At 59.3% G+C, this 230,686-nt stretch carries 202 protein-coding genes, 5 tRNA genes, 6 rRNA genes, 1 pseudogene and 1 riboswitch (2 of these 215 cut by a window edge); of the genes and pseudogenes, 110 read left to right on the forward strand and 104 right to left on the reverse strand.

Annotated features, from left to right (window positions below; genetic code table 11):
- The 3 genes in view from IT763_RS22235 to IT763_RS22245 are tightly spaced (at most 10 nt apart) and all read left to right on the forward strand, a layout consistent with a single transcriptional unit that may run on beyond the window.
- On the forward strand, positions 1 to 722 hold the 3' portion of the coding sequence (locus IT763_RS22235; RefSeq protein ID WP_206195022.1) for an ABC transporter permease. 232 nt of this gene lie to the left of the window's left edge; the window shows 722 of its 954 coding nt (coding positions 233-954); its start codon lies beyond the left edge, outside the window; it ends in the stop codon at positions 720 to 722.
- Positions 723 to 732: 10 nt separating this feature from the next.
- Positions 733 to 2,370 (forward strand): FGGY-family carbohydrate kinase, encoded by a 1,638-nt coding sequence (locus IT763_RS22240; protein WP_016930442.1) that lies wholly within the window; start codon positions 733 to 735, stop codon positions 2,368 to 2,370.
- The gene (locus IT763_RS22245) at positions 2,370 to 2,969 is read left to right on the forward strand and encodes an SIS domain-containing protein (protein ID WP_164053900.1); all 600 of its coding nucleotides are present in this window, start codon (positions 2,370 to 2,372) and stop codon (positions 2,967 to 2,969) included. The genes IT763_RS22240 and IT763_RS22245 overlap by 1 nt, the downstream gene beginning before the upstream one ends.
- 28 nt (positions 2,970 to 2,997) lie before the next feature.
- On the opposite strand, the gene rsmJ is transcribed toward IT763_RS22245, so the two are convergent.
- The 4 genes from rsmJ to IT763_RS22265 form a co-directional block, all read right to left on the reverse strand.
- Positions 2,998 to 3,744, reverse strand: coding sequence for a 16S rRNA (guanine(1516)-N(2))-methyltransferase RsmJ (rsmJ, locus tag IT763_RS22250; RefSeq protein ID WP_028128290.1), 747 nt, complete (start codon positions 3,742 to 3,744; stop codon positions 2,998 to 3,000).
- Between the two features lie 8 nt (positions 3,745 to 3,752).
- Complete coding sequence (prlC, locus tag IT763_RS22255; RefSeq protein ID WP_206195023.1) at positions 3,753 to 5,795, reverse strand: oligopeptidase A; 2,043 nt, start codon at positions 5,793 to 5,795, stop codon at positions 3,753 to 3,755.
- 118 nt (positions 5,796 to 5,913) lie between these two features.
- A complete protein-coding gene (locus IT763_RS22260) occupies positions 5,914 to 6,375 on the reverse strand; it encodes an HIT family protein (RefSeq protein ID WP_049300429.1) in 462 nt (153 codons plus the stop codon).
- A gap of 16 nt (positions 6,376 to 6,391) precedes the next feature.
- Complete coding sequence (locus IT763_RS22265; protein ID WP_197759333.1) at positions 6,392 to 6,796, reverse strand: ASCH domain-containing protein; 405 nt, start codon at positions 6,794 to 6,796, stop codon at positions 6,392 to 6,394.
- Between the two features lie 135 nt (positions 6,797 to 6,931).
- On the opposite strand from IT763_RS22265, the gene IT763_RS22270 reads away from it, so the two are divergent.
- Together IT763_RS22270 and gorA are read left to right on the forward strand one after the other, a co-directional pair.
- Positions 6,932 to 7,774, forward strand: coding sequence for a 23S rRNA (adenine(2030)-N(6))-methyltransferase RlmJ (locus IT763_RS22270; protein WP_206195024.1), 843 nt, complete (start codon positions 6,932 to 6,934; stop codon positions 7,772 to 7,774).
- A 130-nt stretch (positions 7,775 to 7,904) separates the two neighbouring features.
- Positions 7,905 to 9,257, forward strand: a complete 1,353-nt coding sequence (gene gorA, locus IT763_RS22275; protein WP_197766440.1) for a glutathione-disulfide reductase — start codon at positions 7,905 to 7,907, stop codon at positions 9,255 to 9,257.
- Between the two features lie 78 nt (positions 9,258 to 9,335).
- On the opposite strand, the gene IT763_RS22280 is transcribed toward gorA, so the two are convergent.
- The 3 genes from IT763_RS22280 to IT763_RS22290 all read right to left on the reverse strand — a co-directional run bounded on the left by IT763_RS22280 (position 9,336) and on the right by IT763_RS22290 (position 11,435).
- A complete protein-coding gene (locus IT763_RS22280) occupies positions 9,336 to 9,854 on the reverse strand; it encodes a DinB family protein (RefSeq protein ID WP_110147503.1) in 519 nt (172 codons plus the stop codon).
- A 66-nt stretch (positions 9,855 to 9,920) separates the two neighbouring features.
- Complete coding sequence (locus tag IT763_RS22285; RefSeq protein ID WP_016930450.1) at positions 9,921 to 10,772, reverse strand: PhzF family phenazine biosynthesis protein; 852 nt, start codon at positions 10,770 to 10,772, stop codon at positions 9,921 to 9,923.
- Positions 10,773 to 10,805: 33 nt separating this feature from the next.
- A complete protein-coding gene (locus IT763_RS22290) occupies positions 10,806 to 11,435 on the reverse strand; it encodes a LysE family translocator (RefSeq protein WP_143778608.1) in 630 nt (209 codons plus the stop codon).
- A 139-nt stretch (positions 11,436 to 11,574) separates the two neighbouring features.
- Between IT763_RS22290 and IT763_RS22295 the strand changes: the two genes are divergently transcribed.
- The 3 genes from IT763_RS22295 (at position 11,575) to IT763_RS22305 (ending at position 15,361) form a co-directional block, all read left to right on the forward strand.
- Positions 11,575 to 12,924, forward strand: coding sequence for a PLP-dependent aminotransferase family protein (locus IT763_RS22295; protein ID WP_016930452.1), 1,350 nt, complete (start codon positions 11,575 to 11,577; stop codon positions 12,922 to 12,924).
- Between the two features lie 161 nt (positions 12,925 to 13,085).
- Complete coding sequence (locus tag IT763_RS22300; protein ID WP_004931017.1) at positions 13,086 to 13,580, forward strand: molybdopterin-dependent oxidoreductase; 495 nt, start codon at positions 13,086 to 13,088, stop codon at positions 13,578 to 13,580.
- Positions 13,577 to 15,361: an ATP-binding protein gene (locus IT763_RS22305; RefSeq protein ID WP_016930453.1), complete on the forward strand. Its 1,785-nt coding sequence runs from the start codon at positions 13,577 to 13,579 to the stop codon at positions 15,359 to 15,361. The genes IT763_RS22300 and IT763_RS22305 overlap by 4 nt, the downstream gene beginning before the upstream one ends.
- Here IT763_RS22305 and IT763_RS22310 read toward each other — a convergent pair.
- The 4 genes from IT763_RS22310 to IT763_RS22325 all read right to left on the reverse strand — a co-directional run bounded on the left by IT763_RS22310 (position 15,351) and on the right by IT763_RS22325 (position 24,035).
- Positions 15,351 to 16,202, reverse strand: coding sequence for a helix-turn-helix domain-containing protein (locus tag IT763_RS22310; RefSeq protein WP_049300425.1), 852 nt, complete (start codon positions 16,200 to 16,202; stop codon positions 15,351 to 15,353). The genes IT763_RS22305 and IT763_RS22310 overlap by 11 nt on opposite strands.
- Before the next feature lie 454 nt (positions 16,203 to 16,656).
- Positions 16,657 to 19,683: an autotransporter outer membrane beta-barrel domain-containing protein gene (locus IT763_RS22315; protein WP_371811616.1), complete on the reverse strand. Its 3,027-nt coding sequence runs from the start codon at positions 19,681 to 19,683 to the stop codon at positions 16,657 to 16,659.
- Between the two features lie 196 nt (positions 19,684 to 19,879).
- Positions 19,880 to 22,903 carry an autotransporter serine protease gene (locus tag IT763_RS22320; protein ID WP_206195025.1) on the reverse strand — a complete coding sequence of 1,008 codons (3,024 nt, stop codon included), beginning with the start codon at positions 22,901 to 22,903 and terminating at the stop codon, positions 19,880 to 19,882.
- Positions 22,904 to 23,381: 478 nt separating this feature from the next.
- Complete coding sequence (locus IT763_RS22325; RefSeq protein WP_042706136.1) at positions 23,382 to 24,035, reverse strand: TetR/AcrR family transcriptional regulator; 654 nt, start codon at positions 24,033 to 24,035, stop codon at positions 23,382 to 23,384.
- A 250-nt stretch (positions 24,036 to 24,285) separates the two neighbouring features.
- Here IT763_RS22325 and IT763_RS22330 point away from each other — a divergent pair, with 250 nt between their 5' ends.
- A complete protein-coding gene (locus tag IT763_RS22330) occupies positions 24,286 to 25,503 on the forward strand; it encodes a Tm-1-like ATP-binding domain-containing protein (RefSeq protein WP_028128097.1) in 1,218 nt (405 codons plus the stop codon).
- A 94-nt stretch (positions 25,504 to 25,597) separates the two neighbouring features.
- On the opposite strand, the gene spy is transcribed toward IT763_RS22330, so the two are convergent.
- Positions 25,598 to 26,089, reverse strand: coding sequence for an ATP-independent periplasmic protein-refolding chaperone Spy (gene spy, locus IT763_RS22335; protein ID WP_028128096.1), 492 nt, complete (start codon positions 26,087 to 26,089; stop codon positions 25,598 to 25,600).
- Positions 26,090 to 26,616: 527 nt separating this feature from the next.
- Here spy and pdeR point away from each other — a divergent pair.
- Positions 26,617 to 28,611 (forward strand): cyclic di-GMP phosphodiesterase, encoded by a 1,995-nt coding sequence (gene pdeR / locus IT763_RS22340; protein ID WP_016930460.1) that lies wholly within the window; start codon positions 26,617 to 26,619, stop codon positions 28,609 to 28,611.
- A 16-nt stretch (positions 28,612 to 28,627) separates the two neighbouring features.
- On the opposite strand, the gene IT763_RS22345 is transcribed toward pdeR, so the two are convergent.
- Positions 28,628 to 29,494: a crotonase/enoyl-CoA hydratase family protein gene (locus IT763_RS22345; RefSeq protein ID WP_016930461.1), complete on the reverse strand. Its 867-nt coding sequence runs from the start codon at positions 29,492 to 29,494 to the stop codon at positions 28,628 to 28,630.
- Positions 29,495 to 29,835: 341 nt separating this feature from the next.
- On the opposite strand from IT763_RS22345, the gene yhjD reads away from it, so the two are divergent.
- The 3 genes from yhjD (at position 29,836) to IT763_RS22360 (ending at position 33,376) form a co-directional block, all read left to right on the forward strand.
- Positions 29,836 to 30,855 carry an inner membrane protein YhjD gene (yhjD, locus tag IT763_RS22350; RefSeq protein ID WP_016930462.1) on the forward strand — a complete coding sequence of 340 codons (1,020 nt, stop codon included), beginning with the start codon at positions 29,836 to 29,838 and terminating at the stop codon, positions 30,853 to 30,855.
- 329 nt (positions 30,856 to 31,184) lie between these two features.
- Entirely contained in the window at positions 31,185 to 32,507 is a 1,323-nt protein-coding gene (locus IT763_RS22355) for an MFS transporter (protein ID WP_016930463.1), read from the forward strand.
- A 101-nt stretch (positions 32,508 to 32,608) separates the two neighbouring features.
- On the forward strand, positions 32,609 to 33,376 hold the full coding sequence (locus IT763_RS22360) for a CDP-diacylglycerol diphosphatase (protein WP_016930464.1): 768 nt from the start codon (positions 32,609 to 32,611) through the stop codon (positions 33,374 to 33,376).
- Here IT763_RS22360 and IT763_RS22365 read toward each other — a convergent pair whose 3' ends face one another.
- Positions 33,377 to 35,446: an AsmA family protein gene (locus IT763_RS22365; RefSeq protein WP_206195026.1), complete on the reverse strand. Its 2,070-nt coding sequence runs from the start codon at positions 35,444 to 35,446 to the stop codon at positions 33,377 to 33,379.
- Positions 35,447 to 35,537: 91 nt separating this feature from the next.
- Positions 35,538 to 36,329, reverse strand: coding sequence for a cyclic-guanylate-specific phosphodiesterase (gene pdeH, locus IT763_RS22370; RefSeq protein ID WP_079450475.1), 792 nt, complete (start codon positions 36,327 to 36,329; stop codon positions 35,538 to 35,540).
- 238 nt (positions 36,330 to 36,567) lie between these two features.
- Between pdeH and IT763_RS22375 the strand changes: the two genes are divergently transcribed.
- Both IT763_RS22375 and IT763_RS22380 read left to right on the forward strand, forming a co-directional pair.
- Positions 36,568 to 37,500, forward strand: a complete 933-nt coding sequence (locus IT763_RS22375; RefSeq protein ID WP_028128093.1) for a sugar kinase — start codon at positions 36,568 to 36,570, stop codon at positions 37,498 to 37,500.
- A gap of 243 nt (positions 37,501 to 37,743) precedes the next feature.
- Positions 37,744 to 38,445, forward strand: coding sequence for a LuxR family transcriptional regulator (locus tag IT763_RS22380; protein ID WP_049300871.1), 702 nt, complete (start codon positions 37,744 to 37,746; stop codon positions 38,443 to 38,445).
- A 47-nt stretch (positions 38,446 to 38,492) separates the two neighbouring features.
- On the opposite strand, the gene ilvC is transcribed toward IT763_RS22380, so the two are convergent.
- Positions 38,493 to 39,968, reverse strand: a complete 1,476-nt coding sequence (gene ilvC / locus IT763_RS22385) for a ketol-acid reductoisomerase (protein WP_206195027.1) — start codon at positions 39,966 to 39,968, stop codon at positions 38,493 to 38,495.
- A 168-nt stretch (positions 39,969 to 40,136) separates the two neighbouring features.
- Here ilvC and ilvY point away from each other — a divergent pair, with 168 nt between their 5' ends.
- Positions 40,137 to 41,027 carry an HTH-type transcriptional activator IlvY gene (gene ilvY / locus IT763_RS22390; RefSeq protein WP_004929971.1) on the forward strand — a complete coding sequence of 297 codons (891 nt, stop codon included), beginning with the start codon at positions 40,137 to 40,139 and terminating at the stop codon, positions 41,025 to 41,027.
- Between the two features lie 9 nt (positions 41,028 to 41,036).
- Here the strand turns inward: ilvY and IT763_RS22395 are convergent, their stop codons facing one another.
- From IT763_RS22395 to IT763_RS22440, 10 genes are all read right to left on the reverse strand, one after another.
- Complete coding sequence (locus tag IT763_RS22395) at positions 41,037 to 41,738, reverse strand: DUF2461 domain-containing protein (protein ID WP_049300870.1); 702 nt, start codon at positions 41,736 to 41,738, stop codon at positions 41,037 to 41,039.
- Positions 41,739 to 41,759: 21 nt separating this feature from the next.
- Positions 41,760 to 42,338 (reverse strand): hypothetical protein, encoded by a 579-nt coding sequence (locus IT763_RS22400; RefSeq protein ID WP_016930471.1) that lies wholly within the window; start codon positions 42,336 to 42,338, stop codon positions 41,760 to 41,762.
- Positions 42,338 to 43,333 (reverse strand): hypothetical protein, encoded by a 996-nt coding sequence (locus tag IT763_RS22405; RefSeq protein ID WP_016930472.1) that lies wholly within the window; start codon positions 43,331 to 43,333, stop codon positions 42,338 to 42,340. The genes IT763_RS22400 and IT763_RS22405 overlap by 1 nt, the downstream gene beginning before the upstream one ends.
- 112 nt (positions 43,334 to 43,445) lie before the next feature.
- Positions 43,446 to 44,990: a threonine ammonia-lyase, biosynthetic gene (gene ilvA / locus IT763_RS22410; protein WP_016930473.1), complete on the reverse strand. Its 1,545-nt coding sequence runs from the start codon at positions 44,988 to 44,990 to the stop codon at positions 43,446 to 43,448.
- Positions 44,991 to 44,995: 5 nt separating this feature from the next.
- Positions 44,996 to 46,846: a dihydroxy-acid dehydratase gene (ilvD, locus tag IT763_RS22415; RefSeq protein WP_033645377.1), complete on the reverse strand. Its 1,851-nt coding sequence runs from the start codon at positions 46,844 to 46,846 to the stop codon at positions 44,996 to 44,998.
- A 106-nt stretch (positions 46,847 to 46,952) separates the two neighbouring features.
- On the reverse strand, positions 46,953 to 47,879 hold the full coding sequence (locus IT763_RS22420; protein WP_016930475.1) for a branched-chain amino acid transaminase: 927 nt from the start codon (positions 47,877 to 47,879) through the stop codon (positions 46,953 to 46,955).
- Between the two features lie 23 nt (positions 47,880 to 47,902).
- Positions 47,903 to 48,160 (reverse strand): acetolactate synthase 2 small subunit, encoded by a 258-nt coding sequence (gene ilvM / locus IT763_RS22425; protein ID WP_004929955.1) that lies wholly within the window; start codon positions 48,158 to 48,160, stop codon positions 47,903 to 47,905.
- The gene (ilvG, locus tag IT763_RS22430) at positions 48,157 to 49,803 is read right to left on the reverse strand and encodes an acetolactate synthase 2 catalytic subunit (protein ID WP_033639153.1); all 1,647 of its coding nucleotides are present in this window, start codon (positions 49,801 to 49,803) and stop codon (positions 48,157 to 48,159) included. Before ilvG ends, ilvM begins: the two co-directional genes overlap by 4 nt.
- A 142-nt stretch (positions 49,804 to 49,945) precedes the next feature.
- Complete coding sequence (gene ilvL / locus IT763_RS22435) at positions 49,946 to 50,044, reverse strand: ilv operon leader peptide (RefSeq protein ID WP_013814970.1); 99 nt, start codon at positions 50,042 to 50,044, stop codon at positions 49,946 to 49,948.
- Between the two features lie 133 nt (positions 50,045 to 50,177).
- Positions 50,178 to 51,410, reverse strand: coding sequence for an MFS transporter (locus IT763_RS22440; RefSeq protein ID WP_049300868.1), 1,233 nt, complete (start codon positions 51,408 to 51,410; stop codon positions 50,178 to 50,180).
- Between the two features lie 340 nt (positions 51,411 to 51,750).
- Here IT763_RS22440 and IT763_RS22445 point away from each other — a divergent pair, with 340 nt between their 5' ends.
- On the forward strand, positions 51,751 to 53,274 hold the full coding sequence (locus tag IT763_RS22445; protein WP_206195028.1) for a YifB family Mg chelatase-like AAA ATPase: 1,524 nt from the start codon (positions 51,751 to 51,753) through the stop codon (positions 53,272 to 53,274).
- A gap of 27 nt (positions 53,275 to 53,301) precedes the next feature.
- Here IT763_RS22445 and IT763_RS22450 read toward each other — a convergent pair whose 3' ends face one another.
- The gene (locus IT763_RS22450; RefSeq protein ID WP_004929946.1) at positions 53,302 to 53,640 is read right to left on the reverse strand and encodes a DUF413 domain-containing protein; all 339 of its coding nucleotides are present in this window, start codon (positions 53,638 to 53,640) and stop codon (positions 53,302 to 53,304) included.
- Between the two features lie 119 nt (positions 53,641 to 53,759).
- Here IT763_RS22450 and hdfR point away from each other — a divergent pair, with 119 nt between their 5' ends.
- On the forward strand, positions 53,760 to 54,587 hold the full coding sequence (gene hdfR / locus IT763_RS22455) for an HTH-type transcriptional regulator HdfR (protein WP_028128092.1): 828 nt from the start codon (positions 53,760 to 53,762) through the stop codon (positions 54,585 to 54,587).
- Positions 54,588 to 54,820: 233 nt separating this feature from the next.
- Here hdfR and IT763_RS22460 read toward each other — a convergent pair.
- From IT763_RS22460 to btuB, 9 genes are all read right to left on the reverse strand, one after another.
- A tRNA-Trp gene (locus IT763_RS22460) sits at positions 54,821 to 54,896 on the reverse strand.
- 51 nt (positions 54,897 to 54,947) lie between these two features.
- A tRNA-Asp gene (locus IT763_RS22465) sits at positions 54,948 to 55,024 on the reverse strand.
- Between the two features lie 101 nt (positions 55,025 to 55,125).
- Positions 55,126 to 55,241, reverse strand: a 5S ribosomal RNA gene (rrf, locus tag IT763_RS22470).
- A gap of 99 nt (positions 55,242 to 55,340) precedes the next feature.
- Positions 55,341 to 58,248: ribosomal RNA gene (locus IT763_RS22475) — 23S ribosomal RNA — on the reverse strand.
- Between the two features lie 207 nt (positions 58,249 to 58,455).
- A tRNA-Ala gene (locus IT763_RS22480) sits at positions 58,456 to 58,531 on the reverse strand.
- A 38-nt stretch (positions 58,532 to 58,569) separates the two neighbouring features.
- A tRNA-Ile gene (locus IT763_RS22485) sits at positions 58,570 to 58,646 on the reverse strand.
- Positions 58,647 to 58,720: 74 nt separating this feature from the next.
- Positions 58,721 to 60,262: ribosomal RNA gene (locus tag IT763_RS22490) — 16S ribosomal RNA — on the reverse strand.
- The 16S, 23S and 5S rRNA genes sit together here with 4 tRNA genes alongside, the layout of an rRNA operon.
- 373 nt (positions 60,263 to 60,635) lie before the next feature.
- A complete protein-coding gene (gene murI / locus IT763_RS22495; RefSeq protein ID WP_025921004.1) occupies positions 60,636 to 61,499 on the reverse strand; it encodes a glutamate racemase in 864 nt (287 codons plus the stop codon).
- Complete coding sequence (gene btuB, locus IT763_RS22500) at positions 61,444 to 63,315, reverse strand: TonB-dependent vitamin B12 receptor BtuB (protein ID WP_016929730.1); 1,872 nt, start codon at positions 63,313 to 63,315, stop codon at positions 61,444 to 61,446. The genes murI and btuB overlap by 56 nt, the downstream gene beginning before the upstream one ends.
- Positions 63,316 to 63,383: 68 nt before the next feature.
- Positions 63,384 to 63,597, reverse strand: a riboswitch (cobalamin riboswitch).
- 122 nt (positions 63,598 to 63,719) lie between these two features.
- Here btuB and trmA point away from each other — a divergent pair.
- Complete coding sequence (trmA, locus tag IT763_RS22505; protein ID WP_079450591.1) at positions 63,720 to 64,823, forward strand: tRNA (uridine(54)-C5)-methyltransferase TrmA; 1,104 nt, start codon at positions 63,720 to 63,722, stop codon at positions 64,821 to 64,823.
- A 33-nt stretch (positions 64,824 to 64,856) separates the two neighbouring features.
- Here trmA and IT763_RS22510 read toward each other — a convergent pair whose 3' ends face one another.
- Both IT763_RS22510 and fabR read right to left on the reverse strand, forming a co-directional pair.
- Entirely contained in the window at positions 64,857 to 65,228 is a 372-nt protein-coding gene (locus IT763_RS22510) for a YijD family membrane protein (RefSeq protein ID WP_016929728.1), read from the reverse strand.
- Positions 65,229 to 65,243: 15 nt separating this feature from the next.
- Positions 65,244 to 65,876, reverse strand: a complete 633-nt coding sequence (gene fabR, locus IT763_RS22515; RefSeq protein ID WP_004931044.1) for an HTH-type transcriptional repressor FabR — start codon at positions 65,874 to 65,876, stop codon at positions 65,244 to 65,246.
- A 218-nt stretch (positions 65,877 to 66,094) separates the two neighbouring features.
- On the opposite strand from fabR, the gene sthA reads away from it, so the two are divergent.
- Complete coding sequence (gene sthA / locus IT763_RS22520; protein ID WP_004931047.1) at positions 66,095 to 67,492, forward strand: Si-specific NAD(P)(+) transhydrogenase; 1,398 nt, start codon at positions 66,095 to 66,097, stop codon at positions 67,490 to 67,492.
- Here sthA and oxyR read toward each other — a convergent pair.
- Complete coding sequence (gene oxyR, locus IT763_RS22525; RefSeq protein WP_015379402.1) at positions 67,475 to 68,392, reverse strand: DNA-binding transcriptional regulator OxyR; 918 nt, start codon at positions 68,390 to 68,392, stop codon at positions 67,475 to 67,477. The genes sthA and oxyR overlap by 18 nt on opposite strands.
- Before the next feature lie 151 nt (positions 68,393 to 68,543).
- On the opposite strand from oxyR, the gene IT763_RS22530 reads away from it, so the two are divergent.
- From IT763_RS22530 to IT763_RS22540, 3 genes are all read left to right on the forward strand, one after another.
- Positions 68,544 to 69,275, forward strand: a complete 732-nt coding sequence (locus IT763_RS22530; RefSeq protein WP_015379403.1) for a glutathione peroxidase — start codon at positions 68,544 to 68,546, stop codon at positions 69,273 to 69,275.
- Between the two features lie 72 nt (positions 69,276 to 69,347).
- The gene (locus IT763_RS22535; RefSeq protein ID WP_206195029.1) at positions 69,348 to 70,796 is read left to right on the forward strand and encodes a dihydrolipoyl dehydrogenase; all 1,449 of its coding nucleotides are present in this window, start codon (positions 69,348 to 69,350) and stop codon (positions 70,794 to 70,796) included.
- Between the two features lie 181 nt (positions 70,797 to 70,977).
- Positions 70,978 to 71,304: a type II toxin-antitoxin system HicB family antitoxin gene (locus IT763_RS22540; protein ID WP_033652204.1), complete on the forward strand. Its 327-nt coding sequence runs from the start codon at positions 70,978 to 70,980 to the stop codon at positions 71,302 to 71,304.
- A gap of 36 nt (positions 71,305 to 71,340) precedes the next feature.
- On the opposite strand, the gene argH is transcribed toward IT763_RS22540, so the two are convergent.
- From argH to argC, 4 genes are all read right to left on the reverse strand, one after another.
- Positions 71,341 to 72,714 carry an argininosuccinate lyase gene (gene argH / locus IT763_RS22545; RefSeq protein ID WP_016929724.1) on the reverse strand — a complete coding sequence of 458 codons (1,374 nt, stop codon included), beginning with the start codon at positions 72,712 to 72,714 and terminating at the stop codon, positions 71,341 to 71,343.
- Between the two features lie 68 nt (positions 72,715 to 72,782).
- Positions 72,783 to 74,003: an argininosuccinate synthase gene (locus tag IT763_RS22550; RefSeq protein ID WP_004931061.1), complete on the reverse strand. Its 1,221-nt coding sequence runs from the start codon at positions 74,001 to 74,003 to the stop codon at positions 72,783 to 72,785.
- Positions 74,004 to 74,028: 25 nt separating this feature from the next.
- The gene (gene argB, locus IT763_RS22555) at positions 74,029 to 74,802 is read right to left on the reverse strand and encodes an acetylglutamate kinase (protein ID WP_016929723.1); all 774 of its coding nucleotides are present in this window, start codon (positions 74,800 to 74,802) and stop codon (positions 74,029 to 74,031) included.
- A gap of 20 nt (positions 74,803 to 74,822) precedes the next feature.
- Positions 74,823 to 75,827: an N-acetyl-gamma-glutamyl-phosphate reductase gene (gene argC, locus IT763_RS22560; RefSeq protein WP_015379409.1), complete on the reverse strand. Its 1,005-nt coding sequence runs from the start codon at positions 75,825 to 75,827 to the stop codon at positions 74,823 to 74,825.
- Between the two features lie 216 nt (positions 75,828 to 76,043).
- On the opposite strand from argC, the gene argE reads away from it, so the two are divergent.
- Both argE and ppc read left to right on the forward strand, forming a co-directional pair.
- A complete protein-coding gene (gene argE / locus IT763_RS22565; protein WP_015379410.1) occupies positions 76,044 to 77,189 on the forward strand; it encodes an acetylornithine deacetylase in 1,146 nt (381 codons plus the stop codon).
- A gap of 258 nt (positions 77,190 to 77,447) precedes the next feature.
- The gene (gene ppc / locus IT763_RS22570) at positions 77,448 to 80,084 is read left to right on the forward strand and encodes a phosphoenolpyruvate carboxylase (RefSeq protein ID WP_206195030.1); all 2,637 of its coding nucleotides are present in this window, start codon (positions 77,448 to 77,450) and stop codon (positions 80,082 to 80,084) included.
- A 105-nt stretch (positions 80,085 to 80,189) separates the two neighbouring features.
- On the opposite strand, the gene metF is transcribed toward ppc, so the two are convergent.
- From metF to metB, 3 genes are all read right to left on the reverse strand, one after another.
- Entirely contained in the window at positions 80,190 to 81,086 is an 897-nt protein-coding gene (gene metF / locus IT763_RS22575) for a methylenetetrahydrofolate reductase (RefSeq protein ID WP_004931071.1), read from the reverse strand.
- Positions 81,087 to 81,314: 228 nt separating this feature from the next.
- Positions 81,315 to 83,750, reverse strand: coding sequence for a bifunctional aspartate kinase/homoserine dehydrogenase II (locus IT763_RS22580; RefSeq protein WP_206195031.1), 2,436 nt, complete (start codon positions 83,748 to 83,750; stop codon positions 81,315 to 81,317).
- Between the two features lie 2 nt (positions 83,751 to 83,752).
- Positions 83,753 to 84,913, reverse strand: coding sequence for a cystathionine gamma-synthase (metB, locus tag IT763_RS22585; protein ID WP_015379413.1), 1,161 nt, complete (start codon positions 84,911 to 84,913; stop codon positions 83,753 to 83,755).
- Positions 84,914 to 85,217: 304 nt separating this feature from the next.
- Between metB and metJ the strand changes: the two genes are divergently transcribed.
- Positions 85,218 to 85,535 (forward strand): met regulon transcriptional regulator MetJ, encoded by a 318-nt coding sequence (gene metJ / locus IT763_RS22590; RefSeq protein ID WP_004931076.1) that lies wholly within the window; start codon positions 85,218 to 85,220, stop codon positions 85,533 to 85,535.
- 77 nt (positions 85,536 to 85,612) lie between these two features.
- Here the strand turns inward: metJ and rpmE are convergent, their stop codons facing one another.
- Positions 85,613 to 85,828, reverse strand: coding sequence for a 50S ribosomal protein L31 (gene rpmE / locus IT763_RS22595; RefSeq protein ID WP_004931078.1), 216 nt, complete (start codon positions 85,826 to 85,828; stop codon positions 85,613 to 85,615).
- Positions 85,829 to 86,028: 200 nt separating this feature from the next.
- Here rpmE and priA point away from each other — a divergent pair, with 200 nt between their 5' ends.
- From priA to rraA, 7 genes are all read left to right on the forward strand, one after another.
- The gene (gene priA / locus IT763_RS22600) at positions 86,029 to 88,224 is read left to right on the forward strand and encodes a primosomal protein N' (protein ID WP_004931080.1); all 2,196 of its coding nucleotides are present in this window, start codon (positions 86,029 to 86,031) and stop codon (positions 88,222 to 88,224) included.
- Positions 88,225 to 88,515: 291 nt separating this feature from the next.
- Positions 88,516 to 89,544 (forward strand): DNA-binding transcriptional regulator CytR, encoded by a 1,029-nt coding sequence (cytR, locus tag IT763_RS22605; RefSeq protein WP_004931082.1) that lies wholly within the window; start codon positions 88,516 to 88,518, stop codon positions 89,542 to 89,544.
- A 65-nt stretch (positions 89,545 to 89,609) separates the two neighbouring features.
- Positions 89,610 to 90,545 (forward strand): cell division protein FtsN, encoded by a 936-nt coding sequence (gene ftsN / locus IT763_RS22610; protein WP_028128088.1) that lies wholly within the window; start codon positions 89,610 to 89,612, stop codon positions 90,543 to 90,545.
- 102 nt (positions 90,546 to 90,647) lie between these two features.
- Positions 90,648 to 91,178, forward strand: coding sequence for an ATP-dependent protease subunit HslV (hslV, locus tag IT763_RS22615; protein ID WP_004931085.1), 531 nt, complete (start codon positions 90,648 to 90,650; stop codon positions 91,176 to 91,178).
- A gap of 12 nt (positions 91,179 to 91,190) precedes the next feature.
- Positions 91,191 to 92,525, forward strand: coding sequence for an HslU--HslV peptidase ATPase subunit (gene hslU / locus IT763_RS22620; RefSeq protein ID WP_004931086.1), 1,335 nt, complete (start codon positions 91,191 to 91,193; stop codon positions 92,523 to 92,525).
- A gap of 82 nt (positions 92,526 to 92,607) precedes the next feature.
- Entirely contained in the window at positions 92,608 to 93,525 is a 918-nt protein-coding gene (locus IT763_RS22625) for a 1,4-dihydroxy-2-naphthoate polyprenyltransferase (protein ID WP_079450586.1), read from the forward strand.
- 75 nt (positions 93,526 to 93,600) lie between these two features.
- Entirely contained in the window at positions 93,601 to 94,086 is a 486-nt protein-coding gene (gene rraA / locus IT763_RS22630; RefSeq protein WP_004931090.1) for a ribonuclease E activity regulator RraA, read from the forward strand.
- Positions 94,087 to 94,145: 59 nt separating this feature from the next.
- Here rraA and zapB read toward each other — a convergent pair whose 3' ends face one another.
- The gene (gene zapB, locus IT763_RS22635; RefSeq protein ID WP_004931092.1) at positions 94,146 to 94,385 is read right to left on the reverse strand and encodes a septal ring assembly protein ZapB; all 240 of its coding nucleotides are present in this window, start codon (positions 94,383 to 94,385) and stop codon (positions 94,146 to 94,148) included.
- A 524-nt stretch (positions 94,386 to 94,909) separates the two neighbouring features.
- Between zapB and IT763_RS22640 the strand changes: the two genes are divergently transcribed.
- The 3 genes from IT763_RS22640 to glpX all read left to right on the forward strand — a co-directional run bounded on the left by IT763_RS22640 (position 94,910) and on the right by glpX (position 98,447).
- On the forward strand, positions 94,910 to 95,755 hold the full coding sequence (locus tag IT763_RS22640; protein ID WP_015379417.1) for an MIP/aquaporin family protein: 846 nt from the start codon (positions 94,910 to 94,912) through the stop codon (positions 95,753 to 95,755).
- Between the two features lie 42 nt (positions 95,756 to 95,797).
- A complete protein-coding gene (glpK, locus tag IT763_RS22645; RefSeq protein WP_004931097.1) occupies positions 95,798 to 97,306 on the forward strand; it encodes a glycerol kinase GlpK in 1,509 nt (502 codons plus the stop codon).
- Between the two features lie 130 nt (positions 97,307 to 97,436).
- On the forward strand, positions 97,437 to 98,447 hold the full coding sequence (gene glpX / locus IT763_RS22650) for a class II fructose-bisphosphatase (protein ID WP_016929713.1): 1,011 nt from the start codon (positions 97,437 to 97,439) through the stop codon (positions 98,445 to 98,447).
- 30 nt (positions 98,448 to 98,477) lie between these two features.
- On the opposite strand, the gene emrD is transcribed toward glpX, so the two are convergent.
- Positions 98,478 to 99,662 carry a multidrug efflux MFS transporter EmrD gene (emrD, locus tag IT763_RS22655; RefSeq protein ID WP_028128087.1) on the reverse strand — a complete coding sequence of 395 codons (1,185 nt, stop codon included), beginning with the start codon at positions 99,660 to 99,662 and terminating at the stop codon, positions 98,478 to 98,480.
- A 298-nt stretch (positions 99,663 to 99,960) separates the two neighbouring features.
- On the opposite strand from emrD, the gene IT763_RS22660 reads away from it, so the two are divergent.
- Positions 99,961 to 100,572: a metalloregulator ArsR/SmtB family transcription factor gene (locus tag IT763_RS22660; protein WP_016929711.1), complete on the forward strand. Its 612-nt coding sequence runs from the start codon at positions 99,961 to 99,963 to the stop codon at positions 100,570 to 100,572.
- A gap of 3 nt (positions 100,573 to 100,575) precedes the next feature.
- On the forward strand, positions 100,576 to 101,322 hold the full coding sequence (gene fpr / locus IT763_RS22665) for a ferredoxin--NADP(+) reductase (protein ID WP_004931107.1): 747 nt from the start codon (positions 100,576 to 100,578) through the stop codon (positions 101,320 to 101,322).
- Between the two features lie 8 nt (positions 101,323 to 101,330).
- Here the strand turns inward: fpr and IT763_RS22670 are convergent, their stop codons facing one another.
- Positions 101,331 to 101,750 (reverse strand): DUF805 domain-containing protein, encoded by a 420-nt coding sequence (locus IT763_RS22670; RefSeq protein ID WP_016929710.1) that lies wholly within the window; start codon positions 101,748 to 101,750, stop codon positions 101,331 to 101,333.
- 199 nt (positions 101,751 to 101,949) lie between these two features.
- Between IT763_RS22670 and IT763_RS22675 the strand changes: the two genes are divergently transcribed.
- Both IT763_RS22675 and tpiA read left to right on the forward strand, forming a co-directional pair.
- On the forward strand, positions 101,950 to 102,534 hold the full coding sequence (locus tag IT763_RS22675) for a DUF1454 family protein (protein WP_048326688.1): 585 nt from the start codon (positions 101,950 to 101,952) through the stop codon (positions 102,532 to 102,534).
- A 127-nt stretch (positions 102,535 to 102,661) separates the two neighbouring features.
- Positions 102,662 to 103,429 carry a triose-phosphate isomerase gene (gene tpiA, locus IT763_RS22680; protein WP_004931113.1) on the forward strand — a complete coding sequence of 256 codons (768 nt, stop codon included), beginning with the start codon at positions 102,662 to 102,664 and terminating at the stop codon, positions 103,427 to 103,429.
- A gap of 65 nt (positions 103,430 to 103,494) precedes the next feature.
- On the opposite strand, the gene IT763_RS22685 is transcribed toward tpiA, so the two are convergent.
- The 4 genes from IT763_RS22685 to cpxP form a co-directional block, all read right to left on the reverse strand.
- On the reverse strand, positions 103,495 to 104,484 hold the full coding sequence (locus IT763_RS22685; protein ID WP_028128085.1) for a sulfate ABC transporter substrate-binding protein: 990 nt from the start codon (positions 104,482 to 104,484) through the stop codon (positions 103,495 to 103,497).
- A 186-nt stretch (positions 104,485 to 104,670) separates the two neighbouring features.
- Positions 104,671 to 105,633, reverse strand: a complete 963-nt coding sequence (pfkA, locus tag IT763_RS22690; RefSeq protein WP_004931116.1) for a 6-phosphofructokinase — start codon at positions 105,631 to 105,633, stop codon at positions 104,671 to 104,673.
- 231 nt (positions 105,634 to 105,864) lie between these two features.
- A complete protein-coding gene (fieF, locus tag IT763_RS22695) occupies positions 105,865 to 106,767 on the reverse strand; it encodes a CDF family cation-efflux transporter FieF (protein WP_033639141.1) in 903 nt (300 codons plus the stop codon).
- A gap of 132 nt (positions 106,768 to 106,899) precedes the next feature.
- A complete protein-coding gene (gene cpxP / locus IT763_RS22700; RefSeq protein ID WP_164053506.1) occupies positions 106,900 to 107,379 on the reverse strand; it encodes a cell-envelope stress modulator CpxP in 480 nt (159 codons plus the stop codon).
- A gap of 148 nt (positions 107,380 to 107,527) precedes the next feature.
- On the opposite strand from cpxP, the gene cpxR reads away from it, so the two are divergent.
- The 5 genes from cpxR to IT763_RS22725 all read left to right on the forward strand — a co-directional run bounded on the left by cpxR (position 107,528) and on the right by IT763_RS22725 (position 111,735).
- Positions 107,528 to 108,226 (forward strand): envelope stress response regulator transcription factor CpxR, encoded by a 699-nt coding sequence (gene cpxR / locus IT763_RS22705; RefSeq protein WP_004931124.1) that lies wholly within the window; start codon positions 107,528 to 107,530, stop codon positions 108,224 to 108,226.
- Positions 108,223 to 109,617: an envelope stress sensor histidine kinase CpxA gene (cpxA, locus tag IT763_RS22710; RefSeq protein ID WP_015379421.1), complete on the forward strand. Its 1,395-nt coding sequence runs from the start codon at positions 108,223 to 108,225 to the stop codon at positions 109,615 to 109,617. The genes cpxR and cpxA overlap by 4 nt, the downstream gene beginning before the upstream one ends.
- Positions 109,618 to 109,660: 43 nt before the next feature.
- Positions 109,661 to 110,134 carry a tRNA (uridine(34)/cytosine(34)/5-carboxymethylaminomethyluridine(34)-2'-O)-methyltransferase TrmL gene (gene trmL, locus IT763_RS22715; RefSeq protein WP_004931130.1) on the forward strand — a complete coding sequence of 158 codons (474 nt, stop codon included), beginning with the start codon at positions 109,661 to 109,663 and terminating at the stop codon, positions 110,132 to 110,134.
- Positions 110,135 to 110,185: 51 nt separating this feature from the next.
- A complete protein-coding gene (locus IT763_RS22720; protein WP_176062550.1) occupies positions 110,186 to 110,959 on the forward strand; it encodes a CHAD domain-containing protein in 774 nt (257 codons plus the stop codon).
- 104 nt (positions 110,960 to 111,063) lie between these two features.
- On the forward strand, positions 111,064 to 111,735 hold the full coding sequence (locus IT763_RS22725) for a DUF3313 domain-containing protein (protein ID WP_063991313.1): 672 nt from the start codon (positions 111,064 to 111,066) through the stop codon (positions 111,733 to 111,735).
- Between the two features lie 61 nt (positions 111,736 to 111,796).
- Here IT763_RS22725 and cysE read toward each other — a convergent pair whose 3' ends face one another.
- The 5 genes from cysE to IT763_RS22750 all read right to left on the reverse strand — a co-directional run bounded on the left by cysE (position 111,797) and on the right by IT763_RS22750 (position 114,983).
- Positions 111,797 to 112,618, reverse strand: coding sequence for a serine O-acetyltransferase (cysE, locus tag IT763_RS22730; protein ID WP_004931135.1), 822 nt, complete (start codon positions 112,616 to 112,618; stop codon positions 111,797 to 111,799).
- 106 nt (positions 112,619 to 112,724) lie between these two features.
- Positions 112,725 to 113,744 (reverse strand): NAD(P)H-dependent glycerol-3-phosphate dehydrogenase, encoded by a 1,020-nt coding sequence (gene gpsA, locus IT763_RS22735; protein WP_206195032.1) that lies wholly within the window; start codon positions 113,742 to 113,744, stop codon positions 112,725 to 112,727.
- Positions 113,744 to 114,214 (reverse strand): protein-export chaperone SecB, encoded by a 471-nt coding sequence (gene secB, locus IT763_RS22740; protein ID WP_206195033.1) that lies wholly within the window; start codon positions 114,212 to 114,214, stop codon positions 113,744 to 113,746. The genes gpsA and secB overlap by 1 nt, the downstream gene beginning before the upstream one ends.
- A gap of 57 nt (positions 114,215 to 114,271) precedes the next feature.
- Positions 114,272 to 114,520, reverse strand: a complete 249-nt coding sequence (gene grxC / locus IT763_RS22745; RefSeq protein WP_004931142.1) for a glutaredoxin 3 — start codon at positions 114,518 to 114,520, stop codon at positions 114,272 to 114,274.
- Positions 114,521 to 114,548: 28 nt separating this feature from the next.
- Positions 114,549 to 114,983 carry a rhodanese-like domain-containing protein gene (locus IT763_RS22750; protein ID WP_016929700.1) on the reverse strand — a complete coding sequence of 145 codons (435 nt, stop codon included), beginning with the start codon at positions 114,981 to 114,983 and terminating at the stop codon, positions 114,549 to 114,551.
- A gap of 297 nt (positions 114,984 to 115,280) precedes the next feature.
- Here IT763_RS22750 and gpmM point away from each other — a divergent pair, with 297 nt between their 5' ends.
- The 3 genes from gpmM to IT763_RS22765 are packed head-to-tail and all read left to right on the forward strand — an operon-like array spanning position 115,281 to position 119,125.
- Entirely contained in the window at positions 115,281 to 116,825 is a 1,545-nt protein-coding gene (gene gpmM / locus IT763_RS22755; protein WP_164053502.1) for a 2,3-bisphosphoglycerate-independent phosphoglycerate mutase, read from the forward strand.
- A 9-nt stretch (positions 116,826 to 116,834) separates the two neighbouring features.
- A complete protein-coding gene (gene envC, locus IT763_RS22760; protein ID WP_049299571.1) occupies positions 116,835 to 118,169 on the forward strand; it encodes a murein hydrolase activator EnvC in 1,335 nt (444 codons plus the stop codon).
- A 2-nt stretch (positions 118,170 to 118,171) separates the two neighbouring features.
- Positions 118,172 to 119,125, forward strand: a complete 954-nt coding sequence (locus tag IT763_RS22765) for a divergent polysaccharide deacetylase family protein (RefSeq protein WP_049299570.1) — start codon at positions 118,172 to 118,174, stop codon at positions 119,123 to 119,125.
- Positions 119,126 to 119,165: 40 nt separating this feature from the next.
- Here the strand turns inward: IT763_RS22765 and tdh are convergent, their stop codons facing one another.
- Positions 119,166 to 120,191, reverse strand: coding sequence for an L-threonine 3-dehydrogenase (tdh, locus tag IT763_RS22770; RefSeq protein ID WP_016929697.1), 1,026 nt, complete (start codon positions 120,189 to 120,191; stop codon positions 119,166 to 119,168).
- A 9-nt stretch (positions 120,192 to 120,200) separates the two neighbouring features.
- Positions 120,201 to 121,397, reverse strand: a complete 1,197-nt coding sequence (gene kbl / locus IT763_RS22775) for a glycine C-acetyltransferase (protein ID WP_206195034.1) — start codon at positions 121,395 to 121,397, stop codon at positions 120,201 to 120,203.
- A 240-nt stretch (positions 121,398 to 121,637) separates the two neighbouring features.
- On the opposite strand from kbl, the gene rfaD reads away from it, so the two are divergent.
- From rfaD to IT763_RS22800, 5 genes are read left to right on the forward strand one after another with little or no spacing between them, the layout of a single operon-like run.
- Entirely contained in the window at positions 121,638 to 122,567 is a 930-nt protein-coding gene (gene rfaD, locus IT763_RS22780) for an ADP-glyceromanno-heptose 6-epimerase (protein WP_206195035.1), read from the forward strand.
- 22 nt (positions 122,568 to 122,589) lie between these two features.
- Positions 122,590 to 123,636 carry an ADP-heptose--LPS heptosyltransferase RfaF gene (rfaF, locus tag IT763_RS22785; RefSeq protein ID WP_016929695.1) on the forward strand — a complete coding sequence of 349 codons (1,047 nt, stop codon included), beginning with the start codon at positions 122,590 to 122,592 and terminating at the stop codon, positions 123,634 to 123,636.
- A gap of 2 nt (positions 123,637 to 123,638) precedes the next feature.
- Positions 123,639 to 124,610 carry a lipopolysaccharide heptosyltransferase RfaC gene (rfaC, locus tag IT763_RS22790; protein WP_016929694.1) on the forward strand — a complete coding sequence of 324 codons (972 nt, stop codon included), beginning with the start codon at positions 123,639 to 123,641 and terminating at the stop codon, positions 124,608 to 124,610.
- A complete protein-coding gene (locus IT763_RS22795; protein ID WP_206195036.1) occupies positions 124,610 to 125,512 on the forward strand; it encodes a sugar glycosyltransferase in 903 nt (300 codons plus the stop codon). The genes rfaC and IT763_RS22795 overlap by 1 nt, the downstream gene beginning before the upstream one ends.
- Positions 125,496 to 126,665: an O-antigen ligase gene (locus IT763_RS22800; RefSeq protein WP_206195037.1), complete on the forward strand. Its 1,170-nt coding sequence runs from the start codon at positions 125,496 to 125,498 to the stop codon at positions 126,663 to 126,665. The genes IT763_RS22795 and IT763_RS22800 overlap by 17 nt, the downstream gene beginning before the upstream one ends.
- A gap of 44 nt (positions 126,666 to 126,709) precedes the next feature.
- On the opposite strand, the gene IT763_RS22805 is transcribed toward IT763_RS22800, so the two are convergent.
- Both IT763_RS22805 and IT763_RS22810 read right to left on the reverse strand, forming a co-directional pair.
- The gene (locus IT763_RS22805) at positions 126,710 to 127,804 is read right to left on the reverse strand and encodes a glycosyltransferase family 9 protein (protein ID WP_049299569.1); all 1,095 of its coding nucleotides are present in this window, start codon (positions 127,802 to 127,804) and stop codon (positions 126,710 to 126,712) included.
- 6 nt (positions 127,805 to 127,810) lie between these two features.
- Positions 127,811 to 128,767 (reverse strand): polysaccharide deacetylase family protein, encoded by a 957-nt coding sequence (locus IT763_RS22810; protein WP_016929690.1) that lies wholly within the window; start codon positions 128,765 to 128,767, stop codon positions 127,811 to 127,813.
- Between the two features lie 210 nt (positions 128,768 to 128,977).
- Between IT763_RS22810 and rfaQ the strand changes: the two genes are divergently transcribed.
- Genes rfaQ through IT763_RS22825 form a run of 3 tightly spaced genes read left to right on the forward strand, consistent with a single transcriptional unit; the run spans position 128,978 to position 132,287 of the window.
- Positions 128,978 to 130,060, forward strand: a complete 1,083-nt coding sequence (rfaQ, locus tag IT763_RS22815; RefSeq protein ID WP_206195038.1) for a putative lipopolysaccharide heptosyltransferase III — start codon at positions 128,978 to 128,980, stop codon at positions 130,058 to 130,060.
- On the forward strand, positions 130,057 to 131,184 hold the full coding sequence (locus tag IT763_RS22820; protein WP_016929688.1) for a glycosyltransferase family 4 protein: 1,128 nt from the start codon (positions 130,057 to 130,059) through the stop codon (positions 131,182 to 131,184). The genes rfaQ and IT763_RS22820 overlap by 4 nt, the downstream gene beginning before the upstream one ends.
- Before the next feature lie 2 nt (positions 131,185 to 131,186).
- Positions 131,187 to 132,287: a glycosyltransferase gene (locus IT763_RS22825; RefSeq protein WP_206195039.1), complete on the forward strand. Its 1,101-nt coding sequence runs from the start codon at positions 131,187 to 131,189 to the stop codon at positions 132,285 to 132,287.
- A 44-nt stretch (positions 132,288 to 132,331) separates the two neighbouring features.
- Here IT763_RS22825 and IT763_RS22830 read toward each other — a convergent pair whose 3' ends face one another.
- Positions 132,332 to 133,345 carry a glycosyltransferase family 9 protein gene (locus IT763_RS22830; RefSeq protein ID WP_206195040.1) on the reverse strand — a complete coding sequence of 338 codons (1,014 nt, stop codon included), beginning with the start codon at positions 133,343 to 133,345 and terminating at the stop codon, positions 132,332 to 132,334.
- 125 nt (positions 133,346 to 133,470) lie between these two features.
- Between IT763_RS22830 and waaA the strand changes: the two genes are divergently transcribed.
- From waaA to coaD, 3 genes are read left to right on the forward strand one after another with little or no spacing between them, the layout of a single operon-like run.
- Positions 133,471 to 134,748, forward strand: coding sequence for a lipid IV(A) 3-deoxy-D-manno-octulosonic acid transferase (gene waaA, locus IT763_RS22835; protein ID WP_206195041.1), 1,278 nt, complete (start codon positions 133,471 to 133,473; stop codon positions 134,746 to 134,748).
- Entirely contained in the window at positions 134,749 to 135,522 is a 774-nt protein-coding gene (locus IT763_RS22840; RefSeq protein ID WP_016929684.1) for a glycosyltransferase family 2 protein, read from the forward strand. It begins immediately after the preceding gene.
- Positions 135,523 to 135,525: 3 nt separating this feature from the next.
- Positions 135,526 to 136,011 (forward strand): pantetheine-phosphate adenylyltransferase, encoded by a 486-nt coding sequence (gene coaD, locus IT763_RS22845; protein WP_004931181.1) that lies wholly within the window; start codon positions 135,526 to 135,528, stop codon positions 136,009 to 136,011.
- A gap of 3 nt (positions 136,012 to 136,014) precedes the next feature.
- Here coaD and mutM read toward each other — a convergent pair whose 3' ends face one another.
- From mutM to radC, 4 genes are all read right to left on the reverse strand, one after another.
- Positions 136,015 to 136,830, reverse strand: a complete 816-nt coding sequence (mutM, locus tag IT763_RS22850; protein WP_028128080.1) for a bifunctional DNA-formamidopyrimidine glycosylase/DNA-(apurinic or apyrimidinic site) lyase — start codon at positions 136,828 to 136,830, stop codon at positions 136,015 to 136,017.
- 81 nt (positions 136,831 to 136,911) lie between these two features.
- On the reverse strand, positions 136,912 to 137,079 hold the full coding sequence (gene rpmG / locus IT763_RS22855) for a 50S ribosomal protein L33 (protein WP_002442576.1): 168 nt from the start codon (positions 137,077 to 137,079) through the stop codon (positions 136,912 to 136,914).
- An 11-nt stretch (positions 137,080 to 137,090) separates the two neighbouring features.
- Positions 137,091 to 137,327, reverse strand: coding sequence for a 50S ribosomal protein L28 (rpmB, locus tag IT763_RS22860; RefSeq protein WP_004931195.1), 237 nt, complete (start codon positions 137,325 to 137,327; stop codon positions 137,091 to 137,093).
- A gap of 262 nt (positions 137,328 to 137,589) precedes the next feature.
- Positions 137,590 to 138,273, reverse strand: coding sequence for a DNA repair protein RadC (gene radC / locus IT763_RS22865; protein ID WP_016929682.1), 684 nt, complete (start codon positions 138,271 to 138,273; stop codon positions 137,590 to 137,592).
- A gap of 183 nt (positions 138,274 to 138,456) precedes the next feature.
- On the opposite strand from radC, the gene coaBC reads away from it, so the two are divergent.
- The 3 genes from coaBC to slmA all read left to right on the forward strand — a co-directional run bounded on the left by coaBC (position 138,457) and on the right by slmA (position 140,957).
- Positions 138,457 to 139,674, forward strand: a complete 1,218-nt coding sequence (gene coaBC, locus IT763_RS22870) for a bifunctional phosphopantothenoylcysteine decarboxylase/phosphopantothenate--cysteine ligase CoaBC (protein WP_033634306.1) — start codon at positions 138,457 to 138,459, stop codon at positions 139,672 to 139,674.
- A complete protein-coding gene (dut, locus tag IT763_RS22875) occupies positions 139,652 to 140,110 on the forward strand; it encodes a dUTP diphosphatase (protein ID WP_016929680.1) in 459 nt (152 codons plus the stop codon). Before coaBC ends, dut begins: the two co-directional genes overlap by 23 nt.
- Positions 140,111 to 140,360: 250 nt before the next feature.
- Positions 140,361 to 140,957, forward strand: coding sequence for a nucleoid occlusion factor SlmA (gene slmA / locus IT763_RS22880; protein WP_206195042.1), 597 nt, complete (start codon positions 140,361 to 140,363; stop codon positions 140,955 to 140,957).
- Positions 140,958 to 140,988: 31 nt separating this feature from the next.
- Here the strand turns inward: slmA and pyrE are convergent, their stop codons facing one another.
- Both pyrE and rph read right to left on the reverse strand, forming a co-directional pair.
- Entirely contained in the window at positions 140,989 to 141,630 is a 642-nt protein-coding gene (pyrE, locus tag IT763_RS22885) for an orotate phosphoribosyltransferase (protein WP_004931204.1), read from the reverse strand.
- 96 nt (positions 141,631 to 141,726) lie between these two features.
- Entirely contained in the window at positions 141,727 to 142,443 is a 717-nt protein-coding gene (gene rph / locus IT763_RS22890) for a ribonuclease PH (protein WP_025160305.1), read from the reverse strand.
- 126 nt (positions 142,444 to 142,569) lie between these two features.
- On the opposite strand from rph, the gene IT763_RS22895 reads away from it, so the two are divergent.
- Positions 142,570 to 143,433, forward strand: a complete 864-nt coding sequence (locus IT763_RS22895; RefSeq protein WP_015379441.1) for a YicC/YloC family endoribonuclease — start codon at positions 142,570 to 142,572, stop codon at positions 143,431 to 143,433.
- A gap of 55 nt (positions 143,434 to 143,488) precedes the next feature.
- Here IT763_RS22895 and IT763_RS22900 read toward each other — a convergent pair whose 3' ends face one another.
- Complete coding sequence (locus IT763_RS22900; RefSeq protein ID WP_016929655.1) at positions 143,489 to 143,878, reverse strand: hypothetical protein; 390 nt, start codon at positions 143,876 to 143,878, stop codon at positions 143,489 to 143,491.
- 371 nt (positions 143,879 to 144,249) lie between these two features.
- Here IT763_RS22900 and IT763_RS22905 point away from each other — a divergent pair, with 371 nt between their 5' ends.
- Positions 144,250 to 145,434: a NupC/NupG family nucleoside CNT transporter gene (locus IT763_RS22905; RefSeq protein ID WP_004931212.1), complete on the forward strand. Its 1,185-nt coding sequence runs from the start codon at positions 144,250 to 144,252 to the stop codon at positions 145,432 to 145,434.
- A 34-nt stretch (positions 145,435 to 145,468) separates the two neighbouring features.
- On the opposite strand, the gene IT763_RS22910 is transcribed toward IT763_RS22905, so the two are convergent.
- A complete protein-coding gene (locus IT763_RS22910) occupies positions 145,469 to 145,903 on the reverse strand; it encodes a DUF3574 domain-containing protein (RefSeq protein WP_151254235.1) in 435 nt (144 codons plus the stop codon).
- 253 nt (positions 145,904 to 146,156) lie between these two features.
- Here IT763_RS22910 and IT763_RS22915 point away from each other — a divergent pair, with 253 nt between their 5' ends.
- The 6 genes from IT763_RS22915 (at position 146,157) to recG (ending at position 152,847) form a co-directional block, all read left to right on the forward strand.
- Positions 146,157 to 146,774 (forward strand): trimeric intracellular cation channel family protein, encoded by a 618-nt coding sequence (locus IT763_RS22915; RefSeq protein WP_025304704.1) that lies wholly within the window; start codon positions 146,157 to 146,159, stop codon positions 146,772 to 146,774.
- A gap of 210 nt (positions 146,775 to 146,984) precedes the next feature.
- Entirely contained in the window at positions 146,985 to 147,608 is a 624-nt protein-coding gene (gene gmk, locus IT763_RS22920) for a guanylate kinase (protein ID WP_004931218.1), read from the forward strand.
- Between the two features lie 54 nt (positions 147,609 to 147,662).
- Positions 147,663 to 147,938, forward strand: a complete 276-nt coding sequence (rpoZ, locus tag IT763_RS22925) for a DNA-directed RNA polymerase subunit omega (protein ID WP_004931221.1) — start codon at positions 147,663 to 147,665, stop codon at positions 147,936 to 147,938.
- 18 nt (positions 147,939 to 147,956) lie between these two features.
- Positions 147,957 to 150,068 (forward strand): bifunctional GTP diphosphokinase/guanosine-3',5'-bis pyrophosphate 3'-pyrophosphohydrolase, encoded by a 2,112-nt coding sequence (spoT, locus tag IT763_RS22930; protein WP_015379445.1) that lies wholly within the window; start codon positions 147,957 to 147,959, stop codon positions 150,066 to 150,068.
- A gap of 5 nt (positions 150,069 to 150,073) precedes the next feature.
- A complete protein-coding gene (trmH, locus tag IT763_RS22935; RefSeq protein WP_033639122.1) occupies positions 150,074 to 150,769 on the forward strand; it encodes a tRNA (guanosine(18)-2'-O)-methyltransferase TrmH in 696 nt (231 codons plus the stop codon).
- Complete coding sequence (recG, locus tag IT763_RS22940) at positions 150,766 to 152,847, forward strand: ATP-dependent DNA helicase RecG (protein ID WP_206195043.1); 2,082 nt, start codon at positions 150,766 to 150,768, stop codon at positions 152,845 to 152,847. The genes trmH and recG overlap by 4 nt, the downstream gene beginning before the upstream one ends.
- Before the next feature lie 41 nt (positions 152,848 to 152,888).
- Here recG and gltS read toward each other — a convergent pair whose 3' ends face one another.
- Entirely contained in the window at positions 152,889 to 154,100 is a 1,212-nt protein-coding gene (gene gltS / locus IT763_RS22945; protein ID WP_025304708.1) for a sodium/glutamate symporter, read from the reverse strand.
- A gap of 240 nt (positions 154,101 to 154,340) precedes the next feature.
- On the opposite strand from gltS, the gene IT763_RS22950 reads away from it, so the two are divergent.
- Positions 154,341 to 155,741: an NCS2 family protein gene (locus tag IT763_RS22950; protein WP_019452186.1), complete on the forward strand. Its 1,401-nt coding sequence runs from the start codon at positions 154,341 to 154,343 to the stop codon at positions 155,739 to 155,741.
- Positions 155,742 to 155,869: 128 nt separating this feature from the next.
- Complete coding sequence (locus tag IT763_RS22955; protein ID WP_197759367.1) at positions 155,870 to 157,531, forward strand: AsmA family protein; 1,662 nt, start codon at positions 155,870 to 155,872, stop codon at positions 157,529 to 157,531.
- Positions 157,532 to 157,568: 37 nt separating this feature from the next.
- Here IT763_RS22955 and fabY read toward each other — a convergent pair whose 3' ends face one another.
- The 5 genes from fabY to typA form a co-directional block, all read right to left on the reverse strand.
- The gene (gene fabY, locus IT763_RS22960) at positions 157,569 to 158,516 is read right to left on the reverse strand and encodes a fatty acid biosynthesis protein FabY (RefSeq protein ID WP_025304711.1); all 948 of its coding nucleotides are present in this window, start codon (positions 158,514 to 158,516) and stop codon (positions 157,569 to 157,571) included.
- Between the two features lie 21 nt (positions 158,517 to 158,537).
- A complete protein-coding gene (gene dtd / locus IT763_RS22965; RefSeq protein ID WP_016929644.1) occupies positions 158,538 to 158,975 on the reverse strand; it encodes a D-aminoacyl-tRNA deacylase in 438 nt (145 codons plus the stop codon).
- Positions 158,972 to 159,865: a virulence factor BrkB family protein gene (locus IT763_RS22970; protein WP_176062540.1), complete on the reverse strand. Its 894-nt coding sequence runs from the start codon at positions 159,863 to 159,865 to the stop codon at positions 158,972 to 158,974. Before IT763_RS22970 ends, dtd begins: the two co-directional genes overlap by 4 nt.
- 51 nt (positions 159,866 to 159,916) lie before the next feature.
- Positions 159,917 to 160,507 (reverse strand): glucose-1-phosphatase, encoded by a 591-nt coding sequence (gene yihX / locus IT763_RS22975; protein WP_004931242.1) that lies wholly within the window; start codon positions 160,505 to 160,507, stop codon positions 159,917 to 159,919.
- Positions 160,508 to 160,673: 166 nt separating this feature from the next.
- Positions 160,674 to 162,497 carry a ribosome-dependent GTPase TypA gene (typA, locus tag IT763_RS22980; protein ID WP_004931243.1) on the reverse strand — a complete coding sequence of 608 codons (1,824 nt, stop codon included), beginning with the start codon at positions 162,495 to 162,497 and terminating at the stop codon, positions 160,674 to 160,676.
- A 369-nt stretch (positions 162,498 to 162,866) separates the two neighbouring features.
- Between typA and glnA the strand changes: the two genes are divergently transcribed.
- The 4 genes from glnA to IT763_RS23000 all read left to right on the forward strand — a co-directional run bounded on the left by glnA (position 162,867) and on the right by IT763_RS23000 (position 167,177).
- Positions 162,867 to 164,276 (forward strand): glutamate--ammonia ligase, encoded by a 1,410-nt coding sequence (gene glnA, locus IT763_RS22985; protein WP_004931244.1) that lies wholly within the window; start codon positions 162,867 to 162,869, stop codon positions 164,274 to 164,276.
- A gap of 194 nt (positions 164,277 to 164,470) precedes the next feature.
- Positions 164,471 to 165,520 carry a nitrogen regulation protein NR(II) gene (gene glnL / locus IT763_RS22990; RefSeq protein ID WP_004931246.1) on the forward strand — a complete coding sequence of 350 codons (1,050 nt, stop codon included), beginning with the start codon at positions 164,471 to 164,473 and terminating at the stop codon, positions 165,518 to 165,520.
- Between the two features lie 8 nt (positions 165,521 to 165,528).
- Entirely contained in the window at positions 165,529 to 166,941 is a 1,413-nt protein-coding gene (gene glnG, locus IT763_RS22995; RefSeq protein WP_015379452.1) for a nitrogen regulation protein NR(I), read from the forward strand.
- A 113-nt stretch (positions 166,942 to 167,054) separates the two neighbouring features.
- Entirely contained in the window at positions 167,055 to 167,177 is a 123-nt protein-coding gene (locus IT763_RS23000) for a YshB family small membrane protein (RefSeq protein WP_197759372.1), read from the forward strand.
- Positions 167,178 to 167,211: 34 nt separating this feature from the next.
- On the opposite strand, the gene hemN is transcribed toward IT763_RS23000, so the two are convergent.
- Positions 167,212 to 168,585 (reverse strand): oxygen-independent coproporphyrinogen III oxidase, encoded by a 1,374-nt coding sequence (gene hemN / locus IT763_RS23005; protein WP_016929641.1) that lies wholly within the window; start codon positions 168,583 to 168,585, stop codon positions 167,212 to 167,214.
- A gap of 182 nt (positions 168,586 to 168,767) precedes the next feature.
- A complete protein-coding gene (yihI, locus tag IT763_RS23010) occupies positions 168,768 to 169,310 on the reverse strand; it encodes a Der GTPase-activating protein YihI (protein WP_015379455.1) in 543 nt (180 codons plus the stop codon).
- 734 nt (positions 169,311 to 170,044) lie between these two features.
- Between yihI and yihA the strand changes: the two genes are divergently transcribed.
- Positions 170,045 to 170,689: a ribosome biogenesis GTP-binding protein YihA/YsxC gene (yihA, locus tag IT763_RS23015; RefSeq protein WP_197759374.1), complete on the forward strand. Its 645-nt coding sequence runs from the start codon at positions 170,045 to 170,047 to the stop codon at positions 170,687 to 170,689.
- A gap of 517 nt (positions 170,690 to 171,206) precedes the next feature.
- On the opposite strand, the gene polA is transcribed toward yihA, so the two are convergent.
- Entirely contained in the window at positions 171,207 to 174,005 is a 2,799-nt protein-coding gene (gene polA, locus IT763_RS23020) for a DNA polymerase I (protein WP_197759376.1), read from the reverse strand.
- A gap of 497 nt (positions 174,006 to 174,502) precedes the next feature.
- Here polA and IT763_RS23025 point away from each other — a divergent pair, with 497 nt between their 5' ends.
- Positions 174,503 to 175,399 carry an acyltransferase gene (locus tag IT763_RS23025; protein ID WP_028128069.1) on the forward strand — a complete coding sequence of 299 codons (897 nt, stop codon included), beginning with the start codon at positions 174,503 to 174,505 and terminating at the stop codon, positions 175,397 to 175,399.
- A 41-nt stretch (positions 175,400 to 175,440) separates the two neighbouring features.
- Here IT763_RS23025 and dsbA read toward each other — a convergent pair whose 3' ends face one another.
- The 3 genes from dsbA to IT763_RS23040 all read right to left on the reverse strand — a co-directional run bounded on the left by dsbA (position 175,441) and on the right by IT763_RS23040 (position 177,448).
- Complete coding sequence (dsbA, locus tag IT763_RS23030) at positions 175,441 to 176,064, reverse strand: thiol:disulfide interchange protein DsbA (RefSeq protein ID WP_004931264.1); 624 nt, start codon at positions 176,062 to 176,064, stop codon at positions 175,441 to 175,443.
- A 29-nt stretch (positions 176,065 to 176,093) separates the two neighbouring features.
- A complete protein-coding gene (locus IT763_RS23035; protein ID WP_049299557.1) occupies positions 176,094 to 177,080 on the reverse strand; it encodes a serine/threonine protein kinase in 987 nt (328 codons plus the stop codon).
- Between the two features lie 98 nt (positions 177,081 to 177,178).
- Positions 177,179 to 177,448, reverse strand: a complete 270-nt coding sequence (locus tag IT763_RS23040) for a YihD family protein (protein WP_004931268.1) — start codon at positions 177,446 to 177,448, stop codon at positions 177,179 to 177,181.
- 148 nt (positions 177,449 to 177,596) lie between these two features.
- On the opposite strand from IT763_RS23040, the gene mobA reads away from it, so the two are divergent.
- A complete protein-coding gene (mobA, locus tag IT763_RS23045; protein WP_049299556.1) occupies positions 177,597 to 178,187 on the forward strand; it encodes a molybdenum cofactor guanylyltransferase MobA in 591 nt (196 codons plus the stop codon).
- Positions 178,184 to 178,702 carry a molybdopterin-guanine dinucleotide biosynthesis protein MobB gene (gene mobB / locus IT763_RS23050; RefSeq protein ID WP_049299555.1) on the forward strand — a complete coding sequence of 173 codons (519 nt, stop codon included), beginning with the start codon at positions 178,184 to 178,186 and terminating at the stop codon, positions 178,700 to 178,702. The genes mobA and mobB overlap by 4 nt, the downstream gene beginning before the upstream one ends.
- A 72-nt stretch (positions 178,703 to 178,774) precedes the next feature.
- On the opposite strand, the gene rrf (IT763_RS23055) is transcribed toward mobB, so the two are convergent.
- The 4 genes from rrf (IT763_RS23055) to IT763_RS23070 form a co-directional block, all read right to left on the reverse strand.
- Positions 178,775 to 178,890 (reverse strand): 5S ribosomal RNA (gene rrf / locus IT763_RS23055).
- A gap of 98 nt (positions 178,891 to 178,988) precedes the next feature.
- Positions 178,989 to 181,896: ribosomal RNA gene (locus IT763_RS23060) — 23S ribosomal RNA — on the reverse strand.
- A 239-nt stretch (positions 181,897 to 182,135) separates the two neighbouring features.
- Positions 182,136 to 182,211, reverse strand: a tRNA-Glu gene (locus IT763_RS23065).
- A gap of 88 nt (positions 182,212 to 182,299) precedes the next feature.
- Positions 182,300 to 183,841 (reverse strand): 16S ribosomal RNA (locus IT763_RS23070).
- A gap of 475 nt (positions 183,842 to 184,316) precedes the next feature.
- Between IT763_RS23070 and IT763_RS23075 the strand changes: the two genes are divergently transcribed.
- Together IT763_RS23075 and mdtD are read left to right on the forward strand one after the other, a co-directional pair.
- Positions 184,317 to 185,006 (forward strand): FadR/GntR family transcriptional regulator, encoded by a 690-nt coding sequence (locus IT763_RS23075; RefSeq protein WP_004933751.1) that lies wholly within the window; start codon positions 184,317 to 184,319, stop codon positions 185,004 to 185,006.
- Between the two features lie 67 nt (positions 185,007 to 185,073).
- Positions 185,074 to 186,489, forward strand: coding sequence for a multidrug transporter subunit MdtD (gene mdtD / locus IT763_RS23080; protein ID WP_025160302.1), 1,416 nt, complete (start codon positions 185,074 to 185,076; stop codon positions 186,487 to 186,489).
- Here the strand turns inward: mdtD and rbsR are convergent.
- The 7 genes from rbsR to kup form a co-directional block, all read right to left on the reverse strand.
- A complete protein-coding gene (rbsR, locus tag IT763_RS23085) occupies positions 186,486 to 187,487 on the reverse strand; it encodes a ribose operon transcriptional repressor RbsR (protein WP_025160301.1) in 1,002 nt (333 codons plus the stop codon). The genes mdtD and rbsR overlap by 4 nt on opposite strands.
- Positions 187,488 to 187,491: 4 nt before the next feature.
- Complete coding sequence (rbsK, locus tag IT763_RS23090) at positions 187,492 to 188,424, reverse strand: ribokinase (protein ID WP_164053766.1); 933 nt, start codon at positions 188,422 to 188,424, stop codon at positions 187,492 to 187,494.
- Positions 188,425 to 188,485: 61 nt separating this feature from the next.
- Entirely contained in the window at positions 188,486 to 189,373 is an 888-nt protein-coding gene (gene rbsB / locus IT763_RS23095) for a ribose ABC transporter substrate-binding protein RbsB (RefSeq protein WP_049299635.1), read from the reverse strand.
- A 24-nt stretch (positions 189,374 to 189,397) separates the two neighbouring features.
- On the reverse strand, positions 189,398 to 190,366 hold the full coding sequence (gene rbsC / locus IT763_RS23100) for a ribose ABC transporter permease (protein WP_004933766.1): 969 nt from the start codon (positions 190,364 to 190,366) through the stop codon (positions 189,398 to 189,400).
- Between the two features lie 6 nt (positions 190,367 to 190,372).
- Positions 190,373 to 191,878, reverse strand: coding sequence for a ribose ABC transporter ATP-binding protein RbsA (gene rbsA / locus IT763_RS23105; protein ID WP_016929626.1), 1,506 nt, complete (start codon positions 191,876 to 191,878; stop codon positions 190,373 to 190,375).
- A gap of 7 nt (positions 191,879 to 191,885) precedes the next feature.
- A complete protein-coding gene (gene rbsD, locus IT763_RS23110; RefSeq protein ID WP_206195044.1) occupies positions 191,886 to 192,305 on the reverse strand; it encodes a D-ribose pyranase in 420 nt (139 codons plus the stop codon).
- Between the two features lie 170 nt (positions 192,306 to 192,475).
- A complete protein-coding gene (kup, locus tag IT763_RS23115; RefSeq protein WP_015379467.1) occupies positions 192,476 to 194,344 on the reverse strand; it encodes a low affinity potassium transporter Kup in 1,869 nt (622 codons plus the stop codon).
- Positions 194,345 to 194,627: 283 nt separating this feature from the next.
- Between kup and ravA the strand changes: the two genes are divergently transcribed.
- A complete protein-coding gene (ravA, locus tag IT763_RS23120) occupies positions 194,628 to 196,136 on the forward strand; it encodes an ATPase RavA (RefSeq protein ID WP_152903354.1) in 1,509 nt (502 codons plus the stop codon).
- Positions 196,137 to 196,138: 2 nt separating this feature from the next.
- Positions 196,139 to 197,602 (forward strand): ATPase RavA stimulator ViaA, encoded by a 1,464-nt coding sequence (gene viaA, locus IT763_RS23125; RefSeq protein ID WP_004933781.1) that lies wholly within the window; start codon positions 196,139 to 196,141, stop codon positions 197,600 to 197,602.
- A gap of 4 nt (positions 197,603 to 197,606) precedes the next feature.
- Here viaA and asnA read toward each other — a convergent pair whose 3' ends face one another.
- Complete coding sequence (gene asnA, locus IT763_RS23130) at positions 197,607 to 198,599, reverse strand: aspartate--ammonia ligase (RefSeq protein WP_016929623.1); 993 nt, start codon at positions 198,597 to 198,599, stop codon at positions 197,607 to 197,609.
- A gap of 155 nt (positions 198,600 to 198,754) precedes the next feature.
- On the opposite strand from asnA, the gene asnC reads away from it, so the two are divergent.
- The 23 genes from asnC to IT763_RS23245 all read left to right on the forward strand — a co-directional run bounded on the left by asnC (position 198,755) and on the right by IT763_RS23245 (position 221,386).
- Positions 198,755 to 199,216, forward strand: coding sequence for a transcriptional regulator AsnC (gene asnC, locus IT763_RS23135; protein ID WP_004933786.1), 462 nt, complete (start codon positions 198,755 to 198,757; stop codon positions 199,214 to 199,216).
- A gap of 100 nt (positions 199,217 to 199,316) precedes the next feature.
- A complete protein-coding gene (gene mioC / locus IT763_RS23140) occupies positions 199,317 to 199,757 on the forward strand; it encodes an FMN-binding protein MioC (protein WP_049299628.1) in 441 nt (146 codons plus the stop codon).
- A gap of 380 nt (positions 199,758 to 200,137) precedes the next feature.
- Positions 200,138 to 202,027, forward strand: coding sequence for a tRNA uridine-5-carboxymethylaminomethyl(34) synthesis enzyme MnmG (mnmG, locus tag IT763_RS23145; protein ID WP_033639108.1), 1,890 nt, complete (start codon positions 200,138 to 200,140; stop codon positions 202,025 to 202,027).
- A 138-nt stretch (positions 202,028 to 202,165) separates the two neighbouring features.
- Positions 202,166 to 202,786 carry a 16S rRNA (guanine(527)-N(7))-methyltransferase RsmG gene (rsmG, locus tag IT763_RS23150; protein WP_015379471.1) on the forward strand — a complete coding sequence of 207 codons (621 nt, stop codon included), beginning with the start codon at positions 202,166 to 202,168 and terminating at the stop codon, positions 202,784 to 202,786.
- Positions 202,787 to 203,425: 639 nt separating this feature from the next.
- Positions 203,426 to 203,809, forward strand: coding sequence for a F0F1 ATP synthase subunit I (atpI, locus tag IT763_RS23155; protein WP_004933796.1), 384 nt, complete (start codon positions 203,426 to 203,428; stop codon positions 203,807 to 203,809).
- 22 nt (positions 203,810 to 203,831) lie between these two features.
- Positions 203,832 to 204,611 carry a F0F1 ATP synthase subunit A gene (gene atpB / locus IT763_RS23160; protein ID WP_015376132.1) on the forward strand — a complete coding sequence of 260 codons (780 nt, stop codon included), beginning with the start codon at positions 203,832 to 203,834 and terminating at the stop codon, positions 204,609 to 204,611.
- Between the two features lie 49 nt (positions 204,612 to 204,660).
- Positions 204,661 to 204,900, forward strand: coding sequence for a F0F1 ATP synthase subunit C (gene atpE / locus IT763_RS23165; protein WP_206195045.1), 240 nt, complete (start codon positions 204,661 to 204,663; stop codon positions 204,898 to 204,900).
- A gap of 57 nt (positions 204,901 to 204,957) precedes the next feature.
- Positions 204,958 to 205,428: a F0F1 ATP synthase subunit B gene (gene atpF, locus IT763_RS23170; RefSeq protein ID WP_004933804.1), complete on the forward strand. Its 471-nt coding sequence runs from the start codon at positions 204,958 to 204,960 to the stop codon at positions 205,426 to 205,428.
- A 14-nt stretch (positions 205,429 to 205,442) separates the two neighbouring features.
- Complete coding sequence (atpH, locus tag IT763_RS23175; RefSeq protein ID WP_015376133.1) at positions 205,443 to 205,976, forward strand: F0F1 ATP synthase subunit delta; 534 nt, start codon at positions 205,443 to 205,445, stop codon at positions 205,974 to 205,976.
- Positions 205,977 to 205,988: 12 nt separating this feature from the next.
- The gene (gene atpA / locus IT763_RS23180; RefSeq protein ID WP_206195046.1) at positions 205,989 to 207,530 is read left to right on the forward strand and encodes a F0F1 ATP synthase subunit alpha; all 1,542 of its coding nucleotides are present in this window, start codon (positions 205,989 to 205,991) and stop codon (positions 207,528 to 207,530) included.
- Positions 207,531 to 207,589: 59 nt separating this feature from the next.
- Positions 207,590 to 208,453 carry a F0F1 ATP synthase subunit gamma gene (atpG, locus tag IT763_RS23185; protein WP_004933811.1) on the forward strand — a complete coding sequence of 288 codons (864 nt, stop codon included), beginning with the start codon at positions 207,590 to 207,592 and terminating at the stop codon, positions 208,451 to 208,453.
- A gap of 32 nt (positions 208,454 to 208,485) precedes the next feature.
- Positions 208,486 to 209,868, forward strand: coding sequence for a F0F1 ATP synthase subunit beta (atpD, locus tag IT763_RS23190; RefSeq protein ID WP_004933813.1), 1,383 nt, complete (start codon positions 208,486 to 208,488; stop codon positions 209,866 to 209,868).
- Between the two features lie 20 nt (positions 209,869 to 209,888).
- A complete protein-coding gene (locus IT763_RS23195) occupies positions 209,889 to 210,308 on the forward strand; it encodes a F0F1 ATP synthase subunit epsilon (protein WP_004933814.1) in 420 nt (139 codons plus the stop codon).
- A 290-nt stretch (positions 210,309 to 210,598) separates the two neighbouring features.
- Complete coding sequence (glmU, locus tag IT763_RS23200) at positions 210,599 to 211,972, forward strand: bifunctional UDP-N-acetylglucosamine diphosphorylase/glucosamine-1-phosphate N-acetyltransferase GlmU (RefSeq protein ID WP_033634231.1); 1,374 nt, start codon at positions 210,599 to 210,601, stop codon at positions 211,970 to 211,972.
- A gap of 152 nt (positions 211,973 to 212,124) precedes the next feature.
- Positions 212,125 to 213,954 carry a glutamine--fructose-6-phosphate transaminase (isomerizing) gene (gene glmS / locus IT763_RS23205; protein WP_097103044.1) on the forward strand — a complete coding sequence of 610 codons (1,830 nt, stop codon included), beginning with the start codon at positions 212,125 to 212,127 and terminating at the stop codon, positions 213,952 to 213,954.
- Between the two features lie 335 nt (positions 213,955 to 214,289).
- The gene (gene pstS, locus IT763_RS23210; protein WP_079450353.1) at positions 214,290 to 215,330 is read left to right on the forward strand and encodes a phosphate ABC transporter substrate-binding protein PstS; all 1,041 of its coding nucleotides are present in this window, start codon (positions 214,290 to 214,292) and stop codon (positions 215,328 to 215,330) included.
- Positions 215,331 to 215,421: 91 nt separating this feature from the next.
- Positions 215,422 to 216,378, forward strand: coding sequence for a phosphate ABC transporter permease PstC (pstC, locus tag IT763_RS23215; protein WP_016929615.1), 957 nt, complete (start codon positions 215,422 to 215,424; stop codon positions 216,376 to 216,378).
- A gap of 1 nt (position 216,379) precedes the next feature.
- On the forward strand, positions 216,380 to 217,270 hold the full coding sequence (gene pstA / locus IT763_RS23220; RefSeq protein ID WP_004933824.1) for a phosphate ABC transporter permease PstA: 891 nt from the start codon (positions 216,380 to 216,382) through the stop codon (positions 217,268 to 217,270).
- Between the two features lie 54 nt (positions 217,271 to 217,324).
- Complete coding sequence (gene pstB, locus IT763_RS23225; RefSeq protein WP_016929614.1) at positions 217,325 to 218,095, forward strand: phosphate ABC transporter ATP-binding protein PstB; 771 nt, start codon at positions 217,325 to 217,327, stop codon at positions 218,093 to 218,095.
- A gap of 11 nt (positions 218,096 to 218,106) precedes the next feature.
- The gene (phoU, locus tag IT763_RS23230; protein WP_016929613.1) at positions 218,107 to 218,841 is read left to right on the forward strand and encodes a phosphate signaling complex protein PhoU; all 735 of its coding nucleotides are present in this window, start codon (positions 218,107 to 218,109) and stop codon (positions 218,839 to 218,841) included.
- A 168-nt stretch (positions 218,842 to 219,009) separates the two neighbouring features.
- Positions 219,010 to 219,849, forward strand: coding sequence for an ABC transporter substrate-binding protein (locus IT763_RS23235; protein ID WP_016929612.1), 840 nt, complete (start codon positions 219,010 to 219,012; stop codon positions 219,847 to 219,849).
- An 81-nt stretch (positions 219,850 to 219,930) separates the two neighbouring features.
- On the forward strand, positions 219,931 to 220,644 hold the full coding sequence (locus IT763_RS23240; protein WP_015376137.1) for an amino acid ABC transporter permease: 714 nt from the start codon (positions 219,931 to 219,933) through the stop codon (positions 220,642 to 220,644).
- 1 nt (position 220,645) lies between these two features.
- Positions 220,646 to 221,386, forward strand: coding sequence for an amino acid ABC transporter permease (locus IT763_RS23245; protein ID WP_004933841.1), 741 nt, complete (start codon positions 220,646 to 220,648; stop codon positions 221,384 to 221,386).
- Here the strand turns inward: IT763_RS23245 and yieH are convergent.
- Positions 221,383 to 222,051, reverse strand: coding sequence for a 6-phosphogluconate phosphatase (yieH, locus tag IT763_RS23250; RefSeq protein WP_016929610.1), 669 nt, complete (start codon positions 222,049 to 222,051; stop codon positions 221,383 to 221,385). The two genes, IT763_RS23245 and yieH, sit on opposite strands and share 4 nt — an antisense overlap.
- 46 nt (positions 222,052 to 222,097) lie before the next feature.
- A complete protein-coding gene (locus IT763_RS23255; protein ID WP_151254675.1) occupies positions 222,098 to 222,502 on the reverse strand; it encodes an NUDIX domain-containing protein in 405 nt (134 codons plus the stop codon).
- A 231-nt stretch (positions 222,503 to 222,733) separates the two neighbouring features.
- Here IT763_RS23255 and IT763_RS23260 point away from each other — a divergent pair, with 231 nt between their 5' ends.
- A complete protein-coding gene (locus IT763_RS23260; protein WP_004933851.1) occupies positions 222,734 to 224,071 on the forward strand; it encodes an NCS2 family permease in 1,338 nt (445 codons plus the stop codon).
- A 35-nt stretch (positions 224,072 to 224,106) separates the two neighbouring features.
- Here IT763_RS23260 and IT763_RS23265 read toward each other — a convergent pair whose 3' ends face one another.
- The 4 genes and pseudogenes from IT763_RS23265 to IT763_RS23280 form a co-directional block, all read right to left on the reverse strand.
- Positions 224,107 to 225,159 (reverse strand): hypothetical protein, encoded by a 1,053-nt coding sequence (locus IT763_RS23265; protein WP_016929607.1) that lies wholly within the window; start codon positions 225,157 to 225,159, stop codon positions 224,107 to 224,109.
- 76 nt (positions 225,160 to 225,235) lie between these two features.
- Complete coding sequence (locus IT763_RS23270) at positions 225,236 to 225,802, reverse strand: NADPH-dependent FMN reductase (RefSeq protein WP_004933859.1); 567 nt, start codon at positions 225,800 to 225,802, stop codon at positions 225,236 to 225,238.
- 161 nt (positions 225,803 to 225,963) lie between these two features.
- Positions 225,964 to 226,689, reverse strand: coding sequence for a 4'-phosphopantetheinyl transferase superfamily protein (locus IT763_RS23275; RefSeq protein ID WP_033639103.1), 726 nt, complete (start codon positions 226,687 to 226,689; stop codon positions 225,964 to 225,966).
- A gap of 275 nt (positions 226,690 to 226,964) precedes the next feature.
- A pseudogene (locus tag IT763_RS23280) lies at positions 226,965 to 227,066 on the reverse strand.
- A 193-nt stretch (positions 227,067 to 227,259) separates the two neighbouring features.
- Between IT763_RS23280 and IT763_RS23285 the strand changes: the two are divergent.
- On the forward strand, positions 227,260 to 228,153 hold the full coding sequence (locus IT763_RS23285; RefSeq protein WP_049299623.1) for a hypothetical protein: 894 nt from the start codon (positions 227,260 to 227,262) through the stop codon (positions 228,151 to 228,153).
- Positions 228,154 to 228,209: 56 nt separating this feature from the next.
- Positions 228,210 to 229,331 carry a threonine/serine transporter gene (locus IT763_RS23290; protein WP_206195047.1) on the forward strand — a complete coding sequence of 374 codons (1,122 nt, stop codon included), beginning with the start codon at positions 228,210 to 228,212 and terminating at the stop codon, positions 229,329 to 229,331.
- A gap of 10 nt (positions 229,332 to 229,341) precedes the next feature.
- Here the strand turns inward: IT763_RS23290 and IT763_RS23295 are convergent, their stop codons facing one another.
- Positions 229,342 to 230,142 carry an MBL fold metallo-hydrolase gene (locus IT763_RS23295; protein ID WP_016929603.1) on the reverse strand — a complete coding sequence of 267 codons (801 nt, stop codon included), beginning with the start codon at positions 230,140 to 230,142 and terminating at the stop codon, positions 229,342 to 229,344.
- A 147-nt stretch (positions 230,143 to 230,289) separates the two neighbouring features.
- On the reverse strand, positions 230,290 to 230,686 hold the end of the coding sequence (gene mnmE / locus IT763_RS23300; protein ID WP_197759004.1) for a tRNA uridine-5-carboxymethylaminomethyl(34) synthesis GTPase MnmE. The gene runs 968 nt beyond the window's last position; only the last 397 of its 1,365 coding nucleotides appear in the window; the start codon falls outside the window, past its right edge; it ends in the stop codon at positions 230,290 to 230,292.

Raw genomic sequence — 230,686 nt, forward strand, 5'->3', positions numbered from 1 at the left:
CCTGTTCGCTGGTGATGGCGGCGATCATCGTCAGCCATCCCGACCAGCCGCTGTTCCTGGCGCTGGCGCTGTTGGCCGGCCTGTTGGTGGCGGTGGCGATCGGCGCGCTGAACGGCGCGCTGGTGGCCTGGATCGGCGTTTCGCCGATCCTCGCCTCGCTCGGCACCATGACGCTGATCACCGGCCTGAATATTCTACTGTCCAACGGCGCGGTGATCTCCGGCTTCCCGGCGGCGATTCAATTTCTCGGCAACGGCGCCGTGCTCGGCGTGCCGGTGGCGCTGATCCTGTTCCTGCTGGTGGCGGTCGGGCTGTGGCTGCTGCTGGAGCACACCACGCTGGGGCGCAGCCTGTACCTGATCGGCTCCAACGAGCAGGCCACCCGCTTCAGCGGCGTGAACACCGCGCGGGTGCAGATCGCAGTGTATATCCTGTCGGCGCTGCTCGGCTGGGGAGCCGCGCTGCTGATGATGGCCAAGTTCAACTCGGCCAAGGCCGGCTACGGCGAATCTTATCTGCTGGTGACCATTCTGGCCTCGGTGCTGGGCGGCATTAACCCGGACGGCGGTTTCGGCCGTATTCTGGGGCTGGTGCTGGCGCTGATCGTGCTGCAAATGTTGGAAAGCGGCCTCAATTTGCTGGGGGTCAGCAGCTACCTGACCATGGCCCGGTGGGGCGGCGTGCTGATCCTGTTTATCGCGTTACAGAATCGAAAAGCCTGAGGAGAAAATAATGGCGAGCTATTTTATTGGCGTAGATGTGGGCACCGGAAGCGCGCGCGCAGGCGTATTCGATCTCAATGGCCGCATGGTCGGCCAGGCCAGCCGGGCCATCGATCTGTACCGGCCGAAGGCGGATTTCGTCGAGCAGTCGTCGGATAACATCTGGCAAGCGGTGTGCAATGCGGTGCGCGACGCGGTCAACCAGGCCGACATCAACCCGATCCAGGTCAAAGGGCTGGGCTTCGACGCCACCTGTTCGCTGGTGGTGTTGGATAAAGAAGGCAAACCGCTGACCGTCAGCCCCTCCGGCCGCACCGAGCAGAACATCATCGTGTGGATGGATCACCGGGCGATCGCCCAGGCCGAGCGCATCAACGCCACCAAACACCGGGTGCTGGACTTCGTCGGCGGCATCATTTCGCCGGAGATGCAAACGCCGAAACTGCTGTGGCTGAAACAGCACATGCCCACCACCTGGGCCAACGCCGGTTACCTGTTCGATCTGCCGGACTTCCTCACCTGGCGCGCCACCCAGGACGCCACCCGTTCGCTGTGCTCGACGGTGTGCAAGTGGACCTATCTCGGCCACGAACAGCGTTGGGACAAGAGCTACTTCCAGCAGATCGGGCTGGAAGACGTGCTGGAACACGACGCGGCCAAGATCGGCAGCGACGTCAAAATGATGGGCGAGCCGCTGGGCCACGGCCTGACTCAGCGCGCCGCCGCTGAAATGGGACTGATCGCCGGCACGGCGGTGAGCGTATCGATCATCGACGCGCACGCCGGCACCCTCGGCACGCTGGGCGCCACCGGCGTCTCCGGCGAGGTGGCCGACTTCAATCGCCGCGTCGCGCTGATCGGCGGTACCTCCACCGGCCATATGGCGATGTCGCGCACCGCCCGCTTTATCGGCGGCGTCTGGGGGCCGTATTACTCGGCGATCCTGCCGGAATACTGGCTGAACGAAGGCGGCCAGTCCGCCACCGGCGCGCTGATCGACCACGTCATCCAGTCGCATCCGTGCTATCAGGAGCTGCTGGCGCAGGCGAAAACCCAGGGGCAGACCATCTATGAGGTGCTGAACGCCATTCTGCGCCGCATGGCCGGCGAACCGGAGAACATCGCCTTCCTGACGCAGGACATTCATATGCTGCCGTACTTCCACGGCAACCGCTCGCCGCGCGCCAACCCGACGCTGACCGGCATCCTGACCGGGCTGAAGCTGTCGCGCACGCCGGAAGACATGGCGCTGCACTACCTGGCCACCATTCAGGCCATCGCGCTCGGCACCCGCCACATCATCGAAACCATGAACCACAGCGGCTACAGCATCGATACCATCATGGCCAGCGGCGGCGGCACCAAGAACCCGATCTTCGTGCAGGAGCACGCCAACGCCACCGGCTGCGCCATGCTGCTGCCGGAGGAGAGCGAAGCAATGCTGCTGGGCGGCGCGATGATGGGCACCGTGGCGGCCGGCGTATTCGACACCTTGCCGGAGGCGATGAGCGCCATGAGCCGCATCGGCAAGACGGTTACGCCGCAGACCAACCAGATAAAAAGCTACTACGACCGCAAATACCGGGTGTTCCACGAACTGTACAACGACCACATGAAATACCGCCGGCTGATGCAGGAGGAGGCGTGATGCAGCAGGAATGGCGGCAGGCCGTACAGGGCTGGCAAACTTACAGCCGGGAACTGGCGCAGCTGGGCGAACGCCTCGACGCGCACACCTGGCAGCGGCTGCTGGGGCTGCTGGCCGGCTGCCGCGGTAAAATCGCCGTCACCGGCGTCGGCACCTCGGGAATTGCGGCGCGCAAGATAGCCCACATGCTGGCCTGCGTGGAGCGACCGGCGGTCTACCTCGACGCCACCGGCGCGGCGCACGGCGATCTGGGCTTTCTGCGCGCGGACGATCTGCTGATCCTGATCTCGCGCGGCGGCAATTCCGACGAGCTGACCCGTCTGCTGCCGACGCTGCAGACCAAGGGGGTGCCGCTGATCGCGGTGACGGAAAACCCGCACTCCGCCATCGCGCTGGCGGCGCAGCTGACGATCGCCACCGGGGTGCAACAGGAAATAGATCCGCTGAATATGCTGGCCACTACCTCGATCGTGCTGGTGTTGGCGATCTTCGACGCCGCCTGCGCCTGCCTGATGGCGCGTAGCGGTTACGACAAGAGCGCCTTGCTGGCGGTGCATCCGGGCGGCGGCGTGGGGAAAAGTTTGCGGGAGGAAAACTGAGGGCCCGACACGGCGGGCCCGGCTGACATTACAGCGGCATGTAGATATCGAAACGGTGGCTTTTGGTCAGCGTGGCGGCGTGCGCCGGCACGTCGGCCAGCGGCGGCGCGTAGTCCGGGCGTTTCACCACCACGCGCTTGGTCGCCAAACGGCGCGCCGGTTCCAGCAGGCCGTCGGCGTCATCGTCGCTGCCCACCAGCGATTGAAACACCCGCATTTCTTTCTTCACCAACGCGCTTTTCTGCTTGTGCGGGAACATCGGATCGAGATACACCACCTCGGGGCGCGGGCTGAGATCCGCCAGCGCCGTCAGGCTGGAAGCGTGCAGCAGCGTCAGACGCTCGCGCAGCCACGGGCCGATTTCCGCATCCTGATAGCCGCGCTGCAGACCGTCGTCCAGCAACGCCGCCACCACCGGATTGCGCTCCAGCATCCGCACCCGGCAGCCCAGCGCCGCCAGCACGAAGGCGTCGCGCCCCAGCCCGGCGGTGGCGTCCACCACGTCCGGCAGGTAGCTGCCCTTGATGCCGACCGCCTTGGCTACCGCCTCGCCGCGGCCGCCGCCGAAGCGGCGCCGATGCGCCATGGCGCCGGAGACGAAATCGACGTAGATCCCGCCCAGCTTAGGCTCGTCGCGCTTGCGCAGTTCCAGCCGCTGCGGGGTCAATACCAGCGCCATCGGCGCGTCGTCGTCGGACGTCAGCCGCCAGCGCTGCGCCAAAACAGACAAGGCGCCGGGATCGGCGCCTGCTTCACACAATAAACACACGCTCACGTGTCGGGTTATCCTTTAATGCCGTAATGGCGCAGCATAGCATCCAGCTGCGGCTCGCGGCCACGGAAGCGTTTGAACAGCGCCATCGGCTCTTCCGACCCGCCGCGCGACAGGATGTTGTCGAGGAAGGATTTGCCGGTTTCGGCGTTGAAAATCCCCTCCTCTTCGAAGCGCGAGTAGGCGTCGGCCGACAGCACTTCCGCCCACCGGTAGCTGTAGTAACCCGCCGCGTAGCCGCCGGCGAAGATGTGGCTGAAGGCGTGCGGGAAGCGACCCCAGCTCGGCGAAGGCACCACCGCCACCATTTTCTTGACTTCCGCCAGCGTCGGCAGGATCTGCGCACCTTTCTCCGGGCTGTATTCGAAGTGCATGCGGAAATCGAACAGACCGAACTCCAGCTGGCGCAGGATAAACAGCGCCGCCTGGTAATTCTTGGCCGCCAGCAGCTTGTCGAGCATGGCCTTCGGCAGCGGCTCGCCGCTCTGGTAGTGGCCGGAGATAAACGCCAGCGCTTCCGGCTCCCAGCACCAGTTTTCCATAAACTGGCTCGGCAGTTCGACCGCATCCCACGGCACCCCGTTGATGCCGGAGACGCCGGCGGTATCGATCTGCGTCAGCATGTGATGCAGACCGTGGCCGAATTCGTGGAACAGCGTGGTCACTTCGTTATGGGTGAACAGCGCCGGCTGGTCGCCCAGCGGACGGTTGAAATTGCAGGTCAGGTAAGCGACCGGTTTTTGCAGCGTGCCGTCGGCCTTGCGCAGGCTGCCGACGCAGTCGTCCATCCAGGCGCCGCCGCGTTTGTTCTCGCGGGCGTACAGATCGAGGTAGAAGCTGCCACGCAGCTCGCCGTCGGCGTCGAACAGATCGAAGAAGCGCACGTCCGGATGCCAGGTTTCCACGTCTTTACGCTCTTTGGCGGTGATGCCGTAAATGCGTTTCACCACTTCGAACAGCCCTTCCACCACCCGCTGCTCCGGGAAGTATGGGCGCAGCTGCTCGTCGCTGATGGAGAACAGGTGCTGCTTCTGTTTTTCGCCGTAGTAGGTGATGTCCCAGGCGTCGAGCTCGTCCACGCCATAGTGCTGTTTGGCGAAGGCGCGCAGCTGCGCCAGCTCTTGCTCGGCCTGCGGGCGGGCGCGTTTGGCCAGATCGCTCAGGAAGCCGATCACCTGCTCCGGGCTTTCCGCCATTTTGGTCGCCAGCGACTTGTCGGCGTAGGTGGCGAAGCCCAGCAGCTGAGCCAGCTCGTGGCGCAGCGCCAGCGTTTCCGCCATCACTTCGCTGTTGTCCCATTTGCCGGCGTTCGGCCCCTGGTCAGAGGCGCGGGTGGCGAAGGCGCGGTACATCTCTTCACGCAACGCGCGGTTGTCGGCGTAGGTCAGCACCGGCAGGTAGCTCGGCATGTCCAGCGTCAGCAGCCAGCCGTCTTGCTCTTTGGCCTGCGCCATCGCCTGCGCTTGCGCCAGGGCGCTTTCCGGCAGGCCGCTCAGCTCGGCTTCGTCGGTAATCAGTTTGCTCCAGCCCATGGTGGCGTCGAGCACGTTGTTGCTGTAGGTGGAGCCCAGTTCGGACAGGCGCGCAACGATCTCGCCATAGCGCTGCTGTTTGTCCGCCGACAGGCCGATGCCCGACAGTTCGAAGTCGCGCAGCGCGTTGTCCACCGCCTTGCGCTGCGGCACGCTCAGCGCCTCGAAAGCCGCGCCCTCTTTCAGGCTGCGGTAGGCCTGATACAACCCTTCGTGCTGGCCGACCCAGGTGCCGTACTCGGACAGCAGCGGCAGCGCTTGCTCATAGGCGGCGCGCAGCTCCGGGCTGTTTTTCACCGAGTTCAGGTGCCCGATCGGCGACCAGATGCGCGACAGGCGATCGTCCGACTCCGCCAACGGCTGACACAGATTGTCCCAGGTGAACGGGCCCGGCTGCGCGACCACGCGCTCTACCGCAGCGCGGCAGTCCGCCAGCGCGGATTGCACCGCTGGCACGATATCTTCAGGGCGGATCGCCGAGAAAGGCGGCAGGGAAAACGGGGTCAGCAACGGATTTGTCATAGGGCAGTCCTGATTAGCGTTGGGGCCCGCCGCACGGGCGAGCCTTAAAATGCGTATGAATCTCTAACATGGAGCCAGGCAGCAGGAAAATCAATGCCCGGCGTTGATCGTTCGTGCCTTAAATGGCGCTTTGGCGGATGCGGGCAGCCAGCGCCGCCAGCTGTTCGTCGTCGGCGCGCGCCGCATCGTGGGAGGAGATATAGCCCTCGTAACGCGTGAAAAACTTCGGCGAGGTCGCTTCGATCGGCCGCCACTGTTCCAGCGACGCGGTGCCGTGCAGCGGGATCAATTTGGCGTGCACGTGGTCGACGCCGTAGCCCTCGAACACCATGCCGCAGCGGCCGACATCCTCGAACGCGCGATCCAGCTGCCGCGCCACCCGCTTGGTCGCCAGCATCAACGCGCTCAGCACCTCGTCCGGCAGATCAAACGCGTAGCTCGGGTGGTGCGCCTTGGGGATCACCACGCTGAAACCGTCGGTGTTGGGAAAGATGGACAGGAACGCCAAATGGTCGTCGTCTTCCCAGATTTTATGGCACGGCGCCTTGCCCGCCACGATGTCGCAAAAAATGCAGCTCATCTTTTATCCTTGTGATTCACAGCGTTTCAACCCGTTCGAATTCTTCGAATACCAGCCACATGTCCGGCGCAAAGCTCCCCTCGCGGGTAAAGAATGCCTGATGCCCCTCGCGCCAAAATGCCAGGCTTTTGTCGCCTTCACCCTCTTTGGCCGCCATCTCGGCGGTCACCCGATCGTAGCGCACCAGGCGCAGCGCCAGGGTTCTGATCACGCAAGCCGGTTCGCCGCGGCCATCGAGAACGATGTTGTAATCGCCGATCCGCGGGGTTTGTTCCCGACGATAGCTCGCATAGGAACTGCAGGTGGCGGTTTTATCCCCGCTCAGCACCAATCCCAGCAGCTCGTCGGCTAACGCGGGGCCGTCGCCGAACGCCCAGCGCGCCGCGTCGGGGTAATTCGCCAAAATCGCCTGTTTGCTCATCGTCCTGTCCCTTTCTGTTAACGTCTGCGGCAACGGAGTCCGGTTTTTCCCGGCCAGACAGTTTATACTGTGCAGATTATAAGCCTTATTGCATTGAATGCTCCGCCTGCGGAGCACAAGGAACCGCCACCCGTCATGTTAAGTTATCGCAACAGTTTCCACGCCGGCAACCACGCCGACGTGCTCAAGCACACCGTTCAGAGCCTGATCATCGAGTCGCTGAAGGAAAAAGAGAAGCCGTTCCTGTATCTGGATACCCACTCGGGCGCGGGCCGTTATCAGCTCAGCGGCGAACACGCCGAGCGCACCGGCGAATACCTGGAAGGCATCGGCTTGCTGTGGCAACGCGACGATCTGCCGGAAGAGCTGGCGGCCTACATGAGCGTGGTGCACAACTTCAACCGTTCCGGCACGCTGCGCTACTATCCCGGCTCGCCGCTGATCGCCCGCCAGCTGCTGCGCCCGCAGGACAAAATCCACCTGACCGAGCTGCACCCGAGCGATTACCCGCTGCTGCGCAGCGAGTTCCAGAAAGACGAGCGCGCCAAAGTGCAGCGCGCCGACGGCTATCAGCAGCTGAAATCCCAGCTGCCGCCACTGTCGCGCCGCGGCCTGATCCTGATGGACCCGCCGTATGAAATGAAGACCGATTACCTGGATGTGGTCAAAGGCATTCAGGAAGGCTACAAGCGTTTCGCCACCGGCACCTACGCGCTGTGGTACCCGGTGGTGATGCGCCAGCAGATCAAACGCATGCTGCGCGATCTGGAAGCCACCGGCATTCGCCGCATCCTGCAGATCGAGCTGGCGGTGAAACCCGACAGCGATCAGCGCGGCATGACCGCCTCCGGCATGATCGTCATCAACCCGCCGTGGAAGCTGGAACAGCAGATGAAGAACGTGCTGCCGTGGCTGCACAAGGTGCTGGTGCCGTCGGGCATCGGTCACCATCTGGTGAACTGGGTGGTACCGGAATAATCCCCATCAGGGCGCGGTTTGCCGCGCCCTGCGTCCGCCTATCGCAGCCATCGACGCAATCTTTGCGACAAACCCCGGTCAGGCGTTAAACTCTTACCCTCTTCAAATTCACAACTCATGGAAATCCCAGATGACGAAACATTACGATTATCTAGCAATTGGCGGCGGCAGCGGCGGTATCGCATCGATCAACCGGGCAGCCATGTACGGCCAAAAGTGTGCGCTGATTGAAGCCAAAGAGCTGGGCGGCACATGTGTAAACGTGGGTTGTGTACCGAAAAAAGTCATGTGGCACGCGGCGCAGATCGCCGAGGCCATCCATCAGTACGGCCCGGACTACGGCTTCGACACCACCGTCAACGCCTTCGACTGGAAAAAGCTGGTCGCCAACCGCACCGCCTATATCGACCGCATCCACAATTCCTACGACAACGTGCTGGGCAAGAACAAGGTCGACGTGATCAAAGGCTTCGCGCGCTTCGTGGATGCGCACACCGTGGAAGTGAACGGCGAAACCATCACCGCCGACCACATCCTGATCGCCACCGGCGGCCGCCCGAGCCATCCGGCTATTCCGGGCGCGGAATACGGCATCGACTCCGACGGCTTCTTTGAGCTGGACGCCATGCCGAAACGCGTCGCCGTCGTCGGCGCCGGCTATATCGCCGTAGAGATCGCCGGCGTGCTGAACGCGCTGGGCGCGGAAACGCATCTGTTCGTGCGCAAGCACGCGCCGCTGCGCACCTTCGATCCGATGATCGTCGAAACCCTGGTGGAAGTGATGAACACCGAAGGACCAAGCCTGCACACCGAATCCGTGCCGAAAGCGATCGTCAAGAACGCCGACGGCAGCCTGACGCTGCAGCTGGAAAACGGCAAGGCATTCACCGTCGACTGCCTGATTTGGGCCATCGGCCGCGAACCGGCGACCAACAACCTGAACCTCGGCGTCACCGGGGTGAAAACCAACGAACAAGGCTACATCGACGTCGATAAGTTCCAGAACACCAACGTCAAAGGCATCTATGCGGTGGGCGACAACACCGGCGCGGTAGAGCTGACCCCGGTCGCCGTGGCCGCCGGCCGCCGTCTGTCCGAGCGCCTGTTCAACAACAAGCCGGACGAACACCTGGATTACAGCAACATCGCCACCGTGGTGTTCAGCCACCCGCCGATCGGCACCGTCGGTCTGACCGAGCCGGAAGCCATCGAGAAGTTCGGCGCGGACAACGTGAAGGTGTACAAATCCTCCTTCACCGCCATGTACAGCGCCGTGACGCAGCACCGTCAGCCGTGCCGCATGAAGCTGGTGTGCGCAGGTAAAGAAGAGAAGATCGTCGGCCTGCACGGCATCGGCTTCGGCATGGATGAAATCCTGCAGGGCTTCGCGGTGGCGGTGAAGATGGGCGCCACCAAGAAGGACTTCGACAACACCGTGGCGATCCACCCGACCGCGGCGGAAGAGTTCGTCACCATGCGCTGAGGCGCAACCTCGCCGGGTTCCGGCGCGTAACAGGCCAGGCGCGAAAGCGTCTGGCTTTTTTTATTTATCTCGCTCGCCTCACGGCGCCCGGCGGTAATGATCGCGAAGAAACACCGGCAAATCGTTCGCCGGTGAAGCAAAGGGCACCTGATAGAGCATATCGCCGACAAAACCGCGATGATAGGTAGCGTGGTTGACGACATGCAGCACGATTTCCTGCCGCGTCATGCGGCCTTCCCCCCCGCCGACGAACGCGAAATGCACCACTTGCGCCAGCGCCTCCGGCGACCAGCTGTCCACCTGTTCGATATACCAGCGGTCCATTTCCTCCACCGCGCACCGCAAGTCGTCAAGCGCAGGCGTTTGCTCGGTGTTGCGCGCGAGGTAGCCATGCTTGCGGCCTTGCAGATGGTGCCTGAAGATATCGTCCACCACATACACATGATTCAAGGTATGCACCATATTGCCGAAACGGGTCGGGCGCGGCCGCAGCGCTTCGCCTTCCGGCAAGGCCGCCACACAGTCAAAGGTCAAGGCGTTCGCCCAGGCTTTGTAACGCACCAGCATTTTCAAGGTATCGATGGCCGTTGCAGACATACTGCTCACTCCTTATCGGATGAAAATCGATATTCAGCTCAGCCGCACGCGGTGCGGCGGCGCGTTCTACGCCGTGCCAATCCCTTGCAGCCGCCCTTCGACCTGAGTGCGCGTATCGCCGCCCACCCAAATCCGGCCGCTCGCGTCGCGGGTGACATGCACGCGTCCGTTGCGCCCACGGCAGCGCCCCTGAGCGGCGATATAGCCGCCGCTGACCACGCCGCTTGCGAACAACCACTGGGCCAGGGAGGCATTGAGGCTGCCGGTGACCGGATCTTCGACGATAGCGCCAAGATGATCGCTCAAAAAGGCGCGAACTTCGAAGGCTGCGTCACCATCGGCATGTGGACCGACGACGCCAATGTCGACCCTGCGCGGCCAGCTTCTCGCCGGCGTCAGGGAAAGCACCCGTTCGGCGCTGGCCAGCCGGATCCCCAGCCACCCCGGACCGTTATCGATCCAGGCGGCATCGAGCGCCTCCTCAGGCGCGATCCCCAAAAACCGCAGCGCGTCGGCCAACGCCGCTTCTGAAGGCGCCCCGGAGCGAATCAACGGCGGCGCGGCAAAACACAGCCGTCCGGCCTCGCGGCGAATGCTCACCAAGCCCGCCCCGCACTCCTGGATGATCTCCGCATCATTGCGCGGCATACCCTCCGCAGTGAGCCAGGCATGACAACTGCCGAGCGTCGGGTGCCCGGCAAACGGCATTTCACGATCCAGCGTGAATATCCGCACCCGGTAATCCGCCTGGGGGTGCGTCGGCGGCAGCAAAAAGGCCGTCTCCGACAGGTTGAACCAACGCGTCAAACGCTGCATGTCCTCCGTCGACAACGCTTCGGCGCCCGTGATCACCGCCAACGGATTGCCAGCGAGCGGCCCGGCGCCAAAGACATCCACCATTTGCATGCCAAAAACCATCGCTTCTCTCCTCAGGTTAACGCCGGGCGTTCATTACCCCCGCGATATCAACAGCTCCAGGCCCGCCAAAGCGAACAGCAGCGCAAGCGTTCCTTCAATCCAGCGCCTCACCCGGGTGTAAAACGCGATCATCGGCGCCGTTGAGAACAACAGGGCATACCCCCCGAAAATCGTCACGCCGAGCAGCGCGCAACCGCCAATAATTGCCGGTAAAACCTGCTCAGGCGCGCCTTGCCGCAATCCCAGCGACATGATCGCCATCCAGGACATGATGGCCTTGGGATTGCCGAGATGCATCAGCACGCCCTGCCGATAAAGCGCCCGATAAGGCCGCGCATCGCGCTCCGCGGCCATGCCCGACGTCGCGGCGGACGTGCGTAACGCGGACTTTCCGGCGCGCAGCGCCAGATACAGCATATACACGCCGCCAACGATCTTGATGGTCCACAGCGCCTGCGCATACGTGGCCAACATGGCGGAAAGGCCGGTCGCGGCCAACATCGCCCAGCACAGCGATCCGGTCATCACGCCGGCGGCCAGCACCAATGCGGGCCTGCGGCCGTCACGCATCGCCACGCCCATGATCGCCATGTTGCTGGGGCCGGGGCTGGCGGTTGCGAGGAGATAGGCGCCGTAAACCAACGCAAGCTGACTGACCATCATGGAAAAACTCCGCTGACCCGCCTTACGGCCGAGCCGTTGTTGAAAACGCCGGGACTCCTCACCAACATAGTATGTGTTACACTTTTCGCCTATTTAAATAGTGTCACGTGACACTATATTCTTTCTCCGGAGAGCGACCATGCGGCTTCAATCCCCCTGGCAACCCCGCCTGGCCAACGTGGAAGCCACTACCGTCGAACGGCTGGTGCTGGCGTTGGCTGACGACATTATCGAGGGCAAGCTGCAAGGGGGCGATCGTTTGCCGGCTCACCGTCCCCTCGCCTGGCAATTGGCGATCGGTCTGGGCACGGTGACCAAAGCCTACGCCATCCTGGAACGACGCGGGCTGGTTCGCAGCGTGAAAGGCCGCGGGATGTTCGTGGCGATTCGCCGCGCCCGTGAAAAACACGAAATCGATCTTTCATCCAATGCGCCGCCGGCGATGCTTACCGATCGTTTGCTGGCGCGCACGCTGGCCGGCATTGCGCGGAAAATGGATGCGGACCATCTGAACTTCTATTCCCCTCCGACCGGGCATCTGGAGCACCGGCGTTTGTTGGCCCGCTGGCTGGAAAACGCCGGCGTCACGATCGATCCGTCGCACCTGGCGCTGACCAGCAATGCCCGTCAGGCGATTTCGCTGGCGTTTGACCTGGCCTGCGGGTCACGCGGCACGATACTGACGGAGAGACTCACCTACCCCGGCGCGATCGCGCTGGCCCGACGTAAAGGCCATCGCCTGATCGGCGTGGAGATCGATGCGCAAGGCATGGTGCCGCAGGCGCTGGCGAGCGCGCTCGAGCGAGTCTCCTCCGGCCATACCGCGGTCTATCTGACGCCGACGCTGCATAACCCGACGACCGCCACCATGAGCGCCGAGCGCAGGCAGGCTATCGTCGAGATATGTCGGCAGGCGAATGTCTGGATCATCGAGGATGGCGTCTACGCGCTGGGTCACTCTGCGGCGCCTGCGCTCGCGGCTTTGGCGCCCGAGCGGGCGTTCCATGTCAATGGCCTGTCGAAAACGCTCGGCCCGGGGTTGCGGATTGGCATGCTGACTCTGCCGCCCGGCATGCAAACTGCGGCGGAAGAAGCCTTGCAAGATATTCCTTTCGCGCCTTCGCCACTGTCTTGCGCTGTGGTGGAGGAGTGGCTGTCCAGCGGCGCAATCGAGACGATACCGCAAGCGTTGCGCCATGAGGCTCAGCGAAGAGTGCATCTGGCCACCTCGATATTTGATGCCGACGACTGCGTATCGCATCCCGACGCTTATCATGTCTGGCTGCCGATGCCGCGCGAAACCGCCGAGTCTGTGGCCGCCGCCGCCGCATTGGTCAACGTAAAGGTGACACCGCCGGACACCGTGATGGTGGCCCGCGACGAACGTGCGACGGGCATTCGCCTGTGCCTGGGCTCCCCCTCGCCGGACGAGCTAACGGCAGGCTTGACGCAGCTGGCACAGCTGTTGAAAGAGCATCGGAACGGCTGACAAACGGAAGAGAAAGGTTACGCGCACGGGCCGACCGGCTCAGGACTGTTCTTTTTGTGCGGTTTACTATTCCCTTCGCACCCGCCTGCTTTTTCTGCCATTATTCTGCCTGATAAATTAGCGGGACTGATACAACCTCCCCGCGCCTCTGGAGAACACCGATGCTGTTCAAACTATGCAAAACCCTTGCGATGGCCTGCGTGGCCCTGATTATCGCCCAGAGCAGCGCGCTCAGCTTTACCCTGGAAGTGGCGGGCAAGATCGACAACGTGACCGACCCGGTCAAAAAAAGCTATCTGTTCACCGATAAGCAGCTGTTGGCGATGCCGGTGCGCAGCATCACCACCTCCACTTCCTGGACGCCGCAGAGAAAATTTGAAGGGATTTCGGTGGCCGATATCCTGGAGCGCGTCGGCGCCAAGGGCGAGACGCTGACTTTCTACGCGCTGAACGATTATTACATCGACGTGCCGCTGTCCGACGTCAAGAAATACAACATGATCCTGGCCTACAGGATGGACGGGGAAATGCTGAAGCTCAGAAACTTCGGCCCGCTGTTCCTGGTTTACCCGCGCGACGCCGCCGGGCCTGAACTGAACTCGCCGTTGTACAATTCACGCTTTATCTGGCAAGTCGACAGGATCGTGATCAAATGAAGCTGACGACCTTTAAGAACGGCAGCAGGCTGGCGATCCCGGCCATCTTTGCCGCGCTGTTTTTAGTGGCTTCGACCGTCACGCTCTATTACTACAGCGCCACCCTGTCGAAAAAAGGGCTGTATGCCATCGCCGGCACGCAAGAGAATTACTCCTGGTCTATCGCCAAGTTCTCCATCAAGCTGGCGGAGTTCGACACGCTGGTCGAGCAGCAAAGCCATGCCGCGCAGGTGGACAGCGACAATCTGCGACTGCGGTTCGAAATCCTCTATTCGCGCTTTTACGTGCTGGAAACCGTCTCCGAATCCACGCAACCGCTGTACGCCGAGCCGGGCTACCCGGAAGTGGTCAAGCAGATGCGCCTGCAGATGGATCGCATCGATAAACTGCTGGATAACCCGAAAATCGACTTCAGCCAGGTTTTCGCGGCCATGAAGGCCATCAAGCCTTACGCTATCGAAATGGCCAACCTGACCGACCACGCCGAGGTGAAGCAGCGCACCGCAGCCTATGAGGATTACATCGAGAAACGGCACATTATTTTCTATGGGCTGGTGATCGTCATGTTCTCGGTGATCGCACTGATCGCCATCACCCTGATCGTGTTCCGCCAGCAGCGGCTGACCATTCGCCAGCAGGCCAAAGCCATTGAGGCGGAGAAAGCGACGCGCACCAAAAACGCCTTCCTCGGTGCCATCGGCCACGAGCTGCGCACCTCATTGCAGAGCGTGATGTCGGCCATCGACGTGCTGGTGAACACCCGAGTGTCGGCGGAGCATGCGGACACTTTCCAGCGGCTGGAGACCGCCGCGCAGCAAATCGAAAGCCAGATGAAGGATCTGACCGACTACGCGCACCTCGACAGCGGCATGATGGAATTGCGCATCGTGCCGTTCGACGCGCAGAAGCTGATCGCGGAAACCGCCAACGAAATCGCCACCCTGACCCGCAAAGAGCAGGTCAAACTGAGCTGCGAAGTGGAGTGCAGCCACCTGTTGGTGCACTCCGATCCGCTGCGCATCCGGCAGATTATCGTCAACCTGCTGACCAACGCCTACAAATACACCGAAAGCGGCAGCATTACGCTGCACAGCTGCCTGCGCCGCCAGCCGGGCGGCAATTCGTTGATCATCGAAGTGACCGACACCGGCATCGGTATTGAAAAAGACCAGCTCGATCAGATCTTCAAACCCTTTACCCAGTTGGATCAGTCGCATACCAAACAGTATGCCGGCGTGGGAATGGGGCTGGCGATCGTGCACGGCCTGGTGACGCTGCTCAACGGCACTATCACGGTATACAGCGAAATCAAGAAAGGCAGCACCTTTATCGTCAGCATTCCGGTGCAGATCAGTGAAGAAGAGCGCGCCGACGAGCCCGCCGCCGCCAATGCCCCCCTGCAGCAAAAGCCGCAGCAGGTGCTGGTGGTGGATGACAACAAGTCGGTGGGGGATGCCTTTGCGGCGCTGCTGGACAAGCTGGGCTACCAGCACGAACTGTGCGACTCGCCGGAGCGCGCGTTGCAGAAACTGCTCAGACGCCCTTACGACGCGCTGTTGCTGGATCTGCAGATGCCGGGCATCGACGGCGCCGCCCTGGCCAGGCAGCTGCGCAATCGTCGCGGCCCCAACCGCCATGTGCCAATCATCGGCATCAGCGCCTATACGCCGGAGCAGCTGACGGCGGATCAGCGCGCCCTGTTCGATAACTACCTGATGAAACCGGTTCGGCTGGATGCGCTGTCGAGCGCGCTGGCCGAGGTGTTCCCCGCTAAAGATTAAAACAGCGTTGCAGTGCGGCTTCGATCACATGGAGCCGCACCGGTTTTTCATAAGGACCGAGCACATCGTACTCGCGCATCGCCTGAGCGATCTCCGACTCGCGTCGGTCGGTGCCCAGTTCGCCGGTCAGCACCAGTACCGGCGCGTCCGGGTTGTCGGAGGCGCGGATGGTGGCGATACAGCGATCCGCCGTTTCCTCACCGATCAGCCAGTCCACCACGTAACCGTCGAACAGGCTTTGCTGCAGCGCTTGGCAGAAGCTGTCGACATCGTAAAACGCCACTGCGTTGAAACCGCAGCCGCCGAGGTACTTGGCCAGCTCATCGGCCGCCTGATGCGAATCGTCCAATACCGCGATGCTCAACCGCTCGTCATCGCCGTAACCGGGCCGAATTTCTATCAGTTCAACGCCGTAACGCGTGCCTGCCGGCGCCTCATCGGCGCGATAGATATGCCATTGCCCCTCCACGCGCAGCGCCACAAATTCCGCCGGCCGCCCGGCAGGAAGTTCGTCGCCAATGTGCCCGACGCAGGGCATCGCCACCCCCGCCACGAAAAAGATGGCATCACGCGCCATGTTTGGCTCGGTCGTCTCATGTTCGGCGCTCAAATCGGCGATCGCCGCCGGCGTTTCTCCCAACGCGGCCGCGACGCTGTTGATCTGTTCCAGCGTCCAGGGGCTTTGCCCTTTCAATTTGCGGTGCGCATGTGAAAAACTCAGATCCAAGATGCGGCTGAGTTCGCGGGCATGCTGACGTTTTCCAATCCCGTAATGTAAAAACAGCTCCCTGACCCGATTGGCAATCGACTGTGAATCGAATTTTTGATGATTGTTATCCATTTGTTCCTTCGATTTTTTTTACTGATTTATCAGTCGTTTTGATTATTTCTGCTGAAAAAGCCACACCTAAAACTAGCATCCCATGCAATTATGCGTTAAAAACGTTGCTTGACATACCATGTTGTATCGTCAAACATGGTATAAAAAGAGACATACAGCAATACACTATAAAAAATAACACCAGCACGATTTTTAATAATAACCATAGTAACACCAGGGAAAATTTGTTCCGTTGCCGCTACTGAGACGATGCTCACATCGCTTGGACTGCATAAGCAAAACGGGGCTTGAGCCTTTAGCGCTAATCTGTTTTACCCACTTTTAAGCCGGGATCCGTCAGGGTCCCGGTTTTTTATTGCCCTGGTGCCGCGCCATCATACGGACTCACCCCGCAGCCGCAAATAAAAACGGAGCCGGCATGCCGGCTCCGTTGACCCTGTAATGACCGCTTGGCTTAGAAACGCCAGGTGAAACCGGCGTTGACGCTGTTGTCCTGGTGGTTCTGCGACAGCAGCCCGCCGTAGCCCAGCGACAGCGAGGCGTTCTCGTTCACCGCCACTTCCGCACCCGCCTTCAGCACCATCCCGTCGCGCGACACCGGCACGCTGTCCACCACGAACGGCGCGTTGCCGCCGTTGAACCGCAGCCCGGTGCCACGCTCCAGCCCGCCGTACTGGTGTTGCCACCCCAGCTCGCTGCGCAGCGCCACCGTCGTGCCCGGGCTCACCTGCCACTCAGTGTCCGCACGCAGCCCCAGCGTCGACACCGTCGCGTCGGTGTGCTGCTTGTCGCCGCGCAGCGCCGCTGCGCCGCCGCTTTCCGCGATGCCGTTGTTTTCAAAGTTCACGTACGCCAGGTTGACGAACGGCTCCAGGTTCAGCCACTCACCCTGCACGCTGTAGCCCGCTTCCGCGAACAGCTGCTCGGTGCGCGCGCTGTACTTCGCCGTGTCGCGGTCCGACTGCATCCCGTAGTTCACCGACCGTTTGGTGTCGATGCGGTGCCAGGTGTAGCCCGCCCCGCCGCGCAGCGCCAGCGCGCCAAACTGCTTGTCGCCGTACGCCGCCAGGTGGTAGTTGTCGCTGTCCGCCTTCGACCCGTACCCGCCGTGCAGCGAGGTGCGGGTGTAGCCGGTCGCCACCCCCAGCCGCCAGTCGGCCGCCGCCGCCGAGTCCAGCCCCACCAGCACCCCGTAGGTCGAGGCCTGATAGCCGGTGGCGTTGGCGTCGCCCGATGCATGGTCCCACGCCCCCAGCAGCTGCGCCCAGGCGCCGTCCTCGTCCGCCTTGATGGCCGACGAGCTCGCCAGCCCTTCCGCCTGACGCAGGCGCCCGTTCAGCGCCTCACGCAGGTAGCGGCTGTCGTTCACCAGCGCCGACGCGATGTCCGCATGGATTTGCCCCGACAGCTGGCGGAACGCCTGCCGCGCCTCGCCCGCCGAGCCGCTGTTGAGCAGGCTCTCGTACACCGGGTTGCCCGCCGCCAGCGCATCCGCCGCCGCCGCCACCGCCCGTTCGTTCGGCGTCTGCGCCACGCTGGCGAAGCTTGTGCCGTTGCGCCCGACGCTCAGCGTTACCCCATTCGGCTGGTAGCTCAGCCCGGTGCCGAGGAACAGGTAGTTCGGCGCCACCGCGTCAAACTGCCCGCTCACCCCCTGCTGCGCGCTCAGGATGGTGTACTGCTGGTCCAGCAGGCTGCGCACCTCGCTTTGCGTCAGCAGGTTGCTGCTGTTCTCCAGCGTGACCGCCACCTCGCCGCCGCCGATCGTCGCCGCTCCGCCGCTCTGGATCCGATCGCTCTGGCCGTTCGGCCCCACTTCCACCGCATAGCGCGAACCCGGCTCGAAGCTGACGTTGCCGGCCACGTTCAGGGTGCCGATCGAGTTGCCCGGCGCCACGGTGCCGCCGCGGCGGGCGGTCAGCGAACCGACCGTGCCGCTGCCGCCGACGATGCCGCCGTTCTGCACGCTGACATCCGAGGTGACCGAGCCGTTGATCGCCAGCCGCCCCTGATTAACCAGCGTCGGGCCGGCATAGGTGTTGGCGCCGGTCATGACCAGCGTGCCCATCCCTTCTTTGGTCAGGCCGCCATGGCCGGAGATGTTGTTGGAGTAGACTTCCAGCTCGCAACTGATGTCGTCACACTTTCTGGCGTGCAGCGTGCCGGCATCCACCTCGGCGCCCAGACCCGGAATATTGGCGACAAACTGGGTCGGGCCGTAGGCCACGCCCGTCGGATCCGGAATGCGGAACTCCGCAGGAATATCTTCGACGGTATAGAACATGCCCGGGCCGTTGATGGCCTTGCCCAGGTTGATCATCCCCCAGCCGTAGAGCGCGTCGATGCCCGGCGCGCCCATGTCGGTGGCGGTGGTTTTCAGCACGTCGGCAATCTGCGCCGAGCTCATGTACGGGAAGCGCTGCAGCAACACCGCCACCGCGCCGGTGACGTGCGGCGTCGCCATCGAGGTGCCGTTTTTATTGCCGTAGTCCGACACCAGGTTGGCCGGATCGGAACCGTTGGCCACGGTGCTGTAGATTTTGCTGCCCGGCGACGAGACGCAGAAGCTGGCGGTATAGCCGCAACGGGAAGAGAAGCTGCTGATGGTGTAAGGCACGCTGTTGGTCGATGTCGCATCCTGCGCCACGCTGGCGACCGACAGCCAGTTCGGCGCGATGTCCGGCACGAAATAGGCCAGGCCGCTGATCACATCCGGCTGGTTGTAGTTGCCGTCGTTACCGGCGGCGAACAGCACCAGAATATTTTTGCGCGCCGCGTCGATGGCGCCCTGATAGCCTGCGCCGGCCAAACTGCCGAGCAGCGGTTTGACCTGATCGAACTGTTCCTGCGCATCCTTCAGCTCAAAGTGCAGCGCGTTGGGATCGCGGCCGCCGTCGGACAGGAAATCGGGAATACTGACGCCCCAGCTGTTGTTGATCACCCGCACGCCGCTCTTGATCATCGCCTGCCAGCCGGCATTGGTGACGGCGCCGTCCAGGCCAAGGAATTCGCCGTAGGCCGGGCCGTCGTTGTCGTTATCGACGCTGATCACCTGCGAATCGAAGGCCACGCCGTGCATGCCGACGCCGTCGCGGTTCGCCGCGCTGATGCCCGCGACGTGCACCCCGTGATTGCTCAGCATGCCCTGTGAACCGCTGTAGAAGTGGAAGGTGCCGTCGAAGTAAAAGCGATCGCCGGCGTTAATCCCCGGCCGGTGCGGATCGGTATAGGCGCGATAGCCTTCGGTGACCACGTTGATCAGTTTGCCGTCGCCGGCGAACTCGGGATGGCGGTTGACCGGGGTATCGAAAATGCCCACCTTCTGCCCTTTGCCGGTGTAGCCGGCGGCATAGGCCTCATCGGCGTGGATCGCCCCCAGCCCCCAGTTGGCGTTGAATTCGGCGCTGCGCCAGCTGGCCGGATCGCCGGCTTGGCCGCTCACCTCGTGCGGCGCCGCCTGCGCATACCCCGCCAGCGCCATGCAGCAGACCAGCGCGTTCAGCCGCCACGGCGAGCGGCGAGCGTTTCCTTTGCTATCAAAACCCATTGTTGTTGTCATTTCCTTACCTTTTGCTTGTTATTGGCCGACGCCCCAGGTGCGCCGGGTTCTCATTAGCAGGATGTGAAAAAGGAACCGCCCGCAGGCGGTTCCCGTACAAGGATTGAGTCGATGTTGCTTAGAAGCGCCAGGTGAAGCCGGCGTTGACGCTGTTGTCCTGATGGTTCTGCGACAGCAGCCCGCCGTAGCCCAGCGACAGCGAGGCGTTCTCGTTCACCGCCACTTCCGCACCCGCCTTCAGCACCATCCCGTCGCGCGACACCGGCACGCTGTCCACCACGAACGGCGCGTTGCCGCCGTTGAACCGCAGCCCGGTGCCACGCTCCAGCCCGCCGTACTGGTGTTGCCACCCCAGCTCGCTGCGCAGCGCCACCGTCGTGCCCGGGCTCACCTGCCACTCAGTGTCCGCGCGCAGTCCCAGCGTCGACACCGTCGCGTCGGTGTGCTGCTTGTCGCCGCGCAGCGCCGCTGCGCCGCCGCTTTCCGCGATGCCGTTGTTTTCAAAGTTCACGTACGCCAGGTTGACGAACGGCTCCAGGTTCAGCCACTCGCCCTTCACGCTGTAGCCCGCTTCCGCGAACAGCTGCTCGGTGCGCGCGCTGTACTTCGCCGTGTCGCGGTCCGACTGCATCCCGTAGTTCACCGACCGCTTGGTGTCGATGCGGTGCCAGGTGTAGCCCGCCCCGCCCCGCAGCGCCAGCGCCCCGAACTGCTTGTCGCCGTACGCCGCCAGGTGGTAGTTGTCGCTGTCCGCCTTCGACCCGTACCCGCCGTGCAGCGAGGTGCGGGTGTAGCCGGTCGCCACCCCCAGCCGCCAGTCGGCCGCCGCCGCCGAGTCCAGCCCCACCAGCACCCCGTAGGTCGAGGCCTGATAGCCGGTGGCGTTGGCGTCGCCCGATGCATGGTCCCACGCCCCCAGCAGCTGCGCCCAGGCGCCGTCCTCGTCCGCCTTGATGGCCGACGAGCTCGCCAGCCCTTCCGCCTGACGCAGGCGCCCGTTCAGCGCCTCACGCAGGTAGCGGCTGTCGTTCACCAGCGCCGACGCGATGTCCGCATGGATTTGCCCCGACAGCTGGCGGAACGCCTGCCGCGCCTCGCCCGCCGAGCCGCTGTTGAGCAGGCTCTCGTACACCGGGTTGCCCGCCGCCAGCGCATCCGCCGCCGCCGCCACCGCCCGTTCGTTCGGCGTCTGCGCCACGCTGGCGAAGCTCGTGCCGTTGCGCCCGACGCTCAGCGTTACCCCGGTCGGCTGGTAGCTCAGCCCGGTGCCGAGGAACAGGTAGTTCGGCGCCACCGCGTCAAACTGCCCGCTCACCCCCTGCTGCGCGCTCAGGATGGTGTACTGCTGGCCCAGCAGGCTGCGCACCTCGCTTTGCGTCAGCAGGTTGCTGCTGTTCTCCAGCGTGACCGCCACCTCGCCGCCGCCGATCGTCGCCGCTCCGCCGCTCTGGATCCGATCGCTCTGGCCGTTCGGCCCCACTTCCACCGCATAGCGCGAACCCGGCTCGAAGCTGACGTCGCCGGCCACGTTCAGGGTGCCGATCGAGTTGCCCGGCGCCACGGTGCCGCCGCGGCGGGCGGTCAGCGAACCGACCGTGCCGCTGCCGCCGACGATGCCGCCGCTCTGCACGCTGACGGCCGAGGTGACCGAGCCGTTGATCGCCAGCCGCCCCTGATTGACCAGCGTCGGGCCGGAATAGGTGTTGTTACCGGTCAGCACCAACGTGCCGATGCCCTGTTTGGTCAAGCCGCCATGGCCGGAGATGTCGTTGCTCCAGAAATCCAGGCCGCACAACACATCGCTGCAAACGCGCTCGGTCGGTTTGCCCTTGTCCAGCACCGCGCCGACGCCCGGCAGATCCACTACAAACTGGGTCGGGCCGTAAGCCACGCCCGTCGGATCCGGAATGCGGAATTCTTCGGGAATATCCTCGGCGGTCACCAACATGCCCGGGCCGTTGATGGCCTTGCCCAGGTTGATCATCCCCCAGCCGTAGAGCGCGTCGATGCCCGGCGCGCCCATGTCGGTGGCGGTGGTTTTCAGCACTTCCGCCACCTGCGCGCCATTCAGATACGGGAAACGCTCCATCAGCACGGCAACGCTGCCGGCCACGTGCGGCGCCGCCATCGAAGTGCCGCTGTATTTGGCGTAACCGGTCGTCAGATTCTCCACGCTGGTGCCTTCGATTATCGAGCTGTATACGCGGGTGCCCGGCGCCGAGACGCAGAGGCTGGCGGTGTAACCGCAGCGAGAAGAGAAGGTGCTGATGCTGTAATCGCCGGTATTGGTCGGATCCTGCAGGCTGGCGACCGACAGCCAGTTCGGCGCGATGTCCGGCACAAAATAAGCCAGACCGGCCATGGCATCGGGGTTATTCAGATTGCCGTCGTTACCGGCGGCGAAGATGGTGACCACGCCGCTGCGGGCCGCGTCGATCGCGCCCTGATAGGCGCCGCCGGGCTTGGTGCCGAGGATCTGTTTGATCTGATCGAACTGCTTTTGCGCATCGTTTACTGTGAAATGCGGATAAGCCGGGTCATAACCGCCCTCATCAAACTTTTCGGTGATGCCGATGCCCCAGCTGTTGTTGATGATGCGCGCGCCGCTGGCCACCAGCGCATCCCAACCGGCCTGGTACACCGCGCCGTCGTTGCCGAGGATGATGCCGTCCTCCGGGCCGGGATCGCCGTTTTCCGCGCTGATGATCTGCGCGTTGAACGCCACGCCGTGCATGGCGCCGCCGTCTCGGCTGCCGGCGGCGATGCCGCCCACGTGGGTGCCGTGCGAACCGAGCGTGCCATCGGAATCCACGCTCGGCGTGCCGTCATAGCGGAAAGCGTCGCCTTTTTTCACCGGAATATAGGGGTCGGTATATTCGCGGATGCCTTCGGTAACCAGATTGATCACCTTATTCTCACCGGCGAACTCCGGGTGCTTGGCGTAGACTGGCTGATCGAAAATGCCAAGTTTGATGCCTTTTCCGGTATAACCGGCGGCGTAGGCCTGGTCGGCGTGGATCGCCCCCAGCCCCCATTCCGCATTGAACTCACTGCTGCGCCAGCTGGCCGGATCGCCCGCTTTGCCGTTCTCTATATAGCTGGAGGCCTGCGCCCCGCCAATCGCCGTCAGGCAGATCAGCATCGCGCTCCATTGTGCGCGATGAACTCCGATTTCAGGCCAGCCGAAGGCCGCCCGAGCGGATTTGACTCCTCTAAGTTTCTTCTCCATCCCAGATACCGTCCGTTGTTGTTTGCAAATGTTTTATAAGATTTTTTGTGTAACAGTTTGGTAACACCAAATAAATAAAGCACAACAATCTCAAGTGCGCTTAATGTGTCATCCGGCAGCTCAACGGGAGGAGAGAATGTTTCAGGGGGGAATCAGGCCAGTGCCGATAAGAAATGACAATGACGTTTGCCGGTATCAAAATGGCGATAACACGTGAAGGGATAAATTATAATTTGCTGATAAATAAAAATATAATCTAGGGAGACATAAAGGATGCGGCCGCCTGAAAAGTGCTTAACAGGCGTCTTTTATCACTTTTAATTATAAATTTTGCCAATATTCACTCAGTGAATTATGCTGGTTTTTCACTCGGTCATCGGCAAAAATTGGATTATCCTGCTGATGTTTTTTTGCAGTTCGTCGCGTCCTCTTCCGCCTGACGCAGAATGGCTTTGGCCATCCATTGCGTGACGTCCTGAATGCTCTCAAGCTCCAGCCCCCAGATATCTTTCAGCACCAGGAACACCTCCGAGCCGTAAATCAGCGAGAAAGCATGAATCACTCTCTGCAGAGAGTCCGGCGGCAGTTTGCCCTGCAGCGGTTCCACCGCCAGCGCCAACAGACGCTTGCGGTTGCCGCGCACGAATTTCTCGCCCGGCGTCGCGTGCGCCCACTGTTGCAAAGAGAGTTGCAGCGCCGCGCGCAATGCTCCCTCGTGCCGCTCCATCTGAGGATAGGCGAAAGTCAGCAACTGCCGGATGCGTTTCAGGGCGTCATCGTCTTGCGGGCGCCATTCCAGAATAGGCCCCAGGCTTTCCGCCACCACGGCGCTAATCAGCGCACTCTGGGTCGGAAAATAGCGGTAGGCCGTCGCACGCGATACCTGCGCATGCGCCGCCAGTTCGGTGATCGAAGGAAACGCCCCTTCGTCATACAGCGTCATCGCGCTGGCCAGCAACAAACGGTAGGTTTTTGCCCGGGTGGAAGTCAGTGAAGGATCAAACGGGGTGGGAAAGGCATCTATCGGCACATAAACCTCATGCATCTGCACACGCTTGCGCAACAGAGGATGCGCCTCTGTCGACTGGCTGCCGGCAAAGCGCCGGCCACGTTGAAAAGCTCAAAAATGAGACAGGAGTCCCATTTTGCACTGAGCTGCCCTTGCAAAAATGATACTGCCGTCTCATTATATAAATACATTAATCAATTTAATTTAAACGCCAACACCAGGGCACCCTATAAAAATATAATAAAATGATTTTTAAATAAAAATTAGAAACACCCCAGGAAAATACATGAAAGACACTTCAAATTTTGTCTATATTGCTACCACAGCAGATACGAAAGGACAAGAGCTGGAGTATGTACGGCGGCTGATCGCTGCCCTGAATTTACCCACGCGAACCGTCGATCTTTCCACTCGTCGCTTGCCGTTTGACTCCCCGGCCGATATCGGTCCAGAAGACGTCGCACGCCACCATCCGGCAGGCGCCGACGCGGTCTTCTGCGCCAGTCGCGGCCAGGCGATCGCCGCCATGGCGACCGCTTTCGAACGTTTTATCCTGACGCGCCGCGATATCGCCGCCTTGCTTGGCCTGGGCGGTTCCGGCGGCACCGCCATCATCACGCCGGCCATGCAGCAGCTGCCGATCGGCCTGCCGAAAGTGATGGTCTCGAGCATGGCGGCGGGAGACGTTTCCGCCTATGTCGGCGCCAGCGATATCAACATGCTGTATTCGGTCACCGATCTCGCCGGCCTGAATCGCATCTCGCGACGGGTGCTGGGCAACGCGGCGCGCCAGATAGCCGGCGCAGTGCACTTCGCCGCCGTCGACTATCACGACAACAATCCCGCGATCGGCCTGACGACGTTTGGCGTCACCACGCCCTGCGTTCAGGCGTTGGTTGCCGAGCTGGGATCGCAATGGGATTGTCTGACGTTTCATGCGACCGGCAGCGGCGGCAGATCGTTGGAAAAACTGATCGATAACCGCCAACTGCACGGCGCCATCGATTTGACCACGACCGAAGTGGCCGATTACCTGTTTGGCGGCATGCTGCCCTGCAATGCGGATCGTTTCGGTGCCATCGCGCGTACCGGCATCCCGTGCGTGCTCTCCTGCGGCGCGATAGACATGATCAACTTCGGCGCGCCGAATACGGTGCCGGCTCACTATGCCAACCGTCTGCGTCACCATCACAACCCGCAAGTGACGCTGGTGCGCACCAGCGCGCGGGAGAATGCGTTAATGGGGCGTTGGATGGGCGAAAAAATCAACGCCTGCGCGGGCGAAGTGCGTTTCGTTATCCCGGCGGGCGGCGTATCGGCTTTGGATGCGCCCGGCCAACCGTTCTGGGATCCGGCGGCGCTGGCCGCCTTTACGCAAGCGCTGGAAGAAACGGTGCACGCCACCGGCAAACGCCGGTTGATAAAAACGCCTTATCATATTAACGACCCGCGCTTTGCGCAGGCCGTTGCCGAACAGTTTCGGCACATTGTCGGCGGTGAATGATGATCACCCACGGCAAAGCCTGCCGGTGATAACGCCAAATAGAAAAAGGGCCAGACAAATAGTCTGGCCCTTTATTATTTACCGCGAGCGGATATTACTGACCGGCGGGCATCTGCTCCTTCATTTTATTCATGTGGTCCATCATCTTTTGCTCGCGTTTCTGATAATTCTCATTGTATTGTTTTTTCTGCTCAGGCGTCAGCAGGTTATACATTTTATTTTCCGCTTTGGCGCGTGCCAGCATGCGTTCGGATTGCGCTTTACCGATCGCGTCAATTTGCGCCTTCGCCTTCGCTTCGTCAAAGCTGTCGGAAGCGACCAGATTGTGCAGCGCCTGGCGCTCCTCTTTCATGCCCGGCCCGCGCTTCTGGTGCGACTCTTTCATGATATCGCGCATCTGCTGGCGCTGCTGCTCGGTCAGGTTCAGCCCGGCGAACGGGCCGCCTTTGCCTTCACCCTTGTGATGCATCATTTTCATCGGCGCCGCATCCGCCGCCGGAGCCGTCGCCGTATCGGCGGCGAACGCCGCGGAAGCAGAACCCAGAGCCAGCGTGGAAGCAATAAATAAAGCCGTCAATTTACGCATAATCATTTCCTTAAAAATTTTCTTCATCAGGAGCGCTGTACGTTAACAGGCTCATTCGTTGTCGGAGATAATAATAGGCTGATAAATTTCAAGTAATGCGAGGGTGTGTAAACTTTTTAAAACCCGTCTCGGATTTATTCACCAATTATGAGAAAACTATGAAGATGGCGTTTATTTGATGGAAATTTTAATTTCTCGGCAAAAATCCCCCCGGTGGAGTTATTTTTCCGCTTTCCCCTCATCGCTATAATTTACTCACCTGCACGGCAACCTTGCATCAACCGTTTTCCGATAGCAGGGGAAATCAGTAAGCATCACACGATCCGATGTTCTCCTACACTTTAAGACAAGCAGCGCCGGGCGACGTTTACACCGCAAAACTAATCATTGCTTATATAATAGTTTCCATCACCCGCCCCGCCTGTGAAAACCTGTTATATGATGCACAGATGCGTACGGCGATCGCTTTCGGGCCAACAGGCTGCCCGGAGCTGTGCCGCCCGCCCGTGCTCTTTTGAGGAATCGTCATGCCCGCAGACCAAGGCCCTGAGCTTCTTAGCGCTCACTTCGGCACCCAAAGCCCCCACTGGCGGCTGGCGTTTGACAGCAATGCCCTGGAGCTGTCCGCCGTTAAGGGCAAAGCTCATATCGCGGTGGCGCTCAGCGCCATGGAAGCGGCGAAAATCCGCCGTCTGACCGGCGTGACCGCCAGCCTTGATCTGACCATTACGCTGGCCGGTGAACCGCTGCATCTGCATCTGGTCGGGCGCCGCGTCAACAACCTCGAATGGGCGGGCACCGCTTCCGCCTTCAGCGACACCCAATCGGTGGCGCGCGACCTGGTGCACGGCCTCTCCTTCGCCGAGCAGGTGGTGTCCGAAGCCAACTCGGTGATCGTGATCGTCGATCAGCACGGCCGCATCCAGCGCTTCAACCGACTGAGCGAGGAGTACACCGGACTGCACGAACACGAGGTGATCGGCAAAAACGTTTTCCAGCTGTTTATGAGCCCGGAAGAAGCCGCCGCTTCGCGGCGCAACATCGCCGGCTTCTTCCGCAACGGTTCGTCCTATGAGGTGGAACGCTGGGTGAAGACGGTCAAGGGCGAACGGCTGTTCCTGTTCCGCAACAAATTCGTGCACAGCGGCAGCGGCAAAAACGAAGTCTTTCTGATCTGTTCCGGTACCGACATCACCGAAGAACGCCGCGCGCAAGAGCGGCTACGGGTGCTGGCCAACACCGATCTCATCACCGGCCTGCCGAACCGCAACGCCATCCAGGACAAGATCAATCACGCCATCGCCACGCGCGGCGAAGAGAGTTTCGGCCTGGTGTACCTCGATCTCGACAACTTCAAAAAGGTCAACGACGCCTACGGCCATATGTTCGGCGATCGGCTGCTGGTCGAGGTCGCGCTGGCGATCCTCGGCTGCCTGAGCCCGGATCAAGTGCTCGCCCGCCTCGGCGGCGACGAATTCTTGGTGCTGGCGCCGCAAAGCGATCGCGAGCGCCTGCAAACGCTGGCGCAGCGCATTATCGACAGGCTGAAGACCCCTTTTCGCATCGGTCTGATTGAGGTGTATACCGGCTGTTCGATCGGCATCGCGCTGTGCCCGGAGCACGGCAACGATCTCGACAGCCTGATCCGCAGCGCCGATACCGCCATGTACGTCGCCAAGGAGCACGGAAAACGCACCTATACCGTCTTCTCGCCGGAGATGAACAAACGCGTCGCCGAATACATGTGGCTGGACACCAATCTGCGCAAAGGGTTGGAACAAAATCAGCTGGTGCTGTATTACCAGCCTAAAATCGACGCGCACAGCGGCGAAGTGCACAGCGTGGAAGCGCTGGTGCGCTGGGATTCGCCGGAGCGCGGCCTGATCCCGCCGCTGCAGTTCATCTCCTATGCCGAGGAGTCCGGCCTGATCGGCCCGTTGGGCCAATGGGTGCTGCAAACCGCCGCCGGGCAGGCGGCTCAATGGCAAGAGCAGGGATTGAATCTGCGGGTGGCGGTCAACCTCTCTGCCCGTCAGCTGGCCGACGACGGCATCGTCAACGACCTGCTCGGGGTGCTGCACCGTCACCGCATGGCCCCCTGTCTGCTGGACTTCGAGTTGACCGAAAGCAGCCTGATTGAAGACGAGAACCGCGCGCGCGCGCTGATCACCCGGCTGCGCGAACTGGGCGCGCAGGTGCATCTCGACGACTTTGGCACCGGCTATTCGTCGCTGGCGCAGCTGGCACGCATTCCTCTGGACGCCATCAAGCTGGATAAAAGCTTCGTGCGCGGGGTGAATTTCAATCCGGTATCGCAATCGCTGGTACGCGCGATCGTCGCGGCGGCGGAGGCGTTGGCCTTCCGCGTGATCGCCGAAGGGGTGGAGACCGAGAGCGAAAACCACTTCCTCGACGAGGTCGGCGTGGACGAAAAACAGGGCTTTCTGTTCGCGCGGCCAATGCTCCCGGAACAGCTGGAGCATTGGCTGCAGTCCTATCGCCCGCGCTCACCCTCCGCATGAGGCGGGCGCGTTAACGTTAGCCGGCACGACGCAGGTTCAGGGTATGGCGATCCTGTAACATCACCAGCCGCTCGATGTAGGCACGGTCTTTTTCCTCAATGGTAAAGGCCGAGTGCACCCAATCTTCGGTAATGTCCATCAGCTCGGAACGCGTCAGCTGCAACACGCGCTGACGCGCCCGCAGCATGGCGCGCATGCCGTTGAGCTTCGGCCGGATGGTATCGATGAAGGTGCGCGTCGCCAGGTAGGCGTCGCCGGGCTGGAACAGCTGGTCTACCAGCCCGCGGCTCTCGAACCACTCTGCGGTGTGCGACTCGCCGCCCCAAATCAGCTCCTCGGCCAAGCGCATGCCCGCCTTGCGCGCCACCAGCGAGTAACCGCCCATACCGGGAAACAGGTTGAACGCAATCTCCGGGAACCCCATGCGCGCATTGTTTTGCGCCAATACGAAATGGTGCGCCAGCGCCGCTTCAAAACCGCCGCCCAGCGCACTGCCTTCAACCATCGCAATGCTGATCGCGCCGGTGTCGAAACCGCGTGCCGCCGCATGCACGCAGTCGATGCAGGCGCGCGCGTAGGCCATCATCGCCTCGCGCTTGCGGTTTTTGATCGCTTCGGCGAAGAACTGCAGATCGCCGCCGACGTTGAACATGTTCGGCACCAGCGAGCCGGTGACCCAGAAGTCGAACCGCAGCGAAGACTCCTTCGCCGCCTGCGCCAGCGTCATGATGTCTTCAATCAACGCCTGGTTGAAGCAGGGGCGCGGCGCGGCGCGCAGCAGCATCCACATGATGTGCCGCCCCTCTTCATAGTAGGCGGAGATCTGCGACAGATTGCCCGCTTCGGTAAACGGACGACAGGTGGGGTGATTAAGCAATTTCATAAGACCTTCCAGTTTTTCTGTTGATGACGGATGAGACCGTTCCAGCCCCTACGGCTGCAGCGGGGCGGCGAGCGGCAAAGCGCGACGCCACATCATGAGTAAACGCTTTCTCGCCGACGAAACAGATAAAAATTGGAGGTAGAGAAGTGAAAAAAACCGAGGCGCCACGGGGTTTTCATAGGAATTTTACCTATCGCGCCATCCCCGGCATTTCATGCCGGGCGCTAACGCGTTAAGCTCGCAAATTGACCGTTTGCCGCCCCGGCGCTCAAAACGCCGCAGGGCTTTGGCTATAATCAACGCTGATACATGCCGTTTAACGTTAAGGAAATCGTGAAGTAATGCCTACAGGACCAGACCAGGAACGCCGCCAGCCCACACAAGACACGCCGCCGAAGCCGCTTATCGCCATCAAGACCGGCCATGAGACGCTCGACCGCCGCATCAGCGGTTTTTCACGTCTGATTGAACGCATCAAAGCCTGGCCGAGCGTGGCGCACCTGCTGCGCGCCGCCGAACGCTTTAACGATCGGCTGGGCAGCCAGTTTGGCGCCGCCATCACCTACTTTTCATTCCTCTCGCTGATCCCGATCCTGATGGTGTCGTTCGCCGCCGCCGGTTTCGTGCTGGCTTCCAACCCGGATCTGCTGGCCCGCTTGATCAACCGGATCGTCGGCAGCATCAGCGATCCGACGTTGGCCAGCACGCTGAAGAATACCGTCAACACCGCCATTCAGCAGCGCACCACCGTGGGATTGACCGGTCTGGCGCTGGCGCTCTATTCCGGCATCAGTTGGATGGGCAACCTGCGCGAGGCGATCCGCGCGCAGTCACGCGATGTCTGGGAGCGCAATCCGCAGGATCAGGAGAAAATCTATTTCAAGTACACCCGCGACTTCATCTCGCTGACCGGCCTGGTGGTCGCGCTCATTATTACGCTGTCGCTGACCTCGGTCGCCGGGTCGGCGCAGGCGGCGATCGTCAACGCGTTGGGGCTGGATGGCATCGAATGGCTGCGGCCGGCGCTGACGCTGATCGCGCTGTCGATCTCGATTTTCGCCAACTATCTGCTGTTCCTGTGGATTTTCTGGATGCTGCCGCGCCACAAACCGAAGAAAAAAGCGCTGCTGCGCGGTACCTTGCTCGCGGCTATCGGCTTTGAGGTGATCAAGTTCGTGATGACGATGACGCTGCCGCAGGTGGCGAAGTCGCCTTCCGGCGCGGCCTTCGGCTCGGTGATCGGGCTGATGGCGTTCTTCTACTTCTTCGCCCGTTTGACGCTGTTTTGCGCCGCCTGGATCGCTACCGCCGACTACCAAGGCGACAAAGCCTTGCCGGAACGCGAGCCGCCGGCCCCCTGAAGCCATGCAATCGTGCCGGTGTTATCGCACACGCCGGCACTTTCCTCTGGTTAATAAGCAAAAACCCAGTCAATCCCTCTAAATCATGCGGCATGACATTCGGAAAACCAGCATAACAAACTACCCATTCACTTTTCTTTCCCGTTTTTACAGCCATTCCCTCTGTATGAAACCCATTTCTCAACGTTTAACGCTACAGAAAAGAAGCCCGGTAAAACATTAGTCTTTTTAACCGGTTAGCGGCGGCGTTGCCCAAAGTTACAGCGTTGAAAAGGCGGAATGCTGTCACTAAGATGGATTTTTACCCCCTCCAACAATAAGAAATAGATATGCAAGCCACCATCGCACCCCCACTCGACGCCGACGACGCGTCTACACCGGTGAATTCCCGCGGGAAAGTCATCGTCGCCTCGCTGGTCGGCACCGCCATCGAGTTCTTCGACTTCTACATCTACGCCACCGCCGCGGTGATCGTGTTCCCACACATCTTCTTCCCGCAGGGCGACCCGACCACCGCGACGCTGCAGTCGCTGGCCACCTTCGCCGTCGCCTTTGTCGCGCGCCCTATCGGCTCTGCGCTGTTCGGCCACTTCGGCGATCGCGTCGGGCGCAAGGTCACGCTGGTCGCCTCGCTGCTGACCATGGGGATTTCCACCGTGCTGATCGGCCTGCTGCCGAGCTATGAAACCATCGGCATCTTCGCCCCTATCCTGCTGGCGCTGGCGCGCTTTGGCCAGGGCCTGGGGCTGGGTGGCGAATGGGGCGGCGCAGCCCTGCTGGCGACGGAGAACGCGCCGGCCAAAAAGCGCGCGCTGTACGGTTCTTTCCCCCAGTTGGGGGCGCCTATCGGTTTCTTCTTCGCCAACGGCACCTTCCTGCTGCTCTCATGGCTGCTGAGCGACCAGCAATTTATGGAATGGGGCTGGCGCGTGCCGTTCATCCTCTCCGCGGCGCTGGTGCTGATTGGCCTGTATGTGCGGGTATCGCTGCATGAAACGCCGGTGTTCGCCAAAGCGGCCAAGGCCGGCAAACAGGTGAAAGTGCCGCTCGGCACGCTGCTGAGCAAGCATCTGAAAGCCACCATCCTCGGCACCTTCATCATGCTGGCGACCTACACGCTGTTTTATCTGATGACGGTGTATTCGATGACCTACGGCACCGCGCCGCAGCCGTTGGGCCTCGGTTACTCCCGCAACAGCTTCCTGTGGATGCTGATGGTGGCGGTGATTGGTTTCGGCGTGATGGTGCCGATCGCCGGTCTGCTGGCGGACGCGTTCGGCCGCCGCAAGACCATGATCGCCATTACCCTGCTGATGATCGGCTTCGCGTTCCTGTTCCCGACCCTGCTGGGTTCCGGCAACCAGGCGCTGGTGATGGGCTTCCTGCTGTGCGGCCTGAGCATCATGGGGCTGACCTTTGGCCCGATGGGCGCGCTGCTGCCGGAGCTGTTCCCTACCGAAGTGCGCTATACCGGCGCGTCATTCTCCTACAACGTCGCGTCGATCCTCGGCGCGTCCGTGGCGCCTTATATCGCCACCTGGCTGGCGGCCCACTACGGGCTGTTCTACGTCGGCATGTACCTGGCGGCGATGGCCGGGCTGACGCTGCTGGCGCTGCTGCTGATGAAAGAAACCCGCCACCAGTCGCTGTGATCCTCTGCGGCCCCCTCACTGCGGGGGGCCGCACGCGTTGTTCGTTTCCTGTCATAAAACCGGGCTATGCTGAATGTTTCTCTCGGTAACAGGATCGGCCGATGTCTTTGCGTCGTGGGGTATTTGTCTGCGTGGCGCTGCTGGCGGCTCTCGCCATCGCGCTCTATTACGGGTTGAAGCCTGACCATCCCGATGCGCTATGGCGCATCGTCAGCCAGCAATGTCTGCCCAATCAGCAAGCGCATGACAACCCGGCGCCCTGCGCGCAGGTGGATGTGCCGGCCGGTTTCGTGGTGTTTAAAGATCGCAACGGGCCGTTGCAATACCTGCTGATGCCCAGCGCCAAAATCACCGGTATCGAAAGCCCGGCGCTGCTGGACGCCGCCACGCCGAATTTCTTCGCGCAGGCCTGGCGCGCGCGCCACGTGATGGCGGAGCGTTATGGCAAACCCATCGACGACGGCGATATTTCACTGGCGATCAACTCGGAATATGGCCGCACGCAAAACCAGCTGCACATTCATATCTCCTGTCTGTCGCCGGCGGTAAAACAGCGGCTGGCGCAGATTGGCCCCGATTTCATCGAGCAATGGCAACCGCTGCCCGGCGGCCTGTTGGGGCATGACTATCTGGGGCGGCGGGTGACCCCCGCCGAACTGGAACAACAGGGCGCCTTCCGCCTGCTGGCCTCCGGCCTGCCGCGCGCCGACGGGCGCATGGGCAGCTTCGGCCTGGCGATGACCGCGCTGCCGGACGGCGATTTCCTGCTGCTGGCGACCGAGCGCAGCCTGCTGCCGTTTACCCTGGCCTCGGCGGAAGAGATCCAGGATCACGACTGCCGGCTGCTCACGCCGCCGCCGCACGCCTGATTATTTTTTGCCTTTCATCTCCCGCAGGATCTGCCCGCACGGGTTCTCCTCGCCGCCCTCACTGGGCGAGACCAGCGCCAGCAGCGCCGCCGCCGGCGTCAGCACCGCCCCCAACGCCACCGCCGCCGCGCCGCGCGCGATCAGCGGCCCGGCTTTGACCCCGGCGTCCGGATGCTTGAAGGTGCCTTTCACGTACAGCGGCGAGCGCAGGGTCAGCACGCGCATCCCCTTGCTTTCCGGATCGATGGACAAATCCAGCCGTTCGGTGGCGAGGTTGGTGTTGCCGGTGATGTTGATCACCGCGTTTTCGGTGTCGAACACGAACAGCCGCGGCGCGGCGACGCCGCTGCGGATGCCGACGTCCGCCGCCGCGCAGTTGATGCCCACCACGTCGTCACCGAACAGCTGCGCCACCAGATAGTTGCCGACGTTCAGACCGAGGATCTCCATCAGGCTACGGCTGATCACCCCGTTATTGATCAACAGGCGCAGGTCGCCGTTGCTGGTCGCCAGCAGCTCGGCCACCGAATTGCCGCTGCCCGTCAGTCTGGCGTCGCCGTTCATCTGCCCGAGGCTGCGCTTCATCGCCGCCACGTTCGGCAACAGCTGTTTGAGCTGGAGTTTGCGCGCGTGCATATCTACCTGACCGCGCATCGGCTTTTTGCCGCCATCGAGGCGCACGACGGCGCTCAGGCTGCCGCCCGCCATGCCGAAGCGCAGCGGATCCAGGCGCAGTTCGCCATTGTTCAGTTTCAGGTGCGTGGCCAGATCGCTCAGCGGCAAATCGCTGCCGCGTTCAATGCGCGCGGCGGCAAACTTCACGTCCGCATCCATCTTGCGCCAGCTTTGCGTATCGAACTGTTCGACCGGCAGCACCTTATCCGCCGGCTGGCGGCTCTTCTCGCCGCGCCCGGCTTTGGCGGCGTTGGAGTCCGCGCCGATCAGCGGCGCCAGATCCGCCAACCTCAGCTGCCGGGAGCTCACCGCGCCGCTCAGCGTGGGCCGCGGTTTACCGGCGACGTACTTCAAGCTGCCGTGAATGTCGCTGTCGCCGATTTTGCCGTCAAATTTCTGATACTCGAACACGGCGCCGCCCGGCTGATGCAGACGAGCCATCAGATGGCCATCGGTCGCATACGGCGGCGTGTTCGGCAACAGCACGCCGGTCAGGCCATAGAGGTTGCCCAGGCTGTCGCCGGAAAATTTCAGCTGCACGTCCAGGCCGCCGAGATTCAGCGGATCGGACAAGGTGCCCGCCACCGCCACCCGGGTGCTGCCGGAGCGCACATCGGCCTGCAGCGGGAACGGCAAATCGGCGCTCTGCAGCGACAGCATGCCGCCGATCTTGCCGCTGCCGCTCAGCGGTTCGCCGTTATATTTGCCTTTCACCTGCCAGCCGAAAACATAATCGGGTGTAGCGCTCTTGCCGCCGCTCTGTTTGCCGGTCACTTCACTGAACGGCAGCGGTTTGCCGGTCACTTCACTGAACGGCAGCGGTTTGCCGAGCGGATCGATAACGGCGCGGAAATCCGCCTTTAGCGTGGCGTCTTTAAAGGCGATCTGTCCCTTGTCGAACACGATATCGTGAACGGTGAACGACCAGTCGGAAGGCGGCTGCTTGGGATCCTGGCCGCCGGCCAGGTCAAACGTCCAGTTGTTGTCGCCGTTGGCCAGGCGTTGCAACGACGCATTCGGCCGCTTCAGCCAGATGCGCGGGATCAGCAGCTCTTTACCCAGCAGCGCCAGCGGTGCGATGCTGGCGTCGATGCGCTGCAGCGTCACCATGCTGTCGCCGGGAATGTTTTTCGGATTACCCAGCCACACGTCTTCGGCATGAATATGCGGCCAGGGCACCCAGGCGCGCCAGCCGCCCTCATCCGGATTACGTGACCAGTCGACGCCCAGATCGCCGCGGATGGCGAACGGCCGCCGCAGTTCGGCCGACACTTTGTCGTTGATGGTGGGCTTGAGTCGATTCCAGTCGAAGGTAGCGATGAAGATCGCCAGTGCGGCGATCGCCAGCAGCACAATGCCGCCCAGCCAGCTGAAAACCTTTCCTGTTCTTGTCATAGCGGCTCCCTCAGCGCATAAGCCAGGCTGCCGAATAAAAGGAAAAGGAATTAGCAGCCCCGTTTAAGCCTAGCTGAGGATAGGCCGGAGTTCACGCCGACGCGCCGGGCGCGGCGAACAGCGTCGGCACGCTGTGCAGCGTTTCAAAGCACGCCGGACGGGAAAGGTAGTAGCCCTGTGCGGCCAACGCGCCGGAGCGCTGCACCAGGCGCCACTCCTGCTCGGTTTCCACCCCCTCGACGATCACCCCGTCGCTGTGCTGGTTCATCATCTTGATCAGGGTGCCGAGCAGCTGCACCCCCTCTTCCGATTGTTTGAGCAAGGTGAACAATTCGCGCGCCACCTTGATGTATTGATACCGCCAGGCACCGACGGCGGTGAAGTTGGCCAGCCCGCTGCCGAAATCGTCCAGCCACAGCCGCTCGCCGCCGACAATCTGCTGCAGCGGGCGGTTTGATGCCGTTGCGGCGTGCTCCACCAGCTCGAAGCGCAGATAGGGCATCTCGGCGATCTGCCGTTGCAACGCGCGATGACGCTGCAATGCTTGCAGCGCGATGCCGTCGATATTGACCGATACCATCACCGCGTGGCGGATGAACAACGCCTGCCAGCGCTGCAACAGCGCCAGCTGTTCCTGAACCACCCGCAAACGCTGGGCGACGCCGAGCGAGGCAAAATACTGTTCCGGGGATTGCCGCTTGTCCGGCTCATTCGGGTGATGCACCGCCGTCAGCAGTTCCACCGCCAACAGCGCGCCGCTGGTGCGATAAATCGGCTGGAAGGTATACAAGCGCCGGCATTGCCGCCAGTAGCGCCGCGATTTGGCGCAGGCATAGAGGGCAAAACAGGGCGCCAGCAGACCCGAGATCAGATTGGTTATCATCGGTACTATCGCCGTGGCGGGGAAGTGAGAGCGCTGCCGCTGTTTCTTTACCCAACTTATCGGCCACGCCACGTAAAACTTTAAGCACGAATTGCCGCACGCTTTCCTCTTCACCCTGTCGGCGTTGGCCGATCGCGATCATAAAAAATTAAAACACTGTTTTAATTTATTGACTCCCTTACCGCCTTGCGTGGAGACTGGTGGCTGTTGCTTCTTCTTTAGCCAGGGCTTATTGACGATGACTATCCGAAACCTCGCCGTGATCGGCGAATGCATGATCGAGCTGTCACAGCAGGGCGCACAGCTGACGCGCGGCTTTGGCGGCGATACCCTCAACACCGCCGTCTACCTCGCCCGCCAAATGCCGAAACAGACGTTGCAGGTGCATTACGTCACTGCGCTCGGCACCGACAGCTTCAGCGGCGAGATGCTGCAGGCCTGGCGGCAGGAGAAGATCGAGACCGGGTTGATTCAGCAGTTCGACAACAAGCTGCCGGGCCTGTACGTGATCGAAACCGACGCCGCCGGCGAACGCACTTTCTACTATTGGCGCAATGACGCCGCCGCCCGCTATTGGCTTGCTGGACCGCAGGCCGACGCACTGTGCGCGCGGCTGGCGCAGTTCGATTACCTGTACCTCAGCGGCATTAGCCTGGCGATCCTCGCGCCTGCCGACCGCACGAAGCTGCTGACGTTGCTGCGCCGCTGTCGCGCCAACGGCGGCCAGGTGATCTTCGACAACAACTACCGCCCGCGTCTGTGGCCAAGCCGTGAGGAAACGCAGCAGGCCTACCGCGAGGTGCTGGCCTGCACCGACATCGCCTTTTTGACGCTGGATGACGAAGAATTGCTGTGGGGAGCGCAGCCGGTTGAACAGATAGTGACGCGCACGCAGGCGCTCGGCGTCGGCGAGATCGTTATCAAACGCGGCGCGGATGCCTGTCTGGTGTTCAATGTGGAGGGGGAGCGGCTTGAGGTGCCGGCGATCGCACTGCCGCCGGAGCGCGTGGTGGATACCACTGCGGCGGGCGACTCTTTCAGCGCCGGCTACCTGGCGGTGCGCCTGAACGGCGGCGGCGCCCGGCAGGCGGCGCAGCGCGGCCATCAGCTTGCTGCGACGGTGATCCAACATCGCGGCGCCATCATTCCCGCAGCGGCGATGCCCGCATAATCAATAAGGCGGCGGCGAAGTCGCCCCGCCGCCCACGCAATGGATCCCAGAAGCATTGATCGGAGGATGATTGAAAGAATTTCCCTGGCGTTGGCTTATTTCCGCCCAGAGCTGCTAAGCTCGGGTCTTGGCATTGCCGTCTTTTTGAATTTATTAGCCGAGTATAAATTTCAATCCGCCGCACTGACTAGCTGGACTTTGGTGCAGGTCGGGCTGAGCCGCCGAACGACAGGGAGGTTACCGATGGCCGTCACATTCGCCAACGCCGTCGCCGCAAGACTGCATCTTGATGGCCGGCTACAGGCCTTCAGCCAATTCAAATACGCTTACTTGACCTTCAATAAACACCATCCCGACCGCCATCTGCTGGTATCGAGCTATCCGCAAGAATGGCTGGACATCTACAGTGCCAATCGCTATCAGCACATCGATCCCGTCGTGCGCGCCGCCCATAACCGCTGTGCGCCCTTTATGTGGCACGACACCGCCCTCACCACCGAGGATCGGCATTACCGGAAGATCTTCAGCCAGGCGCGGGAGTACGACATCGTGCACGGTTGCAGCTTTGTTTTGCACGATCACGACAACAATCTGGCGATCTTGTCGATCAGCGCGACGGCGGCCGATGACGCCGAACTGCGGCAGCTAATGGAGGAAGAAAGGGCCAGCCTGCAGATCGTCTTGGTCGATACCCACCAGCACGCGCTTGCGTTGGCCAGCGCCGAGGCGAGCCGAAAGGATCGGCTCTCGCCGCGCGAAGGGGAAATTCTCTATTGGGCCAGCCAGGGCAAAACCTATAATGAGATCGCGCTGATCCTGGGGATCAAAACCGGCACGGTGAAGTTTCACATCGGCAATGCGGTGCGGAAGCTGGGGGTCGCCAACGCCAAACACGCGATCCGGCGCGGCCTTGAACGGCAACTGATCGCGCCGCCTCAGGCATAAAAAAGCCGGCATTGCAGCCGGCTTTTTGTTTTTTATCTTGCGGAAAATCAGCCCGCAACGGCGATACGTTTCATGTCGGTCATGTAGCCGCGCAGTTTGCGGCCGACGGTTTCGATTGGATGGCTGCGCACCGCTTCGTTCACGTCGCGCAGCTGCGCGTTGTCCACCGCCGTACCCGCCACGGCTTTGCCCAAATCGCCCGCCTGCAGGGTGGTCATGAAATCCTTCAGCAACGGCACCGCCGCGTTGGCGAACAGGTAGTTGCCGTACTCCGCGGTATCGGAGATGACCACGTTCATTTCATACAGACGCTTACGCGCAATGGTGTTGGCGATCAACGGCAGCTCGTGCAGCGACTCGTAGTAAGCCGATTCTTCGATGATGCCGGCATCGACCATGGTTTCGAACGCCAGCTCAACGCCCGCTTTCACCATCGCCACCATCAGCACGCCGTGATCGAAGTACTCTTGCTCGCTGATTTTGCCTTCAAACTGCGGCGCATTCTCGAACGCAGTTTTGCCGGTCTCTTCGCGCCAGGTCAGCAGTTTCACGTCGTCTTCCGCCCAGTCGGCCATCATGCCGCTGGAGAAAGCGCCGGAGATGATGTCGTCCATGTGCTTCTGGAACAGCGGCGCCATGATGGTTTTCAGCTGTTCGGACAGCGCATAGGCGCGCAGCTTGGCCGGGTTGGACAGGCGATCCATCATCAGCGTGATGCCGCCCTGCTTCAGCGCTTCGGTGATGGTTTCCCAGCCGAACTGAATCAGTTTCTCGGCGTAAGCCGGATCGGCGCTTTCAGCAACCAGCTTGTCGAAGCACAGCAGAGAACCCGCCTGCAGCATGCCGCACAGAATGGTCTGCTCGCCCATCAGGTCAGATTTCACTTCAGCGACGAAGGAGGATTCCAGCACGCCGGCACGGTGGCCGCCGGTCGCCGCCGCCCAGGCCTTGGCGATCGCCATGCCTTCGCCTTTCGGATCGTTTTCCGGGTGAACCGCAATCAGGGTCGGCACGCCGAAGCCGCGCTTGTACTCTTCGCGCACTTCGGTGCCCGGGCACTTCGGCGCGACCATCACCACGGTGAGGTCTTTGCGCACCTGCTCGCCCACTTCAACGATGTTGAAGCCGTGGGAGTAACCCAGCGCCGCGCCGTCTTTCATCAGCGGCTGCACCGCACGCACCACGGAAGAGTGCTGCTTGTCCGGGGTCAGGTTAACCACCAGATCCGCCTGCGGGATCAAATCTTCGTAGGTGCCGACCTTAAAGCCGTTTTCGGTCGCCTTGCGCCAGGAAGCGCGCTTCTCGTCAATCGCTTCTTTGCGCAGGGCATAGGCGACATCCAGACCGGAATCGCGCATGTTCAGCCCCTGGTTCAGCCCCTGGGCGCCACAGCCGACAATCACCACTTTTTTACCTTTCAGGTAGCCGGCTTCGTCAGCAAATTCGTCGCGCGCCATAAAGCGGCATTTACCCAATTGCGCCAACTGCTGACGCAGGTTCAATGTGTTGAAATAGTTAGCCATGGTGGTACTCCGGTTTGATGTTGTCTTGCATTGTTATTTTCATTCCCCGCCCTGTCTGTGCGGAGATTCGTTAAACTCAATGTATAACAGGAAATGCGTTGCTTAAATTGATATATTGAGAACGTGACATTGCAATTTTTGCAACACTCTCACTGCGAGCGTATCGATATGGATTTACGTGATTTAAAGCTGTTCCTGCATCTGGCCGAAAGCCATCACTTCGGGCGCACCGCCAAGGCGATGCACGTCAGCCCGTCGACGCTCTCCCGCCAGATCCAGCGGCTGGAAGAGATCCTCGGGCAGCCGCTGTTCCTGCGCGATAACCGCACCGTGCAGCTCACCGACGCCGGTGAACAGCTGAAAGAATTCGCCCAACAGACGTTGCTGCAGTATCAGCAGCTGAAACACTCGCTCGGCCAGCACGGCCCTTCGCTGAGCGGCGAACTGCGGCTGTTCTGCTCGGTGACCGCGGCGTACAGCCACCTGCCGCCGATCCTCGATCGCTTCCGTGCGCAGCACCCGCTGGTAGAGATCAAGCTGACCACCGGCGATGCCGCCGACGCGGTCGACAAGGTGCAATCCAACGAGGCCGATCTCGGCATCGCCGGCCGGCCGGAAACGCTGCCCGCCAGCGTGGCGTTCACCAAAATCGGCGAAATTCCGCTGGTGCTGATCGCGCCGGCGCTGCCCTGCGCGGTGCGCAGCCAGGCGTTCGCCGACAAGCCCGACTGGGCCGAGATCCCGTTCATCTTGCCGGAGCACGGCCCTTCGCGAAAACGTATCGAACTGTGGTTCCGCCGCCACCGCATCAGCAATCCGCTGATTTACGCTACCGTCGGCGGCCACGAGGCCATCGTGTCGATGGTGGCCCTGGGCTGCGGCATCGCGCTGATCCCAAGCGTGGTGGTGGACAACAGCCCGGAGCCGGTACGCAACCGCATCTCGCAGCTGGATAACATCTCGATGGTCGAACCCTTCGAACTGGGGGTCTGCGTTCAGAAAAAGCGCCTCAGCGATCCGTTGATCGACGCCTTTTGGCGGTTGCTGCATCCCCGCTGACGCGGGGTTTCAAAGGTCTGCCGGATCGATCTGCTTCATCGTCTCTACCTGCATCAGCCAGTGGTAGAGCGGCTCAAGCTGCAAAAACGCCCCGGCCAGCAGCGGCGCCAGATCGGCGTTGAACAGCTTTTCCACTTCGCTGTCCGTCACCATCACCGCAAACGACTTGCGGTTGTACCAGGTGGCGATCTCCGCCGCCTGCTCCTTCACCAGCGGGCGCTTGTAGCTTTCGCCCACCAGCTCGAACGGCGGCCGGCAGCAGGCGGCCACCTCCAGGAAAGGCTGCGGCCGTTGTTTCAGCGTATGGCGGAACAGATCCATGGTCGGCTTGTTGGCGCTGTAGTAGCCGAGCCCATAGCGCAGCATGTCCGGCCCCAGTTCGAAAAAGTAGACCGGCGCATCTTTCCAGTCTTTGCTCGGGCGCTTGAACGTCAGCCACATGCGGCTGCGGTAGCGCGACTTGTCGTGAGAAAACCGCGTATCGCGATGAATGCGCGACAGCGTTTTGCCGATCGCCGGGCGAGTCTCGAACTGCGGATCGATCGCCAGCATGCCGGGAGCCAACTGCTCCACCAGCGCGCGAAACGGCGCCAGCAGCTCGCGATCGTAGATGTCGCGGTTGCCGTCGAACCACGCCTTATCGTTCTCGATCCGCACCTGCTGCAGGAAATTCAGGCCCTGCTGGCTAAAGCCGGAGAAAGGTTGCGTCATAAGTTTTTCCGTTCTGACGGTTTATCGGGTGTTGCGCAGATCTTCCCTCTGCCAACGGCGTTTGATAAACACGCGCCGACGCGTGCGGAAATAAGCGACATACAGGTAGAACGCCGCCCGGTTGCTGAACAGCGCCCCGCCAACCGCGCCCCCCAGCAGCAGGGCGCCGGTGGCGATGCCGGTCATGCCCGCCGCCCACGCCGCCGCGGCGCCGAGGCAACACAGACCGAGCATGCCAAGGTAATATTGCAGCAATACCACCCCGCTGTTTTTACCCTGCACCAGTTGGAACAGGATCAGCGTCATCCACACCGCCACGATCGCGCCGCTGCCCATTAGAACGGCGGCAGAAGTCTTGCCGCTCCAGGCGGCCGCCACGTCCGTGGCCAGGCCCATCACGCCCGCCAGCCCCAGCGTCAGGCATACCATCAGCAACATGACATTGCCGACGCCCGGCGGTGACAGCCGCTGGCCCGGCGTCAGGAAATGCTGCTCAAGCTGCGCATCCACGCCGGCGAAAAGCGCACGATCGCGCGCCGCGATTTGGCTTTCCATCTCCCGGCCCTGCACGATCAGGCGTTTAATCATCCAATCCGCCATTACCTCACCATCTGCGGCAATTTCTGCATAATGCCCACAAAATACTGCCCGGTGGTTTTCACATTCACCGGCGCAGACAGGGTGCCGCTGATGCCGCTGCCCACGAACGTCAATGAGTTATTGAGCGCCGAATGCAGTTGCTGACGCAGCCCGTTTTGGATCGCTTCCGTCGGATAACGCTTCGGGTATAAGCCGTTCTTCACCATCTCTTTCAAGACGTTATTGGAAATCCCCGGGTTTTCCGCCCGAATGATGTTTTCGGTCAGCCGCTTCCTTTCGCTGCGGGGCATGCTTTTCAGCCATTCCGTCGCCTTGCGCGCCGAAATGCGGCGCATGGCGCGGTAGGTCATCGTCGCTTCCTTCAGGGCGGCCCCCGCGCTGGCCAGCGAGATCACATCGAGTACGGTGCTGGTGGCGATATACCACTGCTCAGAGTCGAGCTGAGCCAATTCATCGCCTTTTCCGTCATAAAGCTTGTTGACGCGGTATAGCCCATTGCCGCACTGCAGCGCGCTGGCGGCCATGCCGGCATAGCCCAGATAAGCCACCGCTGAGCTGGTGCCGCCGGTAAACGGCACGGCGACGCTGCCCGACGCCAGTAAAAATACCGATACCAGCAGCGTTCCGCACGACAGCGCGGCCGAGGCCAACTCTTTGCTGACGCTGGGTTTGCTCAACGCTTCCGACAGCGTATTGGTCGCGGCAACGCGCGAGGTATGAGCCACCGTTTTGCTGATGACCACGTGGGTGACCTGCGAAGCGTTCGAATAACCGGTGTGCTGCGTCGGGCGGACTAAAAATGAGTTTTGCCCGTCGGAAAAAATAATTCCCACGCCATGAAAAGCGAGGCTGCAGTCCAGCGAGTCCTGCAAGGCTTGCAGATTAATATCGCGATAGAACTCTTGTACCCCGGCATTGCCCAACAAGCGGGCAAATTCGGCGTTGGTCAAATCGTCTTCGGGAGAACCGAACGGCGTAGAAAAAGCGGTTTTCATTGTCGTGCATCCCTATACGTCAGAAGTCTTGGCAGTATAAAAATGCACGACAAAATCACAACCATGCAACCTATAAACTGACTAACGCGTCACGGTTGCTTATCAATCCGGCTCACCCCTGCAAAAAGAAGCGGAACGCCGGGTTGTCGGTTTCGTCGTGGCAATCGTAGCCCAGCGCCTGCAGGTGCCGCTCGAATTCCGGCTCGCTTTGCGCCAGTTCAAAGGCCGCCAGCACCCGGCCGAAGTCGGTGCCGTGGCTGCGATAGTGGAACAACGAGATGTTCCAGTGCGTGCCCAGCGTTTGCAGGAACTTCAGCAGCGCGCCCGGCGACTCCGGAAACTCAAAGCTGTACAGCCGTTCGCGCAGCGGCTTCGACGGACGCCCGCCCACCATGTAGCGCACGTGCAGCTTGGCCATCTCATCGTCCGACAGATCCACCACCTGATAACCGCCGGCGTTGAGTTCGTCGATGATCTCCCGTCGTTCGGCGTGGCCGCGCGTCAGACGCACGCCGACGAAAATGCAGGCGTTGTCGGCATCGGCGTAGCGGTAGTTGAATTCGGTCACCGAGCGCCCGCCCAGCAGTTGGCAGAACTTGAGGAAGCTGCCCTGTTGTTCCGGAATGGTCACCGCCAGCAGCGCTTCGCGTTGTTCGCCCAGTTCGCAGCGCTCGGAAACGTAGCGCAGCCCATGGAAGTTGAGGTTGGCGCCGGACAGCACGTGCGCCAGACGCTCGCCCTGAATGTTGTGCTGCTGGACGTACTTTTTCAGCCCCGCCAGCGCCAGCGCGCCGGAAGGTTCGGCGATGGCGCGCACGTCCTCGAACAGATCTTTGACCGCCGCGCAGATGGCGTCGCTGTCCACGGTGATCACGTCGTCCAGATACTCACGGCACAGGCGGAAGGTTTCGTCGCCGATGCGTTTCACCGCCACGCCTTCGGCGAACAGCCCGACGCGCGCCAGATCCACCGGATGGCCGGCATCCAGCGCCGCGCGCAGGCAGGCGGAGTCTTCCGCTTCGACGCCGATCACTTTGATCTGCGGCATCAGCTGTTTGATCAGCACCGCCACCCCGGCGGCCAGGCCGCCGCCGCCGACCGGCACGAAGACCCGATCCAGATGCGCGTCTTGCTGCAGCAGCTCCATCGCCAGCGTGCCCTGCCCGGCGATCACCGTCGGGTGATCGAACGGCGGCACGAAGGTCATGCCCTGCTGTTGGGAAAGTTCAATCGCCTTTGCCTTGGCCTCGTCGAAATTGGCGCCGTGCAGCAACACTTCGCCGCCGAAACCGCGCACCGCATCCACCTTGATGTCCGCGGTGGACACCGGCATCACGATCAGCGTTTTGATGCCCAGCCGTTTACCGGAGAAGGCGACGCCCTGCGCGTGGTTGCCGGCCGAAGCCGTCACGACGCCGCGCGCCTTCTGCTCTTCGTCCAGCCCGGCGATCATCGCATAGGCCCCGCGCAGCTTGAAGCTGTGCACCGGTTGGCGATCTTCGCGCTTCACCAAAATGGTGTTGCCGAGGCGCGAAGAGATTTTGCTCATGGCCTGCAACGGGGTGACCTGCGCCACCTCGTAGACCGGCGAGCGCAGTACCGCTCGCAGATATTCCGCGCCGCAGGGGGCGCTGGGTAGGGGTTGAGAGACCGCCATGCTGCTTATCCCCCCAGTTTGCTCTTGTCGCGCACCGCGCCTTTGTCGGCGCTGGTGGCCAACGAGGCGTAGGCGCGCAGCGCGAAGGACACCTGGCGTTCACGATTTTTCGGCGTCCAGGCCGCGTCGCCGCGCGCCAGTTCCGCCTCATGCCGCGCCGCCAACTCCTGCTCGCTGACATCCAGCTGGATGCCGCGATGAGGAATGTCGATCGCGATCATGTCGCCGTCCTGCACCAGGGCGATCAGGCCGCCGCTGGCCGCTTCCGGCGAAGCGTGGCCGATGGACAACCCGGAGGTGCCGCCGGAGAAACGCCCGTCGGTGATCAGCGCGCACGCCTTGCCCAGTCCCATCGATTTCAGGTAGGTGGTTGGGTAAAGCATTTCCTGCATGCCCGGCCCGCCTTTCGGCCCTTCGTAGCGAATCACCACTACGTCGCCCGCTACCACTTTACCGCCGAGGATCGCTTCTACCGCGTCGTCCTGGCTTTCATACACTTTGGCCGGGCCGCGGAAGGTGAGGATTTCCTTGTCGACGCCGGCGGTTTTGACGATGCAGCCGTTTTCCGCCAGGTTGCCGTACAGCACCGCCAACCCGCCGTCCTGACTGTAGGCGTGCTCACGGGTGCGGATGCAGCCTTCCTTGCGGTCGGTGTCCAGCGAATCCCAACGGCAATCCTGAGAGAATGCCTGCGTGGTGCGGATACCGGCCGGCCCGGCGGAGTACATTTTCTTGACGCTTTCGTCGCGGGTCAGCATCACGTCGTAGGCTTCCAGCGTCTGCGGCAGGGTCAGCCCCAATACGTTGTTCACCTCGCGGTTCAGCAAGCCGGCGCGATCCAGCTCGCCGAGGATGCCGATCACGCCGCCGGCGCGGTGCACGTCTTCCATGTGATATTTCTGCGTGCTCGGTGCCACCTTGCACAGGTGCGGCACTTTGCGCGACAGGCGATCGATGTCCTCCATGGTGAAGTCCACCTCGCCTTCCTGCGCCGAAGCCAGCAGGTGCAGCACGGTGTTGGTCGAGCCGCCCATGGCGATGTCCAGCGTCATGGCGTTTTCAAATGCCGCCTTGTTGGCGATATTGCGCGGCAGCGCGCTCTCGTCGTCCTGCTCGTAATAGCGTTTGGTCAGCTCGACGATGCGCTTGCCGGCGTTGAGGAACAGTTCCTTGCGATCGGCGTGGGTGGCCAGCAGCGAACCGTTGCCCGGCTGCGACAGGCCCAGCGCTTCGGTCAGGCAGTTCATTGAGTTGGCGGTGAACATGCCGGAGCAAGAGCCGCAGGTCGGGCAGGCGGAACGCTCGATCTGCTCGCTGTCGGCGTCGCTGACGTTCGGGTTCGCGCCCTGGATCATCGCGTCCACCAGATCCAGCTTGATGATCTGGTTGGAGAGTTTGGTCTTGCCGGCTTCCATCGGACCGCCGGAGACGAAGATCACCGGAATATTCAGGCGCAACGCCGCCATCAGCATGCCCGGGGTGATCTTGTCACAGTTGGAGATGCACACCATCGCATCGGCGCAGTGGGCGTTCACCATGTATTCGACCGAGTCGGCGATCAGCTCGCGCGACGGCAGGGAATAGAGCATGCCGCCGTGGCCCATGGCGATGCCGTCATCCACCGCAATGGTGTTGAACTCTTTGGCCACGCCGCCGGAGGCTTCGATCTGTTCGGCGACCAGTTTGCCCAGATCGCGCAGATGCACATGGCCAGGCACGAACTGGGTAAAGGAGTTGACCACGGCGATGATTGGCTTGCCGAAATCGGCGTCGGTCATCCCGGTCGCGCGCCACAATGCGCGGGCACCCGCCATATTGCGGCCGTGGGTGGTGGTGGCGGAACGGTACTTAGGCATGCTCTTTTCACTCCAAATGTATTTATGACAGGCGGCGAACGAACCGCCTGGATATTCTTATCTTGTCTGTCTTGTCGTCCGCCACGCTGCGCGGCGAACCTTATCGTTACGGATTGACCGGATCCAGCCAACCGTATTTGTCTTCGGTCTTGCCGCTGAACAGGCCGAAGAACGCCTGTTGGATCTGTTTGGTCACCGGGCCGCATTTGCCGATGCCGACCTGAATGCCGTCCACGCTGCGCACCGGCGTGATCTCCGCCGCGGTGCCGGACATGAACACCTCATCGGCCAGGTACAGCGATTCGCGCGACAGCACCTGCTCGCGCACCTCGAAGCCCATGTCTTTCGCCAGCTTGATGATCGCGTCGCGGGTAATGCCCGGCAGCGCCGAAGAGGTGAATGGCGGGGTATAGAGCACGCCGTCTTTCACTTCAAACAGGTTTTCGCCCGCCCCTTCGGAAATGTAACCGTGCACGTCGAGCGCAATGCCTTCCTGATAGCCGTGGCGACGCGCTTCGCTGCCCACCAGCAGGGAGGAAAGATAATTGCCGCCGGCCTTGGCCGCAGTGGGGATCGTGTTTGGTGCGACGCGGTGCCAGGAGGAGACCATCGCATCGATGCCTTGATCCAGCGCTTCTTCACCCAGGTAAGCGCCCCAAGGAAACGCCGCGATAATCACGTCCGTTTTATAACCGGCCGGCGGGTTGACGCCCATGCCGACATCGCCGACGAACACCAGCGGGCGAATGTACGCGCTGACCAGGTTGTTCTTGCGCAGCGTAGCGCGGCAAGCTTCCATCAGCTCGTCGACGCTTTGCGACACCGGCATGCGGTAGATTTTCGCCGAATCGTGCAGGCGCTGCATATGCTCGCGATGACGGAATACCACCGGCCCCAAGTGCGAGTCGTAGCAGCGCACCCCTTCAAACACCGACGTGCCGTAATGCAACGCGTGCGACATCACGTGCACTTTGGCCTCGGCCCAAGGAACCATCTCACCATTGAACCAAATGTAATCGGCTTTCTTTGTCATTGTTATTTATCCTTCTCGGCGCCTCAGGCGCGTATTTGTTGTGATGTTGGCTGCTGGATCTCGACGCAGGAGACGTCCATCAGTTTGCTTAATTGAGATGACAACAGGGCGACCGGGCGCGGGCTGGCAACGGTCAATTCGATATTGATGCTGTCGGCGTTGGCCGGGGAAACCATATTCATAGCACAAACCTGAAAGCCGCGATGACGCACGACCCGCAATACGCGCTCTAACATTTCGGGGCGAAAACGCGCCTGGATCGAGAGTTGATGCTGCATCATGATATTTCCTCCAACATGGTTTCGTTACCGGCGCCCGGCGGCACCAGCGGCCAGACGTTTTCGAGTTCGTCGATAGAGACCTGCAGCAGATAAGGGCCTTCGGTGTTGAACAGCGCCTCGAGCGCGCCCTCCACCTGATCCTTGCGGCTGATGCGCTGGCCGGGAATGCCGAAGGCGGCGGCCAGCATCAGGAAATCGGGGTTATCGGACAGGTTGGTTTCGCTGTAGCGGCCGTCGAAGAACAGCTGCTGCCATTGGCGCACCATCCCGAGACGCTGGTTGTCCAGCAGCACGATCTTCAGCGGCAGCTGTTTGCGCTTGATAGTGCCCAGTTCCTGCACGTTCATCATGAAGGAACCATCGCCCGAGACGCAGATCACCGTATCTTGCGGGCGGGCAATTTGGGCCCCTACCGCCGCCGGCACGCCGAACCCCATGGTGCCGAGACCGCTGGAGGTGATGAAATTCTCCGGGCGCTCGAACGTCATGTGTTGCGCGCTCCACATCTGGTGCTGACCGACGTCGGTGGTCACCACGCTGTTGGCCGGCTTGCGGGCGGACAGCTGGCGCAAGAACAGCGGCGCGTAGATCGGCTGGCCGGGGTGATCGTAGCGGCAGGCGTGCTCGGCTTTCAGCGCCGTCACCTGCTGCTGCCAGGCGGCGATGTTCAGCGGGCGCTGCAACGCCGGCAGCAACGTTTTCAAATCGCCCTGCAGGGCCACATGCGCCTGGCGCAGCTTGCTCATTTCCGCCGGGTCGATATCCATGTGGATCACTTTGGCGTGCGGCGCGAAGGCGTTCAGTTTGCCGGTCACGCGGTCATCGAAACGCGCGCCGACGGCGATCAGCAAATCGCACTCCTGCACCGCCAGGTTAGCGGCCTTGGTGCCGTGCATGCCCAGCATGCCGAGGTACAGCGGATCTTGCGCATCCGGCGCGCCCAGCCCCTTCAGGGTGGCGACGTTCGGCATGCGGGTCACGGCGATGAACTCGCGCAGCGCCGGCACCGCCTGCGCCATGCCCACGCCGCCGCCGACGTACAGCATCGGTTTATGCGCCTGCGCCAGCAGCTCAGCCGCCTCGGCCAACGCCGCCGCCGGGAACGCCGGCGCTTCGTCGACCGGCATCAGATGCGGGTGCAAGTCGCCCTGCGCCAGCTGGATGTCTTTCGGGATATCGATCAGCACCGGACCGGGACGGCCGCCGGCGGCGATGGCGAACGCTTCCGCCATGATGCCCGGCAAGGCGTCCAGCGACTCCACCAGGAAGCTGTGCTTGGTGCAGGCCAGAGACAGGCCGAGAACATCGATCTCCTGAAAGGCATCGGTGCCGATCAGCGCGGAACCCACCTGACCGGTGATGGCGACAACGGGAACAGAATCGAGCAGCGCATCAGCCAGGCCGGTGATCAGGTTGGTGGCGCCGGGGCCGGAAGTGGCGATGCAAACGCCGACTTTGCCGGTGGCGCGGGCGTAGCCGATGGCGGCCATGGCGGCGCCCTGTTCATGGCGGCACAGCAGGTGTTCCACGCCGCCGTCATACAACGCATCGTACACCGGCATGATTGCCCCGCCCGGATAGCCGAATACGGTATCCACCCCCTGCGCACGCAACGCTTGAACTACCCACTGAGCGCCATTCATGGTTATTTCCCCGCCTTACTTCGACAACTGCAGGATTTTGTTCTGTTTTTCATGTTCTGCCCCTTGCTCCACTTTTCTCTTGCCAATAAAAAACCCCCGGACCTGACGGTGCGGGGGTTCTCTTGCGATTCCGGCTTGTTTGCTAAGCCTTTCTTCGTCCAAGTGCAGCCCCGCACGGTGGGATAATAATCACCACCACGCTAATCACGACTAGGCTAATCACTTGGGCAAAGGCTTTCATAATGGGTTTGTTCACTGTGCTCATTCAGAACTAATGCTTACAGAGGTATCATAGTCGCGCGCGGCATGACAACACTTTTTTTGCGTTATTATTCGGCGCAATCTGGTCATACCTCACGCGAATCGCCCCTCTTTCACACGTTGGCGCGCATACCCGGATTTTCTACCGCGTCGGTGATCGCCTTGCCGCGCGTATCCTTGCCGAAGAACACCAACAGGGCGATCGCCACCGCCACCGTACCGGCGACGATCGCCATCGCCAGGCCGTAATTATGCCCATGATGCTCGGCGATGGTGGCTTGCAGCGTGGCGTTGACCGAAGCGATCAGGTTACCCAGTTGGTACACAAACCCCGGCAGCACCGCGCGGGTATTGGCCGGCACCAACTCGGTCAGGTAGGTCGGCACCACGCCCCAGGCGCCCTGCACCATGAACTGCATCAGGAAAGCGCCGATCCCCAACATCAGCGAACCGCTGGAAAACGCCCACAGCGGGATCACCGGCAGCGCCAGCAGCGCGGCAATGATGATCGCTTTTTTGCGGCCGATCTTTTCCGACAACGAACCGAAGAAAACACCGCCGATAATTGACGCGATATTGTAGCTAATGGCGATGATACTGACGGTTTTAGGGTCGAAACCGTGCTGAACTTTCAGAAACACCGGATACAGATCCTGCGTGCCGTGGGAGAAGAAATTGAACGCCGCCATCAGCAGCACCAGATAGCAGCACAGCTTCCAGTGGCTCTTCAACACCGGCAGCAAGGCGGTGCTCTCTTTGCGTTCACGCGCCGCCAGCCACACCGGCGACTCCTGCACGCAATAATAAATAAACGGCAGCAGCAGGATCGGCGCCGCGCCGATGACGAACATGCCGCGCCAGCCGACCGTTTCGAACAGCAAGCCGTACACCACCGCCGCCAGCAGATAACCAAACGGATAGCCGGCCTGGAAAATACCCGACATCAGGCCGCGTGAGCGGTCCGGTATGGTTTCCATCGCCAACGACGACGCCACGCCCCAGATGCCGCCCATCGCGATACCGTACAACACCCGCAACAGCAAGAAGACCGTCAGCGAGGGCGCGGCGGCGGAGAGCAGCTCAAACACCGAGAAAAAGACGATATTCAACATCAGGATCGGTTTGCGGCCATACTTTTCCGCCGCACGCCCGAAGATCAGCGCGCCAATCGGGCGCACCGCCAGCGTGAGCAGAATCGCCAACGTGACCTGTTCCAGACCGACGTGAAAGGATTGCGCGATGTCGCTGAGTAAGAATACCAGCACGAAAAAATCGAAAGCGTCGAGCGTCCAGCTTGAAAAGCTGGCGATTGCCGCGTTGCGTTGCAGCGGGGTCCAACCAAACATAGTGTTATCCCTACCGTAGAGTACGAAGTCAGGAGGTTTAGCGGCTGCCGGGCAGAATGCGGCGGCGGTCGGAGCTTGTTAAAGAAGTGATTTTTCTTTTAATCAATTGTTAAATACACCCGTTAACCCTATGATTGCAATGCGTATGGGCCGCTAATGTGTTGCAGCCTTCAGCGAATTGTTAATGGGTATTGCCGCAGGTTGCGAGGCGGCTCGCACAATCTCTTTACTTCGATGAAAATGAGCAATTACGCTGCGAAACCCATAGAAAAACTACCAATAACGCCGCGCAATGCCTGGATGAACCTCGCATCATGTCGTCCTCAGCAAGGAGAGCGATATGTCACTGGCGTTAATCTATAGCCGCGCCATCATCGGCGTTCAGGCCCCTTCCGTAACGGTGGAGGTGCATATCAGCAATGGCCTGCCCGGCCTGACGCTGGTCGGCCTGCCGGAAACCACGGTAAAAGAGGCGCGCGATCGGGTGCGCAGCGCCCTGATCAACAGCGGTTTCACCTTTCCCGCCCGGCGCATCACCGTCAATTTGGCGCCCGCCGATCTGCCAAAAGAAGGCGGGCGTTACGATCTGCCGATAGCGCTGGCGATCCTCGCCGCCTCCGAGCAATTGCCCCTCGCGCCGTTGGCGCGCTACGAGTTTCTTGGCGAGCTCGCGCTGTCTGGCTCACTGCGCGCGGTCAGAGGTGCCATCCCGGCGGCACTGGCGGCGGCTGATGCCGGGCGGCAACTGATCCTCTCGATGGACAACGCCGCCGAAGTCGGCCTGATCGCGCAGTCGCGCTCCCATACCGCCCAACACCTGCTGGAAGTCTGCGCTTTTTTGCTCGGCCAAGGCGAACTGCCGGTAGCGGCCACGCCCCCCGATGCGGACAACGCGTGCGAAAACGCCGACCTGCGCGACATCATCGGTCAGGAACAGGCCAAGCGGGCATTAGAGATCGCCGCCGCCGGCGGGCATAACCTGCTGTTGATTGGGCCACCGGGCACCGGTAAAACCATGCTGGCCAGCCGTCTCACGAGCTTGCTGCCGCCGCTGACGGAGGCTGAGGCGCTGGAAAGCCTGGCGATCGCCAGCTTGCAGCATCACATTCCCGCCGCGCTACCATGGCGCCAGAGGCCGTTTCGCGCGCCGCACCACAGCGCCTCGATGGCGGCATTGGTCGGCGGCGGCTCACTGCCGCGACCGGGCGAGATCTCGATGGCGCATAACGGCGTGCTGTTTCTGGATGAACTGCCGGAATTCGAGCGTAAGGTACTGGATGCGCTGCGTGAGCCGTTGGAATCCGGCGAGATCGTGATTTCACGTGCCAACGCCAAGGTCTGTTTCCCCGCCAGGGTGCAACTGATCGCGGCAATGAACCCCAGTCCGACAGGGCATTATCAGGGGTTGCACAATCGCGCCTCACCGCAGCAGGTGTTGCGCTATCTGGCCCGGCTGTCAGGGCCTTTTCTCGACCGTTTCGATCTGTCTATCGAAGTGCCGTTGTTGCCGCCGGGTACGCTCAGTCATCGGAAAGCCCATGGAGAAAGCAGCGAACAAGTACGGAAAAGGGTGCAGCAGGCACGCGCCCGGCAGCTCGAACGCGCCGGTAAAGTCAACGCGCTGTTGAGCAACCGTGAAGTGGAACGAGATTGCGTTTTGCAGGCGGCAGACGCCGAGTTTTTGGAAGCGACATTAAACACGCTGGGGTTATCGGTCCGCGCCTGGCAGCGCATCTTGAAAGTGGCGCGCACGCTGGCGGATTTGGCGGGAGATGCTGAGCTCGACAGGCGCCACCTCAGCGAAGCGCTGGGCTATCGCAGTATGGACCGTCTGCTGTTACAACTGCATCGCAGTCTGGAATGAAAATGGGGCCCGCAGGCCCCATCGTCTTTAGTCTTCGCTGTCGCTGTAATCTTCTACTGCGTCAGCCTGCGGTTTACCGCCGGACAGAGTATGGAATTTCTTCGGGCGACGTGTGCGCGCCAGATATTTAGCCCATACTTTTTCCTGCTCGGTAGCCGCTTCGCGCTCACCGCGGCACACTGCGACGAACAGCTGTTCTTCTTCAGTGGCCGGCTGGCGTTTACCCGAGTCCAACTCGTTAAACGCGTAGCCGAAGCGCTCTAGCAATTGCGCCTCTTTAATGGTGAAATCGCCGTGACGGGAGAACCCGCGAGGGTAATGTTTATTATCAAAAAAACGATTGGTCGTGGTGAAGCTATCCGCCATCTGACACGCTCCTAATTCTCTTATGGCCGTGCTGTTTATGGCGCGGAGTATTAGATAGGCTTGACAGCGTGTAAAACAAAACATTTAAATCTTAACGACAAATTTTTTTGGAGATAGGTGTGGATACCGAATTACTGAAAACCTTTTTGGAGGTCAGTAGAACGCGTCACTTTGGCAGAGCCGCAGAATCTTTGTACTTAACGCAGTCCGCGGTCAGTTTCCGCATCCGTCAGCTAGAAAACCAGTTGGGCGCAAATTTATTTACCCGTCATCGCAATAACATCCGCCTGACGCCTGCCGGCGAGCGGCTTCTGCCCTATGCCGAGAGCCTGATGAACACCTGGCAGTTGGCGAAGAAGGAAGTCGTGCGTTCGCTGCAACACACCGAGTTGTCGATCGGCGCTACCGCTTCGTTGTGGGAGGCCTATCTGACTCCCTGGTTGCAAGCACTCTATCAACAACGCGAGGCGCTGCAGCTAGAAGCCAGGGTGGCATTAAGGCACTCTTTGGTAAAACAACTGCATGAAAGGCAGCTCGATTTACTGATCACCACTGAACCGCCGAAGATGGATGAGTTGGCCAGCCAGCAACTGAGCAATTTCTCATTACGCCTGTTCTCATCCGCTTATCGTGACAAACAGGCCCCAATGCCCTACATCAAGCTGGAATGGGGAGCCGACTTCCACCAACAAGAAAACCGCATGTTGGAAGGTGATAACGTACCGGTGCTTACCACCACCTCCGCTCACCTGACGCGTCAGCTGTTGGAAACCACGGGCGGATGCGCTTTCCTGCCCAGCCATTGGGAAAAAGAGTACCCACAGCTGGTGGCCGCCACCGAGATCCCGCCGATTATCCGCCCACTGTATGCCGTCTGGTTGCAAAACAGCGATCAACAACCTTTGATTCGGCAATTACTTAAAATACCTTTAAATACCGCAGCCTAAAGCGCCATGGCGGCCTTAAAAGCCGCCACCGTGGTCTTGGCTGTCTATCATGCCAAAAGCCGCCCATCGCCTTCTGAGAGAAGAAAATGCAAAATGGTAGGAGAATCAGGAGGTCTGCGGGGGTAAAGATCGAAAGGCTATGGAGCAATTGCGCTCTTTTCCAAAACGATAACGCTCTAAGGATCGGGATAATAGGAAAAAAAACCCTTTGCTTTCGCAAAGGGTTCTTAATATGGCAGGGGCGGAGAGACTCGAACTCGCGACACCCGGTTTTGGAGACCGGTGCTCTACCAACTGAGCTACGCCCCTAAATCTCGCTTAACATTATGCCTGCTAAAAAAGCAGGCATAATTAAATAAGTGGCGGAACGGACGGGGCTCGAACCCGCGACCCCCTGCGTGACAGGCAGGTATTCTAACCAACTGAACTACCGCTCCACCGATTCTTTTACGTTGCATCTTTCGATGCCGGCAATATCGCGTTCTGCGTTCTGCGATTTGCGCATTACCAGTCGTCACACTGATAACGTTTATTTGATGCCTGGCAGTGTCCTACTCTCGCATGGGGAGACCCCACACTACCATCGGCGCTACGGCGTTTCACTTCTGAGTTCGGCATGGGGTCAGGTGGGACCACCGCGCTATTGCCGCCAGGCAAATTCTGTTTCATTCCAACCGCTTCACTTTCGTGTCGCCATCAGAACCAATCTCGGAACTTCGCTGAAAATCTCTCTAAAAACACCTTCGGTGTTGTAAGGTTAAGCCTCACGGATCATTAGTACTGGTTAGCTCAATGCATCGCTGCACTTACACACCCAGCCTATCAACGTCTTAGTCTTAAACGTTCCTTCAGGGGCCTTGAAGGCCCAGGGAAGACTCATCTTGAGGCAAGTTTCGCGCTTAGATGCTTTCAGCGCTTATCTTTTCCGCACTTAGCTACCGGGCAATGCCATTGGCATGACAACCCGAACACCAGTGGTGCGTTCACTCCGGTCCTCTCGTACTAGGAGCAACCCCTCTCAATCTTCCAACGCCCACGGCAGATAGGGACCGAACTGTCTCACGACGTTCTAAACCCAGCTCGCGTACCACTTTAAATGGCGAACAGCCATACCCTTGGGACCTACTTCAGCCCCAGGATGTGATGAGCCGACATCGAGGTGCCAAACACCGCCGTCGATATGAACTCTTGGGCGGTATCAGCCTGTTATCCCCGGAGTACCTTTTATCCGTTGAGCGATGGCCCTTCCATTCAGAACCACCGGATCACTAAGACCTACTTTCGTACCTGCTCGAGCCGTCACTCTCGCAGTCAAGCTAGCTTATGCCTTTGCACTAACCTCACGATGTCCGACCGTGATTAGCTAACCTTCGTGCTCCTCCGTTACTCTTTGGGAGGAGACCGCCCCAGTCAAACTACCCACCAGACACTGTCCTCACCCCAGATTATGGGGCCGAGTTAGAACATCAAACATTAAAGGGTGGTATTTCAAGGATGGCTCCACGCAGACTGGCGTCCACGCTTCAAAGCCTCCCACCTATCCTACACATCAAGGCTCAATGTTCAGTGTCAAGCTATAGTAAAGGTTCACGGGGTCTTTCCGTCTTGCCGCGGGTACACTGCATCTTCACAGCGAGTTCAATTTCACTGAGTCTCGGGTGGAGACAGCCTGGCCATCATTACGCCATTCGTGCAGGTCGGAACTTACCCGACAAGGAATTTCGCTACCTTAGGACCGTTATAGTTACGGCCGCCGTTTACTGGGGCTTCGATCAAGAGCTTCGCCTTGCGGCTGACCCCATCAATTAACCTTCCAGCACCGGGCAGGCGTCACACCGTATACGTCCACTTTCGTGTTTGCACAGTGCTGTGTTTTTATTAAACAGTTGCAGCCAGCTGGTATCTTCGACTGGCTTCAGCTCCATCCGCGAGGGACTTCACCTACATGCCAGCGTGCCTTCTCCCGAAGTTACGGCACCATTTTGCCTAGTTCCTTCACCCGAGTTCTCTCAAGCGCCTTGGTATTCTATACCTGACCACCTGTGTCGGTTTGGGGTACGATTTAATGTTACCTGGAGCTTAGAGGATTTTCCTGGAAGCAGGGCATCAACTACTTCTGCACCGTAGTGCATCGTCATCACGCCTCAGGGTTAGTATGCAACCGGATTTACCAGGTCACACCCCCTACACGCTTAAACCGGGACAACCGTCGCCCGGCTAGCCTAGCCTTCTCCGTCCCCCCTTCGCAGTAACACCAAGTACAGGAATATTAACCTGTTTCCCATCGACTACGCTTTTCAGCCTCGCCTTAGGGGTCGACTCACCCTGCCCCGATTAACGTTGGACAGGAACCCTTGGTCTTCCGGCGAGCGGGCTTTTCACCCGCTTTATCGTTACTTATGTCAGCATTCGCACTTCTGATACCTCCAGCAACCCTCACAGGCCACCTTCACCGGCTTACAGAACGCTCCCCTACCCAACAACGCCTAAGCGTCGCTGCCGCAGCTTCGGTGCATGGTTTAGCCCCGTTACATCTTCCGCGCAGGCCGACTCGACCAGTGAGCTATTACGCTTTCTTTAAATGATGGCTGCTTCTAAGCCAACATCCTGGCTGTCTATGCCTTCCCACATCGTTTCCCACTTAACCATGACTTTGGGACCTTAGCTGGCGGTCTGGGTTGTTTCCCTCTTCACGACGGACGTTAGCACCCGCCGTGTGTCTCCCGTGATAACATTCTTCGGTATTCGGAGTTTGCATCGGTTTGGTAAGCCGGGATGGCCCCCTAGCCGAAACAGTGCTCTACCCCCGAAGATGAGTTCACGAGGCGCTACCTAAATAGCTTTCGGGGAGAACCAGCTATCTCCCGGTTTGATTGGCCTTTCACCCCCAGCCACAAGTCATCCGCTAATTTTTCAACATTAGTCGGTTCGGTCCTCCAGTTAGTGTTACCCAACCTTCAACCTGCCCATGGCTAGATCACCGGGTTTCGGGTCTATACCTTGCAACTATTCGCCCAGTTAAGACTCGGTTTCCCTACGGCTCCCCTATACGGTTAACCTTGCTACAAAATATAAGTCGCTGACCCATTATACAAAAGGTACGCAGTCACACCACGAAGGTGCTCCCACTGCTTGTACGTACACGGTTTCAGGTTCTATTTCACTCCCCTCGCCGGGGTTCTTTTCGCCTTTCCCTCACGGTACTGGTTCACTATCGGTCAGTCAGGAGTATTTAGCCTTGGAGGATGGTCCCCCCATATTCAGACAGGATGTCACGTGTCCCGCCCTACTCATCGAACTCACGACCTGTGCATTTTAGTGTACGGGGCTATCACCCTTTGCTGCGCGACTTTCCAGACGCTTCCACTAACACACAAGCCGATTCAGGTTCTGGGCTCCTCCCCGTTCGCTCGCCGCTACTGGGGGAATCTCGGTTGATTTCTTTTCCTCGGGGTACTTAGATGTTTCAGTTCCCCCGGTTCGCCTCATGCCACTATGTATTCATGACATGATAGTGTGTCGAAACACACTGGGTTTCCCCATTCGGGTATCGCCGGTTATAACGGTTCATATCACCTTACCGACGCTTTTCGCAGATTAGCACGCCCTTCATCGCCTCTGACTGCCTAGGCATCCACCGTGTACGCTTAGTCACTTAACCTCACAACCCGAAGATGTTTCCATCGTTCGCGCTGCAAACATTTGAGAGACTCTATGACAGGTTACTCTTCATCCCGGTACTTCTACGGAGGGATAAATTTCAGCCGTCATGTTTCAATTTTCAGCTTGTTCCAGATTGTTAAAGAGCAAAATACTTCGCAGCATACTGTCGCCAATATACTCTGAAGTATTGAAATACCGGACTATATGGTGGAGCTAAGCGGGATCGAACCGCTGACCTCCTGCGTGCAAGGCAGGCGCTCTCCCAGCTGAGCTATAGCCCCATACAGTCACGCGCAGTACCTTTTCCACTTCCGAGAAGTGGTAGGCCTGAGTGGACTTGAACCACCGACCTCACCCTTATCAGGGGTGCGCTCTAACCACCTGAGCTACAAGCCTATAAAGGTATTTCTGCTCGTTACTTTCTATCAGACAATCTGTGTGAGCACGCCACTCGAACTAATATCTTTAGGTAAGGAGGTGATCCAACCGCAGGTTCCCCTACGGTTACCTTGTTACGACTTCACCCCAGTCATGAATCACAAAGTGGTAAGCGCCCTCCCGAAGGTTAAGCTACCTACTTCTTTTGCAACCCACTCCCATGGTGTGACGGGCGGTGTGTACAAGGCCCGGGAACGTATTCACCGTAGCATTCTGATCTACGATTACTAGCGATTCCGACTTCATGGAGTCGAGTTGCAGACTCCAATCCGGACTACGACGTACTTTATGAGGTCCGCTTGCTCTCGCGAGGTCGCTTCTCTTTGTATACGCCATTGTAGCACGTGTGTAGCCCTACTCGTAAGGGCCATGATGACTTGACGTCATCCCCACCTTCCTCCAGTTTATCACTGGCAGTCTCCTTTGAGTTCCCGGCCGAACCGCTGGCAACAAAGGATAAGGGTTGCGCTCGTTGCGGGACTTAACCCAACATTTCACAACACGAGCTGACGACAGCCATGCAGCACCTGTCTCAGAGTTCCCGAAGGCACCAAAGCATCTCTGCTAAGTTCTCTGGATGTCAAGAGTAGGTAAGGTTCTTCGCGTTGCATCGAATTAAACCACATGCTCCACCGCTTGTGCGGGCCCCCGTCAATTCATTTGAGTTTTAACCTTGCGGCCGTACTCCCCAGGCGGTCGATTTAACGCGTTAGCTCCGGAAGCCACGCCTCAAGGGCACAACCTCCAAATCGACATCGTTTACAGCGTGGACTACCAGGGTATCTAATCCTGTTTGCTCCCCACGCTTTCGCACCTGAGCGTCAGTCTTCGTCCAGGGGGCCGCCTTCGCCACCGGTATTCCTCCAGATCTCTACGCATTTCACCGCTACACCTGGAATTCTACCCCCCTCTACGAGACTCTAGCTTGCCAGTTTCAAATGCAGTTCCCAGGTTGAGCCCGGGGATTTCACATCTGACTTAACAAACCGCCTGCGTGCGCTTTACGCCCAGTAATTCCGATTAACGCTTGCACCCTCCGTATTACCGCGGCTGCTGGCACGGAGTTAGCCGGTGCTTCTTCTGCGAGTAACGTCAATTGATGAACGTATTAAGCTCACCACCTTCCTCCTCGCTGAAAGTGCTTTACAACCCGAAGGCCTTCTTCACACACGCGGCATGGCTGCATCAGGCTTGCGCCCATTGTGCAATATTCCCCACTGCTGCCTCCCGTAGGAGTCTGGACCGTGTCTCAGTTCCAGTGTGGCTGGTCATCCTCTCAGACCAGCTAGGGATCGTCGCCTAGGTGAGCCATTACCCCACCTACTAGCTAATCCCATCTGGGCACATCTGATGGCAAGAGGCCCGAAGGTCCCCCTCTTTGGTCTTGCGACGTTATGCGGTATTAGCTACCGTTTCCAGTAGTTATCCCCCTCCATCAGGCAGTTTCCCAGACATTACTCACCCGTCCGCCGCTCGTCACCCAGGGAGCAAGCTCCCTTGTGCTACCGCTCGACTTGCATGTGTTAAGCCTGCCGCCAGCGTTCAATCTGAGCCATGATCAAACTCTTCAATTAAAAGCTTGATTTGCTTCCACTCGAGAAGCGATGCTCAAAGATTTACTGCATGAATTTTACTTCAGTTAGTCACTCTTCAAGACTTGATATTTTTTTGCATCCGAAGATGCTGGATATCGTCTTGTGGAGTGCCCACACAGATTGTCTGATAAATTGTTAAAGAGCAGTGCCGAGAAACTCATCGGCGCGGGCTGCGTATACTACGCTTTTCGCCCGGAGAGTCAAGCGTTTATTTCGCTTTCTTCTCGCTGACCCGGCGGCTTGTCAGTCGTTGTTCCCGGTCAGTGGAGGCGCATTATAGGGAGTTCTCGGCAGGCCGCAACCCCTATTTTCAATATTTTTTCCAACCGTTGAATGTTTGACCAAAACACCGTTAAAGCGGCAGTTTTTTCAACGATTTAAAGCCATAGCCCTGCAAAACGGGCAATAAAGCGTCAGTATCTTCATTTAACGCCATGCAATACGCCAGATTCTCTTCCTGGCTCGAGACCAGGTTTTCCTGCGTAGAGATGAGCCAAGCGGTGCGACGGGCAATCGCCGCGCCGGAATCCACCAGCCGAGTGCCTTCCGGCAACACCTGCATCAGCTCTTCAGCTAAAAGAGGGAAATGGGTGCAGCCCAGAACGACCGTATCCGGCGGCTCGCGCATGCTCAGCCACGGATGCAGGATCTTCTTCAGCACCGGCAGCGGTACGGCTTCGCCGTGGAGCTTGGCCTCCGCCAGCTCCACCAGCTCTGAAGAGCCCAGCAGTTCAATCTTGCAGTCGGTGGCGAAACGGGAAATCAGTTCGTGGGTGTAGCTGCGCTGTACGGTGCCGCGGGTCGCCAACAGGCCGACAATGCCGTTGACGGTAAGACGGGCCGCCGGTTTGATGGCGGGCACCACGCCCACGACAGGGAAACTGAAACGCTCGCGCAAGGCCGGCAAGGAAACGGTGCTGGCGGTGTTGCAGGCAATGACGACAATCGCCAGAGGATGACGCTGCTGCACCGCGCCGACAATCTCCAGCACGCGCTCAACGATAAACTCTTCGGACTTCTCGCCGTAGGGGAACGCCACGTTGTCGAACGCATATATATAGTGGAGATCCGGCAGCAACTGCCGAATCTCCTGATACACCGACAGCCCGCCGACGCCGGAATCGAAAACCAGCACCGTCGGGCGAGGTGTGGCGGTGCTGTTAGAAGGTATAGCTTCCAGTGAGGTAGTATTCTCTTCCTGGAGTAGCGTAGCCATAGGCCGTCTCATAATCTTTATCAAACAGGTTGGCAATTCTACCACGAACTGTCAGATGAGATGTGACCGGATACGAAACTGCGAGATCCCACAGGCTCACGCCGCCAAGTTTAACGCTTTGTTCCGGATAGGTACTGTAATCCTTGTCATAACGTTGACCCAGATATTGATAAGTCACCGCCCAGTCAAAGTCATACAGCTGCCAGTCCAGCTCATATTTCACCTGCTGCTTGGCGCGCCGCAGCAGCACTTCATTGGTCTTGGCGTTGCGAGGATCGACATAGTCATAACCAATCTGATGCGTCAACGGGCCGGTATCAAACGAGGCCGTAGCTTCAATCCCTTTGATGGTCGCCTTACCCACGTTGTAATAGACATAGTTGGTTTCCCCCGTGGAATCGATCAAATTGTCGATGTCGTTGCGATAACCGGAGATGCGCCAGGTCACCGGGCCGGTCAGCCCTTCAAAGCCACCTTCCCACTGCTTGCTTTCTTCCGGTTTCAGATCGGTGTTGTTACCGAAGTTGCCGTATAGCTGGCTCATATTCGGTGCTTTGAACGCCGTGCCATACGACGCGATAAAACGGTATCCCTCGACGAATTCCCAGGCCGCGCTGGTTTGCCAGGTGCCATGCCAGCCAAACTCGGAATGATCGTCACCTCGAACCGCGCCTTCCAGCGTTACCGGGCCAACCAGTTGCTGCGCGGTCAGATAGATGCCTGCATCACGTTGGCTTTTTTCACCCTTCACGGTGGTGGAATCCGGTTTGATTTTCTGTTGCTGCCAGTCGACGCCAGCGCTTACGGTACCCTGTCCAACCTGCAGCGTATTGCCCCACTGCAGGTTGTACTGTTCGGAATCCACCAGGCTGGCCGAGCTGTCATGCATGCCGAGGCGAGGATCGTAATCGTAATCCTTGCTATGGCTGTAGCTGCCAATCACTTGTGTTGCGTAAATGCCTTCTTTATAGCGCAATCCGGTATCCCAGGTTTGGCTATACAGTTTGCGCGTATCCAGCAGAGGGCTGGTCGGTGAGGAATAATAACTATCATACGCCGTGCGGTTGTCGTAACCATACCCGCGCACAAAACCGCTGACCGATTCGCTGAACTGGTGCTCAAGCGCACCATACAGCGACTTACTCATAAAGCCATCGCGATCCTGCTGGCTTTGCATGCCGGTGCTGCCGTAGGCCACCACGTCATACCCTTTGGTGTAGGTGTAGTCACCCGCCACCGTCGCCACGGTGCTGTCGCCCAACGGCTGTTGAGTCGACGCGTCATAGGATTGATAGCCGTTGGAGCCGACGCCGGCTGAGAGCGTAGTACCGTTCTTTTCACGCGTGGTAATGATGTTAACTACGCCGCCGATGGCGTCGGAACCGTATACCGCCGAACGAGGGCCGCGAATGTATTCGACTTTCTGCACCAGAGAAATCGGGATTTGGCTGAGATCGGAAGAGCCGCTGACGCCCGCCTGATTAAGGCGAATGCCGTCAATTAGCACCAGCACGTGGCTGGAGTTGGTGCCGCGAATAAACAGCGAGCTCTTTTGCCCCAACCCGCCGTTTTGGCCAACGTCCACGCCCGGCAAACGGCGCATCACGTCGGTCAGGCTCTTGGCCTGCCAGCGATCGATATCGTTACGGGTGACGACGGAGGTCGGCGCCAATACGGAAGAAACCGGCTGCGGGAAGCGGTTGGCGGTCACTACCAGGTTATCGCCATTCGTGGCTGTGGTGTTGTCTTGCGCCCATCCAGAAAAAGCCGTGACGGAGGAGACCACCGCCAGCAGCGTATTTTTTGTAATTGTCATGAGAAAAGCATCCAAACTTAATTGGCGGATGCCGCAGGATCATGGCCGGTAGTTCGCGACGGCCACGGACATTGCGACGTAACACCGGCAGGTCTTCGGGCTTGGGATTTGCGGGCCGCGGGGCGCGACCGGCAACGGGCGATGACTTCCCATCCTGCAATGGACAGTGTCTGCGTCGAAACGCTATCGCCGTGACTTCCCCTTACCGCTGCGCGTCAGCTCCGGATTCACACCGGATTCCCTTTTCACTCGCTGCTTGAGGCCGGACGGCAATGCTACGATCAATGCAAATAGATGTCTAGACTGCTATTAATGTTACAAATAATAAACGCGACAAAACTGGACTTCACGGGCTGATTCCCTACAATCCCCGCTGATCAAATTTGCCTGACGAGAAGACACACATGACGCCCGAGAATTTGCCTATTGAACGTTACGATGACCAACTGGCGGAGAAAGTCGCCCGCCTGAAGACGTTGATGTCACCGTTCGCGGCGCCCGAGCCGGAAGTGTTCCGCTCGCCAGTCGACCACTACCGCATGCGCGCCGAGTTCCGCATCTGGCACGACGCGGACGACATGTATCACATCATGTTCGATCAGCAGACCAAGCAGCGTATTCGCGTCGATCAATTCCCGGCCGCCAGCGAACTGATCAACCGCCTGATGAGCGCCCTGATCGCCGCGCTGAAACCGGAGCCGATCCTGCGCCACAAGCTGTTTCAGATCGATTATCTGTCGACGCAAAGCGGCAAAATCATCGCCTCGCTGCTGTACCACCGCAAGCTGGATGACGTTTGGCAGCAGCGCGCCGAGCAGCTGCGCGACGAGCTGCGCGCGCAGGGTTTTGACCTGCAGTTGATCGGCCGGGCGTCGAAGACCAAAATCATGCTCGACCAGGATTATGTTGACGAAGTGCTGACGGTCGCCGGCCGCGATATGATCTATCGCCAGGTGGAAAACAGCTTCACTCAACCCAACGCGGCCATGAACGTGCAGATGCTGGAATGGGCGCTGGCGGTCACCGCCGGTTCCAAAGGCGATTTGCTGGAACTGTATTGCGGCAACGGCAACTTCTCGCTGGCGTTGGCGCGCAATTTCGAGCGCGTGCTGGCGACCGAGATCGCCAAGCCGTCGGTGGCGGCGGCGCAGTACAACATCGCCGCCAACCATATCGACAACGTGCAGATCATCCGCATGGCGGCGGAAGACTTCACCCAGGCGATGAACGGAGTACGCGAATTCAACCGGTTGAAAGGCATCGATCTGAGCGGCTACAACTGCGAGACGATTTTCGTTGATCCGCCGCGCAGCGGGCTGGACGCGGAAACGGTGAAGATGGTGCAGGCTTACCCGCGCATTCTGTATATTTCATGCAATCCGGAAACGCTGTGCGCCAACCTGGAAACGCTGCAGGCCACGCACCGGGTCAGCCGTCTGGCGCTGTTCGACCAGTTCCCGTATACCCATCACATGGAATGCGGCGTGTTGCTGGAAAAACACCGCTGATACGACAGGGGCGCCATATGGCGCCCCGTTTCATTACGGCTCTTGAGTCGGCGCATCCAGCGTCTTGCGCGCCTTCAGCTTGACCCCAATCCACAGCACCAGCGCCACACACACTACCGACGGCAGGAAGTTGGAACCGATCTGCGGGTATTCGGCGCGCACGATGGCGCTGTACATCAGCAGCCCCAGCAGGAAGCAGGCCGCCGCCAGCTTCGGCATGCCGTCGGGCATGGCGCGGTTCAGGTAACGCTGATGCAGGCAGTACACCGCCAGCACCAACGCAATCAGCGGGAAGATCGAAAACGGCACCACCGAGCTGAACAGCGCGGCAAAGGAACCGTTGATCGAAAGGCCGGCAATCAACGCCAGCAGTAAGGTGCCATTTTCACGGCCTGGTTTTTCCATCATTGTTTACCTTTTTTATACGTGGGACACAGAAGCTTTTTCTTGTTCGCGACGATACCAGTAATACGCCCCTTTGGAGATCATACGCAATTGCAGCACCAGCCGCTCTTCCAACTGCTGCCGCTGCTCGACGTCGATATCCAGCGCTTCCGCGCCGGCGCTGAACACGATGGTGACCATCGCCTCCGCCTGCGCTTCGGTAAAGCTGCGCGGCATATGGTTTTCCAACTCGAGGTAGTCCGCCAGTTCGGCGATGAAATGCTGGATCTCGCGCGCCACCGCCGCACGGAATGCCGCCGACGTGCCGGAGCGCTCGCGCAGCAGCAGGCGGAAGGCGTTCGGGTTGTTGCCGATAAATTCCATAAAGGTGGACACCGAGGTGCGGATCACGCTGCCGCCCTTGGCGATGCGTTGGCGCGCCTGGCGCATCAACTGACGCAGCATCAGGCCGCTTTCATCCACCATGGTCAGCCCCAGCTCATCCACGTCGCGGAAATGGCGGTAAAACGACGTGGGCGCGATGCCCGCCTCGCGTGAAACTTCCCGCAGGCTCAGGCTGGCGAAACTGCGTTCGGCGCTCAGCTGGCTGAATGCGGCTTCGATCAGGGAACGACGAGTCCGTTCTTTTTGTTGTGCTCTGACGCCCATATGCATATCCGGATAGGTTCCATTCTCTCAGTCTAACGCCCTAGACTCGGCAATATAGCAAATTTTATTGCAACAGCATTTATACTAACGCGCTCTATCACACTTCCGCCCTGAGCCGATTGTGCTTTGACTCAAAAAGCCTAATGGTGATTGGGTGAGCAGCGCTATGATGTTAAGATACCGTTGTAATCTTGTATAAAAAAACAGGTCTCTCCTACATGCAACAGCACTATCAATTTGATGCCATTGTGATTGGCTCGGGCCCTGGTGGTGAAGGTGCCGCCATGGGGCTGGTGAAACAGGGCGCCCGCGTGGCCGTTATCGAACGGTACAACAACGTAGGCGGCGGATGTACCCACTGGGGCACCATCCCTTCCAAAGCCCTCCGCCACGCCGTCAGCCGCATTATCGAATTCAACCAGAACCCGCTTTACAACAACTCGCGCACGCTCAGCGCGACCTTCCCTGACATTTTACGCCACGCCGATAACGTCATCAGCCAGCAGACCCGCATGCGCCAAGGGTTTTATGAGCGGAACCAGTGCAAACTGTTCGCCGGCGACGCACGCTTCATCGACGCCAACACCGTCAGCGTCAGCTACATGGACGGCACCCAGGACACCATCCGCGCCGACCACATCGTGATCGCCTGCGGCTCGCGCCCTTACCATCCGGCCAGCGTCGATTTCAATCACCCGCGCATCTACGACAGCGACTCCATTCTCGAGCTGAGCCATGAACCGCGCCACGTGATCATTTACGGCGCCGGGGTGATCGGCTGTGAATATGCGTCTATCTTCCGCGGTCTGAACGTCAAGGTGGATCTGATCAACACCCGCGATCGCCTGCTGGCGTTCCTCGATCAAGAGATGTCGGATTCGCTCTCTTATCACTTCTGGAACAACGGCGTGGTGATCCGCCACAACGAAGAATTCGAGAAGATCGAAGGCACCGAAGACGGCGTGATCGTGCACCTGAAGTCCGGCAAGAAGGTGAAAGCGGACTGCCTGCTGTACGCCAACGGCCGTACCGGCAACACCGATTCGTTGGGGTTGGAGAACGTCGGTCTGGAGTCGGACAGCCGCGGGTTGCTGAAGGTGAACAGCATGTATCAAACCGCGCTGTCGCACATCTACGCGGTCGGTGACGTGATCGGCTATCCGAGCCTGGCTTCCGCCGCCTACGATCAGGGCCGCATCGCCGCCCAGGCGATCGCTTCCGGCGAAGCCAGCGGCCATCTAATCGAAGATATCCCGACCGGCATCTACACCATTCCGGAAATCAGCTCCGTCGGCAAAACCGAGCAGGAACTGACGGCGATGAAAGTGCCGTATGAAGTGGGCCGCGCCCAGTTCAAGCATCTGGCGCGCGCGCAGATCGCCGGGATGAACGTCGGCAGCCTGAAGATCCTGTTCCATCGCGACACCCTGCAGATCCTCGGGATCCACTGCTTCGGCGAGCGTGCGGCGGAGATCATCCACATCGGTCAGGCGATCATGGAACAGAAAGGTGAAGGCAATACTATCGAGTATTTCGTTAATACGACCTTCAACTATCCGACCATGGCCGAAGCCTACCGGGTGGCGGCGCTTAACGGCTTAAACCGCCTGTTTTAACGCGCTGTCGATGTAGCCCTGCATGTGCTCGCGGATCGCTTCGGCCAACTGCTCATAACGGCTGCGCAGTGGGGAACCGGGGCGATATACCAACGCGATGGTGCGCTTCGGTTCCGGCTTGTAGCAATCCAGATAGCACACGCCGTCGCGTTCGCGCTGCGGCGGCACCGCCAGTGACGGCAGCAGGGTAATGCCGCTGCCGGCAGCGACCATATTGCGCAACGTTTCCAGACTGGTGGCGCGGAAGTGAGTATCTTCGTCCGCGCCCGCCTGGAAGCAGAAGCCCATCGCCTGATCGCGCAGGCAGTGGCCATCTTCCAGCATCAGCAGCTTCTCTCCCGCCAAATCCGGCATCGCCACGCGCTCGCGCTGCGCCCACGGGTGATCGGAATACACCGCCAGCTTCATCGGTTCATCGAACAGAGGCACTTCGATAAACGCCTCGGTTTCCTTCACCAACGCCAGAATGGCGCAGTCCAGTTTGCCGCTGTCGAGTTGCGCCAGCAGTTGGTGGGTTTGCGCTTCGTGCAGGTACATTTCCAGTTTCGGGAAGGTTTTGTGCAGTGTCGGTATGATCTGCGGCAGCAGATAAGGCCCCACGGTCGGGATCAGGCCGATGTGCAGCGGCCCGGACATGGCTTCGCCCTGCTGGCTGGCCATCTCCTTCAACACTTTCACTTCGCGCAGCACGGTACGCGCCTGCTCCACCAGCAACAGACCCGCCTGGGTGAACAGCACCTTGCGGCTGGTGCGCTCGAGCAGCATGACGCCCAACTCGTCTTCCAGCTTGCGGATCTGCCCGCTCAGCGTGGGTTGGCTTACATGGCATGAATCGGCCGCGCGGCGGAAGTGCCGGTGCTCGGCCAAGGCGACCAGATACTCTAAATCACGAATATTCATTGTTTCCCTCCATTCCATGATAGCTCATGGCGATAGATAAGATAGCAATGAGCGATTAGATCTATCAAGCCCCAGCGACAATAATGTGTCCCAACGAAGCGATATCGCGCTAAATGCTAAAAATTACTTTTCCTAATTAAGGGGTTAATCAATGTTTACCAGTCAAGAAGGCAAGAAAGTTCCTCAGGTTACTTTCCACACCCGTCAGGGCGACCAATGGATTGATGTGACCACTGATGACCTGTTCAAAAACAAAACCGTCATTGTTTTCTCGCTGCCGGGCGCGTTCACGCCGACCTGTTCTTCGAGCCACCTGCCGCGCTACAACGAACTGTCCAGCGTATTCAAGCAGCACGGCGTCGACAGCATTCTTTGCGTCTCCGTGAACGACACCTTCGTCATGAACGCCTGGAAAGCTGACCAACATGCGGAAAACATCACCTTCGTACCGGACGGCAACGGTGAATTCACCAAAGGCATGAACATGCTGGTCGAGAAAGCGGATCTGGGCTTTGGCCCTCGCTCATGGCGCTACTCGATGCTGGTACGCAACGGCGTGGTCGAGAAAATGTTTGTCGAGCCGAACAAGCCGGGCGACCCGTTTGAAGTGTCCGACGCCGACACCATGCTGAAATACCTGGCGCCGGAATTCAAAGTGCAGGAATCGGTCTCTCTGTTCACCAAACCGGGCTGCCCATTCTGCGCCAAAGCCAAGCAGATGCTGCAAGAGCGTGGCATTCAGTATGAAGAGATCGTGCTGGGCAAAGACGCCACCACCGTCAGCCTGCGCGCCGTCAGCGGCCGCGCCACGGTGCCGCAAGTATTCATCGGCGGTCGTCACATCGGCGGCAGCGACGATCTGGAAACCTTCCTGTCAGCTTAATAAGTAATAACAAAGCCAACGTGAACTTTGGCGGGCTACGGCCCGCCCTTTTTTTACCTTTCAGGAGCGGATATGAAACTGTTGAACGTTGATGTCGCGGTCATCGGCGGCGGCACCGCAGGGCTCGGCGCCTACCGCGCGGCCAAACTGTCTACCCCCAGCGTGGTGATGATTGAAGGCGGGCCTTATGGCACCACCTGTTCGCGCGTTGGCTGCATGCCATCCAAATTATTGATCGCCGCCGCCGAAGCGGTGCATCAAATCGAACGTGCACCGGGCTTTGGCGTGCACCCAACCGGCAAAACGCGCATTGATGGGCGCGAGGTGATGGCGCGCGTCAAACGCGAACGCGACCGTTTCGTCGGCTTCGTGCTGGAAGGCGTGGACGAGATCCCGGCCGCCGACAAAATTCAGGGCTATGCCCGCTTTATCGACGACAACACGCTGCAGGTCGATGACCATACGCGCATCGTGGCGCAGCGTATCGTGATCGCCACTGGTTCCCGCCCCAGCTGGCCGGCGCCGTGGAACGAACTGGGCGATCGCCTGATCGTCAACGACGACGTGTTCAACTGGGATGACTTGCCGCAATCCGTAGCGGTATTCGGCCCCGGCGTCATCGGGCTGGAGCTGGGGCAAGCGCTGCACCGCCTCGGCGTCGACACCAAGGTATTCGGCATCGGCGGCGCCGTCGGGCCGCTGACCGACAGCGCCGTACGCGATTACGCCGCCAAAGCGCTGGGGGAAGAGTTCTACCTCGACGCCGACGTGAAGGTAGAGATGATGCAGCGCGAAGGCGACCGCGTATTTATCCGCTATCAGGATCTGCAGGGCCAACCGCAGGAGATCCTGGTGGACTACGTGCTGGCCGCCACCGGCCGCCGCCCCAACGTCGATCGGTTAGGCCTCGAAAATACCGGCTTGCAGCTCGACGCCCGAGGCGTGCCGCTGGCCGACCGCCTGACGATGCAAACCAGCGTGCCGCATATTTTCATTGCCGGCGACGCCAGCAACCAACTACCGCTGCTGCACGAGGCCAGCGATCAGGCGCGCATCGCCGGCGCCAACGCCGGCAGCTTCCCGGAGATCAATCCGGGTCTGCGCCGCAGCGCGATTTCGGTGGTGTTCTCCGATCCGCAGATCGCCATGGTCGGCTCAACCTTCCGCGAGCTGAGCGAGAAGTTCAGCGCCTGCGGCTGCTTTGAAGTGGGCAACGTCTCGTTTGAGAATCAGGGCCGCTCGCGGGTGATGCTGCGCAACAAAGGCATTCTGCACGTCTACGGCGAGCAAGGCACCGGCCGTTTCCTCGGCGCGGAAATGATCGGCCCGGACGCCGAACACATCGCGCACCTGCTGGCCTGGGCGCACCAGCAGCAGATGACCGTCGATCAGATGCTGGACATGCCGTTCTATCATCCGGTGATCGAAGAAGGCTTGCGCACCGCGCTGCGCGATCTGCAGGCGAAGCTCAAACTCGGCGCGACCGAAATCGAGCGCTGCCAGCGCTGCCCGGGCGAGTAACCTCTTATTCTCCGTTCATCCCCACCGGGCCTTCAGGCCCGGTTTTTTGCGCAGCACTTTCCAGATTTTCCTCCCTCCTCTTGCCTCACGGCCCTCCTGCGCTCATTTTTTATGCTTCGATATTGAAGTGATATCAATAATGACACTAAATTGGAGGGCGAAGCCAGAATGGAGGAAGAACATGGAAAAGCATGAACACTATACCTATCGCATCACCTGGTCAGCGCAAGACCGTGAATATGTCGGGCTGTGCGCCGAATTCCCCTCGTTGTCCTGGCTGGCCGCCACGCGTACCGGCGCATTGGAGGGTATCGAGAAAGTGGTGAGCGAAACGATCGCCGACATGCTGGCGCAAGGCGAAACGCCGCCGCAGGCGTTGGCGGAGAAAAATTTCAGCGGCAAACTGGTGCTGCGCATGACGCCGGAACAGCATCGCCGGCTGGCGATCGGCGCGATGGAAGAAGGCGTGAGCCTGAACCGTTATCTCTGCGCACGCCTGGCGGGGTAAAGGTTCAAGGGCGGCGCAGAGCCGCCCTTGTCGTCGTCAAGCCAAACGCTGTTTCGCTGCGGCGATCGCCGCCGCGACCTGCTGCGGCGCGACGCCGCCTTTGGCCGCACGCTTGTCCAGGCAGGATTGCAACGCCAGGATCGGATAGACGTCGTCGCCGATCGTCGCGCTGAACTGCTGCAAATCCGCCAGCGGCAGCGCTTCCAGCGGTTTGCCTTGGCGAATCGCTTCTACCACCGCCTCACCGACGATATGGTGCGCTTCGCGGAACGGCACGCCTTTGGCGACCAGGTAGTCCGCCAGCTCGGTGGCATTCGCATAACCCTGCTCCGCCGCTTCCCGGCAGCGCGGGCGCTTCACCTGAATGCCGTCCAGCACCAGCGCCGCCATCTGCAGGCAGTCCATCCAGGTGTCGAGCGCGTCGAACAGCCCTTCTTTGTCTTCCTGCATGTCTTTGTTGTACGCCAGCGGCAGGCCTTTCAGCGTCATCATCATGCCGGTCAGCGCGCCCTGTACGCGGCCGCACTTGCCGCGGATCAGCTCCAGCGCGTCCGGGTTTTTCTTCTGCGGCATCAGCGAAGAGCCGGAGGTCACGCGGTCAGACAGCTCGACAAACGCCGCCTCGCCGCTGTTGAAGAAGATCAGATCTTCGGCGAAGCGCGACAGGTGAACCATGCTGATGGCGGCGTTGGACAGCAGCTCCAGCACGTGATCGCGATCGGAGACGCTGTCCAGGCTGTTGCGGGTCGCCGAGGCGAAGCCCAGCCAGCCGGCCAGCTGCTCGCGATCGATAGGATAAGCGGTGCCGGCCAGCGCGCCGCTGCCCAGCGGGCTGACGTCCAGCCGTTTCAGGGTATCCTGCAGACGGCTCTCATCGCGCGCCAGCATCTCGACATAGGCCAGGCACCAGTGCGCGAAAGTCACCGGCTGCGCGCGTTGCAGGTGGGTATACCCCGGCATCACCGCATCCTGATTGGCTTCGGCGGTCTCCACCAGCGCCTGCTGCAGTTGGACGATCGCCTGATGCAGATCGCCGATCTGCTGTTTGCACCACAGCTTCAGATCGGTCGCGACCTGATCGTTGCGGCTGCGGCCGGTGTGCAGCTTCTTGCCCAAGTCGCCGACCTTCTCGATCAGCTTCTGCTCTACCCAGCTGTGGATGTCTTCCGCATCGCTTTGGACGATCGCCAAAGGATCGGCCTGGACTTCCTTCAGTAGCGCATTCAGCGCCTGCTCCAGCTGCTGTTGCTCCGCTGCGGTCAACACGTTAACGGTCACCAGCGCCTTCGACCAGGCCACCGAGCCCACGATATCCTGCTCCGCCAGGCGATAATCGAACCGCAGCGAATCATTGAGTTGTTTGAACCGCTGATCCGCCGCCTGAGTGAACCGTCCGCCCCAAAGTGCCATATCTTACTCCTGAATTTTTATGCGAAAGGGCGCAGCATGCTGCGCCCTTGCAGAGTCACGCCAATCGATTATTTATTCTTTTTCTCGTTCAACGCGCGAATGCGTGAAGACAGAGAGAACAGACGGATAAAGCCGCCCGCGTGGCTGTGATCGTAAACTTCGTCTTCGCCGAAGGTGGCGAACTCTTCGGAGTACAGGCTGTTGGCGGATTTTTTCTGGGTCGCCGTCACCTGGCCTTTGTACAGCTGCAGCACCACTTCACCGTTCACCTCTTCAGCCAATGCTTCGGCAGAGGCCTGCAGCGAACGGCGCAGCGGCGCGAACCAACGGCCGTCGTACACCACATAGGACATCTCCAGGCCCAGCTGCTCGCGCCATTTGAAGCTGTCGCGATCCAGCACCAGCTGCTCGATGGCGCGCAGCGCCGCCACCATGATGGTGCCCCCCGGGGTCTCATAGCAGCCGCGGGATTTGATGCCCACCAGACGGTTTTCCACGATGTCGATCCGGCCGACGCCGTGCTTGGCGCCCAGCGCGTTCAGGGTTTCCAGGCACTGGTACGGCGACAGCGCTTTACCGTTAACCGCCACGACGCGGCCTTTCTCGACGGTAACGGTCACCTGCTCAGGCTGGTCCGGCGCTTCCTGCGGATCGACGGTCCATACCCAGCAATCCTTATTTGGCGCGTTCCACGGGCTTTCCAGCACGCCGCCTTCGGTGGAGATGTGCCAGGCGTTCTCATCGCGGCTGTAGATTTTCTCCAGCGATGCGGTGGTCGGGATATTGCGCTCTTTCAGGTAATCCAGCAGCGCTTCACGGGAACGCAGGTTCCACTCACGCCACGGCGCCACCACTTTCAACTGCGGCGCCAGCGCGGTGTAGGTGGTTTCGAAACGCACCTGATCGTTGCCTTTACCGGTTGCGCCGTGGCACAGCGCGTCGGCGCCCACTTTCAACGCCAGCTCGACCTGCGCCTTGGCGATGATCGGCCGCGCCATCGAGGTGCCCAGCAGGTAGCTGCCCTCGTACAGGGCGCCGGTCTGCAGCACCGGATAAACGTAATCGCGGATAAATTCTTCACGCAGATCGACCACGTGGCATTCAGAGGCACCGGACTGCAGGGCTTTTTGCTCCACGCCTTCCAGATCGCTGCGCTCCTGGCCGATGTCCGCCACGAACGCCACCACTTCACAGCCGCCGTAGTTCTCTTTCAGCCATGGAATGATGGCCGAGGTATCCAGGCCGCCGGAGTACGCCAGAACGATTTTTTTGATGCCTTGGTTTTGCATGATCTATTCCTTTCTAATTCTAAAATTAAGCGAGGATCCGGGTGCCAATCGACACGCCGTTAAACAAAGCAGGAAGCTGATCGGCATGGCGCCAGCTGGCGATATCCACCGGGCGGCCGAGGGTGCGGGCGGCGTCGAGCGCCGCATTCACCTTCACCACCATACCATCGGTGATGATGCCTTGCGCGATCAGTTGTTCCGCTTTTTGTGCCGTCATTTCCGCAATGCGTTGCCCCTTGCCGTCGAGGATGCCGCTGACGTCCGACAGCAGGATCAGATCCGCCCCCAGCGTCGCAGCCAGCGCCGTCGCCGCCTGATCGGCGTTCACGTTCATTAACTGCCCTTCGGCGGTGATGCCGATGGAGCTGATAACCGGCAGGTAGCCGGCGCCCAGCAGGGTATTGAGCAGCGCGGGCGAGCCGGGCTGCGCGTTGCCGACGTGGCCCAATGCCGGATCGAGCGGGGTCACGACCGCGCTGCCGCCGTCCGCCAGGCTCAGGCCGACGGCGTTGATTTGGTGTTTAATCGCCCACGCCAGCAGCGTTTTGTTGGCGGTGCCGGCCAGCGCGCCGGTGATGATGTCGATCTGATCGGCCGGCGTGACCCGCAGGCCGTTCTTTTTCACCACCGGCAAAGCGAGCTGCTTCATCAGTTCGTCCACCACGCAGCCGCCGCCGTGGACGATCACCAACGGGCGCTGGTGCTGCTGCCGATAGCTGTCCAACGCGGTAAACAGACGCTCCAGCGCTTCTTCACTGTCTAATAACACGCCACCTAACTTGATAATTAACGGGTTCATTGCTGTTTACTCACGCTGGTTTAAAGGAGTGATTGGGTTTCCGGGAAGCCGAAACGGATATTCAGGCATTGCACCGCCTGCGCCGCCGCGCCTTTCAGCAGGTTGTCTTCCGCCGCCACGGCGATCAGATGCTCGCCCTGCACCGCAAAGCCGATGTCGCAGAACGGCAGCCCCACCACCGCTTTCAGCGCCGGCACGCCCTGGTCGTACAACCGCACCAGCGGCTTGTCGTCATACGCGGCGTGATAGGCGGCGGCCACGTCCTGCGCGGTCACGCCGGCTTTCAGGCGGCAGGTGATGGTTTCAAGGATGCCGCGCGGGAAGTTGCCCAGATGCGGCGTAAAGATAACCGGCACGCCCAGGTGCGCGGCGATCTCCGGCTGGTGCCGGTGAGTGAAAATGCCGTACGGCTGCAGGCTCACTTCGCAGAAACTGGTGGTCATGCTGGCCTTGCGCCCGGCGCCGCTGACGCCGCTGGTGGCGTTGATCACCGGCCACTGATCCAGATTCAGCAACTGTTTTTCGATTAACGGTTTCAGCGCCAGCTGCGCCGCCGTCGGGTAACAGCCCGGCACGGCGATCAGCTGCGCCTGTTTGATCTTGTCGCTCTGCCACTCCGCCAGGCCGTAAACCGCCTGCTCCAGCAGGGCGCCATGCTGATGTTCGAAACCGTAATACTGGCTATAGAAACCGGCATCCTGCACGCGGAAGGCGCCGGACAGATCGAACACCACGCAGCCTGCCGCCAGGAAGGCCGGTGCGATATCGTGGCTGACTTCATGAGCGGTGGCGAGGAACACCACGTCGATGCCCTGCGCCGCCTTGGCGACGTCGGTCAACGGCTGCAGCGGCAGATCGACGATGCCTTTCAACTGGGGATGGAGATCGGAAAGCAACTTTCCTGCATCTGCACTTTGCGCTGAAACCGCTAAAGCGGTTATGTTCATGTGTGGGTGGCGATTCAGGTAAGCCGTGAGCTCCGCTCCGGCGTAACCGCTGGCACCAACGATCAGCGTATTCAACATGTGGCCTTTCACCTTCTAAACTGACGTGCGGTCGCTTGCGACCCAGGTAACAGGGCTAGCCAGCGTTGTTGCGCCGTTCACCCACGGAGCCAGGCGTTGATGCTTTTATAAACATCCGGGTATCGGGTTCCCTTACGCTTCGGCTTACTGTATTTTTATTCAAAATAAATGCATGAATATTGATACTATCCTAACCAAAGGCTGTCAACAGTGAAGATGAAATTACCTCCATTTATTGAGCTGTACCGGGCGTTGATCGCCACTCCGTCGATCAGCGCCACCGATGCCGGCCTCGATCAGAGCAATGAGGCGTTAATCAACTTGCTGGCCGGATGGTTTGCCGACCTGGGCTTTCGCGTCGACGTACAGCCGGTGCCGGAATCGCGCCACAAATTCAACCTGCTGGCCAGCATCGGCGAAGGCAGCGGCGGCCTGCTGCTGGCCGGCCACACCGATACGGTGCCTTACGACGAAGGCCGCTGGACGCGCGATCCCTTCACCCTGACCGAGCACGACAACAAGCTCTACGGGCTGGGCACCGCCGACATGAAAGGCTTCTTCGCCTTTATTCTGGACGCGGTGCGCGACATCGACGCGAGCAAACTGACCAAGCCGCTGTACATTCTGGCGACCGCAGATGAAGAAACGACGATGGCCGGCGCACGTTATTTCGCCGCCTCCACCGCCATTCGGCCGGATTTCGCCATCATCGGCGAACCGACCTCGCTGCAGCCGGTGCGCGCGCACAAGGGCCACATGGCCAACGCCATTCGCATCGTCGGCCAGTCCGGCCACTCCAGCGATCCGGCGCGCGGCGTCAACGCCATCGATCTGATGCACGAATCCATCGGCCGCCTGATGGAGCTGCGCAAAACCCTGCAGGAGCGCTACAACAACCCGGCGTTCGCCGTGCCTTATCCCACCATGAACTTCGGCCATATCAGCGGCGGCGACGCGGCCAACCGCATCTGCGCCTGCTGCGAGCTGCACCTGGACATCCGCCCGCTGCCCGGCATGACGCTCGACAACATTAACGAACTGATGCATCAGGCGCTGGAGCCGGTGAGCCAACGCTGGCCGGGCCGCCTGACCATCGAAGAGCTGCATGCGTCGGTGCCGGGCTACGAGTGCCCGACCGACCACCGCATGGTGGCGGTGATCGAGGAGCTGCTGGGCACCCGCACGCAGGTGGTCAACTACTGCACCGAAGCGCCGTTCGTGCAGCAGGTCTGCCCGACCCTGGTGCTCGGCCCCGGTTCCATCGATCAGGCCCACCAGCCGGACGAGTACATCGACACCGCGTTTATCGAACCGACGCGCAAACTGCTGGGCCAACTGGTCAATCACTTTTGCCGGCAATAAACCCGACATTTAGCAGGGGAAATGCTTTATGCTTTCCCCTAACTCAAAATAAGTAGAAAACGGCGAAATAAGCCGTGCTGATAACCGACGCGGCGTAATTAAATTTCAGAAAATGCGCCGATTTTGATGTTTTTTTGCTAAAAATAGTGTCAATTGACGATTGGACAGGAACGCGATGTGATCAGGCAGGCGGTCTGCGCCTGACGCGTGAAATTTATTTACAAGATAAAAATCATACAGAACTGGGTCAGGGGTTATATGAACGAACAATATTCGGCAATGCGCAGTAATGTCAGTATGCTCGGCAAATTGCTCGGCGATACCATCAAAGAAGCGCTGGGTGAGCATATTCTCGATCGCGTTGAGACCATCCGTAAGCTTTCCAAATCCTCACGCGCCGGCAACGAAGCGCATCGCCAGGAGCTGCTCTCCACCCTGCAGAACTTGTCCAACGACGAGCTGCTGCCGGTGGCGCGCGCCTTCAGCCAGTTCCTCAACCTGACCAACGTCGCCGAGCAGTACCACAGCATTTCGCCCAACGGCGAGGCCGCCAGCAACCCGGAAGCGCTGGCTCAACTGTTCAGCCGTCTCAAAGACAAAAAGCTCAGCGACAAAGAGCTGCAGCACGCGGTATCGCAACTCTCCATCGAGCTGGTGCTGACGGCGCACCCGACGGAGATCACCCGCCGCACCCTGATCCACAAGCTGGTGGAGGTCAACACCTGCCTCAGCCAGCTCGATCACAACGATCTGGCCGACTACGAGCGCAACAAGATCATGCGCCGCCTGCGTCAGCTGGTGGCCCAGTCGTGGCACACCGATGAAATTCGCAAACACCGCCCTTCCCCGATCGACGAAGCCAAATGGGGCTTTGCGGTGGTGGAAAACAGCCGGTGGGAAGGCGTGCCGGCGTTCCTGCGCGAATTCAACGAACAGCTGGAAAACTCCATCGATTACAGCCTGCCGGTGGAAGCGGTGCCGGTGCGCTTTACCTCCTGGATGGGCGGCGATCGCGACGGCAACCCGAACGTGACCGCCGAAATTACCCGCCATGTGCTGCTGCTCAGCCGCTGGAAAGCCTGCGACCTGTTCACCCGCGATATCCAGGTGCTGGTCTCTGAGCTGTCGATGACCGAATGCACCCCGGAGCTGCGCGCCCGCGCCGGCGGCGATGAGGTGCAGGAGCCGTACCGCGAAATCATGAAGCAGCTGCGCAGCCAGCTGATGAGTTCCCAGGCTTATCTTGAAGGCCGCCTGAAGGGCGAGCGCGTGCTGAAACCGCACGACCTGCTGGTGAACAACGAGCAGCTGTGGGAGCCGCTGTATGCCTGCTACCAGTCGCTGCAGGCCTGCGGCATGGGCATCATCGCCAACGGTCAACTGCTGGATACCCTGCGCCGCGTGCGCTGCTTCGGCGTGCCGCTGGTGCGCATCGACGTGCGTCAGGAGAGCACCCGCCATACCGAAGCCATCGCCGAGCTGACCCGCTATCTGGGGCTGGGCGACTATGAAAGCTGGTCGGAAGCCGATAAACAGGCGTTCCTGATCCGCGAGCTGAACTCCAAACGCCCGCTGGTGCCGCTGAAATGGCAACCGAGCGCCGACACGCAGGAAGTGCTGGAAACCTGCCGGGTGATCGCCGAAGCGCCGCAGGGCTCGATCGCCGCCTATGTGATTTCGATGGCGCGCACGCCTTCCGACGTGCTGGCGGTGCACCTGCTGCTGAAAGAGGCCGGCTGCCCGTTCGCGCTGCCGGTCGCCCCGCTGTTCGAAACCCTCGACGACCTGAACAACGCCGACGACGTGATGACCCAGTTGCTGAACATCGACTGGTATCGCGGCTTCATCCAGGGCAAACAGATGGTGATGATCGGCTATTCCGACTCGGCGAAAGACGCCGGCGTGATGGCCGCTTCCTGGGCGCAGTACCGCGCGCAGGACGCGCTGATCAAAACCGGTGAAAAGGCCGGCGTGGCGCTGACGCTGTTCCACGGCCGCGGCGGTTCCATCGGCCGCGGCGGCGCTCCGGCGCATGCGGCGCTGCTGTCGCAGCCGCCGGGCAGCCTGAAGGGCGGCCTGCGCGTCACCGAACAGGGCGAGATGATCCGCTTCAAGTTCGGCCTGCCGGAAGTCACCATCAGCAGCCTGGCGCTGTATGCCGGCGCGATCCTCGAGGCCAACCTGCTGCCGCCGCCGGAACCGAAGAAAGAATGGCGGGCGCTGATGGACGACCTGTCCGAGACCTCCTGCCGGATGTATCGCGGCTACGTGCGTGAAAACCCGGACTTCGTGCCTTACTTCCGCGCGGCCACGCCGGAGCTGGAGCTGGGCAAACTGCCGCTGGGCTCACGCCCGGCCAAGCGCAAGCCGAACGGCGGCGTGGAGAGCCTGCGCGCCATTCCGTGGATTTTCGCCTGGACGCAGAACCGCCTGATGCTGCCGGCCTGGCTCGGCGCCGGCGCCGGATTGCAGGAAGCGGTGAAAGCCGGCAAACAGGCGGAGCTGGAGGCGATGTGCCGCGACTGGCCATTCTTCTCCACCCGTATCGCCATGCTGGAAATGGTGTTCGCCAAGGCCGACCTGTGGCTGGCGGAATACTACGATCAGCGCCTGGTGGATAAATCGCTGTGGCCGCTGGGCCAACAGCTGCGCGATCAGCTGGAAAGCGACATCAAGGTGGTGCTGACCATCGCCAACGATGCGCACCTGATGGAAGACCTGCCGTGGATCGCCGAATCCATCGCACTGCGCAACGTTTATACCGACCCGTTGAACGTCTTGCAGGCCGAATTGCTGCACCGTTCGCGCCAGCAGGAGCAGCCGGACGCCCGCGTAGAGCAGGCTCTGATGGTCACCATCGCCGGCGTCGCCGCCGGGATGCGCAACACTGGCTAGTGCGCCTCATCGCGGCCCCGTTTATCGGGGCCGTTTTTTTATGCCTTCCCCCACAAAAAAAGGGCGCCGCGGTAAAGCGGCGCCCTTTTAAATGGAACAGACCCGTCAGGCGGCGGCCACCGGACGCACGCCCAGCGTGTGGCAGATGGCGTAGCTCATCTCGGCGCGGTTCAGCGTATAGAAGTGGAAATCTTTCACCCCTTCGCGGCTGAGGATCTTCACCATGTCCATGGCGATGTTGGCGCCGACCATTTTGCGGGTCTCCGCATCGTCGTCCAGCCCTTCGAACATGCTGGTCATCCAGCTTGGTACCCGCACATTGGTCATGGTGGCGAAGCGCTGCAGCTGCTTGAAGTTGGACACCGGCAGAATGCCCGGCACGATTTCCACGTCGATACCGGCGGCGACGCAACGGTCGCGAAAGCGCAGGTAGCTCTCAACGTCGAAGAAGAACTGGGTGATGGCGCGACTGGCGCCGGCGTCGATCTTGCGTTTCAGGTTAATCAAATCGGCCTGGGCGCTCTTCGCCTCCGGGTGCACTTCCGGGTAGGCGGCGACGGAAATGTCGAAGTCGCCCACGTCTTTCAACAGCGCCACCAGATCGGTCGCGTACATGTCCGGCTTGCCGCCGCCCGGCGGCAGATCGCCGCGCAGCGCCACGATATGGCGGATGCCGCTGTTCCAGTAGTCGGTCGCGATGTCGCGCAACTGCGCCGGGCTGGCGTCGATGCAGGTCAGGTGCGGCGCAGCCTCCAGGCCGGTGCGCTCCTTGATCCCCTTGATGATGCTGTGGGTGCGATCGCGCTCGCCGGAGTTGGCGCCGTAGGTGACGGAAACGAATTTAGGTTTGAGGATGCTCAGACGATCGATCGACTGCCACAGGGTCTCTTCCATCTCGCTGGTGCGTGGCGGGAAGAACTCGAATGATACGTTAATCTGGCCGTTCAACTCCGCCAGACTCTGATTCAGCGCTTCCCGCTGGTTTGCGTGGAAAAAACTCATACCCTGCTCACCTCTTCTCGATCACTGTTTTTATTTCATCTTGATGAGCGTCTATACGTTTAGACGTCTAGATAGAAAATGCCGCATGTTGGCTAAAGAGTCAACAGGAAAATGAGGGGAATAAGATGATTAATCCTCACCCGCTCAAAGAGGAAATTTCATGACAGCGGCAGGGATAAGTATGGCAGGAAAAGCAAAGGGGCGCGGTGAACCCGCGCCCGCAGAGGATTAAAGCAGCTGCGCCAATCGGTTAAGGTCTGACTGGATCGCGCCGGCGGTCACATCGCGGCCGGCGCCCGGCCCGCGGATCACCAGCGGATTATCGCGATACCAGCGGCTCTCGATGGCGAACACGTTGTCGCACGGCAGCAGCGAGGCCAGAGGATGCTCAGGGCGCACTGCCTCCACGCCGACCCGCGCCTTGCCGTTGGCGTCGAAACGCGCCACGTGACGCAGCACCAGGCCCATTTCGCTGGCGGCCTCAAAGCGCTGTTGCATCTGCTGATTCAGCGCCTCGCCGTTCTCGAAGAACTGATCGACGGAGCCCAGCTCGCAGCCCGCCGGCACCAGTGACTCGACCCGCACCTGGTTCGGTTCGATGTCGTAGCCCGCCTCACGCGCCAGGATCACCAGCTTGCGCATCACGTCCTGGCCGGAGAGATCGACCCGCGGATCCGGTTCGGTGAGCCCCTGCTGCCAGGCCTGATCCACCAGCTCGGTAAACGGCACCGTGCCGTCATACTGCAAGAACAGCCAGGAGAGCGTGCCGGAGAAGATGCCGCTGATCGCCAGAATGCTGTCGCCGCTGTCGCGCAGATCGCGCACCGTGTGGTTGACCGGCAGGCCGGCGCCGACGGTGGCGTTATACAGCCAGTGGCGGCCGGTTTTGGCGAAGGCGTCGCGAATTTGGCGATAGCTGTCGCTGCACGAGGCCCCCGCCAACTTGTTGGCGCTGATCACGTGGAAACCGTGGCTGGCGAAATCCAGATACTGCCCGGCCAGCTCTTCGCTGGCGGTCACGTCAAGCACCACCAGATCGTCGAACGGGTGCGCACGCATCCACAGGAACAGCGATTCTTCATCCAGCTCCTGCGCTTCGTCCTCAAAGAATGCCAGCGCGCGGCTGGCGTCCAGCCCGTCATAGTTCAGCAGGCTGCGGCGGCTGTCCACCACCCCCGCCAGGATAAATTCGAAGCCGCTGCGCGCGGAGATATTGGTCTGCTCACGGGCGAACAGCTCCAGCCAGCGGGAGCCGATATTGCCCTTGCCGAACAGCACCAGACCGATGCGCTTCTCGGCGCGGAACAGGCTTTGGTGCAGCCCCTGGATCAGCAGCGCGGTCGGCCCCTGGCGCAATACCGCCACCAGGCTGATGCCATCTTCCGCCTGCCAGATGAACTCGACCGGCTGATCTTTCAACTGCTGATAGAAACGGTGGCTGTGCAGCGGGTTCTTGCACACCCCGGCGCCGACCATCGCCACCAGCGCCAACCCTTCACGCAGGCGCAGCTCGCCTGGCAGCGCCGCGGCCTGCAGCGTCGCCAGCGCGCTGTTGACCACCTCGGAGGTGTAACACAGCTGCACCCGATTGCGGTCAGGGTGGATGCCCACCGCCAGCGGTTTGATCTGCGCGCGCTTGAGCACCAGATCCAACTCTTTCTGCGCCAGTTTGAAGTCATGTTGAGCGGCGACGTGCAGTTCAATCAGGCACACATCGTCGTGGCTGGTGACAATCTTGGCGCCGGTGCCGGAAGCCAATACGCGCTCGATGCGCGTCGAGCCCTGCTCCGGCTGATAGCTGCAGCGCAGCTGAAGATCGATATCGCTGCCGGAGACCGGCTGCAGGGTACGGGTGTGCAATACCGGCGCCGCCAGGCGCGCCAGCTCGCTGGCTTCGTCCAGACGCAGCAGCGGCAGCAAGCAGGCGTCTTTCACCTTGCGCGGATCGGCGCTGTATACCCCGGCCACGTCGCTCCAGATGGTGACGCGAGCAGCGCCGGCCAACGCGCCGACCTGAGTGGCGGAGTAGTCGCTGCCGTTACGCCCCAACAGCACGGTTTCCCCGGCGTCATTGCGCGAAATGAACCCGGTCACCACCAGGCGTTTGCCCGGATGTTGAGCCAACAATTGCTGCAGCAATGGGTAAGAACGGCCTTCATCCACCTGCGGCTGCGCGGCGCGCTCGGCGCGCAGGAAATCACGCGCGTCCAGCCAGGCCGCCTGCATATCCAGATGGTTGAGCACCGCCGCCATCAGGCGCGCCGACCAGATCTCGCCGTGCCCGACCACTTCGGCATAGCACACGTCGTCGACGTTGCCGTCCAGCAGCGCCGCCAGACGTTCCAGATCCTGAATGAACTCGGCGATCAGCGGCTCGGCGCTTTCCGGCGGCAACAGGCCGCTGATAAGATCGCTGTGATAGCGACGCAACGTCTGCTGCACCTGGTGCGCAGACAGGCGATCGCTCTGGCTGAGCTTCAGCCAGTTGATCAACTGGTTGGTGGTACTGCCGGCGGCCGATACCACCATCATGTCGCCCGGCTGGCTGTATTCCGCCATAATCCCGGCCACACGCAGATAACACTTCACATCCGCCAGACTGCTGCCGCCAAACTTGTGCAGTTGACGCCCGCTCACCGGCCCTGCTACAGCAATTGCATTCATGCTTACCTCGTTGCCGCCGCCTGGAAAGCGCGTTCCAGATCGGCAATCAAATCTTCACTGTCTTCAATACCCACTGAAATGCGCAGCAGGCTCTCGGAGATGCCGGCCGCTGCCCGCGCCTCCGCCGCCATGCCGGCGTGAGTCATGGTCGCTGCATGCGAGATCAGGCTTTCTACGCCGCCCAACGATTCTGCCAGAGTAAACAGCTCAAGGGCAGAGAGAAAACGGCGCAGCACCGCTTCATCGCCGTCCAGTTCAAAACTCAGCATCGCGCCGAAACCGCGCTGCTGACGGCGGGCGATCTCATGCCCCGGATTCTCCGGCAGGGAGGGATGATACAGCTTTTTCACCAGCGGTTGCTGCTGTAAATAGTCAACAATCGCTTCAGCATTTTGTTGCGCCGCCTTGATGCGCGGCGACAGCGTGCGCATGCCGCGCAGCAACAGATAACTGTCGAACGCGCCGCCGGTCACGCCAATGTTGTTCGCCCACCAGGCCAGCTCGACCGCCAGCTCGGGATCTTTGGCAATCACCGCCCCGGCCACCACGTCCGAATGCCCGTTCAGGTATTTGGTGCAAGAATGGACCACCAGATCGGCACCGAGTTCGATCGGCTGTTGCAGGGCCGGGCTGAGGAAGGTGTTGTCCACCACCGTCAACGCGCCCGCCGCATGCGCGGCAGCGCAGATCGCCGCGATGTCCACCACCCGCAGCAGCGGATTGCTGGGGCTTTCTATCAGCACCAGCTTCGGCTTTTGCGCCAGCGCCTGCTGCAGGGCTTCTTCATTACCCTGATCGACGAACAGCACGCGATAGGCGCCGCGCTTGCTCAGGCTGTCGAACAGCCGATAGCTGCCGCCGTAGCAGTCGTGCGGCGCCACCAGCAGATCGCCGGGCTTCAACAACACGGTGGTCACCAGATGGATCGCCGACATCCCGCTGCCGGTCATCACCGCGCCGGCGCCGCCTTCCAGCTCCGCCAACGCGCGCTGCACCACGTCGCGCGTCGGGTTGCCGCGTCGCGAGTAGTCATGGGCTCGGGGTTGGTTGAAGTCGGTAAAGTTATAGGTGCTGGAAAGATGAATCGGCGGGACAACGCAGCCGTACTGTTCGTCGTCGTTCAGGCCGCTGCGTACGGCAATCGTGGCTGGTTTACGCGTCATGGGCTCGCTCGGCTCTCGGTTCGGTGGATGAGGCCTAAAGAGTAATCGCAGGATTGATAGACGTCAATACATCTGGACATCTAAACTTCTTTGCGTATAGATTGAGCAATGACACAATACCCGCTAAAATTATGCCGATATGACATGACGATAAGATGTTAAGCGGCAATGCCTGGCCGAAGCGGGGCATTCAGTGACCCTGGTCGCGTAAAATTGACATTTATTTAGTGAGAACAGTGAAGATCGGGCATAATTGGCCGGTTTTTAGAATTTTGTAATTTTTCTGACAAAGTTAAGGTGTCCCATGGCTGAGTGGAACGGCGAGTATGTCAGCCCTTACGCTGAACACGGTAAAAAAAGCGAGCAAGTCAAAAAGATCACGGTATCCATTCCGCTGAAGGTCCTGAAAATCCTCACCGACGAACGGACCCGTCGCCAGGTGAACAACCTGCGCCACGCCACCAACAGCGAACTTCTGTGCGAAGCGTTTCTGCATGCCTTTACCGGCCAGCCGCTGCCGAACGATGAAGACCTGCGCAAAGAGCGCAGCGATGAAATCCCGGAAGCCGCAAAAGCGTTGATGCGCGAACTGGGTGTCGATCCCGATACCTGGGAATATTGAGAACCGCCCGGCGAACGCCGGCGGCAGAAAAGAAAAAAGGCGCCCAGGGCGCCTTTTTCATCGGTCGATAAGAAATCTTATTTCTTAGCGCCTGGTACGCTGAAACGCTTGTTGAAGCGGTCAACGCGGCCACCGGTAGCAACGTCACGCTGCTTGCCAGTGTAGAACGGGTGGCATGCGCCACAAACGTCCAGGTTCAGATCGTGGCCCACGGTGGAGCGGATCTTCATCACGTTACCGCAAGAGCAGTTAGCAGTAACTTCTTCGTATTTTGGGTGGATACCTTGTTTCATGGGAAACCTCAGTTAAGGCCGTGTCGCTATCCAGCCCTGTTTCGCCAGACACCACACGTGGTTGATAATAGAATTTTGGTATCGAATTATACCAAAGGCGGCAAATTATACAGCATTAGTCGGGGCGCGCAATCGGAACCGTACATTTGCCGATGCGCCGTGTAAACTGATGCCCACTTTTTTTCAATTTGGATGAGATCATGCCCGTCGTACACGTTGCTTTGCCGGTCCCCCTCGCCCGCACCTTCGACTATCTGCTGCCGCCCGGCATGCAGCCGGTGGCCGGCGCGCGCGTGGGCGTGCCCTGGGGCAGGCAGCATGCAATCGGCATCGTCACCGGCTGCAGCGACACCAGCGAACTGCCGCTGGACAAGCTCAAGCCGATCGACAGCGTGATCGACACCGAGTCGCTGTTCTCTCCCAGCCTGTGGCGCATCCTGCGCTGGGCCAGCGATTACTATCACTATCCCATCGGTGAAGTGCTGTTCCATGCGCTGCCGATCCTGCTGCGCCAAGGCAAACCGGCCGAGGCCGCGCCGCTGTGGCAGTGGTTCGCCACCGAAGAGGGGCGCGCCACCCCGCCCGAAAGCCTGAAACGCGCGCCGAAACAGCAGCAGGCGCTGGCGGCGCTGCTGCAACGCCCGGTCTATCGCCATCAGGTCAGCCAGCTTGAGCTGACGGAAAGCGCTCTGCAGGCGCTGCGCGCCAAAGGGCTGATCGACCTGCGCGCTCAGGTCGCGGCCACCCAGGACTGGCGCCCCAACTTCGCGGTGCTGGGCGAGCGGCTGCGGCTGAATACCGAACAGGCCACCGCCGTCGGGGCGATCAGAAGCGAGGATGAGCAGTTCGCCGCCTGGCTGCTGGCCGGGGTGACCGGCTCCGGCAAGACCGAGGTGTACCTCAGCGTGCTGGAAAACGTGCTGGCCAAAGGCCGACAGGCGCTGGTGCTGGTGCCGGAAATCGGCCTGACGCCGCAAACCATCGCCCGCTTTCGCGAGCGCTTCAACGCGCCGGTGGACGTGCTGCACTCCGGGTTGAACGACAGCGAGCGGCTGGCGGTTTGGCTGCGCGCGCGCAGCGGCGAAGCCGCCATCGTCATCGGCACCCGCTCGGCGCTGTTCACGCCATTCCGACAGTTGGGCGTGATCATCATCGACGAAGAGCACGACAGCTCTTATAAACAGCAGGAAGGCTGGCGCTACCACGCCCGCGATCTGGCGGTGTTCCGCGCCCGGGAAGAAGACATCCCGATGGTGATGGGCTCCGCCACGCCGGCACTGGAAACGCTGCACAACGTGCAACTGGGCAAATATCGCCAGTTGAAGCTCACCCAGCGCGCGGGCAACGCCAAACCGGCGGCGCAGCATCTGATCGATCTGAAAGGGCTGCCGCTGAAGGTCGGCCTGTCGCAACCGCTTTTGAAAAGCATGCAGCACCATTTAAAAGCCGGCAACCAGGTGATGCTGTTCCTCAACCGCCGCGGTTACGCTCCGGCGCTGCTGTGCCACGAGTGCGGTTGGATCGCCGAGTGCCAGCGCTGCGATCACTACTACACCTTCCACCAGCATCAGCGCCAGCTGCGCTGCCACCACTGCGACAGCCAGCGACCGGTGCCGCACCAGTGCCCGCAGTGCGGCTCCACCCACCTGGTATCGGTCGGCGTCGGCACCGAACAGCTGGAACAGGAGCTGGCGCCGCTGTTCCCCGACACGCCGATCACCCGCATCGATCGCGACACCACCAGCCGCAAAGGGGCGCTGGAGCAACACCTGGCGGATATTCATCGCGGCGAAGCGCGCATTCTGATCGGCACGCAGATGCTCGCCAAAGGCCACCATTTTCCCGACGTCACGCTGGTGGCGTTGCTGGACGTGGACGGCGCGTTGTTCTCCGCCGACTTCCGCTCCGCCGAGCGTTTCGCTCAGCTGTATACCCAGGTCTCCGGCCGGGCGGGCCGCGCGGGCAAACAGGGTGAAGTGCTGCTGCAAACCCACCATCCGGAGCACCCGCTGCTGCAGGTGCTGCTGCAACAGGGTTACGACGCCTTCGCCAAACAAACGCTGGCGGAGCGCAATAGCGTGTTTCTGCCGCCCTACACCAGCCACATCATCGTGCGCGCCGAAGATCACGACAACCAGCAGGCCCCGTTGTTCTTGCAGCAGCTGCGCAATCTGTTGGAAGCCAGCCCGCTGAAGGACGACTCGCTGTGGGTGATGGGCCCGGTGCCGGCGCTGCAATCAAAACGCGGCGGCCGTTTCCGCTGGCAGCTGCTGCTGCAGCACCCGACGCGGCGCGTCCTGCAACAGCTGATGAAAAGCTCGCTGCCGCTGATCGGCACCCTGCCGCAAACGCGCAAGGTGAAATGGACGCTGGATGTCGATCCGATCGACAGCTGATCCCGGAAAAGTCCGATTTAGCTGCCGCAGTGCAAACGTTTACCCTTGAAATTGCGAGCGAACGCTAAAAAACCTTCTCAGGTCACATTTTTTATGCAAATTAGGTAACAAAGGCGGGGCGTATTCTGTTTAGAATGTCTGCGAGGGCAAATTTTGTCGCCACATCGCAGCGCGACGGAGTGCCCGAACGCGAGTGGCGCTCAATGACAACAATCCCGCCACCGCATGCCGGACATTGTGAGCAAACAGCAGTAGTGGCGTCGGCATGGGGCTGACGCAAGGAGAAAGGCGTTGGAACACAAGAAAGAGTTATCCATGGCGACCATGAAAGACGTCGCCGAAATGGCGGGCGTTTCAACGGCTACCGTATCGCGTGCGCTGATGAACCCGGAAAAGGTGTCAACGCCAACGCGCCAGAAAGTGGAACAGGCCGTGCTGGCCGTGGGTTATTCTCCTCATGCTCTGTCACGCAATATCAAACGCAACGAATCCCGCACCATCCTGGTGATCGTGCCCGACATCTGCGATCCGTTTTTCGCCGATGTGATCCAGGGGATCGAACAGACCGCGGCCCAACAAGGTTATCTGGTGCTGATCGGCGACTGCGCGCAGCAAAATCAGCAAGAGCGCACCTTCGTCAATCTGATCATCACCAAACAGATCGACGGCATGCTGCTGCTGGGCTCCAACCTGCCGTTTGACGCCAGCAAGGAAGAGCAGCGCAACCTGCCGCCGATGGTGATGGCCAACGAGTTTGCCCCCGAGCTGGAACTGCCGACGGTGCACATCGATAACCTGACCGCCGCCTTTGAAGCCGTGCATTATTTGCATCAATTGGGCCACCGGCAGATCGCCTGCGTCGCCGGGCCGGAACAGATGCCGCTGAGCCATTATCGGCTGCAGGGTTACGTTCAAGCGCTACGTCGTAATGGCATTACCGTCGAAAGCAGCTATATTACCCGGGGTGATTTTACCTACGAAGCCGGCGCGCAAGCGCTGACGGCGCTGATGGCTCAGCCGAAACCGCCGACGGCGGTGTTCTGCCACAGCGACGTCATGGCGATCGGCGTGCTGTCCCAGGCGAAGAAAATGGGGCTGCGGGTACCGCAGGATCTGTCGATCGTCGGCTTTGACGACCTCAAGCTGGCGCAGTATTGCGATCCGCCGCTGACCACGGTGGCGCAGCCGCGTTTCCAGATAGGCCAACAGGCGATGTTATTGCTGTTGGAGCAGTTGAACGGCCAGACGGTGGCCAGCGGCTCCCGGCTATTGGACAGTGAATTGATTATCAGAGGCAGCACCGCTGCCCCGAAACGCTAGTCAAATATTTTAGGGTTCAGTAACATGACGGACTTATCCTCTCATCAGGACACAGCGGAATAATAGTGGCACAAAAAGACTATGTAAGCCGTGGGCGCGCAGCAGGAGCTAAGCGTAAAACCCCCAGCCGTAAAAAACGCAGTTCTCCGAAGGTTTCCAAAACCGTGCTGGCGTTAGCCGCCGCGTTGCTGGTTGTCTTTGTCGGTGGCCTCTATTTCATTACGCACAACAAGCCGGAAGACGCGCCGTTGTTGCCTGCGCACACCACGCGCCCAGGCAACGGCCTGCCGCCGAAGCCGGAAGAGCGTTGGCGCTACATCAAAGAGCTGGAAAACCGGCAGATCGGCGTGCAAACCCCGACCGAACCGACGGCCGGCGGCGAGCTCAATTCCAAAACTCAGTTGACCGCCGAACAGCGGCAGTTGCTGGAACAAATGCAGGCCGACATGCAGCAGCGCCCGACGCAGTTGAACGAAGTGCCGTATAACGATCCGGGCCAGGCCAACGCGCGCAGCAACCGCCAGCAGCAACAGATGCAACAACAGCAAATGCAGCAGCAACCGGTACAGCAACAGCAGCAGGTTACCCAGGCGCCGCGCAACCCATTCAACAACGGGGCCGCCACCGCGCCGGTGCAGCAGCACCAGCAGCCGAAGCCGGTCACCCCACCGCCGGTGCAGGTGAAACAGCCTGAGCCGAAGCCGCAACCGAAGCCGGAGCCGAAACCGGAAGTGAAACAGGACACGGCCAAGCAGGACACCAAGCCGGAATCGAAACAGAAGTGGATGGTGCAATGCGGTTCGTTCCGCGCCACCGATCAGGCTGAATCCGTGCGCGCGCGCCTGGCGTTCGAAGGCATCGAGAGCCGCATCACCGCCGGCGGCGGTTGGAATCGCGTGGTGCTCGGCCCCTACAGCAGCCGCGCCGCAGCGGATAAAACCCTTTCACGCCTGAAGGGCGTCGGCATGTCGAGTTGCATTCCCCTCTCCGTTGGGGGTTGAAAAGCGTCAATCCCCCCCCATCTATACTCTCAATATGCCTCGTAGCGTCTGCGAAAGCAGGCGCTGCGGGGACTTCTTTCCGTCTTTAACGAGGGTCTGCTCGTGACAACAATTGTAAGCGTACGCCGCAACGGCCAGGTCGTCATCGGTGGTGATGGCCAGGCAACCCTGGGTAATACGGTGATGAAGGGTAACGTCAAGAAAGTGCGTCGCCTGTATAACGACAAAGTGATCGCCGGTTTCGCCGGTGGCACCGCTGACGCCTTCACGCTGTTTGAACTGTTTGAACGCAAACTGGAAATGCATCAGGGCCACCTGGTGAAAGCCGCCGTCGAACTGGCGAAAGACTGGCGCACCGACCGCATGCTGCGCAAGCTCGAAGCGCTGCTGGCGGTCGCCGATGAAACCGCCTCGCTGATCATCACCGGCAACGGCGATGTGGTGCAGCCGGAAAACGATCTGATCGCCATCGGCTCCGGCGGCCCGTACGCCCAGGCCGCCGCCCGCGCCATGTTGGAAAATACCGAGCTGAGCGCCCGCGACATCGTTGAGAAATCCCTCAACATCGCCGGCGATATCTGTATTTACACCAACCATTTCCACACCATTGAAGAATTGCCTTCCAAAGCGTAAGGATCGAATACCATGTCTGAAATGACCCCGCGCGAGATCGTCAGCGAACTGGACAGCTATATCATTGGCCAAAACAAGGCCAAACGCGCTGTCGCCATTGCCCTGCGCAACCGCTGGCGCCGGATGCAGCTCAACGAGATGCTGCGTCACGAAGTGACCCCGAAAAACATTCTGATGATCGGCCCGACCGGCGTCGGTAAAACCGAAATCGCCCGTCGTCTGGCGAAGCTGGCCAACGCGCCGTTCATCAAGGTTGAAGCCACCAAGTTCACCGAAGTGGGCTATGTGGGCAAAGAAGTGGACTCCATCATCCGCGATCTGACCGATGCCGCCATCAAAATGGTGCGCATGCAGTCGATCGAGAAAAACCGCACCCGCGCCGAAGAGTTGGCCGAAGAGCGCATTCTCGACGTGCTGATCCCGCCGGCCAAGAACAACTGGGGCCAGCCGGAAGAAAATCAGGAACCGTCCGCCGCCCGCCAGGCATTCCGCAAGAAACTGCGCGAAGGCCAACTGGATGACAAAGAGATCGAAATCGATCTGGCCGCCGCGCCGATGGGCGTGGAAATCATGGCACCTCCGGGCATGGAAGAGATGACCAACCAGCTGCAGTCGATGTTCCAGAACCTCGGCGGCCAAAAGCAAAAACCGCGCAAGCTGAAGATCAAAGAAGCCTTCAAGCTGCTGGTGGAAGAAGAAGCCGCCAAGCTGGTAAACCCGGAAGAACTGAAAGAGCAGGCGATCGAAGCGGTTGAGCAGCACGGCATCGTGTTTATCGATGAGATCGACAAAATCTGTAAGCGCGGCGGCCAAAGCTCCGGCCCGGACGTTTCCCGCGAAGGCGTACAGCGCGATCTGCTGCCGCTGGTGGAAGGCTGCACCGTGTCCACCAAGCACGGTATGGTGAAGACAGACCACATCCTGTTCATCGCCTCCGGCGCGTTCCAGACCGCCAATCCGTCGGATCTGATCCCGGAACTGCAGGGCCGTCTGCCGATCCGCGTTGAGCTGCAGGCGCTGACCACCGAAGATTTCGAGCGCATCCTGACCGAGCCGAGCGCGTCGCTGACCGAACAGTACAAAGCGCTGATGGGCACCGAAGGCGTCAATATCGAGTTCACCGCCGACGGCATCCGCCGCATCGCCGAAGCCGCGTGGCAGGTCAACGAAAGCACCGAGAACATCGGCGCGCGTCGTCTGCACACCGTGCTGGAGCGTCTGATGGAAGATATTTCCTACGATGCGAGTGAAATTAATGGCCAATCCATTACAATTGATGCGGATTACGTGCGCAGTCATCTGGATGAACTGGTGGCGGATGAAGATTTGAGTCGTTTTATCCTATAATCGCTCAATCATTGTCTTGTCAGTCATCTGTGTGGGAGGCATTGCCTCCCACTATTATTTCTAACGGACACAGAAGCGAAACATGAGCTCATCAACCCCCACCACCCCGATCTCCGCCTGGCTGGAAAGTCTACGCCCCCGCACCCTGCCGCTGGCCTTTGCCTCCATTGTGGTCGGCTCGGCAATCGCCGCCTGGCACGGCAGCCTGAAACCTGAAGTGGCGCTGCTGGCGCTGTTGACCGCCGGCCTGCTGCAGATCCTCTCCAACCTGGCGAACGACTACGGCGATGCGGTCAAAGGCAGCGACAAAGATGATCGCATCGGGCCATTGCGCGGCATGCAGAAAGGCATGATCACCCAAGCGCAGATGAAACGGGCACTGGTGGTGACGGTAGTGCTGATCGCCCTCGCCGGCTGTTCGCTGATCGCCGTCGCCTGCGAGCAACCCAGCGACGTGGTGGGCTTTCTGGTGCTGGGCGGGCTGTCTATCGTGGCGGCCATCACCTATACCGTCGGCAACAAGCCCTACGGATATTTGGGGTTGGGCGACATCTCGGTACTGGTGTTCTTCGGCTGGCTGAGCGTGGCCGGCACCTACTATCTGCAAACGCACACCTTCGACAGCGTGGTGATGCTGCCTGCCACCGCCTGCGGCCTGCTGGCGACGGCGGTGCTCAACATCAACAATCTGCGCGATATCGAGAGCGATCGCGAAAACGGCAAGAACACGCTGGCGGTGCGTCTCGGCCCGCACAAGGCGCGCATTTACCATGCCCTGCTGCTCGGCGGCGCAGTGCTGTGTTTCGCGCTGTTTACGCTGTTCAACCTGCACAGCCCGTGGGGTTGGCTGTTCGTGTTGGCGATCCCGCTGCTGACGCGCCACGGCCTGCGCGTGCTGCGCGATCCGACGCCGGTCGGCATGCGGCCGATGCTGGAACACATGGTCAAAGCGGCGTTGCTGGCCAACCTGCTGTTCGCCATCGGCGTGGCGCTCAGTTAAAAACTGATGATTTTGCCAACAGGGCGAATAAAGGGATATACTGAACATTCCAGCGGCAAACAGACGTAAAATCCTATGAAATACGATACTTCCGAACTTTGCGACATCTATCATGAAGAGGTGAACGTTGTTGAACCTCTGTTCTCCAATTTTGGCGGGCGTACTTCATTTGGCGGGCAGATCACCACGGTGAAATGCTTTGAGGATAACGGCCTGTTGTTCGATCTGCTTGAAGAAAACGGCCGCGGCCGCGTGCTGTTGGTCGACGGCGGCGGTTCGGTACGCCGGGCGCTGATCAACGCCGAACTGGCGCGCTTGGCCGCCCAGAACGAATGGGAAGGCATCGTGGTGTACGGCGCGGTGCGCCAGGTGGACGATCTGGAAGAACTCGACATCGGCATTCAGGCGATGGCGGCGATCCCGGCGGGTGCCGTGAGCGAAGGCGTGGGCGAAAGCGATATCCGCGTCAACTTCGGTGGCGTCACCTTCTTCTCCGGCGACCACCTGTATGCCGACAACACCGGTATCATCCTCTCCGAGGACCCGCTCGACATCGAGTGATTTCCGGTCATGAAAAAGGGCGCCTGAGGCGCCCTTTTCGTTGCTGCATGGCGTGAGGATCAGACCTCTTCCATTTTGCCCAGCAGCGCGCGCAGGCGATCTTGCCATACGTGCTGTTCTTCTTTCAGCTGTTGGTTTTCGCGCACCAACGCTTCGTGGTTGCCGGAGGCAGCCTGAACTTCCTGCGACAGAGAGTTGTTTTTGTCTTTCAGCTCTTCAATTTCCATCTGCAACAAGGTGATGGTATCAATCGCCTGCTGTACTTTTGCTTCCAGTTTCTCAAATACTTCAAATGACATGCTTCAGTCCCCTCATGATAGCAAGGCGTACATCTATAAGTAGCGGCCGCAACATCGGCTGCAGCTACTGCGAATATTGCATCGCGCTCAGTGACGCGCGCCGTTACGAAAGGCGCGCCGGTCTCGATTCGTTAAAAACGATTGTAAGTAGCCAGTCTCCGCCTGTCTAGCAACATACCGGATCATCGCGCAGTCTGTTGCAATTTTCCTGCCCCCGCCATCAGCAAAAACTGAAAATCCCCATCGCCGCCGCCGCGAGTTGTTAACAACCCTCAGCAAACCACTGGTCAGATCACACTTTTATGGCTCAGAAAGAACACTAAACGACGCGAAATCGCTCAATTTTATGACGCGCCACACACATTTTGATTTCGCTATTTCTCGTTTATGTTCGTTAACGATAAATTTACATCACGTCCTTATTCAATAATTGGACGAGATGAAAAAAACTGTGCCCATAGGCCAGATCTCTACCCAACTGAGCCTATAAACCAACAACCGCCGTTTTGCAGGACAACAACATTATGAGCCAAACCACCAGTCCGACATTAAAAGGCCAGTGCATCGCCGAGTTCCTCGGCACGGCGCTGCTGATCTTCTTTGGCGTAGGCTGCGTTGCCGCGCTGAAACTGGCGGGCGCCAGCTTCGGCCAGTGGGAAATCAGCATCATTTGGGGCCTGGGCGTCGCCATGGCCATCTATCTGACCGCCGCAATTTCCGGTGCGCATCTCAACCCGGCGGTCACCCTCGCCCTGTGGCTGTTCGCCTGCTTCGACGGGCGCAAAGTGGTGCCTTACATCATTGCGCAGGTCGCCGGCGCCTTCTGCGCAGCGGCCCTGGTCTATGGGCTGTACTACAACCTGTTCTTCGACTTCGAAGCGGCCCACCACATGGTGCGCGGCAGCAACGAAAGCCTCGAACTGGCCGGCATCTTCTCGACTTACCCTAACGCGCACATCTCCGTCGGTCAGGCCTTCCTGGTAGAAATGGTGATCGCTGCAATCCTGATGTGCCTGATCCTGGCGCTGACCGACGACGGCAACGGCATTCCGCGCGGCCCGCTGGCGCCGCTGCTGATCGGTATTCTGATTGCCGTGATCGGCGCCTCCATGGGACCATTGACCGGCTTTGCGTTGAACCCGGCGCGTGACTTCGGGCCGAAACTGTTCGCCTACCTGGCCGGCTGGGGCAAAGTCGCCTTCACCGGCGCACGTGATATCCCGTACTTCCTGGTGCCGATCTTCGCCCCTATCGTCGGCTGTGGCCTGGGCGCTTTCGGTTACCGCGCGCTGATTGGCCGCCACCTGCCGTGCGACGTTTGCGTGACGGAGGAAGAGCCCGACGCCAAGACCCAGCAGCGTAAAGCATGATGGGTGCAGTTTTAAACGGTTAACAACAGCAGGATAATTACCATGACTGTAGAAAAAAAATACATTGTCGCACTCGACCAAGGGACCACCAGCTCACGCGCCGTCGTGCTCGATCACGACGCCAACATCGTTGCGGTATCGCAGCGCGAATTCCCGCAGATCTATCCAAAGGCCGGCTGGGTTGAGCACGACCCGATGGAGATCTGGGCGTCGCAAAGTTCGACGCTGGTAGAAGTGCTGGCGAAAGCCGACATCAATTCCGATCAGATCGCCGGCATCGGCATCACCAACCAGCGCGAAACCACCATCGTCTGGGAAAAAGAGACCGGCAAGCCGATTTACAACGCCATCGTTTGGCAGTGCCGCCGCACCGCCGACATCTGCGAGAAGCTCAAGCGCGACGGCCTGGAAGAGTACATCCGTCACAACACCGGCCTGGTGGTTGACCCGTACTTCTCCGGCACCAAGGTGAAATGGATCCTGGACAACGTCGAAGGCGCCCGCGAGCGCGCCAAACGCGGCGAACTGCTGTTCGGCACCGTCGACACCTGGCTGGTGTGGAAGATGACCCAGGGCCGCGTACACGTCACCGATTACACTAACGCCTCACGCACCATGATGTTCAACATCCACGAGCTGGACTGGGACGAACGCATGCTGGAAGTGCTGGACATTCCGCGCGCCATGCTGCCGAAAGTCCGTCCTTCCTCCGAGGTATACGGCCAGACCAACATCGGCGGCAAGGGCGGCACGCGTATTCCTATCGCCGGTATCGCCGGTGACCAGCAGGCGGCGCTGTACGGCCAGCTGTGCGTTCAACCGGGCATGGCGAAGAACACCTACGGCACCGGCTGCTTCCTGCTGATGAACACCGGCAAAGAAGCGGTACGGTCGAAAAACGGTCTGCTGACCACCATCGCCTGCGGCCCGCGCGGTGAAGTGAACTATGCGCTGGAAGGCGCGGTGTTCATCGGCGGCGCGTCTATCCAGTGGCTGCGCGACGAGCTGAAACTGATCAGCGACGCCGCCGACTCCGAATACTTCGCCACCAAGGTGAAAGACAGCAACGGCGTCTATGTGGTGCCGGCCTTCACCGGCCTGGGTGCGCCTTACTGGGATCCGTATGCTCGCGGCGCCATTTTCGGCCTGACCCGCGGCGCCAACAGCAACCACATCATCCGCGCCACACTGGAATCCATCGCCTTCCAGACCCGTGACGTGCTGGACGCCATGCAGGCCGACGCCAACACCCGCCTGCAATCGCTGCGCGTGGACGGCGGCGCGGTCGCCAACAACTTCCTGATGCAGTTCCAATCCGATATTCTCGGCACCCGCGTAGAACGCCCTGAAGTGCGTGAATCGACGGCGCTGGGCGCGGCGTTCCTGGCGGGCCTGGCCATCGGCTACTGGAACGATCTGGATGAAGTGAAGAGCAAAGCGGTGGTTGAGCGTGAATTCCGCCCAAGCATCGAAACCACCGAACGCAACTACCGCTACAGCGGCTGGAAAAAAGCGGTGGCTCGCGCTCAGGCATGGGAAGATCACGAGTAATCCCGAAGTTGCCGTTTCGCCAACAAGCGCTGCCTGCGGGCGGCGCTTTTTTTTTTGCCCCGCCCTGCCGCCACCGCGCTGTGATAGACTTTGTCGATATTTTCTTCCCTTTCTCACAGACAGGTTTGCCATGAAACGTGAATTAGCCATCGAATTCTCCCGCGTTACCGAAGCCGCCGCGCTGGCGGGCTACAAATGGCTGGGGCGCGGCGACAAGAACGCCGCCGACGGCGCGGCGGTCCACGCCATGCGCATCATGCTCAACAAAGTGGATATCGATGGGCGCATTGTGATCGGCGAAGGCGAGATCGACGAAGCGCCGATGTTATATATCGGCGAGCAGGTTGGTACCGGCCAAGGCGACGCGGTCGACATCGCGGTCGATCCGATCGAAGGCACCCGCATGACCGCCATGGGCCAGTCCAACGCGCTGGCGGTATTGGCGGTGGGCGATCGCGGCACCTTCCTGCACGCGCCGGACATGTACATGGAGAAGCTGGTAGTCGGCCCGGCGGCGCGCGGCGCCATCGATCTCAATCGGCCGCTGGCGGAGAACCTGCAGAACGTCGCCGAACGACTGGGCAAACCGCTGTCGCAGCTGACGGTGATCGTATTGGCCAAACCGCGCCACGACGGCGTCATCGCGCAGATGCAACAGTTGGGCGTGCGAGTATTCGCCATTCCTGACGGCGACGTGGCGGCCTCCATTCTCACCTGCATGCCCGAAAGCGAGGTCGATGTGATGTACGGCATCGGCGGCGCGCCGGAAGGGGTGATCTCAGCCGCGGTGATCCGCGCGTTGGACGGCGACATGCAGGCGCGTTTGCTGCCGCGTCATGAGGTGAAAGGCGACAGCGCCGAAAACCGCCGCATCGGCGAACAAGAGTTGGCCCGCTGCCGGGAGATGGGTATCGAAGCCGGCCAGGCGCTGCGTCTGGATCAGATGGCGCGCAACGACAACGTGATCTTCTCCGCCACCGGCATCACCAAGGGCGATTTGCTGGAAGGCATCAGCCGCCAGGGCAACATGGCCACCACCGAAACGTTGCTGATCCGCGGCAAGTCGCGCACCATCCGCCGTATACGTTCGACCCACTATCTGGATCGCAAAGACCCGGCGCTGCACGAGTTTCTGCTGTAACGAAACAGGGCGCCGAATGGCGCCCTGTCGTTATGCGGTATGTCCTTGATGCTGCATACGATTGGACAGCGGCCACCAGCACAGCAGGATCAGCAGCGCCATCGCGAACATCAGCAAGCCGAGGCTGAACTGCCCGGTTTGCGGCAGCATGGCGGAAAGCCAGGTCGCCAGACCGGACCCCATGTTCTGCATGCCGCCTACCAATGCGCCCGCCGCGCCGGCCAGGTAAGGGAACGGCTCCATCGCCCCGGTGGTCGCCAGCGGGAACAGCATGCCGGCGCCGAAGAAGAACAATGCGGCCGGCACGATCAGCGTCCAGATGTTCATCACGCCGAACCAGCCCGGGATCCACATCATCGCCCCCGCCAGCAGGCAGCTAATCACCGAATGCCACATCAGCGTGTGGAAGGTCTTGCCGTCGCGCCCGGCGTACCAGGCGCCGAAAAACGCCGCCGGGATCGGCAGAATGAACAGGATGCTGACGGTCAGCCCACTCAGTCCCAACACGCCGCCCATCAACACGCCGCAGCTGGCCTCGAATACCGCAATCCCCGCCAGCGCGCCGATCAGCATCACCAGATAGCAGCTGAAGGTGCTGTCACCCAGCAGCTGGCGGAAACTGGCCAGCATGCGACGTTTTTCCGTTTGCACCGGACGGGTTTCCGGTAGCCAGCGGAACATGGCGAAGGCGACGCAGGCGCACAGCCCCAGCAGGAAGGCGTAGCAGGCGCGCCAGCCGAACACCATCGCCAATGCGCCGCCGATCACCGGCGCCAGCAGCGGGCTGACCAAAATCCCCATGTTCAACAGGCTGTTGGCGTAGCGCAGTGCGGTGCCGGCATACAGATCGCGCGGCATGGTGCGCGCCATCACGCCCGCCACGCCGGTGCCCATGCCCTGAATCGCGCTGGCGGCAACCAGCATCGTCAGGTTGGTGGACAGCAGTGCGCCCAGCGCACCGACCAGGAAGATCATCATGCCGGTCAGGATCACCGGGCGACGCCCGATACGATCCGATATCGGCCCGTAAATCAGCTGGGAGAAACCGTAGGTAAGCAGATACGCCGCCATCACCCGTTGCACAGCGCCGGTGCGAACCGACAGATCGTGGGCGATATCAGCAATCACGGGAACATAAATGGTTTGCGCCATCTGGCCGACGGCGACCAACAGGATAAGCATCACCAGCAGGTGAAAATTCTCTAGTTTTCTCATTATCTTCGTTAACGTTTCAACTCGTCACAGCGTCCCGGTATGGCCGTTGCAGCAGCCAGAACGGCGAGCAGCCCTCTATGGCGGCATAAGCTAATCAAATCTGATTTTTTTAGCGAGTTTCAGACAAATATTGATCCAGGTCACACTGGCAGCAAACCCGACCAGGCTCGTAAATTAAACTGTACGTCTAACGCTTTGGGGGTAAAAATTAGCGCGTTTGCAGTAGCTGCGCTTTAGCATTTAATCGATAATTATTTTCATCAACTTGAAATAAAATAACACCATAGGGATTTGGTTCATGAAAACACCTGAGCTGATTTTATTGCAGTTAAAGGCTCTCGGCCCGCACTCGGCCAAAATGCTGGCGGAGCGTCTGGACATCACGCCGATGGGCATCCGACAACATCTGCAATCCCTGGAAAAACGTGAGTTGGTTTGTTACGAAGAAGCGCGCAGCAAGGTCGGCCGCCCGACGCGCTACTGGTCGCTGACAGCGCGAGGGCACGCTTTTGCGGCCGCCGATCAGGAACGGCTGCGGGCATCCGCGCTGCGGCTGTTTGGCGGCGCCGGCGTGGAACCGTTGCTGAGCGCGCGCGAAGAGCAGCTTTATCTGCGTTATGCCGAAGAGCTGTCCGCCGAGCGCAGCCACCAAGAGCGGTTAGCCCGATTGGTGCGTCTGCGGCAACATGACGGTTACATGGCCGAATTGCTCGATCATCCGCACGGTGCGCTGTTGGTGGAAAACCACTGTCCGATCGGCGTGGCCGGTTCCAACTGCAGCAGCCTGTGCAATTCCGAGCTGCAGCTGTTTCACCGCCTGTTCGGCAACGACTACCGGATAGAGCGCACCACGCACGCCATTTCCGGCTCACGACATTGTGCTTATTTGATTCGACCACGGGAGCTTTAGAGTATGGCTGAATGGGTAAACGGCAAGGTTACGCAGGTAAAACAATGGACCGACGGGCTGTTCAGCCTGGTGGTCAATGCCCCCATCGATCCTTTCACCGCCGGGCAATTCGCCAAACTGGCGCTGGAGATCGACGGCGAACGAGTGCAACGCGCTTACTCCTACGTCAATGCCCCCGATGACGCCAACCTGGAGTTCTATCTGGTGACGGTGCCGGAAGGCAAACTGAGCCCACGCCTCAATCAGCTGCGGCCAGGGTCGGATGTCATGGTGACCAAAGAAGCGGCCGGCTTCTTCGTGCTGGATGAGGTGCCCGACTGCGACACGCTGTGGATGCTGGCGACCGGCACCGCCATCGGCCCCTATTTATCGATTCTGCAGCAAGGCGTCGGCCTGGAACGCTTTAACAACCTGGTGCTGGTGCACGCCGCGCGTTTTGCGCGCGATCTGAGCTACCTGCCGCTGATGCAGCAATTGCAGCAACGCTACAACGGCAAGCTGCGCATCCAGACCGTCGTCAGCCGCGAAGAAACGCCCGGTTCACTGACCGGCCGCGTGCCGGCGCTGATCGAGGACGGCCGGCTGGAAGCGGCGATCGGCTTGACCATCGACGCCGAAACCAGCCACGTGATGCTGTGCGGCAACCCGCAGATGGTGCGGGACACCCAGCAAACGCTGAAAGACCACCGCCAAATGCGCAAGCACCTGCGCCGCAAACCGGGCCACATCACCAGCGAGCACTACTGGTAACCCGAGGATCAGCGGAACTTCACCGGTTCGGCTTCCGGGCCGAACCGATTGTCTCCCGGCGTGCCGACGAAGGCGCCCAGATCGATCATCATCATCACGATAATCAGCGTCGGGATGAAACGCCCGACGCCCCATTGCCAGATCGGCGCCAGCATTTGCCAGTTGCCCGCCGCCAGCATCCACGCCAGGATCAGCAGCAGCGCCCACCAGCCAGCCTTGTTGCGATCGTGCAGACGTTTGACCAGCACCGCCGCCGTCGGCCACAGCAGCGCCACGATAAAGAAGGCGATGGATTGGATGGCGATCAATTGATAATTGGCCAGCGTAAACGCCGCCGCCATCAGCACCAGCCACAGCCCCATCCAGATCCAGAAGTCGCGCCGCCCGATGCGGCCCTTAAAAGAAAAACACCACTGTTGTAACGTCATCGATTCCTGCGCTCTAAGCCTGCCCATATTCTGCGACGCAGTGTAACATAGGCGCTGCCGGGCCGAGTTTTCCGCCTTGCATAACGCGGCGCGCCGCACAGCTTTCTCGTCAGCGAACCGATAATGGCGTGGGATCTTTGACAAGGCCCGCGAGTTATCGCTTTAATCGGAGCCATCTTTGTCCTTGATGCCATACGCCATGCTGAGAAAAACCCTCGCCATCGCCTGCCTGCTGCAGGCCGCCGCCAGCGCCTGGGCCGAACCGCCCGCCGCCGAAGCGAAACCGACCGCACCTTACCTGCTGGCCGGGGCGCCGACCTTCGACCTGACGGTGGTCAAATTCCGCGAGAAATACAATCGCGACAACCCGAAGCTGCCGATTGGCGAATTCCGCGCCATTCCGGCCACCGAAGACGATTCGCCGCTGCTGACGCGCGCCGCCAGCAAACTCAACGAAAACCTGTATGCCTCCACCGCGCTGGAAAAAGGCACCGGCAAAATCAAAACGTTGCAGATCACGCATCTGCCGCTGCAGCAGGCCAATGAAGAAAAAGCCGCGCGCGCCATCGCCATCAACTACATGGCGGCGCTGATGCGCCAGTTCGAACCGGCATTGACGGTGGAACAGAGCCAGAACAAGGTGAACAGCCTGCTGGAAAAAGGCAAAGGATCGCGCTTTTACCAACAGCAGGTCGGCGCCATTCGCTATGTCGTCTCGGACAACGGCGATAAAGGCGTAACCTTCGCGGTTGAACCGATTAAGCTGGCGCTTTCCGAGCCGTAACGGCGCGGCATTTAATGACGAAAAGCAAAGCCTTCGCGCTTAATGATCTCTATACTGTTGGGCAGGTAAACTGCCGGTCCGGCAGTTGTCATTTCGACTCTCGCGTTCCCTAGTTGGAGGAAAAAACATGCGTCATCCATTAGTTATGGGTAACTGGAAGCTTAACGGCAGCACTCACATGGTCAACGAACTGATCGCCGGTCTGCGCAATGAGCTGAGCAGCGTTGACGGCTGTGGCGTCGCCATCGCCCCGCCGGTGATGTATCTGGATCAGGCCAAGCACGCGCTGGCCGGCAGCCGCATCGCGCTGGGCGCGCAGAACGTGGACGTTAACCTGTCCGGCGCCTTCACCGGTGAAGTTTCCGCCAACATGCTGAAAGACGTCGGCGCCCAGTACATCATCATCGGCCACTCCGAGCGTCGCACCTACCACAAAGAAAGCGACGAAGTCATCGCCGAGAAATTCGCCGTGCTGAAAGAAGCCGGCCTGATCCCGGTGCTGTGCATCGGTGAAACCGAAGCGGAAAACGCCGCGGGCAAAACTGAAGAAGTGTGCGCGCGCCAGATCGACGCCGTGCTGAAAACGCTGGGCGCACCGGCGATGAAAGGCACCGTGATCGCCTATGAGCCGGTCTGGGCCATCGGTACCGGCAAATCCGCCACCCCTGCGCAGGCGCAGGCCGTGCACAAATTTATCCGCGATCACATCGCCAAGCACGATGCCGCGGTTGCCGCTGAAATCATCATCCAGTACGGCGGTTCGGTGAACGACAAGAACGCCGCAGAGCTGTTCTCCCAGCCGGACATCGATGGCGCGCTGGTTGGCGGCGCCTCGCTGAAAGCCGACGCTTTCGCCGTGATCGTCAAAGCCGCCGCAGCAGCGAAAAAAGCCTGATTGCCCTAGGCTTGCCATAAAAAAACCCCGGCTTGCCGGGGTTTTTTATTGCCACTTAAACGGCATCAACGTTTGCTGATTTCGTCGAATACGCCGCCGGTGGCGAAGTGCACCTTCTGCGCTTCGGTCCAGCCGCCGAAAGTGTCATCCACGGTGAACAACTTCAGCTGCGGGAACTGCCCGGCGAACTTGGCCGCCACCGCCGCATCGCGCGGGCGATAATAGTTCTGCGCCGCAATAGTCTGCCCTTCCGGTGAATACAGATACTTCAGGTAGGCGGTCGCCACCTCGCGGGTACCGCGTTTATCGACCACCTTATCCACCACCGACACCGTCGGTTCGGCCAGGATTGATTCGCTCGGCGTAATAATCTCGAACTTGTCTTTGCCCAGCTCTTTCTCCGCCAGCAGCGCTTCGTTTTCCCAGGCGATCAGCACGTCGCCGATGCCGCGCTCAACGAAGGTGTTGGTCGAGCCGCGCGCGCCGGAATCCAGCACCTCAACGTTCTTGTACAGGTTTTTGACGAAGTCCTGCGCCTTGGCCTTATCGTTGTTATTGTGATGCAACGCGTAGCCCCAGGCGGCCAGGTAGTTCCAGCGGGCGCCGCCGGAAGTTTTCGGATTCGGAGTGATCACCGACACGCCCGGCTTGATTAAATCAGGCCAGTCATGAATCTGTTTCGGGTTGCCTTTGCGCACCAGGAAGACGATGGTCGAGGTGTAAGGCGCCGAGTTGTCCGGCAGGCGTTTGATCCAGTCTTTCTCGATGCGGCCGCGTTCGGCGATAGCGTCGACGTCATAGGCCAGCGCCAGCGTCACCACGTCAGCCTCGATGCCGTTGATCACCGAGGTCGCCTGTTTGCCGGAACCGCCGTGCGACTGGCGCACCGTCACCTTGTCGCCGGTTTCCGCCTGGTAGTGCTTGCTGAACGCCGTGTTGTAAGCCTGATAGAACTCACGCGTCGGATCGTATGACACGTTCAGCAACTGAATATCCTTCGCCATGGCGCCGGACGCCAACAGCACCAATGTCAGACCTACACCCCATTTACGCATCGACAGGCTCTCCCAGAAAATTAAGCGCAACCTCAATCGGTTGATTTAGCATCAGAGCCTGCCAGAAACTTTCCCGGCAACTAAAGAATAAAAAATTTTGGGATAGATGATTCTGGAATATGTCACCGGCGAGCATAAAAAAGCCCCCGGGAGCGGAGGCTTTTTTGTCGTGCGGTGAGCGGCGTATCAGTACAGCTTTTTCGCCGTTTCCAGCCAGTCGCCCTTGAACGGACGCTTCATGTTTTCGATCGCGTCGATGATGTCGTGGTGCACCATTTTTTCGTTCTGGATACCGACGCAGCGGCCGCCGTACCCCTGCAGCAACAGTTCGATGGCGTAGGCGCCCATGCGCGAGGCCAGGATGCGGTCATAGGCGACCGGCGAACCGCCGCGCTGAATGTGGCCCAGCACGGTGGCGCGGGTTTCACGCTTGGTTTCCTGCTCAATGTGGCGCGCCAGCTCATCGATGTCGCAGATGTGCTCGGTGATCGCCACGATGGCGTGTTTTTTGCCTTTGGCGATACCGGCCTTGATTTCGCACACCAGATCTTCGCGGTTGAATTCGATTTCAGGCAGCACGATGAACTCGCAGCCGCCGGCAATCGCCGCCGCCAGCGTCAGATCGCCGCAGTAACGGCCCATCACTTCCACGATAGAGATACGCTGGTGCGACGAGGAGGTATCGCGCAGGCGGTCGATTGCTTCCACCACGGTTTCCAGCGCGGTGAAGTAACCGATGGTGTAGTCGGTACCGGCGACATCGTTATCGATGGTGCCCGGCAGACCGATGCACGGGAAGCCTTCTTCCGTCAGGCGTTTGGCGCCCATGTAGGAACCGTCGCCGCCGATCACCACCAGCGCGTCGATGCCGCGATTCTTCAGGTTTTCAATCGCCTTGGCGCGCACGTTTTCATCCCTGAATTCCGGGAAGCGGGCCGAGCCGAGGAAGGTGCCGCCGCGGTTGATCATGTCGGACACGCTATAACGGTCCAGCTGCTCCATGCGATCTTCGTACAAGCCAAGGTAGCCATCGTAAATACCAAAAACTTCCAGACCTTCTGAAAGCGCAGAACGCACAACGCCGCGGATTGCAGCGTTCATACCCGGCGAATCACCGCCGCTCGTCAGTACACCGATTTTCTTGATCATGACTACCTCTGAACTGTGTAGATGCAATTTCTTAAGAATTCTGTCTCCGCCGATCGTCTTGAAACCTCTCCGGCTGCAGAAAACCAGCTTTATGGCTTATTGCTGGATATTATATCAAAAACACCCAGCTGAATTGATTCAAGTCACGCAATATAACGGTTAAAACACCGCATGGCACGCTGAGCTAACTCAGATATTCATGATAATACTTCGATCTGTGCCTCTATCTGATTATAGCTCCCAATGCCCCTGCCTACCCGGCGGCACCACGGAGCATGGATCCAGGTGAATGATGACGTCCGCCCCCGCAAAACGGTGCCGCAACGCCTGTTCCACCTGATCGGCCAACCGATGCGCCTCGCGCAGCGGCAGCGTGTCGTCCATCTCAAGATGCAGTTGGATAAAACGCGTCGGCCCTGACTGCCGCGTGCGCAGATCGTGCGCGCCTTTCACCCCGGGCCAGGAGGAAACCACGGCGATAATCGCCTGGCGCTCGTCATCCGGCAACGCCCGATCCAACAGCGACTGCACCGCTTCGTAGCCCATGCGCAGCGCGCTATACAGGATGTAAACGCCGATGCCCAGCGCAAACAGCGCATCCGCCCGCTGGAAGCCGTACCAGCTTAGCCCAAGAGCGATAAGAATAGCACCATTCATCATGACATCTGACTGATAATGCAGCATATCTGCGCGCACGGCCTGGCTGCGCGTTTTTCTGACCACCCAGCGTTGATAGGTGACCAGCATCAGGGTGCTGACTAACGCGATCACCGTCACGACGACCCCAACGCCGGGATCGCGCAGCGTTTGCGGCGCATACAGATGCTGGAAGCCGGTGAGAAACAGAAACAGGGCGGAACCGGAAATAAACATGCTTTGCGCCAGCGCCGCCAGCGACTCCGCTTTGCCGTGGCCGAAGGTGTGCTCGGCATCGGCCGGCTGCAGCGAATAGCGCACCACCAGAAGGTTGGTCAGCGATGCCGCGATATCGACCAGCGAATCCACCAGCGCCGCCAGCAGGCTGACCGAACCGGTGTGGTACCAGGCGACGATTTTGATCAACAACAGCGACGACGCCAGCGCGGTAGCGGCCAACGCAGCGGACTTTACCAGGCGTGCATAGCGCTGTTCCATTGAGGGATCCCGGTCAAAAGGTATGGCGCTCAATATAGCGAAATGTCGGATAAAAAAAACCCCGCCATCATGGCGGGGAAGACAGGGATGGTGTCTATGGCAAGGAAAAACAGGGGACTACTCAGTCGTACTTCACTTCTGGGCAGAAGCTTGCTGCAAACCAGAAATTTGCTGCTCCATCTGCTGCATGCGCTGCTGATGTTTCTGGTCTAAAACACTTTTTTGCTCTGGCGTCAGCAGGTTATACATTTGGTTGCGCACCCGAGCCATTTCGACCTGGCGCTTGACCTGCTGTTGGGCCATCTTTTCCGCCTGGGCATACACGGCGGTTTCGTCAAATTTCTCTGCGGTCACCAGTTTATGCATGGCTTCCATTTCAGCTACATTGACACCAGGCAGATCGTGCCGGGCCTGGCGCATCAAATCGCGCATTTGCTGGCGCTGCTGTTCGCTGAGGCTGACACCGTCGAACATATGGTGCTGGCCGGGTACTCGGGTCATCACGTCGTTGCCGGGAGGTTGAGCTGTGTCCGGTATAGTGTCGGCAGCGAAGGCAGCGGTCGAACCAATTGCCAGCAGTGATGCCATAACTAATGCGGTCACCTTACGCATTTCAACTCCTCAAGCTTTCTCACTTTGCGAATCAACGAGGAGCAGTGTACCGCCACACCTGAAAACCTGCGTCAGTGCATGTAAAACTACGTAAAGTCATGGAATGGCAACAGTTGATGACGTATTTTGCGTCTGGAGGTAAATCATAATGAACAAGATTCTGTTAGTTGACGACGACCGCGAGTTGACCTCGCTGTTAAAAGAACTGCTTGAAATGGAAGGTTTTAATATCGTCGTCGCGCACGATGGCGAGCAGGCGTTGTCGCTGCTGGACAGCTCCGTCGATCTGCTGCTGCTCGACATCATGATGCCGAAGAAAAACGGCATCGATACGTTGAAAGAACTGCGCCAACATCACCAGACGCCGGTCATCATGCTGACCGCGCGCGGCAGCGAACTGGACCGCGTGTTGGGCCTAGAGCTGGGCGCCGATGATTACCTGCCGAAACCCTTCAACGATCGCGAACTGGTCGCGCGCATTCGCGCCATTCTGCGCCGTTCCAACTGGAGCGAACAGCAGCAGCAGGTCGACAGCGGCGCCCCGACGCTGGATGTCGATGGCCTGCAGCTGAACCCCGGCCGCCAGGAGGCCAGCTTCGACGGCCAGGTGCTGGATCTGACCGGCACCGAGTTCACCCTGCTGTATCTGCTGGCGCAGCATCTCGGCCAGGTGGTATCGCGCGAACTGCTGAGCCAGGAAGTGCTGGGCAAACGCCTGACCCCGTTCGATCGCGCCATCGACATGCATATCTCCAACCTGCGGCGTAAGCTGCCGGATCGCAAAGACGGGCATCCGTGGTTCAAAACCCTGCGCGGGCGTGGTTATTTGATGGTATCTGCAACATGATCAACAGTTTGACGGCACGCATCTTCGCCATTTTCTGGTTCACGTTAGCCCTGGTGCTAATGCTGGTGCTGATGGTGCCCAAGCTCGACTCCCGCCAGATGACCTCATTGCTCGACAGCGAGCAGCGGCAGGGGTTGATGCTGGAACAGCACGTCGAGGCCGAGTTGCAAAACGATCCGGCCAACGATCTGATGTGGTGGCGCCGCCTGTTCCGCGCCATCGACAAATGGGCGCCGCCGGGCCAGCGCCTGCTGCTGGTCACCAGCGAAGGCCGGGTGATCGGCGCGCAGCGCAACGAAATGCAGATCGTCCGCAACTTCATCGGCCAATCCGACAACTCGGATCATCCCAAGAAGAAAAAGTACGGCCGCGTCGAGCTGGTCGGGCCGTTCGCGGTGCGCGACGGCGAAGACAACTACCAGCTGTACCTGATCCGTCCCGCCAACAGCCCGCAATCCGATTTCATCAACCTGATGTTCGACCGGCCGCTGCTGCTGCTGATCGTCACCATGCTGATCAGCGCCCCGCTGCTGCTGTGGCTGGCCTGGAGCCTGGCGAAACCGGCTCGCAAGCTGAAGAACGCCGCCGATGACGTGGCGCGCGGCAACCTGAAGCAGCATCCAGAACTGGAGGCCGGCCCGCAGGAGTTCCTGGCCACCGGCGCCAGCTTCAACCAGATGGTCAGCGCGCTGGAACGCATGATGAACGCCCAGCAACGGCTGATCTCGGACATCTCGCACGAGCTGCGCACGCCGCTGACTCGCCTGCAGCTGGCCACCGCGCTGATGCGCCGCCGCCACGGCGAAGGCCACGAGCTGGCGCGCATCGAAACCGAAGCGCAACGGCTGGATTCGATGATCAACGATCTGCTGGCGCTATCGCGCGGGCAGCAGAAGGGCGAGCTGGCGCGCGAGCAGTTGAAGGCCAACGAACTGTGGGCCGACGTGCTGGATAACGCCCGTTTCGAAGCCGAACAGATGGGCAAGCAGTTGGAGATCGCTGCGCCGCCCGGCCCGTGGACGCTGTTCGGCAACGCGAGCGCGCTGGACAGCGCGTTGGAAAACATCGTGCGCAACGCCCTGCGGTATTCACACACCCGCATCGCCGTGGCGTTCAGCGCCGACAATCAGGGCGTGACCATCCAGGTTGACGACGACGGCCCCGGCGTCAGCGCCGAAGACCGCGAGCAGATCTTCCGTCCGTTCTACCGCACCGATGAGGCGCGCGACCGTGAGTCCGGCGGCACCGGCCTTGGCCTGGCTATCGTCGAGGCGGCGGTCAATCAGCATCGCGGCTGGGTGAAGGCCGAAGACAGCCCGCTTGGCGGTCTGCGGCTGGTGCTGTGGCTGCCGCTGCATCATCAACGCCTATCGTCTAAGACAGAACAGTAAGAGTTTGCTATCCTGCGCCCCTCGTTCACGAGGGGCCTGCAACATGCTGAACATCGTTTTATTTGAACCCGAAATTCCACCCAATACCGGCAATATCATCCGCCTGTGCGCCAATACCGGCTTTAATCTGCACCTGATCGAACCGCTGGGTTTCCCGTGGGACGACAAGCGCCTGCGCCGCGCCGGGCTGGACTATCATGAGTTCACCCGCGTTAGCCGTCATGCCGATTACGCCGCCTTTCTCGCCGCCGAAAACCCGCAGCGACTGTTTGCCCTCACCACCAAGGGCACGCCGGCGCACAGCGCCGTCAGCTACCAGGCCGGCGACTACCTGCTGTTCGGCCCGGAAACGCGCGGGTTGCCTGCCGACATCCTCGATGCGCTGCCTGCGCAGCAAAAAATCCGCATCCCGATGCAGGCGCAAAGCCGCAGCATGAACCTGTCGAATGCCGTATCGGTAGTGGTGTATGAAGCCTGGCGGCAGCTGGACTATGCCGGTGCGCTGATCAAGGCGTAATTCGCGACGTCGCGCCATACTGGAAAGGTTAACCCCTTCCAGGCACGGCACATGGCTTTCGTCGCAGAGATTGTCACCCAGTTTCGCCGGCTCGAACCGGCGCTGAACGAGGCGCTGTTGCGGCTGCAACAGGCGCAAGACAGCGAAGCGCTGCACGACTTGCGCGTCTGCCTGCGCCGCATTCGCAGCCTGCTGCGTCCGTTGCGCGGCTGCCCCGGCGCAACCCGGCTCGATCGGGACGCCGCCGAATTAGGCAAGCTCACGACGCCGCTGCGCGATCTCGAGGTGCTGATCGCCGAGCTGGCGCGTCATCGCCTCGATTGGCAGGCCAACGCGCGCCAGAGCGAACTTCAGGCCCGCTGCCGTCAACTGCTCGCTCATCCGCAGCTCATCGGCTTTCCCTCGCTTTTGCACGCCTGGCCGCGCCGCTTTCGCCGCACCGCGCGGCGCGGCACCAAACACCGCCTGAATAGACGCCTGCAGCGCCAGCAGCGGCAATTGCGCCGGGCATTGGCCGATACCGGCTACGATCGCCATCGCCTGCGGCTGCTGATAAAACGCCTGCGTTACGCGGCTGAAGCCTATCCGCAGCGCCTTCCCCTCTCTCCCGCCGCGATGGCGAGCCTGAAAGCGGCGCAAAACGCCCTCGGTGACTGGCACGATCGGGAGATCTGGTGCCTGCAGGCAGAACATCAGGCGGATCTCTGGCCCTTGTTGCCCCGGTGGCAAGCTGAGCAACGCCAGGCGCTGGTCAGAGCGGACGCCTTGCTCGCCGCCTTATCACCGGCGCTGGCGACAAAAACCGGCGGCGCATCACGATCCTGAAAAAAGGCCGCGGCAGGGCACGCCCGGCCCCGAAAATGCCCGATGAGGCGCAGATAATGCGCTATGTTTTGTAAGGGTAATCACCACTCATCATAGGAAACCACATGAAAAAACAACGCTTGAGCGTTGCCATGGCCGTTCTGGCAGCGGGCCTGTTGCTGGCGGGCTGTTCGTCCAAAGTCACCCAAACGTCGCAATATTCGGGCTTCTTGTCCGATTACAGCAAACTGCAGGAAACCACCTCACCAAGCGGTCATAAAACGCTGCGCTGGGTAGATCCAAGCTACAAGGAATCCAACTATCGCGGCATCTATTTCCAACCGGTAGTCTATTTCCCGGCGGAGAAACCCACGGCGCGCGTCAGCCAGGACACGCTGAACAAGATTAAGGCCTACGCGACCCAGCGAATCAAAACCGCGCTGCAGAACCGCTTTACCATTCTGCCAAGCCCTACGGGCTCGCGCGTTCTGGTGGCCAAACTCGCCATCACCGCCGTTTCGGCCGAAAACGAAGACATGAAGTTCTATGAGGTGGTGCCGGTCGCGGCGGTGGTTGCCAGCACTATGGCGGCTACCGGGCACCGGACGCAAAATACCGCGCTGTATATCGAAGGCGAGCTGATTGACCAGGATACCGGTAAAACGGTGATGGAAGTGGTACGCAAGGCCTACGGTAAAACCGTCAACAACGACAGCACGCCGGTCACGGCGGATGACGTCAAGGCGGCGATCGACGACATCGTTACCGATATCACCAACTTCCCTAAGCAGGGCTGACCGCCGCCTGAAAAACACCGGGGGAGCCGAAGCTCCCCCTGAATGGATACGCAAACGGCGTTCAAATGCCGTCGCCGTACTCGAAGCCGTGATTGGTGCCGTTGAAGTATTGGTCCATATCCATCGACGGCGTATCGCTCTCCGGCCGCCCGACGATGCGCGCCGGCACGCCGGCGGCGGTGGTGTGCGGCGGTATCGCCTGCAAGACTACCGAGCCCGCGCCGATCTTCGCGCCCTTGCCCACTTCGATATTGCCGAGAATTTTGGCGCCTGCGCCAATCATCACCCCTTCACGGATTTTCGGATGACGGTCGCCGCTGGTTTTACCGGTACCGCCCAGGGTGACCGACTGCAGGATAGAGACGTTGTTCTCCACCACCGCCGTTTCACCGATCACGATGCCGGTGGCGTGGTCGAGCATGATGCCGCAACCGATGGTCGCCGCCGGGTGGATGTCCACGCCGAAGGCGACGGAAATTTGATTTTGCAGGTAGATCGCCAGCGCCTGCCGCCCTTGCTGCCACAGCCAGTGACCGATGCGGTAAGCCTGCAGCGCATGGAACCCCTTCAGGTAAAGCAGCGGCGTGGAGTATTTATCGACCGCCGGGTCGCGCAGGCGCACCGCGAGGATATCGCGCGCCGCCGAAACGATCATCTGGTTGTCAGACTTGTAGGCCTCTTCCACCACCTCGCGCACCGCGATGGCGGGCATGATCGGCGTGGCCAGCTTGTTGGCCAGCATATAGCTGAGCGCGCTGCCCAGATTCTCGTGCTTGAGCAACGTCGCATGGAAAAAGCTGGCCAGCATCGGTTCACAATCAGCCAGTGCTCGCGCTTCTGATTTAATGCTGTTCCAGACCTGTTCCAACTCTTCTGACGACATCACATACCCCTTTACCTTGCCAAACGGGCCGCTTCACACGGTAGCGCGAAGCGGCCCAGGTCATTTGCGGGGTCAGCATTCAGCTGCCCCGACATATCGTTTTATGTCACGCGCTGGGTTTTTCGTCCTTTCGGGCTCGCCCCAGCAGGCTCAGCGCCGCTTCGCGGGCGTCCTTGTGGCAGTAAAGCACCTGATAAATCTGTTCGGTGATCGGCATTTCCACACCGTGCCGCTGCGCCAACGCCAACACCTCTTTGGTATTGCGATAGCCCTCGACCACCTGACCGATACTGTCCTGCGCTTCCTGCACGCCTTTACCCTGCCCCAGCATAATGCCGAAGCGACGGTTGCGCGACTGGTTGTCCGTGCAGGTTAGCACCAGATCCCCCAGCCCCGCCATGCCCATGAACGTCGAAGGATCGGCGCCCAGCGCAGAACCCAGACGGCTCATTTCCGCCAGCCCGCGTGTAATCAACGCGGTACGGGCGTTGGCGCCGAAACCGATGCCGTCGGACATGCCGGCGCCGATGGCGATCACGTTCTTCACCGCGCCGCCAAGCTGCACGCCGATGAAGTCGGGATTGCTGTAGACGCGGAAGCTCTTGCCGCAGTGCAGCAGCTGTTGCAGATCGTCGGCGAACTGCGCATCGGTCGCCGCCAGCGCGATCGCCGTCGGCAGGCCGGCGGCCAGCTCTTTGGCGAACGTCGGCCCGGAGAGCACCGCCAGCGGGATCGTCTCGCCCAGCGCCTCACGCGCCACGTCCTGCAGCAACCGACCAGTTTCCGCTTCCAATCCCTTGGTGGCCCACACGATGCGGGCGTCCGGGCGCAGATGCGGCTTCAGCTGGCGCAGCACGTCGCCGAACACGTGGCTCGGCACCACCACCAGCACGTCGCGGCTGGCGGCCAGCGCACGCGCCAAATCGGCTTCAAGCAGCAGGGTATCGGGGAAGGGAACGTCGGGCAGAAACGCCTGATTGCAGCGATCGTGCTGCAACGTATGAATTTGCGCGGGGTTGTGCCCCCACAGCACTACGGAATGGCCGTTACGCGCCAGCGTAATGGCCAATGCGGTGCCGTACGAGCCGGCACCGATAACAGTCATTGAAGCATTGACGGTGTTCATCAGGCATCCTGATGTGGTGCGGCACCTTCGCCTTCCGCCTGCTGCTGCAGATAGTTCATGAACAGCGCGTCAAAGTTGACCGGTGCCAGGTTCAGCTGCGGGAAGGTGCCGCGGGAAACCAGGCTGGTGATGCACTCGCGCGCATACGGGAACAGGATGTTCGGGCAGTATGCGCCCAGGCAATGCGCCAGCTGCGTGCCTTCGATGCCTGCTACCGAGAAGATGCCCGCCTGTTGCACTTCGCACAGGAACGCCTTCTCTTCGCCCAGGGTCGCCGTCACGGTTACGCGCAGTACCACTTCATACACTTCGTCAGCCAGCTGGCTGGACGCGGTATCCAGATCAAGTTTAACTTCCGGCTGCCATTCCTGCTGGAAAACCTGCGGCGCGTTCGGCGCTTCGAAGGAGATATCCTTGGTATAGATACGTTGGATCTGGAAAGCCATTTCGGTGCTGTTTTGTTCTGACATGTGAGTAATACCCTTGGTTAAACGTCCTTATTGACACTCGGTGAACCGGCAAGCTGCTTAAAGCAGCGGATCCAGGCCGCCGCGAGCATCGAGTTCATATAAATCATCACAGCCGCCGATATGCCGGCCGTCGATGAAAATCTGCGGCACGGTAGTGCGCCCGCTGCGCTCGATCATCACTTCGCGCTTGGCGTTATCGCCGTCGATGGCGATCTCGTTAAACGCCGCGCCCTTGCTGTTCAACAGCGCCTTGGCGCGATGGCAGAACGGACAGGTCGCTTTGGTGTAGATATCAATGTTAGCCATGGATTGCCACCTCAAATAGGTTAAACGGTTACTTACCGCGCACCAGCGGCAGGTTTTCTCCGCTCCAGCCGGCGATACCGTCTTTCAGCATCGTCACCTTTTCAAAACCGGCCTTGCTCAGGTTCTCCGCCGGCTCGCGGGAGGCGGTGCCGTTGGCGCATACGACGATGATCGGCTGCGCTTTGTGTTTTTCCAGCTCGCCCAGGCTGCCGCTTTTGATTTCGCTGGCGGTCAGGTTAATGGCGCTGGCCAGGTGACCACGGCGGAAATCGTCGCGGCTGCGGGTGTCGACCACCACGGCTTCTTCTTTGTTGATCAGGCGGATAGCTTCACCGCGGGCGATCTCTTTGACCTTGGAGAAACGGCTTTTGAAAGTCATGACGATCACGGCGACCAGCAGAGCGATCCAAGCCAGGCTCAGAATCGGGTGTCTGCTTACGAATGGCATAATTTCTTGCAGCATGGGGTGTAACAACTCCCGTCAGTTAAGGGATAAATAAGTCAAGGTTCCAGAGTATACCTGCCGAGTGCGGCAAATACAGCCAATAAGCAAGCGCGATTGTAGAAACTGCGGGCTGCGCTGAGAAATTCCCGAGGTCAGAGCATAAAAGCCCGCGCGATTCGCCGCAACCTTGATCTCTTTGGGCTATTTCTCGCCGGTGGCGATGTAAAATCAGCCGGTTTTTCGAGGGCGAATAGCCATGCTTGCGGCGGGCGCATGGCTATTCGCAGCTTAAAAAGTTCATAAGAGGTCAATGCAATGTCGAACAACAAAAAACCGATGGTCCTGGTGATCCTGGACGGTTACGGCCACCGTGAAGAGCGGCAGGACAACGCGATCCTGAACGCCGGCACCCCGGTGATGGATCGTCTGTGGCGGGAGCAGCCGCATACGCTGATCGCCGCCTCCGGGCTGGATGTCGGCCTGCCCGATGGGCAAATGGGCAACTCCGAAGTCGGCCACGTCAATCTGGGCGCCGGGCGCATCGTGTACCAGGATCTGACCCGGTTGGACAAAGCGATCGCCGACGGCGACTTCTTCGCCAACCCGGTGCTGACCGCCGCCGTGGATAAGGCCGTGGCGGCCGGCAAGGCGGTGCATATCATGGGCCTGCTGTCGCCGGGCGGCGTGCACAGCCATGACGAGCACATCCTGGCCATGATTAAACTGGCCGCTCAGCGCGGCGCCAAAGCCATTTATCTGCATGCCTTCCTCGACGGGCGCGACACGCCGCCGCGCAGCGCCGAAGCCCCGCTGCAACGCTGCCGCGACGCCTTCGCCACGCTGGGCGTCGGGCGCATTGCCTCGCTGATCGGCCGCTACTACGCGATGGACCGCGACAACCGTTGGGATCGCGTGCAGCTGGCCTATGACCTGCTGACCGCGGCCAAAGGCGACTCCGTGGCCGACGATGCGGTCGCCGGCCTGCAGGCCGCTTATCAGCGCGGTGAAAACGACGAGTTCGTCAGACCGACCGTGATCCGCGCCGCCGGCGAGGCCGATGCCGCGATGCAGGACGGCGACGCGTTGATCTTCATGAACTTCCGCGCTGACCGCGCGCGCCAGATCACCCGCGCCTTCGTGAACGCGGATTTCGACGGTTTCCCGCGCGCCAAACAGGTGCAGTTCGGCGATTTCGTGATGCTGACCGAGTACGCCGCCGACATCGCGACCGCCTGCGCCTATCCGCCGGCGCCGCTGGCCAACACCTTCGGCGAATGGCTGATGAAGCACGACAAAACCCAGCTGCGCATCTCGGAAACCGAAAAATATGCCCACGTCACCTTCTTCTATAACGGCGGCGTGGAAGCGCCATTCAAAGGGGAAGACCGCGTGCTGGTCAATTCGCCGAAGGTCGCCACCTACGATTTGCAGCCTGAGATGAGCGCCGCCGAGCTGACCGACAAACTGTTGAGCGCCATCCGCAGCGGCAAATACGACGCCATCATCTGCAACTACCCGAACGGCGACATGGTGGGGCATACCGGCGTGTATGACGCGGCGGTCAAAGCGGTGGAAACGCTGGACGCCTGCATCGCTCAGGTGGTTGACGCGGTGCGCGACGTCGACGGTCAACTGCTGATCACCGCCGATCACGGCAACGCCGAGCAGATGCGCGATCCGGCCACCGGCCAGGCGCACACCGCCCACACCAGCCTGCCGGTGCCGCTGATTTACGTCGGCAAACCGGCGCGCGCGGTCGAAGGCGGCAAGCTTTCGGACATCGCACCAACCCTGTTAACGCTGATGGGAATGGAAATCCCGCAAGAGATGACTGGTAAGCCGCTGTTCATCGTGGAATAATCCTTCTCCATGAGGGAGAAGGCGTTTTTTGCACTATCAAGGGTAACCCGAAGCGCAAACGCAGGCAGCCAGCCGCTGCCTGAACGCACCGCGCCAAGGACGTTCACCGCCATGTGCGCCAGCGTATTTTGCGCTGGCGTCTTGCTGTTGCCGCTCGCCGGCCAGGCTGCGGAAGACAATAAATCCCAGTTGAAAGACATCCAGCAGAGCATCGCCGAGAAAGAAAAAGCGGTGAAGCAGCAGCAACAGCAACGCAGCTCGCTGCAGGATCAGCTGCGTCAACAGGAAAAAACCATCGCCCAGGCCAGCCGCCAGTTGCGCGACACCCAGGGCACGCTCACCCAGTTGGGCAAGGACATTTCCGGCCTGAACGCCTCGATAGCCAAACTGCAAAAGCAGCAATCGACCCAGCAAAACCTCCTCGCCAAACAGCTCGACGCCGCCTTCCGGCAAGGGCAGCACAGCGCCGTGCAGCTGATCCTCAGCGGTGAAGAAAGCCAGCGCAGCGAACGTATTCTGGCCTATTTCGGCTATCTGAATGAAGCGCGCCAGAAAACCATCGAAGAGTTGAAACAGACCCGCGCCGAGCTGGCGAAGCAAAAAACCACGCTGGTGGCTAAACAGGGCCAGCAAAAATCCTTACTGAGCGAACAACAGACACAGCAGCAGAAGCTGGAGCAGGCGCGCGGCGCCCGCAAGAAAACGCTGACCGCGCTGGAAGCTTCGCTGGAAAAAGACCAACAACGCCTGGTGGAACTGCGCCAAAACGAAGCCCGCATGCGCGACAAGATCGCTCGGGCGGAGCGCGAAGCCCGTGCGCGCGCCGAACGCGAAGCGCGTGAAGCGGCCAAAGTGCGCGAACAGGTGCGCATCAAGGAACAGCAGGCGAAGAAAACCGGCACCACCTACAAACCTAGCGAAGCCGATCGCTCGCTGATGGCGCGAACCGGCGGCCTCGGCCGTCCGGCCGGCCAGCTGATGTGGCCGGTGCGCGGCCGCACGCTGCACGGCTTTGGCGAGCAGCAGCAGGGCGAGCTACGCTGGAAAGGCATGGTGATCGAAGCCCGCGAAGGCAGCGAAGTGAAAGCCGTCGCCGATGGCCGCGTGCTGCTGGCCGACTGGCTGCAAGGCTATGGCCTGATGGTGGTGGTCGAACACGGTAAAGGCGACATGAGCGTGTACGGCTACAACCAAAGCGCGTTGGTCAACGTCGGGGCGCAGGTGCGCGCCGGCCAGCCGATCGCACTGGTCGGCACCAGCGGCGGCCAGGGAACGCCGTCGCTCTATTTCGAAATCCGTCGTCAGGGACAGGCGGTTAACCCACTGCCGTGGTTGGGAAGATAGATTTGCGTTATGTCAAAACCCGTACAGCTTTGTTAATCGGCTGTCTGCTGCAGGTTTACGCTGCGCAGGCAGGAAAACTCTCCATCGTCATCGATGACGTGGGCTACCGCCCTCACGAAGAAAATGCGGTGCTGCAAATGCCGACGGCGATCTCGGTCGCAGTCTTGCCCAACGCGCCGCATGCCCGCCTGATGGCCACCCGCGCCCACAGCCAGGGCCGCGAAGTCTTGATCCACATGCCGATGGCGCCGCTCAGCAAGCAGCCGCTGGAGCGCGATACCCTGCAGCCTGCCATGAGCAGCGACGAGATCCAGCGCATCATCCGCAACGCAGTGAACAACGTGCCCTACGCGGTCGGCATGAACAACCACATGGGCAGCGCCATGACCTCCAGCCTGCCGGGCATGCAGAAAGTGATGCAGGCGCTCGAAAGCTACCGCCTGTACTTCCTCGACAGCATGACCATCGGCAGCAGCCAGGCGACCCGCGCCGCGGCCGGCACCGGCGTGAAGGTGATCAAACGCAGGGTGTTCCTCGACGATACCGCGAACGAAGCCGACATCCGCCGCCAGTTCAACCGCGCGGTCGAATTGGCGCGGCGCAACGGATCCGCCATCGCCATCGGCCACCCGCGCCCGGCGACGGTGAAGGTGCTGCAGCAGATGCTGCCGTCGCTGCCCGCCGATATCGTGCTGGTCAAACCGAGCGCGCTGCTGAACGAACCGCAGGGCAACGGCGGTGGCAGCTACGTCCCGCCGCCGGTCAAACCGCAAAAACCGCAGCCGAAGAATCCGTTCAGCGGCGGCATCAAGCAGTGCAAGGTCAAACCGCCGAAGGAAAAAACCAACGCCGGCACCGCGCTGGGCGTTATCGCCGACGGCATTGCCACCTCGCCGCCGGTGAACTTCATCAAGCGTCATTGGCAACACTGGACGCAAGCCAAACCGCAAGCATAAAAAAGGGCCGGAATTCCGGCCCTTTTCACATTTGCCGAGATTAATCCCAGCTCAGCACCACTTTGCCCGACTTGCCGGAGCGCATGGCGTCGAAGCCCTGCTGGAACTCGTCGATCGAGAAACGGTGGGTGATGATCGGGGTCAAATCCAGACCGGACTGGATCAGCGCCGCCATCTTGTACCAGGTTTCGAACATTTCACGGCCGTAAATCCCTTTGATAAACAGCCCCTTGAAGATGACCTGATTCCAGTCGATCGACATATCCGAAGGCGGAATGCCCAGCATGGCGATACGTCCGCCGTGGTTCATCGCATTAAGCAGCGTGCGGAACGCCGGCGGCGCGCCGGACATTTCCAAACCGACGTCGAACCCTTCGGTCATGCCCAGCTCGGCCATCACGTCGCTGAGGTTTTCCTTGCTGACGTTCACCGCACGGGTCACACCCATCTTGCGCGCCAGTTCCAGGCGGTATTCGTTAACATCGGTGATCACCACATGGCGAGCGCCGACGTGTTTGCACACCGCCGCCGCCATGATGCCGATCGGGCCGGCGCCGGACACCAGCACGTCTTCCCCGACCAGATCGAACGACAGTGCGGTGTGCACCGCGTTACCGAACGGATCGAAGATCGAAGCCAGCTCATCGGAGATGTTATCCGGGATCTTGAAGGCGTTGAACGCCGGGATCACCAGGTATTCCGCGAAGCTGCCCGGACGGTTCACGCCCACGCCGACGGTGTTGCGGCACAGGTGCGTGCGGCCGCCGCGGCAGTTGCGGCAGTGCCCGCAGGTGATGTGGCCTTCGCCGGACACGCGATCGCCGATGCTGAAGCCTTTGACTTCCTGACCGATCGCCACCACTTCGCCCACATATTCATGGCCAACCACCATCGGAACCGGAATGGTTTTTTGCGACCACTCGTCCCAGTTGTAGATATGCACATCGGTGCCGCAGATCGCGGTTTTGCGGATTTTGATCATGATGTCGTTGTGGCCCAGCTCCGGCTGAGGCACGTCGGTCATCCAAATCCCTTCTTCCGCTTTCAGTTTTGACAGTGCTTTCATGGTTTTACCTTATGCAATAACGCCAAGATCCTTACCGATACGTGTAAACGCCGCCACTGCGCGTTCGATTTGCTCCGGGGTGTGGTCGGCGGACATCTGGGTACGGATGCGCGCCTGGCCTTTCGGCACCACCGGATAGAAGAAACCGGTCACATAGATGCCTTCCTTGAGCAACGCATTGGCGAATTCCTGCGCCAGCTTCGCCTCACCCAGCATCACCGGGATGATGGCGTGATCGGCGCCGGCCAACGTGAAGCCGGCGGCGGTCATTTTTTCGCGGAACAGACGCGCGTTGGCCAACAGGCGATCGCGCAGGGCATCGCCCTCTTCCAGCAGTTCCAGCACTTTGATCGACGCGGCGACGATCGCCGGCGCCAGCGAGTTGGAGAACAGGTACGGGCGCGAACGCTGGCGCAGCCACTCCACCACTTCTTTCTTGGCGGCGGTGTAGCCGCCGGACGCGCCGCCCAGCGCTTTGCCTAACGTACCGGTGATGATATCGACGCGACCCATCACTTCGCAGTATTCATGGGTGCCGCGCCCGTTGGCGCCGACAAAGCCCACCGCGTGAGAGTCATCCACCATCACCAGCGCCTGGTATTCGTCCGCCAGATCGCAAACCCCTTTCAGGTTGGCGATCACGCCGTCCATCGAGAAGACGCCGTCGGTGGCGATCAGGATGTGACGCGCGCCGTCGGCTTTGGCCTGCTTCAGCTGCGCGGCCAGCTCGGTCATGTCGTTATTGGCATAGCGATAGCGCTTGGCCTTGCATAGGCGCACGCCGTCGATGATCGACGCGTGGTTCAGCGCATCGGAGATAATGGCGTCTTCCGGGCCGAGCAGGGTTTCGAACAGCCCGCCGTTGGCGTCGAAGCAAGAGGAGTACAGGATCGCGTCTTCCATGCCCAAAAAGGCCGCCAGTTTCTGTTCCAGCTGCTTGTGGCTGTCCTGGGTGCCGCAGATGAAGCGCACCGACGCCATGCCGAAACCGTGGCTGTCCATGCCAGACTTGGCGGCGGCGATCAGCGCCGGGTGGTTGGCCAGGCCCAGGTAGTTATTGGCGCAGAAGTTGATCACATGGCTGCCGTCGGCGACGGCGATATCCGCCTGTTGCGCGGAGGTGATGATGCGTTCTTCCTTGAACAGCCCTTCACTGCGCGTGGCGGCAAGCTGTTGTTCCAACTGCTGATAAAAAGACGCTGACATTCGGTTATCTCCAGGATTGGGCTATTTGCGGCATATTTTACTGATTTGTAACCAAACTGACGAGAATGCGCGGGAGAGAATATTAAAATTGCAGCAGATATCACGGCAAACGGCGGACTTCAATGGCAATGCGGGATATTCGGAGCCCTTCCGCTGTTTGCCGCGGCATGAAATGCTATTATAACCGCCATTGAGCGTGGGGCATTGTGCCCCGCCAGGCAGCTTAGCAGGGGTAACCCAATGATTATCGTCACAGGCGGCGCCGGCATGATCGGCAGCAACATCATTAAGGCACTGAACGACAAGGGATATCGCGATATCCTGGTGGTGGATAACCTGAAAGACGGCACCAAGTTCGTCAACCTGGTCGATCTGGACATCGCCGACTATATCGATAAAGAAGACTTTATCGCCAGCATCGTGGCCGGCGACGATCTGGGCGATATCGAAGCGGTGTTCCACGAAGGCGCCTGCTCCGCGACCACCGAGTGGGACGGCAAGTACATGATGGACAATAACTATCAGTACTCCAAAGACCTGCTGCATTACTGCCTGGATCGCGAAATCCCGTTCTTGTATGCCTCCTCCGCCGCCACTTACGGCGGCCGCGAAGAGTTCATCGAAGAGCGTGAGTATGAAGCGCCGCTCAACGTGTACGGCTACTCCAAATTCCTGTTCGATCAGTACGTGCGCGAGATCCTGCCGGAAGCGGACTCGCAGATCTGCGGCTTCCGCTACTTCAACGTTTATGGCCCGCGCGAAGGGCACAAAGGCAGCATGGCCAGCGTCGCCTTCCACCTGAATACCCAGATCAACCGCGGCGAAAACCCGAAACTGTTCGCCGGCAGCGAAAACTTCAAGCGTGACTTCATCTACGTCGGCGACGTGGCGGCGGTTAACCGGTGGTTCTGGGAAACCGGCAAATCCGGCATCTTCAACTGCGGCACCGGCCGAGCGGAAACCTTCCAGGCGGTAGCCGATGCGGTGGTGGACTTCCACCAGAAAGGCGCTGTGGAATACATCGAGTTCCCGGAGAAGCTGAAAGGCCGCTATCAGGCGTACACCCAGGCCGATCTGACCAAGCTGCGCGCCGCCGGCTACGACGCACCGTTCAAAACGGTCGCCGAAGGCGTGAAAGAGTACATGGCCTGGTTGAACCGCACCGCATAAGCTGAAGGAATTAACGCTGGGTATGAAAATACTGGTTATCGGCCCTTCTTGGGTTGGCGACATGATGATGTCGCAAAGTCTCTATCGCACCCTGAAGGCCGAATACCCGTCGGCGGAGATCGATGTGATGGCGCCGGCCTGGTGCCGCCCGTTGCTGGCGCGCATGCCGGAAGTCAATCAGGCGCTGGCGATGCCGCTGGGCCACGGCGCGCTGGGGCTCGGCGAGCGCCGCCGCCTGGGGCGCGCTCTGCGCGCCAACCGTTACGATCGCGCTTACGTTCTGCCCAACTCGTTCAAATCCGCGCTGGTGCCCTTCTTCGCCGATATCCCGCAGCGCACCGGTTGGCGGGGCGAAATGCGTTACGGCCTGCTGAACGATGTCCGCGTGCTCGACAAGGCCGCCTTCCCGCTGATGGTGCAACGCTATGTGGCGCTGGCCTATGACAAAGGGCGCATTCAGCGCGCCGACGATCTGCCGCAGCCGCTGCTGTGGCCACGGCTGCAGGTGAGCGACGAAGAGATCGCCGACACCACCGCGGCCTTCAACCTGACCGACAGCCGCCCGATCGTCGGCTTCTGCCCGGGCGCAGAATTCGGTCCCGCCAAGCGCTGGCCGCACTATCACTACGCGGCGCTGGCACAACGGCTGATCGAGAGCGGCTATCAAATCGCGCTGTTCGGTTCGGCGAAAGACCATGAGGCCGGCGAACAGATCCGCGCCGCGCTGCAGGAAGACGCCCGCGATTTCTGCCTTAACCTGGCCGGAAAAACCCAGCTGGAGCAAGCAGTTATCCTGATCGCAGCCTGCCGGGCGGTGGTCAGCAACGACTCCGGTTTAATGCACGTTGCCGCAGCGTTGAACAAACCGCTGATAGCCTTGTACGGCCCAAGCAGCCCCGACTTCACGCCGCCGCTTTCCGACAAGGCGCGGGTCATTCGCTTGATCAGCGGCTACCACAAGGTGCGTAAGGGCGATGCCGAGCAGGGATACCACCAAAGTTTGATCGATATTCAGCCGCAGCAAGTGTTGGACGCGCTGACGCCGTTACTTGTCGCCAGCGAGGAATAATCATGCAGGTGTTAATTGTAAAAACCTCCTCGATGGGGGACGTGCTGCATACACTGCCCGCCCTGACCGACGCGCTGCAGGCCATTCCCGATATCCGCTTCGACTGGGTGGTGGAAGAAGGCTTCAGCCAAATCCCCACCTGGCACCCGGCGGTAGATCGCGTGATCCCGGTGGCCATTCGCCGCTGGCGAAAAAATTGGTTCGGCAACGACACTCGGCAACAGCGCTGCGACTTCAAACGCGCGCTGCAAGAACGCCGTTACGACGTGGTGATCGACGCGCAGGGCCTGATCAAAAGCGCCGCGCTAATCACGCGCATCGCCAAAGGCAACAAACATGGCCCGGACTGCAAGAGCGCGCGCGAACCGTTCGCCAGCTGGTTCTACAATGTGCGCCATGAGATAGACAAGCAGCAGCACGCGGTGGAGCGCACGCGCGAACTGTTCGCCAAAAGCCTTGGCTACGACAAGCCAGGCAGCTACGGCGATTACGCCATCGCCGCACGCTTTCTCAGCCGCCCGCCGGCCGATGCCGGGCAGTATTTGGTGTTTTTGCACGCGACAACCCGTGACGATAAGCATTGGCCGGAGCAAAACTGGCGTGAGCTGATCTCACTGACGGCGGACAGCGGGCTGAAGATCAAACTGCCGTGGGGCGCAGAGCATGAACATCAGCGCGCGCTGCGCTTGGCGGAAGGTTTTTCACATGTCGAAGTGCTGCCGAAGCTCAGCCTGCAGCAGGTGGCCGAGGTGCTGGCCGGCGCCAGGGGCGTGGTCTCGGTCGACACCGGACTCAGCCATTTGACCGCCGCGCTCGACAAACCGAACATCACGCTGTTCGGGCCGACCGATCCCGGTCTGATCGGCGGCTACGGGCAAAATCAATACGCCTGTCGGCCAGAGCAGAGCAACAGCATGGCAGACATTTCCGCTCAGAAGGTGATGACGCTGATTCACGACAGGGTGCCGGTATAATGGGAACATTCTTCAAGCAAATATATCGTTATACGCATGCGCGCCCTTATAGGCATAACGAAAACCTCTGGCCTTACGTCAAGATAAAACGTGCCGCCAGCGGAGAGATCGTCGAGTTGAATTACCGTCGGCAGCGCGTGCCGCTCGTGCAATTGGCCGATCTGAAAGCGCGTTTCTCTGGCGATATATTGCTGACTGCCACCGGCCCCTCGGTGAAGAATCTCCACCTGGAAAAATTCCCGGCCATGCCTGCCATGGGCGTTAACGGCGCCTATTATCTGCATGATCAGGTAGATTTTAGATTCTATGTCATTGTTGATATGGGTTTTATCGATAAAAAGGCGGAAATAATCGGCGATATCATCACCGACTCTCGCCTGACGCTTTTTACGACGGTGCACGGCGTGGCTAAAATCATCGACAGATTCAGCCTGGAGAAAGTGAAGTGCCGTTTGGCAGTGATTGAAGATGCCGCCTTTAAAATCTACCAAGCCAGAATATTCAACAAAGAACTGTGGGCGGCCTATCACGATAACAATAACGTCACGTTTGCCGCCGACAGACAGGATATCGCTTTTAGCCACGACATTCGCCACGGCGTCTTCGATGCTGGCACTGTCGCCTACTGGGCGCTGCAAATTCTAACGTTCTTGGGTTTCGAACAGGTGTATATCATTGGGTTGGATATGAACAACTTTCACCAACCCCGTTTTTATGAAGCAGCGGAAAATAAGCTGCCAACCGAGTTGGAGGACAAGATCACCAGTCTGATCATGCCGTCGCTGAGCCATGCCAGCAAAATGATGAAAGCCAAGAACATCATGGTAAAGAACCTTTCTGTCGCCAGCGCAGTCAGCAATGACATTTTCGACAAGATCAATCCCGATGAAATTTTCAAATAACGCTTTTCAGCCACGGCAACTTTATGTCGTGTTCCTGTTTCTGTTTTCTTTTTTCAGCGCTATTTTTTGTGGCTATACAAAAGTGAATAATCTGTTTCACCTTGCCGCAATTTTTTTCACGATCGCGCTGTATCGCAATGCAGATCTTCGGCTAACCTTTTCGCTGAATCATGAAGTCCGCCGCGGGCTGGGTCTGATTGCAGCGATGTTATGCTACTTCGCTTTCAGCAATCTTTGGTCTAACGATCCGGCCAATATCGAATCAACCCTGACGCACAGCGTTTACCTGCTGCTTTATCTGTCCATGCTGATCAGCGTGCTTAACGGCGCGAAACGCGATTTGCTGTTTACCGTCATCACGCTGGGGCTCACTCTCCTGGGCCTGTATTCGCTCGTTTTTGATCACCAAGAAATTCTAGTCAGCCGGCAGGTCTCGAAAAGCAATCCGGGTCCCGGAAACGTCATTGATTTAGCGGGGATGGCAGGGATCGGCATCTTCCTCAGCCTGATCGTATTTCGCGAGAAGCGGCGCCTGGTTATTCTGGCCGTCATACCCATTCTGCTCGGCACCATGCTGCTGACCCAAAGTCGCGGACCGATGATTTCCCTGCTTATTGCCTTGCTGGTCACGCAATCCTATAGGCACTTAAAACTGAAGCACGCCGCTTATTTTCTCATCGCGCTGGTCGCGGTTAGTGCAGTTATTTTATCTTCAGAAATAGGGCAATTGCTGCTGACCCGTTTCGAAGAAATGTATACCCAAAGCTCCCTTCGCCTGAGCATCTGGCACCATATTTTCGAGCTGGTCGGCCAAAGTCCTTACTTTGGTTATGGATTCAACTATGAGCTGTCTTTCACCAATTATTCCGGTGAGTATATACGCACCACCCACCGTCTCTATTGGGGCGCGTTACTGAAAGGCGGTATCGTGGGTCTGGCACTGTTCATGGCGGTATTGAGCTATAGCGGCTTGCTGGCCCTGCGGCGCCTGCGCGACGGCATGCGTCTGGAAGCCGCGCTGTTTATCTTTATTCTGCTGTTTTACACATCGCAGGGGATGTTCGTGGTAGGTAATCCGTCTGAATCCTGGTACTTATTCTGGTTCCCGTTGGCGGTGATCATGACGACCAGAGTGAAAGCCAACGCCGGTTAACTGCCCGGGGCGGTTCTATAGGCCGCCCCGGATTTTCAGCAATCTTATGCGGCCCCGAGACTCAACATGACCTTCTCCATTACCTTCTGACTGGTGATAATGCTTAAAGGTTGCCGGCGCTGTATATCGCTCAGTTGCTGCGTCTCCGTCGGTACGTGCATGACCTGATGCAGCTCAGGGTTCTGATAAGGACCCGTTTGTTTCGGATCGGCGGTCACGAACAGGCTGACAGTTTTGGTTTTCAGCGCAATGGCCAAATGCAATGGCCCGGTATCACCGGTAACCAGCACATCCATATTGTCCATCACCCCCAACAATTGCGGCAACGTCGTTTTGCCAATATAACTGGCCACCCGACTCTGTTCTTCCGCCGTTAAACCCGCCATAAATTCACGCTCTATCACTTGCTCTTTTGGTGCACCGATCAAGGTAATTTGATACTCCGTCGAATGCGCCAGCAACATTTTCGCCAGGCCGATAAAGTGGCTAACCGGCCAACAACGCAAGGGCTCAGAAGCCCCCATTTGAAAACCAATCACCACCTTGCCCAATGGTTTCGGCTGTTGAGGAAAATCTACCGGAATAAACATTTCCCGATTCTGCGCATCGCATCCCAATTGGCTAACCAGATCCAGCTTGCGTTGAATCAGGTGGCCTCGATCGCGAATGCTGATGCCGGTCAACCACTGCTCCATACCGCTCAAATCGTTTTTATAGACATCTTTAAATAAGTACTCGCAGCCGGAACATATCGCCGTGATAACATCATAGGGCGCTTTCGAATGCAGTATCACCGCCAACTGCGGGCGATTCTTTTTCAATCGACGGATGACACCGAGCATATCCTTGGCTTTGTGATCCCAATAAATGACGTCGGAAAAATAGCTGCTGGTTCCGACTAAACCGCCATTCTTGTAGCTGGATACCAACGTGAGTTTAGCGCGGGGATAACGTTCACGGATCGCACGGATCGCCGGGGTATTGAACATCAAATCGCCCAACGCGGTTGTCGAAAAAATAGCAATGCGCTCAAAATCGCGATTTTTATCAAACGAGCGCTTATCTTTGTAGTTACCGCCAAACTTCGTATAAAACCGGAGACAAGCGTTAGCCAGCTTGACTTTCCATTGTTTCGACATATTGGTTTAATTCGCTTTAAGTTGATAATACTCGGCCAGCGTCATGCCCACCGTGCGCTGCTGCAGCCAGTCAAACAGCTGCTCCAGATCGCGGTACAGCCCTTCGATATCCTGCTCGGTTTTGAACGTCGGGCTGCCGCCCGGCATAAATTCGGAGGAGTGCAGCATGAATTCAACGTAGTCATGCCCCTGCGCCAGCGATGCCTCAGCCACGCTTATCATCTTGGCCACATTGCCGCCACTCGGCCGCAGCCAGTTGACGGACGGCGAACGCCGCTTGCCGCGCAGCCGGTCATAGCCCTGCTTGAAGGCATTCATCAGCGCCGAATGCTTGTACTGGATGCTCATCGGCACTTCCAGCAGCGACGAAGCGCCCGGTTTGGCGATGTTCTGCGGATCGATGAAATAGGCCTGCGACGGGAACCGGCTGTAATCTGTGCCGCCGTCGCCCTGCGGATTGCCCGGCGAAAACTGCCAGTTGACCCGCGGCGTCACCGAACAGTCCACCTGATAGCCGTATTCCAGCAGCAGCGAGGCATAATATTCGTTGAACGCCCAACGGCCGGCGCGATGACTGAGCATTTTGGTCTGGAAGGCGTCTTCCAGCAGCTTGGTCATGTGATCGACCTTGGCGCGGATCTGATCGGCGGGATACTCGATCAAATAAGGCTTGTGGCGCCAGTCGTCGTCGGTGAGCGGCGCTAGCGGCGGGCTGTTCCAGGCATGCAGGTGCATGCCCACTTCACCCGTGCCGCGAGCGATCACGTCGCGCGCGAACTCGACATAAGCCGGGTCCACTGCCATTTCATAGTTGGTGAGATAAACCGGTTTGAAGGCGTATTTTTCGCACAATGCCTGAAAGCGCGGCAAGAAACGCGTGTTTTCGGTCGCGATGCGATCGTGGTTTTGCCACAGATTATCGCCTTCGGTATCAATGGTGATGAGAAACGCCGGTTTAGTCATGAATATCGAGCCTGATATCAACAGAATGCACTATGTTACGCAGGCCGTTTCGCCAGGGCAAACGACTTTGCTGCCTGGTTTGGACAACGTTGAAGCGCATTCGTCCCCGGCTCGGCGATTTTTTTACGACCAGGCAAGAAAACCTTGCAACAGTAGCCACATGCGATCGTGTCATTTAGAATCAAAGATTGGTTTCCCAGAAAGCGACCCATGATGAACGACGCGCCAGCCCCAACTTCCGCCCCATCCGTACAGCGTATTTTGATCATAAAACTGCGCCATCACGGCGATATGCTGCTGGTCACGCCGGTCATCAGCAGCCTGCGGCAAAACTACCCGCAGGCGCAGATCGATGTGCTGCTGTATCAGGAAACGCAGGAGATGCTGGCCAGTAATCCGGAACTGTCGACGCTGTTCGCCATCGACCGTCAATGGAAAAAACAGGGCGCCCGCGCGCATCTGGGGCACGAACTGGCGCTGCTGCGTCGCCTGAAGGCGCAACGCTACGATCTGGTGGTCAACCTGGCCGATCAGTGGCGCAGCGCCATCCTCACGCGCCTGACCAGTGCGCGTATCCGTCTGGGCTTCGATTTCCCCAAACGCCGCGGCTTCCTGTGGCGCCATTGCCATACGCAGCTGGTGCCGGTCGACAATCACGCCCACCTGCATACCGTCGAACAGAATCTTTCGCTGCTGGCGCCGCTGAACCTGCCCGCGCTCAATGAACATGTGACCATGAGTTACGATCCGCAGGATTGGCAGGCTTGTGAGCAACGGTTGCAGAAACAGGGCGTCGCCGGCGGTTATATTGTGGTGCAGCCCACCTCGCGCTGGTTCTTCAAATGCTGGAGCGAAGAGAAAATGGCCGCCACCCTCACCGCCTTGCAGGCCGACGGCCACCAGTTGGTGATCACCTCCGGCCCCGACGCCAGAGAACAAGCCATGGTCGAGCGCATTTTGGCGCTCTGCCCGCCACAGGGTGTGATCTCGTTGGCCGGCCAGCTGACGCTGCGCCAACTGGCCGCCCTGATCGACCACGCCAAACTGTTTATCGGCGTGGATTCAGTGCCTATGCACATGGCCGCCGCGCTGCAAACGCCGTGCGTGGCGCTGTTCGGCCCTTCCAAGCTGACTTTCTGGCGGCCGTGGCAAGCTACCGGCGCCGTGATCTGGGCCGGCGACTTCGGCGAACTGCCCGATCCGGACGCCATCGATACCGGCACCGACGAACGGTATCTCGACCTTATTCCTACAGACGCGGTGATTGCAGCCGCGCGGAGCACGCTGGCATGAAAGCATTTCGTTTGGCGATCGTTCGCCAAAAATACCGCCCGGACGGCGGAGCCGAACGTTTCGTTTCCCGCGCCCTGGAAGCGCTGGAGCAACAGGATCTCGATCTGAACGTCATCACTCGCGAATGGCAGGGTGACGCCAATCCCAACTGGCATATCCACCTGTGCAATCCATTAAAGCTCGGCCGCATCAGCCGCGAACGGGGCTTCGCCGTGGCGGCCAGAGCGCTGTGGCAGAAAGAGCGCTTCGATCTGGTGCAAAGCCACGAGCGCATTCCCGGCTGCGACATCTATCGCGCCGGCGACGGCGTACACCGCCGCTGGCTGCTGCAACGCGCGCGGCTGCTGCCGGAATGGCGCCGCAAGTGGCTGTTCTCCAATCGCTATCACCGCTATGTGATGTGCGCCGAACGCGCCATGTACGCCGCGCCCGAGCTGAAAGCCGTCATCTGCAACGCCGAGATGATCAAGCAGGAAATCATCGCCGACTTTGGCGTGCCCGCCGACAAGATCACGGTGATCTATAACGCCATCGACAATCAAAAATTCCCGCCCGCCGACGAGGCCCAGCGTCAACGTCTGCGCGAGCAATATCAGATCCCGCAACAGGCGCACTGCCTGATCTTCGTCGGCTCCGGCTTTGAGCGCAAAGGCCTGGCCGCCGCCATCCGCGCCGTGGCGGCGACCGACAGCCACCTCCTGGTGGTCGGTAAAGACAAAGCCGAAAAACGCTATCGGGCGCTGGCGCAGTCGCTGGGCTGCGGCGATCGCATTCACTTTATGGGCGTGCAGAAACAGACCCTGCCGTTCTATCAGGCCGCGGACGCGCTGCTGCTGCCGACGCTGTACGATCCATTCCCGAATGTGATTCTGGAAGCCATGTCATGCGGCCTGCCGGTTATCACCAGCACCACCTGCGGCGGCGCCGAGTTTATCACCCCAGGCCAGAACGGCTTCGTGACCGACGCGCTCGATGTACCGGCCATCACGGAGGCTATTCGGGCACTGCCGCGCCAGGCGCTGGGCTCATCCATGGGCGAAGCGGCGAGATTGCGCATTATGACCGCTACGCCGGCGCATCTGTCCGAACAGCTCATTTCCCTCTATAACCGGTTACTGGATTAGCTATGCGTATTCTGATGATCATCGATGGTCTGCCGGGCGGCGGCGCGGAAAAAGTGGTGCTGACCCTGGGTCAGGGCATGCAGCAACAGGGGCATGACGTCAGTCTGATCTCGCTGCGCGACGTCTGCAATTACCCTATCCCGTCAGGCATTGATTATCAGGTGGTAGCCGATCGCAGCCGTGCCCCCTGGCGCAAGCTGACCGAGTTGCCGCGCCGCGCCGCCGCGCTGGATCGCGCGATAGCCGAACACGAGCGCCAACGCGGCGCGTTCGATCTGGTGTTCTCCAACCTGCATAAAACCGATCGCATCGTCAGCCGCAGCAAGCGGCTGGCTTCGGACCGTCTGTGGTTCTGCATTCACGGCATTCTCTCCACCTCCTACCTCGGCCACCGCAAGGGTCTGGATCGCTGGCTGAAGCAACGCAAAATCGCCAACGTTTACCAGGGGAGAAATATCGTCGCCGTTTCACCGGCGGTCGGCGACGATCTGCAGCGGAACTTGCCGATCCGCCCGCGCCGCCTGGCGGTCATCAACAATCCGTTCGACATCGACGCCATTCGGCAACAGGCGGCGGCGCCTTGCGAACTGGCCGGCCAGGACTATCTGGTGCACGTCGGCCGCTTTCACGCCACCAAGCGGCATGACCGCCTGCTGAAAGCCTATGCGCTCTCCGGCATTCAGGCGCCGCTGGCCTTGATCGGCACCGGGGATGACACCCGCGTCGCCGAGGTCAAGCGTCTGGCGGCAGACTTGGGCATCGCAGAGCGCGTGCTGTTCCTCGGTTTCCAGACCAATCCCTATCCGTTTATCCGCCATGCCTCGCTGTTGGTGCTCAGTTCCGATAGCGAAGGGTTTGGCAATGTGCTGGTAGAATCGCTGTTGTGCGACACGCCGGTGGTCAGCACCCGCTGTCCGGGCGGCCCTGCGGAAATTCTGGAAAAAGCCGGCATGGCTAACGCGTTGGCGGAATTAAACGAAGCGTCGCTGGCAGAAAAAATGGCGGAAATTTACGCCAACCCGCCACAGATAAATCAACAGCAATTGCTGAGCTACGGGCTTGAGCCTATTTGCCATCAATATATTGAGCTGAAAGAAAAATAATAAAAAAATAAATAAGGCAGGGGATGCCTGCCTTATTTTCTTCGTTAGTTGAGCGCCTGCATTTTCTGCCAAACCTCATCGACAGAAACATCTTCACCGTGCCCCGACTCGCTCTGCAAAATATGATGACGGCCGGTCCATGGATGCCAGGACGTTTTATCGGTATCGCCAAAGAACACCACCATGTCCTTATTCAACGCAGCGGCAAGATGCATCTGCCCACCGTCGCTGCACAGCACCCGGTCGCATAAATCAAACCCGCCCAACAGCTCGCGCACCGACGCCGTCGGATAAAGCGCGACGCGTTCGTTTTGGCACAGCGCCAGCAGCTGTTCGGCGCGCTGCTGATCGCCGACGTCGTCCGGCGCCAGCGTGCCCTGCGGCGACCAAAAGATCAGCACGCCGGTGTGGGGATCGGCGGTCAGACGGTTGATGATTTCGGCATAGCGTTCAACCGGCCAGCGTCTTTTCGGGCTGCGGCTGCTGATATGCACGGCGCATACCCGTTCGACCGACGGCAGACGTTCCTGCAGCCGCTGCGCCGCCAATTGCCGCTCTTCAGGCGTCAGGAATACCCGCACCGGCGGGATCGGAATGGATTGATCGGTGATCGCCGATAAATAGCTGTAGGTGTGTTCGACCTGATGGAGGCCGCGGAAATCGTCCTTGCGGAACGGGCGATGAATATCTTTCGTGCCCAGATCGGCGCCGATGATATGGGTGGCGCCGGCCATTTTCGCTAAACGCAGGCTGTATTTGCATGGCACCGGGTTGGCCAGAATGACCGCATCGAACTTTATTTTGCGCAGCTTCAGGAAGATCATCAGACGTTCGAAATAAACGCCCAACGTCGTTTCATTTTTCGCCTTGTGCTTGGCCTTTTTATAGACAAAGACTTTCTCGAGATGAGGGTTGTTTTTAACAACGTCCTGGCTGACTTTATTGATCAGCAGATAAACTTTTGCGTCTGGATAGGCAATTTTCACCCCTTCAATCAGAGGCGTGGTGCAAACAAGATCGCCGATGTTGTCGCGGCGAATAATTAAAATATTCTTCATTCCGAGCCTATCGGCGAAATCGCTCGCCGGTTGTCTGAAACTGACACCCAAGGTTACCAAATTAGCGCCTTTCCCTTCCAGTTATGGTACTATTCCGAATAACCCATATAAATGAAATTGATAGAATGTTGCTGCGTTTATATCAGGTACTACTCTACCTCATCCAACCCCTGATCTGGCTCCGCTTACTGCTGCGCAGCCGCAAAGCTCCAGCCTACCGTAAACGCTGGGCGGAACGCTATGGCTTCTGCGCCGGGAAAGTCGTGCCGGGCGGCATCATGCTGCATTCCGTCTCCGTCGGCGAAACGCTGGCGGCCATCCCGCTGGTGCGGGCGCTGCGCCATCGTTACCCCGCTTTGCCGATAACTGTGACCACAATGACCCCTACAGGTTCAGAACGCGTCCAGTCCGCTTTCGGCAAAGACGTGCATCATGTCTATCTGCCCTACGATCTGCCCGGTTCCATGAACCGCTTCCTCGACCAGGTGAATCCCAAGCTGGTGATCATCATGGAAACCGAGCTGTGGCCTAACCTGATCAACGCGCTGCATCAGCGGCAAATCCCCCTGGTGATCGCCAATGCGCGCCTGTCGGCCCGCTCCGCCGCCGGCTATAAGAAAATTGGCGGATTCATGCGCGATATGCTGCGCCGCATTACGCTGATCGCCGCACAGAACCAGGAAGACGGCGATCGGTTTATCGAACTGGGCCTGAAACGCTCGCAGCTGGCCGTAACCGGCAGCCTGAAATTCGATATCTCCGTCACCCCGGAACTGGCCGCCCGCGCCGTTACGCTGCGCCGCCAATGGGCGCCGCGCCGCCCGGTGTGGATCGCCACCAGCACCCATGACGGTGAAGAAACCATCCTGCTGGAAGCGCACCGCAAGCTGCTGGAAAAACACCCCGACCTGCTGCTGATCCTGGTGCCGCGTCACCCGGAACGCTTCCCGACCGCCAAGGAGCTGGTGCAGAAAGCCGGCTTCAGCTACACCCTGCGCAGCAGCGGCGAAATCCCGTCTGGCAGCACCCAAGTGGTGATCGGCGATACCATGGGCGAACTGATGCTGCTGTACGGCATCGCCGATCTGGCCTTTGTCGGCGGCAGCCTGGTGGAACGCGGCGGGCACAACCCGCTGGAAGCCGCCGCGCACGCCATCCCGGTGCTGATGGGTCCGCATACCTTCAACTTTAAAGACATCTGCGCCAAGCTCTCGCAGGCCGAAGGCTTGATCACCGTGGCCGACGTGGATTCGCTGGTGAAGGAAGTGGAAACCCTGTTGACTGACGAAGATTACCGTCGCTACTACGGCCGCCATGCGGTGGAAGTGCTGTATCAGAATCAGGGAGCGTTGCAGCGCCTGCTGCAGCTGCTTGAACCGCATCTGCCGCTCCGGAGCCACTGAATGAGCAGCCGCAAAAGCCTGTCGGTGGTGATGATCGCCAAAAACGAAGCCGGGCTGTTGCCGGACTGTCTGCGCTCGGTCGAGTGGGCCGATGAAATCATCGTGCTGGACTCCGGCAGCGAGGACGACAGCGTCGCCGTCGCCGAAAGCCTGGGCGCCAAAGTCTTCACGCACACCGACTGGCAAGGATTCGGCAAGCAGCGTCAGCTGGCGCAAAGCTACGCCAGCCATGACTACGTTTTGATGATCGACGCCGACGAACGCGTCACGCCCGAACTGCGGCAATCCATCGAACGGGTGTTGAACGCACCGGACGACGGCGCCGTCTACAGCTGTGCGCGGCGCAACCTGTTCCTTGGCCGCTTCATGCGCCACAGCGGCTGGTATCCCGACCGCGTCAACCGCCTGTACGCCAACCCACGCTATCGCTATAACGACGATCTGGTGCACGAGTCGCTGAACATCGGCGACGCCAAAGTCATCCCCCTCAGCGGCGATATGCTGCACCTGACCTGCCGCGACTTCTTCGCCTTCCAGCGCAAACAGCTGCGCTATGCCGAAGAGTGGGCCACACAGCGTCATCGAGCCGGCAAGCGTTGCGGCTATCTGTCTATCCTGACCCACACGCTCGGCGCCTTCGTCAAAACCTGGCTGCTGCGCGCCGGCTTCCTGGATGGCAAACAGGGGTTGCTGTTGGCGGTGGTCAACGCGCAATATACCTTCAATAAATATGCCGCATTATGGGCATTGGGCCGCAACTACTCAGAGAAGTGAATCATGACCAGCAAAGCCATCTATCCCGGGACGTTCGATCCCATGACCAACGGCCACCTGGATTTAGTGACGCGCGCGTCGCTGATGTTCGATCACGTGATTCTGGCCATCGCCGCCAGCCCAAGCAAAAAGCCGCTGTTTAGCCTGGATGAGCGCGTGGCGTTGGCGACGCAGGTCACCTCGCATCTGGACAATGTGGAAGTACTGGGCTTCAGCGAGCTGATGGCGCACTTTGCCGCTCACCAGAATGCCAACATCCTGGTGCGCGGCCTGCGTGCGGTGTCTGACTTTGAATACGAACTGCAGCTGGCGAACATGAACCGCCATTTGATGCCGACGCTGGAAAGCGTGTTCCTGATGCCTTCCGAAGAGTGGTCGTTCATCTCCTCCTCACTGGTGAAGGAGGTCGCGCGTCACGGCGGCGATATTGCGCCTTTCCTGCCTGATGTGGTGACGCAAGCGCTGATGGCGAAGCTCGCCGCCGAGTGATGCTCAGCGCTGGCAGCGCCGGCAAAAGAAGGTGCTGCGCTGCCCGTGCTTGGCGGATTCGATCGGCGTGCCGCACGCGCGGCAAGGTTCTCCCGCCCGCCCGTAAACCTGCAACTCCTGCGCGAAATACCCCGGTTTGCCGTCCGACTGCAAAAAGTCGCGCAATGTCGTGCCACCCTGCTCGATAGAGCGCTGCAACACCGCCTTGATGGTCTTCGCCAGCAGTTCCGCTTCGGCTTTGCTCAACGAGCCCGCCGGACGATCGGGCAGGATCCCGGCGCTGAACAGCGATTCGCTGGCGTAAATGTTACCGACGCCGACCACCAGCTTGTTATCCATCAGCCACGGTTTGATCAGCGTGCGCTTATTGCGTGATTTTTCATACAGGTAGTCGCCGTTGAACGCTTCGCTCAGCGGTTCCGGCCCCAGATGCGCCAACACGCTGCTGGTCGCCAGGTCTTCGCACCACAGCCAGGCGCCGAAACGGCGCGGATCGGTATAGCGCAGGATCATGCCGTTGCTGATCACCAGATCGACGTGGTCGTGTTTGCCGGCCTCGTCTTCGTTTTCCTCACGCAGCATGCGCAGGCTGCCCGACATGCCCAGGTGCACGATAATCCAACCGTTCTCCAGCTCGATCAGCAGGTATTTGGCCCGGCGCTGCACGCTGAGCACCGGCCGATCGCTCAGCGTCAGGATCTGTTCGGAAACTGGCCAGCGCAGGCGCGCGTTGCGCACCACCGCATACTGAATGCTGTGGCCGACAAGATAAGGCTCTATACCGCGTCTGCTCGTCTCAACTTCCGGTAATTCAGGCATCTGGCTTCCCCTCCGACGTTTTCTACCCTTTATAAAACAAAAAACCCGGCCAAGGCCGGGTTTTTCATTAATCCACTAAAATTATTTAATTTTAGCTTCTTTGTATACTACGTGCTGACGGACAACTGGATCGAATTTCTTCAGTTCCAATTTTTCCGGCTTAGTACGCTTGTTCTTCGTGGTGGTATAGAAGTGACCAGTACCAGCAGAAGAAACCAGCTTGATCTTCTCGCGAACACCTTTAGCCATGATTCAGTTCCTTAATACTTCTCACCACGGGCACGCAGATCGGCCAGAACCGTCTCAATACCCTTCTTATCGATAACACGCATACCTTTAGCAGATACACGCAGAGTTACAAAGCGCTTCTCAGCCTCAACCCAAAAACGGTGTGAGTGCAGGTTAGGCAGAAAACGGCGTTTGGTCGCGTTCATTGCGTGGGAACGGTTGTTACCGCTCACCGGGCGCTTGCCAGTAACTTGGCAGACTCGGGACATGTCTATTCTCCAAAAATCAAATCAGCTCGAGCTTCGTATAGGGTATGGCCGCCTCGTCAGGCTTTTAGAGCCCATCTCAGCAAACTTCATACTGAGGAGACTCTCGTCATCAGGTAGAAACCACACATCAGGTCAGAAACCTGCTGAGATAGGCTCTTGCGCCAAACCCAAGATTCTCAAAGGTGGCGTAGTATACGCTCTGAAGCGTAAGTGCTCAAGTCCCGAACAGCTAAAGATCCCACAAGGATCGCGAAAAAATCGCTTAAAGCCATCCGCGCTCGGCAAAAGAGACGCATTCACCCCGACCGATCACCAAATGATCAAGCACTCGGATCTCCAATAACTGACAGGCTTTCACCACCTGTTCCGTTATTAAACGGTCGGCATGACTGGGTTCAGCCTTACCCGAAGGGTGATTATGCGCGAGAATCAGCGCGGCGGCATTAGCCTTCAACGCTTCACGCACAATTTCTCTCGGGTAGACGACGACGCTGCTGATGGTACCAGCAAACATCTCCTGATGGCGAATAACCCGGTGCTGATTGTCTAAAAACAATACCAAAAAGACCTCTCGCTCGCGATGCGCCAGCAGGCTTTGCAGATAATGCTGGGTGACGCGCGGATTGAGCATGGCGTTTTCCTGCGACAAATGGCTGGAAAAGAAGCGCAGCGCCAGCTCGGCAATCGCCTGCAGCTGCGTATAGCTGGCGTCGCCCAGGCCTTTTTGACTGCAAAACGCCTGATGATCGGCCGACATCAGGTGGTAAAGCGAGCCGAACCGGCGCAGCAGCTGCTCCGCCAGCTGCATCACGTGCACGCCGGGCAACCCGGTGCGCAAGAAAATGGCCAACAGCTCCGCGTCGGACAGCGCCGCGGCCCCCTGCATCAACAGCTTTTCACGCGGCGCCAGCGCGCCCGGCCAGCACGCCACAGTCGGGTTGCTCATCGTGTTCCTCCCTGAAAGGGCTACAGCATGCCACGCGCCGCCCGGCGCGTTCGACAGGTGTTTGATAACATTGCGAAGTGTTTCGCAAAGCACAATGTAACGCCCTGCAGCCATTGCGGAATCACTCACCTGAACGGCGGATATGCTAAAATGGCGCATCTTTCGGCTTTCAATCGGACAATGATGATGACGGGACTTTCCGGCAAACATATTGTGCTTGGCATCAGCGGCGGCATCGCCGCCTACAAATGCCCAGAGCTGGTGCGCCGCCTGCGCGACAGGGGCGCGGAAGTGCGCGTGGTGATGACCCACGCCGCCAAGGCGTTCATTACGCCGCTGACGCTGCAGGCCGTTTCCGGCCACCCGGTGTCCGACGATCTGTTGGATCCCGCCGCCGAAGCCGCCATGGGCCACATCGAACTCGGCAAATGGGCGGATCTGGTGATTCTGGCGCCGGCGACCGCCGATCTGCTGGCGCGCGTCGCCGCCGGCATGGCCAACGATCTGCTGACTACCGTCTGCCTGGCGACCGACGCCCCTATCGCCGCCGCCCCCGCCATGAACCAGCAGATGTATCGCGCCGCCGCCACGCAGGCCAACCTGCAAACGCTGCAGGCGCGCGGTATGCTGCTCTGGGGGCCGGACAGCGGCAGCCAGGCCTGCGGCGACGTCGGCCCGGGTCGCATGCTGGATCCGTTGGACATCGTCGAGCTGGCGAACGGTCATTTCTCCGCCCCGCAGGATCTGCAACATTTGCAGGTTATGATCACCGCCGGCCCGACGCGCGAAGCGCTGGATCCGGTACGCTTCATCAGCAATCACAGCTCCGGCAAAATGGGCTTCGCCATCGCCCGCGCCGCCGCCGCCCGCGGCGCGCAGGTGACGCTGATCGCCGGGCCGGTGAGCCTGCCGACGCCGCCGAAGGTCACACGCGTGGACGTCACCAGCGCGCTGGAGATGGAGCAGGCGGTGCAACAGCGCGCCGCTCAGCAGCAGATTTTCATCTCCTGCGCCGCCGTGGCTGACTACCGTCCCGAGCGGATCGCCGATGAAAAAATAAAAAAACAGGGTGATGAAATCGTCCTCAAGATGGTAAAAAACCCCGATATCGTCGCCGGCGTGGCGGCGATGACCAAAAATCGACCGTTTGTCGTGGGGTTTGCCGCCGAAACCCAGAATGTGGAAGAATACGCGCGGCAAAAACTGGCGCGTAAGAAGCTGGATTTGATTTGCGCTAACGATGTTTCGCTTGCAGAGCACGGGTTCAACAGCGACACCAATGCCCTGCACCTTTTTTGGCAGGATGGAGAAAAGCGCCTGGCGCTGAGCGACAAGGCACTCCTTGGCCAACGTTTAATAGACGAGATAGTCAGCCGTTATGATGAAAAAAATCGACGTTAAGATCCTCGACCCGCGCATCGGTCAGGATTTCCCGCTACCGACCTACGCTACGCCGGGCTCCGCCGGTCTCGACCTGCGCGCCTGTCTGGATAGCGCGGTAGAGCTGGCGCCGGGTGAAACCACGCTGCTGCCTACCGGCCTCGCGATCCACATCGCCGACGCCGGCCTGGCGGCGGTGATCCTGCCGCGCTCAGGCCTCGGCCATAAGCACGGCGTCGTGCTGGGCAACCTGGTCGGCCTGATCGACTCCGATTATCAGGGCCAGCTGATGGTGTCCGTTTGGAACCGCGGCCAGAAGCACTTCACCATCGAGCCAGGCGAACGCATCGCGCAGATGGTCTTCGTGCCGGTGGTGCAGGCCGAATTCAACCTGGTGGAAGAGTTCGACAGCAGCGAACGCGGCGAAGGCGGCTTCGGCCACTCGGGGCGCCACTAAGCGCCACCCAATGCACGAGGGCCGGCAGGGAAACGTCGCCTGAACCTTGCTTTCCGGGGAGAGGGATGTCTCTGCGGCAAGGTTTTACCGCGACAATTGCAGCGCACACCAGGCAGCGCGGAAAAAGGCCGTTAAGGCCGCTGACCCCAGCATCGTAAAAAAGCTATCACATAAGCCGCACAGAGCCTGCTCTGCAGCGGCCGGTGCCCGGGTTTCCGTCAGTTAAGTTTTAGCAAGGGTCTAATCAGACATGGCAGAAAAAGAAAATACGAAAAGGAATCGGCGCGAGGAAATATTGCAGGCGTTACCCCAGATGCTGGAATCCAGCGACGGCAGCCAACGCATCACCACCGCCAAGCTCGCCGCAAACGTGGGTGTTTCTGAAGCTGCGCTGTACCGGCATTTCCCCAGCAAGACACGGATGTTCGACAGTCTGATCGAGTTTATCGAAGACAGCCTGATCACCCGCATCAACCTGATCTTGCAGGACGAGAAAGAGACGTTCAATCGTCTGCGCCTGATTTTACTGCTGATTCTGGGCTTTGCGGAACGCAACCCGGGGCTGACGCGCATCATGACCGGCCACGCGCTGATGTTTGAACAGGATCGCCTGCAGGGCCGCATCAACCAGCTGTTCGAACGCATCGAGGCGCAGCTGCGTCAGGTGCTGAAAGAGCGCAAATTGCGCGAAGGCAAAGGCTTTATCGTCGATGAAACTCTGTTGGCCAGCCAGCTGCTGGCCTTCTGCGAAGGCATGTTGTCGCGCTATGTGCGTTCGGAATTCCGCTATCGCCCCACACAGGAATTCGACGCCCGCTGGCCGCTGTTGGCGGCACAGCTGCAATAACGAACACGCCGGGCATGCCCGGCGTTGTTATTTATACCCCGTACTGCTCGCGGTAAGCGCGTACCGCCGCCAGGTGGTCCGCCATCTCCGGTTTCTCTTCCAGATAGGCGATCAGATCCTTCAGCGTGACGATTGAAATCACCTTGCAGTGATAGTCGCGTTCCACTTCCTGAATGGCGGAGATATCCGCGCGGCCGCGTTCCTGACGGTCGAGGGAGATCAGCACGCCCGCCAGCGAAGCGCCGCTGGCACCGATGATTTCCATCGACTCGCGGATCGCGGTGCCGGCGGTGATCACATCGTCCACCAGCATCACGCGCCCCTGCAGCGGGCTGCCCACCAGCGAACCGCCTTCGCCGTGAGTCTTGGCCTCCTTGCGGTTAAAGCAGTAAGGCACGTCGCGCTCATGGTGTTCCGCCAGCGCCACCGCCGTGGTGGTGGCGATAGGAATGCCTTTATAGGCCGGGCCAAACAGCAGGTCGAAATCGATGCCGGAATCCATCAGGGCTTCGGCGTAGAAGCGCCCCAACAGCGCAAGATCGCGCCCGGTATTAAACAGGCCGGCGTTGAAGAAATACGGGCTGGTGCGGCCGGATTTCAGGGTGAACTCGCCGAACTTCAATACCTGCTTGTTAAGCGCGAACTCGATAAACTGGCGCTGATAGGCTTTCATTACTGCTTCTCCTCGTCTGAATCTGCTTGGGTCTTGTCATTACTGCCGCCCGATCGCCGGGCATAAAAAAGGCGACTTCTCAGTCGCCTTGAAAAATCAGTCCGCCAGCGCCGCTTTCTGCGCCTGGAAGATGGTTTCGATGCCCCCTCGGGCCAGCGCCAACAGCGCCAACAGCTCATCGTGGCTGAACGGCTCGCCTTCGGCGGTGCCCTGCACTTCAATCATGCGGCCGTCTTCCATCATCACTACGTTCATGTCGGTTTCCGCCGCGGAATCTTCCACATACTCCAGATCGCACAGCGCTTCGCCATTGACGATGCCGACGGAAACCGCCGCCACCATGCCCTTCATCGGATTGGCTTTCAGCTTGCCGTTGGCCACCAGGGTGTTCAGCGCGTCGGCCAGCGCCACGCAGGCACCGGAGATGGAAGCGGTGCGGGTGCCGCCGTCGGCCTGCAGTACGTCGCAGTCGAGGGTGATGGTGAATTCACCGAGCTTTTTCAGATCCACCGCGGCGCGCAGCGAGCGAGCGATCAGGCGCTGGATCTCCAGCGTGCGGCCACCCTGTTTGCCTTTGGCGGCTTCACGGGCGTTGCGGCTGTGGGTGGAGCGCGGCAGCATGCCGTACTCGGCGGTGATCCAACCTTGCCCCTGGCCTTTCAGGAAGCGCGGAACGCCCTCTTCTACCGTGGCGGTGCACAAGACTTTGGTATCGCCAAACTCAACCAGCACTGAACCTTCAGCGTGTTTGGTATAGTGACGGGTCAGTGTCAAGGGGCGAACTTGCTGTGGTGCTCTGCCTGCAGGACGCATGGGCTCTCTCCGGCTTCAAATCAACTATTGGCTGCGCATTATACGGGCTTCGTGACGTAATGCCTATCCTGCCCGCAGCCGCGACGCTATAATCGCCCCATCTTTTCCTATTACGGGTACGCATCAATGATCCGCAGCATGACCGCCTACGCCCGGCGTGAAATCAAGGGTGAATGGGGCAGCGCAGCCTGGGAGCTGCGTTCCGTTAACCAGCGCTACTTAGAAACCTACATCCGCCTGCCGGAACAATTCCGCAGCCTGGAGCCGGTGATCCGTGAACGTATCCGTGGCCGCCTGACCCGCGGCAAAGTCGAATGCAACCTGCGTTTCGAACTGGATCCAAGCGCGCAAAGCTCGCTGATCCTGAACGAAAAGCTGGCCAAACAGCTGGTCGAAGCCGCCAACTGGGTGAAAATGCAAAGCGACGAAGGGGAAATCAACCCGATCGACGTGCTGCGCTGGCCGGGCGTGATGTCCGCGCAGGAGCAGGATCTGGACGCCATCAGCGCCGAGCTGATGCAGGCGCTGGACGGCGCGCTGGATGACTTTATCGTCGCACGCGAAAGCGAAGGCGCCGCGCTGAAAACGCTGATCGAACAGCGTCTCGACGGCGTCAGCGCCGAAGTGGTCAAAGTGCGCGCCCAGATGCCGAACATCCTGCAATGGCAGCGCGAGCGTCTGGTCAGCAAGCTGGAAGAGGCGCAGGTGCAGCTGGAAAACACCCGCCTGGAGCAAGAGCTGGTGCTGATGGCGCAGCGCATCGACGTCGCCGAAGAGCTGGATCGTCTGGAAGCGCACGTGAAAGAGACGCACAACATCCTGAAGAAGAAAGAAGCCGTCGGCCGCCGCCTCGACTTTATGATGCAGGAATTCAACCGCGAATCGAACACCCTGGCCTCCAAGTCAATCAATGCCGACGTCACCGCCTCCGCCATCGAGCTGAAGGTGTTGATCGAGCAGATGCGCGAGCAGATCCAGAACATCGAGTGATCCCGCTCCGCACGCCATCAAGCCCGCGCCAAGCGGGCTTTTTTATGGCTGCAGATCAGCGATAGGCGGCCGCCTGCTCTTCCTCCATCAGCCCCATTTTCTGCAGCTGCACCGCAATGCTCCAGGTTGAGCGCTCAAACTCATCGCTCAGCGCTTCCAGCGTCGCCCCGGCCGCATGGCTCTCACGCAGCCGTAGTTTTTCTTCTTCCGACCAGGGGAAGCAGGCATTGGCCGGCCGGCCCTCGGCCAGATTCATCTGCCGCTTCTCCTCCGGCGTCAACCTGGCTTTTTTCTGCAGTTCGGATTCGCCGTCGAACTCGCTGGCCAATGCGAACAGCAGCCGGATAGCCTCCGGCGCGCAGGCCGCTGAAGCCGGTTTCAACAGCTCGCCGGTGTCGGGATTAACGCCGTTGGCCAGCGCCCTGAGCAACATGCCGGTATTCATCGTTCGCCTCCTTGTTCGATAAAATGCGCGCCGGTCGCGGCGCCTTGCCCAAACATGTTTCTCCGCCTTAGCCGAGAAAACCACGCTTTGCGCCGGGAAAAATCGCCCATTGCGAGCCAGATTCCAGGCGCCTGAACGTGCGGGACGGTGGTTGCATCAGGCTGCGAGCCGGCAGGCATCATGGAAGACAGCCCACTAAGGAACGTCGGGGGCTTATGAAAAACTGCCGAGCAGCGCGTGCGGATGACAATCGGCAAGATATCCCGCATGCCATAAGTATTTTGTTCTAATTATCACGCAAGGTAATGAAAGGACGGCGATGCTGTGGCTAAATGTGTTTTTTTCCTGCCCGTGAACCGTACGGACCGTTTATGCCACAAATTCTGCAATTTATTATGGCCCTGGTGGTGATCATCGCCCTGGCGCTGCTGGTCAGCAATAATCGCAAGAAAATCCGCCTGCGCTATATCATCCAGCTGTTGGTGATCGAAGGCGCGCTGGCCTATTTCTTCCTGCACTCCGCCAGCGGGCTCAGCGTGATCAAACACGTCGCCGGCTTCTTCGACACCCTGCTCGCCTACGCGGCACAAGGATCGGAGTTCGTGTTCGGCGGCATGAGCAAGGATGGCCTGGCGTTCATCTTCCTCGGCGTTTTATGCCCTATCATCTTTATTTCCGCCCTGATCGGCATTTTGCAGCATTTCCGCATCCTGCCGCTGATCATCCGCCTGGTAGGCACCCTGCTGTCCAAGGTCAACGGCATGGGCAAGCTGGAGTCGTTCAACGCCGTCAGCACGCTGGTGCTGGGGCAGTCGGAGAACTTCATCGCCTACAAAGGCATCATCGGCGACATCTCGCCGCGCCGCATGTACACCATGGCCGCGACCGCCATGTCGACGGTATCGCTCTCCATCGTCGGCGCCTATATGTCGATGATTGACGCGCAGTACGTGGTGGCGGCGTTGATCCTTAATATGTTCAGCACCTTCATCATCCTGTCGATCATCAACCCGTATCAGGTCGAAGACGAGCCGGAGCTGAAGCTGAACAAGCTGCATGAAGATCAGAGCTTCTTCGAAATGTTGGGCGAGTACATTCTGGCCGGCTTCAAGATTGCGATGATCATCGCGGCGATGCTGATTGGCTTTATCGCGCTGATATCTGCCGTCAACGCGCTGTTCTCGGCGGTGCTCGGCATCAGCTTCCAGCAGATCCTCGGCTATGTGTTCTATCCGCTGGCCTGGCTGATCGGCATCCCGGCGGAGGAGGCCCTGAAGGCGGGCAGCATCATGGCGACCAAACTGGTGGCCAACGAATTCGTGGCGATGATTGAGCTGAAGAAAATCGCGGCGGAGCTGTCGCCGCGCGGGTTAGGCATTCTGTCGGTGTTCCTGGTGTCGTTCGCCAACTTCGCCTCCATCGGCATCGTCGCCGGCGCCATCAAGGGGCTGAACGAGCAGCAAGGCAACGTGGTTTCCCGTTTTGGTCTGAAGCTGGTTTACGGCTCAACCCTGGTGAGCCTGTTGTCGGCGGCCATCGCCGGCCTGGTGCTGTAATCCCCACTCCCGGCCGCAGGGCCGGGAGTTCATTTTAAAACGCCACGCACACCGGCGCATCCACCCGCATTACCGAATCCTGCGCAAACTGCTGCTTATAGCCGCTGCGCAGCGCCTCGATATTCGCCTCGCTCTCTTTGCCCGGTGCATGGATCAACAGCAGCGCCTTGCTGTTCTCGCGCGCCAGCTTGCCGTCGTGACCCAGCCATTGCCCTTTGGCATCAAACACCGTCAGCCCGTCTTTAAAACGCGGCGTCACCTGGCTATCGACGAAGGTTTGCCACTCGGCGGCGGTGATCGCCGGCCCCGCAGGGCGGTTCAGGCCGAAGTAGAGCGTTGTTTGCACCAGCGGATCGCCGGTGCGACAAGCCGGGGCGGGGGAAACAGCCTGGTGGCCTGGCGCCACGCAGCCGCTCAGCAGCAGGGCGGCCACCACGGCGCCAGCGGCCAGTCTCGGGGAGTTTTTCATCTGCAATCTCGATTTTTCGGTTGAAGAATTCGCTGCAAAAATCATAGTCAGCGATGGAAATTAGCGCGAAATTTCTAATGCTTTTATTAACAGCCAGATGTTAAAAAAGGCTGGTTATCGGCAATAAAAATGGAGTTTGGATTAGCTATATTAATCCGAAACGCCATCGGTGAAAAAAACTCAGTGGCGCGCGTCCTCGGCGGCGATTACCCTGCCGGCCATCATTCTGACGCAAGTACGCTGTGAACCCCTTATGTTACTGAGCATCCTTTATATCATCGGCATCACCGCCGAAGCCATGACCGGCGCGCTGGCGGCCGGCCGCCGCCAAATGGACATGTTCGGCGTGATCATCATCGCCTCTGTCACCGCAATCGGCGGCGGGTCGGTGCGCGATATGTTGCTCGGGCATTTTCCATTGGGCTGGGTCAAACACCCGGAATACATCGTCATCGTCGCGATAGCGGCGATCGTCACCACCTGGGTGGCTCCCCTGATGCGCCATCTGCGCCGCCTGTTCCTGGTGCTCGACGCCGTCGGACTGATCGTTTTCTCGATCATCGGCGCCCAGGTGGCGCTGGATATGGGGCACAGCGCGATTATCGCCGCCATCGCCGCAGTGATCACCGGCGTCTTCGGCGGGGTGCTGCGCGATATGTTCTGCAACCGTATCCCGCTGGTTTTCCAGAAAGAGATCTACGCCGGCATCTCCTTCAGCGCCGCCTGGCTGTATATCGGCCTGCAGCACCTCAGCCTGCCGCACAATCTGGTGGTGATCCTCACGCTGGTCGCCGGCCTGAGCGCGCGTCTGATCGCCCTGCGCTTCCGCCTCGGTCTGCCGGTGTTCAACTACCAGCATCCGGATCACTGATCCCGGGGCGGCAGCGCGCCGCCGCTGGGCCAAAACCGCCAAAATGTCGCTCTTCAGCGCGCATATTCGCTCATTCGACGCTTTTTCCGCGCAAAGCCACGGGCAAAATGCGAGCTAACGCTGCACCCGGCGCGTTAGCCGTGTATACTGTTCGGAGAAAATACACATCCGCTGTTTTTGGCATATCAACCGTTATCAACGAACATCATCATGGCTCAAGGCACGCTTTATATTGTCTCTGCTCCCAGTGGCGCAGGTAAATCAAGTCTGATTCAGGCTTTGTTAAAGACGCAACCGCTGTACGACACGCAGGTTTCGGTTTCGCACACCACGCGCGACAGCCGCCCGGGTGAAAATCACGGCGAGCACTATTTCTTCGTCTCGAAAGACGAATTCCGCCGGATGATCGAGCAGGACGCGTTTCTTGAGCACGCCGAAGTGTTCGGCAACTATTACGGCACCTCGCGCGCCGCCATCGAACAAGTGTTGGCGACCGGCGTAGACGTGTTTCTGGATATCGACTGGCAGGGCGCGCAGCAAATCCGCGCCAAAATGCCGCAGGCGCGCAGCATCTTCATTCTGCCGCCGTCGAAGGAGGAACTGGGCCGTCGCCTGCGCGGGCGCGGGCAGGACTCCGAAGAGGTGATCGCCAAACGCATGGCTCAGGCCGTGGCGGAAATGACGCATTACGCGGAGTACGATTACCTGATCGTGAACGATGACTTCGATCTGGCGCTGTCCGATCTGAAGACCATCATTCGCGCCGAACGCCTGCGTTTGGGCCGCCAGTTGCTGCGGCATGACGCTTTAATCAGCAAACTATTGGCAGACTGAAGGCAGTTTCAGTATCATGCCCAGTCTTTTCTTCACCTGTGGAGTAGCACAAATATGGCACGCGTAACTGTTCAAGACGCTGTAGAGAAAATTGGTAACCGTTTTGACCTGGTGTTGGTCGCTGCTCGTCGGGCGCGTCAGATCCAGACCGGCGGCAAAGATGCACTGGTTCCGGAAGAGAACGACAAGTACACCGTTATCGCCCTGCGCGAAATCGAAGAAGGCCTGATCACCAGCCAGATCCTCGACGTGCGTGAGCGCCAGGAGCAGCAAGAGCAGGAAGCCGCAGAGATTCAAGCGGTTACCGCGATTGCTGAAGGTCGTCGTTAATTAGACAGCGAGTCCGCCTTGTACCTGTTTGAAAGCCTGAATCTGCTGATTCAACGTTACCTGCCCGAGGAGCAGATTAAGCGCCTCAAACAGGCATACCTCGTCGCGCGCGACGCGCACGAGGGCCAGACACGCTCCAGCGGTGAGCCCTACATTACTCACCCGGTCGCCGTGGCCTGCATCCTGGCGGAAATGCGTCTCGACCACGAGACGCTGATGGCGGCGTTGTTGCACGACGTCATCGAAGACACCCCGGCCACCTATCAAGATATGGAACAGCTGTTCGGCAAGAGCGTCGCCGAACTGGTTGAGGGCGTCTCCAAGCTCGACAAACTGAAGTTCCAGGACAAGAAAGAAGCGCAGGCGGAAAACTTCCGCAAGATGATCATGGCGATGGTGCAGGATATCCGCGTCGTGCTGATCAAGCTGGCCGACCGTACGCACAACATGCGCACCCTCGGTTCGCTGCGCCCCGACAAACGCCGGCGCATCGCGCGTGAAACCCTGGAAATCTACAGCCCCCTCGCCCACCGTCTGGGTATTCATCACCTGAAAACCGAGCTGGAAGAGCTGGGTTTCGAGGCGCTGTACCCAAACCGCTATCGCGTGATCAAGGAAGTGGTGAAAGCCGCGCGCGGCAATCGCAAAGAGATGATTCAAAAAATCCTCTCCGAGATCGAAGGGCGGCTGACCGAGGCCGGCATCGCCTGCCGCGTCAGCGGAAGGGAAAAACACCTTTACTCCATCTACCTCAAGATGCACCTGAAAGAACAGCGTTTCCATTCCATCATGGATATCTACGCGTTCCGGGTGATCGTAAAAGAGGTCGATACCTGCTACCGCGTGCTCGGCCAGGTGCACAGCCTGTATAAACCGCGCCCGGGGCGGGTGAAAGATTACATCGCCATTCCCAAGGCCAACGGCTATCAATCGCTGCATACCTCGCTGATCGGCCCGCACGGCGTGCCGGTCGAAGTGCAGATCCGCACCGAAGACATGGACCAGATGGCTGAGATGGGGGTGGCCGCGCACTGGGCTTACAAGGAAAGAGAACAGGGCGAAACCGGCACCACGGCGCAGATCCGCGCCCAACGCTGGATGCAAAGCCTGCTGGAGCTGCAGCAAAGCGCCGGCAGTTCGTTTGAATTTATCGAGAGCGTCAAATCCGATCTGTTCCCGGATGAGATTTACGTTTTCACCCCGGAAGGCCGCATCGTCGAGCTGCCCGCCGGCGCCACGCCGGTCGACTTCGCCTATGCGGTGCATACCGATATCGGCCATGCCTGCGTCGGCGCACGCGTCGATCGTCAGCCATACCCGCTGTCGCAGTCGCTGACCAGCGGCCAGACCGTCGAGATCATCACCGCGCCGGGCGCACGGCCCAACGCCGCCTGGCTGAACTTCGTGGTCAGCTCGAAAGCGCGCGCCAAGATTCGCCAGATGTTGAAGAACCTCAAGCGCGACGACTCCGTCGGCCTCGGCCGCCGTCTGCTCAACCATGCGTTGGGCGGCAGCCGCAAGCTGGCCGAAATTCCGCAGGAAAACATTCAGCACGAGCTGGATCGCATGAAGCTGGCGACGCTGGACGATCTGCTGGCGGAAATCGGCCTGGGCAACGCCATGAGCGTGGTGGTGGCGAAGAACCTGCAGGGCGATCAGTCCAGCCTGGGCACCACCTCCGGCGTGCGCAACCTGGCCATCAAGGGCGCCGACGGCGTGTTGATCACCTTCGCCAAGTGCTGCCGTCCGATTCCGGGCGACCCGATTATCGCTCACGTCAGCCCGGGCAAAGGGCTGGTGATCCACCATGAATCCTGCCGCAATATTCGCGGCTATCAGAAAGAGCCTGAGAAGTTCATGGCGGTCGAGTGGGATAAAGAGACCGAGCAGGAGTTCATCGCCGAGATCAAGGTGGATATGTTTAACCACCAGGGCGCGCTGGCCAACCTGACGGCGGCGATCAACGCGGCCGAGTCCAATATTCAGAGCCTGAACACCGAAGAGAAAGACGGTCGGGTTTATAGCGCCTTTATCCGCTTGACCACCCGCGATCGCATCCATTTGGCAAACATTATGCGTAAAATCCGTATCATGCCGGATGTGATCAAAGTTAACCGCAACCGAAACTAGCGCTTATGAGTCCTGAACGCTATGCGCGGATTTGTGAAATGCTTGCGACCCGGCAGCCGGATCTGACGGTCTGCCTGGAGCAGGTGCACAAGCCGCATAACGTCTCCGCCATTATCCGCACCGCCGACGCCGTCGGCGTGCATCAGGTCCACGCCGTGTGGCCCACCACCCGCATGCGCACCCTGGTTTCCTCCGCCGCCGGCAGCAACAGCTGGGTCAGCGTTAAAACCCATCCCACCATCGGCGACGCGGTCGGTCACCTGAAAGCGCAGGGCATGCAAATTCTGGCCACCAACCTGTCTGCGCGCGCGGTCGATTTCCGCGAGGTGGACTACACCCGGCCAACCTGCGTGCTGCTCGGCCAGGAAAAAACCGGCATCACCGAAGAAGCGCTGGCGCTGGCCGATCAAGACATCGTCATTCCGATGATCGGCATGGTGCAATCGCTCAACGTCTCCGTGGCTTCGGCGCTGATCCTGTATGAGGCGCAGCGCCAGCGGCAAAACGCCGGCCTGTACCGCCGCGACAACAGCATGTTGGACGAAGAAGAGCAGCAGCGTCTGCTGTTCGAAGGCGGCTATCCGGTGCTGGCCAACGTGGCCAAGCGCAAGGGGCTGCCGCGTCCGCAGATCGACGAACAGGGCCAGGTGGTCGCCAGCGCCGAATGGTGGGCGGCCATGCAGGCGACGGTGCGCAAATGAAAGGCCGCCTGCTGGATGCTGTCCCACTCACCACGCTTTCCGGGGTTGGCGCCAGCCAGGCGGGCAAACTGGCCAAGCTTGGCCTCGACACCATTCAGGATCTGCTGCTGCACCTGCCGCTGCGCTACGAAGACCGCACCCGCCTCTACCCGATCAACGATCTGCTGCCGGGCATCTACGCCACGGTAGAAGGGGAAGTGCTGCGCAGCGACATCAGCTTCGGCCGCCGCCGCATGCTGACCTGCCAGATCAGCGACGGCACCGGCATCCTCACCATGCGGTTCTTCAACTTCAACGCCGCAATGAAAAACAGCCTGGCCACCGGCCGCCGCGTGACCGCCTACGGCGAGATCAAACGCGGCAACCACGGCGCGGAGATCATCCATCCGGAATACCGTATTCAGGGCGAAACCAGCGAGGTTGAGCTGCAGGAGTCGCTGACGCCGGTTTACCCCACCACCGAAGGGGTGCGGCAGGCCACGCTGCGCAAGCTGACCGATCAGGCGCTGGCGCTGCTGGATACCTGCGCCATCGCCGAGTTGCTGCCGCCGGAGCTGAGCGGCGGCCTGATGAGCCTGCCGCAGGCGCTGCACACCCTGCACCGCCCGCCGCCGGACATCCAGCTGGCGGATCTGGAGCTGGGCAAACACCCGGCGCAAAAACGCCTGATCCTCGAAGAGCTGTTGGCGCATAACCTCAGCATGCTGGCGGTGCGCGCCGGCGCCCAGAGTTATCAGGCGCAGCCGCTGCTGCCGGACGATCGGCTGAAAAAACGTTTTCTCGCCCAGCTGCCGTTCTCGCCGACCGGCGCGCAAACGCGCGTGGTGGCCGACATCGAAGCCGACATGCAAAAAGACTTCCCGATGATGCGGCTGGTGCAAGGCGACGTCGGCTCCGGCAAAACGCTGGTGGCGGCGCTGGCGGCGCTGCGCGCTATCGCGCACGGCAAACAGGTGGCGCTGATGGCGCCGACCGAGCTGCTGGCCGAGCAGCACGCCAACAATTTCCGCCAGTGGTTTGAACCGCTGGGGCTGGAGGTCGGCTGGCTGGCCGGCAAACAGAAAGGCAAGGCGCGCATCGCGCAGCAGGAAGCCATCGCCAGCGGCCAGGTGTCAATGGTGGTCGGCACCCACGCCATCTTCCAGGAGCAGGTACAGTTCAACGGCCTGGCGCTGGTGATCATCGATGAGCAGCACCGCTTCGGGGTGCATCAGCGGCTGGCGCTGTGGGAGAAAGGCGAAGAACAAGGCTTCCACGCCCATCAGCTGATCATGACCGCCACGCCGATCCCGCGCACGCTGGCGATGACCGCCTATGCCGATCTCGACACCTCGGTCATCGACGAGCTGCCGCCGGGCCGCACGCCGGTGACCACCGTCGCCATTCCCGATACCCGCCGCGCCGACATCATTCAACGGGTGAAAAGCGCCTGCCTGGAAGAGGGGCGGCAGGCTTACTGGGTGTGTACGCTGATCGAGGAATCTGAGCTGCTGGAAGCGCAGGCGGCAGAAGCCACTTGGGAGGAATTGAAAGCCGCATTGCCGGAGCTGAAGGTGGCGCTGGTGCACGGCCGCATGAAAGCGCAGGAGAAGCAGGCGGTGATGCAGGCGTTTAAACAGGGCGAGCTGCAGCTGCTGGTCGCCACCACGGTGATCGAAGTCGGCGTCGACGTACCGAACGCCAGCCTGATGATCATCGAAAACCCGGAACGGCTGGGCCTGGCGCAGCTGCACCAGCTGCGCGGCCGCGTAGGGCGCGGCGCGGTGGCCTCACACTGGGTGCTGCTGTACAAAACGCCGCTGAGCAAAACCGCGCAAACGCGCCTGCAAGTGCTGCGCGACAGCAACGACGGCTTTGTCATCGCGCAGCGCGATCTGGAGATCCGCGGCCCGGGCGAGCTGCTGGGCACCCGCCAGACCGGCAGCGCCGAATTCAAGGTGGCGGATCTGCTGCGCGACCAGGCGATGATCCCCGAAGTGCAGCGCGTCGCTCGCCATCTCCATCAGCACTATCCGGAACACGCCCAGGCGCTGATCGAACGCTGGCTGCCGGAGAAGGCGCGCTACTCCAACGCATAAAAAGGGCGCCTGCGGCGCCCTTTTCGTGATGACTCGCGATATCACCCCACCGCCGGGAACACCGGCAGCAGCAGATACAGCTTGATGACGATGGCGTTGGCGATATCGATAAAGAACGCCCCCACCATCGGCACCACCAGAAACGCCAGATGCGACGGGCCGAAGCGATCGGTGATCGCCTGCATGTTGGCGATCGCCGTCGGCGTGGCGCCCATGCCGAAGCCGCAGTGGCCGGCGGCCAGCACCGCCGCGTCGTAGTTCTTGCCCATCACCCGGTAAGTAACAAAGATCGCGTACAGCGCCATCACCAGCGTCTGCACCGCCAGGATCGCCAGCATCGGCAACGCCAGCGAAGCCAGCTCCCACAGGCGCAGGCTCATCAACGCCATCGCCAGGAACAGCGACAGGCTGACATTACCCAGCACCGATACCGCCCGTTCGAACACGGTATAGAAACCGGTGAAGGCCAGGGTGTTGCTGAGGATCACCCCGACGAACAGCACGCAAACGAAGTTAGGCAGCTCAAACACCGTACCGTTCAGCAGGCCGGCAATCAGCTGCCCCAGGCTCAGACAGATGGCGATCATGGCGATGGTTTCGATCATCACCAGCGAGGTGATCAGGCGGCCGCTTTCCGGCTTCTCGAAACCGCTCGGCTGCACGCTGTCTTCCGGGGTGCCTTCCGGCGTAGAGGAGTGTTTGACCAGATAGCGCGCCACCGGGCCGCCGATCAGGCCGCCCAGCACCAGGCCGAAGGTGGCGCAGGCCATGGCGACTTCCGTCGCGTTTTCAAAGCCGTAGCGCTCGATGAACAGCTTGCTCCAGGCCGCCCCGGTGCCGTGGCCGCCCGACAGGGTGATCGACCCGGCGATCAGACCCATCAGCGGATCCAACCCCAGCATTTTCGCCATGCCGATGCCGATGGCGTTCTGCACCAGCAGCAGCCCCAGCACCACGAACAGGAATACCATCAGCGCCTTGCCGCCGGCGCGCAACCGCGCCAGGTTGGCGTTCAGGCCGATGGTGGCGAAGAAGGCCAGCATCAGCGGATCCTTCAGCGACATGTCAAAGCTGATTTCCCAGTTGGCGAACTTTTTCAGGGCTAACAGCAGGAGGGCCACCAGCAAACCGCCGGCGACGGGAGCGGGAATGGTATATTTTCGCAGCAGGGGAATGCTTCTGACGCACTTGCCTCCGAGAAGCAAAACCAGCGTCGCCGCGACTAACGTGCCATAAGTATCAAGATGAAACATCCAGGTACTCCATGTAAGGGAAAAGATCCAAATAAAAATAATAAGTTATAGAAAACCACTTAGTTTTTAAACTTGATGAGTGCAGGATTAGAAGTAAAAAACGCTGAGATGACAAGAAAAAATGAATGAAAATGCGACATAAACGGGAAAGTCGGCAACATAATATTTGCGCGCAACCGTTTGCTTTTGCGGGGCGGGGCATTAAAATGCCTGCTTTGCCGTATCTGGAAACGCCACACCATGAGCATGTCATCCTCCGAGCTTGATGCCGCGCGCCAAGCCGCCTCAGAACCCCGCGCCAGTGAACTGATTTATCGCCTGGAAGATCGCCCGCCGCTGCCGCAAACGCTGTTTGCCGCCGGTCAGCATCTGCTGGCGATGTTCGTCGCGGTGATCACACCGGCTCTGCTGATCTGCCAGGCGCTGGGCCTGCCGGCACAGGATACCCAGCACATCATCAGCATGTCGCTGTTCGCCTCCGGTCTGGCTTCCATTCTACAAATCAAAACCTGGGGACCGGTGGGTTCCGGGCTGTTGTCGATTCAGGGCACCAGCTTCAATTTCGTTTCGCCGCTGATCATGGGCGGTCTGGCGCTGAAAAACGGCGGCGCCGACGTGCCGACCATGATGGCCGCGCTGTTCGGCACCCTGATGGTCGCTTCTTGCACCGAAATTTTACTGTCGCGCGTGCTGCATCTGGCGCGCCGCATCATCACCCCGCTGGTTTCCGGCATCGTGGTGATGATCATTGGCCTGTCGCTGATTCAGGTCGGTCTGACCTCGATCGGCGGCGGTTATGCCGCGATGAACGATCACAGCTTCGGCTCACCGAAAAACCTGCTGCTGGCCGGCGCGGTGCTGGCGGTCATCATCCTGCTGAACCGCCAGCGCAACCCTTACCTGCGCGTCGCTTCGCTGGTGATCGCCATGGCGGTCGGCTATCTGTTGGCCTGGGCGATGGACATGCTGCCCGCCGACGCACCGGCAGCTCCAACGGCGGCGATCACCATCCCCACGCCGCTCTATTACGGCCTGGGCTTCGACTGGAACCTGCTGCTGCCGCTGATGCTGATCTTTATGGTCACCTCGCTGGAAACCATCGGCGACATCACCGCCACTTCCGACGTCTCCGAGCAGCCTGTCAGCGGGCCGCTGTACATGAAGCGCCTGAAGGGCGGCGTACTGGCCAACGGCCTGAACTCGATGCTGTCGGCGGTATTCAACACCTTCCCCAACTCCTGCTTCGGCCAGAACAACGGCGTGATCCAGCTGACCGGCGTCGCCAGCCGCTATGTCGGCTTCGTGGTGGCGCTGATGCTGATCGCGCTGGGGCTGTTCCCGGCGGTGGCCGGCTTCGTGCAGCACATCCCCGAGCCGGTACTGGGCGGCGCGACCATCGTGATGTTCGGCACCATCGCCGCCTCCGGCGTGCGCATCGTGTCGCGCGAGCGCCTGAACCGCCGCGCCATCATGATCATGGCGCTATCGCTGGCCGTCGGCATGGGCGTCTCCCAGCAGCCGCTGATCCTGCAGTTCGCGCCGGACTGGCTGAAAACCCTGCTCTCTTCCGGCATCGCCGCCGGCGGCATTACCGCCATCGTGCTGAACCTGGTGTTCCCGCAGGAACACGAGAAAAAGTAACCCGCCCATTGGCGTTCAAACGGCCGCTTGCGGCCGTTTTTTATTGTCTATCAGACCATTGCCCTTGAGATGCCCAGCCAATTGCGGCATAAACAGGGTATCTTTCTTGACCGATGCGGATGTAGACGATGAAATTTATCGGAAAGCTGTTGCTGACGTTGCTGCTGCTGATCGTGCTGGCGATGGTGCTGCTGTACCTGGTCGGGCAAACCCGCTGGGCGGCAGGCCGCCTGAGCGCCTGGATCAGCGACAACAGCGAATACCGCCTGTCGATAGGAAAAATCACCCATTCGTGGAGTCAACCGGACCAGATCGCTCTGGAAGACGTGCAGCTGGCGCGCAGCGGCCAGCCGCAGGCGCTGGCCGCCAAACGCGTCGATCTCGGCCTCAGCCTGCGCCAAATCACCGAACCGCGCTATTTCCACAGCGTCACGCTGCGTGACGGCACGCTGAACGTGCAGCCGCAGACTGCGGCGCTGCCTGTACAGGCCGACGTGCTGCAACTGAGCAACATGGCGCTGCAATCCAACGATAACGCGTGGCAGCTCAACGCGCAGCAGGTCAATGCCGGCATCACGCCGTGGCGCCCGCTGGCCGGCCATCTGCTGGGGGACAACAATCAGTTCCAGTTCAGCGCCGGTTCGATGACGCTGAACGGCATCCCCGCTTCGAAGGTGTTGGTGCAGGGGGAGCAAAAGCAGGGTCAGCTGCTGTTGAACAATTTCGGCGCCGATCTGGCGCAGGGCGACCTGACCGGCGTAGCCAGCCGCGCCGCCGACGGCAGTTGGCAGGTGGATCGCCTGCGGCTGAGCGGCGTGCGCCTGCAGACCCCGATGACGTTGGCGGAATTCATGCGGCGCTTTACCGCCCTGCCGCCGGTCACCCTCAAGCGTTTCGATCTGATCGACGCGCGCCTGGAAGGCAAGGCGTGGGCGTTTAACGATCTCGATCTGTCGCTGCAAAACGTCAGCATCGAAAAAGGCGACTGGCGCAGCGAAGACGGCTCTCTCAACGTCAATGCCAGTGATGTGATCAACGGCGGTTTCCACCTGATCGACCCGATCGCCACCCTGCGCCTCTCCTCCGCCGGCATCGCCATTCAGCAGTTCACCACCCGTTGGGAAGGCGGGCTGCTGCGCACCTCCGGCAATTGGCTGCGCGCCGGCAAACGCCTGCAGCTGGATGAAGTGGCCATGGCGGCGCTGGAGTACACCCTGCCTATCGACTGGCGCGAGCTGTGGCTGAAACCGCTGCCGGACTGGCTGGCCGAGGTGTACGTCACCAAGCTGACCACCAACCGCAATCTGATCATCGACATCAACCCGGCGTTCCCGTTCCAGATCACCGCGCTGGACGGTTACGGCAGCAACCTGCTGCTGGCGCGCGACCACCAGTGGGGCATATGGTCCGGTTCGCTGAACCTGAACGGCAGCGAGGCGACCTTCAACAAGATCGACGTGCGGCGCCCTTCGCTGGCGCTGAACGCCGACGCCAGCCAGATCGCCGTCACCGAACTCAGCGCCTTCATGCCTAATGGGTTGCTTGAGGCCAAAGCGACCGTCGATCAGTTGCCGGGCAAGCCGTTCCAGCTGATGCTGCACGGCCGCTCGGTACCGCTCAATACCTTGCAGCAATGGGGATGGCAGCCGGTGCCGCTGACGGGCGACGGCAACCTTGAGCTGCAGTTGAAAGGGCTGCTGAACAGCGACGGGCCGTTCAAAGCTTCATTGAAGGGGACTCTGCAAGCCACCGCCGGCGACGGCCAGACGGTGAACCAACAGCTGCCGTAATGCACTGCGCGGCCCGCCCTCAGGCAGGGCCGCCGCCTTACTCCTCCAGCGCTTCAGAGCCGCCCTGATCCAGCGGCACATCCGGCTCGGCCGGCAGCACCATGTAAGTGCCTTCGAACACCGCGCCCTTATCCTCATCGCCGAACAGATGCACTTCGGCGTGCACGCGCGCGCGGCGGCCGCGCGCCAGACGCGCCAAATCACCGCTCAGCGAACCGAGATCCGCCACCGCCCGCGGCCTGCCGGTGATCGGTTTGCTGTAGCGAATGTGCGCGTCCGCCAGAATGATGGTGCCGCCGAGATGGCGCTCGCGCAACAGCAGCCAAATCAGCCCCCAAGCGGTCAGCGTCGCCAGTGAGAACAGGCTGCCGGCAAACAGCGTATGGTGCGGATTCTGGTTGCCGATCTCAGGCATGGTGGTGACGAAGCGCTGGCCGGTGTATTGGCTGATGCGCACGCCCATCTTTTCGCTCAGCGGGATATGTTCATACCAGGCCTGCTGCAATTGGCCGCACCAGTCGGGGCGATGCAGGATATCGTCCAGCGTCGCCACCGGTTTAATCATCAAGAAGTGACGGATCGGGGTGGTCTGCGGCGCGGTGATCTCGCCCTGATTGACGAACCCCAGCTTGGCGAAGAAATCCACCGCGTCTTCACGGGCGCTGCACACCACCCGCTTCACGCCTTCCTGCCGCGCGACGGACTCCAGCGTTATCGCTACCAGCGTCCCGAGCCCTTTATCCTGCAACGTCGGGTCTACCGCCAGAAAACGGATCGCCGCCTCGTTGTCGGCATTGATGTACAGCCGCCCGATGGCGACGATTTTACCGGCCTCGTCCACCACCATTTGGTGATGGGCCATGGCGTCATAGGCATCCTTTTCCGAACCCACCGGCTGGTGCAGCGGCTTGCGCAGCATTTCCCAGCGAAACTGGTAATATTCCTTCAGTTCTTGCTCTGTTACGGGTACTCGTAGGTGATACATAGACGCCTGTTCTCCGAATGCTTAGACCTGTAGCCAGAATGTCACCGGACCATCGTTGACCAGCGCCACCTGCATGTCGGCGGCGAACTCGCCGGTCTGGGTCTCTACGCCGCGTTCGCGGCATTGGCCAACAAAATATTGATACAACCGATCGGCGACCAAAGGCGCGGCGCCGCGCGAGAAGCTGGGCCGCATGCCCTTCTGGGTGTCCGCCGCCAGGGTGAACTGCGAAACGACCAGCACGCTGCCCCCGGCCTGCTGGACGTTGAGGTTCATCTTGTCGTTCTCGTCGCCGAAAATGCGGTATCCCAACACGCGTTCGCACAGGCGCTGCGCTTTTTGCTCGTTATCGCCCTGCTCCACGCCCAATAACACTAACAAACCGGGGCCAATTTTGCCTACCGTCTCGCCACCTACCGTGACGCTGGCGTTTAACACCCGTTGAATCAACGCAATCATTCCTGCTGCCCTTCTGGTTTTGGTTCCTGTTGTTCCGCCTTCTGCCGGCGGTAGTCGCGGTATTCGCCGATGGTCACGGTGATTTCCGCGCCGAGTAACACGATACACCAGCTCCAGTAGACCCACAGGAATAAAATCGGGATCACCGCCAGCACGCCGTAAATCAGCTGATAGGAAGGGAACATGGTGACGTACAGCGCGAATCCCTTCTTGCCCAGCTCGAACAGCAATCCGGCCACCACCGCGCCGATCAGCGCGTCTTTGGGCGGCACGCGCACCGTCGGCACGATGCAATACAGCAGCCAGAAGGAGGTGCACGACAAAATCAGCGGAAAGATGCGCAGCACCTGATCCACCAGGCCGTTGACGCCGGTCTGCGCCAGCCAGTTGAGCGACAGCAGGTAGGAACTGATGGCCATGCTGGCGCCCACCAGCAGCGGCCCCAGCGTCAGCACCATCCAGTACACGGCGAAGGAGAAGACGATCGGCCGTTTGTTCTTGCTGCGCCAGATGGTGTTCAGCACGCTGTCCACCGAGGAGATCAGCAACAGCGCGGTGACAATCAGCCCGCAGGTGCCGACGGCGGTCATCTTGTTGGAGTTGGCGACGAACTGCTCCAGGTAGTTCTGGATCACATTGCCGGCGGCCGGCACGAAATTGGCAAAAACAAAGCGCTTCAGCTGTTCGCTGATGTCGGCAAACATCGGGAAAGCGGCGAACAGCGCGAACACCACGGTGACCAACGGCACCAGCGACAGCAGAGAAACATAGGCGAGATGGCCCGCCAGCATCGTCAGGCCATCGTGGTCGATGCGCTGGTACAGCAAACGCCCAAAAGTAACGCCGGGCTTAATCGCAGGGGGCAGCTTCTTGCGGCGGAAAAACGACATGGTCACTCCTTGATGTCCGTTGATACGCCTTAAGCTTAACGCGCCCTGCGCTCATTGGGCAAAATAGGCCGGCACCACGTCGCGATCGGTGACGTGCACCGTCTTGATCCCCAGCGCTTGCGCGGCGAGGACGTTCGCCGGGTGATCGTCGAAGAACACCGCGTCGGCGGCGGCGGTATTTTCCGCGGCCAGCACATGTTGATAGATATCGGCCTCCGGCTTGCGCATGCCGAGATCTTGCGACAAATAGAGATGATCGGCGGCGGCGGCCACTTCAGGATAGTGCTGCGGCCAGTAGTTGCAGTGCAGACGGTTGGTGTTCGACAGCACCACCACCCGGTGACCTTCGTTGCGCAGGCGCTGCATGATGTCGATCACTTCCGGGCGCAGCGCGACGAATACCGCCTGCCAGCCGGTGGCGAATTGTTCGAAGCTGAGCGCGATGCCCATTTCATCGCACAGCTTGCCGGCGAAGTCTTCGTCGCTGATTTCACCGCGCTCATGTTGCTGGAACACCTCACCCATGGCGAAACGATCGGACAGCACCGCCAACGGCGTACCGCTCAAATTGCTCCACACGCCCAGCACACGCTTGAAATCGATATCGACGATCACATTACCTAAATCAAAGATATACAGCATAGTCCTCTCCTGATGGGCCGGTGAGATTTCACTGTAGCGGGAAAAGGAACAGCTGAACAGGGAGCGAACGGAAAAGCGCATAGCGCGCCGCACAAACGGGGAACAACAGAGGAAAAAACTCAGGGCGCGAGAACCGCGCCCTAAGCATGAGACACTCAATCAGCGATTAAGCGTCTTTTGGACCGCGGCTGGCACGCTTACGATCGTTTTCCGTCAGGTGACGCTTACGGATACGGATCGAGGTTGGCGTCACTTCTACCAGTTCGTCGTCATCGATGAACTCCAGAGCTTGCTCCAGGGTCATTTTGATGGCCGGAACCAGGGTAGTCGCTTCGTCAGTACCGGAAGCACGCATGTTGGTCAGCTTCTTACCGGTCAGGCAGTTTACGGTCAGGTCGTTGGAACGTGAGTGAATACCGATGATCTGGCCTTCATACACTTCCGCACCGTGGCCCAGGAACAGCTTGCCGCGATCCTGCAGGCCGAACAGCGCGAACGCGACCGCTTTGCCCTGGCCGTTGGAGATCAGCACGCCGTTCTGACGCTGGCCCACTTCGCCCGGACGCACGTCGTCGTAGTGGCTGAAGGTGGAGTACAGCAGACCGGTACCCGAAGTCATGGTCATGAATTCGTTACGGAAGCCGATCAGACCGCGGCTTGGGATCACGTAGTCGAGACGCACGCGGCCCTTACCGTCCGGATCCATGTTTTTCAGGTCGGCTTTACGCTCGCCCATCGCCTGCATCACGGAACCCTGATGCTGCTCTTCGATATCCAGCGTCACGTTCTCGAATGGCTCCTGCTTGCGGCCATCGATTTCGCGGAAGATAACTTTCGGACGGGAAACCGCCAGCTCGAAACCTTCACGGCGCATGTTTTCGATCAGCACCGACAGGTGCAGCTCGCCACGACCGGATACGCGGAAGGCGTCCGCATCGTCGGTTTCTTCAACGCGCAGCGCCACGTTGTGCACCAGCTCTTTGTTCAGACGGTCAAGGATCTGACGCGACGTCACGTACTTGCCTTCTTTACCGCAGAACGGCGAGGTGTTGACGTTGAAGAACATGGTGACGGTCGGTTCGTCGACGGACAGCGCCGGCAGCGCTTCTACGGCGTTGGTGTCGCAGATGGTGTCGGAGATGTTCAGCTCGCCCAGGCCGGTGATGGCGATGATGTCGCCCGCTTCCGCCAGGGTGCTGTCGATACGCTCCAGACCCAGGTGACCCAGCACTTTACCCACTTTACCGTTGCGAGTTTTGCCTTCGCTGTCGATGATGGTGACCTGCTGGTTCGGCTTCACTTTACCGCGCTTGATGCGGCCGATGCCGATAACGCCCAGGTAGTTGTTGTAGTCCAACTGGGAGATCTGCATCTGGAATGGCGCTTCCAGCTCAACCTGCGGCGCAGACACGTGGTCGACGATCGCCTGATACAGCGGGGTCATGTCTTCCGCCATGTCGGTGTGGTCGACGCCGGCGATGCCGTTCAGCGCAGAAGCGTAGATGATCGGGAAGTCGAGCTGCTCGTCGGTCGCATCGAGGTTCACGAACAGGTCGAACACCTGATCCACAACCCAGTCAGGGCGCGCGCCAGGGCGGTCAACCTTGTTGATGACCACGATCGGCTTCAGACCATTGGCGAAGGCCTTCTTGGTCACGAAGCGGGTTTGCGGCATAGGGCCATCCATTGCATCCACAACCAGCAGCACCGAGTCAACCATCGACATCACGCGCTCTACCTCGCCGCCGAAGTCGGCGTGTCCTGGGGTATCCACGATGTTGATACGGTAACCGTTCCAATTAATGGCGGTGTTTTTTGCGAGGATGGTAATCCCACGCTCTTTCTCCAAATCGTTGGAGTCCATTACGCGTTCGGTGGCTTCCGCACGCTCTCCGAAAGTACCGGATTGTTGCAGCAGCTTATCAACCAGGGTGGTTTTACCATGGTCAACGTGGGCAATAATGGCGATGTTACGCAAATTTTCGATCACAGCTTTGCCTCGGGCATTAGAAATAGCGCGCTATTGTACACGTATTAAGCGAGGGACTAAACAAGATCACAACCATCTCTTATAAACAACCGCGTACCGGTCAGTTTGTGATCCCTTTCACGGTGCAAAAAGCCGCAATCGTTGCACTTTTGCACCATTTCAGTGCCCTCGCTCGCTCCAATTGCACCATTTCGGTGCAATTTATCACTGATGGTGCATACTGGGGTTGGGTAAAACCCGCGCAGAAAGGCGATGAAAGCCTTTTTTAAAAGTTGGCACGCTTTTCGCTTTAGTCTTTTCAAGGCGAAAAAAGCCAGTTCCACAGATTCGTTCCACGACGACGACAATGATAAACCGGGAGAGTTAAGTATGTCCGCTGAACACGTTTTGACGATGCTGAATGAGCATGAAGTGAAATTCGTAGACCTGCGTTTCACTGACACCAAGGGTAAGGAACAGCACGTGACTATCCCGGCTCACCAGGTAAACGCCGACTTCTTCGAAGAAGGTAAAATGTTTGACGGCTCCTCTATCGGTGGTTGGAAGGGCATCAACGAATCTGACATGGTGCTGATGCCGGACGCCAGCACGGCGGTTCTGGATCCATTCTTCGAAGAACCTACGCTGATCATTCGCTGCGACATTCTCGAGCCGGGCACCATGCAAGGCTATGATCGCGACCCGCGCTCCATTTCCAAACGCGCCGAAGACTTCCTGCGCTCCTCCGGCATCGCGGACACCGTGCTGTTCGGGCCAGAGCCTGAGTTCTTCCTGTTCGATGACATCCGCTTCGGCAGCAGCATCCGCGGTTCCCACGTGGCGATCGACGATATCGAAGGCGCCTGGAACTCCGGCACAAAATACGACGGCGGCAACAAAGGCCACCGTCCGGCGGTGAAAGGCGGTTACTTCCCGGTTCCACCGGTCGACTCTTCGCAGGATCTGCGTTCCACCATGTGTCTGACCATGGAAGAGATGGGCCTGGTGGTTGAAGCGCACCACCACGAAGTGGCGACCGCCGGTCAGAACGAAGTGGCGACCCGCTTCAACACCATGACCAAGAAAGCCGACGAAATTCAGATCTACAAGTACGTAGTGCACAACGTGGCGCACGCCTTCGGTAAAACCGCGACCTTCATGCCGAAGCCTATGTTCGGCGACAACGGTTCCGGCATGCACTGCCATATGTCGCTGTCCAAGAACGGCACCAACCTGTTCGCCGGCGACAAATACGGCGGCCTGTCTGAAACCGCGCTGTTCTACATCGGCGGCATCATCAAGCACGCCAAGGCGATCAACGCGCTGGCCAACCCGACCACCAACTCGTACAAACGTCTGGTGCCGGGCTACGAAGCGCCGGTGATGCTGGCTTACTCCGCCCGTAACCGTTCCGCGTCCATCCGTATCCCGGTGGTCGCCAGCCCGAAAGCGCGCCGCATCGAAGCCCGCTTCCCGGATCCGGCGGCTAACCCATACCTGTGCTTCGCCGCGCTGCTGATGGCCGGCCTGGACGGCATCATCAACAAGATCCACCCTGGCGACGCCATGGACAAAAACCTGTACGACCTGCCGCCGGAAGAAGAAGCCGAGATCCCAAAAGTGGCCGGCTCGCTGGACGAGGCGATGGCCGCACTGAACGAAGACCGCGAGTTCCTGACCCGCGGCGGCGTGTTCACCGACGATGCGATCGATGCCTACATCGAACTGCGCAAAGAAGAGATGGACCGCATTCGCATGACGCCACACCCGGTCGAGTTCGAACTGTACTACAGCGTCTAAGTTCTACCCGCGCCGTCTGCCCTGGCGGACGGCGCCCACAATTTTTGTTATCGCTTTTTTGTTGCCGTGGAAACTTTCAGCCCATCTTCGGATGGGTTTTTTTCTCCACCGTATTTTCTGCAAAACTATTCCATACCGTGTCGATCCCGGATGGAGTAGGATAGATGCACTAAAAAGGTGCAGGAGTCTGCTGTATGGCAACTGGCAAGCTGCCCGATGCTGGGCAGATCCTCAATTCACTCATCAACAGCATCCTGCTGTTGGATGACTCACTGGCGGTTCACTACGCCAACCCGGCGGCACAGCAGCTGCTGGCGCAAAGCTCCCGCAAGCTGTTCGGTACGCCGCTGCCCGATTTGCTCGGTTATTTTTCGCTGAACGTCTCTTTGATGCGCGAAAGCCTGCGCGCCGGGCAGGGCTTCACCGATAACGAAGTGACCCTAGTGGTCGACGGCCGCGCGCATATCCTTTCCCTGACCGCTCAGGCGCTGCCGGAAGGCTATATCTTGGTCGAACTGGCGCCGATGGACAATCAGCGCCGCCTGAGCCAGGAACAGCTGCAGCATGCCCAACAGGTGGCGGCCCGCGATCTGGTGCGCGGTTTGGCGCACGAAATCAAAAACCCGCTGGGCGGCCTGCGGGGCGCGGCGCAGCTGCTGGCCAAGGCGCTGCCCGATCCGGCGCTGACCGAATACACCAAGGTGATCATTGAGCAGGCCGATCGGCTGCGCAATCTGGTGGATCGCCTGCTCGGGCCGCAACGGCCCGGCCAGCACATCACCCAAAGCATCCATCAGGTCGCGGAGCGCGTCTGCCAACTGGTGTCGCTGGAAATGCCGGATAACGTCACGCTGGTGCGCGACTACGATCCGAGCCTGCCGGAAATGGCCCACGATCCGGATCAGATAGAACAGGTGCTGCTGAACATCACCCGCAATGCGCTACAGGCGTTGGGCGAGGCGGGCGGCACCATCACGCTGCGCACCCGCACCGCGTTTCAGATTACGTTGCACGGCACCCGCTACCGACTGGCGGCGCGCATCGACGTCGAAGACGACGGCCCCGGCGTGCCGGCGCAGCTGCAGGACACGCTGTTCTACCCGATGGTCAGCGGCCGTGAAGGCGGTACCGGCCTGGGATTATCCATCGCCCGCAATCTGATCGATCAGCATTGCGGAAAAATTGAATTCAACAGTTGGCCAGGTCATACCGAATTCTCGGTCTACCTGCCCATTCGTCAGTGAGGTTTGCAATGCAACGAGGGATAGTCTGGATCGTCGATGACGATAGCTCCATCCGCTGGGTGCTTGAGCGCGCGCTCACCGGCGCGGGCCTGAGCTGCGCCACCTTCGAAGGCGGCAATGACGTGCTGGAAGCCTTGGCCACGCAAACTCCCGACGTGCTGCTGTCCGATATCCGCATGCCGGGCATTGATGGTCTGGCGCTGCTCAAGCAGATCAAACAGCGTCACCCGATGCTGCCGGTGATCATCATGACCGCGCATTCGGATTTGGACGCCGCCGTCAGCGCTTATCAGCAAGGGGCCTTCGACTACCTGCCGAAGCCGTTCGACATCGACGAAGCGGTGGCGCTGGTCGAGCGCGCCATCAGCCATTATCAGGAACAGCAGCAGCCGGTGCGCAGCCAGCCGGCCAGCGATCCGGCGGCGGACATCATCGGCGAGGCGCCGGCGATGCAGGACGTGTTTCGCATCATCGGCCGGCTCTCGCGTTCGTCGATCAGCGTGCTGATCAACGGCGAATCCGGCACCGGTAAAGAGCTGGTGGCGCATGCGCTGCACCGCCACAGCCCGCGCGCCAAATCACCGTTCATCGCCCTGAACATGGCCGCTATTCCCAAGGATCTGATCGAGTCCGAGCTGTTCGGCCACGAGAAAGGCGCCTTCACCGGCGCTAACCAAATCCGCCAGGGGCGCTTTGAACAGGCCGACGGCGGCACGCTGTTCCTCGACGAGATCGGCGATATGCCGCTCGACGTGCAAACGCGCCTGCTGCGGGTGCTGGCGGACGGCCAGTTCTACCGGGTCGGCGGCTATGCGCCGGTGAAGGTCGACGTGCGCATCATCGCCGCCACGCACCAGAACCTGGAGCTGCGGGTACAGGAAGGCAAGTTCCGCGAGGATCTGTTCCACCGCCTGAACGTGATCCGCGTACACCTGCCGCCGCTGCGCGAGCGCCGTGAAGACATCCCGCGGCTGGCGCGCCACTTCCTGCAGATCGCCGCCAAAGAGCTGGGCGTCGAGGCCAAGAACCTGCATCCGGAAACCGAAACTGCGCTGACTCGCCTGCCCTGGCCGGGCAACGTGCGCCAGTTGGAGAACACCTGCCGCTGGCTGACGGTGATGGCCGCCGGGCAGGAAGTGCTGATTCAGGATCTGCCGGGTGAGCTGTTCGAAACCGCCGCGCCGGAGAGCCCCAGCCACAGTCTGCCGGACAGCTGGGCCACGCTGCTGGCGCAGTGGGCCGATCGCGCGCTGCGTTCCGGTCATCAAAACCTGCTGTCGGAAGCCCAGCCGGAAATGGAGCGCACGCTGCTCACCACCGCCCTGCGCCACACCCAGGGGCACAAACAGGAAGCCGCGCGCCTGCTGGGTTGGGGGCGCAATACCCTCACCCGCAAGCTTAAAGAGCTGGGCATGGAATAGGAACGGGGATGGATGATGAAAAACGCAGTCCGGCGCACAAAAAAACGCCAACCGCAGGCTTTACAGCCGGTGCGGGCGCAGTATGATCGTGTCGCACACTCTGGAGGTTGACGATGCTGGACTCATTCATCGCATTCATTTCTCAGGGCGCGGAGCTGGGCTCCGCCGCCAGCCACACTCCGCAGGCGGCGGTCGCCGCGGTGCTGTGCGCCACGCTGATTAACTTCTTCAGTTAAAAAAACAGCCGCATCAGCGGCTGTTTTTTCATCCTCAGATCACCCGAGAGAACTGCTGGCTGCGCGCCTGTTGCCGCAGATAGCGGTCGAAACACATGCAGATATTGCGGATCAGCAGGCGCCCGCGCGGCGTGACGCTAATGCCTTGCTCATCGCGCTCCACCAGCCCATCGCGTTCAAACGGCGCCAGCAGCTGCAGGTCTTCGGCGAAGTAAGCGGTGAAATCGATGCCGTATTGCCGTTCGAGCGGCTGATACGCCAACCGGAAGTTGCAGATCAACGTTTTGATCAGATCGCGCCGCAGGCAATCGTCGTCCGTCAGCGCCAGCCCGCGCCACAGGGCGTTGCCCTGCGCAGATACGCTGTCATAGTAATGCTTCAGCTCTTTCTGGTTCTGCGCATAGCTGTCGCCGAGCATGCTGATGGCCGACACGCCCAGCCCCAGCAGATCGCTGTCGCCCTGGGTGGTGTAGCCCTGGAAATTGCGGTGCAGCTTGCCTTCGCGTTGGGCGATCGCCAGCTCGTCGTCCGGATGTGCAAAGTGATCCATACCGATGAACTGATAGCCGGCGTCAGTCAGGAACGCGATGCTCTGCTGCAAGATATCCAACTTCTGCTGCGCGCTGGGCAGATCGGCGTCTTTGATCTTGCGCTGGGCGGCGAACAAATTCGGCATATGCGCGTAGTTGAACACGCTGAGGCGATCGGGATTCAGTTCGGCCACCCGCTGCAGCGTGAAAGCGAAGCTTTCCGGCGTCTGTTTCGGCAGGCCGTAGATCAGATCGATATTGGTCGAGCGAAAGCCCAGCGCTTTGGCCCGTTCGATCAGAGCGAAGATGAAGGCTTCGTCCTGCTCGCGGTTGACCAACTGCTGCACCTGCTTGTTGAAATCCTGCACCCCCATGCTCAAACGGTTAAAGCCTTCGGCGCGTAAATGATCGAGCACATCCAGCTCTATCTCGCGCGGATCGACTTCGATCGACATCTCCGCATCGGGCAGAAAATCAAAATGTTCGCGCAGCAGCGCCACCAGCCGGCTGATTTGCGCTTTGTCCAGGTAGGTTGGCGTACCGCCGCCCCAGTGCATCTGGCCAACCTTGCGGCCGGCGAACAGCGGCGCACGGCTGGCGATCTCTTGCGCCAAAACGTTCAGGTATTCGTCGGCCTTGTGCGTCTGGCGCGTCACCAGCTTGTTGCAGCCGCAGAAATAGCACAGCTTATGGCAGAAAGGGATATGCACGTACAGCGACAGCGGCCGCTCAGGGTAGCGCGCCGCGGCGCGTTGAAACGCCGCTTCGTCGTAGCGCTGGTTAAACTCCAGCGCCGTGGGGTATGAAGTATAACGCGGCCCTGAGTAGTTATATTTTTGGATCAGGGCCAAATCCCAGACAATCGTCTGCTCTGACATGCTCACTCCTTCCGATATCTTTTTCTACCGGGCCGGGAGAGGGGCGGTTGTCTGCGCTGTCTGGCCACGGAAGCGCTGCGAAAACGCGCTTTGCGCTTAGACAGCCGCCATAGTTTACCGAATAACCACAGCAGATAACACATCAAGAGTAGGGCTATTGTCGGGATCAGCCACATGGCGCGTTAAAAGGCGTCTTTCGGGTTGCCGCCTTTCAGCAGCTTCAGAATATCTTCCTGCTTCTCTTCTTCTTCCTCGTCGTCTTCATCGCCCAGCTCGATGCCCAGCACGTCCATCAGCACATCGATACGATCCAGCGTCTTATCGACATACGCCTGTTCTTGCGCGTTCAGCGTTTCGCCATCGTCGATGCGATCCAGCAGCGCGTTCAGGCGTTCGTCATTTTCGAGCTTCGCCAGCTCTTCTTCCGGCGACAGGCGCGGTTTCGCTTCGGCCTTTGGCTTCGGCTGCGGTTTGGCCTTCACTTTGGTTTCGTCGACCACCAGCGCAACCGGCACTTTACTGCCGATACGCGGATCTTTGGCTTCCGCCGCCGATTTGTTTTTTTGGCTGCCGGACTCAACCTGGGTGCGTGAACCGGAAGCGTGGCCGCGGCGCTTTTTCAGGCGTTTGCGCTCGCGCGCTTCCTGATCGAGCTCCATACGGCTTTTCTTTTTCGTTTTTGACTTCGCCGCGCTGCCGCGAGGTGCTTTTGATGGCTGGTTCATAGCGTGTGCTCTTAGGTATGTAGATTCAGTATAGAATTGCGGCGGAATCTAGCAGAAAGCGGACAAAGAAAAAAGGCGGCAGGTTAAACCTGCCGCCTATTTCGCACCTTCTTGCGAAGGGTATTCCTGTTACGCGCTCCTTGCGCACATGCAACATCCCGGTTTTTCCTTCTGCTATAACCGCATTCCCTGCCACTACGTCCTTCATCCTGAAAGGAAAATCGTCCATGGCGCAATCCATTCGCATCCGCTCTTCCCGAGCGTGCTTCCTGCGGGCATCCAAACTGCCGATACTTCACCATCCGATGTGCCTGCCGCCTATTCCGGTGCGAAAGGGTCACTTCCTTTTGCGTTCATCCTGGCACTCATTGCACGCCCTGTGCATTCCCTGAGATTTGTCATCCTTCCCGGATGTTCCCTAATCCTGCGCAACCCTGCGTTAACGAGTACTTTACGTTATTGTTGCGAAGGCTCAAGGCACCTGACGCCGATTTGACTGACATTTCCACACAACGAAAAAACAACACATTGTTTTTAAAATAGAAACAGAAATATCGCTTTCGAATAAAGCGACATTACCCGCGATTCGAATGGCAAATGTCTCACAACGTACGGTCGGCATAACTGCCGTTTTATCGCGCCCCGCCGCTTAAAAACGGAGAAACACGCCATTTTTACCGCTGATGCAGTTATAATCGCCAACCAGTTAGCCATCCTCACGGAGACGAAAAATTTTGACCAGCAAGAACTACAACTATCATGTGACCCATTTCGTCACCAGCGCACCCGATATTCGCCATCTGCCGGGGGATGCAGGAATTGAAGTCGCCTTTGCCGGCCGTTCCAACGCCGGTAAATCCAGCGCGCTGAATACGCTGACCAATCAAAAAAGCCTGGCGCGCACCAGTAAGACGCCGGGGCGCACCCAGCTGATCAACCTGTTCGAAGTGGAAGACGGCATTCGTCTGGTCGACCTGCCGGGTTATGGCTACGCCGAAGTGCCGGAAGAAATGAAGCGCAAATGGCAACGCGCGCTGGGCGAATACCTGCAGATGCGCAACAGCCTGAAAGGGCTGGTGGTGCTGATGGATATCCGCCATCCGCTGAAAGATCTCGACCAGCAGATGATCCAATGGGCGGTCGACGTCGGCACGCCGGTGCTGGTGTTGCTGACCAAGGCCGACAAGCTGGCCTCCGGCGCACGCAAGGCGCAGCTCAACATGGTGCGTGAAGCGGTGCTGCCGTTTATGGGGGATGTCCAGGTCGAAGCCTTCTCATCGCTGAAAAAGATCGGCGTCGACAAGCTGCGCCAGAAGCTGGACACCTGGTTTAACGAGATCCCGCCGGAAGTGCTGCCGGAAGAGGACATCGGCGAATAAGCCCTGATCGCACGTTTGAGCCGATGCCTCGCCGCATCGGCTTTTTTATGCCCGCAGATCGGCCGCAGGCGGGATTTTTCGTTATCTAATTACATTTTTGAAATAAAGCCATCATAAAGACTTATTGCCAAAACGGGCTTGTCTCGCCGAATTACGCGGATTGAGGGAGCGGAAGCTGAAATGAAAAGCGGAGCCGAGCGATAGGAAAAACGTATGGTTTGCTGCTGTTTTTACAATAAAAAACGCCCCAGTCAATACTGACTGGGGCGGCTAAATATTCAGCCAAATCCGATTACGTGAAGTAAAAGGTCTGAAAGATAGAACATCTTACCTCTGTACCCTACGCCTGTAACTCTACATCATTTTTTCGCAGGGAAAAAGAATTTTTTGTAGTTTACTTACACAATTTGCGGCGCAAGAACGGCGAAGTTGGGGAAACTATCGCCGCATCTTGTAGCTTAATTACGAAAAGTGCTTAGCTTCTAGCCAGTTAGCGCATACGGCGATAACCCGGCGATCAGTGCGCCTCATCCCAGTTCATGCCGACGCCCACATCGACCTTCAGCGGCACCGCCAGCGTCATGCTGCCTTCCATCAGTTGGCGGATACGCTGGCTGGCTTCGTCGATCACCGATTCATGCACCTCGAACACCAATTCATCGTGCACCTGCATGATCGCGCGCACCAACGGCTTCTCCTGCCCCTGCAGCCAGGCGTCGACCTCGATCATCGCACGCTTGATGATATCGGCCGCCGTGCCCTGCATCGGGGCGTTGATGGCGGCGCGCTCGGCCGCCTTGCGGCGCATGGCGTTGCTGGAGCGGACGTCCGGCAGATACAGACGGCGGCCGTCCAGCGTGCTGACATAGCCCTGCTCGGAAGCCTGCTGACGGGTGCGCTCCATGTAATCCAGCACGCCCGGGTAACGTTCGAAGTAGAGATCCATATAGCGCTGGGCTTCCCCACGCGGGATCCCCAGCTGACGCGCCAGGCCGAAAGCGCTCATGCCGTAAATCAAACCAAAGTTAATCGCCTTGGCGCTGCGGCGCTGCTCGCCGGTCACTTTATCCAGCGGCACGCCGAAGACTTCCGACGCCGTGGCGCGGTGAATGTCTTTCCCTTCGGCAAAGGCCTTCAGAAGCCCTTCATCCTGTGACAGATGCGCCATGATGCGCAGCTCGATCTGCGAGTAGTCGGCCGCGACGATGCGGTAACCTTCCGGCGCAATAAAGGCCTGGCGAATGCGCCGCCCTTCTTCGTTGCGCACCGGGATGTTCTGCAGGTTCGGATCGCTCGAGGAGAGGCGGCCAGTGGCGGTCACCGCCTGATGGTACGAGGTATGCACCCGGCCGCTGACCGGATTGATCATCAGCGGCAGCTTGTCGGTATAGGTGGTCTTCAGCTTCGCCAGGCCACGGTATTCCAGGATCACCTTCGGCAGCGGGTAGTCCAGCGCCAGCTCGGCAAGCACCTCTTCGTTAGTGGACGGCGCCCCGCCCGGGGTTTTCTTCAGCACCGGCAGCTTTTGTTTTTCGTACAGGATCGCCTGCAGTTGCTTGGTCGACGCCAGGTTGAACGGCTCTTCCGCCAGCTCGTGGGCCTGCGCTTCCAGCTCAGCCAAACGCTTGGCCAGCTCTTGGGAATGGGCCGACAAAATGGCCGGATCGATCAGCACCCCGGTGCGTTCGATATGCGACAGCACCGGCAGCAGCGGCATTTCAATCTCATTGAATACCGTCAGCAGTTCCGCGCTCTGTTTCAGCTGCGGCCACATCGCCAGGTGCAGCTGCAGCGTGACATCGGCGTCTTCAGCGGCGTAAGGCGCCGCCTGCTCCAGCGCGATCTGGTTGAACGTCAGCTGGTTTTTGCCCTTGCCGGCGATCTCTTCAAAGGTGATGGTTTTGTGGCCCAGATAACGATCGGCCAGGCTGTCCATATCGTGACGGCCGCCGACGCTGTCCAGCACATAGGACTCCAGCATGGTGTCGTAGGCGATGCCGCGCATCTCGATGCCGTAGCGCGCCAGCAGGCTCATGTCGAACTTCAGGTTTTGCCCGACCTTGAGCGCCTTCTCGTCCTCCAGCAGCGGCTTGAGCGCTTCCAGCACATAAGCGCGATCCAGCTGCGTCGGCGCATCCAGATAATCGTGCGCCACCGGCAAATAAGCCGCTTCGCCCGGCGCGATCGCGAAGGACAGGCCGATCAGGTTGGCGGTCAGGGTATCCAGACCGTCGGTTTCGGTATCAAAGGCAAACACGTCAGCCTTTTTCAGCCGCGCCAGCCAGTCGGTAAAGGTCGCTTCGTCCAGGATAGTGACATACCCATCCTGGGACAGCTTGGCTTCCGCCAAGGCTTTCGGCGCTTCCACGGCGGCAGCCGGTTTGGCGGCGCCGGCAGCTTTCGCGCCCGCGCCTTTCTTGTGTTCCAGCCAGACGCCGGCTTCCACGTCCGCCAGCCAGCGTTTGAACTCGTACTGTTTGAACAGCTGTTGCAACGTGTCGACATCCGGCGCGGAGACCGTCAGGTCCGCGCAGGTCAGATCCAGTTCGACGTCGGTTTTGATCGTCGCCAGTTTATAGGAGAGGTACGCGACCTCTTTGTTCTGCTCCAGCTTGGCCGCCATGGTTTTGGCGCCGCGGAAGCTCAGCGTGGCGATGTTCTCCAGATTACCGTACAGCGCATCCAGCCCGCCGATACCCTGCAGCAACGCCTGGGCGGTTTTCTCGCCCACGCCCGGTACGCCGGGAATGTTGTCCGATGAATCGCCCATCAGCGCCAGGAAGTCGATGATCAACTCCGGCGGAATGCCGTACTTGTCGCACACTTCCTGCGGACCGAGGATCGTGTTGTTCATGGTGTTGATCAGGGTGACGTTCGGCGTCACCAGCTGCGCCATGTCTTTGTCGCCGGTGCTGATCAGCACCGCATGGCCGGCCTTTTCGGCCTCCAGCGCCAGCGTACCGATAACGTCGTCCGCCTCAACGCCGGGCGTCACCAGCAGCGGCAGGCCCATCGCCTTGACCATGCTGTGCAGCGGCTCGATCTGCGCGCGCAGATCGTCCGGCATCGGCGGCCGGTGTGACTTGTATTCAGCGAAGAGATCATCGCGGAAGGTCTTCCCTTTGGCATCAAACACCACGGCAACGTGGCTCGGTTGATACTGCAGCAGCAGGCTGCGCAGCATATTCAGCACGCCGTACATCGCGCCGGTCGGCTCGCCCGCCGAGTTGGTCAGCGGCGGGAAGGCGTGATAAGCGCGGTAAAGGTAGGAGGAACCGTCAACCAGGATTAGTGGGTTTTCTGCAATCTGGGCCATAGCGTTTCTTTATCGTGATCGGACATAGGGGTAAGCATGCCATAGCTGGCCGTCGGAGACGAACCTTAGCGTGCATTGCGGACGAAAATGATGTGATTGTGTGCGAGGATCCGCAAGATCTTACCTGTTGATAACTTTGTGCATAGAAAAGAGACCGAATTATAACGCTGCGATTATCGTTATAACGGCGAATAAAATTCCTATTTAAATCACCGCGTTAAAAGAACGAATTCCGGCGACGCTTTATTATTGGCTTTTATTGGATTTGTGGATATAACTTTCGCCGGATTTTAATCGCACTATTCATCAAATTCGGCGCCTCAATTACCATAGCACAAGCTGGACAAGTTGCACGAAAACTCAGCAACTGGTTATCCGATGAGACGAAAAACAGTGATTTTTAGCGGCGCTTTACCCCGGCGATTTCTGTTAAAATGCGTTTTTGTTCATGCGTTTTGGCATGCAACGATGTTCCCAACAACCGTCAGCCCATAATCATGCCAAGATTGTTAACGCCTGTTATCTTTATCATTTCCGTCATACTTACCATTCTGGTGACGGTGTTGTGCTCCATCCCCATCACGCTGGCCGGCATCGTGAAACTCCTGGTGCCCATTCCCGCCGTCTGGCGATATATCTCGGCTTTCGCCGATTTCATGATGTGGTGTTGGTGCCAAGGGTTGGCGCTGTTATTGCGCATTAACGGGCAATTGCGTTGGGATATTGAAGGGCTGGAAGGGCTGGACCGCAAAAACTGGTATCTGCTGATCAGCAACCACGAAAGTTGGTCGGACATTGTCGTACTGTGCGTGCTGTTCAGAAATCATATTCCAATGAATAAGTATTTTCTCAAACAACAGCTCGCCTGGGTGCCTTTTGTCGGCCTGGCCTGCTGGGCGCTGGATATGCCATTCATGAAGCGTTACTCCCGCGCCTATTTGCTCAAGCATCCGGAAAAGCGCGGCAAGGATATCGAAACGACGCGCCGTTCCTGCGAAAAATTCCGCCAGCGTCCAACCACCATCGTCAATTTCGTCGAGGGTTCACGCTTCACCGAAGCCAAGAAAATTAAAAGCAATTCGCCGTATCGCAATTTGCTGGCGCCTAAAGCCGCCGGCATCGCGTTTACGCTCAGCGCGTTGGGCAATCAGTTCGACAAAGTATTGAACGTTACTCTGCTCTATCCGGAAAATAACCAACGGCCTTTTAGGGATATGCTGTGCGGGCGGCTGACGCGTATCGTGGTGAGAATAGAGACGCTGCCGATCGATGAAACCCTGCACGGGGACTACTTCAACGACAAGCAGTTCAAGCGGCGCTTCCAGCTGTGGCTGAATACGCTATGGCAGGAAAAAGATCGGTTGCTGGATAAATTGAAACGGCAATATGGATAAAAAAACGCCGGCGATGCCGGCGTTTTCGCATGGGGTCTGGCTTATTTCTGCTGGCTGAGGAATTTAACCACATCGGCGAACTGCTTCACGTAAGCGTCCATCGAGCTGGTGTCCAGGCCATCGTTCTTAACCATGTATTTGCCGTTGACGAATACCGCCGGCACGCCGCGCAGCTGCAGATCTTCTGCGGCTTTCTCTTGTTGAACCACCAGAGATTTCACCACGAAGCTGTTCCAGGCCGCATCATAATCTGCTGCGGTCACACCTGCTTTCACGAAGACATTACGGATATCATCCGGCGTTTGCACGGTCTGGGTTTTCTGCACCGCTTCAAACATCAGCGGGCTCACCTTGTCTTCCACGCCCAGCGCCATCGCCACCGCCCATGCCTGAGTCAGCTGTTTGCCCAACGGCCCCAGGAATTCAACGTGGTACTTGGTCATTTTGGTGCCGGCAGGCAGCGCTTTCTTTACGTTCTCAGACACATGATAGACCTGCTCGAACTGGTAGCAGTGCGGGCAGTAGAAGGAGAAGAACTCCAACACCTGCGGCTCGCCGGTCACCGGTTTGTCCAGAGTCACATACTGAGCGCCATCGCTAAACTGTGCCGCCGAGGCACTGAATGCCATCACCATGCCAACGAGCGCCAACCATATTTTTTTCATAAGACTAAACTCTCCATTGTGTTAAAGCTTCAATACATTGGCGTCAGCTGCAGAGGGGGCTCCTGCAACAGCTTAACCTGTTCGGTGAAGGCCGCAGTCTGAGACAACCAGAAATCAGACTCCGCCATCCACGGAAAACTCTTAGGGAAGGCCGGATCCTGCCAGCGGCGAGCGACCCAGGCCAGGTAATACACCATGCGCATCGCCCGCAGTGGTTCAATCAACGCCAGCTCGCGCTGATCGAACTCGGCAAATTCGCTATACGCCTCCAGCAAGACATCCAGCTGCATCAGTTGATCGCGACGTTCGCCGTGCAGCAACATCCACAGATCCTGCACTGCCGGGCCGTTGCGCGCGTCATCAAGATCGACGAACAGCGGGCCATCGCGCCACAGAATATTGCCCGGATGGCAATCACCGTGCAAACGGCGCGGCTGCCAGTTCAGATGCCAGTGCGACTTGATCGCCGCAATCAGATTATCCGTCGCCTGCAGGAACGCGTCATGCTGCGTTGCCGGTAGCAGCTCGCAATCGGCCAGCACCTGGCGCGGGGCGGTGAGGTACTCTTCAATCCCCATCGTTGGCCGCTCGGCGAACAAACGCTCACCGCCGACCTGGTGGATACGCCCCAGAAAACGGCCCACCCATTCCAACTGATCCAGATTGTCTATCTCGTATTGCCGGCCCCCCACGCTGGGGAACAGGGCAAAGAAAAAGCCGCCGTGCGTATGCAGCGTAGCGCCTTGCAGCGCCAACGGCGCCACCGCCGGGATCTCCGCGCCGGCCAGATCCAGAGCGAACTGATGTTCCTCGCCGATCTGTGCGGCGCTCCAGCGCTCCGGGCGGTAAAACTTCACCACGTAGCGCCGGCGATCTTCGTCCATAAACTGATAGACACGGTTCTCGTAGCTGTTCAGCGCCGTCAGGCCGGAATCGACGCGCAGGCCAACTCCTTCTAGCGCGTCCATAATCAAATCGGGCGACAGGGTGTCGAAATTAAAAGCAGAGTTATTCATAACGTTCGTTTGATCGCTGACAGCACGGTGCCGGGAATGAGAAATAGTAGCATTAATGGCGCATTTCACGCGCTATGCTTTCTCGCACCGCACGAGGATCAGTCCTTGATAACGCCGCGAGCGCGCAGCAGCGCCGTCTTAAAATCTTCTTCGTAATCTTTCTTCAGACCCGGGATCTGATCCGTGCCGGCGCTACCGCGCATTTTCAGGTGATAAATGAGAATGTCGTCGCTCAGTTCGGACAACTCGCCCTGGAAGCCCGCTTCCTTCGCCAGCTTTTGCAAAAACTGCATCAAATTGAGATCGGGATCTTCCTGCCAGGCCGGGTGCAACAGCTCGATCAACTCGTTTACGCGATGCGTTTTCATCTCAATATCGTCCAATAGCATGAATAAACTCACAAAGTAACAGGCTTACCCACGCAGTGAAAGAACCGGCTTGTCAATAAAGGTAAATCCTGATGTCACGTCTGCTTTAGCGCTACAATCAGCCCATCGACAAGGCGGGATAAACGAGATGCATAAAGAAATCAGCGGCGTCATTTTGGCCGGCGGACGGGCCACGCGCATGGGCGGTGAAGACAAAGGCCTGGTGTCGATTGGCGGGATCGCACTCTATCAACACGTATTGGCTCGGTTACGGCCGCAGGTGACTTCCATCGTCATCAGCGCCAATCGCAATCAGGCATGTTATCAGGCGAGCGGTTTGCCGGTGATTGGCGATCTGACGCCCGATTTCGCCGGGCCGCTGGCCGGCATGCTGGCCGGGCTCAAGCAATCTTCCAGCGAATGGGTGGCCTTCGTCCCTTGTGATGTCCCCGACTTTCCCGCCGACTTAGTCGCTCAGCTATGGCAGCAAAAAGGCGCGGCGCAGGCGGCCTTTGCCAGCGATGGCGAACGTGATCACCCCACCCTGGCGTTACTGCATAGCCAAATAGCGCCGCAGCTGGCCGACTATCTGGCGCGCGGTGAACGCAAGCTGATGCTGTTCTTACATCAAATTGGCGCACAACGCGTAGTGTTCAGCGGGCAACAAGCGGCATTTCATAACCTGAATACGCCGGCAGACTGCCGACATTGGCAACAAACACGAGAGCTAAAGAAATGAATCCTGTATTGCCCCCCTTGCTGGCCATCGGCGCTTACAGCGGTACGGGGAAAACCACCCTGCTCAAACAGCTGATCCCGTTGCTGAAACAGCGCCAGATACGGGTTGGGCTGATAAAGCATACGCACCACGATATGGATGTGGATACGCCGGGTAAAGACAGCTATGAGCTGCGTAAAGCGGGCGCAGACCAAACGCTGGTCGCCAGCGATCGGCGTTGGGCATTAATGACCGAAACGCCGGAGCAACAACCGTTGGATCTGCATTATCTGGCGGGGCGCTTTGACGCCGATAAGGTCGATTTGATCCTGGTGGAAGGGTTCAAACATGAACCGGTCAGCAAGATCCTGCTTTATCGGGCCGAGATCGGCAGACCGTTGGAAGATATGCTGGATCAGTTTGTTATAGCGGTAGCCAGCGACCGATCGCTATCCATCACGGTTAAGCAGCTGGATCTCAACCGACCGGAAAGCATCGCCGACTTTATTGTCGAGTGGTTGAAAGGCGCAGCGTAGCTGCGCTTTTTGACGTTTTACGCATAGCAAAAAGCCCTGAACGTCAGTTCAGGGCTTTCGGCTTTGTTTGATGCCTGGCAGTGTCCTACTCTCGCATGGGGAGACCCCACACTACCATCGGCGCTACGGCGTTTCACTTCTGAGTTCGGCATGGGGTCAGGTGGGACCACCGCGCTATTGCCGCCAGGCAAATTCGTTTCATTCCAATCGCTTCACTCTCGTGTCGCCATCAGAACCAATCTCGGAACTTCGCTGAAAATCTCTCTAAAAACACCTTCGGTGTTGTAAGGTTAAGCCTCACGGATCATTAGTACTGGTTAGCTCAATGCATCGCTGCACTTACACACCCAGCCTATCAACGTCTTAGTCTTAAACGTTCCTTCAGGGGCCTTGAAGGCCCAGGGAAGACTCATCTTGAGGCAAGTTTCGCGCTTAGATGCTTTCAGCGCTTATCTTTTCCGCACTTAGCTACCGGGCAATGCCATTGGCATGACAACCCGAACACCAGTGGTGCGTTCACTCCGGTCCTCTCGTACTAGGAGCAACCCCTCTCAATCTTCCAACGCCCACGGCAGATAGGGACCGAACTGTCTCACGACGTTCTAAACCCAGCTCGCGTACCACTTTAAATGGCGAACAGCCATACCCTTGGGACCTACTTCAGCCCCAGGATGTGATGAGCCGACATCGAGGTGCCAAACACCGCCGTCGATATGAACTCTTGGGCGGTATCAGCCTGTTATCCCCGGAGTACCTTTTATCCGTTGAGCGATGGCCCTTCCATTCAGAACCACCGGATCACTAAGACCTACTTTCGTACCTGCTCGAGCCGTCACTCTCGCAGTCAAGCTAGCTTATGCCTTTGCACTAACCTCACGATGTCCGACCGTGATTAGCTAACCTTCGTGCTCCTCCGTTACTCTTTGGGAGGAGACCGCCCCAGTCAAACTACCCACCAGACACTGTCCTCACCCCAGATTATGGGGCCGAGTTAGAACATCAAACATTAAAGGGTGGTATTTCAAGGATGGCTCCACGCAGACTGGCGTCCACGCTTCAAAGCCTCCCACCTATCCTACACATCAAGGCTCAATGTTCAGTGTCAAGCTATAGTAAAGGTTCACGGGGTCTTTCCGTCTTGCCGCGGGTACACTGCATCTTCACAGCGAGTTCAATTTCACTGAGTCTCGGGTGGAGACAGCCTGGCCATCATTACGCCATTCGTGCAGGTCGGAACTTACCCGACAAGGAATTTCGCTACCTTAGGACCGTTATAGTTACGGCCGCCGTTTACTGGGGCTTCGATCAAGAGCTTCGCCTTGCGGCTGACCCCATCAATTAACCTTCCAGCACCGGGCAGGCGTCACACCGTATACGTCCACTTTCGTGTTTGCACAGTGCTGTGTTTTTATTAAACAGTTGCAGCCAGCTGGTATCTTCGACTGGCTTCAGCTCCATCCGCGAGGGACTTCACCTACATGCCAGCGTGCCTTCTCCCGAAGTTACGGCACCATTTTGCCTAGTTCCTTCACCCGAGTTCTCTCAAGCGCCTTGGTATTCTATACCTGACCACCTGTGTCGGTTTGGGGTACGATTTAATGTTACCTGGAGCTTAGAGGATTTTCCTGGAAGCAGGGCATCAACTACTTCTGCACCGTAGTGCATCGTCATCACGCCTCAGGGTTAGTATGCAACCGGATTTACCAGGTCACACCCCCTACACGCTTAAACCGGGACAACCGTCGCCCGGCTAGCCTAGCCTTCTCCGTCCCCCCTTCGCAGTAACACCAAGTACAGGAATATTAACCTGTTTCCCATCGACTACGCTTTTCAGCCTCGCCTTAGGGGTCGACTCACCCTGCCCCGATTAACGTTGGACAGGAACCCTTGGTCTTCCGGCGAGCGGGCTTTTCACCCGCTTTATCGTTACTTATGTCAGCATTCGCACTTCTGATACCTCCAGCAACCCTCACAGGCCACCTTCACCGGCTTACAGAACGCTCCCCTACCCAACAACGCCTAAGCGTCGCTGCCGCAGCTTCGGTGCATGGTTTAGCCCCGTTACATCTTCCGCGCAGGCCGACTCGACCAGTGAGCTATTACGCTTTCTTTAAATGATGGCTGCTTCTAAGCCAACATCCTGGCTGTCTATGCCTTCCCACATCGTTTCCCACTTAACCATGACTTTGGGACCTTAGCTGGCGGTCTGGGTTGTTTCCCTCTTCACGACGGACGTTAGCACCCGCCGTGTGTCTCCCGTGATAACATTCTTCGGTATTCGGAGTTTGCATCGGTTTGGTAAGCCGGGATGGCCCCCTAGCCGAAACAGTGCTCTACCCCCGAAGATGAGTTCACGAGGCGCTACCTAAATAGCTTTCGGGGAGAACCAGCTATCTCCCGGTTTGATTGGCCTTTCACCCCCAGCCACAAGTCATCCGCTAATTTTTCAACATTAGTCGGTTCGGTCCTCCAGTTAGTGTTACCCAACCTTCAACCTGCCCATGGCTAGATCACCGGGTTTCGGGTCTATACCTTGCAACTATTCGCCCAGTTAAGACTCGGTTTCCCTACGGCTCCCCTATACGGTTAACCTTGCTACAAAATATAAGTCGCTGACCCATTATACAAAAGGTACGCAGTCACACCACGAAGGTGCTCCCACTGCTTGTACGTACACGGTTTCAGGTTCTATTTCACTCCCCTCGCCGGGGTTCTTTTCGCCTTTCCCTCACGGTACTGGTTCACTATCGGTCAGTCAGGAGTATTTAGCCTTGGAGGATGGTCCCCCCATATTCAGACAGGATGTCACGTGTCCCGCCCTACTCATCGAACTCACGACCTGTGCATTTTAGTGTACGGGGCTATCACCCTTTGCTGCGCGACTTTCCAGACGCTTCCACTAACACACAAGCCGATTCAGGTTCTGGGCTCCTCCCCGTTCGCTCGCCGCTACTGGGGGAATCTCGGTTGATTTCTTTTCCTCGGGGTACTTAGATGTTTCAGTTCCCCCGGTTCGCCTCATGCCACTATGTATTCATGACATGATAGTGTGTCGAAACACACTGGGTTTCCCCATTCGGGTATCGCCGGTTATAACGGTTCATATCACCTTACCGACGCTTTTCGCAGATTAGCACGCCCTTCATCGCCTCTGACTGCCTAGGCATCCACCGTGTACGCTTAGTCACTTAACCTCACAACCCGAAGATGTTTCCATCGTTCGTGCTGCAAACATTTGAGAGACTCTATGACAGGTTACTCTTCATCCCGGTACTTCTACGGAGGGATAAATTTCAGCCGTCATGTTTCAATTTTCAGCTTGTTCCAGATTGTTAAAGAGCAATATCTTAAACATGACTCGGAAGTCATCTTTAAGATATGGTGTATCGTCAGATACTTGAGACCGCCGCTTTCACCGGGTGGGTCGGAAGCTTGGCGTCCCCTAGGGGATTCGAACCCCTGTTACCGCCGTGAAAGGGCGGTGTCCTAGGCCTCTAGACGAAGGGGACACGACACCGTACTTTTATGACGCTTTTGCTCGTTACTTTTTCATCAGACAATCTGTGTGAGCACGCCACTCGAACTAATATCTTTAGGTAAGGAGGTGATCCAACCGCAGGTTCCCCTACGGTTACCTTGTTACGACTTCACCCCAGTCATGAATCACAAAGTGGTAAGCGCCCTCCCGAAGGTTAAGCTACCTACTTCTTTTGCAACCCACTCCCATGGTGTGACGGGCGGTGTGTACAAGGCCCGGGAACGTATTCACCGTAGCATTCTGATCTACGATTACTAGCGATTCCGACTTCATGGAGTCGAGTTGCAGACTCCAATCCGGACTACGACGTACTTTATGAGGTCCGCTTGCTCTCGCGAGGTCGCTTCTCTTTGTATACGCCATTGTAGCACGTGTGTAGCCCTACTCGTAAGGGCCATGATGACTTGACGTCATCCCCACCTTCCTCCAGTTTATCACTGGCAGTCTCCTTTGAGTTCCCGGCCGAACCGCTGGCAACAAAGGATAAGGGTTGCGCTCGTTGCGGGACTTAACCCAACATTTCACAACACGAGCTGACGACAGCCATGCAGCACCTGTCTCAGAGTTCCCGAAGGCACCAAAGCATCTCTGCTAAGTTCTCTGGATGTCAAGAGTAGGTAAGGTTCTTCGCGTTGCATCGAATTAAACCACATGCTCCACCGCTTGTGCGGGCCCCCGTCAATTCATTTGAGTTTTAACCTTGCGGCCGTACTCCCCAGGCGGTCGATTTAACGCGTTAGCTCCGGAAGCCACGCCTCAAGGGCACAACCTCCAAATCGACATCGTTTACAGCGTGGACTACCAGGGTATCTAATCCTGTTTGCTCCCCACGCTTTCGCACCTGAGCGTCAGTCTTCGTCCAGGGGGCCGCCTTCGCCACCGGTATTCCTCCAGATCTCTACGCATTTCACCGCTACACCTGGAATTCTACCCCCCTCTACGAGACTCTAGCTTGCCAGTTTCAAATGCAGTTCCCAGGTTGAGCCCGGGGATTTCACATCTGACTTAACAAACCGCCTGCGTGCGCTTTACGCCCAGTAATTCCGATTAACGCTTGCACCCTCCGTATTACCGCGGCTGCTGGCACGGAGTTAGCCGGTGCTTCTTCTGCGAGTAACGTCAATTGATGAACGTATTAAGCTCACCACCTTCCTCCTCGCTGAAAGTGCTTTACAACCCGAAGGCCTTCTTCACACACGCGGCATGGCTGCATCAGGCTTGCGCCCATTGTGCAATATTCCCCACTGCTGCCTCCCGTAGGAGTCTGGACCGTGTCTCAGTTCCAGTGTGGCTGGTCATCCTCTCAGACCAGCTAGGGATCGTCGCCTAGGTGAGCCATTACCCCACCTACTAGCTAATCCCATCTGGGCACATCTGATGGCAAGAGGCCCGAAGGTCCCCCTCTTTGGTCTTGCGACGTTATGCGGTATTAGCTACCGTTTCCAGTAGTTATCCCCCTCCATCAGGCAGTTTCCCAGACATTACTCACCCGTCCGCCGCTCGTCACCCGGGGAGCAAGCTCCCCTGTTCTACCGCTCGACTTGCATGTGTTAAGCCTGCCGCCAGCGTTCAATCTGAGCCATGATCAAACTCTTCAATTAAAAGCTTGATTTGCTTCCACTCGAGAAGCGATGCTCAAAGATTTACTGCATGAATTTTACTTCAGTTAGTCACTCTTCAAGACTTGATATTTTTTTGCATCCGAAGATGCTGGATATCGTCTTGTGGAGTGCCCACACAGATTGTCTGATAAATTGTTAAAGAGCAGTGCCGAGAAACTCATCGGCGCGGGCTGCGTATACTACGCTTTTCGCCCGGAGAGTCAAGCATTTATTTCGCTTTCTTCTCGCTAACCCGGCGGCTTGTCAGTCGTTGTTCCCGGTCAGTGGAGGCGCATTATAGGGAGTTCTCGGCAGGCCGCAACCCCTAATTGCAAAAAACTTTTCAAGCGCGTTTTTTTTCAACAAAAGGGCGAAAAAGCGGCGAATTTATGTCACTTTTTCAGGCAAACAGCCATAAAAGCTGGCGATCACTGGAGTAAAATAGAAATAACGATGTCAGTAAGGATCCGCAGCCATGCCGTTAAATGCACAACAACAGGCCGCCCAACGCAATCTTTCTTATCTGCTTGCAGAAAAACTCGGCCAACAAATTCTGGCAGGCGATTATCAGGCCGGCAGCATCCTGCCTGGTGAAATGGAACTGGGCGAGCAATTCGGCGTCAGCCGTACCGCAGTGCGCGAAGCGGTGAAGATGTTAGCCGCCAAAGGCATGTTATTGCCGCGCCCGCGCATTGGCACCCGCGTGATGCCGCAAAGCCAATGGAATTTCCTCGATCAAGATTTACTGACCTGGTGGATGACGCGGGAAAACTTCGATCAGGTGATGCAACACTTCCTTATCTTGCGCACCTCGCTGGAGCCGCAGGCCTGCGCGTTGGCGGCAAACCACGCCAGCCCGCAGCAAACCAAGTTGCTGGCGGGGCTGATGGCGGAAATGCGCGCGCTGCATACCCAGTTTGATCGCGAGCGTTGGATCCAGGTCGATACCCAATTCCACCAGCTCATCTACGAGGCCAGCGGCAACCCGTTCCTGACCTCGTTCGCCAACCTGTTCAGTTCGGTGTACCAAAGCTACTTCCGCGCCATCACCGGCAATGAAGTGATCAAGCTGCGCCATCATCAGGCTATCGTCGATGCGATACTCGCCGGAGACAGCGCAGGCGCCCTCGTCGCCTGCCAGGTATTGCTGAAAGAGAAAGACTAGACACGCTCCCCGCTTATATATAGAAGAAAGAGACGAGGGACAGACGACCATTTAACCAGGACCGACCATGACCCAATCCGCGCGCAGTATGGCAGGACTACCGTGGATCGCCGCAATGGCGTTCTTTATGCAGGCGCTGGACGCCACTATCCTCAACACCGCGCTGCCGGCGATCGCCCAAAGCCTGGGGCGTTCGCCGCTGGCGATGCAATCGGCCGTCATCAGCTACACGCTGACGGTGGCAATGCTGATCCCGGTCAGCGGCTGGCTGGCGGATCGCTTCGGCACTCGACGGGTATTCATCTTCGCCGTCACGTTATTCACCCTCGGTTCGCTGCTGTGCGCCTTGTCTCCTACGTTGAGCGCGCTGGTTGCCTCTCGCGTGCTGCAGGGCATCGGCGGCGCGATGATGATGCCGGTCGCGCGCTTGGCGCTGCTGCGCGCCTACCCGCGCAGCGAACTGCTGCCGGTGCTGAACTTCGTCACCATGCCCGGCCTGGTCGGGCCGATTCTGGGGCCGCTGCTGGGCGGCTGGCTGGTAACCTACGCCACCTGGCACTGGATTTTCCTGATCAATATCCCTATCGGTCTGCTCGGCATCTTCTATGCACGCAAATACATGCCGGACTTCACCACGCCCAAACGCCGCTTCGATTTCCTTGGCTTTATGCTGTTCGGCCTGAGCCTGGTGCTGATCTCCACCGGGCTGGAGCTGTTTGGCGAGCGGGTGCTGGCCAGCTACGTTTCGCTGGGCATTCTGCTCAGCGGCTTCGTAATGCTGTTCGGCTACATCGCGCACGCACGCCGCCATCCTCAGCCACTGATCGGTCTCGACCTGTTCAAAACCCGCACCTTCTCGGTCGGCATCGCCGGCAACGTCGCCTCCAGACTGGGCACCGGCTGCGTGCCGTTTTTAATGCCGCTCATGCTGCAGGTGGGATTCGGCTACACGGCGATCGTCGCCGGTTGCATGATGGCGCCAACCGCCATCGGCTCGCTGATGGCGAAATCCACCGTCACTCAGGTACTGCGCTGGTTCGGCTACCGTAAAACGCTGGTCGGCATCACCGTTATCATCGGGGTGCTGATCGCCCAGTTCGCCCTGCAAAGCCCGGGCATGCCGCTGTGGCTGATGATCCTGCCGCTGTTCGTGCTGGGCATGGCGATGTCCACCCAGTTCACCGCCATGAACACCATCAGCCTGGCGGATTTGAACGACGCCAACGCCAGCGCCGGCAACAGCGTCCTGGCGGTCACCCAACAGCTGTCCATCAGCTTCGGCGTGGCGATCAGCGCGGCGGTGCTGCGTTTTTACGAATCCCTGTCGTTAGGCACCATGATCGACCACTTCCATTACACCTTTATCACCATGGGGATCGTCACCGTGGCGTCGGCGCTGGTGTTTATGTTGCTGAGAAGGAAAGATGGCCGCAATTTGATCAGCGGCCAGGAAAGCAAGAAAGAAGCGAAGGCGGCCAGTTAACGGCGCCCCACCGAGGCGCGTTCCACCAGCTCGGGCGTCAGCACCAGCACCTGGGGTGCGCGCTCCGGGTTCTGCAGGCGGTTGATCAGCGCATCGATCGCCAATTCGCCCAGCGAATCCTTCGGTTGGTGAATGGTGCTCAGCGGTGGCGCCAAATAACGCGCCAGCTCAATGTCATCGTAACCCATCACCGCCATATCCTGCGGCACGGAAAGCCCGGCCTGATACAGCGCCTGATAAACGCCTACCGCCACCGCGTCGTTGCCGGCGAACACCGCATGCGGCGGCTCGTCCAGCGCCAGCAGTTGGCGCATGGCGTTTACCCCGCCCTCAAACTCAAAGTCGCAATGCACTTCATACCCTGGCGGAACCGGCAATCCGGCGCGACGCATCGCGTTGCGATAACCTTCCAGTCGGTGACGGGCGGTGGTTTTATCCTGCGGGCCGGCGATGCAGGCGATCTTGCGGTAGCCGCGGGCGATCAGATGGTCGGTCGCCATCTCGCCGCCCAGCAGCGAGTTATCCTGAATAATGTCGTTGGCGCCCTCGAACGGCGCCCAGTCCATCATCACGATCGGCAATGACGGGTAGCGGCTCAGGGCATCTTGCGATGGCCGGTGGTTTTCGGTGCACATCAACAGCAAACCGTCGACGCGCTTTTGCAGCAGCGTCTCCATGCTGCGGTTCATGCGCGCGGCGTCTTCTTCGGTATTGCACAGAATTAAACTGTAGCCGCGTTCATAGCAGCTGCGCTCCACGCCGCGCACCACTTCGGCATAAAACGGGTTGTTGCTGGCGGTCACCAGCATGCCGATGGTGCGCGTCTGATTGAGCTTCAGGCTGCGCGCCAGCGCGGAAGGCGCATAGTTCAGCTGTTCCACGGCCGCCATGACCTTGTCGCGCACGCTGTCGCTGACAAAGCGATTGTTGTTGACCACATGCGAAACGGTAGAAGTTGAAACGCCCGCCAGGCGGGCGACATCTTTCATGGTGGCCAAAGGATCACCCCTGCTGCTGCAAGAAGGCGTCGATCTCTTCACGCCACGGCACCGAAGGCTGCGCGCCTGGGCGGGTCACGGCGATCGCCGCCGCCGCATGGGCGAAACGCACCGCGTCGGCCATGACCTTGCCTTCCAACAGGGCGGTCACCAGCGCACCGTTAAAGGTATCGCCGGCGGCGATGGTATCCACCGCTTGCACCTTGAAGCCGGGCACCCGTTTGCCGCTGCCGTTGCCGTTTTCGCTCAGCCACACGCCGCGGCTACCGAGGGTGATGATCACCGTCGCGATGCCCTTGTCGTGCAGCGCCTGCGCCGCACGCGCCGCATCGTCGTCGTTGTCCACGGCGATGCCGGTCAGGCGCTGGGCTTCGGTTTCATTCGGGGTGATGATATCGATCATGGCCAACAGCTCGTCCGGCAGCTCGCGCGCCGGGGCCGGGTTGAGGATCACCTGCGTTTGATGTTGTTTCGCCAGGTGGGCGGCGGCGATCACCGTCTCCAGCGGCGACTCCAGCTGCATCAGCAGGGCATCGGCGTCGATCACTTTTTGTTGGTAGCGCGCCAGGTAATCCGGCGTCACCGCGGCGTTGGCGCCGGCATCAATGCCGATCACGTTCTCGCCTTCGGCGTTGACGAAGATCAGCGCCACGCCGGTGGTGCTGTCGGCGATGGCTTCAATCGGTTGAGTATCAATGCGATCGCTCGCCAGCTGCCGGCGGATACGCTCACCGATATCATCGGCGCCTACGCAGGCGATAAAGGCGATCTCCGCCCCGCTGCGCCCGGCCGCCACCGCCTGATTCGCGCCCTTGCCGCCAAACGCCACCTTATACTGTTTCCCGATCACCGTTTCGCCCGGGTGGGGGAACTGTTCAATATTGAGGATATGGTCGGCATTGATGCTGCCAAGAACCACCAGCTTACCTGTTTCCATCGCATTGATTCCTGAATTGCGCGCCATCGTAAACGCCCCGTTCCGATGGCGCTGGTATGACTTACTGAGTGACCAGCTTCAAATCCACCGGGATGGTCGCCGGCACTTTTTCGCCTTTCAGCACCTTATCGGCGGTTTCCACACCGATCACGCCGATCTGATCGGGGCGCTGCGCCACGGTCGCCGCCAGCTTGCCGCCTTCGACCGCTTTCACGCCGTCGGCGGTGCCGTCGAAGCCTACCACGATCACGTCGGTTTTACCGGCAGTTTGCAGCGCACGCAGCGCGCCCAACGCCATTTCATCGTTCTGGGCAAATACCGCCTGCACATCCGGGTGAGCGGTCAGCAGGTTCTGCATCACGTTCAGACCCTTGGTGCGATCGAAATCGGCCGGCTGGCTGGCCAACAGTGTGAATTTATTCTGATCCAGCGACTGTTTGAAGCCTTCGCCGCGTTCACGCGCGGCGGAGGTGCCGGCAATGCCTTCCAGCTGAATCACCTTGGCATCGGTGCCCGCTTTCTTGGCGATGAAGTCGCCGGCCATTTTGCCGCCCACGCGGTTATCCGAAGCGATGTGGCTCACCACGTCGCCCTTGCTCGCCACGCGGTCCAGCGTGATGACCGGGATCTTAGCCTGGTTGGCCATCTTGATGGCGTTACCCACCGCGTCGGAGTCGGTCGGGTTGATCAACAGCAGCTTGGGCGCCCGCACCATCAGATCCTGCACGTTGGCCAGCTCTTTCGCCGGGTTGTTCTGGGAATCCAACACCACCAGGTTGTAGCCCAACTTGTTGGCCTCTTGCTGCGCACCATCCTTCATCGAAACGAAGAACGGGTTGTTGAGGGTGGACACCACCAGCGCGATGGTGTCTTTGGCCATGGCATTGGCGCTCAGGGTGGCGCTCAGCGCGATGGCGGAGGCTAAGGTTGCCAGTTTTTTCATTTTCATCATCGTGATTCCTGTAGGGGGAGGTTACTTGTTGCTTTTGTTATCTACCAGAACCGCCAGCAGTATCACCACTGCCTTCACGATCATTTGGTAGTAGGAAGAAACACCCAATAAATTCAGGCCGTTGTTCAGGAAGCCGAGGATCAGTGCCCCGATCAGCGTGCCGACGATGCGCCCCTTGCCGCCGGCCAGGCTGGTGCCGCCCAGCACCACGGCGGCGATGGCGTCCAGCTCATAGCCGGTGCCGGCGGTTGGCTGCGCCGACGACAGGCGCGCCACTTCGATTACCCCAGCCAACGCCGCCAGCAGGCCGCACAGCGAGTAGACGATAATCTTCACTTTATCGACGCTGATGCCGGACAGACGGGTCGCCGCTTCGTTGCCGCCCAGGGCATAAATATAGCGGCCCAGGCGCGTATGGTGCAGCATATACCAGGCGGCGATGAACACGATCGCCATGATCCAGATCGGCGTAGGCACGCCCAGCGGACGGCCGATGCCGAACCAGCCGAAAGTGTCGGCCACATCGGTGAAACCGGTGTTGATCGGGCTGCCGTTGGTGTACACCATGGTGACGCCGCGCAGCAACAGCATCATCACCAGCGTGGCGATAAAGGCCTGCACTTTGCCTTTGGCGACGATCACTCCGGTGCAGGCGCCAACCGCGGCGCCCAGCGCCAGTGCCGCCGCCACCGCCACCAGCGCGTTGACCTCAAAGCCGACGATCGACGCCGCCACCGCGCCGGTCAGCGCCAGTAGCGATCCCACCGACAGATCGATGCCGGACGTGAGGATCACCAGCGTCATCCCCACCGCCATGATGGCGTTCACCGAGGTCTGCTGCAGAATATTGAACAGGTTGTTCAGGGTGAAGAAGTTCGGGCTCATGGAAGAGACCACGGCGATCAGCACCAGCAGCGCAATCAACGACTTCTGCTCTAACAGCCACTCTTTACTGAACCAGCGCTTAGCTGCGATAGTCTGGGAACTCATATCTGATTACTCCTGCTTTACGCCGTATTGCTTGCCGACGGCTGCCGCCATCAACGCTTCCTGGGTGGCCTGTTCAATCGGGAACTCGCCGCTGAGATGCCCTTCGTGCATCACCAGAATGCGATCGCTCATGCCCATCACCTCCGGCATTTCCGAAGACACCAGAATGATGCTCAGCCCTTCCTGTTTGAACTGGTTGATTAACTGATAGATCTCTTTTTTGGCGCCGACGTCGACGCCGCGCGTCGGCTCATCGAGGATCAGCACCTTCGGCCGAGTCATCAGGCCGCGGGCGATCGCCACTTTCTGCTGATTGCCGCCGGAAAGCAGACCGATCGGTTGCTCCATCGACGGCGTTTTGATATTGAACAGGCGGATGAAGTCCCCCACCGCCTGCCGCTCGTCGGCCTGCTTCAGGCTGCCGTCGGCGCGGCTGAAGTAGCGCAGCGCGGTCAGCGACATGTTTTCCTTCACCGACATGCCCAGCACCAGGCCGTCGCGCTTGCGGTCTTCCGAGATATAGACGATGCCGTTCGCCAACCCATCCTGCGGCGAATGGGTGACCACCTCGCGGCCGTCCAGGCTGACGGTGCCGGCCTTGCGCGGGGCGGCGCCATACAGGATCTTCATCAATTCGGTGCGCCCGGCGCCCATCAGCCCGGCCACGCCGAGGATCTCGCCGCGATACAGCGTAAAGCTGACGTCTTCAACGCCGGGGCCGGAAAGGTGGCTGACGTCCAGCCGCTTTTCCCCGCGCGGCAAATCAAGGCGCGGGTATTGTTCTTCCAGCTTGCGGCCGACCATCATCTCAATCAGCGAATCTTCCTGCAGCTCGCTCACCGGCCGCTCGGCGATGAACTGCCCGTCGCGAAATACCGTCACGTCGTCGCAGATTTCAAAAATCTCTTTCAGGCGGTGCGAGATATAGACGATGCCGCGCCCTTCGGCCTTCAGCTCGTTGATCACCTTGAACAGCGAGGCGGTTTCGGTATCGGTCAGCGCATCGGTCGGTTCGTCCATGATGATCACTTTCGATTCGAAGCTCAGCACCTTGGCGATCTCCACCATCTGCTGATCGCCGATCGACAGCTCGCCCACCAGCCGATGGCTGCTGTAGCGCAGGTTGAGGCGCGCCAGCAAGCGATCGGCCTCGGCGTACATGCGCTTCCAGTCAATGCGGCCGAAACGGTTGACGAACTCGCGGCCGAGGAAGATGTTTTCCGCAATCGTCAGTTGCGGGATCAGGTTCAGCTCCTGATGGATAATGCCGATGCCCGCTTCCTGCGAATCCTTGGGCCCGTTGAATACCACCTCTTTACCGAGAAAATACTGACTGCCGGCGTCTTTCTGGTAGATGCCGGTCAGCACTTTCATCATGGTGGACTTCCCGGCGCCGTTTTCCCCCACCAGCGCCATCACCTTGCCGGGATAGACGCTGAGGGCGGCGCCAGAAAGCGCCTTCACGCCGGGAAAGGCTTTATCAATCCCTTTCAGTTGCAGTAAAGGTTGCATACGCGCCTCAGAAAGTTACGCCGGCGCACAGGATCACGGTCGCGTAAGGCGAACACTCCCCGCTGCGAATCACCGCCCGGCTGTGCTCGGTTTGCGCTTTAAACGCCTGATGGCTGATATAGCGCACGCTGATGGTGTTACCCTGGCGTTGGCCCAGTGCGGTCAGTTCCGCCAGCAGCGCCTCGTGGAGCGACGGATTCTGTTTCACGATCTCTTCCGCCAGGATGGCGCTTTCTACCTGCATCTCTTGCGTGACCGCCGCGAACACCTGCATGAAAGTCGGCACGCCCTGCGTCAGCGCCAGATCGATGCGCTGCGTTTCCGCCGGTATCGGCAGGCCCGCGTCGCACAGAGTGAGCTGGTCGGTATGCCCCAGCCGGGCAATCACGGCAGACACGTCGGAATTCAGTAATACGCCTTTTTTCATCTTCTCACTCCGCTAGCGAAACGTTTCGCTCTTTGGAGGAGTTTAAAAAAACGGCAGGGGAAGGCAACCAGGACAATGCAGAAGTGTGATCGTTATCGAAACGTTTCGTTCGCGCACGGAGAAAGCGCAAACAAAAGGGGCTCAGCCTAGCTGAGCCCCTGTCAGGCGGGTTAGATCTCGACCTGCGTGCCGAGCTCGATGACCCGGTTCGGCGGGATTTCGAACTGATCCGGCGCGCGCAGCGCATTGCGGCTCAGAGCAACGAACAGTTTGCCGCGCAGGTAGAGGTACCATGGCCGCTTGGTGAGGATCAGCGATTCATGGGACATGAAGAACGACGTCTCCGACATGCGGCACGGCAACCCTTCCAGCCCGCAGCGGTGGAACACTTCCTCCACGTTCGGCGTTTCGCGCCAGCCGTAACTGGCCACCACCCGCCAGAAGGTCGGCGACAGCTGCTCGATGGTCACCCGACGCACGTTGTGCACGTAAGGCGCATCCTCGGTGCGCAGCGTCAGCAACACCACACGCTCGTGCAGCACCTTGTTGTGCTTCAGGTTGTGCAGCAGCGCAAAAGGAATGACGTTGGTGGCGCGCGACAAGAAGACCGCGGTGCCCGGCACCCGCACCGGCGGCGATTTCTCCAGCGAGGCGATCATCGCCTCCAGCGAGTTGCCGTGCTCATGCAGGCGGCGCAGCAGGCGGAAGCGCTCGCTCTTCCAGGTGGTCATAATGATGAACATCACCAGCGCCAAGGTCAGCGGCAGCCAGCCGCCGGAGAACAGCTTCAGGGCGTTGGCGGAAAACATCGGCACGTCGATGATCAGCAAGATGGTCACGATGCCGATCGCCAGGAAGCGATTCCAGTGCCAGTTATTGATCGCCACCGAGGTGACCAGAATGCTGGTCAACACCATGGTGCCGGTGACCGCGATGCCGTACGCCGCCGCCAGGTTGCTGGAGTGCTCGAAGCCGATGATCACCAGCACCACCGAGATGTACAGCGTCCAGTTGATCACCGGAATGTAGATCTGGCCGGATTCCATTTCCGAAGTGTGAATGATGCGCATCGGCGACAGATAGCCCAGGCGCACCGCCTGGCGAGTCAGCGAGAAGACGCCGGAAATCACCGCCTGCGAAGCGATCACCGTCGCCAGGGTCGCCAGAATCAGCAGCGGGATCAGCGCCCAATCAGGCGCCAACAGGAAGAACGGGTTTTTGATCGCCTCAGGATTTTTCAGCAGCAGCGCCCCCTGGCCGAAGTAGTTGAGCACCAGCGAAGGCAGCACCACGGTGAACCAGGCCAGACGGATCGGGAACTTGCCGAAGTGCCCCATATCGGCATACAGCGCCTCGACGCCGGTGATCGACAACACCACCGCCCCCAGAGCGAAGAACGACACCTTCTTATATTCCATGAAGAAATTGAGCGCCCATTTGGGATTCAGCGCCTGCAGCACTTCCGGGTTCGAAATGATGCTGCGCGCGCCCAGCACCGCCAACACGATGAACCACAGCAGCATTACCGGGGCGAACAGCTTGCCGACGCTGCCGGTGCCGTGCTTTTGGATAACGAACAGCAGCGTCAGCACCAGAATGGAGAGCGGCACGATATAGGCGTCAAGCGCAGGCGCGGCGATTTCCAACCCCTCTATCGCCGACATCACCGAGATCGCCGGGGTGATCACCACCTCGCCATAGAAGAAGCTGCCGCCGATCAGGCCCAGTATCACCAACACCGCAGTGGTGCGCGCCGAGGTATTGCGCCCGGCCAGCGACATCAGCGTCAGAATGCCGCCCTCGCCGGCGTTGTCCGCGCGCATCACGTAGGTGAGATATTTGAGGGAAACGATCACGATCAGCATCCAGAAAATCAGCGACAGGAAGCCGAAAACCACGTCTGGACGAACATCGAAGCCGTAATGGCCGGAGAAACACTCTCTCAACGTATAGAGAGGGCTGGTGCCGATATCACCGTAGACCACGCCGATGGCAGCCAAGGTTACCGCCGATAAGGACTGCTTATGCTCTGCGCTCATAATTCGTTTCTTTATCAGAACATCCGTTAGCGATGCATCCGCATCAGGCAAAATACGGGCTCAAAGATCCGTCACGCCCACCAGAAAGCCGCACAGTATGCACCATTTATACCGCTTGCCTACCCTTATATCAGAGCCGAAAAATAAACAAAATGTGAACCGAATATCCGGCTTAACTTAGAAAAATATTACTAATCAACAGGCTATACCACTAAAAATAATGGTGGTTTATCATCGGATTATCGACCAAGATTGGCTAACTCTCGGACAATGCGACAATTATATGACGCCATCATCCCTTCTGGCAGAACGAATTTCCCGCCTCAGCAACGCGCTGGAGAGCGGTCTTTATGAGCGGCAAGAGGCAATCCGTCTGTGCCTGCTGGCGGCGCTGAGCGGCGAAAGCGTATTCCTGCTCGGCCCGCCCGGCATCGCCAAGAGCCTGATCGCGCGCCGGCTGAAGTTTGCCTTCCGCAACGCCCGCTCCTTTGAATACCTGATGACGCGTTTTTCCACGCCGGAGGAGGTCTTCGGCCCGCTCTCGATTCAGGCGCTGAAAGATGAGGGGCGCTATCAGCGTCTGACCGCCGGCTATCTGCCGGAAGCGGAGATCGTGTTTCTGGACGAGATCTGGAAGGCCGGCCCGGCGATCCTTAACACCCTGCTGACGGCGATCAACGAACGCCGTTTTCGCAACGGCAACAGCGAAGAACCGATCCCGCTGCGCCTGCTGGTCACCGCCTCCAACGAACTGCCCGAAGCGGACAACAGCCTCGAAGCCTTATATGACCGCATGCTGATCCGTCTGTGGCTGGACAAGGTGCAGGATAAACAGAATTTCCGCTCGCTGCTGGTCAACCGCCAGAGCGAAAGCCAAAACCCGGTGCCGGCAGCGCTGAGCATCAGCGACGAAGAGTTTCTGCAGTGGCAACCGCAGATCGACAAAGTTGCGCTGCCGGAAGCCTGTTTTGAGCTGATCTTCCAGCTGCGCCAGCGGCTGGATGCGCTGGAGCAGGCGCCTTACGTCTCCGATCGGCGCTGGAAAAAAGCCCTGCGCCTGCTGCAAGCCTGCGCCTTCTTCAGCGGGCGCGACGCCATCGCCCCGCTCGACCTGATGCTATTGAAAGACTGCCTGTGGCACGATCTCACCTCGCTGAAGCTGCTGCAACAGCAGATCGATCAGTTGCTGACCGAGTCGGCCTATCAGCAACAATCGATGCTGATCCAGTTGCAACAGATCCACACCCGCTGGCTGCAGGACCAGCAACAGCAAAGCGATCGGCAGGCCATCAGCCTGGTGAAAAAGGGCGGCATGTTCAGCCGTAAACCGCAATACGCGCCGGCCACGCCGTTCCCCGGCGGCCCCCTCACCCTGCTGCTGCAAAAACCGCTGCAGCTGCATGACATTCAGGTCAATCATCTGAGCATCGAAAGCAGCGCGCTGGACAACTGGCTGCAAAAAGGCGGTGACGTGCGCGCCAAGCTAAATGGCATCGGCTTCGCGCAGCCGATCGATTTGGACGTGGACGATCAACTGCACCTCACGGTGTTGGACGTCAGCCGCCAGCCGTCATTGCTGGCGCTGCCGGGCAAACAGGCCACCGCCACGCCGCAAGCGCTGCTGGATGAAATGGACGGATTGGCCCAGCGCCTGGCGGAGCAACGCCGCGCCTTCAGCCAACATCAGCCCTGTCTGTTCACGCCCGCAGCCGGCCTGGCCAAGATCGAAGCCAGTCTGCTGCAGGTCGCGGAACAGGTTAAACAACAACTGCAGCAAATGCGCGGCCAGTAACCATGCTCAGTCTGGAGACGCTCGATCTGCTGCTGGCGATCACCGAAGGCGAGATGATCGAGGAGATGATCGTCGGCATGCTGGCGGCGCCGCAGCTGTCGGTATTCTTTAAAAAGTTTCCGGCCCTTCGCCGGGCGCTGGATCGCGATCTGCCGCGTTGGAAGCTGCAGCTTAAGGAACGTCTGCAGGAGGCGATGGTGCCGCCGGCGCTGGCGCAGGAATTTTACCGCTACCAACAGTGCCAGTTGGAGAACAACACCCAGTTTTATCACAACCTCAACGACACGATGGAACTGCTGCGCCAGCTGGTCTCACCGTTTTATGAACAGGCGCGCGCGCTGGTGGACGCCGCCGATCTGCCCAATCACCCGCTTGACGACAGCTTTCAAACCCTGTTTCTGCAGCGCTGGCGCATCAGCCTGACGCTGCAGGCCACCATGCTGCACCACCAGTTGCTGGAACAAGAGCGCGAGCAGCTGATGGCGGAGCTGCAGGAGCGCCTGGCGCTGAGCGGCGCGCTGGAGCCGCTGCTGTCGGAAAATGACACCGCCGCCGGCAGGCTGTGGGACATGAGCAAAGGCCAGCTGCAGCGTGGCGATTACCAGCGGCTGGTGGAGTACGGCAACTTTTTGCAGCAGCAGCCGGAGCTGAAAAAGCTGGCGCAACAGCTGGGCCGCAGCTATCAGGCCAAGGCGGTGCAGCAACAGGACGCGCAGCCGGAGCCGTTCAGGGTCATGGTGCAGGTGCCGGCCACGCTGCCGGAAGAAGTGAGCGGCATTCATCAGAGCGACGACATCCTGCGCCTGCTGCCGCCGGAGCTGGCGACGCTGGGGATAGAAGAGCTGGAATTCGAGTTCTACCGCCGCCTGTTGGAAAAGCGGCTGCTGAGCTACCGTCTGCAAGGCGACGTCTGGCAGGAACAGATCCTGATCCGCCAGGTCACTCACCAGCAGCAGGATCAACAGCCGCGCGGGCCGTTTATCGTCTGCGTGGACACCTCCGGATCGATGGGCGGTTTTAACGAACAGTGCGCCAAGGCCTTCTGTCTGGCGCTGCTGCGCATTGCGCTGGCGGACAACCGCCGCTGCTATATCATGCTGTTCGCCAACCAGATCGTGCATTACGAACTCACCGCCGCCAGCGGCATCGAACAAGCGGTGCGCTTTCTCGGCCAGCAGTTTCGCGGCGGCACCGATCTGGCGGCCTGCCTGAACGCCACCGTCACCAAAATGGCGGAGAGCGGCTGGTTCGACGCCGATGCGGTGATCATTTCCGATTTTATCGCCCAGCGGTTGCCGGAGGAGGTAATAAAGAAGGTGAAACAGCAGCAACAAAGCCACCAGCAACGTTTCCACGCGGTGGCGATGTCCGCTTACGGCAAACCCGGCATCATGCGCATCTTCGATCATATCTGGCGCTTTGATACCGGGTTGAAAAGCCGTTTGATGCGCCGCTGGCGGCGCTAGGCGGTTAGAGCAGGCCTTCGACCGCGCCGCGCACTTCCGGCGACCACACGCCGCACTGCACCTGGCCGATATGCGACAGCTGCAACAGCAGCATCACCAAACGCGACTGACCGATGCCGCCGCCGATGGTCTGCGGCATATCGCCGCGCAGCAGCGACTGGTGCCATTCCAGCTTCATGCGCTCTTCGTCGCCGGTCAGCGCCAGCTGATGTTTCAGCGCCGCGGCGTCGACGCGAATGCCCATGGAAGACAGCTCGAAAGCGTCCTGCAGCACCGGGTTCCACACCACGATATCGCCGTTCAGGCCCGCCAGTCCATCCGCCGTCGGCGTAGTCCAGTCATCATAATCCGGCGCACGCACATCGTGCGATTTGCCGTGCGACAGCTTGCCACCGATGCCGATCAGGAACACCGCGCCCAATTCTTTGGCAATCGCTCGCTCACGCCCTTTGGCGTCCAGATCCGGATAGCGCTGCAGCAGGGTTTCGCTGTGCACGAAGTGGATCTGTTCCGGCAGGAATGGGGTCAGGCCATGCTCACGGCTGACTTCCGCCTCCGTCGCCTTGATCGCAGCGTAAATGCTGCGCACGGTGTTTTTCAGGTAGTCCAGGCTGCGCTCACCGTCGCCCATCACCCGCTCCCAGTCCCACTGATCGACGTACACCGAGTGGATTGGCGTCAGACGGTCTTCATCCGGGCGCAGCGCCTTCATATGGGTATACAGGCCTTCGCCGGCACCGAAATCGTAGCTGCCCAGGGTTTTGCGTTTCCATTTCGCCAGCGAATGCACCACTTCGAAGGTGGCGTCCGGCAAGGTTTTGACTTTGACCTGCACCGCTTTCTCGCTGCCGGAAAGGTTATCCTGCGTGCCGTCGCCCAGGCGGCTAAGGATCGGGGCCTGCACTTCGATCAGACCGAGCTGTTGTTCCAGCTGGCGGGAGAAGAAGGATTTGACCTGGCTGATTTGTTGTTGTTTTTGGATAAACTGTTTTTTCATTGCCGTATCTCTTGTAAACCTGTCTCTGTTGCCATCGATTAAGCAACAAAATGACACGACTATTCAATATCCATTAATCAATATTGCCTTTTCACTTTTAATCGTTCATTTTTACCCGGACAGAATTCAACAATCGTTAATTAATGGGGGATTAAATGGCGGAAATTTATCAGATCGATAATCTCGATCGCGGCATTCTCAACGCCCTGATGGACAATGCGCGCACACCGTACGCCGAACTGGCGAAAAACTTCGCCGTCAGCCCAGGCACTATTCATGTGCGGGTGGAGAAGATGAAGCAGGCCGGGATCATCACCGGCGCGCGCATCGACGTCAGCCCCAAACAGCTGGGCTACGACGTGTGCTGCTTTATCGGCATCATCTTAAAGAGCGCCAAGGATTACCCTTCGGCGCTGAAGAAGCTGGAAAGCCTGGAAGAAGTGGTGGAAGCCTATTACACCACCGGCCACTACAGCGTCTTTATTAAGGTAATGTGCCGATCGATCGACGCGTTGCAACAGGTACTTATCAACAAGATCCAGACCATCGACGAGATCCAGTCTACCGAAACGCTGATCTCGCTGCAGAACCCCATTATGCGCACCATCGTGCCGTAACCCGCCAAATTGCATACCCACATTATCCACAGGTAGATCCCAGCCGATTCACAGCGTACAATGCAGCCACTTTGAGTGAGAAGGTTGGGATCGTTGGTTCATGGCAGACATTACTCTGATCAGTGGCAGTACGCTTGGCAGTGCCGAATACGTGGCTGAACATTTGGCTGAAAAGCTGGAAGACGCGGGTTTCTCTACCGAGATGCTGCACGGCCCTGAACTGGATGAACTGCCGTTGGCCGGCCGCTGGCTGGTGGTCTCTTCCACGCACGGCGCCGGCGAACTGCCGGATAACCTTCAACCGCTGCTGGAACAGATCGCTGAGCAGCAGCCGGATCTTTCCGAGGTGCAGTTCGGCGCCGTCGGTTTGGGCAGTTCGGAATACGACACCTTCTGCGGCGCGATCAAACAGATCGACGATCTGTTGATCGCCAGAGGCGCTAAAAGGATCGGCGATCGTCTCGAGATCGACGTGACCGAGCATGAAATTCCCGAGGATCCGGCCGAGGAATGGGTAAAAAACTGGATTAATTTACTCTAATTCGTCTAAAGATCGCGCGAACGATTGTGGATAACTAAGCTTAAAAGCAGGGTAAAAGCCGTAGTTATCCCAATAACAACCGTAGAGCGCTTTTTGTCCTGTGCATAACAAGCCTTTTAGATCCCAGCTTATCTGCGTCGGGATCACCGATCATTCACAGCAAACGATCCTCCTTAATCTGCTGATCTTCATCGTGAATAGTCACTTATCCACAGAGGATCGCGATCCTAATAAGAGATCTAATAAAGAGATCTTTAAATAAAAAAGATCTTCTTTTAATTACCGACGATCCGGACCACTTGGTCGATCGTCTAAACTTGAGTAGAATCCCCGACCCCAGGGCAAATACGATCGTTCGCAATACGGCGAGGTGCAGTTCCATGTTTTATCCAGATCAATTTGACGTCATCATCATCGGTGGTGGCCATGCAGGTACCGAGGCCGCCATGGCCGCGGCGCGCATGGGACGTCAGACTTTATTATTGACACACAATATCGATACGCTGGGACAGATGTCCTGTAACCCGGCGATTGGCGGTATTGGTAAAGGGCATCTGGTTAAGGAAATTGATGCGCTCGGCGGCTTGATGGCGACGGCGATCGACCATGCCGGCATCCAGTTTAGGATACTAAACGCCAGCAAAGGCCCTGCCGTTCGCGCTACTCGCGCTCAGGCGGATCGCGTCTTGTATCGCCAGGCGATCCGTACCGCGTTGGAGAACCAGCCCAACCTGATGATCTTCCAACAGCCGGTTGAGGATCTGATCGTCGAAAACGATCGCGTAGTCGGCGCCGTCACCCAAATGGGCCTGAAATTCCGCGCCAAGGCGGTGGTATTGACCGTAGGCACCTTCCTGGACGGCAAGATCCATATCGGCTTGGAGAATTACAGCGGCGGCCGCGCCGGGGATCCTCCTTCGATCTCACTGTCGCAGCGTTTGCGTGAACTGCCGCTGCGCGTTAACCGCTTGAAAACCGGTACGCCGCCGCGCATCGACGCTCGCACTATCGATTTCAGCGTACTGGCGCCGCAACACGGTGATACGCCGGTGCCGGTATTCTCTTTCTTGGGCGATGCCAGCCAGCACCCGGAACAAATGGCGTGCTACATCACCCACACCAATGAAAAAACCCATGACGTGATCCGCAATAACCTCGATCGCAGCCCGATGTATGCCGGGATCATCGAAGGGATCGGCCCACGTTACTGCCCGTCGATCGAAGACAAGGTCATGCGTTTTGCCGATCGCAACGCGCACCAGATCTTCCTTGAGCCGGAAGGGCTGACCAGCAACGAGATTTACCCTAACGGGATTTCCACCAGCTTGCCTTTCGATGTGCAGATGCAGATCGTCCGTTCGATGGAAGGAATGCAGAACGCGCGTATTATTCGCCCTGGTTATGCCATCGAGTACGATTTCTTCGATCCGCGCGATCTGAAACCTACGCTGGAAAGCAAATTCATTCAGGGCCTGTTCTTCGCCGGCCAGATCAACGGCACCACCGGGTATGAAGAAGCCGCCGCGCAGGGCTTGCTGGCCGGTCTGAATGCCGGGCGTTTCGCCGATGAACAAGAGGGCTGGGCGCCACGTCGCGATCAGGCCTACCTCGGCGTGCTGGTGGACGATCTCAGCACCCTTGGTACCAAAGAGCCGTACCGCATGTTTACCTCTCGCGCCGAGTATCGTCTGATGCTGCGCGAAGACAACGCCGATCTCCGCCTGACGGAAAAAGGCCGCGAGCTGGGCCTGGTGGACGACGTGCGTTGGGCGCGTTACAGCGAGAAGCTGGAGCGAATCGAACGCGAACGTCAGCGCCTGCGCGACATCTGGATGCATCCGCACGCCGAGAACGTCGAACAGGTCAATGTGCTGCTGAAAGCGCCGCTGTCGCGTGAAGCGAACGGCGAAGAACTGCTGCGTCGCCCGGAGATGGATTACGCGCAGTTGACCGGCACCGACGCCTTCGCGCCGCCGCTGGACGACGTCCAAGCCGCCGAGCAGGTCGAGATCCAGGTCAAATACGAAGGCTACATCGCTCGCCAACAGGAAGAGATCGAAAAACAGCAGCGCAACGAGAATACCGTGCTGCCGCTGGATCTTGACTACCGTCAGGTTTCGGGACTGTCGAACGAAGTGATCGCCAAGCTGAACGATCACAAACCGAACTCCATCGGCCAGGCTTCGCGCATCTCCGGCATTACGCCAGCGGCGATCTCGATTTTGCTGATCTGGCTGAAAAAGCAGGGACTGCTGCGCCGCAGCGCATAAATCCCGCATCCAGGCGGCCGTTTGCTCAACCCGTAGCCAAACGGCCGCTGACATCACTTGCGCCCTGAATTATCATAGTCGCCTCATTGCGCCAGCTAACCATCCGCTGGTCGTTCAGCGCCTGCCAGAGGATCCGTTGTGCAAAAAAAATTAGACTCGCTGCTCGCGGCAGCAGGCATTGAGCTGCCCGATCAGCAGAAACAGCAGCTGCTGGGCTATGTCGGCATGCTGGATAAGTGGAACAAGGCTTATAACCTCACGTCGGTGCGCGATCCGCAACAAATGCTGGTGCGCCACATCCTCGACAGCATTGTGGTCAATCCGCATCTGCAGGGCTCGCGTTTTATCGATGTCGGCACCGGCCCCGGTTTACCGGGCATTCCGCTGGCGATCGTGCGCCCGGACGCGCATTTCACGCTGCTCGACAGCCTGGGCAAGCGCGTGCGTTTTCTGCGTCAGGTGCAGCATGAGCTGGGCCTGAACAATATCGAGCCGGTGCAGAGCCGCGTCGAAGCGTTTCCGGCCGAGCCGCCGTTCGATGGCGTGATCAGCCGGGCATTCGCTTCGCTGCAGGATATGCTGTCCTGGTGCCATCACCTGCCGGCGAAAGGGCAGGGGCGTTTTTACGCGTTGAAAGGCGTGCGTCCGGATGAAGAACTGACGCAGCTGCCGGCTGGCGTTAGCCTGGAGTCCATCGTGCGGCTGCAGGTGCCTGAACTGGAAGGCGAACGTCATCTGGTGATTCTTAAGGCAAACTGAGTTTGCTTTTGATCAAACAAGCGTGAATTAAAGGTCGTACCAAGTAGAAAGGTAAGCAGGCTAATTAGTTGGTCGCTTTTTTTAGTTAATTTACTTTCTATTAACACAAAAAACGCGGCTAATTAGCGACAATAGAGTAATTGCATTTGGAAATAGTCACGTTAGCAATCATGTGCGAAAGATTGGCGTTTGCTGCTAATGTTAATTGGCTGTTGGAATATTGCCCCGCTGCTTGTCAATAAAAGGTTTTCATCGGGTATACGGATTGTTTTTGAACAGTTAACTGGTAATGTTTTGATTTATATAATTTTTTGATCGCTCAAATTGCTAAAGACGGTTTGGTTGACCATCGGCTATAAATCAGGAAGGGACATTACTGTGATCGGCTTCGCGTTTCTAAACGCAACGCTGGAATAATCAGACAATTAAATGCGCCCTATTATTCCGACCGTTTTCTTGTGAAAATAGGCTGGAATAGGGAAATTTAAATAATTGTTCACCTTTTCGCTACTTATCGATTGAATTCGTTGGTATGCCCCGTATAATTTGCTCGTTTTTTGCTGCTTGACTCAGGACAGCAAAAACAGTTGTATACGTCACTCAGCATACCCCCTCTGGGGTACGGAGAGAACAAACGTCATGTCTGTGTCCCTTTACAGCGGGAAAGTCGCACGCAAACTGCTGTTTTTGCAGTTAATGACTTTTGTTCTGATCAGCGTTGCTTTCTGGCTGAAAAGCCCGGAATGGAGCGCTTCGGCGCTGGCAGGCGGTCTCGCCGCCTGGTTGCCGAGTGCAATGTTTATGCTGTTTGCCTTGCGCCATCAGGCGCAAACGCCGGCGCCCGGTAGGGTTGCCTGGTCGTTCGCCATCGGCGAGGGGCTAAAGGTCGTGATCACCATCGTTTTGCTGATCGTGGCGCTGGGGGTGTTCAAGGCGGAGTTTATACCGCTTGGCCTGACCTATTTAGCGGTGTTAGTGGTGCAGATAGTGGCACCGGCCGTGATTAACAGTTACCGAACTTAACTAAATAAGGGTAAGAGGCATCATGTCTGCAGGAGAAGTCTTGACTCCACAGGAGTATATCGGTCACCACCTGACGCAGCTTCAGGTCGGGACTGGGTTCTGGTCGATCAACATCGACTCGATGTTTTTCTCCGTCGTCCTCGGGGCGCTTTTCCTGGTGATCTTCCGCAAAGTGGCCAAAAACGCCACCAGCGGCGTGCCGGGTAAACTGCAAACCGCCGTGGAGCTGGTGGTCGGTTTCGTCGACAGCAGCGTGCGCGACATGTACCACGGCAAGAGCAAGGTGATTGCGCCGCTGGCGCTGACCGTGTTCGTCTGGGTGTTTCTGATGAACTTGATGGACCTGCTGCCCATCGACTTCCTGCCTTACGTTGGCGAACACATCCTCGGCCTGCCTGCGCTGCGCGTCGTGCCTACCGCCGATGTGAACGTCACGCTGTCGATGGCGCTGGGCGTGTTTATCCTGATTCTGTTCTATAGCATCAAAATGAAAGGCGTTGGCGGGTTTGTTAAAGAGTTGACCATGCAGCCGTTCAACCACCCTGTATTCATTCCTATCAACCTGATTCTTGAAGGTGTCAGCCTGCTGTCCAAACCTGTTTCACTGGGTCTGCGACTGTTCGGCAACATGTATGCGGGTGAGTTGATCTTCATCCTGATTGCCGGCCTGTTGCCGTGGTGGTCACAGTGGGTCCTGAGCTTGCCTTGGGCTATCTTCCACATCCTGATCATTACGCTTCAAGCCTTTATTTTCATGGTTCTGACGATCGTCTATCTGTCGATGGCGTCTGAAGAGCACTGATTTTCTTAAAACACTTGCACTTTTAAACTGAAACAAACTGGAGACTATCATGGAAAACCTGAGTATGGATCTGCTGTACATGGCTGTCGCTGTGATGATGGGTTTAGCGGCAATCGGTGCTGCGATCGGTATCGGCATCCTGGGTGGTAAATTCTTGGAAGGCGCTGCTCGTCAGCCTGACCTGATTCCTCTGCTGCGTACACAGTTCTTTATCGTTATGGGTCTGGTCGACGCCATCCCGATGATCGCTGTAGGTCTGGGTCTGTACGTGATGTTCGCCGTCGCGTAAGTAGAGCAACCCTCTACGACGTAACCAAACTATTAACTTTTAAAGAGGCATTGTGCTGTGAATCTTAACGCAACAATCCTCGGCCAGGCCATCGCGTTCGTTCTGTTTGTCTGGTTCTGCATGAAGTACGTATGGCCGCCGATCATGGCTGCCATCGAGAAACGTCAGAAAGAAATCGCTGACGGCCTCGCTTCTGCAGAGCGTGCCAAAAAAGATCTGGACTTAGCGCAAGCCAATGCGACCGACCAGCTGAAAACTGCCAAAGCAGAAGCTCAGGTGATCATCGAGCAAGCGAACAAACGCAAAGCTCAGATCATGGATGAAGCGAAAGCCGAAGCCGAGCAGGAACGTAACAAAATCGTGGCGCAGGCTCAGGCTGAGATCGAAGCCGAACGTAAGCGCGCTCGTGAAGAGTTGCGTAAGCAAGTCGCGATGCTGGCAATTGCCGGCGCCGAGAAGATCATCGAACGTTCCGTGGATGAAGCTGCTAACAGCGACATCGTTGATAAACTGGTCGCTGAACTGTAAGGAGGGAGGGGCTGATGTCTGAATTTGTAACTGTAGCTCGCCCCTACGCCAAAGCAGCTTTTGACTTTGCCGTTGAGCACCAAAGCGTAGAGCGCTGGCAGGACATGCTGGCGTTTGCGGCTGAAGTCACTCGCAATGAACAGATTTCTGAACTGCTGTCTGGCGCGGTTGCGCCAGAAACGCTGTCCAAGACGTTCATCGCGGTTTGTGGCGATCGGCTCGACGAACATGGCCAGAACTTTATCCGTGTAATGGCCGAAAATGGACGTTTACTGGTTCTTCCTGCCGTGCTGCAGCAGTTCATCGAACTGCGCGCCTCGCTGGAATCCACCGTCGAAGTCGAAGTGCTCTCTGCGAGCGCGCTGAACGACGAACAGCAGGCGAAAATCGCCGCTGCGATGGAAAAACGTCTGTCACGCAAAGTTAAGCTGAATTGCAAAATTGACAAGTCTGTACTGGCCGGCATCGTTGTTCGCGCCGGCGATATGGTGATTGATGGCAGCGTTCGCGGTCGTCTTGAACGCCTGACAGACGTCTTGCAGTCTTAAGGGGACTGGAGCATGCAACTGAATTCCACCGAAATCAGCGAACTGATCAAGCAGCGCATTGCTCAGTTCAATGTAGTGAGCGAAGCTCACAATGAAGGTACTATCGTTTCCGTCAGCGACGGGATCATCCGCGTACACGGCCTGGCCGAAGTTATGCAGGGCGAAATGATCGCGCTGCCTGGCAACCGTTACGCAATCGCATTGAACCTGGAGCGCGACTCCGTCGGTGCCGTGGTCATGGGTCCGTACGCGGATCTGGCCGAAGGCATGAAGGTTAAATGCACCGGCCGTATCCTGGAAGTTCCAGTCGGTCGTGGTCTGCTGGGCCGCGTAGTTAACACCCTGGGCGCGCCAATCGACGGCAAAGGCCCGATTGAGAACGACGGCTTCTCTCCGGTAGAAGCTATCGCGCCAGGCGTTATCGAGCGTCAGTCCGTTGATCAGCCGGTTCAGACTGGCTACAAATCCGTTGACGCCATGATTCCAATCGGCCGTGGCCAGTGTGAGCTGGTGATCGGTGACCGTCAGACCGGTAAAACCGCGCTGGCGATCGATGCGATCATCAACCAACGCGACTCCGGCATCAAATGCGTTTACGTGGCTATCGGCCAGAAAGCGTCCACCATCGCTAACGTGGTGCGCAAACTGGAAGAGCACGGCGCACTGGCCAACACCATCGTGGTGGTGGCGACCGCTTCCGAATCCGCCGCACTGCAATACCTGGCGCCATACGCCGGTTGCGCAATGGGCGAATACTTCCGTGACCGCGGTGAAGACGCGCTGATCGTGTACGATGACCTGTCCAAACAGGCCGTTGCTTACCGCCAGATTTCCCTGCTGCTTCGTCGTCCGCCAGGTCGTGAAGCTTACCCAGGCGACGTATTCTACCTGCACTCCCGCTTGCTGGAGCGCGCAGCGCGCGTCAACGCCGAATACGTTGAAGCCTTCACCAAAGGTGAAGTTAAAGGCCAAACCGGTTCACTGACCGCTCTGCCGATCATTGAAACCCAGGCGGGTGACGTTTCCGCGTTCGTTCCGACCAACGTAATCTCGATTACCGCTGGTCAGATCTTCCTGGAATCCAACCTGTTCAACTCCGGTATTCGTCCGGCAGTTAACCCGGGTATCTCCGTATCCCGTGTTGGTGGCGCCGCGCAGACCAAGATCATGAAGAAACTGTCCGGCGGTATCCGTACCGCGCTGGCGCAGTATCGTGAATTGGCTGCGTTCTCCCAGTTCGCCTCCGATCTGGACGACGCGACCCGCAAACAGCTGAGCCACGGTCAGAAAGTGACCGAACTGCTGAAACAGAAACAGTATGCGCCGATGTCGGTTGCACAACAGTCTCTGGTGCTGTTTGCCGCAGAACGCGGTTACCTGAACGACGTCGAAGTCGCCAAAGTGGTGAGCTTCGAAGCCGCGCTGGTAGCCTATGCGGATCGCGAGCACGCCGAACTGCTGAACCACATCAACCAAACTGGCAACTTCAATGATGAGATCGAGGGCAAGTTGAAAGACGTCCTCGAGACCTTCAAGAAAACCCAGTCCTGGTAACGCCGAACGGTCCTGCTGTTGAAAGACAGCAGGCCGTCTGGCACTGAGGAGAAGCAGAGATGGCCGGCGCAAAAGAGATACGTAGTAAGATCGCTAGCGTGCAAAACACGCAAAAGATCACTAAAGCGATGGAAATGGTCGCCGCCTCCAAAATGCGTAAATCGCAGGATCGCATGGCGGCCAGCCGTCCTTATGCAGAGACCATGCGCAAAGTGATTGGTCACCTTGCGTTAGGGAATCTGGAGTACAAGCACCCGTACCTGGATGAGCGTGACGTTAAGCGCGTCGGGTATCTGGTGGTGTCTACTGACCGTGGTCTCTGCGGCGGCTTGAACATCAACCTGTTCAAAAAGCTGCTGGCGGAGATGAAAGCCTGGTCCGAAAAAGGCGTCGAAACCGACTTGGCGCTGATTGGCTCTAAAGCGGCCTCTTTCTTTGGTTCCGTGGGCGGCAACGTGGTTGCCCAGGTGACCGGCATGGGGGACAAACCTTCCCTGTCGGATCTGATCGGGCCGGTGAAAGTGATGCTGCAGGCCTACGACGAAGGTCGTTTGGACAAGCTGTACATTGTCAGCAACAAATTTGTTAATACGATGTCCCAAGAGCCGCAAGTGCTTCAGCTACTGCCGTTACCGCCAGCCGATGACGAAGAGCTGAAGAAAACGCCTTGGGATTACCTGTATGAACCCGATCCAAAAGTGCTGCTTGATACCTTGCTGCGCCGCTATGTGGAGTCGCAGGTTTATCAGGGCGTCGTGGAAAACCTGGCCAGCGAGCAGGCCGCACGAATGGTCGCGATGAAAGCCGCAACCGATAACGGCGGTAGCCTGATCAAAGAGCTGCAGTTGGTATACAACAAGGCGCGTCAGGCCAGCATCACTCAGGAACTCACCGAGATCGTTTCGGGAGCCTCCGCGGTTTAAGCTAGGTTTACGAATTACGTAGAGGATTCAAGATGGCTACTGGAAAGATTATCCAGGTAATCGGCGCCGTGGTGGACGTCGAGTTCCCTCAGGATGCCGTACCGAAAGTGTACGACGCCCTTGAGGTAGAAAACGGCACCGAAAAACTGGTGTTGGAAGTTCAGCAACAGCTGGGCGGTGGCGTGGTTCGCTGTATCGCAATGGGGACCTCCGACGGTCTGCGTCGCGGTCTGAAAGTGAACAACCTGGACCACCCGATTGAAGTGCCGGTGGGTAAAGCTACCCTGGGTCGTATCATGAACGTATTGGGTCAACCGATCGACATGAAAGGCGACATCGGCGAAGAAGAGCGTTGGGCGATTCACCGCGCGGCGCCAAGCTACGAAGAGCTGTCCAGCTCTCAGGAACTGCTGGAAACCGGTATCAAGGTAATGGACCTGATTTGTCCGTTCGCCAAGGGCGGTAAAGTCGGTCTGTTCGGCGGTGCGGGCGTAGGTAAAACCGTAAACATGATGGAGCTGATCCGTAACATCGCGATCGAGCACTCCGGTTATTCCGTGTTTGCGGGCGTGGGCGAGCGTACTCGTGAGGGTAACGACTTCTACCACGAAATGACCGACTCCAACGTTCTGGACAAAGTATCCCTGGTTTACGGCCAGATGAACGAGCCACCAGGTAACCGTCTGCGCGTTGCGCTGACCGGTCTGACCATGGCGGAGAAATTCCGTGACGAAGGCCGTGACGTTCTGCTGTTCGTTGACAACATCTACCGTTACACCCTGGCCGGTACCGAAGTGTCCGCACTTCTGGGCCGTATGCCATCCGCGGTAGGTTATCAGCCAACGCTGGCGGAAGAGATGGGCGTTCTGCAAGAACGTATCACCTCGACCAAGACCGGTTCCATCACTTCCGTACAGGCCGTTTACGTTCCTGCGGATGACTTGACTGACCCGTCTCCAGCCACCACCTTTGCGCACTTGGACGCAACCGTGGTACTGAGCCGTAACATCGCTTCTCTGGGTATCTACCCGGCCGTTGACCCGCTGGATTCCACCAGCCGTCAGCTGGATCCGCTGGTCGTTGGCCAGGAGCACTACGACGTAGCGCGTGGCGTGCAGTCCATTCTGCAACGCTACCAGGAACTGAAAGATATCATCGCGATCCTGGGTATGGACGAGCTGTCTGAAGAAGACAAGCTGGTCGTATCCCGTGCGCGTAAGATCCAACGCTTCCTGTCTCAGCCGTTCTTCGTGGCAGAAGTCTTCACCGGTTCTCCGGGCAAGTTCGTATCGCTGAAAGACACCATCCGTGGTTTCAAAGGCATTATGGACGGCGACTATGACCACCTGCCGGAGCAGGCGTTCTACATGGTTGGCACCATTGAAGAAGCAGTGGAAAAAGCCAAGAAACTGTAACGCCTTGAGAGGAGGGTGATATGGCTATGACTTACCATCTGGATGTAGTCAGCGCGGAAAAACAGATGTTTTCCGGCCTGGTGCAGAAGATCCAGGTGACAGGCAGCGAAGGTGAACTGGGGATCTTCCCTGGCCATGCGCCGCTGCTGACTGCCATCAAGCCTGGCATGGTGCGTATTGTTAAGCAGCACGGTGAAGAAGAGTTCATCTACCTGTCCGGCGGCATCCTCGAGGTGCAGCCGAGCGTGGTTACCGTGCTGGCGGACACTGCTATCCGTGGTACTGACCTCGACGAAGCGAGAGCGTTGGAAGCTAAGCGTAAAGCTGAAGAACACATTCGCAGCTCTCATGGCGATGTCGACTATGCTCAGGCATCCGCTGAACTGGCGAAAGCGATCGCAAAACTGCGCGTTATCGAGCTCACCAGAAAAGCGATGTAATGTTTGGGTGCTCTGCACCCAACTTTAAGAAAGCGGCCCATAGGGTCGCTTTTTTTTTACTTTAAAATAAGCATTTCGGCCCGGCTGGCAGAGTGGTGTATAACCCCTGATATCGGGCAAGAAACGTCGCCGAACGCCGACAGTTTTTTTGCCCTGGAGCTGAATTGGGCATGGTGGTGACAGACCACGCGCCGCGCGGCCTGCGCCGGGTTCGTGATGAGAAATATGTAGTAATATCGTCGCTAAACGGTTTTACTTTCGTCTATCAAAATGGAGTTATCAGGTTGCTTATGTCGAACAGCGCAATGAGCGTAGTTATCCTCGCCGCAGGCAAGGGTACGCGCATGTATTCCGATCTTCCCAAAGTGTTGCACCCGTTGGCCGGCAAGCCGATGGTGCAACACGTCATTGATGCCGCGATGAAGCTGGGTGCGCAACATGTTCACCTGGTATACGGCCACGGCGGCGATTTGCTGAAAAGCACGTTGACTGACGGCGCGCTGAACTGGGTGCTGCAGGCCGAGCAACTGGGTACCGGTCACGCAATGCAGCAGGCCGCGCCGCATTTTGCCGATGATGAAGACGTGCTGATGCTGTACGGCGACGTGCCGCTGATCTCCGTCGATACGCTGCAACGCCTGTTGGCGGCTAAACCGCAGGGCGGCATCGGCCTGCTGACGGTCAAGCTGGACGATCCGAGCGGCTATGGCCGCATCGTGCGTGAGAACGGCGACGTGGTGGGTATCGTCGAGCATAAAGACGCCAGTGAAGCGCAGCGGCAGATCAACGAGATCAATACCGGCATCCTGGTGGCGAACGGGCGCGATCTGAAACGCTGGCTGGGAATGTTGAATAACGACAACGCACAGGGCGAGTTTTACATCACCGATATCATTGCGTTGGCCCATGCCGACGGCAAGAAAATCGAAGCCGTGCACCCGTCGCGTTTAAGTGAAGTGGAAGGTGTGAACAACCGTCTGCAGCTGGCGACTCTGGAGCGCGTATTCCAGTCGGAACAGTCTGAAAAGCTGCTGTTGGCCGGCGTGATGCTGCTGGATCCGGCGCGTTTCGATCTGCGCGGGGAACTTGTTCACGGCCGTGACATCACTATTGATGCGAATGTGATTATCGAAGGTCACGTCAAGCTGGGCGATCGGGTGAGAATCGGCGCCGGCTGCGTGCTGAAAAACTGCGTGATCGGTGATGACTGCGAGATCAGCCCTTACAGCGTGCTGGAAGACAGCGTGCTGGAAGCAGACTGCACGGTGGGGCCGTTCGCCCGCTTGCGCCCAGGCGCGGAGCTGGCGGCAGGGGCTCACGTCGGCAACTTCGTGGAAATGAAAAAGGCGCGCCTGGGCAAAGGCTCCAAGGCCGGTCACCTCAGCTACCTGGGCGATGCTGAAATCGGCGATGACGTGAATATCGGCGCCGGCACCATCACCTGCAACTACGATGGCGCCAACAAGCACAAGACGCTGATCGGCGACGGCGTGTTCGTCGGTTCCGATACTCAGCTGGTGGCGCCGGTGTCGGTCGGCAAAGGCTCCACCATCGCCGCCGGCACCACGGTGACGCGCGATATCGCCGAGAACGAACTGGTGTTGAGCCGCGTCAAGCAGGTGCACATTCAGGGCTGGCAACGTCCGGTGAAGAAGAAGTCATAGTGTGTTTTGCGTTGGGCTCCGTTCACGAGCCCAATACAAAACATAATAATCCCCACCATCTACAGGCTCGGGGGCGCACGGTAAAAACCGGCAAAAATCAGGTCAAGGCATCGAAAGCGCCCATGAAGGGCGTTCATTAGGAATATAACTGAATGTGTGGAATTGTAGGCGCAGTAGCGCAACGTGATATCGCAGAAATCCTGTTGGAAGGTTTACGTCGTCTCGAGTACCGCGGTTATGACTCCGCCGGTCTGGCGGTGGTCGATGAAAAAGGCAACGTCAGTCGCCTGCGTCGCGTTGGCAAGGTACAAAAGCTGGCCGAAGCGGCGGAACAAACCGATCTGCACGGCGGTACCGGCATCGCTCACACCCGTTGGGCTACGCACGGTGAACCGACCGAAGCGAACGCGCACCCGCATGTTTCCGACTACATTACCGTGGTGCATAACGGCATCATCGAAAACCACGAGCCGCTGCGCGAACTGCTGATTGAACGCGGTTACCGTTTCAGCTCTGAAACCGATACCGAAGTGATTGCGCACCTGGTGCACTGGGAACAACTGCAAGGCGGTACGCTGCTGGAAGTGGTTCAGCGCGTGATCCCGCAGCTGCGCGGCGCTTATGGCACCGTGGTGATGGACAGCCGCGATCCGAGCGTGCTGGTCGCGGCGCGTTCCGGTAGCCCGCTGGTTATCGGCCGCGGCGTTGGGGAAAACTTTATCGCTTCCGATCAGCTGGCGCTGCTACCGGTCACCCGCCGCTTCATCTTCCTGGAAGAGGGCGACGTGGTGGAAGTGACTCGCCGCACCGTCAATATTTTCGACAAACAGGGCAACGCCATCGAGCGCCCTGAGATCGAGTCCCAGGTGCAGTATGACGCCGGCGACAAGGGCGCTTACCGCCACTACATGCAAAAAGAGATTTACGAACAGCCGCTGGCGCTGAAAAACACCCTGGAAGGGCGTTTCAGTCATGGCCAAATCAACCTGAGTGAGCTGGGGCCGCACGCCGACGAGCTGCTCGCCAAGGTGCAGCACGTGCAGATTATCGCCTGTGGCACTTCTTACCACTCCGGTATGGTGGCGCGTTACTGGTTCGAAGCGCTGGCCGGCGTGCCGTGCGATGTCGAGATCGCGTCCGAATTCCGTTACCGCAAATCGGCGGTGCGTCCGGGCAGCCTGATCATCACTCTGTCGCAGTCCGGCGAAACCGCCGACACTCTGGCGGCGCTGCGCCTGTCCAAAGAACTGGGTTATCTCGGTTCGCTGGCCGTTTGTAACGTTGCCGGCTCTTCGCTGGTGCGTGAATCCGATCTGGCGTTGATGACCAAAGCGGGCACGGAAATCGGCGTAGCCTCGACCAAAGCCTTCACCACGCAGCTCACCGTGCTGTTGATGCTGGTGGCGCGCCTGGGCCGTCTGAAAGGCATGGCGGAAAGCGTGGAGCACGAGATCGTGCATGGTCTGCAGGCGTTGCCGGCGCGTATCGAGCAGATGCTGTCGATGGATAAAGATATCGAAGCGCTGGCGGAAGGCTTCTCCGACAAGCACCATGCGCTGTTCCTCGGCCGTGGCGATCAGTATCCGATCGCCATGGAAGGGGCGCTGAAGCTGAAAGAGATCTCCTATATTCACGCCGAAGCTTATGCGGCGGGCGAGTTGAAACACGGCCCGCTGGCGCTGATCGACGCCGATATGCCGGTGATTGTGGTGGCGCCGAACAACGAACTGCTGGAAAAGCTGAAGTCCAACATTGAAGAAGTGCGCGCGCGCGGCGGCCAGCTGTACGTGTTCGCCGATCAGGACGCCGGCTTCGTCAGCAGCGAAGGCATGACCATCATTCCTCTGCCGCACGTCGAGGAAATCGTCGCGCCGATCTTCTACACCGTGCCGTTGCAGCTGCTGTCTTACCATGTGGCGCTGATCAAAGGCACCGACGTTGACCAGCCGCGCAACCTGGCGAAGTCTGTCACCGTAGAGTAATTTGCCGCAGGTAAACTGCAAAAGCCGGCCTTAGCGCCGGCTTTTTTCATGAGTGACCTTAAAGATGACAGCGCTGCCGTTTCGGTGATAAACGTTGTCATATTCAAGCGGATAGGCCGCGCCAAGCCGGTTTTTTATTGCTTGGGAAATGTGCTGTTTCACGGCTAACCTTATGATTTAAATACAAACAAACACTCATTAAATGCACTGTAATATAACTGTCATATTGCGTACATTTTTCTGTCACCAAACTGTCCTATTTTCCCTCCTGCAGCAATACTTACTCTGATTAAAACGACTCGAAGTCGATTTTAAGTATCCCATTAGGAGGGATTATGAAACTGATGCGTACCACCGTCGCCAGTATTGTGGCAGCGACCTTCTCCCTGACCGCCGTGTCCGCGTTCGCTGCTGCCAGCCTGACCGGTGCAGGTGCGACATTCCCCGCTCCGGTTTACGCCAAGTGGGCAGATTCTTATCAGAAAGAAACCGGCAACAAAGTTAACTATCAGGGCATCGGCTCCTCTGGCGGCGTAAAGCAAATCGTGGCCAACACCGTTGACTTTGGCGCTTCCGACGCCCCGCTGTCTGACGACAAGCTGGCGGCCGACGGCCTGTTCCAGTTCCCGACCGTGATCGGCGGCGTGGTGCTGGCGGTGAATATCCCGGGCATCAAATCCGGCGAACTGACGCTGGACGGCAAAACCCTGGGCGATATCTACCTGGGCAACGTCAAAAAATGGAACGATCCGGCTATCACCAAGCTGAACCCAGGCGTGAAACTGCCTGACCAAAACATCGCCGTAGTGCGCCGCGCCGACGGTTCCGGCACTTCGTTCGTGTTCACCAGCTACCTGTCCAAAGCCAATGCGCAGTGGAAAGAAAAGATTGGCGCCGGTTCTACCGTTAACTGGCCGACCGGTCTGGGCGGTAAAGGCAACGACGGCATCGCCGCCTTCGTTCAGCGTCTGCCAGGCTCTATCGGCTACGTAGAATACGCTTACGCCAAGCAGAACAACCTGGCTTACACCAAGCTGGTGTCCGCTGACGGCAAACCGGTCAGCCCGACCGAAGAGAGCTTCAGCAACGCCGCCAAAGGTGCAGATTGGAGCAAAACCTTTGCTCAGGATCTGACTGACCAGAAAGGCGACAACGTGTGGCCAATCACCTCCACCACCTTCATCCTGGTGCACAAAGAGCAGAAAAACCCTGTTCAGGGCGCCGAAGTGCTGAAGTTCTTCGACTGGGCCTACAAAACCGGTGCAAAACAAGCTAACGAGCTGGATTACGCCACCCTGCCGGCAGAAGTGGTTGAGCAGGTGCGTGCGGCCTGGAAAACCAACGTAAAAGACAGTTCAGGTAAAGCGCTGTACTAACAACGCAGGGGCGCGGGTTCGCCGCGCCCCACACAGTTCTTCAGGCTCCGATCCCGGTTGGGGCTGCCAGGGTTCAAACAGAGAGTAATCTATGGCTGAGTACAAGCCGACCATCAAAGCACCGGGCAAAAACGGTGACATCATTTTCAGCGCGCTGGTGAGACTGGCTGCGCTGATTACCCTATTGTTGCTGGGCGGCATCATCGTTTCGCTGATCTTCGCCTCCTGGCCAAGCATGCAGAAATTCGGCTTTGCGTTCCTGTGGACCAAAGAGTGGGACGCGCCGGCGGAGCAGTTCGGCGCGCTGGTGCCGATCTACGGCACCGTGGTCACCTCGCTTATCGCGTTGATCATCGCCGTGCCGGTGAGCTTCGGCATCGCGCTGTTCCTGACCGAACTGGCGCCGAACTGGCTGAAGCGGCCGCTGGGCATCGCCATTGAGCTGCTGGCGGCCATTCCGAGCATCGTCTACGGCATGTGGGGACTGTTCGTGTTCGCCCCGCTGTTCGCCGAATACTTCCAGACGCCGGTGGGCGACGTGCTGTCGGGCATTCCAATCGTCGGCGAGCTGTTCTCCGGCCCGGCCTTCGGCATCGGCATCCTGGCCGCCGGGGTGATCCTGGCGATCATGATCATTCCTTACATCGCCGCAGTGATGCGCGACGTGTTCGAACAGACCCCGGTGATGATGAAAGAGTCGGCCTACGGCATCGGCTGCACCACCTGGGAAGTCATCTGGCGCATCGTGCTGCCGTTCACCAAAAACGGCGTCATCGGCGGGGTGATGCTGGGCCTGGGCCGTGCGCTGGGGGAGACCATGGCGGTGACCTTTATCATCGGCAACACTTACCAGCTCGACAGCGCTTCGCTGTACATGCCGGGCAACAGCATCACCTCGGCGCTGGCCAACGAATTCGCCGAGGCCGAGTCCGGCGTGCACACCGCCGCACTGATGGAGCTGGGCCTGATTCTGTTTGTTATCACCTTTATCGTGCTGGCGCTGTCGAAACTGATGATCATGCGTCTGGCCAAGAATGAGGGGCGTTAACATGGCGACGATGGATATGCAAAACGCAGTCGTTCTGGCGGAAAGCCGCCGCAAAATGCAGGCCTGGCGCCGGCAGAAAAATCGCCTCGCGCTGTTCCTGTCGATGGCGACCATGGCGTTCGGGCTGTTCTGGCTGATCTGGATCCTGATCGCTACCGTCACCAAAGGCTTCGACGGCATGTCGCTGGCGCTGTTCACCGAGATGACCCCGCCGCCGAATACCGCGGGCGGCGGCCTGGCCAACGCCATCGCCGGCAGCGGCCTGTTGATCCTGTGGGCGACCCTCTTCGGTACGCCGCTGGGCATCATGGCCGGCATCTACCTGGCGGAATACGGCCGTAAATCTTGGCTGGCGGAAGTGATCCGCTTTATCAACGACATCCTGCTGTCCGCACCGTCGATCGTGGTGGGCCTGTTCGTTTACACCATCGTGGTGGCGAAGATGGAACACTTCTCCGGTTGGGCCGGCATCGTGGCGCTGGCGTTGCTGCAGGTGCCGATCGTCATTCGCACCACCGAGAACATGCTGAAGCTGGTGCCGGATACGCTGCGCGAGGCCGCCTATGCCCTGGGCACGCCGAAATGGCGCATGATTTCCGCCATCACGCTGAAGGCGTCGGTGTCCGGCATCATCACCGGCGTGCTGCTGGCGATTGCGCGCATCGCGGGGGAAACCGCGCCGCTGCTATTCACCTCGCTGTCGAACCAGTTCTGGAGCACCGACCTGATGCAGCCGATCGCCAACCTGCCGGTGACCATCTTCAAATTCGCCATGAGCCCGTTCGCCGAATGGCAACAGTTGGCCTGGGCCGGGGTGCTGTTGATCACCCTGTGCGTACTGTTACTGAATATCCTGGCGCGCGTAATTTTCGCCAAGAAAAAGCATTCGTAAAATTTTGAGCGCCGCTTTGGCGGCGCTGATGAAAAGAGAGAAGTCTTGATGAGTATGGTTACTGACGCTTCCAGCAGCAAAATTCAGGTACGCGATCTGAACTTCTACTACGGCAAATTCCATGCGCTGAAGAACATCACGCTGGATATCGCCAAGAACAAGGTCACCGCGTTTATCGGCCCATCCGGCTGCGGCAAATCCACCCTGCTGCGCACCTTTAACAAGATGTACCAGCTCTACCCGGAACAGCGTGCGGAAGGCGGCATTCTGCTGGACGGCCAGAACATCCTGACCGACAACTCGGATATCGCGTTGCTGCGCGCCAAGGTCGGCATGGTGTTCCAGAAGCCGACGCCGTTCCCGATGTCGATTTACGACAACATCGCTTTCGGCGTTCGCCTGTTTGAAAAGCTGTCGCGCGCCGATATGGACGAGCGCGTGCAGTGGGCGCTGACCAAGGCGGCGTTGTGGAACGAAACCAAGGACAAGCTGCACCAGAGCGGCTACAGCCTCTCCGGCGGCCAGCAGCAGCGTCTGTGCATCGCCCGCGGCATCGCCATTCGTCCGGAAGTGCTGTTGCTGGATGAGCCTTGCTCGGCGCTGGATCCGATCTCTACCGGCAAGATTGAAGAGCTGATCAGTGAACTGAAGGCCGATTACACCGTGGTGATCGTGACGCACAACATGCAGCAGGCAGCGCGCTGCTCCGACTCTACCGCATTTATGTATCTGGGCGAGCTGATCGAGTTCAGTGATACTGATAACCTGTTCACTGCGCCGCAGAAAAAGCAGACTGAAGACTACATCACTGGCCGTTATGGTTGATAGGAAGCATCATGGATAACCTGAATTTAAACAAACACATTTCCGGCCAGTTCAACGCAGAGCTCGAGCATATCCGCACCCAGGTGCTGACCATGGGCGGGCTGGTGGAGCAACAGCTGACCGACGCCATCACTGCGATGCACAATCAGGATGGCGAGTTGGCCAAGCGCGTAATTGAAGGCGACGCCAAGGTCAACATGATGGAAGTGGCGATCGACGAAGCGTGCGTGCGCATCATCGCCAAGCGCCAGCCGACCGCCAGCGATCTGCGCCTGGTGATGGCGATCATCAAAACCATTTCCGAGCTGGAGCGCATCGGCGACGTGGCGGACAAGATCTGCCGCACCGCGCTGGAAAAGTTCTCGCACCAGCATCAGCCGCTGCTGGTCAGTCTGGAGTCGCTGGGGCGCCACACCGTGCAGATGCTGCACGACGTGCTGGACGCGTTCGCGCGCATGGATCTGGACGAAGCGATCCGTATTTACCGCGAAGATAAAAAGGTCGACCAGGAATACGAAGGCATCGTGCGTCAGCTGATGACCTACATGATGGAAGACTCGCGCACCATTCCGAGCGTGCTGACCGCGCTGTTCTGCGCCCGCTCTATCGAGCGTATCGGCGACCGCTGTCAGAACATCTGCGAATTTATCTTCTATTTCGTCAAGGGGCAGGATTTCCGTCATTTGGGCGGCGATGCCCTGGAAAAGCTGCTCTCTCCGGGCGGTAAAGACGAAAAGGCCGACTAACTCTTTCCGGGTAATATCCTTCAAAGGCGCGGTTTCCCGCGCCTTTATTCCATCTTAAGCGCGTAAAGATAAAAAGGTTATAAATATAGCTTTTTATATTATTTCCTGACCTATGTGGCGCTTGCTAGCTTATTCGCCAGCAGGACATCAACCACTTAGGAGCTTTCTATGAAACATCGCGCTTTGGCCTTAACGTTGTTAGCCAGTCTGACCGGCCTCGCCGCCGGCGCCGCGCACGCGGACAAACTTGACGATATCAAGCAAGCCGGCGTGGTGCGTATCGCGGTGTTCGACAGCAACCCGCCGTTCGGCTACATCGATCCGCAGAGCAAAAAGCTGGTGGGCTACGATGTGGACGTCGCCGACGCGATCGGCAAAGCGCTGGGGGTGAAAGTGGAGCTGCGCGCCACCAACCCGGCCAACCGCATTCCGCTGCTGGTGTCGAAGAAGGTTGACCTGATTGCCGCCAACTTCACCATTACCGACGAGCGCGCCAAGGAAGTGAACTTCAGCGTGCCGTATTTCGCCACCGGCCAGAAATTCATCGCCCGCAAAGGCGTATTGAAAACCCCGGAAGACATCAAGAAGCTGCGCATCGGCGCGGACAAGGGCACGGTGCAGGAAATCACCCTGCGCGAGCGTTTCCCGACGGCGAAAGTGATCTCTTACGATGATACCCCGCTGGCGTTCGTGGCGCTGCGCAACGGCAACGTGCAGGCGATCACTCAGGACGACGCCAAGCTGGTCGGCCTGCTCGGCAACCTGCCGGCGGCGCAGAAGGCGGAATTTGAAATTTCGCCGTTCAGCCTGACCAAAGAGTATCAGGGCGTGGGCATTCCCAAGGGCGAAGATCGCTTGACCGCCGCGGTGAATGAGACGCTGATCAAGCTGGAAAACGACGGCGAAGCGGTTAAGATTTACGATCGCTGGTTCGGGCCGGAAACCAAATCCGCCCAGCCGCGCGGCGATTTCAAAATCGCGCCTTTGGATCAGCAACCGAAAGCCTGATTTAACCGCGCGCGGTGAGATCGGTACGGAGGGGCGCAGCTTGCTGCGCCCCTGATGCATTCTGCAAGACAAGGATTGAACATGAATCTGGACTGGCTGCTGGCGCCGCAATACCTGAGCTGGCTGTGGCACGGCTTTCTGCTGACGCTGTGGCTTTCCGCCTGCGCGGGCCTGGCGGCCACGCTGCTGGGCTTCGTGCTGGCGGCGATGCGCGACAGCAGCCTGCGGCCATTGCGCTGGCTGGCGATGGGCTACAGCTCGCTGTTTCGCAATACGCCGCTGCTGGTGCAGCTGTTCTTCTGGTACTTCGCCGCCGGGCAGATCTTGCCGTCCGCCGCCATGCAGTGGCTGAACAGCGCCCATCAGATCGGCCCGCTTGAGTGGCCGTCGTTCGAGTTTCTCGCCGGTTTCTTCGGCCTGACGCTCTACTCCACCGCCTTTATCGCCGAAGAGATCCGTTCCGGCATTCGCGGCGTCGCCGGCGGGCAGAAATATGCCGCTCAGGCGCTGGGGCTGACCGGCTGGCAGGCGATGCGCTACGTGGTGTTGCCGCAGGCGCTGAAAATCGCGCTGCCGCCGCTGCTGGGGCAATACATGAACGTGATCAAGAACTCGTCGCTGACCATGGCGATCGGCGTTGCCGAACTCTCTTACGCCTCGCGTCAGGTCGAAACCGAAACCCTGCGCACCTTCCAGGCGTTCGGCGTGGCGACGGTACTGTATATCGCCATCATCGCGCTGCTGGAAGGTTGGGGCATGTGGCGACAACAGCGTAAACCGCTGGGAGGACATTGAGATGGATTTCAGCGTGATTCACGACAACCTGGGTTACCTGCTGTGGGGCACCTGGCCGGATGGGCCGCTGGGCGGCGCGGCGCTGACGTTGGCGATCAGCCTGATGGCCGGCGTGGCCTCGGCGGTGCTCGGCACCTTACTCGGCGTGGCGCTGGCGATGTCGCGCGGCGTCGCCGCCGGGCTGCTGGCGGCGGTGTTGGGCTTTTTCCGCGCCATTCCGGTCATCATGCTGATCTTCTGGACCTATTTCCTGCTGCCGATGGTGTTTGGCGTCGAGATCCCGGAAATTACCACCGTGGTGTGTGCGCTGGCGCTGATCGCCTCGGCCTATCTGGCACATGCGGTGAAGGCCGGCATCGCCGCGATCGGTCCCGGCCAGTGGCAGGCCGGGCTTTCTCTGGGGCTGACGCGCTGGCAGACGCTGCGCATGATCGTGCTGCCGCAGGCGCTGCGCATGATGGTGCCGTCGTTCATCAACCAGTGGATTTCTCTGATCAAAGACACCTCGTTGGCTTATATCGTCGGCGTTGGCGAATTGACCTTCCTGGCGACCCAGGTCAACAACCGCAGCATGGTCTATCCGATGGAAGTGTTCCTGTTTGTGGCGCTGGTCTATTTCGTATTCTGCCTGGCGCTCGATCTGCTGGCCAACGCGGTCAACCGCCGCTTCGGCGCGCAAACCCGCGCGCTGAAGCGGTCCTGGCGCTGGTGGCGCAACAAGCCGCCGTTGCCGGCCAGTTAATCGGCCGTCAGCCGCCAGCCGCGTTCGCGCCACAGCGCGGGCAATTGAGCCAGGTCGTCAAACGTGGTCACCAGCGGGTGATCGATCGGCGGATTATGCGGATCGGCGCAGAAGTAAAAGACCGGAATGCCGGCATTGATGCCGGCCTGCGCGCCGGCGGGCGAATCGTCCACCAGGATGCAGCGCGTCACCGGCACCCGCATCTGTTCGGCGGCGTGAAACACGATCGCCGGATCCGGCTTCCAGCGCTGAATGTCATAGCCGCTGAACAACCGGTCATCAAAATAAGGCAGCATGCCGGTCAGGCCGAGCGAGTGCTGCATCTTGCTGACCGGCCCGTTGGAGACGGTGCAGACAGGCACCGTCACCTGCGCCAGCAGCTCGCGGGCGCCGGCAATCTGTTGCAGCTCGCTGTCGAACAGCCGCGCCACTTCCTGCCGATACAGCGGCTCCAGCGTCTCTTTTTCCAGGTCAGTGCCCTGCTCGGCATTGACCCGATCGATAATCTCGTACAGCTTCACCCCTTTGTATTTCTTGAATACCTCTTCCAGCGACAGATGAATGCCGTAGTGGGCGAACATATGGACATAGGCTTTGCTGCACAGCACTTCGCTGTCCACCAGCGTGCCGTCGCAGTCGAACAAAATGCAGTCAATCTGATTCATGCGGGACAGGTTCCTTCGGGTTAACGCCGCTGAGGCGACTCAGCGATCACTTGATCAGGTTACGCGCCTTGAGATCGTGCAAAATCAGCGCGGCGACGTGTGAGCACTGCGGCAGATCGCGGCTGTCGCACCACTTCAGCTCGGCGATTTCGGCGGCGGGCTGCAACTGCCCGGTAAAGTCGGCCTGGTAGCAGCGAATGCGCACCTGGGTACCGTCCTGCTTGCCGTCCGCCGGGCCGGTGAACTCGCCGTAAAACGCGATGGATTGCGACAGCAGCGCAACGGTCAGCTCTTCGTCGATTTCGCGGCACAGCGCCTGTTCGTCGGTTTCGCCCGCTTCGCGCTTTCCGCCCGGCATATAAAACAGCGTCTTGTTGTGCGAGCGCACCAGCGCCACTTTGTCATCTTTCAGCGCGATCAACGCCAGCTTATCGATAAAGGTCGGAGACATGCGGATTCCTGTTTTAACGGATAGGGATAGAGGGGCGATAGGCCATTTTATCGGCCGTGCCGGCAAACGGCAACGCAGCGGGCGGCAAGGGGGATGAATGCCTGTAAATACAAGCCGTTGACGCGTTTAGCCGTAAAGACGGCGAAAAAAACCTGTTACCGGCGTCAAAAGCCCCACTTTTTGTTATAGGATAGCCGGCGACTGTCCATTCCCATTTTCGGAATTCTGATAATGACCAAACCAGTATCTGGCCTTGACGCTGAGCAAGGCTTGCTTGGGCGCGTGTTTAAACTCAAGCAACATGGCACGACGGCGCGTACGGAAACGATTGCCGGTATCACCACCTTCCTCACCATGGTGTATATCGTGTTCGTTAACCCGCAAATTTTGGGCGCAGCGGGCATGGATACCCAGGCAGTATTTGTCACCACCTGTTTGATCGCCGCCTTCGGCAGCATCTTTATGGGCCTGCTGGCGAACCTGCCGGTGGCGCTGGCGCCGGCGATGGGCCTGAACGCCTTCTTCGCCTTCGTGGTGGTCGGGGCGATGGGCATTTCCTGGCAGGTGGGCATGGGCGCCATCTTCTGGGGCGCGGTCGGCCTGCTGTTGCTGACCATTTTCCGCATCCGTTACTGGATGATCGCCAACATTCCGGTCAGCCTGCGCGTCGGCATCACCAGCGGCATCGGGCTGTTCATCGGCATGATGGGGCTGAAAAACGCCGGCATCGTGGTGGCCAACCCGGACACGCTGGTGACCATCGGCAGCCTGACCTCGCACAACGTGCTGCTGGGGGCGCTCGGCTTCTTCATCATCGCCGTGCTCTCTTCGCGCAACTTCCATGCGGCGGTGCTGGTGTCGATCGTGGTCACCACCCTGATCGGCTGGATGCTGGGCGACGTGAAATACGGCGGCCTGTTCTCCCTGCCGCCGAGCATCACCTCGGTGGTGGGCCAGGTCGACGTGGCCGGCGCGCTGAACATCGGGCTGGCCGGGGTCATCTTCTCGTTTATGCTGGTGAACCTGTTCGACTCTTCCGGCACCCTGATCGGCGTCACCGATAAAGCCGGCCTGACCGACAACCAGGGCAAGTTCCCGCGCATGAAGCAGGCGCTGTACGTTGACAGCATCAGCTCAGTGGCCGGTTCGCTGGCGGGCACCTCTTCCGTGACCGCTTACATCGAAAGCTCGTCCGGCGTCGCCGTCGGCGGCCGCACCGGTCTGACGGCGGTGGTCACCGGCCTGCTGTTCCTGCTGGTGATCTTCCTGTCGCCGTTGGCGGGCATGGTGCCGGCTTATGCCGCCGCCGGCGCGCTGATCTATGTCGGCGTGCTGATGACCTCCAGCCTGGCGCGGGTGAAGTGGGACGATCTGACCGAAGCGGTACCGGCGTTTGTCACCGCGGTGATGATGCCGTTCAGTTTCTCGATCACCGAAGGCATCGCGCTCGGCTTTATCTCCTACTGCGTGATGAAGCTCGGCACCGGCCGCTGGCGTGAAATCAGCCCGTGCGTGGTGGTCGTGGCGCTGCTGTTCGTGCTGAAGATCGTCTTCGTCGACGGCCATTGACAGCCAAAGGGCCGACGCCCGTCGGCCCTGAAACCCTAGACGCCCGGCGTCGCATCCGGCGCCTGATCCAACACCCACTGCAACGGCCGCCTGAAGCGCGCCTGCCAACTGCCGGCGGCATCCTCTCCCTGGGCGAAGTGCAGCGTTTGCACCTGATTATCCTCCCCGAACAGATTGGCGAAGTGCAATGCCAGCGCCTGTTCGCTGAAATTCTGCCGATCGTAATACGCCATCACGATTTTCTTTTGCGCCGCCAGCGACTGCTGGGCCGGCTTGATCTCGCCGTTGGGGGCGATCAAGAGCGCGCCGGCATAAAACTGCGGGTACTTGGCGATCAGGTTGGCGGCGTGCAACGCGCCCTGGCCGCGGGCGCTGAGGTAAATCCGCCGGGGATCCAGCTTTAGCTGCGGAGCCAGCTGTTGCAGCGTACGCTGAATGGCGGTTTGGGTGCTCTCGTCGCTGTAATTCGACCAGCGGAAGCTGTTTTCCGACAGCATCTGCGTGCCGTTGAGCTCGATGTAGGCCACGCCCATTTCGCCGAACAGCAGCCGCTCCTCGGGGCTGATGGCGGCGGCTTTGCCGTAGGTATGCAGGAAGATCACCGTTGGCCACCCTTCGGGTGGCGTTTCGCCGTCCGGTATCGCGTAGCTGGCCTTGCCTTCATAGCGGCGAGCGTGCTGCAGATAGCGCGCTTTGGTGGCGGCCAGGATAGATTGGTAGGTGGCGGAGTGCTGGATGCTGTTGAAGGCGTCGTCCTCCAGCAGGTTGTAGTAGTACCACAGGCCGCGGTCGGCGCTCAGCTGCAGGTAGCGCTCCGCCAGCTCGGTTTGCCCTTTCTCCGCCGACGACACCGCCAGCTGGTAGGGCGCCCAGACATTGCGGCCGTCTTCGCGCATCAGCGTCAGGTACAGCGACATGGCGCCCAGTTTTTTATCTTCCTGGTTTTGCGCGGATCGCGACAGCTGGGCGTTGAGCGCGCTGTGCGCAGGCAGCTCCAGCGGTTCTTCACCGGCGGGATAACGCATGTCTGCGGCGAAAGCGGGACTGGTGATGGAAACGAAAAATAACGCTAAAATGAAAAAATACATGATGCTATGGCTTTAATTTCAATAAATTGACGGACGTCATGTCCTGTTGCGGCGCCCCGCGGGCGCCGCGAGACCTTCACTCCACGCGGCGAATAAAATCGCTGAACGCGGACAGCTGGCCGGTCAGGAAATCCAGCGTTCCCTGATCGCTCAGTTCACCGGCCTGTTCATCGACCTTGCTTTGGATCACGCCGCCCATAAACTCAGGCTTGTTCATTACCATCGCATCGAGGAACACCAGGATCTGACGCAGATGGTATTGGCAGCGCGCGCCGCCGATCGGCCCCATTGAGCTGGTTTGAATGGCCACCGGCTTGCCGGCCAGCGGCTGATTCGGTACGCGAGACAGCCAATCGATGGCGTTTTTCAACCCGCCGGGCACGGAATAGTTGTATTCGGGGGTGACGATGATCACGCCGTCGGCCTGGCGGATCTGCTCTGCTATCGCTTCGACTGCGGCAGGGAAGCCTTCACCCTGTTGCATGTCGGCGTCGTACAGCGGGATATCGCGGATGGAGGGCAGCGCTTCAATGGTGACGCCCTGCGGAGCCAGGCCAGGCAGGGCGCGGGCCACCATGGCGTTGTAGGAGCCTTTGCGCAGGCTGCCGAGTAGAGTGACGATTTTTAAGGCTTGGTCTGACATGGTGATTCTCCCTTTCGAATGAGCAGATTCAGCGTACAACATGGGCGAATAGTAGGCTAAAGCGCGGGTCGAGAATAGGCGATTGCTCAACATTTAGCTGTCTTTACAATTTAATCCAGTAACTCGTGCGGTAAAGACCGCGTTATCCGCTTTGCGCCGCGTCAACCTGGCGTCTTCAGGCCCGTCAGTTTAACGAAGCGTGAGGATGCCGCCGGGCTGCGCGGCGAGATTTCCCCGTCTTTGTGCAGGCCGCCGCGCTCTTCGTAGCGCCAGCACAGCAGGCGATCCAGCTCGGGGCTGCCGGCGCAGGCCCAGCTCAGATATTCGTCGGCGTCGCTCATCACCTGAACGTCCGGCGTGGCGCTGGAGCGCAGGTGACCGGAGAAGGGATGCAGACGTAGCGTGGATTGGCCGCTGTTGCCGAGGCCGGAAATTTTCAGCACGCTTTGCCGAATGCTCCACAGCTGAGTCTCCGCCTCCAGCCGATCGTCCTGCGCGCCGATCCAGGCACTTTCCGCCGGCGTCTGATGCGCGTTCTGCAGCGCGCTTTGCCGGCTGCCGCGCGCCCGCATCACTTCGATATCCAGTCCGACTTTGCCCTCGTCGCTAAGCAGCACGCCCACGGTGTTGCTGGCATAGGCGAGGCTAAAATCGGGCAACTGATGATCGGCGAAGCAGGGGCGGCCGGTCGGCGTGGTGGCGATGGGGGGCAGCGTCGGCAGGCCGTACAGGTAGAACATCATTTCGGCGAGCAGAATGCGCCCTTGCAGGTAACGCGTGCGGCGCTTAACGGAAAAGGTGCGGGTGGCGGCTATCACTTCGTCGGAGAGTCTCTGGGTATCCAGAACAGCGGAGGCCGGGGTCCATCGGGCAAAATGACACGCCATTGTTCACTCCATGACAGAGGGTCGCTAAGAACGCAGGGGTGTTAGATTAAGACTAAGTTGAGGATTTATCATCAAAAAACACTATGCGGATTATCCGATTTGTTGGCTTTTGCGCTGTGCAGGAGGGCATGGGGGCATGCAAGGCGAAGGTTATTCAGACCTCAAATCGCGTTGCGTAACGGGGTCGTGCATAAAATTAATCAGTTCCGAAGCCAGCCGCTTTCGAATCGACGGCGTCCAATGAACCCATAAAATATCGCCTGATAAGAAAAAGTTGGCGGAGAGAGCAGGATTCGAACCTACGACACGATGACTCGTGTGGATTTAAGAAACGGTTAGTTTCTTAAATCTGGCTTAAACCACTCGCCCACCTCTCCGCGTTCGTTTGTTGGAAATATAAAACCACATAATTAAAATGGTTAAAATAACCTGAACTTGAAAATGTGAGCAAACCCACAAAAACCCTATTTATTGTGTGTGTTTATTAATTATCAGAGTCAGGTCACTAAATTTACATTAGCTATTGTTATAAAAAGTTGGCGTCATTGGCTACGAATAGGGAAGAAGGGTATGCCAGATCTCGAATTAATGCCGCTGCAAAGCGCCGATTTTTATAAGACAGCTGAACGTGTTGTTTTTAAAGAATATAAATGTAACTGCAAAAAAGGTTGGAAGGGTGAAGATCGCTTTATCGTCTACAAAGCCGATCAGAATAGGATCGCTGAGGTTATCAACAATGAGGTTTCAAATAACAACGTTGAAGATCTCATCGCGCTGGCATCGTCTTTTTTGACGGATAAGGTGGTGATTTCCGGCGGGCATACCGTGGTTAATTTGGACGATCGTTTTTCTGTCAGCAGTGAAGTGGAAAAGTCTGCGCGCTTCTGCATTGACTACATTGCCGAATCCATCAGACGGCTCAGTGTTCAGCCTGACTTCTTGATGGAAATAAATGATTTCTATATGGAAAAAAGCGATGGCAGCGAGATAGACGGCGCTAACGAATTCAGGAAGATGGCGACATCGCCGTACATTATTCCGGAAAAAATAAACGACTACATTCTGGCGTCGAATCAACGTCATGGCATTGATATCAATGCATTTTATGTCAGTGAAAAAAACATGGCGGATCGCTTTAAACGCCACATTAAAAACCGTATGGATAAAGAGGCGTATTTTCAGCGCCAAGACGGAAATGTGAAGATGACGGTGGGTGAACACACGTTCGATATCATCAAGGAAAATAAACCGACCTGCGCGGCGGGAAATGCTGCGACGTTCAGGGCTATTCGGTATCGCATTTCCCCCAATAAAATCTTTGATAATTACACGTCGCATATTGGCGTTTTTCCGCTGTGTTCACGCGTCAACGTGCTTAACGGCTATCGTGCGGCCGCGACTTTTTACGATAACTTCGCTTTGCCTTCTTTACTGGTCTTCTTCGGCAAATCCTGTTTCGAATGACATTTTTGTGCCAGCTGGCTATGCGTCACGCATAGCCATGATGGTCGAGCATCATCATGAAAATCTCACACCTGTATTGGCCTGTCACTTTCTTCTCCACGGCATTTGGCGCCGGGATTTTCTTTTTGCCACAGGCGGTAGGGCCGGGCGTGCTGGGGATGAAAGTGTTCATGCTGTTTATCGTTATCGCCATGTCGGTATCGATGATGGCGCACTATCTTTTTTTCAAATTCATCATTTCGCACCCGGAGAAAGATTTCCTGGCGGCATCATCGACATTTATCGGCGAGCGGGCAGCGGCAATCGTCTGTGTGCTGTTTATTTTGTCGATGATTATTATCGTGCTGATAAATTTCATCACCTTGGTCAACGTCGTCGCGTCTTTTTTCCACAACGGATTCTGGGTCAGGGGCGGCATTTCGCTGTTGCTGAGTGCCGCGCTGTCGGCGGCATGGTTGGCGTTTAGTCAGCGAATCGAGCACCTGATTTCCAGAATGGCACTGGTTTCTATCGTACTGGTGGCGATCCTGGCGGTGTTTTTCCTGTTACAACCTGCGGGGGGGCAGCAGGCGGTGCAGGCGCCGCCTGACATTTCATTGCAGACGTGGCTGCTGCTGCCGATTTTTCTTTTTACATTTAACTTTACCCCGTGCATCCAACGCTTTGCGAAAAGCGCCTTACGACCGCAGGCGCGCAGTATTCTGTTTGGCAAGGTACTGATCATGGCGTTTATCGTCATGATCGTTATCGCCATCAGCCGCTTGCTGACGCTGGATGACATCTCAATCATTAACAGCCGCAATGTGGATGCACTGTTTTATACCGCCGGTTTGACCGGCAACGCCACGGCGTGGTTAGGCGCTGCCCTGTTGCTGTGTTTACTGACCGGCGGCGCCTATATCGGCACGTTGACCGGCGTGATCGATGGCATTACGTCCTTCGGCGTGGCGGGCAAAAAGAGAATCATCGCAGGGAATATCGTTGTCTGTACGTTTATTGGCGCGATCAACCCGAGCATTATCAAGATCATCTCGGGCTGGTCGATACCCGTTATCGTGATGACCGTCTTTTTCATCCCATCACTGTATTTTTTGCTACGGGGCGACGGCAGGCAAAAGGGGATCGGCGTCGTCGTGCTGGGCTGCGGGATCGCGGTAATCGCAACGTTGTTGGTGTAAAGCGGCACGCTTAATCCAGAACCAGCCTATCGCCGGTGGCCGGCGCGATCCCTTCCGGCAGCCATAGCCGGCCCCAGGCGCCGGTACAGTGGCAGCCCATAATCTTTTCCGGCTGATGCTGGCGCAAAAAACGGCGGACGCGCCAGAGCGTGCGCGGGGAAGCGCAGCGTAGATGAAAACCGCCGATCAAGGCGTGGATCCGATCGATCCCGGTGATTTGCTGGCAATGGCGCACGATATTCACGATCCCGCGGTGCCCACAGCCGGTCACGATCACCAGACCGCGATCCGATTTGTAAATCAGCACCCCTTCGTCAATAACGTAATCTACCGCTGCGTTCTCCCCGGCGATCACCCCGTAGGCGCGGGGTGCGGGCACCGCGATTTCGCCTGACCACATAAAGCGATCGCCGATCGCCAGCGGTTCGCGGCTGTATTGCATGCGGTGGCGCGAGTAGTCGATATCCAAAGAGAGCTTTTTGATTTTCCGAGTGTGGCCCAGCACTTTCAGCGCCGCATAGCGCTCATCGCCGACCTGCGGGTGGCAGATGATACGGCTGTTGTCTGGCAGCCAGGCGACGCCGCCGCAGTGGTCATAGTGGCCGTGGGAGAGCACCGTCGCGGTGATACGGGAGAGATCGACACCCATCAGCGCCGCATTGCGCAGAAAGCTGTCGTCGGGGCCGGTATCGAACAGTATGGACGTCGTATCATCCTCAATCAGCAGGCTTAACCCGGCCTTGGCCTGCAATAGCGGGTTGGCGCCGGCGGCGCGGCGGTTTTCCAGCAGTACCCTGAGGGTCAATGCCATGTTGACTCGTTCCTGAGAGAGATTCCTGACTGGCCAGTATAGCGCGGGACGCTGCGGCGGCTCTGTGAGCCGGCGCGCAGAGCGAGAGCGGAAAAGAAAAACGGCCGGAACAAGGGCTTGTCCCGGCCGTGAAGGTGTCTGGCGGTGTTACTTGCCGATACAGAAGCTGGAGAAAATGCGGCCCAGCAGGTCGTCGGAGGTGAATTCACCGGTGATTTCACTCAAGGCCAGCTGTGCCTGGCGCAGTTCTTCGGCCAACAGCTCCCCCGCGTAAGCGCTCACTAACTGTTCTTTGCCCTGCACCAGGTGCTGCGCCGCCAGTTCCAGCGCCTGCAGGTGGCGGCGGCGCGCCAGGAAGCCGCCTTCCATGTTGCTGGTGAAGCCCATGCTCTGTTTAAGATGATCGCGCAGCACATCGACGCCTTCGCCGGTGCGGGCCGACAGGCGAATAAGTGAGTGGTTATTCACTTCCGTCAGACCCAGCGTTTCACCGGTGATGTCGGCCTTATTGCGCACCACGGTGATCGGCAACGTGTCTGGCAGG

Origin of the sequence: Serratia sp. CMO1 (assembly GCF_015689115.1) — a bacterium.
Lineage (GTDB): Bacteria > Pseudomonadota > Gammaproteobacteria > Enterobacterales > Enterobacteriaceae > Serratia > Serratia marcescens.

Bases quoted from the DNA above. Each gene is read 5' to 3' on its own strand.
- IT763_RS22240 (WP_016930442.1), top strand. From the start codon at position 733: ATGGCGAGCTATTTTATTGGCGTAGATGTGGGCACCGGAAGCGCGCGC.
- IT763_RS22245 (WP_164053900.1), top strand. From the start codon at position 2,370: ATGCAGCAGGAATGGCGGCAGGCCGTACAGGGCTGGCAAACTTACAGC.
- prlC (WP_206195023.1), bottom strand. From the start codon at position 5,795: ATGACAAATCCGTTGCTGACCCCGTTTTCCCTGCCGCCTTTCTCGGCG.
- IT763_RS22260 (WP_049300429.1), bottom strand. From the start codon at position 6,375: ATGAGCTGCATTTTTTGCGACATCGTGGCGGGCAAGGCGCCGTGCCAT.
- IT763_RS22265 (WP_197759333.1), bottom strand. From the start codon at position 6,796: ATGAGCAAACAGGCGATTTTGGCGAATTACCCCGACGCGGCGCGCTGG.
- IT763_RS22270 (WP_206195024.1), top strand. From the start codon at position 6,932: ATGTTAAGTTATCGCAACAGTTTCCACGCCGGCAACCACGCCGACGTG.
- gorA (WP_197766440.1), top strand. From the start codon at position 7,905: ATGACGAAACATTACGATTATCTAGCAATTGGCGGCGGCAGCGGCGGT.
- IT763_RS22280 (WP_110147503.1), bottom strand. From the start codon at position 9,854: ATGTCTGCAACGGCCATCGATACCTTGAAAATGCTGGTGCGTTACAAA.
- IT763_RS22285 (WP_016930450.1), bottom strand. From the start codon at position 10,772: ATGGTTTTTGGCATGCAAATGGTGGATGTCTTTGGCGCCGGGCCGCTC.
- IT763_RS22290 (WP_143778608.1), bottom strand. From the start codon at position 11,435: ATGATGGTCAGTCAGCTTGCGTTGGTTTACGGCGCCTATCTCCTCGCA.
- IT763_RS22295 (WP_016930452.1), top strand. From the start codon at position 11,575: ATGCGGCTTCAATCCCCCTGGCAACCCCGCCTGGCCAACGTGGAAGCC.
- IT763_RS22300 (WP_004931017.1), top strand. From the start codon at position 13,086: ATGCTGTTCAAACTATGCAAAACCCTTGCGATGGCCTGCGTGGCCCTG.
- IT763_RS22305 (WP_016930453.1), top strand. From the start codon at position 13,577: ATGAAGCTGACGACCTTTAAGAACGGCAGCAGGCTGGCGATCCCGGCC.
- IT763_RS22310 (WP_049300425.1), bottom strand. From the start codon at position 16,202: ATGGATAACAATCATCAAAAATTCGATTCACAGTCGATTGCCAATCGG.
- IT763_RS22315 (WP_371811616.1), bottom strand. From the start codon at position 19,683: ATGGCGCTGGCGGGGTATGCGCAGGCGGCGCCGCACGAGGTGAGCGGC.
- IT763_RS22320 (WP_206195025.1), bottom strand. From the start codon at position 22,903: ATGCTGATCTGCCTGACGGCGATTGGCGGGGCGCAGGCCTCCAGCTAT.
- IT763_RS22325 (WP_042706136.1), bottom strand. From the start codon at position 24,035: ATGCATGAGGTTTATGTGCCGATAGATGCCTTTCCCACCCCGTTTGAT.
- IT763_RS22330 (WP_028128097.1), top strand. From the start codon at position 24,286: ATGAAAGACACTTCAAATTTTGTCTATATTGCTACCACAGCAGATACG.
- spy (WP_028128096.1), bottom strand. From the start codon at position 26,089: ATGCGTAAATTGACGGCTTTATTTATTGCTTCCACGCTGGCTCTGGGT.
- pdeR (WP_016930460.1), top strand. From the start codon at position 26,617: ATGCCCGCAGACCAAGGCCCTGAGCTTCTTAGCGCTCACTTCGGCACC.
- IT763_RS22345 (WP_016930461.1), bottom strand. From the start codon at position 29,494: ATGAAATTGCTTAATCACCCCACCTGTCGTCCGTTTACCGAAGCGGGC.
- yhjD (WP_016930462.1), top strand. From the start codon at position 29,836: ATGCCTACAGGACCAGACCAGGAACGCCGCCAGCCCACACAAGACACG.
- IT763_RS22355 (WP_016930463.1), top strand. From the start codon at position 31,185: ATGCAAGCCACCATCGCACCCCCACTCGACGCCGACGACGCGTCTACA.
- IT763_RS22360 (WP_016930464.1), top strand. From the start codon at position 32,609: ATGTCTTTGCGTCGTGGGGTATTTGTCTGCGTGGCGCTGCTGGCGGCT.
- IT763_RS22365 (WP_206195026.1), bottom strand. From the start codon at position 35,446: ATGACAAGAACAGGAAAGGTTTTCAGCTGGCTGGGCGGCATTGTGCTG.
- pdeH (WP_079450475.1), bottom strand. From the start codon at position 36,329: ATGATAACCAATCTGATCTCGGGTCTGCTGGCGCCCTGTTTTGCCCTC.
- IT763_RS22375 (WP_028128093.1), top strand. From the start codon at position 36,568: ATGACTATCCGAAACCTCGCCGTGATCGGCGAATGCATGATCGAGCTG.
- IT763_RS22380 (WP_049300871.1), top strand. From the start codon at position 37,744: ATGGCCGTCACATTCGCCAACGCCGTCGCCGCAAGACTGCATCTTGAT.
- ilvC (WP_206195027.1), bottom strand. From the start codon at position 39,968: ATGGCTAACTATTTCAACACATTGAACCTGCGTCAGCAGTTGGCGCAA.
- ilvY (WP_004929971.1), top strand. From the start codon at position 40,137: ATGGATTTACGTGATTTAAAGCTGTTCCTGCATCTGGCCGAAAGCCAT.
- IT763_RS22395 (WP_049300870.1), bottom strand. From the start codon at position 41,738: ATGACGCAACCTTTCTCCGGCTTTAGCCAGCAGGGCCTGAATTTCCTG.
- IT763_RS22400 (WP_016930471.1), bottom strand. From the start codon at position 42,338: ATGGCGGATTGGATGATTAAACGCCTGATCGTGCAGGGCCGGGAGATG.
- IT763_RS22405 (WP_016930472.1), bottom strand. From the start codon at position 43,333: ATGAAAACCGCTTTTTCTACGCCGTTCGGTTCTCCCGAAGACGATTTG.
- ilvA (WP_016930473.1), bottom strand. From the start codon at position 44,990: ATGGCGGTCTCTCAACCCCTACCCAGCGCCCCCTGCGGCGCGGAATAT.
- ilvD (WP_033645377.1), bottom strand. From the start codon at position 46,846: ATGCCTAAGTACCGTTCCGCCACCACCACCCACGGCCGCAATATGGCG.
- IT763_RS22420 (WP_016930475.1), bottom strand. From the start codon at position 47,879: ATGACAAAGAAAGCCGATTACATTTGGTTCAATGGTGAGATGGTTCCT.
- ilvM (WP_004929955.1), bottom strand. From the start codon at position 48,160: ATGATGCAGCATCAACTCTCGATCCAGGCGCGTTTTCGCCCCGAAATG.
- ilvG (WP_033639153.1), bottom strand. From the start codon at position 49,803: ATGAATGGCGCTCAGTGGGTAGTTCAAGCGTTGCGTGCGCAGGGGGTG.
- ilvL (WP_013814970.1), bottom strand. From the start codon at position 50,044: ATGAAAGCCTTTGCCCAAGTGATTAGCCTAGTCGTGATTAGCGTGGTG.
- IT763_RS22440 (WP_049300868.1), bottom strand. From the start codon at position 51,410: ATGTTTGGTTGGACCCCGCTGCAACGCAACGCGGCAATCGCCAGCTTT.
- IT763_RS22445 (WP_206195028.1), top strand. From the start codon at position 51,751: ATGTCACTGGCGTTAATCTATAGCCGCGCCATCATCGGCGTTCAGGCC.
- IT763_RS22450 (WP_004929946.1), bottom strand. From the start codon at position 53,640: ATGGCGGATAGCTTCACCACGACCAATCGTTTTTTTGATAATAAACAT.
- murI (WP_025921004.1), bottom strand. From the start codon at position 61,499: ATGGCTACGCTACTCCAGGAAGAGAATACTACCTCACTGGAAGCTATA.
- btuB (WP_016929730.1), bottom strand. From the start codon at position 63,315: ATGACAATTACAAAAAATACGCTGCTGGCGGTGGTCTCCTCCGTCACG.
- trmA (WP_079450591.1), top strand. From the start codon at position 63,720: ATGACGCCCGAGAATTTGCCTATTGAACGTTACGATGACCAACTGGCG.
- IT763_RS22510 (WP_016929728.1), bottom strand. From the start codon at position 65,228: ATGGAAAAACCAGGCCGTGAAAATGGCACCTTACTGCTGGCGTTGATT.
- fabR (WP_004931044.1), bottom strand. From the start codon at position 65,876: ATGGGCGTCAGAGCACAACAAAAAGAACGGACTCGTCGTTCCCTGATC.
- sthA (WP_004931047.1), top strand. From the start codon at position 66,095: ATGCAACAGCACTATCAATTTGATGCCATTGTGATTGGCTCGGGCCCT.
- oxyR (WP_015379402.1), bottom strand. From the start codon at position 68,392: ATGAATATTCGTGATTTAGAGTATCTGGTCGCCTTGGCCGAGCACCGG.
- IT763_RS22530 (WP_015379403.1), top strand. From the start codon at position 68,544: ATGTTTACCAGTCAAGAAGGCAAGAAAGTTCCTCAGGTTACTTTCCAC.
- IT763_RS22535 (WP_206195029.1), top strand. From the start codon at position 69,348: ATGAAACTGTTGAACGTTGATGTCGCGGTCATCGGCGGCGGCACCGCA.
- IT763_RS22540 (WP_033652204.1), top strand. From the start codon at position 70,978: ATGGAAAAGCATGAACACTATACCTATCGCATCACCTGGTCAGCGCAA.
- argH (WP_016929724.1), bottom strand. From the start codon at position 72,714: ATGGCACTTTGGGGCGGACGGTTCACTCAGGCGGCGGATCAGCGGTTC.
- IT763_RS22550 (WP_004931061.1), bottom strand. From the start codon at position 74,003: ATGCAAAACCAAGGCATCAAAAAAATCGTTCTGGCGTACTCCGGCGGC.
- argB (WP_016929723.1), bottom strand. From the start codon at position 74,802: ATGAACCCGTTAATTATCAAGTTAGGTGGCGTGTTATTAGACAGTGAA.
- argC (WP_015379409.1), bottom strand. From the start codon at position 75,827: ATGTTGAATACGCTGATCGTTGGTGCCAGCGGTTACGCCGGAGCGGAG.
- argE (WP_015379410.1), top strand. From the start codon at position 76,044: ATGAAATTACCTCCATTTATTGAGCTGTACCGGGCGTTGATCGCCACT.
- ppc (WP_206195030.1), top strand. From the start codon at position 77,448: ATGAACGAACAATATTCGGCAATGCGCAGTAATGTCAGTATGCTCGGC.
- metF (WP_004931071.1), bottom strand. From the start codon at position 81,086: ATGAGTTTTTTCCACGCAAACCAGCGGGAAGCGCTGAATCAGAGTCTG.
- IT763_RS22580 (WP_206195031.1), bottom strand. From the start codon at position 83,750: ATGAATGCAATTGCTGTAGCAGGGCCGGTGAGCGGGCGTCAACTGCAC.
- metB (WP_015379413.1), bottom strand. From the start codon at position 84,913: ATGACGCGTAAACCAGCCACGATTGCCGTACGCAGCGGCCTGAACGAC.
- metJ (WP_004931076.1), top strand. From the start codon at position 85,218: ATGGCTGAGTGGAACGGCGAGTATGTCAGCCCTTACGCTGAACACGGT.
- rpmE (WP_004931078.1), bottom strand. From the start codon at position 85,828: ATGAAACAAGGTATCCACCCAAAATACGAAGAAGTTACTGCTAACTGC.
- priA (WP_004931080.1), top strand. From the start codon at position 86,029: ATGCCCGTCGTACACGTTGCTTTGCCGGTCCCCCTCGCCCGCACCTTC.
- hslU (WP_004931086.1), top strand. From the start codon at position 91,191: ATGTCTGAAATGACCCCGCGCGAGATCGTCAGCGAACTGGACAGCTAT.
- IT763_RS22625 (WP_079450586.1), top strand. From the start codon at position 92,608: ATGAGCTCATCAACCCCCACCACCCCGATCTCCGCCTGGCTGGAAAGT.
- rraA (WP_004931090.1), top strand. From the start codon at position 93,601: ATGAAATACGATACTTCCGAACTTTGCGACATCTATCATGAAGAGGTG.
- zapB (WP_004931092.1), bottom strand. From the start codon at position 94,385: ATGTCATTTGAAGTATTTGAGAAACTGGAAGCAAAAGTACAGCAGGCG.
- IT763_RS22640 (WP_015379417.1), top strand. From the start codon at position 94,910: ATGAGCCAAACCACCAGTCCGACATTAAAAGGCCAGTGCATCGCCGAG.
- glpK (WP_004931097.1), top strand. From the start codon at position 95,798: ATGACTGTAGAAAAAAAATACATTGTCGCACTCGACCAAGGGACCACC.
- glpX (WP_016929713.1), top strand. From the start codon at position 97,437: ATGAAACGTGAATTAGCCATCGAATTCTCCCGCGTTACCGAAGCCGCC.
- emrD (WP_028128087.1), bottom strand. From the start codon at position 99,662: ATGAGAAAACTAGAGAATTTTCACCTGCTGGTGATGCTTATCCTGTTG.
- IT763_RS22660 (WP_016929711.1), top strand. From the start codon at position 99,961: ATGAAAACACCTGAGCTGATTTTATTGCAGTTAAAGGCTCTCGGCCCG.
- fpr (WP_004931107.1), top strand. From the start codon at position 100,576: ATGGCTGAATGGGTAAACGGCAAGGTTACGCAGGTAAAACAATGGACC.
- IT763_RS22670 (WP_016929710.1), bottom strand. From the start codon at position 101,750: ATGACGTTACAACAGTGGTGTTTTTCTTTTAAGGGCCGCATCGGGCGG.
- IT763_RS22675 (WP_048326688.1), top strand. From the start codon at position 101,950: ATGCTGAGAAAAACCCTCGCCATCGCCTGCCTGCTGCAGGCCGCCGCC.
- tpiA (WP_004931113.1), top strand. From the start codon at position 102,662: ATGCGTCATCCATTAGTTATGGGTAACTGGAAGCTTAACGGCAGCACT.
- IT763_RS22685 (WP_028128085.1), bottom strand. From the start codon at position 104,484: ATGCGTAAATGGGGTGTAGGTCTGACATTGGTGCTGTTGGCGTCCGGC.
- pfkA (WP_004931116.1), bottom strand. From the start codon at position 105,633: ATGATCAAGAAAATCGGTGTACTGACGAGCGGCGGTGATTCGCCGGGT.
- fieF (WP_033639141.1), bottom strand. From the start codon at position 106,767: ATGGAACAGCGCTATGCACGCCTGGTAAAGTCCGCTGCGTTGGCCGCT.
- cpxP (WP_164053506.1), bottom strand. From the start codon at position 107,379: ATGCGTAAGGTGACCGCATTAGTTATGGCATCACTGCTGGCAATTGGT.
- cpxR (WP_004931124.1), top strand. From the start codon at position 107,528: ATGAACAAGATTCTGTTAGTTGACGACGACCGCGAGTTGACCTCGCTG.
- cpxA (WP_015379421.1), top strand. From the start codon at position 108,223: ATGATCAACAGTTTGACGGCACGCATCTTCGCCATTTTCTGGTTCACG.
- trmL (WP_004931130.1), top strand. From the start codon at position 109,661: ATGCTGAACATCGTTTTATTTGAACCCGAAATTCCACCCAATACCGGC.
- IT763_RS22720 (WP_176062550.1), top strand. From the start codon at position 110,186: ATGGCTTTCGTCGCAGAGATTGTCACCCAGTTTCGCCGGCTCGAACCG.
- IT763_RS22725 (WP_063991313.1), top strand. From the start codon at position 111,064: ATGAAAAAACAACGCTTGAGCGTTGCCATGGCCGTTCTGGCAGCGGGC.
- cysE (WP_004931135.1), bottom strand. From the start codon at position 112,618: ATGTCGTCAGAAGAGTTGGAACAGGTCTGGAACAGCATTAAATCAGAA.
- gpsA (WP_206195032.1), bottom strand. From the start codon at position 113,744: ATGAACACCGTCAATGCTTCAATGACTGTTATCGGTGCCGGCTCGTAC.
- secB (WP_206195033.1), bottom strand. From the start codon at position 114,214: ATGTCAGAACAAAACAGCACCGAAATGGCTTTCCAGATCCAACGTATC.
- grxC (WP_004931142.1), bottom strand. From the start codon at position 114,520: ATGGCTAACATTGATATCTACACCAAAGCGACCTGTCCGTTCTGCCAT.
- IT763_RS22750 (WP_016929700.1), bottom strand. From the start codon at position 114,983: ATGCTGCAAGAAATTATGCCATTCGTAAGCAGACACCCGATTCTGAGC.
- gpmM (WP_164053502.1), top strand. From the start codon at position 115,281: ATGTCGAACAACAAAAAACCGATGGTCCTGGTGATCCTGGACGGTTAC.
- envC (WP_049299571.1), top strand. From the start codon at position 116,835: ATGAGGGAGAAGGCGTTTTTTGCACTATCAAGGGTAACCCGAAGCGCA.
- tdh (WP_016929697.1), bottom strand. From the start codon at position 120,191: ATGAAAGCACTGTCAAAACTGAAAGCGGAAGAAGGGATTTGGATGACC.
- kbl (WP_206195034.1), bottom strand. From the start codon at position 121,397: ATGTCAGCGTCTTTTTATCAGCAGTTGGAACAACAGCTTGCCGCCACG.
- rfaD (WP_206195035.1), top strand. From the start codon at position 121,638: ATGATTATCGTCACAGGCGGCGCCGGCATGATCGGCAGCAACATCATT.
- rfaF (WP_016929695.1), top strand. From the start codon at position 122,590: ATGAAAATACTGGTTATCGGCCCTTCTTGGGTTGGCGACATGATGATG.
- rfaC (WP_016929694.1), top strand. From the start codon at position 123,639: ATGCAGGTGTTAATTGTAAAAACCTCCTCGATGGGGGACGTGCTGCAT.
- IT763_RS22795 (WP_206195036.1), top strand. From the start codon at position 124,610: ATGGGAACATTCTTCAAGCAAATATATCGTTATACGCATGCGCGCCCT.
- IT763_RS22800 (WP_206195037.1), top strand. From the start codon at position 125,496: ATGAAATTTTCAAATAACGCTTTTCAGCCACGGCAACTTTATGTCGTG.
- IT763_RS22805 (WP_049299569.1), bottom strand. From the start codon at position 127,804: ATGTCGAAACAATGGAAAGTCAAGCTGGCTAACGCTTGTCTCCGGTTT.
- IT763_RS22810 (WP_016929690.1), bottom strand. From the start codon at position 128,767: ATGACTAAACCGGCGTTTCTCATCACCATTGATACCGAAGGCGATAAT.
- rfaQ (WP_206195038.1), top strand. From the start codon at position 128,978: ATGATGAACGACGCGCCAGCCCCAACTTCCGCCCCATCCGTACAGCGT.
- IT763_RS22820 (WP_016929688.1), top strand. From the start codon at position 130,057: ATGAAAGCATTTCGTTTGGCGATCGTTCGCCAAAAATACCGCCCGGAC.
- IT763_RS22825 (WP_206195039.1), top strand. From the start codon at position 131,187: ATGCGTATTCTGATGATCATCGATGGTCTGCCGGGCGGCGGCGCGGAA.
- IT763_RS22830 (WP_206195040.1), bottom strand. From the start codon at position 133,345: ATGAAGAATATTTTAATTATTCGCCGCGACAACATCGGCGATCTTGTT.
- waaA (WP_206195041.1), top strand. From the start codon at position 133,471: ATGTTGCTGCGTTTATATCAGGTACTACTCTACCTCATCCAACCCCTG.
- IT763_RS22840 (WP_016929684.1), top strand. From the start codon at position 134,749: ATGAGCAGCCGCAAAAGCCTGTCGGTGGTGATGATCGCCAAAAACGAA.
- coaD (WP_004931181.1), top strand. From the start codon at position 135,526: ATGACCAGCAAAGCCATCTATCCCGGGACGTTCGATCCCATGACCAAC.
- mutM (WP_028128080.1), bottom strand. From the start codon at position 136,830: ATGCCTGAATTACCGGAAGTTGAGACGAGCAGACGCGGTATAGAGCCT.
- rpmG (WP_002442576.1), bottom strand. From the start codon at position 137,079: ATGGCTAAAGGTGTTCGCGAGAAGATCAAGCTGGTTTCTTCTGCTGGT.
- rpmB (WP_004931195.1), bottom strand. From the start codon at position 137,327: ATGTCCCGAGTCTGCCAAGTTACTGGCAAGCGCCCGGTGAGCGGTAAC.
- radC (WP_016929682.1), bottom strand. From the start codon at position 138,273: ATGAGCAACCCGACTGTGGCGTGCTGGCCGGGCGCGCTGGCGCCGCGT.
- coaBC (WP_033634306.1), top strand. From the start codon at position 138,457: ATGATGACGGGACTTTCCGGCAAACATATTGTGCTTGGCATCAGCGGC.
- dut (WP_016929680.1), top strand. From the start codon at position 139,652: ATGATGAAAAAAATCGACGTTAAGATCCTCGACCCGCGCATCGGTCAG.
- slmA (WP_206195042.1), top strand. From the start codon at position 140,361: ATGGCAGAAAAAGAAAATACGAAAAGGAATCGGCGCGAGGAAATATTG.
- pyrE (WP_004931204.1), bottom strand. From the start codon at position 141,630: ATGAAAGCCTATCAGCGCCAGTTTATCGAGTTCGCGCTTAACAAGCAG.
- rph (WP_025160305.1), bottom strand. From the start codon at position 142,443: ATGCGTCCTGCAGGCAGAGCACCACAGCAAGTTCGCCCCTTGACACTG.
- IT763_RS22895 (WP_015379441.1), top strand. From the start codon at position 142,570: ATGATCCGCAGCATGACCGCCTACGCCCGGCGTGAAATCAAGGGTGAA.
- IT763_RS22900 (WP_016929655.1), bottom strand. From the start codon at position 143,878: ATGAATACCGGCATGTTGCTCAGGGCGCTGGCCAACGGCGTTAATCCC.
- IT763_RS22905 (WP_004931212.1), top strand. From the start codon at position 144,250: ATGCCACAAATTCTGCAATTTATTATGGCCCTGGTGGTGATCATCGCC.
- IT763_RS22910 (WP_151254235.1), bottom strand. From the start codon at position 145,903: ATGAAAAACTCCCCGAGACTGGCCGCTGGCGCCGTGGTGGCCGCCCTG.
- IT763_RS22915 (WP_025304704.1), top strand. From the start codon at position 146,157: ATGTTACTGAGCATCCTTTATATCATCGGCATCACCGCCGAAGCCATG.
- gmk (WP_004931218.1), top strand. From the start codon at position 146,985: ATGGCTCAAGGCACGCTTTATATTGTCTCTGCTCCCAGTGGCGCAGGT.
- rpoZ (WP_004931221.1), top strand. From the start codon at position 147,663: ATGGCACGCGTAACTGTTCAAGACGCTGTAGAGAAAATTGGTAACCGT.
- trmH (WP_033639122.1), top strand. From the start codon at position 150,074: ATGAGTCCTGAACGCTATGCGCGGATTTGTGAAATGCTTGCGACCCGG.
- recG (WP_206195043.1), top strand. From the start codon at position 150,766: ATGAAAGGCCGCCTGCTGGATGCTGTCCCACTCACCACGCTTTCCGGG.
- gltS (WP_025304708.1), bottom strand. From the start codon at position 154,100: ATGTTTCATCTTGATACTTATGGCACGTTAGTCGCGGCGACGCTGGTT.
- IT763_RS22950 (WP_019452186.1), top strand. From the start codon at position 154,341: ATGAGCATGTCATCCTCCGAGCTTGATGCCGCGCGCCAAGCCGCCTCA.
- IT763_RS22955 (WP_197759367.1), top strand. From the start codon at position 155,870: ATGAAATTTATCGGAAAGCTGTTGCTGACGTTGCTGCTGCTGATCGTG.
- fabY (WP_025304711.1), bottom strand. From the start codon at position 158,516: ATGTATCACCTACGAGTACCCGTAACAGAGCAAGAACTGAAGGAATAT.
- dtd (WP_016929644.1), bottom strand. From the start codon at position 158,975: ATGATTGCGTTGATTCAACGGGTGTTAAACGCCAGCGTCACGGTAGGT.
- IT763_RS22970 (WP_176062540.1), bottom strand. From the start codon at position 159,865: ATGTCGTTTTTCCGCCGCAAGAAGCTGCCCCCTGCGATTAAGCCCGGC.
- yihX (WP_004931242.1), bottom strand. From the start codon at position 160,507: ATGCTGTATATCTTTGATTTAGGTAATGTGATCGTCGATATCGATTTC.
- glnA (WP_004931244.1), top strand. From the start codon at position 162,867: ATGTCCGCTGAACACGTTTTGACGATGCTGAATGAGCATGAAGTGAAA.
- glnL (WP_004931246.1), top strand. From the start codon at position 164,471: ATGGCAACTGGCAAGCTGCCCGATGCTGGGCAGATCCTCAATTCACTC.
- glnG (WP_015379452.1), top strand. From the start codon at position 165,529: ATGCAACGAGGGATAGTCTGGATCGTCGATGACGATAGCTCCATCCGC.
- IT763_RS23000 (WP_197759372.1), top strand. From the start codon at position 167,055: ATGCTGGACTCATTCATCGCATTCATTTCTCAGGGCGCGGAGCTGGGC.
- hemN (WP_016929641.1), bottom strand. From the start codon at position 168,585: ATGTCAGAGCAGACGATTGTCTGGGATTTGGCCCTGATCCAAAAATAT.
- yihI (WP_015379455.1), bottom strand. From the start codon at position 169,310: ATGAACCAGCCATCAAAAGCACCTCGCGGCAGCGCGGCGAAGTCAAAA.
- polA (WP_197759376.1), bottom strand. From the start codon at position 174,005: ATGGCCCAGATTGCAGAAAACCCACTAATCCTGGTTGACGGTTCCTCC.
- IT763_RS23025 (WP_028128069.1), top strand. From the start codon at position 174,503: ATGCCAAGATTGTTAACGCCTGTTATCTTTATCATTTCCGTCATACTT.
- dsbA (WP_004931264.1), bottom strand. From the start codon at position 176,064: ATGAAAAAAATATGGTTGGCGCTCGTTGGCATGGTGATGGCATTCAGT.
- IT763_RS23035 (WP_049299557.1), bottom strand. From the start codon at position 177,080: ATGAATAACTCTGCTTTTAATTTCGACACCCTGTCGCCCGATTTGATT.
- IT763_RS23040 (WP_004931268.1), bottom strand. From the start codon at position 177,448: ATGAAAACGCATCGCGTAAACGAGTTGATCGAGCTGTTGCACCCGGCC.
- mobA (WP_049299556.1), top strand. From the start codon at position 177,597: ATGCATAAAGAAATCAGCGGCGTCATTTTGGCCGGCGGACGGGCCACG.
- mobB (WP_049299555.1), top strand. From the start codon at position 178,184: ATGAATCCTGTATTGCCCCCCTTGCTGGCCATCGGCGCTTACAGCGGT.
- IT763_RS23075 (WP_004933751.1), top strand. From the start codon at position 184,317: ATGCCGTTAAATGCACAACAACAGGCCGCCCAACGCAATCTTTCTTAT.
- mdtD (WP_025160302.1), top strand. From the start codon at position 185,074: ATGACCCAATCCGCGCGCAGTATGGCAGGACTACCGTGGATCGCCGCA.
- rbsK (WP_164053766.1), bottom strand. From the start codon at position 188,424: ATGGAAACAGGTAAGCTGGTGGTTCTTGGCAGCATCAATGCCGACCAT.
- rbsB (WP_049299635.1), bottom strand. From the start codon at position 189,373: ATGAAAATGAAAAAACTGGCAACCTTAGCCTCCGCCATCGCGCTGAGC.
- rbsC (WP_004933766.1), bottom strand. From the start codon at position 190,366: ATGAGTTCCCAGACTATCGCAGCTAAGCGCTGGTTCAGTAAAGAGTGG.
- rbsA (WP_016929626.1), bottom strand. From the start codon at position 191,878: ATGCAACCTTTACTGCAACTGAAAGGGATTGATAAAGCCTTTCCCGGC.
- rbsD (WP_206195044.1), bottom strand. From the start codon at position 192,305: ATGAAAAAAGGCGTATTACTGAATTCCGACGTGTCTGCCGTGATTGCC.
- kup (WP_015379467.1), bottom strand. From the start codon at position 194,344: ATGAGCGCAGAGCATAAGCAGTCCTTATCGGCGGTAACCTTGGCTGCC.
- ravA (WP_152903354.1), top strand. From the start codon at position 194,628: ATGACGCCATCATCCCTTCTGGCAGAACGAATTTCCCGCCTCAGCAAC.
- viaA (WP_004933781.1), top strand. From the start codon at position 196,139: ATGCTCAGTCTGGAGACGCTCGATCTGCTGCTGGCGATCACCGAAGGC.
- asnA (WP_016929623.1), bottom strand. From the start codon at position 198,599: ATGAAAAAACAGTTTATCCAAAAACAACAACAAATCAGCCAGGTCAAA.
- asnC (WP_004933786.1), top strand. From the start codon at position 198,755: ATGGCGGAAATTTATCAGATCGATAATCTCGATCGCGGCATTCTCAAC.
- mioC (WP_049299628.1), top strand. From the start codon at position 199,317: ATGGCAGACATTACTCTGATCAGTGGCAGTACGCTTGGCAGTGCCGAA.
- mnmG (WP_033639108.1), top strand. From the start codon at position 200,138: ATGTTTTATCCAGATCAATTTGACGTCATCATCATCGGTGGTGGCCAT.
- atpI (WP_004933796.1), top strand. From the start codon at position 203,426: ATGTCTGTGTCCCTTTACAGCGGGAAAGTCGCACGCAAACTGCTGTTT.
- atpB (WP_015376132.1), top strand. From the start codon at position 203,832: ATGTCTGCAGGAGAAGTCTTGACTCCACAGGAGTATATCGGTCACCAC.
- atpE (WP_206195045.1), top strand. From the start codon at position 204,661: ATGGAAAACCTGAGTATGGATCTGCTGTACATGGCTGTCGCTGTGATG.
- atpH (WP_015376133.1), top strand. From the start codon at position 205,443: ATGTCTGAATTTGTAACTGTAGCTCGCCCCTACGCCAAAGCAGCTTTT.
- atpA (WP_206195046.1), top strand. From the start codon at position 205,989: ATGCAACTGAATTCCACCGAAATCAGCGAACTGATCAAGCAGCGCATT.
- atpG (WP_004933811.1), top strand. From the start codon at position 207,590: ATGGCCGGCGCAAAAGAGATACGTAGTAAGATCGCTAGCGTGCAAAAC.
- atpD (WP_004933813.1), top strand. From the start codon at position 208,486: ATGGCTACTGGAAAGATTATCCAGGTAATCGGCGCCGTGGTGGACGTC.
- IT763_RS23195 (WP_004933814.1), top strand. From the start codon at position 209,889: ATGGCTATGACTTACCATCTGGATGTAGTCAGCGCGGAAAAACAGATG.
- glmU (WP_033634231.1), top strand. From the start codon at position 210,599: ATGTCGAACAGCGCAATGAGCGTAGTTATCCTCGCCGCAGGCAAGGGT.
- glmS (WP_097103044.1), top strand. From the start codon at position 212,125: ATGTGTGGAATTGTAGGCGCAGTAGCGCAACGTGATATCGCAGAAATC.
- pstS (WP_079450353.1), top strand. From the start codon at position 214,290: ATGAAACTGATGCGTACCACCGTCGCCAGTATTGTGGCAGCGACCTTC.
- pstC (WP_016929615.1), top strand. From the start codon at position 215,422: ATGGCTGAGTACAAGCCGACCATCAAAGCACCGGGCAAAAACGGTGAC.
- pstA (WP_004933824.1), top strand. From the start codon at position 216,380: ATGGCGACGATGGATATGCAAAACGCAGTCGTTCTGGCGGAAAGCCGC.
- pstB (WP_016929614.1), top strand. From the start codon at position 217,325: ATGGTTACTGACGCTTCCAGCAGCAAAATTCAGGTACGCGATCTGAAC.
- phoU (WP_016929613.1), top strand. From the start codon at position 218,107: ATGGATAACCTGAATTTAAACAAACACATTTCCGGCCAGTTCAACGCA.
- IT763_RS23235 (WP_016929612.1), top strand. From the start codon at position 219,010: ATGAAACATCGCGCTTTGGCCTTAACGTTGTTAGCCAGTCTGACCGGC.
- IT763_RS23240 (WP_015376137.1), top strand. From the start codon at position 219,931: ATGAATCTGGACTGGCTGCTGGCGCCGCAATACCTGAGCTGGCTGTGG.
- IT763_RS23245 (WP_004933841.1), top strand. From the start codon at position 220,646: ATGGATTTCAGCGTGATTCACGACAACCTGGGTTACCTGCTGTGGGGC.
- yieH (WP_016929610.1), bottom strand. From the start codon at position 222,051: ATGAATCAGATTGACTGCATTTTGTTCGACTGCGACGGCACGCTGGTG.
- IT763_RS23255 (WP_151254675.1), bottom strand. From the start codon at position 222,502: ATGTCTCCGACCTTTATCGATAAGCTGGCGTTGATCGCGCTGAAAGAT.
- IT763_RS23260 (WP_004933851.1), top strand. From the start codon at position 222,734: ATGACCAAACCAGTATCTGGCCTTGACGCTGAGCAAGGCTTGCTTGGG.
- IT763_RS23265 (WP_016929607.1), bottom strand. From the start codon at position 225,159: ATGTATTTTTTCATTTTAGCGTTATTTTTCGTTTCCATCACCAGTCCC.
- IT763_RS23270 (WP_004933859.1), bottom strand. From the start codon at position 225,802: ATGTCAGACCAAGCCTTAAAAATCGTCACTCTACTCGGCAGCCTGCGC.
- IT763_RS23275 (WP_033639103.1), bottom strand. From the start codon at position 226,689: ATGGCGTGTCATTTTGCCCGATGGACCCCGGCCTCCGCTGTTCTGGAT.
- IT763_RS23285 (WP_049299623.1), top strand. From the start codon at position 227,260: ATGCCAGATCTCGAATTAATGCCGCTGCAAAGCGCCGATTTTTATAAG.
- IT763_RS23290 (WP_206195047.1), top strand. From the start codon at position 228,210: ATGAAAATCTCACACCTGTATTGGCCTGTCACTTTCTTCTCCACGGCA.
- IT763_RS23295 (WP_016929603.1), bottom strand. From the start codon at position 230,142: ATGGCATTGACCCTCAGGGTACTGCTGGAAAACCGCCGCGCCGCCGGC.